The 209,704-nt window shown below is 33.9% G+C and carries 170 protein-coding genes; 102 read left to right on the forward strand and 68 right to left on the reverse strand.

Annotated elements, in window-relative coordinates:
* Positions 1–294: 294 nt before the first annotated feature.
* Positions 295–963 (forward strand): DNA alkylation repair protein, encoded by a 669-nt coding sequence (locus Q0845_RS18295; protein ID WP_298516318.1) that lies wholly within the window; start codon positions 295–297, stop codon positions 961–963.
* A gap of 134 nt (positions 964–1,097) precedes the next feature.
* Here the strand turns inward: Q0845_RS18295 and Q0845_RS18300 are convergent, their stop codons facing one another.
* From Q0845_RS18300 to Q0845_RS18315, 4 genes are all read right to left on the reverse strand, one after another.
* Positions 1,098–5,252, reverse strand: coding sequence for a hypothetical protein (locus Q0845_RS18300; protein ID WP_298516320.1), 4,155 nt, complete (start codon positions 5,250–5,252; stop codon positions 1,098–1,100).
* 254 nt (positions 5,253–5,506) lie between these two features.
* The gene (locus Q0845_RS18305) at positions 5,507–8,875 is read right to left on the reverse strand and encodes a Calx-beta domain-containing protein (RefSeq protein WP_298516322.1); all 3,369 of its coding nucleotides are present in this window, start codon (positions 8,873–8,875) and stop codon (positions 5,507–5,509) included.
* Positions 8,876–8,997: 122 nt separating this feature from the next.
* Complete coding sequence (locus Q0845_RS18310) at positions 8,998–9,798, reverse strand: anti-sigma factor (protein ID WP_298516324.1); 801 nt, start codon at positions 9,796–9,798, stop codon at positions 8,998–9,000.
* Positions 9,795–10,349: a sigma-70 family RNA polymerase sigma factor gene (locus tag Q0845_RS18315; protein WP_298516326.1), complete on the reverse strand. Its 555-nt coding sequence runs from the start codon at positions 10,347–10,349 to the stop codon at positions 9,795–9,797. The genes Q0845_RS18310 and Q0845_RS18315 overlap by 4 nt, the downstream gene beginning before the upstream one ends.
* A gap of 138 nt (positions 10,350–10,487) precedes the next feature.
* Between Q0845_RS18315 and Q0845_RS18320 the strand changes: the two genes are divergently transcribed.
* Complete coding sequence (locus Q0845_RS18320) at positions 10,488–11,000, forward strand: fasciclin domain-containing protein (RefSeq protein WP_298516328.1); 513 nt, start codon at positions 10,488–10,490, stop codon at positions 10,998–11,000.
* 129 nt (positions 11,001–11,129) lie between these two features.
* On the opposite strand, the gene Q0845_RS18325 is transcribed toward Q0845_RS18320, so the two are convergent.
* Entirely contained in the window at positions 11,130–11,654 is a 525-nt protein-coding gene (locus tag Q0845_RS18325; protein ID WP_298516330.1) for a hypothetical protein, read from the reverse strand.
* Between the two features lie 86 nt (positions 11,655–11,740).
* Between Q0845_RS18325 and Q0845_RS18330 the strand changes: the two genes are divergently transcribed.
* The 4 genes from Q0845_RS18330 to Q0845_RS18345 all read left to right on the forward strand — a co-directional run bounded on the left by Q0845_RS18330 (position 11,741) and on the right by Q0845_RS18345 (position 16,710).
* Positions 11,741–12,601, forward strand: a complete 861-nt coding sequence (locus tag Q0845_RS18330; RefSeq protein WP_298516332.1) for a DUF4846 domain-containing protein — start codon at positions 11,741–11,743, stop codon at positions 12,599–12,601.
* Between the two features lie 31 nt (positions 12,602–12,632).
* On the forward strand, positions 12,633–13,343 hold the full coding sequence (locus tag Q0845_RS18335; protein ID WP_298516333.1) for a hypothetical protein: 711 nt from the start codon (positions 12,633–12,635) through the stop codon (positions 13,341–13,343).
* A 133-nt stretch (positions 13,344–13,476) separates the two neighbouring features.
* Positions 13,477–16,197 carry a zinc-dependent metalloprotease family protein gene (locus tag Q0845_RS18340; protein WP_298516335.1) on the forward strand — a complete coding sequence of 907 codons (2,721 nt, stop codon included), beginning with the start codon at positions 13,477–13,479 and terminating at the stop codon, positions 16,195–16,197.
* Positions 16,198–16,341: 144 nt separating this feature from the next.
* Entirely contained in the window at positions 16,342–16,710 is a 369-nt protein-coding gene (locus tag Q0845_RS18345) for a hypothetical protein (protein WP_298516337.1), read from the forward strand.
* A 120-nt stretch (positions 16,711–16,830) separates the two neighbouring features.
* Here Q0845_RS18345 and Q0845_RS18350 read toward each other — a convergent pair whose 3' ends face one another.
* Positions 16,831–19,347, reverse strand: coding sequence for a chondroitinase-B domain-containing protein (locus tag Q0845_RS18350; protein WP_298516338.1), 2,517 nt, complete (start codon positions 19,345–19,347; stop codon positions 16,831–16,833).
* A 343-nt stretch (positions 19,348–19,690) separates the two neighbouring features.
* The gene (locus Q0845_RS18355) at positions 19,691–19,951 is read right to left on the reverse strand and encodes a hypothetical protein (protein WP_298516340.1); all 261 of its coding nucleotides are present in this window, start codon (positions 19,949–19,951) and stop codon (positions 19,691–19,693) included.
* A gap of 240 nt (positions 19,952–20,191) precedes the next feature.
* Here Q0845_RS18355 and uvrA point away from each other — a divergent pair, with 240 nt between their 5' ends.
* Entirely contained in the window at positions 20,192–23,029 is a 2,838-nt protein-coding gene (gene uvrA / locus Q0845_RS18360) for an excinuclease ABC subunit UvrA (protein WP_298516654.1), read from the forward strand.
* Between the two features lie 78 nt (positions 23,030–23,107).
* Here uvrA and Q0845_RS18365 read toward each other — a convergent pair whose 3' ends face one another.
* Both Q0845_RS18365 and Q0845_RS18370 read right to left on the reverse strand, forming a co-directional pair.
* Complete coding sequence (locus Q0845_RS18365) at positions 23,108–24,112, reverse strand: hypothetical protein (RefSeq protein ID WP_298516342.1); 1,005 nt, start codon at positions 24,110–24,112, stop codon at positions 23,108–23,110.
* A gap of 391 nt (positions 24,113–24,503) precedes the next feature.
* The gene (locus Q0845_RS18370; protein ID WP_298516345.1) at positions 24,504–25,931 is read right to left on the reverse strand and encodes a hypothetical protein; all 1,428 of its coding nucleotides are present in this window, start codon (positions 25,929–25,931) and stop codon (positions 24,504–24,506) included.
* A gap of 351 nt (positions 25,932–26,282) precedes the next feature.
* Here Q0845_RS18370 and Q0845_RS18375 point away from each other — a divergent pair, with 351 nt between their 5' ends.
* On the forward strand, positions 26,283–26,897 hold the full coding sequence (locus Q0845_RS18375; RefSeq protein ID WP_298516347.1) for a hypothetical protein: 615 nt from the start codon (positions 26,283–26,285) through the stop codon (positions 26,895–26,897).
* 96 nt (positions 26,898–26,993) lie between these two features.
* Here Q0845_RS18375 and Q0845_RS18380 read toward each other — a convergent pair whose 3' ends face one another.
* A complete protein-coding gene (locus tag Q0845_RS18380) occupies positions 26,994–29,855 on the reverse strand; it encodes a T9SS type A sorting domain-containing protein (protein WP_298516349.1) in 2,862 nt (953 codons plus the stop codon).
* A gap of 709 nt (positions 29,856–30,564) precedes the next feature.
* Here Q0845_RS18380 and Q0845_RS18385 point away from each other — a divergent pair.
* The 11 genes from Q0845_RS18385 to Q0845_RS18435 all read left to right on the forward strand — a co-directional run bounded on the left by Q0845_RS18385 (position 30,565) and on the right by Q0845_RS18435 (position 47,039).
* Positions 30,565–31,590, forward strand: coding sequence for a BT4734/BF3469 family protein (locus Q0845_RS18385; protein ID WP_298516351.1), 1,026 nt, complete (start codon positions 30,565–30,567; stop codon positions 31,588–31,590).
* A gap of 146 nt (positions 31,591–31,736) precedes the next feature.
* Entirely contained in the window at positions 31,737–33,536 is a 1,800-nt protein-coding gene (locus Q0845_RS18390; RefSeq protein ID WP_298516353.1) for a reverse transcriptase domain-containing protein, read from the forward strand.
* A gap of 2 nt (positions 33,537–33,538) precedes the next feature.
* On the forward strand, positions 33,539–34,393 hold the full coding sequence (locus tag Q0845_RS18395; protein WP_298516355.1) for a restriction endonuclease: 855 nt from the start codon (positions 33,539–33,541) through the stop codon (positions 34,391–34,393).
* 103 nt (positions 34,394–34,496) lie between these two features.
* The gene (locus Q0845_RS18400; RefSeq protein ID WP_298516357.1) at positions 34,497–34,940 is read left to right on the forward strand and encodes a DinB family protein; all 444 of its coding nucleotides are present in this window, start codon (positions 34,497–34,499) and stop codon (positions 34,938–34,940) included.
* 86 nt (positions 34,941–35,026) lie between these two features.
* Complete coding sequence (locus Q0845_RS18405; RefSeq protein WP_298516359.1) at positions 35,027–36,787, forward strand: alpha/beta hydrolase-fold protein; 1,761 nt, start codon at positions 35,027–35,029, stop codon at positions 36,785–36,787.
* 319 nt (positions 36,788–37,106) lie between these two features.
* Entirely contained in the window at positions 37,107–40,262 is a 3,156-nt protein-coding gene (locus tag Q0845_RS18410) for a glycosyl hydrolase (protein WP_298516361.1), read from the forward strand.
* 62 nt (positions 40,263–40,324) lie between these two features.
* A complete protein-coding gene (locus Q0845_RS18415) occupies positions 40,325–41,611 on the forward strand; it encodes an APC family permease (protein ID WP_298516363.1) in 1,287 nt (428 codons plus the stop codon).
* An 87-nt stretch (positions 41,612–41,698) separates the two neighbouring features.
* Positions 41,699–42,133 (forward strand): DUF1801 domain-containing protein, encoded by a 435-nt coding sequence (locus Q0845_RS18420; protein WP_298516365.1) that lies wholly within the window; start codon positions 41,699–41,701, stop codon positions 42,131–42,133.
* Between the two features lie 171 nt (positions 42,134–42,304).
* On the forward strand, positions 42,305–42,964 hold the full coding sequence (locus Q0845_RS18425; RefSeq protein ID WP_298516367.1) for a hypothetical protein: 660 nt from the start codon (positions 42,305–42,307) through the stop codon (positions 42,962–42,964).
* Between the two features lie 272 nt (positions 42,965–43,236).
* A complete protein-coding gene (locus Q0845_RS18430) occupies positions 43,237–45,471 on the forward strand; it encodes a SulP family inorganic anion transporter (protein WP_298516369.1) in 2,235 nt (744 codons plus the stop codon).
* Between the two features lie 209 nt (positions 45,472–45,680).
* The gene (locus Q0845_RS18435; RefSeq protein WP_298516371.1) at positions 45,681–47,039 is read left to right on the forward strand and encodes an HNH endonuclease; all 1,359 of its coding nucleotides are present in this window, start codon (positions 45,681–45,683) and stop codon (positions 47,037–47,039) included.
* Between the two features lie 99 nt (positions 47,040–47,138).
* Here the strand turns inward: Q0845_RS18435 and Q0845_RS18440 are convergent, their stop codons facing one another.
* From Q0845_RS18440 to Q0845_RS18450, 3 genes are read right to left on the reverse strand one after another with little or no spacing between them, the layout of a single operon-like run.
* Positions 47,139–48,011: a DUF5777 family beta-barrel protein gene (locus Q0845_RS18440; RefSeq protein ID WP_298516373.1), complete on the reverse strand. Its 873-nt coding sequence runs from the start codon at positions 48,009–48,011 to the stop codon at positions 47,139–47,141.
* Entirely contained in the window at positions 48,001–48,552 is a 552-nt protein-coding gene (locus Q0845_RS18445) for a YceI family protein (protein WP_298516375.1), read from the reverse strand. The genes Q0845_RS18440 and Q0845_RS18445 overlap by 11 nt, the downstream gene beginning before the upstream one ends.
* A 10-nt stretch (positions 48,553–48,562) precedes the next feature.
* Positions 48,563–48,979, reverse strand: coding sequence for a hypothetical protein (locus Q0845_RS18450; protein ID WP_298516377.1), 417 nt, complete (start codon positions 48,977–48,979; stop codon positions 48,563–48,565).
* 449 nt (positions 48,980–49,428) lie between these two features.
* On the opposite strand from Q0845_RS18450, the gene Q0845_RS18455 reads away from it, so the two are divergent.
* The 17 genes from Q0845_RS18455 to Q0845_RS18535 all read left to right on the forward strand — a co-directional run bounded on the left by Q0845_RS18455 (position 49,429) and on the right by Q0845_RS18535 (position 68,387).
* Positions 49,429–50,559 carry a LytTR family DNA-binding domain-containing protein gene (locus tag Q0845_RS18455; RefSeq protein ID WP_298516379.1) on the forward strand — a complete coding sequence of 377 codons (1,131 nt, stop codon included), beginning with the start codon at positions 49,429–49,431 and terminating at the stop codon, positions 50,557–50,559.
* A gap of 184 nt (positions 50,560–50,743) precedes the next feature.
* Positions 50,744–51,433 (forward strand): TIGR00730 family Rossman fold protein, encoded by a 690-nt coding sequence (locus Q0845_RS18460; protein WP_298516381.1) that lies wholly within the window; start codon positions 50,744–50,746, stop codon positions 51,431–51,433.
* 40 nt (positions 51,434–51,473) lie between these two features.
* Complete coding sequence (locus Q0845_RS18465) at positions 51,474–52,739, forward strand: T9SS type A sorting domain-containing protein (RefSeq protein ID WP_298516383.1); 1,266 nt, start codon at positions 51,474–51,476, stop codon at positions 52,737–52,739.
* A gap of 1 nt (position 52,740) precedes the next feature.
* A complete protein-coding gene (locus Q0845_RS18470; protein WP_298516385.1) occupies positions 52,741–55,566 on the forward strand; it encodes a metalloprotease in 2,826 nt (941 codons plus the stop codon).
* A 205-nt stretch (positions 55,567–55,771) separates the two neighbouring features.
* Positions 55,772–58,183: a thiamine pyrophosphate-dependent enzyme gene (locus Q0845_RS18475; protein WP_298516387.1), complete on the forward strand. Its 2,412-nt coding sequence runs from the start codon at positions 55,772–55,774 to the stop codon at positions 58,181–58,183.
* Positions 58,184–58,281: 98 nt separating this feature from the next.
* Positions 58,282–58,611 carry a hypothetical protein gene (locus tag Q0845_RS18480; RefSeq protein ID WP_298516389.1) on the forward strand — a complete coding sequence of 110 codons (330 nt, stop codon included), beginning with the start codon at positions 58,282–58,284 and terminating at the stop codon, positions 58,609–58,611.
* A 9-nt stretch (positions 58,612–58,620) separates the two neighbouring features.
* Positions 58,621–59,418, forward strand: a complete 798-nt coding sequence (locus tag Q0845_RS18485) for a DUF1853 family protein (protein ID WP_298516391.1) — start codon at positions 58,621–58,623, stop codon at positions 59,416–59,418.
* Between the two features lie 28 nt (positions 59,419–59,446).
* Complete coding sequence (locus Q0845_RS18490) at positions 59,447–60,262, forward strand: hypothetical protein (RefSeq protein ID WP_298516393.1); 816 nt, start codon at positions 59,447–59,449, stop codon at positions 60,260–60,262.
* Between the two features lie 70 nt (positions 60,263–60,332).
* On the forward strand, positions 60,333–60,812 hold the full coding sequence (locus tag Q0845_RS18495; protein ID WP_298516395.1) for a hypothetical protein: 480 nt from the start codon (positions 60,333–60,335) through the stop codon (positions 60,810–60,812).
* 94 nt (positions 60,813–60,906) lie between these two features.
* Positions 60,907–62,088: an AraC family transcriptional regulator gene (locus tag Q0845_RS18500; RefSeq protein WP_298516397.1), complete on the forward strand. Its 1,182-nt coding sequence runs from the start codon at positions 60,907–60,909 to the stop codon at positions 62,086–62,088.
* 174 nt (positions 62,089–62,262) lie between these two features.
* Positions 62,263–62,856 (forward strand): hypothetical protein, encoded by a 594-nt coding sequence (locus Q0845_RS18505; protein ID WP_298516399.1) that lies wholly within the window; start codon positions 62,263–62,265, stop codon positions 62,854–62,856.
* A 679-nt stretch (positions 62,857–63,535) separates the two neighbouring features.
* Entirely contained in the window at positions 63,536–64,033 is a 498-nt protein-coding gene (locus tag Q0845_RS18510; protein WP_298516401.1) for a DoxX family protein, read from the forward strand.
* A 31-nt stretch (positions 64,034–64,064) separates the two neighbouring features.
* The gene (locus Q0845_RS18515; protein WP_298516403.1) at positions 64,065–64,553 is read left to right on the forward strand and encodes a hypothetical protein; all 489 of its coding nucleotides are present in this window, start codon (positions 64,065–64,067) and stop codon (positions 64,551–64,553) included.
* Positions 64,554–64,563: 10 nt separating this feature from the next.
* Positions 64,564–64,947: a hypothetical protein gene (locus Q0845_RS18520; RefSeq protein ID WP_298516405.1), complete on the forward strand. Its 384-nt coding sequence runs from the start codon at positions 64,564–64,566 to the stop codon at positions 64,945–64,947.
* 11 nt (positions 64,948–64,958) lie between these two features.
* Positions 64,959–65,852, forward strand: coding sequence for a DUF2807 domain-containing protein (locus Q0845_RS18525; RefSeq protein ID WP_298516407.1), 894 nt, complete (start codon positions 64,959–64,961; stop codon positions 65,850–65,852).
* A 376-nt stretch (positions 65,853–66,228) separates the two neighbouring features.
* On the forward strand, positions 66,229–67,410 hold the full coding sequence (locus Q0845_RS18530; protein ID WP_298516409.1) for a cytochrome c peroxidase: 1,182 nt from the start codon (positions 66,229–66,231) through the stop codon (positions 67,408–67,410).
* Positions 67,411–67,490: 80 nt separating this feature from the next.
* Positions 67,491–68,387 (forward strand): hypothetical protein, encoded by an 897-nt coding sequence (locus tag Q0845_RS18535; protein ID WP_298516411.1) that lies wholly within the window; start codon positions 67,491–67,493, stop codon positions 68,385–68,387.
* Between the two features lies 1 nt (position 68,388).
* Here the strand turns inward: Q0845_RS18535 and Q0845_RS18540 are convergent, their stop codons facing one another.
* The 3 genes from Q0845_RS18540 to Q0845_RS18550 form a co-directional block, all read right to left on the reverse strand.
* On the reverse strand, positions 68,389–69,054 hold the full coding sequence (locus Q0845_RS18540; RefSeq protein ID WP_298516413.1) for a YkgJ family cysteine cluster protein: 666 nt from the start codon (positions 69,052–69,054) through the stop codon (positions 68,389–68,391).
* A 9-nt stretch (positions 69,055–69,063) separates the two neighbouring features.
* Positions 69,064–69,666: a hypothetical protein gene (locus Q0845_RS18545; protein ID WP_298516415.1), complete on the reverse strand. Its 603-nt coding sequence runs from the start codon at positions 69,664–69,666 to the stop codon at positions 69,064–69,066.
* Positions 69,667–69,736: 70 nt separating this feature from the next.
* Entirely contained in the window at positions 69,737–71,314 is a 1,578-nt protein-coding gene (locus Q0845_RS18550) for a DUF4157 domain-containing protein (RefSeq protein ID WP_298516417.1), read from the reverse strand.
* Positions 71,315–71,487: 173 nt separating this feature from the next.
* Here Q0845_RS18550 and Q0845_RS18555 point away from each other — a divergent pair, with 173 nt between their 5' ends.
* Entirely contained in the window at positions 71,488–73,863 is a 2,376-nt protein-coding gene (locus Q0845_RS18555; protein ID WP_298516419.1) for an AAA family ATPase, read from the forward strand.
* Complete coding sequence (locus tag Q0845_RS18560) at positions 73,860–74,759, forward strand: hypothetical protein (RefSeq protein ID WP_298516421.1); 900 nt, start codon at positions 73,860–73,862, stop codon at positions 74,757–74,759. Before Q0845_RS18555 ends, Q0845_RS18560 begins: the two co-directional genes overlap by 4 nt.
* 326 nt (positions 74,760–75,085) lie before the next feature.
* Here Q0845_RS18560 and holA read toward each other — a convergent pair whose 3' ends face one another.
* Positions 75,086–76,090 (reverse strand): DNA polymerase III subunit delta, encoded by a 1,005-nt coding sequence (gene holA / locus Q0845_RS18565; RefSeq protein WP_298516423.1) that lies wholly within the window; start codon positions 76,088–76,090, stop codon positions 75,086–75,088.
* Positions 76,091–76,149: 59 nt separating this feature from the next.
* Here holA and Q0845_RS18570 point away from each other — a divergent pair, with 59 nt between their 5' ends.
* Genes Q0845_RS18570 through Q0845_RS18580 form a run of 3 tightly spaced genes read left to right on the forward strand, consistent with a single transcriptional unit; the run spans position 76,150 to position 78,443 of the window.
* On the forward strand, positions 76,150–76,596 hold the full coding sequence (locus Q0845_RS18570; RefSeq protein WP_298516425.1) for a type I restriction enzyme HsdR N-terminal domain-containing protein: 447 nt from the start codon (positions 76,150–76,152) through the stop codon (positions 76,594–76,596).
* Positions 76,597–76,616: 20 nt separating this feature from the next.
* Positions 76,617–77,609 (forward strand): glycosyltransferase family 2 protein, encoded by a 993-nt coding sequence (locus tag Q0845_RS18575; RefSeq protein ID WP_298516427.1) that lies wholly within the window; start codon positions 76,617–76,619, stop codon positions 77,607–77,609.
* Positions 77,610–77,651: 42 nt separating this feature from the next.
* Positions 77,652–78,443 carry a hypothetical protein gene (locus tag Q0845_RS18580; RefSeq protein ID WP_298516429.1) on the forward strand — a complete coding sequence of 264 codons (792 nt, stop codon included), beginning with the start codon at positions 77,652–77,654 and terminating at the stop codon, positions 78,441–78,443.
* Between the two features lie 58 nt (positions 78,444–78,501).
* Here Q0845_RS18580 and Q0845_RS18585 read toward each other — a convergent pair whose 3' ends face one another.
* Positions 78,502–78,696, reverse strand: a complete 195-nt coding sequence (locus Q0845_RS18585) for a hypothetical protein (protein WP_298516431.1) — start codon at positions 78,694–78,696, stop codon at positions 78,502–78,504.
* Positions 78,697–78,991: 295 nt separating this feature from the next.
* Between Q0845_RS18585 and Q0845_RS18590 the strand changes: the two genes are divergently transcribed.
* Entirely contained in the window at positions 78,992–79,852 is an 861-nt protein-coding gene (locus tag Q0845_RS18590) for an OmpA family protein (RefSeq protein ID WP_298516433.1), read from the forward strand.
* Between the two features lie 74 nt (positions 79,853–79,926).
* On the opposite strand, the gene Q0845_RS18595 is transcribed toward Q0845_RS18590, so the two are convergent.
* Together Q0845_RS18595 and Q0845_RS18600 are read right to left on the reverse strand one after the other, a co-directional pair.
* A complete protein-coding gene (locus Q0845_RS18595) occupies positions 79,927–80,922 on the reverse strand; it encodes a putative phage abortive infection protein (protein ID WP_298516435.1) in 996 nt (331 codons plus the stop codon).
* 163 nt (positions 80,923–81,085) lie between these two features.
* Positions 81,086–83,140 (reverse strand): hypothetical protein, encoded by a 2,055-nt coding sequence (locus Q0845_RS18600; RefSeq protein ID WP_298516437.1) that lies wholly within the window; start codon positions 83,138–83,140, stop codon positions 81,086–81,088.
* 483 nt (positions 83,141–83,623) lie between these two features.
* Between Q0845_RS18600 and Q0845_RS18605 the strand changes: the two genes are divergently transcribed.
* From Q0845_RS18605 to Q0845_RS18620, 4 genes are all read left to right on the forward strand, one after another.
* Positions 83,624–83,941: a hypothetical protein gene (locus Q0845_RS18605; protein ID WP_298516440.1), complete on the forward strand. Its 318-nt coding sequence runs from the start codon at positions 83,624–83,626 to the stop codon at positions 83,939–83,941.
* An 83-nt stretch (positions 83,942–84,024) separates the two neighbouring features.
* A complete protein-coding gene (locus tag Q0845_RS18610) occupies positions 84,025–84,771 on the forward strand; it encodes a hypothetical protein (protein WP_298516442.1) in 747 nt (248 codons plus the stop codon).
* 338 nt (positions 84,772–85,109) lie between these two features.
* Entirely contained in the window at positions 85,110–85,451 is a 342-nt protein-coding gene (locus Q0845_RS18615; protein WP_298516444.1) for a hypothetical protein, read from the forward strand.
* A gap of 105 nt (positions 85,452–85,556) precedes the next feature.
* A complete protein-coding gene (locus tag Q0845_RS18620) occupies positions 85,557–86,396 on the forward strand; it encodes a hypothetical protein (RefSeq protein WP_298516446.1) in 840 nt (279 codons plus the stop codon).
* A gap of 240 nt (positions 86,397–86,636) precedes the next feature.
* On the opposite strand, the gene Q0845_RS18625 is transcribed toward Q0845_RS18620, so the two are convergent.
* From Q0845_RS18625 to Q0845_RS18635, 3 genes are read right to left on the reverse strand one after another with little or no spacing between them, the layout of a single operon-like run.
* On the reverse strand, positions 86,637–88,100 hold the full coding sequence (locus Q0845_RS18625) for an FAD-binding oxidoreductase (RefSeq protein WP_298516448.1): 1,464 nt from the start codon (positions 88,098–88,100) through the stop codon (positions 86,637–86,639).
* Entirely contained in the window at positions 88,100–89,143 is a 1,044-nt protein-coding gene (mltG, locus tag Q0845_RS18630) for an endolytic transglycosylase MltG (RefSeq protein ID WP_298516449.1), read from the reverse strand. Before mltG ends, Q0845_RS18625 begins: the two co-directional genes overlap by 1 nt.
* A 19-nt stretch (positions 89,144–89,162) precedes the next feature.
* Positions 89,163–89,786 carry an L-threonylcarbamoyladenylate synthase gene (locus Q0845_RS18635; protein WP_298516451.1) on the reverse strand — a complete coding sequence of 208 codons (624 nt, stop codon included), beginning with the start codon at positions 89,784–89,786 and terminating at the stop codon, positions 89,163–89,165.
* Positions 89,787–89,960: 174 nt separating this feature from the next.
* Between Q0845_RS18635 and Q0845_RS18640 the strand changes: the two genes are divergently transcribed.
* From Q0845_RS18640 to Q0845_RS18650, 3 genes are all read left to right on the forward strand, one after another.
* Positions 89,961–90,152, forward strand: a complete 192-nt coding sequence (locus Q0845_RS18640) for a hypothetical protein (protein ID WP_298516453.1) — start codon at positions 89,961–89,963, stop codon at positions 90,150–90,152.
* A gap of 189 nt (positions 90,153–90,341) precedes the next feature.
* Complete coding sequence (locus Q0845_RS18645) at positions 90,342–91,214, forward strand: alpha/beta hydrolase (protein WP_298516455.1); 873 nt, start codon at positions 90,342–90,344, stop codon at positions 91,212–91,214.
* A gap of 232 nt (positions 91,215–91,446) precedes the next feature.
* On the forward strand, positions 91,447–94,713 hold the full coding sequence (locus Q0845_RS18650) for a VIT domain-containing protein (RefSeq protein WP_298516457.1): 3,267 nt from the start codon (positions 91,447–91,449) through the stop codon (positions 94,711–94,713).
* Between the two features lie 153 nt (positions 94,714–94,866).
* Here the strand turns inward: Q0845_RS18650 and Q0845_RS18655 are convergent, their stop codons facing one another.
* From Q0845_RS18655 to Q0845_RS18670, 4 genes are read right to left on the reverse strand one after another with little or no spacing between them, the layout of a single operon-like run.
* Positions 94,867–96,060, reverse strand: coding sequence for a redoxin domain-containing protein (locus Q0845_RS18655; protein ID WP_298516459.1), 1,194 nt, complete (start codon positions 96,058–96,060; stop codon positions 94,867–94,869).
* A gap of 16 nt (positions 96,061–96,076) precedes the next feature.
* The gene (locus Q0845_RS18660; RefSeq protein ID WP_298516461.1) at positions 96,077–97,240 is read right to left on the reverse strand and encodes a hypothetical protein; all 1,164 of its coding nucleotides are present in this window, start codon (positions 97,238–97,240) and stop codon (positions 96,077–96,079) included.
* Complete coding sequence (locus Q0845_RS18665) at positions 97,221–97,745, reverse strand: hypothetical protein (RefSeq protein ID WP_298516463.1); 525 nt, start codon at positions 97,743–97,745, stop codon at positions 97,221–97,223. Before Q0845_RS18665 ends, Q0845_RS18660 begins: the two co-directional genes overlap by 20 nt.
* Positions 97,742–98,293, reverse strand: a complete 552-nt coding sequence (locus Q0845_RS18670) for an RNA polymerase sigma factor (protein WP_298516465.1) — start codon at positions 98,291–98,293, stop codon at positions 97,742–97,744. Before Q0845_RS18670 ends, Q0845_RS18665 begins: the two co-directional genes overlap by 4 nt.
* Before the next feature lie 404 nt (positions 98,294–98,697).
* Between Q0845_RS18670 and meaB the strand changes: the two genes are divergently transcribed.
* Entirely contained in the window at positions 98,698–99,783 is a 1,086-nt protein-coding gene (gene meaB / locus Q0845_RS18675) for a methylmalonyl Co-A mutase-associated GTPase MeaB (RefSeq protein ID WP_298516467.1), read from the forward strand.
* A gap of 1 nt (position 99,784) precedes the next feature.
* On the opposite strand, the gene Q0845_RS18680 is transcribed toward meaB, so the two are convergent.
* The 4 genes from Q0845_RS18680 to Q0845_RS18695 all read right to left on the reverse strand — a co-directional run bounded on the left by Q0845_RS18680 (position 99,785) and on the right by Q0845_RS18695 (position 102,759).
* A complete protein-coding gene (locus Q0845_RS18680) occupies positions 99,785–100,207 on the reverse strand; it encodes a hypothetical protein (protein ID WP_298516469.1) in 423 nt (140 codons plus the stop codon).
* A 275-nt stretch (positions 100,208–100,482) separates the two neighbouring features.
* Positions 100,483–101,052, reverse strand: a complete 570-nt coding sequence (locus Q0845_RS18685; protein ID WP_298516471.1) for a phosphatase PAP2 family protein — start codon at positions 101,050–101,052, stop codon at positions 100,483–100,485.
* A gap of 101 nt (positions 101,053–101,153) precedes the next feature.
* The gene (locus Q0845_RS18690) at positions 101,154–101,381 is read right to left on the reverse strand and encodes a hypothetical protein (protein ID WP_298516473.1); all 228 of its coding nucleotides are present in this window, start codon (positions 101,379–101,381) and stop codon (positions 101,154–101,156) included.
* Positions 101,368–102,759, reverse strand: coding sequence for an MATE family efflux transporter (locus Q0845_RS18695; protein WP_298516475.1), 1,392 nt, complete (start codon positions 102,757–102,759; stop codon positions 101,368–101,370). The genes Q0845_RS18690 and Q0845_RS18695 overlap by 14 nt, the downstream gene beginning before the upstream one ends.
* A 233-nt stretch (positions 102,760–102,992) precedes the next feature.
* Between Q0845_RS18695 and Q0845_RS18700 the strand changes: the two genes are divergently transcribed.
* Complete coding sequence (locus Q0845_RS18700) at positions 102,993–103,196, forward strand: hypothetical protein (protein ID WP_298516477.1); 204 nt, start codon at positions 102,993–102,995, stop codon at positions 103,194–103,196.
* A 242-nt stretch (positions 103,197–103,438) separates the two neighbouring features.
* On the forward strand, positions 103,439–103,645 hold the full coding sequence (locus tag Q0845_RS18705) for a hypothetical protein (RefSeq protein ID WP_298516479.1): 207 nt from the start codon (positions 103,439–103,441) through the stop codon (positions 103,643–103,645).
* 88 nt (positions 103,646–103,733) lie between these two features.
* On the opposite strand, the gene Q0845_RS18710 is transcribed toward Q0845_RS18705, so the two are convergent.
* The gene (locus Q0845_RS18710) at positions 103,734–103,910 is read right to left on the reverse strand and encodes a hypothetical protein (protein WP_298516481.1); all 177 of its coding nucleotides are present in this window, start codon (positions 103,908–103,910) and stop codon (positions 103,734–103,736) included.
* A 94-nt stretch (positions 103,911–104,004) separates the two neighbouring features.
* Positions 104,005–105,687, reverse strand: a complete 1,683-nt coding sequence (locus Q0845_RS18715) for a helix-turn-helix domain-containing protein (RefSeq protein ID WP_298516483.1) — start codon at positions 105,685–105,687, stop codon at positions 104,005–104,007.
* A 222-nt stretch (positions 105,688–105,909) separates the two neighbouring features.
* Here Q0845_RS18715 and Q0845_RS18720 point away from each other — a divergent pair, with 222 nt between their 5' ends.
* Positions 105,910–108,528, forward strand: coding sequence for a zinc-dependent metalloprotease (locus tag Q0845_RS18720; protein ID WP_298516485.1), 2,619 nt, complete (start codon positions 105,910–105,912; stop codon positions 108,526–108,528).
* Positions 108,529–108,680: 152 nt separating this feature from the next.
* On the opposite strand, the gene Q0845_RS18725 is transcribed toward Q0845_RS18720, so the two are convergent.
* The gene (locus Q0845_RS18725; protein WP_298516487.1) at positions 108,681–109,088 is read right to left on the reverse strand and encodes a hypothetical protein; all 408 of its coding nucleotides are present in this window, start codon (positions 109,086–109,088) and stop codon (positions 108,681–108,683) included.
* A gap of 427 nt (positions 109,089–109,515) precedes the next feature.
* On the opposite strand from Q0845_RS18725, the gene Q0845_RS18730 reads away from it, so the two are divergent.
* The gene (locus Q0845_RS18730; RefSeq protein WP_298516489.1) at positions 109,516–109,731 is read left to right on the forward strand and encodes a hypothetical protein; all 216 of its coding nucleotides are present in this window, start codon (positions 109,516–109,518) and stop codon (positions 109,729–109,731) included.
* Between the two features lie 72 nt (positions 109,732–109,803).
* The gene (locus Q0845_RS18735) at positions 109,804–109,989 is read left to right on the forward strand and encodes a hypothetical protein (protein ID WP_298516492.1); all 186 of its coding nucleotides are present in this window, start codon (positions 109,804–109,806) and stop codon (positions 109,987–109,989) included.
* Positions 109,990–110,110: 121 nt separating this feature from the next.
* On the opposite strand, the gene Q0845_RS18740 is transcribed toward Q0845_RS18735, so the two are convergent.
* The 4 genes from Q0845_RS18740 to Q0845_RS18755 all read right to left on the reverse strand — a co-directional run bounded on the left by Q0845_RS18740 (position 110,111) and on the right by Q0845_RS18755 (position 114,232).
* Positions 110,111–110,338: a hypothetical protein gene (locus Q0845_RS18740; protein ID WP_298516494.1), complete on the reverse strand. Its 228-nt coding sequence runs from the start codon at positions 110,336–110,338 to the stop codon at positions 110,111–110,113.
* Positions 110,339–110,429: 91 nt separating this feature from the next.
* Complete coding sequence (locus Q0845_RS18745; protein ID WP_298516496.1) at positions 110,430–112,070, reverse strand: helix-turn-helix domain-containing protein; 1,641 nt, start codon at positions 112,068–112,070, stop codon at positions 110,430–110,432.
* Between the two features lie 97 nt (positions 112,071–112,167).
* The gene (locus tag Q0845_RS18750) at positions 112,168–113,118 is read right to left on the reverse strand and encodes a phosphoribosylaminoimidazolesuccinocarboxamide synthase (protein WP_298516498.1); all 951 of its coding nucleotides are present in this window, start codon (positions 113,116–113,118) and stop codon (positions 112,168–112,170) included.
* A 160-nt stretch (positions 113,119–113,278) separates the two neighbouring features.
* Entirely contained in the window at positions 113,279–114,232 is a 954-nt protein-coding gene (locus tag Q0845_RS18755; protein WP_298516500.1) for a PhoH family protein, read from the reverse strand.
* A gap of 108 nt (positions 114,233–114,340) precedes the next feature.
* Between Q0845_RS18755 and Q0845_RS18760 the strand changes: the two genes are divergently transcribed.
* From Q0845_RS18760 to Q0845_RS18790, 7 genes are all read left to right on the forward strand, one after another.
* Complete coding sequence (locus tag Q0845_RS18760) at positions 114,341–115,171, forward strand: SAM-dependent chlorinase/fluorinase (RefSeq protein ID WP_298516502.1); 831 nt, start codon at positions 114,341–114,343, stop codon at positions 115,169–115,171.
* Positions 115,172–115,174: 3 nt separating this feature from the next.
* A complete protein-coding gene (locus tag Q0845_RS18765) occupies positions 115,175–115,471 on the forward strand; it encodes a putative quinol monooxygenase (RefSeq protein WP_298516503.1) in 297 nt (98 codons plus the stop codon).
* A gap of 103 nt (positions 115,472–115,574) precedes the next feature.
* A complete protein-coding gene (locus Q0845_RS18770; protein WP_298516505.1) occupies positions 115,575–116,390 on the forward strand; it encodes a class I SAM-dependent methyltransferase in 816 nt (271 codons plus the stop codon).
* Positions 116,391–117,116 (forward strand): gliding motility-associated ABC transporter permease subunit GldF, encoded by a 726-nt coding sequence (gene gldF / locus Q0845_RS18775; protein ID WP_298516507.1) that lies wholly within the window; start codon positions 116,391–116,393, stop codon positions 117,114–117,116.
* A gap of 2 nt (positions 117,117–117,118) precedes the next feature.
* On the forward strand, positions 117,119–118,798 hold the full coding sequence (gldG, locus tag Q0845_RS18780; protein WP_298516509.1) for a gliding motility-associated ABC transporter substrate-binding protein GldG: 1,680 nt from the start codon (positions 117,119–117,121) through the stop codon (positions 118,796–118,798).
* A 151-nt stretch (positions 118,799–118,949) separates the two neighbouring features.
* Entirely contained in the window at positions 118,950–120,068 is a 1,119-nt protein-coding gene (gene dnaN, locus Q0845_RS18785; RefSeq protein WP_298516511.1) for a DNA polymerase III subunit beta, read from the forward strand.
* Between the two features lie 222 nt (positions 120,069–120,290).
* Positions 120,291–121,529, forward strand: coding sequence for a hypothetical protein (locus tag Q0845_RS18790; protein WP_298516513.1), 1,239 nt, complete (start codon positions 120,291–120,293; stop codon positions 121,527–121,529).
* A gap of 39 nt (positions 121,530–121,568) precedes the next feature.
* Here the strand turns inward: Q0845_RS18790 and argE are convergent, their stop codons facing one another.
* Positions 121,569–122,714, reverse strand: a complete 1,146-nt coding sequence (gene argE / locus Q0845_RS18795) for an acetylornithine deacetylase (protein WP_298516515.1) — start codon at positions 122,712–122,714, stop codon at positions 121,569–121,571.
* 2 nt (positions 122,715–122,716) lie between these two features.
* Positions 122,717–124,120 (reverse strand): TIGR00366 family protein, encoded by a 1,404-nt coding sequence (locus Q0845_RS18800; RefSeq protein ID WP_298516517.1) that lies wholly within the window; start codon positions 124,118–124,120, stop codon positions 122,717–122,719.
* Between the two features lie 182 nt (positions 124,121–124,302).
* Here Q0845_RS18800 and mnmE point away from each other — a divergent pair, with 182 nt between their 5' ends.
* The 5 genes from mnmE (at position 124,303) to Q0845_RS18825 (ending at position 136,874) form a co-directional block, all read left to right on the forward strand.
* Entirely contained in the window at positions 124,303–125,694 is a 1,392-nt protein-coding gene (mnmE, locus tag Q0845_RS18805) for a tRNA uridine-5-carboxymethylaminomethyl(34) synthesis GTPase MnmE (protein ID WP_298516519.1), read from the forward strand.
* 41 nt (positions 125,695–125,735) lie between these two features.
* Positions 125,736–127,373, forward strand: a complete 1,638-nt coding sequence (locus tag Q0845_RS18810; protein WP_298516521.1) for a tetratricopeptide repeat protein — start codon at positions 125,736–125,738, stop codon at positions 127,371–127,373.
* A gap of 105 nt (positions 127,374–127,478) precedes the next feature.
* Entirely contained in the window at positions 127,479–127,952 is a 474-nt protein-coding gene (locus tag Q0845_RS18815; RefSeq protein WP_298516523.1) for a hypothetical protein, read from the forward strand.
* Complete coding sequence (locus Q0845_RS18820) at positions 127,943–133,459, forward strand: LamG-like jellyroll fold domain-containing protein (RefSeq protein WP_298516525.1); 5,517 nt, start codon at positions 127,943–127,945, stop codon at positions 133,457–133,459. Before Q0845_RS18815 ends, Q0845_RS18820 begins: the two co-directional genes overlap by 10 nt.
* 178 nt (positions 133,460–133,637) lie before the next feature.
* A complete protein-coding gene (locus Q0845_RS18825) occupies positions 133,638–136,874 on the forward strand; it encodes a hypothetical protein (RefSeq protein WP_298516527.1) in 3,237 nt (1,078 codons plus the stop codon).
* Positions 136,875–136,880: 6 nt separating this feature from the next.
* Here Q0845_RS18825 and Q0845_RS18830 read toward each other — a convergent pair whose 3' ends face one another.
* Positions 136,881–138,026 (reverse strand): sensor histidine kinase, encoded by a 1,146-nt coding sequence (locus Q0845_RS18830; protein WP_298516529.1) that lies wholly within the window; start codon positions 138,024–138,026, stop codon positions 136,881–136,883.
* Position 138,027: 1 nt separating this feature from the next.
* Positions 138,028–138,804, reverse strand: a complete 777-nt coding sequence (locus Q0845_RS18835; protein WP_298516531.1) for a LytTR family DNA-binding domain-containing protein — start codon at positions 138,802–138,804, stop codon at positions 138,028–138,030.
* 381 nt (positions 138,805–139,185) lie between these two features.
* Between Q0845_RS18835 and Q0845_RS18840 the strand changes: the two genes are divergently transcribed.
* Together Q0845_RS18840 and Q0845_RS18845 are read left to right on the forward strand one after the other, a co-directional pair.
* Positions 139,186–139,365 (forward strand): hypothetical protein, encoded by a 180-nt coding sequence (locus Q0845_RS18840; RefSeq protein WP_298516533.1) that lies wholly within the window; start codon positions 139,186–139,188, stop codon positions 139,363–139,365.
* Between the two features lie 139 nt (positions 139,366–139,504).
* Positions 139,505–139,678 carry a class I lanthipeptide gene (locus tag Q0845_RS18845; protein WP_298516535.1) on the forward strand — a complete coding sequence of 58 codons (174 nt, stop codon included), beginning with the start codon at positions 139,505–139,507 and terminating at the stop codon, positions 139,676–139,678.
* 410 nt (positions 139,679–140,088) lie between these two features.
* Here the strand turns inward: Q0845_RS18845 and Q0845_RS18850 are convergent, their stop codons facing one another.
* Positions 140,089–140,697 (reverse strand): hypothetical protein, encoded by a 609-nt coding sequence (locus tag Q0845_RS18850; RefSeq protein WP_298516537.1) that lies wholly within the window; start codon positions 140,695–140,697, stop codon positions 140,089–140,091.
* A 106-nt stretch (positions 140,698–140,803) separates the two neighbouring features.
* On the opposite strand from Q0845_RS18850, the gene Q0845_RS18855 reads away from it, so the two are divergent.
* On the forward strand, positions 140,804–143,029 hold the full coding sequence (locus tag Q0845_RS18855; protein WP_298516539.1) for a TonB-dependent receptor: 2,226 nt from the start codon (positions 140,804–140,806) through the stop codon (positions 143,027–143,029).
* 19 nt (positions 143,030–143,048) lie between these two features.
* Here Q0845_RS18855 and Q0845_RS18860 read toward each other — a convergent pair whose 3' ends face one another.
* Entirely contained in the window at positions 143,049–146,771 is a 3,723-nt protein-coding gene (locus Q0845_RS18860) for a T9SS type B sorting domain-containing protein (RefSeq protein WP_298516541.1), read from the reverse strand.
* Positions 146,772–147,040: 269 nt separating this feature from the next.
* Between Q0845_RS18860 and Q0845_RS18865 the strand changes: the two genes are divergently transcribed.
* A complete protein-coding gene (locus Q0845_RS18865; RefSeq protein WP_298516543.1) occupies positions 147,041–148,099 on the forward strand; it encodes a hypothetical protein in 1,059 nt (352 codons plus the stop codon).
* A 129-nt stretch (positions 148,100–148,228) separates the two neighbouring features.
* Here Q0845_RS18865 and Q0845_RS18870 read toward each other — a convergent pair whose 3' ends face one another.
* From Q0845_RS18870 to Q0845_RS18890, 5 genes are all read right to left on the reverse strand, one after another.
* Positions 148,229–149,560, reverse strand: a complete 1,332-nt coding sequence (locus Q0845_RS18870) for an NAD(P)/FAD-dependent oxidoreductase (RefSeq protein ID WP_367180685.1) — start codon at positions 149,558–149,560, stop codon at positions 148,229–148,231.
* Between the two features lie 85 nt (positions 149,561–149,645).
* Complete coding sequence (locus tag Q0845_RS18875) at positions 149,646–150,656, reverse strand: 4-hydroxyproline epimerase (RefSeq protein WP_298516545.1); 1,011 nt, start codon at positions 150,654–150,656, stop codon at positions 149,646–149,648.
* Positions 150,649–152,382: a DUF885 family protein gene (locus tag Q0845_RS18880; protein ID WP_298516547.1), complete on the reverse strand. Its 1,734-nt coding sequence runs from the start codon at positions 152,380–152,382 to the stop codon at positions 150,649–150,651. The genes Q0845_RS18875 and Q0845_RS18880 overlap by 8 nt, the downstream gene beginning before the upstream one ends.
* Before the next feature lie 3 nt (positions 152,383–152,385).
* Entirely contained in the window at positions 152,386–153,969 is a 1,584-nt protein-coding gene (locus Q0845_RS18885) for an aldehyde dehydrogenase (NADP(+)) (RefSeq protein ID WP_298516549.1), read from the reverse strand.
* A gap of 217 nt (positions 153,970–154,186) precedes the next feature.
* A complete protein-coding gene (locus Q0845_RS18890; RefSeq protein ID WP_298516551.1) occupies positions 154,187–155,107 on the reverse strand; it encodes a dihydrodipicolinate synthase family protein in 921 nt (306 codons plus the stop codon).
* Between the two features lie 164 nt (positions 155,108–155,271).
* On the opposite strand from Q0845_RS18890, the gene Q0845_RS18895 reads away from it, so the two are divergent.
* The 8 genes from Q0845_RS18895 (at position 155,272) to Q0845_RS18930 (ending at position 161,329) form a co-directional block, all read left to right on the forward strand.
* Complete coding sequence (locus Q0845_RS18895) at positions 155,272–156,117, forward strand: AraC family transcriptional regulator (protein WP_298516553.1); 846 nt, start codon at positions 155,272–155,274, stop codon at positions 156,115–156,117.
* A 567-nt stretch (positions 156,118–156,684) separates the two neighbouring features.
* Entirely contained in the window at positions 156,685–157,653 is a 969-nt protein-coding gene (locus Q0845_RS18900; RefSeq protein WP_298516555.1) for a pepsin/retropepsin-like aspartic protease family protein, read from the forward strand.
* Positions 157,650–158,621 carry a hypothetical protein gene (locus Q0845_RS18905; protein ID WP_298516557.1) on the forward strand — a complete coding sequence of 324 codons (972 nt, stop codon included), beginning with the start codon at positions 157,650–157,652 and terminating at the stop codon, positions 158,619–158,621. Before Q0845_RS18900 ends, Q0845_RS18905 begins: the two co-directional genes overlap by 4 nt.
* Before the next feature lie 366 nt (positions 158,622–158,987).
* Positions 158,988–159,323, forward strand: coding sequence for a helix-turn-helix transcriptional regulator (locus Q0845_RS18910; RefSeq protein ID WP_298516559.1), 336 nt, complete (start codon positions 158,988–158,990; stop codon positions 159,321–159,323).
* Positions 159,310–159,759 (forward strand): SRPBCC domain-containing protein, encoded by a 450-nt coding sequence (locus Q0845_RS18915; protein ID WP_298516563.1) that lies wholly within the window; start codon positions 159,310–159,312, stop codon positions 159,757–159,759. The genes Q0845_RS18910 and Q0845_RS18915 overlap by 14 nt, the downstream gene beginning before the upstream one ends.
* Positions 159,760–159,768: 9 nt before the next feature.
* Positions 159,769–160,263, forward strand: a complete 495-nt coding sequence (locus tag Q0845_RS18920; RefSeq protein ID WP_298516565.1) for a hypothetical protein — start codon at positions 159,769–159,771, stop codon at positions 160,261–160,263.
* A gap of 66 nt (positions 160,264–160,329) precedes the next feature.
* On the forward strand, positions 160,330–160,836 hold the full coding sequence (locus Q0845_RS18925; protein WP_298516567.1) for a TlpA disulfide reductase family protein: 507 nt from the start codon (positions 160,330–160,332) through the stop codon (positions 160,834–160,836).
* Between the two features lie 10 nt (positions 160,837–160,846).
* Positions 160,847–161,329 carry a hypothetical protein gene (locus Q0845_RS18930; RefSeq protein ID WP_298516570.1) on the forward strand — a complete coding sequence of 161 codons (483 nt, stop codon included), beginning with the start codon at positions 160,847–160,849 and terminating at the stop codon, positions 161,327–161,329.
* 85 nt (positions 161,330–161,414) lie between these two features.
* Here Q0845_RS18930 and Q0845_RS18935 read toward each other — a convergent pair whose 3' ends face one another.
* Together Q0845_RS18935 and Q0845_RS18940 are read right to left on the reverse strand one after the other, a co-directional pair.
* Positions 161,415–163,754, reverse strand: a complete 2,340-nt coding sequence (locus tag Q0845_RS18935) for an ATP-dependent helicase (RefSeq protein ID WP_298516572.1) — start codon at positions 163,752–163,754, stop codon at positions 161,415–161,417.
* A 254-nt stretch (positions 163,755–164,008) separates the two neighbouring features.
* Entirely contained in the window at positions 164,009–165,043 is a 1,035-nt protein-coding gene (locus Q0845_RS18940; protein ID WP_298516573.1) for a hypothetical protein, read from the reverse strand.
* 180 nt (positions 165,044–165,223) lie between these two features.
* Between Q0845_RS18940 and Q0845_RS18945 the strand changes: the two genes are divergently transcribed.
* From Q0845_RS18945 to Q0845_RS18965, 5 genes are all read left to right on the forward strand, one after another.
* Positions 165,224–166,471, forward strand: a complete 1,248-nt coding sequence (locus Q0845_RS18945) for a hypothetical protein (RefSeq protein ID WP_298516575.1) — start codon at positions 165,224–165,226, stop codon at positions 166,469–166,471.
* Positions 166,472–166,575: 104 nt separating this feature from the next.
* Positions 166,576–166,713 (forward strand): hypothetical protein, encoded by a 138-nt coding sequence (locus Q0845_RS18950; RefSeq protein WP_298516577.1) that lies wholly within the window; start codon positions 166,576–166,578, stop codon positions 166,711–166,713.
* A 144-nt stretch (positions 166,714–166,857) separates the two neighbouring features.
* A complete protein-coding gene (locus Q0845_RS18955; RefSeq protein ID WP_298516579.1) occupies positions 166,858–168,126 on the forward strand; it encodes a M20 family metallopeptidase in 1,269 nt (422 codons plus the stop codon).
* Between the two features lie 75 nt (positions 168,127–168,201).
* On the forward strand, positions 168,202–172,821 hold the full coding sequence (locus Q0845_RS18960) for a hypothetical protein (RefSeq protein WP_298516581.1): 4,620 nt from the start codon (positions 168,202–168,204) through the stop codon (positions 172,819–172,821).
* 128 nt (positions 172,822–172,949) lie between these two features.
* Complete coding sequence (locus Q0845_RS18965) at positions 172,950–174,500, forward strand: FMN-binding glutamate synthase family protein (RefSeq protein WP_298516583.1); 1,551 nt, start codon at positions 172,950–172,952, stop codon at positions 174,498–174,500.
* 45 nt (positions 174,501–174,545) lie between these two features.
* Here Q0845_RS18965 and Q0845_RS18970 read toward each other — a convergent pair whose 3' ends face one another.
* Positions 174,546–175,058, reverse strand: coding sequence for a hypothetical protein (locus tag Q0845_RS18970; protein ID WP_298516585.1), 513 nt, complete (start codon positions 175,056–175,058; stop codon positions 174,546–174,548).
* Positions 175,059–175,079: 21 nt separating this feature from the next.
* The gene (locus Q0845_RS18975) at positions 175,080–175,562 is read right to left on the reverse strand and encodes a hypothetical protein (protein WP_298516587.1); all 483 of its coding nucleotides are present in this window, start codon (positions 175,560–175,562) and stop codon (positions 175,080–175,082) included.
* A 90-nt stretch (positions 175,563–175,652) separates the two neighbouring features.
* Here Q0845_RS18975 and Q0845_RS18980 point away from each other — a divergent pair, with 90 nt between their 5' ends.
* Positions 175,653–176,177, forward strand: coding sequence for a hypothetical protein (locus Q0845_RS18980; protein WP_298516589.1), 525 nt, complete (start codon positions 175,653–175,655; stop codon positions 176,175–176,177).
* Positions 176,178–176,197: 20 nt separating this feature from the next.
* Here the strand turns inward: Q0845_RS18980 and Q0845_RS18985 are convergent, their stop codons facing one another.
* The 5 genes from Q0845_RS18985 to Q0845_RS19010 all read right to left on the reverse strand — a co-directional run bounded on the left by Q0845_RS18985 (position 176,198) and on the right by Q0845_RS19010 (position 185,469).
* On the reverse strand, positions 176,198–177,103 hold the full coding sequence (locus tag Q0845_RS18985; protein ID WP_298516591.1) for a T9SS type A sorting domain-containing protein: 906 nt from the start codon (positions 177,101–177,103) through the stop codon (positions 176,198–176,200).
* 103 nt (positions 177,104–177,206) lie between these two features.
* The gene (locus tag Q0845_RS18990) at positions 177,207–179,381 is read right to left on the reverse strand and encodes a M1 family metallopeptidase (protein ID WP_298516593.1); all 2,175 of its coding nucleotides are present in this window, start codon (positions 179,379–179,381) and stop codon (positions 177,207–177,209) included.
* A gap of 286 nt (positions 179,382–179,667) precedes the next feature.
* Positions 179,668–181,383, reverse strand: a complete 1,716-nt coding sequence (locus tag Q0845_RS18995; protein WP_298516595.1) for a peptide-N-glycosidase F-related protein — start codon at positions 181,381–181,383, stop codon at positions 179,668–179,670.
* Between the two features lie 141 nt (positions 181,384–181,524).
* Positions 181,525–183,147, reverse strand: a complete 1,623-nt coding sequence (locus Q0845_RS19005; RefSeq protein WP_367180684.1) for a PQQ-dependent sugar dehydrogenase — start codon at positions 183,145–183,147, stop codon at positions 181,525–181,527.
* A gap of 21 nt (positions 183,148–183,168) precedes the next feature.
* Positions 183,169–185,469, reverse strand: coding sequence for a TonB-dependent receptor (locus tag Q0845_RS19010; protein ID WP_298516597.1), 2,301 nt, complete (start codon positions 185,467–185,469; stop codon positions 183,169–183,171).
* A gap of 205 nt (positions 185,470–185,674) precedes the next feature.
* On the opposite strand from Q0845_RS19010, the gene Q0845_RS19015 reads away from it, so the two are divergent.
* Positions 185,675–186,178 carry an SMI1/KNR4 family protein gene (locus tag Q0845_RS19015; RefSeq protein WP_298516599.1) on the forward strand — a complete coding sequence of 168 codons (504 nt, stop codon included), beginning with the start codon at positions 185,675–185,677 and terminating at the stop codon, positions 186,176–186,178.
* 55 nt (positions 186,179–186,233) lie between these two features.
* Here the strand turns inward: Q0845_RS19015 and Q0845_RS19020 are convergent, their stop codons facing one another.
* Positions 186,234–186,536, reverse strand: a complete 303-nt coding sequence (locus tag Q0845_RS19020) for a hypothetical protein (RefSeq protein WP_298516601.1) — start codon at positions 186,534–186,536, stop codon at positions 186,234–186,236.
* Between the two features lie 97 nt (positions 186,537–186,633).
* Here Q0845_RS19020 and Q0845_RS19025 point away from each other — a divergent pair, with 97 nt between their 5' ends.
* From Q0845_RS19025 to Q0845_RS19065, 9 genes are all read left to right on the forward strand, one after another.
* A complete protein-coding gene (locus Q0845_RS19025) occupies positions 186,634–187,254 on the forward strand; it encodes a GldM family protein (RefSeq protein WP_298516603.1) in 621 nt (206 codons plus the stop codon).
* Positions 187,255–187,307: 53 nt separating this feature from the next.
* Entirely contained in the window at positions 187,308–188,087 is a 780-nt protein-coding gene (locus Q0845_RS19030) for a HipA family kinase (RefSeq protein ID WP_298516605.1), read from the forward strand.
* On the forward strand, positions 188,077–188,460 hold the full coding sequence (locus Q0845_RS19035) for a DUF3037 domain-containing protein (protein ID WP_298516607.1): 384 nt from the start codon (positions 188,077–188,079) through the stop codon (positions 188,458–188,460). The genes Q0845_RS19030 and Q0845_RS19035 overlap by 11 nt, the downstream gene beginning before the upstream one ends.
* Before the next feature lie 184 nt (positions 188,461–188,644).
* Entirely contained in the window at positions 188,645–189,319 is a 675-nt protein-coding gene (locus tag Q0845_RS19040) for a hypothetical protein (RefSeq protein ID WP_298516609.1), read from the forward strand.
* Between the two features lie 52 nt (positions 189,320–189,371).
* Positions 189,372–190,088 carry a hypothetical protein gene (locus Q0845_RS19045; RefSeq protein WP_298516611.1) on the forward strand — a complete coding sequence of 239 codons (717 nt, stop codon included), beginning with the start codon at positions 189,372–189,374 and terminating at the stop codon, positions 190,086–190,088.
* A gap of 32 nt (positions 190,089–190,120) precedes the next feature.
* The gene (locus tag Q0845_RS19050; protein WP_298516613.1) at positions 190,121–191,635 is read left to right on the forward strand and encodes a M20/M25/M40 family metallo-hydrolase; all 1,515 of its coding nucleotides are present in this window, start codon (positions 190,121–190,123) and stop codon (positions 191,633–191,635) included.
* 132 nt (positions 191,636–191,767) lie between these two features.
* Complete coding sequence (locus Q0845_RS19055) at positions 191,768–192,118, forward strand: ribose-5-phosphate isomerase (RefSeq protein WP_298516615.1); 351 nt, start codon at positions 191,768–191,770, stop codon at positions 192,116–192,118.
* Positions 192,119–192,177: 59 nt separating this feature from the next.
* The gene (locus tag Q0845_RS19060) at positions 192,178–192,735 is read left to right on the forward strand and encodes a hypothetical protein (protein ID WP_298516617.1); all 558 of its coding nucleotides are present in this window, start codon (positions 192,178–192,180) and stop codon (positions 192,733–192,735) included.
* 143 nt (positions 192,736–192,878) lie between these two features.
* A complete protein-coding gene (locus Q0845_RS19065) occupies positions 192,879–193,190 on the forward strand; it encodes a hypothetical protein (RefSeq protein WP_298516619.1) in 312 nt (103 codons plus the stop codon).
* Positions 193,191–193,276: 86 nt separating this feature from the next.
* On the opposite strand, the gene Q0845_RS19070 is transcribed toward Q0845_RS19065, so the two are convergent.
* Positions 193,277–194,068, reverse strand: a complete 792-nt coding sequence (locus Q0845_RS19070) for a hypothetical protein (protein ID WP_298516621.1) — start codon at positions 194,066–194,068, stop codon at positions 193,277–193,279.
* Positions 194,069–194,548: 480 nt separating this feature from the next.
* On the opposite strand from Q0845_RS19070, the gene Q0845_RS19075 reads away from it, so the two are divergent.
* The 3 genes from Q0845_RS19075 (at position 194,549) to Q0845_RS19085 (ending at position 196,262) form a co-directional block, all read left to right on the forward strand.
* The gene (locus Q0845_RS19075; RefSeq protein ID WP_298516624.1) at positions 194,549–195,277 is read left to right on the forward strand and encodes a helix-turn-helix domain-containing protein; all 729 of its coding nucleotides are present in this window, start codon (positions 194,549–194,551) and stop codon (positions 195,275–195,277) included.
* 126 nt (positions 195,278–195,403) lie between these two features.
* Positions 195,404–195,655, forward strand: coding sequence for a GlsB/YeaQ/YmgE family stress response membrane protein (locus Q0845_RS19080; RefSeq protein ID WP_298516626.1), 252 nt, complete (start codon positions 195,404–195,406; stop codon positions 195,653–195,655).
* A gap of 67 nt (positions 195,656–195,722) precedes the next feature.
* Positions 195,723–196,262, forward strand: a complete 540-nt coding sequence (locus Q0845_RS19085) for a CAP domain-containing protein (protein WP_298516628.1) — start codon at positions 195,723–195,725, stop codon at positions 196,260–196,262.
* A 76-nt stretch (positions 196,263–196,338) separates the two neighbouring features.
* Here the strand turns inward: Q0845_RS19085 and Q0845_RS19090 are convergent, their stop codons facing one another.
* A complete protein-coding gene (locus Q0845_RS19090) occupies positions 196,339–196,713 on the reverse strand; it encodes a DUF1842 domain-containing protein (protein ID WP_298516630.1) in 375 nt (124 codons plus the stop codon).
* Positions 196,714–197,000: 287 nt separating this feature from the next.
* On the opposite strand from Q0845_RS19090, the gene recG reads away from it, so the two are divergent.
* Both recG and Q0845_RS19100 read left to right on the forward strand, forming a co-directional pair.
* Positions 197,001–199,106, forward strand: a complete 2,106-nt coding sequence (gene recG / locus Q0845_RS19095) for an ATP-dependent DNA helicase RecG (RefSeq protein ID WP_298516632.1) — start codon at positions 197,001–197,003, stop codon at positions 199,104–199,106.
* Positions 199,107–199,286: 180 nt separating this feature from the next.
* Complete coding sequence (locus Q0845_RS19100) at positions 199,287–199,658, forward strand: VOC family protein (RefSeq protein ID WP_298516634.1); 372 nt, start codon at positions 199,287–199,289, stop codon at positions 199,656–199,658.
* Between the two features lie 239 nt (positions 199,659–199,897).
* Here Q0845_RS19100 and Q0845_RS19105 read toward each other — a convergent pair whose 3' ends face one another.
* A complete protein-coding gene (locus Q0845_RS19105) occupies positions 199,898–201,007 on the reverse strand; it encodes a DUF2911 domain-containing protein (RefSeq protein WP_298516636.1) in 1,110 nt (369 codons plus the stop codon).
* 179 nt (positions 201,008–201,186) lie between these two features.
* Between Q0845_RS19105 and Q0845_RS19110 the strand changes: the two genes are divergently transcribed.
* Positions 201,187–201,945: a DUF481 domain-containing protein gene (locus Q0845_RS19110; RefSeq protein WP_298516638.1), complete on the forward strand. Its 759-nt coding sequence runs from the start codon at positions 201,187–201,189 to the stop codon at positions 201,943–201,945.
* Between the two features lie 202 nt (positions 201,946–202,147).
* Here the strand turns inward: Q0845_RS19110 and Q0845_RS19115 are convergent, their stop codons facing one another.
* The 6 genes from Q0845_RS19115 to Q0845_RS19140 form a co-directional block, all read right to left on the reverse strand.
* Positions 202,148–202,609, reverse strand: a complete 462-nt coding sequence (locus Q0845_RS19115; protein ID WP_298516640.1) for a DUF4174 domain-containing protein — start codon at positions 202,607–202,609, stop codon at positions 202,148–202,150.
* A gap of 12 nt (positions 202,610–202,621) precedes the next feature.
* Positions 202,622–203,200, reverse strand: a complete 579-nt coding sequence (locus Q0845_RS19120) for a hypothetical protein (protein WP_298516642.1) — start codon at positions 203,198–203,200, stop codon at positions 202,622–202,624.
* A 10-nt stretch (positions 203,201–203,210) separates the two neighbouring features.
* Entirely contained in the window at positions 203,211–203,684 is a 474-nt protein-coding gene (locus Q0845_RS19125; protein WP_298516644.1) for a hypothetical protein, read from the reverse strand.
* A 67-nt stretch (positions 203,685–203,751) separates the two neighbouring features.
* Positions 203,752–204,648: a hypothetical protein gene (locus Q0845_RS19130; protein ID WP_298516646.1), complete on the reverse strand. Its 897-nt coding sequence runs from the start codon at positions 204,646–204,648 to the stop codon at positions 203,752–203,754.
* Between the two features lie 152 nt (positions 204,649–204,800).
* The gene (locus tag Q0845_RS19135; RefSeq protein WP_298516648.1) at positions 204,801–206,915 is read right to left on the reverse strand and encodes an endonuclease; all 2,115 of its coding nucleotides are present in this window, start codon (positions 206,913–206,915) and stop codon (positions 204,801–204,803) included.
* A 334-nt stretch (positions 206,916–207,249) separates the two neighbouring features.
* A complete protein-coding gene (locus Q0845_RS19140) occupies positions 207,250–208,479 on the reverse strand; it encodes a TlpA disulfide reductase family protein (RefSeq protein ID WP_298516650.1) in 1,230 nt (409 codons plus the stop codon).
* Between the two features lie 183 nt (positions 208,480–208,662).
* Between Q0845_RS19140 and Q0845_RS19145 the strand changes: the two genes are divergently transcribed.
* The gene (locus Q0845_RS19145) at positions 208,663–209,373 is read left to right on the forward strand and encodes a hypothetical protein (protein WP_298516652.1); all 711 of its coding nucleotides are present in this window, start codon (positions 208,663–208,665) and stop codon (positions 209,371–209,373) included.
* The last annotated feature ends 331 nt before the right edge of the window (positions 209,374–209,704 follow it).

The raw sequence follows: 209,704 nt of genomic DNA on the forward strand, positions 1-209,704 counted from the left end.
TTTAATGTTTAATGTTTAATGTTTAATGTTTAATGTTTAATGTTTAATGTTTAATGTTTAATGTTTAATGTTTAATGTTTAATGAAAGTTACTTTTTTTGATCTTATACAACGTCACTTCGAGTGATTTTTCAAAGAAAAATAGTATCGAGAAGTACTTTGAAACTCTAAATATTAAATTGCAAAACTAATAAACTTCATAGCTGATCTCGATACAACGAATCATAGATTCGCCACTCGATCTAACGGTTACAACATATCAAAATCTAAAAAATCGTTAATTTGAAATCAAATAATGGAATTCATACAGAAACTACAAAAAGCTTTTGAAGCTAATGCCAATGCGGAGAATCAGTTGCAAATGCAAGAGTATATGCGTAATTTATTTCATTTTCATGGGATTAAAGCACCTTTACGGAAGCAATTGACCAAAGAGTTAGTCGCTGAATACAAGCCTTTTCTTCAAAAAAACATTCGTGATGTCGTGACCAAATTGTATAATTTGCCACAACGTGAATATCATTATACTGCGATGGAATTGTACCAAAAGTTTCTGAATAAAAAGTATGAGCAAACGGATGGGCGTTTTTTTACACGCATGATTACGACACATTCTTGGTGGGACAGCGTTGATTTTTTAGCAAAACATGTATTTGGAAAGTATCTGCTTCAATTTCCTGAACAGAAACGCAAAATGCTTGATTATTATTCCGAAAGTGATAATATGTGGCTGAATCGTTCTGCGATTTTATACCAATTGAGTTATAAGAATGATACAGATGAAGCGGAATTATTCAAACAATGTACTTTACATAAAGAATCTGAGGAATTCTTCATTCAAAAAGCGATTGGTTGGGCATTGCGTGAATATGGAAAAGTTCAGCCTGAAGCTGTATTGAACTTTGTGAAATCTGTTACACTGAAAGAATTGAGTGAACGGGAAGCGATTCGAAGGATTGTTTGAGTTTTAAATTTTAAATGCTGAATGTTGAATTGTTTTAGCTTGTTTCTTGTTTTCAATCCTAAATACTCAATTTACAAATAAAAAAGCATCCGTAAGTTTATAGCTTACTGATGCTTTTTCTAAATCGGTTATATTTAATTTTTTGGACCGTTTAACCAATCGTGTTCACTAATAGTTACTTCGGGTGCACTATGCTTTGAATGAGAACTTTTGAGTCCTAAATCAAAGTATTTGGTTTCCGTCTCTTTATTTTCTGTCACTTTAGTTACAGCCCCAACTAATTTTCCATCGTCCATCATGTATAACATTTCTATTCTAGAAAAAACTTTTCTAATGTCATCATTTGCTCTTGCATGTTTTATGCTACTGTATAAATTGTGTTCTTTATGTCTCAAATAAAAACCTCTTTGATTATTATCTATTATAGAACCACCATAATTTCTACTATAAAATTGAAATGTTTTCCCTGTATATTCTCCACTTGTCCCTACTTCATAATAAGCTGAATAATTTTTAAATTCTAAATCTTTTTCTTCAAGGTTTCCGCCGGAAGTCCATATATTAGAATCGTTTTCCCCATATTTACATTCCATTTCTCCTTTTGGCAAAATTTTAAAGTAGTGTTCTTTATTGGGTGACAATATATATTCACCTTCATATAAAACATCTTTTTCATGAAGAGTATATAAAAATAATCTTCTGTTGTAATCTTTAGTTGTTTCTGAGTTTATATATGGAAAGTTATAAACAGAGTCCAAATATAAGTCTTCTACATAACGCTGTGTAAATACAAAATTATCGTCTTTTTTATTTTCATTTTTACGGACTAGCCTATTTTGTTGAATACACAATTTGAAAATTCCGTCATGCTCACTTTTAAGATTTGCATCCCAAGCCTTCGTAATACCTGTACTACCTGGCACTTTATCATTTATGATTAAATTACCATCGTTTTGTAATAATAAATGTCTTGGATACGATACTTTTAAATTATAACCGTATAAATATTCTTCTTCTGATAAATAATCGCCTTCTTTTAATATTCTATGAATTAAACGCCTTTTTTCATATTTTATCTTTCCTTCTGTTTTAGTTGTTTGTTTTTTACTTTTTGGTTTTTGAAGTATTTGTATTGAGCCATTATCATCAAGCCATAGTTTAACCATCCTTTTTTGAGGGAATTCGCATGAAAAATTATCTGCATATTCAGGATTTTTAGTATCCGAACAATACTCAAACTTTAATACTTTTTCTTCTAAGTAAAGCCTAGCTTTTACATTTTTATGTTTTTTCTTGTCTACACTAGCGAATAACCCTAAACGCCATGTTATTTCTTTAGTTTTGACGTTTTCAACAACCAAATCATCATTTGCGTAATGTAATTTATACTCTCCATTCGGAGAATAGACTTCATCACCAATTTCGAAAGAATTATCTTTTATTTTATGATTAATTTTTAGAAAATTATCCAAATCATACGCTGGCTTATCTATTTTCCCTATATAATCTGGCCATTTATATACATAAGCGGTTGCAAAAAATTTATTGCCTTCTCTGCGTTGAATTTTATAATCAAAATCATTTTCGTTTCTGTGAAGTCTCCATATAGTTTGGTTAAATTTTAATGTTGTATCATTAATTTTTAACATAAATGTATATTTTCCAAAATTGTCATGTACTTCTGTATGAATTTTAAATTTGTCATTATTATAGTTGTATGTTTTCTCCTTCCCATCATTAAAGCCTTCAACATCGGTGAATAAAAATTCTAATTCATCCTTAAAAATATAATTTTTCTCTTTAGAATTTTCGTCTATATAATAATAATCATACGGAACTGAACGCGCTACTTTATTTTCACCATCTTTGTCAATTAAACTTATGGTATCATTAAAATTTAATTTAAATACTACTTGATCTAACACAGGTAATAAAACGTTTCCACGCGATTGTTTATCATAATTAATAAGTTTGTCTTTCCCGAGATTTACTGCAAAGTATTGACTGAATAACTCCTCTTTTTTGTTGTCTCTAAATCGTTCTTCTTCATCAAAATAAATCCATGCTGGAATATGTTTTGCTTTATCTTGAAATTTTAATTTTAACTTGCCTTTTGCATCTGGTTCTACTTCTGCCAACGTAAAAGTATCTAGGAAAGTAAGATTCTCGCTTCGAGATGTGTTTACATACTTAGCATATATTTCTAAGTTATTTTTACCAATTACAGACTTTTGTAATAGTTTTACATGCATTTGCAAAGCTACTATTAAACCATCATTATTAGCTTGTTGCATTCCAAAAAGGTCCATTAAAACAGTCTCAAACGTATAGCCCTTTTTTTCTTTTGTTGTAGGAGAACTTGTTTTTATGAAGCCAATAATAGCATTGTTTGCAAAATGTAATTTCCTGTACTGAGCATATAGATTTAGTGTGCTATCTGCTACATTGAACAATTTAATAACAGAAGCCGTAGTTTTTCCAAAGTTATCAGTACTATCATTTATTAGCCTGTAAAAAGGTGATTTTGCTGAAATTGATTCTAACCAACTATAGTCTGGTTTTGTAAAGTCATAAGTACTAACATCGGAATTTCCACAAATGAAATAATTCATCATTTTACGTAAATTATTTACGACTTCATTTCCGCCAACATATACTTCTTGAGTAGTTCCTTCATCAGTAATCATTTTATTATAACTGTTGTTTAGTGCAGTTATAGAATTAATGATGTCTGTACATGCTATCTTTACTTTATCTTCTTCGTCATGTTTTATTATAAACTCCTGTAGGTTCTTAAATTCATCTTCTATTTTTTCTTGTAGTCCAGTAATTAATTCTTCAATTTCATTTTCCTTACGAATAATTAAACTTGTATCCTCCAATACTTTCGTAAAGCCTTTCACTACAATATTTTGTAAAATTTCTATGTGATGATCTATATGTTCAATATCATCTCTTAAGACATCAAAAGGGCTTGGCGGTTTCCCGAACATCGCGCCTAAAATAGATCCAGTAAGTCCTTGCAAAAATGAGCCTAATAACGGACCTCCAAATACAATTCCTAGAGCTTCCACAGCTACTGGAAAAATATCTGTTACAAGTTTTTCTGCGAGTTTTTCAGCAGCTTTCACTCTGTCTTTTGAGGTAAATACATCTACAAGTCCACTTCCAATATCGTTGGCTACAATGTTTCCTAATGCTATGACTTTATCATAGACAAATTCTCTTTTTTCTTCGGGTTTTAAAGTGCTAAATTTTCCTTTTTGAAAGTAATCTTTATAAAATGTTTTTGCTTCTTCTTTTTTTACTTCTATAACTTTCTCATGGATTTTATCAAGTTTTTTAAGAATATTTGCTTCTGATTTAGATTTGAAATCTTTGTTAAGATTTTCTATTGTTTCTAATAAATCATCAATTAATTTTTCATCTTCTGACTGCGCGTTAAGTTCATTTTGTAATGATTTTTTTTGGGGTTCTTGAGGTTTATTGAAAAAGATAAAATCATACGAATTATTTAAGGCGTCTACATATTGTTCTAAATCTTTTCTGAAATCATATTCTGTGTATTTGGATATAGACTTCATTTTTCCATCTTTACCTTTTTCAAAACTTTCAATTATTTTTAAAAAACTTTCAATTTTAATAAAGTTTGTTTCTAATATTGATAGAAAAAATGCTTTCCGTTCAAGAAACATACGTTTGATGTGATTAAAAAAAATAGTATGTTTTTTGTCTATTTTTTCAAAGGATGCTTTTGTAAAGTCAAAATCTACTTCGACATTAATATTAAAAAGTTTTGAAAATGAGTTGCGTCTGTTTTGAAGAATGTGTTCAAATTCAGCAACAAGCGTTTTTGATGATAATTCTTTTATGTCATCAAAATAAAATTGACGCTGTAATAAGGTTTTTATTTGCTTTGTAGTTTCTACTTTTATATCTGACGAATAATTAAAGAGAAAGTAATAATTCTCTACTTGTATTTTTTTCCATTTTTCTAGGTATTTAGTATCCTTTAATTCCTCTAGTTTTTGATATAATAAAAAATCTTGTTTATAGATGTCTACTAAAGCTTCTTTGTATTTTTTAAGAGCTATTTCTGTTTCTTCTTTTGTTTTATGGTATTTGAATCTTAATCTGTTGTAATTTCTAGCATGTAGATAATTACAACATTGCACAGCTATTTCATGATTTGTATTTGCATATGCTTTAATTTTCTTAAAGGCATTATCATCTTCAATAAGTGAATTAGGGATGTACGATTGAAAATCGTAAGACTGAGTTTCATTCATAAGGGAAAATTTGTGTTAGTTACTTTATCTATTTAAAATATATAAAAAACTTATATAGAAAGAATAGTATACAACTAGATTAGTTAATAAAATCGATGAATTGCACTTAACCAAATAATCGAAGGTAACACCTCATACATTTACTTCGTTTTGTAAGCATAAATTTGCACTTTATTCGTAGATTCAAAAAACTTCATAAAAAAAGATCAACCAATGGTTGATCTTTTTTTAGATGATCTATATGTAAAATGATCTTACATTTTGACCACTTTTTCAGTTTTTACACCTTTATCAGTCTTAATTTTGATAAAATAAATCCCTGCAGCTTGATTTGACATGTTCAGGTTTATATTTTTTGAATTGTAGCTTTCTTGCATCAACATGCTGCCTTGTATATCATAGATTTCAATACTTTTAATCGCACTATTTCCTTCAATGAATATGTTATCTCTTGTAGGATTTGGATAGATGGTAATGCTACGATCTTCTTCAAATTGTTCTGTGCTTAGTATAGCATAGGTTGTTTCTGCATCGTTTGTTTGTATAGGAAAGTTGTAATCAAAGAAAATACGCGCATCGTTACTTACCATATCATTTTCAACCAATGTATTTTGCGATTTTATTTTTAACAGAAGATTTCCATGTCCGTCCACTGGCAAAAAGATGTTTTGAAAGATGAAACGAATTGTCGCTCCATTAATAACTATACTTGCATCGTGAGAACTACTCAATAATCGGAGTGTGTTGATATCAAACTGAACTGGATCAATGTCCATTTCAACAACAATATTTTCTGCAAAGAATGTACCTGTATTTTCAAAATTGATAACGTAGTGTAAATATTCCCCTATTTCGGTAGGATTTACAATGCTTCCTTCTAAACATGTAATATCATTTGGATCATACGAACCAACTACCGTTTGCTCATAGATAAATTGATTATCATCTGGCAATACATCTCCTGCAACTGGAGTGATTGTTGCTGTATATTCTAATTGGTCTCCGTTAAATACAGCTGGAGATTCCGTAGGACCATTTACATTTAAAATGATGTTGATACTTCTACTTTCAAAAGGCGCCAAATCTGTGTAATTCCAGTTTAATATTCCTGTGGTTTGCGAGCTTGTCATTTCCGTACTACTTACAAAATCTAAAACAGTATCATCATACATGAAATTTATTGTTCCTGACATTAGTTGATTTCCTTTGTTTCTGTATGTTAATACATATTCTGCATCAAATCCTGGGCGTGCAAATTCAATTGGAGCTATTACTACTTCTACGTCTGGGTTGACACCATTGCTAGTAATGCAAAAATCTTGATTAAATACACTATTGTTTGTGCTTGCAAAGTTTGTACTTGCACTTACGGGACTTACATTAAAGAATGTTGGGTTTTCTAAATTGGGCGTTATGGTATAGTTTCCTGTAGTTGCATAATATACATACTCACCGGCATTATTTGTAAAAACAGCTTCCGTAGTTGTTCCGTTATTTATATTGATGCGTGTATTAGGAAGTACAATATCATCAGTTCCATTAGTACAACCATCATTATTTACATCATGTGTAGTGATTCCTTGTATGCTATTATAGTTTGTATCATACGGATCTGATCCTAATATAACTTCCAACGCATTGTTTAGATCATCATTATCACAATTGCCGGCTTGCCATACTGAATTATCAGCATCATATGAGGTATAACCGACAGCTTGCACAGGATCACACGGATTATTATAATCTGTACCATCTATTACTTCTTGTTGATTAGAAATACCATCTCCGTCAACATCGCTTGTTGCTAATCCTATACAGTTACAGTTTTCATCGATAAAATCTGATGTTGTCGAAGAGTCTCCATCATCACAAGCATCACCCATTCCATCTGTAATTGAATCATCGAAAGGATCACAATCTAATGCATTTATAGTTCCATCATTATCACAATCATCCATTAAATATTCTTCGCTTACTTCTACTGTAATATCGTCTGAATTAAAATCACATAGATCGTTTGGATTTGTTGACATTCCTCCATTTGGCGGATTTAGCTCATCTCCATTGATTACACCATCGCCATCACAATCTACCGTGAAGTAATCTCCTGATGGTTGAACACTAATATCATCTACATTAAAATCACATGGATTTAATACATCTGTTGGTGTTCCTCCATTTGGTGGGTTTAATTCATCATAATTTACAACTCCATCACCATCACAATCTGCGATGAAGTACTCTCCTGATTGCTGAACAGTAACATCACTTGGATTGAAATCACAAGGTTCAAATGGATCTGTTGGTGGAAGTCCATTTGGTGGATTTAGCTCATCTTCGCTCGTCACACCATCACCATCACAATCTGAAAATAGGTAATCTCCTGTTTGTGGTAAAGTTATATCACTCACATTTAAATCGCATGGATTTTCTGGATCTGTTGGCGGAAGTCCATTTGGTGGATTTGATTCATCTTGATTTGTTACACCATCGCCATCACAGTCAGCCAATGGGTTTGTAGTACAATCGTCGTTATCGTTAATTGTTATTGTCCCTGAATCACTAGAATTGGATGTATTGCCTGTAATTACAACTCCTGTTAAAGAAAAAGTCTCAGTATCTTCATCAATAGCATCATCTATAATTACAATACCTACATCTGCACTAATATCTCCGGCTGCTATTGTAGCTGTGCTAATTATACTTGTGTAATCGTTTGGAGAATTTGCTGTATCACTTACGGTATTTATATTTATTATTGTATCTACAGAACTTGGATTCGTTAAGTTTATAGTTATTGTTGCAGTACCTGCATCTTCATTTACAGACGCATCTGTCATTGTCATTGCTGGTGTATCATCGTCAATTATTGTTACGGTTGCGCTATCATTAGAGTTCGCTATATTTCCGCTCGTTACAGTTGCATTAACCGTAAAATCTTCTGTTGGTTCTCCTGTGAAGTCATCCAAAATTGGAATCCCTACATCTACACTAAGTTGTCCTGCTGGTATGGTTGCTGTAGCTGTAGTCGCTGTATAATCATTTGGATCTATTGCTGAGTTATCAACCGTTGTAATTGATATTACTATATTTGAACTACTTGGGCTATCAATACTGATTGATACAAATGCTGTTCCATCACTTTCATTGACTGTTTCATTACTTATACTCATATATGAATCATCTTGGTCAATAATCGTTATTTCTGAACTGATATTGGTATTGCTTGTATTTCCGCTAGTTACAGTTCCTTGTATATTAAAGTATTCCGTTGTTTCAACCAAAATATCATCTATAATTGATGCTGATATGTCTATGCTTGTTTGTCCAGCTGGAATAGTTACTGTGCTAGCTATAGCTGTATAATCGTTTGGACTTACTGCGGTATTATCCATTGTGCTAATATTTATGACTGTATCAACAGTATCTGGAACATCCAAAGTTATTTGAACAACAGCAGAAGCATCAGACTCAAATACAGTTACGTTTTCAATACTAACGGTAGACATTACTAAATTTTCTTTGTCAGCTGTAGTTTTGTATTCTTTTAAACTGTCAATTGTATTCGCAAGGCTTATTGAAAAAAATAGCAGAAAAAAATATAATGGTAATTTTAATTTCATGGTTTTAATGTTATTTCTTTATTGGTTTGTGATAAAGATAAGATAGAATTTCTTTTCTGTATTTAGAATCTGAAAAGTTTTACTAGAATGTAATCGAAATTTATAAAAAACGTAGTGAATCACTACAGATAGACATTAGTCACTAACTGCGATACGGTTGCATGATCACTTCCTCCAGCTGGTTCAATCGTAATATTAAGTGAAGTAGCTTCATCGATATATTGCAATATCACAACATCTTTACTTTTATCAATCACGCCCATATTGATCATTTCGCCATCAACATCTCCCCACATTTGATAGGTTTTGTCTTCGGGCAATGCTGGAAGTTTCTGAACGTTTACAATAGCTGATTTTTCTTCATGATTGATATATGCCGTTGCAAATCCGCCAGGAATTTTGTCATTTCCTTTGAGTGCATATTGAAGCGTATTAGGATCTTTTACAACATCGGCAAGCAATTGAGAATCTTTTAATGCTCCTTGCAAGTTTTCTATTTGCGATTTGATAGTGTTTAATTCTTGCTGTGTGACTTGTAAATCTGTTTTGGTAGTATCCCATTGTAAAAACATCCAAAGTGAGCTTACTAAGAATAATGCTGCTAAACTTGCAGCAATCCACATGAAGGTTTGCGATTTTTTTACAGGTTTTTCGTTTGATGCATCTTCTCTTGGAAGCGTTCTTACTTCTGAATAATCTTCTCGAATACCAGCAAATAAGTCTTCTTTGATAAAATCTGGTGGTTGTATGGCGTTTTCTAGCGATACATTTTCAAAATCTTGCTCTATTTCAGCATATTTTTGCGCTAGAACTTCATCTTCTGCTAACATTTTTTCAAGCGAAGTTACTTGCTCATCAGGCAATAAGCCTAGCAAGTACATTTCTAACATTCCGCTTTCTATGATAGTCTTTCTATCTTTCATATCAACAGTTCTAGGATACAGATTAAAATTAGCAATTCTTTTGTATATACATCACGTAGCTTTAGTATCGCTTGTCTCACATACGATTTAAATGTTCCTAAAGGAACGCCCATTTCTTCATGTGCTTCTCTGTGTGTGAGACCATTAAAGTATAGTAACTTTAGTGCTTTTTGATGATGCGCATCTAATTTTGCCAATGCTCCTTTCAATTCTACATAAGAAGTTTCACCTTCTTCTTCTCCTTCATCTTTATATACACTTAAATCTTCTGTTTGGATGAGTTTTTCATCTTTTCTTAGAAAATTTAACGTTGTATTTCTAGCAATTCTATACAGCCAAGTATAAAATTTTCCTTTAGATGCATCATACAAATGTGACTTATCCCAGGCTTTCATAAAAGTTTCTTGCAAAATTTCCTGCGCAGCTTCTTCATTTCTACACATTCGCAAAATAACACCATAAATAGCTCCAGAATACTTGTCGTATAGCTTGGAGAGCGCGTTTTCGTCACGATTTTGAAACCGTTCTATATATATGGTATCGTTGCTCACTTTTGAGATAAATCTTATCAAATTTAAAAAAAAAATCGACCTAGCTCATCCAAACGCTAAAAACTTGTGTATATAAAATTGAAAGCGCTTAGAAAATCAGAAAAAGAATTAAAAATTTAAAAACTAAAAAAAATTATTATGAAAAAATTAATCCTAACTATCACAACCGCAGCTTTATTCTTATTTACAATAAACTCAAATGCACAAAGTAAAGACATTGTAGATATTGCTGCCTCGAGCAAAAGTTTTTCAACTCTAGTAACTGCTGTAAAAGCTGCTGGATTAGTAGAAGCATTGAAAAGTGATGGGCCATTTACGGTGTTTGCTCCAACAAATGATGCTTTTGCAAAAATTGACGCAAATACATTAGGCGCATTATTAAAGCCTGAAAATAAGGGCAAATTAACTAGTATTTTAACATACCACGTGATCAAGGGAAAATTAACTGCAAAGGATGTAGTTGCTGCTTTGAAAAAGGGAAAAGGAAAAGTAACGTTGACAACACTTAGCGGAAGCAAAATAACTGTTGTACAAAACGACAAAGGTATTTGGTTGAAAGACGCGAACGGAAATTATAGCAAAATCTCAAAAACAGATGTGATGGGAAGCAATGGTGTAATCCACGTTATTGAAAGCGTTGTGATGCCATAATTGGTGTTAGTTAGTTACTATAAAGGGAACGATTTTACTAAAAGTCGTTCCCTTTTTTATATCTATAAAAGTCCAAAGATCTAATAATCTAAACAAGTCTAAAGATCTAACAATCTAAGTAAGTCTAAATTATTTCGTTCTAGAACCTACAAATTGCTGTGATTTGTTCTTAAACAATACATTAAACGTTGTTAAACTTCCGTACATACGTGTAATATATTGTTGTAAATCTATTTTTTCTTGTTCTTCCAAATTGCTCGAATTGATTTTTTGCTCCATCACACGAATTCGGTCGCGCACCATGACAATTTTATGAAAGAAACCATCAATAGGAAGTTCTTTGCTCTTCAAATTGGTATCGCCTGGTTCTAAAATCAGCTTTCCTCCTTTCCACTTATCCGCAATTGGGACAACTTCAGAAACATCTGACCATTTTTTAAGCATGTTACGTAAAATGGTTTCTACTTCATAAAAACTCACGGTATCTACTTCATCTTCAACGGCATCAATCACTTCAAAATCGCTATCAATATCAATGGTTTCCAATCCGTTTTCGATAAAAGTAACCCAATAATGTTTAGAAGTTACATTGGTTACAACGCCCAATCCATATGTTGGATGTTTGATTCGGGAACTTATTCCTAAAATGTTCATATATTTTTTTGGTATTGTTATTGTTTACTGTTAATCCTATTCCTATAATTTGTAAATTTAATACTTGAAAGTAAAAATAACATCCTATGCGAAATCTAACAACACATACTTCAAAAAATATTGCATTTTTTCTATTTATTGGTTTGATCTGTTTCGCATGCGCGAATGAACAAAAACAAACTTCAGTACAAACGAAAGAAATTGCATTACAGCAAGAAACTGAAAAAGAAATTGAAGAAAGTTTGATCAATCCGAAAGGGAAAACTATTCAAGAACGCTTTCATACGCCAAAAAACTACACGAGAGTTGCGCTAGCTAAAACGGACTTCGGATCGTACTTGCGAAAATTACCACTAAAACCTTTCAATAGTAAAGTAAAATACTTTGACGGCCGCGAAAAATACAATGATAATGTATATATTTCTGTAGTAGATATGGAAATTGGTACACGCGACTTGCAACAATGCGCTGATGCCGTAATGCGATTGCGTGGTGAGTTTTTATTTGAACAAAAACGTTTGCAAGACATCCATTTTAACTTCTTATCTGATGGGAAACCAAGATATTTCAAAAAATACGCAAAAGGTGATCATTCTTATAAAAAGTTTAGACGTTATATGAATTATATCTTCGCATATGCAAACACTGCTTCTTTACGCAAAGAACTTTCGAAAGTCAATAATATACAAGACATTCAAGTTGGCGATGTATTTATTCAGCAAGGAAATCCTTACGGACATGCAGTTATTGTGGTAGATGTTGCCAAGAACGAACAAGGCGAAAAAATATTTATGATTGCGCAAAGTTATATGCCTGCGCAAGAAACTCAAATTTTAGTCAATACTCAAAATACTAAACTAAGTCCATGGTATAAAGCCAAAGAAGGTACATTACGTACACCTGAATGGACTTTTGAAAGTAGTGATTTGAGAAGATTTAAAGACTAATCTCACTAAAAAACCGACCTAAACCCTTTTCATGAAGAAACTACTAAAAATCCTAGGAAAAATTGTCTTAGGAATTGTTGGAATCGTTTTAATACTATTCGCCATTGTTTATTTTACATACAACGAACCTTTACCTAAAGGTACAGAAGGCGCAGAAGCTAACGCGATGGCGACTAAAATGTTAGCTGCTTTAAATCATGATGCGTATCAAAACACTCGATATTTAAGCTGGACATTCCGTGGAAATCATCATTATGTTTGGGATAAAGATCAATATAAAGTAGACGTTTCTTGGAGCCATATAAAAGTGAATCTCAATTTAAAAACGCCAAATACAAGTACTGTAACTGTTGATGATAAAAAAATAACTGGAGAAGAGCAATCCGATTATATCAAAAAAGCGCTTGCTTTCTTTAATAATGATTCATTTTGGTTAGTGGCGCCTTACAAAGTATTTGATGAAGGCGTAACACGAAGTATTGCTACCAATAAATCTGGCGAAAAAGGATTATTAGTGACTTACAATTCTGGCGGAACAACACCGGGCGATTCATATTTATGGTTTCTGGATGAAAATGGGCGTCCTAAAGGATATCAAATGTGGGTAGCTATTCTTCCAATTGGTGGATTGTATGCTTCTTGGGATCATTGGAAAACTACAGATACTGGCATTCAACTTTCAGAATTACATACATTATTAATTCTTGATGTAAAACTTGACAACATCAAAGCTTGGAATTAAAATAAATAGCGAACTTGTTAAATTTCAACATACTTTTCTCTTTATTGTTAAATCTTTCTTAACATATTAAAAAAAAGAGTTAACTTTAGCGCACTTTTATTAAACTAAAAACTTCTATAATCTAATTATCATTATGAGAAAGAATTACTTTTTAATATTGATGCTGTTACCAATATTAGGATTTTCGCAAGGAAAATTATTTTGGCAACAATCAAACAAAACTGACTTCCAACCGGAAGAATTACTAGAAAGAGCTTCTACACCTGTTGTATATGACTTATATACATTAGATGTAAACTCTTTAAAACAACTCCTAGCTTCTGCTCCAGATAGAGACTTAAATATCAAGTCTGAAATCGTAGTGCAATTCCCAGGCGCAGAAGGAAAAATGGAAAACTTCGAAGTATACAATGCTTCTGTAATGGAACCATCATTAGCTGCAAATCACCCAGACATTCAATCGTATGTAGCTATTAGTAGAGAAAACACAGGAACTGTGATTCGTTTCTCAACTACTATTTTTGGATTCCATGCAGTTGTACACGCTATCGGTAAAACTATGTACATTGATCCATTAACTACTGACTTAAACACATATGTAATGTATGCGAAAGCTGATCTTTACAGTGATGTTCAAGACAGAATTGGATGTATGGTAGACGATAACGGTGATGAAAACAGATTTGCTTCTGACGAAGGTGCTTTCCAAACTGAAAATGCAAACGACGGACAATTAAGAACGTTCCGTTTAGCATTAGCTTGTACACAAGAATATGCAAACTATCATATCAATGCTGCTGGACAAGGTACAGCTACAGATGCTGTAAAAAGAGCGACTGTATTAGCTGCTATGAACGTAACAATGACTAGAGTAAATGGTATTTTTGAAAGAGACATGTCATTAACAATGACGTTAGTAGACAATACTAGTATCATTTTCTTAGCTGAAAATGATGGATATACTGATAGTGACGCTGGACAGTTAATCAACCAAAACGTTGCTATTGTAAATGCTAACATTGGTGCTGCAAACTATGACATTGGTCACGTATTTACTACTGGTGGTGGCGGATTAGCTTCTTTAGGAGGTATTTGCTTTACAAATAACAAAGCTGCTGGAGTTACAGGTTCTCCAAACCCTGTAGGTGATCCTTTTGATATTGACTTCGTAGCACACGAAATGGGACATCAATTTGGAGCGCCACATACATTCAACGGTAGCCAAGGAAACTGCTCTGGTGGAAACAGAAGTGCAGCTACTGCTGTTGAGCCAGGAAGTGGAACAACAATTATGGCATACGCTGGAATTTGTGGATCAGACAACGTACAAAACAATAGTGACGATCACTTCCATGCCATTAGTATTGACAATATGTGGGCAAGATTAAATCAAGCTCCTACATGTTCAGTAAATACAGCAAATAGCAATACAGCTCCAACTGTAAATGCAGGTGCTGATTATACAATTCCTTACGGAACTGCATTCACATTAACAGGATCAGCTACTGATCCAGACGGAACTACATTATCATACTGCTGGGAACAAGTAGATGTAGGACTTGTAGCTGGTGTACCAAATACAACAAGTACAACAGATCCTCAATTTAGATCATACTCTCCAGTAGCAACAGGAGATCGTACTTTCCCACGTTTAGAAGACATATTAGATGGAAACTTAACTCCAGCTTGGGAAGTAATGCCTAACGTTGCTAGAACCATGGATTTCGGATTAACCGTAAGAGATAACGGAACTCCAAATGGTGGACAAACTAATAGAGACGACATGACAGTTACTTTGGCTAATACAGGTCCATTTAGAATAACTGCTCCAGATACAACAAACGAAAGTTTTACTTCAAACTCAACAACAACAGTTACTTGGGATGTAGCAGGAACTACTGCAAACGGAATTAACACTTCAAATGTAAATATCTTATTATCTACAGATGGAGGATTAACATTCCCAACTACATTAGCAGCAAATACTGCTAACGATGGTTCTGAGTCAATTACATTCCCTGTAATTTTTGAACCTTACTGTAGAATTAAAATTGAAGCTGTAGGAAACATTTTCTTTACAATTTCTAAATCATTCTCAGTAGGTGCTATGGTAACTACAACTACAGATTGTAATACATATACAACGGGTGCAATTTCAACTGCAATTCCTGATGGTGCTGGACCAAATGCACAAGGAACTCCAGTATTTGTTCCTGTAACAGTAACTGAAAACACTGCTATTAGTGATATTAGAGTAAGTGCAGATGTAACACACTCTTATATTGGAGATTTAATCATGCAATTACAAGCTCCTAATGGAGGTGGATTTTCAAATATCTGGGCAAGAACTTGTAACGATGCACAATATGGAAATATTGATGTTACCTTAAGAGATGGTGAACCTGCAATTACTTGTGCTTCTCCAACTACTGGAACATATGCACCTGCAAGTTCAATGGCTGGTTTCACAGGAAATGATCCTTCTGGAGTTTGGAACTTAGTATTTGTTGATTTCTACAACGGAGATACAGGAACTGTAAACGAGTGGTCTATTGAACTTTGTACAACAACAACGACAGTTATCTTAAGTAACGAAGAGTTTGAATTAGATAGCTTCGCATTATATCCAAATCCAAACAAAGGAGAGTTCTCATTATCATTTAACTCTACTTCTGGTGAAGATATTAACATAAATGTTCATGACATTTCTGGAAGATTGATCTATACTAAAGATTATAACGCTACATCTACATTCAATGAAAACATTTCATTAAAGAATGTAAGTACTGGTATGTACTTAATCACTGTTACAGATCAAGAAAGAACCGTAACTAAGAAGTTAATTGTTGAGTAATCAACTTTTAAAAATATAGTAAAAACTCCGAAGCATTTGTTTCGGAGTTTTTTTTTGAAACTAAATTCAATTATAGATTTTCTAAAATTGTAATCAGAATTAAGCTCACTGAAAAGTGAAAGCTTTCCATTCGTAAAAAACCTTATGAATACTATTTTTGACTATACATATAAGATTTTAATAGCAATTTCTGAAGCTACAGGATTTACTTATAAAGAAATCAATATCATTGTATGGTTTATCATTATTCCACTTTCGTGGATGCTCCTACTCGACAAAATATATCAGCGACGCTTATTTACGCTACTCTTTAGTTTGCTTGTTGCGGTAACGCTTTTCTGCATTCCAAACTTTACGGACTTCTGTGATGGACTTTTTCAAAAATCGGTTGATTTCTTAAACTTATTCAATGGTGTTAGAAGTAACTATGTCGCTTCTTCCGTGATTATTTGTGTATTGATTCCAATTGTGATTTATGTGATTCTAATTCGGAAAGCGTTCTTTAAAAAGTGAATGTTGTCTGACAACATATAAAAAAAACTAAAAACTCCAACACATAGGTGTCGGAGTCTTTATATAAATTTGGTATAAAAGCAAACAATCTATAAATACATAGAAAGATACTTGTAATAATTATTTTTTTATCACTTTTCGCGTATCTAAAACACGGTTATTCACATCTAAAATTTGTATAAAATAGAGTCCTCCTGAAAGAGAATCACGAAACTTTAATGACATTATCTGAGCACTATTTTCATTTTCAACAATTACTTTTCCCATAGCATCTACAAGTCTGATTTTAGCAATAGTTTCAACTTTATTGCTTGGAATATTAATAGTGATTTCATTTTCAAAAGGATTTGGATACATTTTAATTCCTAAATCAAGATCATTCTCACCAACAGAAAGGTTTGCTCCTGCACAAATAATTTCTAAATCAGAAATAGAAACCCATGGTCCAGTATACGTAGCTGCTCCAGTTATTGTTAGGCGAATATATCTCACTATCTCAAAATTAAAAGTATCATTAATCACTGATCCGCTGGTAGTATTGGCTTCTCTATCTACTAAAGTTACAAAACCAGAAGTTGCAGACGTCTCAGATCCTTCTATTCTATATTGATAGTCACGATTTTGATATGGATATAGATTTACTTCGTTAACATAAAAACCTGCTCCCAAATCAATAACCATAGATTGAGGAAAGTTTTCGGCAGACCAACGATTGCCAGCATCTCCATCAATAACATTCGTTGCAGGATTGGCTGCTTGTTGTGCAGTATAACTAACCACAGAACTTGATAAAGAAAGATTTGTTCCCATAACACAATCTGGTGCTGTCAATGGTGGCAACACTTCAATATTTGCTGTGTCTGTAAACAAACCATCCACAGTTGTCACAGTAATTATTGCATTTCCATCACTCTCTGCTGTCACCAAACCATTTCCATCAACAGTAGCAATCGATTCATTATCTGATGCCCATGTAACTTGAATATTCGTTGCATCACTCGGTAAAATGATAGCGGTCAATTGCACGGTATTACCAATAGCTAATACTCCATTTTCTGGACTTACAACAACACTTGTTACTGGAATAGGAGCGCAAACCGTTCCATAATCAATTATTGAACAAGCACTCGATGAGCTTGTTCCTAAAGCATTTACATAACATGCACCAATACCTTCGCCTACTTCCGCATCGGTTATAGGAGCTGAATTGGTAGCGGTTCCTGTATTGCCATCAACTTCATGAGCGCCGACATCTTTTCCTGTTGTGGGTCTTGTATAACCTTCAATATCTATTCCTACTTCATTATAAGTACCTATTGCAGCGTTGGCAACTGGACCAGAAATAGTAGGCTTAAAGATTTCGCCAAAAGCGGCAAAATTTGCGTTGGCTTCCGTAATTCCAGGATCTGTAACACCTACCGGAGAACCATCAAAAATATTACCCACATAATTCATTGCACCTCCTATACTTGCAATTGCACCAGAAATCAATGTGCCATTTGTGCTGTAAATACAATTATTAGCGAGTGTTACTTGTGGATTATTACTTCCTTGTAGATTATTAAAAAATATAGGATCATCCGCATTATATATCGTATTAAAAGCGATCAAAACATTACTCACATTTTGATATCCGTTACTTGTGCCTCCAGAAGCTGTATTTCCGCCCATTAACGTAATTCCATTATTATAAGAATCAGATGCGTTATCTAAACCTTGCATATAATTATTAATTATAATATGATCTTGGTCAGATACGCGTATTCCTCCTGATTTCGCTTTGTTTTCTCCAATAAAATAATTGCCTTCCACTAATGCTTGTGCGCCATGTCTTAGCACGAGAGAGCCTCTACATTTTCTAAACGTATTATTTCGATATATGTTTCCAAGACTTTTATTTGAAATAATTTCATTTTCGCCATCAACTTCTTTAAAATAGTTATTTTCTACAAGCACCGCAGCATTGGTAGTTTGGTAGGAACTGGTTCCTATTCTAATTCCTTCAGAATCACCAGAATTTACCCTTCCATCTTTAGCTGTTACATTATAAAAATAATTATCCTTTATGGTATGAGCTGCTGTTCCAGTCTGATATTGTAATTCTACCAAAATACACACACCTGTAGTATCCTTATTCAAAAAAGAACAGTTTTCTACGGTATTATTAGATCCGTAAAGCACTACCCATCTACTCTTAGCATCTGGTTCATTAACAGGATCTTCTGGTTGCAAATCGTTGAAAGCACAATTACGCATGATACAATTATTTGCAAAATCTGTGTTTGAACCACTTCTTCTAAATTCCGCATGATTATTAAAACCTATACCGCCATTCCAATAAAAACCATCAATAATAAGGTAATCTCCCCAAACATTTAATTTAGATTCACCCGTAAAAATTACACCGCCTGGAGTTTCTGCTCTCAACACAATAGGACTACCAGATTGTCCCATACCTGTAAAGGTTATTTCTTGGTCTGTATACGTACCGTTAGTCCATGTAACCACATCACAAGGTTGTAAACTTAGCGCATTAAATTGGCTGGCAGAGCTCACAGTATACTCTGTAGCGGATACGTTGGTAGCAAAAAAAATAAAACTTAATAAAAATCCGTAAACGTGTAATTTTGAAAACATAAAGTGAATGTATATATTTTTTGATTAATTGGTAAACCAAACTGGTTAACCAATTATAAAAATATATTATTTATGACAGAATAACTACATCTATCTTAAATTTTATTTGCGAAAAATGTTTTTGTTGAGGTAAATAGGTAAAGTGTATGCAGTATTGTAGGCTATTCACAAAAATTGACTCTTTTGTGATTATTTACGTACGGATTCTTATTCTAATCTATATAATTTTAATTCGGGAAGTATTTCTAGGAAGGTAACTAATTAATTCTCTGCAATTATACATTATAGTTACAAAAAAAACGAACCGAAGTCCGTTTTTCTAAATAATGTATGTTTATTTATTTTATTTACAAATGCCTACAGGCTCACATGATATTGTAGGACAACCATTGCTTGGATTACAACCCACAGCTGTTGGATTACAACCTACGGTACAACCATCAGTAGGACAATTATTATCAGTATTACATCCTTGTGTTTCTGCACAAATTCCTATAGGTTGACACGAAATTGTGTTAAATGTTCCACCTTTAATTGCTGGTGTGCTAAAATTAGAAATTGATTTTTTGTTAAGCGATAATGAATTTAAATTCTTTTTTTTCATGGTATATATATTTTAAATTATACAATTAAATTAAGTCCCTTAGTCAACAATCCTTTACGGTAACACCTTATTTAACAGATTCATAACAATCCTATTTATTCGTTTCTGCAATCATAATTTTCTGAATCAAATAATCAGGATATCACAATTTTTATAAATTCTATTATTGTGAAAAATTGGAATTATTCTAGCTTACTTTCTGCTACTAAAATTCGTATCTTTGCGTTTTTGCAAAAATCTATGACGAATTACGAAGAAAATATTGAAGTACAAGGCGCTAGAGTTCACAACTTAAAAAACATTGATGTCACTATTCCCAGAGAGAAATTGGTAGTCATTACTGGACTTTCAGGAAGTGGAAAATCATCACTGGCCTTTGATACCATTTATGCCGAAGGACAACGCCGTTACATTGAAACGTTTTCTGCATATGCACGACAATTCCTTGGTGGATTGGAACGTCCAGATGTCGATAAAATTGATGGTTTATCACCCGTAATCGCCATAGAACAAAAAACAACTAGTAAAAGTCCACGTTCTACGGTTGGAACCATTACTGAAATCTACGATTTTCTTCGTTTATTATTTGCCAGAGCTTCGGATGCTTATAGTTATAATTCTGGTGAAAAAATGATCAGTTATAGCGACGAGCAAATCAAAAGTTTAATTCTAAACGATTTTAAAGGGAAGCGTGTCAATGTCCTCGCTCCTATTATTCGTTCGCGCAAAGGTCATTATCGTGAATTATTTGAAAATATTGGCAAACAAGGTTTTGTCAAAGTTCGTGTCGATGGCGAAATTCTCGATATTGAAAAAGGAATGCGTGTCGATCGTTACAAAACACACGAAATCGAGATTGTTATAGATCGTTTAAAGATAGATGACGATGTTGATAATGATAAACGCTTAACAGAGACGATTAAAACGGCCATGTATCACGGAGATGATGTATTGATGGTCATTGATCAAGATGCACCAACAGAAGCACGTTATTTTAGTCGTAACCTTATGTGTCCGTCTTCAGGAATTTCATATCCAAATCCAGAGCCAAATACGTTTTCATTCAATTCTCCAAAAGGAATGTGTCCAAACTGTAATGGTTTAGGAACCTTGCATGAAGTCAACGAAAACAAAGTGATTCCAGATACGAAAGCTACAATTAAAGGTGGCGGAATTGCTCCGTTAGGTGAATATAAAAAATCGTGGATCTTTAAACAATTGGAAATTATTGCTGAACGCTATGAGTTTAAAATCAGCGATCCAATCAAAGATATTCCAGCAGAAGCGATGGACGTAATTTTGAATGGTGGCAACGAAAAATTCTCTGTCGTAAGCAAAACATTAGGTGTAACTCGTGATTATAAGATTGATTTTGAAGGAATTGTAAGTTTCATCAAAAACCAATACGAAGACAGCGATTCATCATCAATCAAACGTTGGGCAAAAAATTATATGGACAAAGTAAATTGTTCTGAATGTGGCGGTTCGCGCTTACGCAAAGAATCTTTATACTTTAAAGTCAATAAGAAAAATATTTCGGAATTGGCAAGCATGGACGTTGTAGAATTGGCAGCTTGGTTTGATGATTTACAAAATAATCTATCTGAAAAACAACAAAAAATTGCCACAGAAGTCGTTAAAGAAATTTCTACACGTTTGCGATTTTTATTAGATGTTGGATTAAATTATCTCTCCCTAAATAGAAGTTCCAAATCACTTTCTGGTGGAGAAGCACAACGAATTCGTCTCGCAACACAAATTGGATCACAATTGGTTGGTGTTTTATATATTTTAGATGAACCAAGTATCGGTTTACACCAAAGAGACAACGAGAAACTGATTAATTCGCTTGAATCTTTACGTGACATCGGAAACTCTGTAATTGTTGTAGAACACGATAAAGATATGATTGAACGCGCCGATCATGTGATTGATATTGGTCCGAATGCAGGACGACATGGTGGCGAAATTATTTCTGAAGGAACACCAGAAGAATTACTAAAGCACGATACTTTAACAGCTGCGTATTTGAATGGTAGCAAGGAAATTGCTGTTCCAGCAGAACGTAGAAAAGGAAACGGAAAAAAGCTAGTCTTAAAAGGTGCTACAGGAAATAACTTGAAAAATGTGTCTGTAGAATTTCCTTTAGGAAAAATGATTGGTGTGACGGGAGTTTCTGGTAGTGGAAAATCTACCTTGGTAAATGAAACGCTCTACCCTATTCTAAATGCACACTTTTTCAACGCTGTCAAAGAACCAATGCCGTACAAAAGCATTAAAGGTTTGGAACATATTGACAAAGTTATTGATATCAATCAATCGCCAATTGGTCGTACACCACGTTCAAATCCGGCGACATATACAGGTGTTTTTAGTGAAATAAGAAGTCTGTACGCCAAAACTCCCGAAGCAATGATTCGCGGTTACAAACCAGGAAGATTTAGCTTTAATGTAAAAGGCGGACGCTGCGAAACCTGTCAAGGTGGCGGATTGCGCGTGATTGAAATGAACTTTTTACCAGATGTGTATGTTGAATGTGAAACCTGTCAAGGAAAACGCTTCAATCGTGAAACGTTAGAGATTCGTTACAAAGGAAAATCGATTGCAGATGTATTGGCAATGACCATGAATGAAGCCGTGACTTTCTTCGAACACATTCCAAAAATCTTTAGAAAATTAAAAACGATCAAAGATGTTGGTTTGGGTTATATTACACTCGGACAGCAAAGTACTACGCTTTCTGGTGGAGAAGCACAGCGTATCAAACTGGCAACAGAATTATCTAAAAGAGATACTGGAAATACATTCTATATTTTGGATGAACCTACAACAGGACTACATTTCGAAGACATTCGTGTTTTAATGGAAGTGTTGAATAAATTGGTGAATAAAGGAAATACCATTGTTGTGATTGAACATAATATGGACGTGATTAAAATGGCCGATCATATTATTGATATTGGTTACGAAGGCGGAAAAGGCGGCGGAAAAGTGGTTACCACAGGAACTCCAGAGGAAGTTTCGAATCATAAAAAAAGTCATACCGCACGTTTCTTGAAGAAGGAATTGAAAATATAATCGTACATTCAAACTACGATTGACATTGACTTGATTATAGCATAATTGATCAAGATATTTTTAATGCTGTTTCTTGCTTTATTTCTTAGTGAGATACTGCTTTTCTAGTTCTTCAAAAATAGTTTTCAATGTATGCTTAATTTGCTTTTCTTTAGTATGATTACTGATTGTTTCATCTTTAAATAGATCTTCTATAGTAATATCAAAATCAGGTGCATTATACTTTAATTGTCCACAAATACCTGTTTCTATGTTTATTACATACAATTCAGATGATTCAATTAGAGGGAAATTTTGTTGCACTAGTAGGTATTTACCAAAGAGTTTTGTTTGTTTTATGGATTCCCATCTAAGTTTTGAAGGCGCACCAGTGATTGCAATATCACTTATAAAAACCCATTTATAAGCATTTCCTTTTTGTACATAGACTCCATGTGATGTATTAAATACTTTATACAAAGCATTGCTATCTGAAAGCTTTATGCTATCTCTCGTTTTACTTCTATAATGATTGTGTGCATAATACACTAGAAATCCTTTGGTATCTTTTTCATGTAACCATTCAGGAACATTATAAGGAGTCGCATATAATTGCCTTAACGTATCTCCTTTTATTTCAATATAATAATTATCTGGTGCTTCAAATTCTCCTTCTATCCAGTCATTTTGAGGATCTGCAATAAAATCAAAAATGGCATTATTATCTAGGAAAACATTGGAATGTGCACTTTTAATGATCCAATTCAATGATCCTTCTGGATGCTTCCTTTTTTTGGGAAGTATATGGGCTTTCATGATTTCGAGAAAAGGCGCATTCTCCTTTTTGGCAAGTTTTGGAGATACGAGCATGGTATTTTTAATCTCACAAAAACATCCATTATTGGTCAGTTGAAACATTTCATTGGTTTTCCCATTCACAATTTGAACATATTGTCCGCCAAATCCGCTTCCTCCTTCGTAAAAGGTTTTTAGCGTATCAATAATTTTATCGTTATTAAAATCGTCTATACGCACTTCTAAATCACGTTGTCCAAAAACATGAGATGAGATTAAAAAAAATAATACCAAAAAGGTTCTTTGCATAGTATATGATGAATTTCAATATCTATAATAGGAATTTCTATTATACACTCGGTTAGCATTAAAACTACAAAAAAAAGAAAAAAGTGCCTCTATGAAGAAAGAAACACTTTTTTAACACTAGAATTAATAATTAATTGTATAAACTAAACTGTAAACCTTTTGTAAATGATTGCCTTATCATTTTACACTACAAATAAAGCAGTAAAAACCTTCAAATAACTCCTAAATATGCATGAAGCGGAAATTTAGCCCTTGAAAGTTCCTTTATAAAGCTTGATGAAATTTTTGTATAATCATTGATCGTATTTTTAGCTGTTTTAGAAGCATTACAAATACAAAAACCTGTTTGAAATAGATCCAAACAGGTTTTATATTTATACTATATATAATATTACATTTTATCTAATTTACTTTGTGCTACTGCTGCGGCAAATTGCCCTACAACATCGCCTCTGAAGTATAATTTTATACCACCATCTTTCATTACTTTAAAACTCAAGAATCCTGTATTTTTAGGAACATCTCCTAATTTTAAAGGTTTTTTAAAGCCTTCTAAAATTCCTTTTTTCAAACCGTTAAACAATTTTCCATGACCTGCACCAGACGTATGAATATGCCAATGATCTAGGCGTGCTGTAAGTTTACATCCTTTCTTTCCATCTGGATTTTTATTAGATTCAAAAGCAATTCGCAACGTAATGGTATACGACGGATTTGGAATAAAGAAGATTCCACTTTCATAATCGCCTTTGATTTTAAAACTTACTTTTCTGTTTTTACTACGGTCAAAATTATTCCCGGTATCGCTTACGCTGGAAATTCGAACGGAATCTACATTCAAATCCTTTTGAGATTTTGTTTTTTCCTTGAAGATTTTCGCAAAAAGCGCACACACTTTACGTCCGCTCAACTTTGCCGTATGTGGATTTTCTTCTTTGTTTTTATTCCAAATAATAACACCGTTTTGAAAATCACTAAACCATTCATTCTTTTTTGGGTCAATTCTGATTTCATCCGAAGTAGGATATCCGTAAATTCCGCGTTCCCAACCTGTTTTTGCCCATGTATGACGAATGGCACCACGTACTAATTTTGGTCCAGTTGCTGGATGCCAATAAATACTTCCATTTCCTGAAAAATGATTGAATCTTCCTCTTCCATCTGGTGTAGCAGTTTCGTCGGTTACGGGAAGTGCTAGTGCATTGTTAGGTCCGCCAACAGCATTATATTTTCTTCGGATTTGCCCATGAATTTCTTGCGGTCCAGAAGCTGGAGAACAGTAAATATCACATTTTTGAAAAGTAACTCGTTTTCCTCCTTTTACAGTTGTAGGACTGTTTATATTTGAAGTGGCAGCACCTGTAAATCCGCTTCCTAATTCTTGTGCTTTTGCTTTGATAGCATTTTTACAATCGCCGCTTGCAATGGCTCTGTTGGTTACTTGCAATGAAATATCAGCATAATCATCTCCTTCATCGGTATTCCGTACTCTAAAAGTAATTGTTTTGGTTTGATTGGCTGCTACCACACTACTTTTAGAAGCTTTTCCGTCTAAATCTTTTGTATTTGTAGATGCGCCTTCATATAATTTAGCAGACTCTTTTATGGAAACTGAACCGTTTGAATTTCGAGTAAAGCTAATTTTTAATTCCACACGGACTTCTCCTCCACATTTACCTACAAAAAATAAGTTGTTCTTCTTTTTTCCTGCGTCTAACAGAAATATTCCTGAATTTCGAACTGTTCTACGTTCATTTGCCCCAAAAGTTTCGTGATCTACAATTTTCATTGTAGACACATATTGAATTTTACTTTGCATGATTAATTTTTTTTAATGGTTGAATAAATTTCCCGGGAAGACTTCTCTAGTTTTTGTAAAGTCAAGACAAAGAACCTATTTATTAACAGAATACGACATAGTGGATTAACGCAATAAGCAGCAGGATTTTCCGAAATTAATCATAGGGAAAACACGTATAAAAATACCGTTATAAAACATAATTAACAGTATAAGTCCTAAAGGGAAAAACATAAAAACTACAGGAAAAAAAGAGAATTCATTTAAAGAAAGAATAAAATTAGTTTTCGTTTTTAATTAGCTAAAAACTTATAAAGCACTTTGATTTTAGATAAAATTCTTACTAATTTCAAAGCTTCTAAAGAAAAAACTATGGCTACCAAAGAAGAATTAGAAATCTTAAAACTCGAAGAAGAACTAAAACAACTCAAAGCTCCATTTTGGAAGAAACCTTCATATCTCACCATCATTGGATCAGGATTAACCATTATCATATCTGCCGCTATTGGATTTTCTTCTTACTATACAAAAGTCGATTTAGACAATAAAGCAAAGCTTGAACAACTCCAGAATAAAATTAAAGAAAGTGAAAAAGCTGCAGCTGTTGCAAAGGACGAAACCAACAAACTAAAATCTGAAACCTATAAATTACGCTACGAAGATTATAAAAACAGAGTGGAAGATAAAAAGAATGAACTTTCTGAAATGGAAGACAAATTAAAAGTTGCTGAACGAAGGTTGAACAACTATAAAGCGAGATTCAAATCGGTTTCAAGCGAAGTGGAAAACTATATTTCCAAACAATATACTCCTGGTTTTACTGAAGGCATTTTAGACACGAATGAAGAAGAAATGAAGAAATTTGCAACAAACGCAGAAACACTAACAAACTTGAGAAAATTTATAGCGTTTGTAGTAAAACGGACGTACACCAAAAGTAATGAAAAACGGAAAGCTGAATTAGATAAGAAATTGAAAAAATTATGAAGTCATTTTCAATAAAATAGAAAGAGCGTTTCCCCTATAGAAACGCCCTTTCAGCCTTGAATTAATAATAAACTACGTAAACTAAACTCTAATTTTTTATTGTTTGATAACTCTTCTTGTAATTTTCGAGTTACTTTCTTTATCTGTAATATTTAATAAATACATTCCTGATTGTAAAGAAGATAGATTGATTTGTACGGTACTACGCAACGTATTCTCTTCTTGATATACTCTTCTTCCCGAAACATCATACAATTCAATAGTAATGTCAAAAGATTGATTTGCAGAACTCTGAAGGTTTAAGACTCCATTTGTCGGATTTGGATAAGCGCTAAAATTGATTCTACTTGCAAAATCTTCCACACTCAATGGATCTTCTCTTGTGACTGTTATCCAGTTATCAGAGATATCTTCACAATCATCATCTGCTAAGGTTGAAATATGATCGCCTACCGTTGGATTTGGCAATCCTCTGTAATTCCATCCCCAAACGTGGCACTCTCCTACTGGAGCTGCACTTAAGTCTAACGTGTTTCCATTAGCAGCATTCTGCCATGCTAAGATGTTGTCATTATCATCTGTAATAATGTACCAGTATGATAAGTTTGGAGCCGTTGTAGTATGTGCTACATCAAAAACGATATTTCCTGCTTGTCCTGTATATGAAGTGGTTGTACCATCAGCAAGTGTTACTGTTCCTCCATCTGGAACTTCTCTATAAACCGTTACCCAGTTATCTGAGATATCTTCACAATCATCATCTGCTAAAGTTGAAATATGATCACCTACGGTTGGATTTGGAAGTCCTCTGTAATTCCATCCCCAAACGTGACATTCGCCTGCTGGAGCTGCACTTAAGTCTAAAGTGTTGCCGTTAGCTGAGTTTTGCCAAGCTAAGATGTTATCATTGTTATCTGTGATGATGTACCAATATGATATATTTGTTGCAGTCGTTGTATGCGCGACATCAAATACGATGTCTCCTGCGCAGTTTGCATACGAAGTAGAGGTTCCGTCAGCTAAGGTTACTGTTCCACCATCTGGAACTTCTCTATAAACCGTTACCCAATTGTCTGAAATGTCTTCACAATCATCATCTGCTAAGGTAGAAATATGATCACCTACGGTTGGATTTGGAAGTCCTCTGTAATTCCATCCCCAAACATGACATTCGCCTGCTGGAGCAGCACTTAAGTCTAATGTATTTCCGTTGGCTGCATTCTGCCAAGCTAAGATGTTGTCATTATTATCTGTGATGATATACCAATACGATAGATTTGGGGCTGTCGTAGTGTGTGCAACATCAAACACAATATCACCTGCACAATTCGCATAAGAAGTAGACGTTCCGTCTGCTAAAGTAACTGTTCCACCATCTGGAGTTTCTCTATATACGGTTACCCAGTTGTCTGAGATGTCTTCACAATCATCATCTGCTAAAGTAGAAATATGATCTCCTACCGTTGGATTTGGTAATCCTCTGTAATTCCATCCCCAAACATGACATTCGCCTGCTGGAGCAGCACTTAAATCTAATGTGTTTCCATTTGCAGCATTCTGCCAAGCTAGGATGTTGTCATTATTATCTGTGATGATGTACCAATACGATAGATTTGGGGCTGTCGTAGTATGTGCCATATCAAACACAATATCACCTGCACAGTTAGCATAAGAAGTAGATGTACCGTCTGCTAAAGTAACTGTTCCACCATCTGGAGTTTCTCTATATACGGTTACCCAGTTGTCTGAGATGTCTTCACAATCATCATCTGATAAAGTAGAAATATGATCTCCTACTATTGGATTTGGAAGTCCTCTGTAATTCCATCCCCAAACGTGACATTCTCCTGCTGGTGCAGCACTTAAGTCTAATGTGTTACCGTTTGCAGCATTCTGCCATGCTAAGATGTTGTCATTATTATCTGTGATGATATACCAATACGATAGATTTGGGGCTGTCGTAGTATGTGCCATATCAAACACAATATCAACTACACAGTTAGCATAAGAAGTAGAGGTTCCGTCTGCAAGCGTTACTGTTCCACCATCTGGAACTTCTCTATAAACCGTTACCCAGTTGTCTGAGATGTCTTCACAATCATCATCTGAAAGTGTTGAAATATTTTGACCTACTACTGGATTAGGTAAACCACTATAACTCCATCCCCATACATGGCATTCGCCAGCAGGAGCCGCACTTAAGTCTAACGTGTTGCCGTTAGCTGAGTTTTGCCATGCTAAGATATTATCATTGTTATCTGTGATGATGTACCAATATGATATATTTGTTGCAGTCGTTGTATGCGCGACATCAAATACGATGTCTCCTGCGCAGTTTGCATACGAAGTAGAGGTTCCGTCTGCTAGTGTCACCATTCCTCCGTCTGGAGCTTCTGGACAAGTACCATTTTCAGCGCCCAATGTAGAAACATACGCTCCATAATCGCCAGCTGTATTTCCATCACCATCAAATTGAATAGATAATGAACTATCGAATGCAGGAATATAATTTCCAGTTGTCCAAGTGCCCGCAGCAACTGCTACACTTGATCGTTGGTGACCTGTAGATCCCCATTCAATATAATCGACAATAGCCGCACTACTTGAGAAAGCAGCAGAAGAATACAATCCGAGTTCTCCATCGGTACTATCAATAAAATTAAAACCGCTGATTTCTACGATAGCCCCAGCCGCTAACATCAGACTTCCAGATTCAACAGTAATAGAAGCATCATCTAAGCGTTCGTAGGCTGGAAAATCGCATAGCCAATACGTTGAAACATCAACTGTAGATGCGCCTAGGTTTTTAAGTTCAATAGAACCTGTTTCCTTCACTTCATTGATTACTATTTGTGCATTGGAAATTCCGTAGCTAAATAAAACCAATGTCAGAAAAACAAATTCTTTGGGATGGGCAATTAGATATTTGCACCAATAATCGAGTAACTTTTTCATCATTTCATTTTTTTTGTTTGATTAATTTCTGATGCAAATAAACGCTCGGAAGCCCTGTATATACAATATAAATATGGTGAAGCGGAAAAATAGCCTGTGAACGTGACGATATATTGAGTGAAAAAATTAACTATTTTAAGAAAGTTGGAAAACTAGTCTTTAGGATAGTTTGTTTCTGATTAACGAGAAGCTTTTAAAGTGAACTAAAAGTTTGTTTCAGGTTTGCAAGATGTTTTCAAAGTAACACAAAAGTATGTTACAGCAGTGCGAGAACATTTCGGTATTTCCCGAAAGCTCGTTGCAGCGTTGCGAGACGCTTTTGTAAGTTCCCGAAAGCTTCCTGCAGCACTGCGAGACGTTTTTGTAAGTTCCCGAAAGCTTGTTGCATTGCTGCGAGAAGGTTTCGGGGGCAGTTTTATTGAGAATTTTTCAATAAAATGATTAAAAATGATGGTTTTATTGCGGAATTCACAAAATGAGGATTTTCGTTGTTTTGAACTTGATTTAGTATGTTATTGTAAGATTTGGTAATGGGTTACGGGAAACCACATTGCATAGTTGTAATCTTTGTTTTACTTTTACAGGAAATAATAGAGCCTTTAGTATGGTTAGTTCCTGTTATTTCTTAATAATTATTGTAAAAGCAGGAATTCCCGTTATACATACTTGAATAGCCATTATCCTAAACCCGAACTCAGAAAAAAAATTATTATTGAAATCAACTAATGAATTATTAAAGCTTAAAGTATCATTTCAAGAAAATGCTTGGGCGAAATTATCTAATGAAATTTCAATACAAGAATCTCTGGAACGAATAAGGTCTGAAGCTTTTAAAATTAAGATAACTGAATTAAGACATTATCTAGAAAATGAGAATAAAGCGGAATACGATAAAAATAAAGTAAAGTTACCAGCAGTAACGTTTTGTGCTACATTCAATAACAAAAGGCAAAAAGACAAATTAAAAAGCTATAATTCAATTGTAGTAATTGATATTGACAAACTTGAAAAAAAAGAGCTAAGTAAAGTTTGGGATTTTTTATTAAATGATGAATTAATTTTTACTTTTTGGAAATCTCCTTCAAATAAGGGAATAAAAGGATTAATATCCATTCAATATGATTTTGAACTAAATGATACAAATCTAGATTTAGCACATAAGAGTGCGTTTAGCAAATTATCAGATTATTTTAACAATAAATATCAAATTGAATTAGATAAAAGCGGTAGTGACACAACACGTTTATGCTTTTTTTCTTATGATTCTGAGTTAATTTTAAAAGATAAGTACAAACCGTTTGAAGTTTTAGAATCTGACCTATTAATATTAAGAACAAAGAAGACTAATAAAGCAAAAAGGGTTAAAAATGTTAGTAATCAAGATTCTTTATACAATCCTGAAAATAGGAACAATCAAAGTGATAGAAAAACTATAGGTTCAATAATTAAATTTATGGAACGTAAGCAAATATCAATTACACATTCGTATGTAAACTGGTATAAGGTTGCAATGTCTATTGCAAATTCATTTACTTATGATATTGGTTTAAAATATTTTAAAAGACTAAGTGCTATTGATAAAGAGAAATATGATGAAATTAATTGTATTAACTTTTTACTGAACTGTTATGATTCAAGAAACGGCTCTATCAAATTTAATTCATTAATACATTTAGCAAACGAAAAAGGATATTTAACTAAACAACAAAAGAAAAAGGGTTCTGAGGTGGAAGGGTAACCTCTCGCAAGTATCATCCTCAATAACGGTATTTTTCAGTCATTTACTATGAGGACCTAAAAAAAATGGCTTGGCATTTATATGTCAGTATCTTTGTCAATATGTGCGTAAGCACTTTACAGGAACCCTTTTTCTTATTTTAAGCCATGAAAGAATTTTCAACTTATTTCACAGAAAGAGCAATTGTTACTCACATTTGTAAAATACGTGTGAAAATCGCTAAAACTCGAAACAAAAAACATCTAATTCACCTTCTAACTGATTCTAAAAAATATAACTATCATATAAAGGAACGTGATCCTTTTAATGAAAATGATTTCACTAAGTATCAATTTGAGTTAAATAAACAATTAAGTAAAATTCTTCCTCCGAGAAAAAAATGGATAAAACTTGGTTATAAATCAAGAATGAATAGGAATGGAACAGAAAAATTGACTTCAAATGATAAGAATTTTTATTCCTTACTAAAAACAATAAAGCTTTACAGGAAAAAAGAACCTACAGCAAGTTGGCTCATTGAATTAGATAGTTTTATAAAAGAAATCCAACAAGCAATTAAAAATGATAATTTTCAAATAAAACCGCCATTGATTTTTCCTAAATTAAAGGAAGACACAATTTCTAAAACAGATATTAACAAGTGTCGACCTATTTCAATGTTTTCATTGAAAGAAAGAATTATATTGAGTATAACGAACAAATATTTAACACATCTATTTGATGGTTATTTTCAAGATTCATCTTATGCTTTCCGTGCTAAAAGAAACGAACAAGGTAATATAATTTCTCATCATGATTGTATTAAAGATGTAATTAAATTAAAAGAAGAGAACACTAATGAACCATTATATGTCGTTGAGTGTGATATGGAAAAATTTTATGATTCTGTTAATCACAAAATAGTTAGAGGTTTATTTAATAAACTAATACAAAAATCTAAAAAAGATAGCCCAAAAATTAACTTTAAAGTGATAAAAAATATTTTCAATGAGTATTTAAACTGTTACGCTTTTAATAAAAATGTTCCTTTATCAAATGATATTGAATATTGGACTAGTTATAACATTCCAAATGGAGAGTTTGGCTGGGTTAAGAAAAGATTAAAAGAGTTAAATTATTATTCTAATATCGACCAAGAAAGAATTGGTGTCCCTCAAGGAGGTGCTTTGTCTGGCTTAATTGCTAATATAGTTCTTAACGAAGCTGACAAAAAAGTTTTAAAAACAGAAGTTTTTTATATTCGTTTTTGTGATGATATGCTAATACTTCACAAGGATAAAAACAAATGTGACGATGCAAAAAACATCTATATAAAATCATTGGAAGAATTAAAATTAGTTCCACATAAATTTGAAAATAATCTTGTAAAAAGATTAAAAAAATCATCTCGAAACACAACTGAACCATTTTGGTATTCTAAATCAAAAGGTTCTTATAAATGGGATTCAATAAAAAATGGAGGATTTCCTTGGATTGGTTTTGTTGGATATGAACTGCATCATAAAGGGAATATTCGTGTTAGAAAAAAATCTTTAGAAAAAGAACTTAAAAAACAACAAAAAATAGTAAATGAAATTGAGAATGCAATAAAACTCGGTCAAAGAAAGGTGAAAAGTTATGTTGTAGAATCTGCAATAAATAGATTAATTGGAATGTCTGTTGGGAGAATTGGTTTAAATAATTTCGAGGAAGCTTCTAGCGATATGTGTTGGAAAAATGGTTTTAAAGAATTAAAATTAAATGATGATTCTAAGAGACAAATTAAACAATTGGACAGAAATCGCAGTAAACTATATTATGACTTGTTAAAATCAGTAAAAAGTCCAGAAAAAGACGATAAGGATAGTGAAGACAAAAAGCGAAAAAGACAAATTATTTTTTATGACAAACCTTTTAGTTATTATTACCAAGTATTAGAACGGAGTGAACAAAATACGAATGACTAACAATGTATAAAAATAACCTTGACTGGAAAGAATACGAAGCTATAACAAAATACATCTATGAAACATTAGGTAAGGAATCTGGTGTTACAATTTTAGGGTATGGAAATAGTTGTAAAGTAAAAGGAAAATCTGGGGTTTATCATCAAATAGATGTTTTAACAAGTCACTCTGACGGAATTCATGGTTACAGGACAGCAATAGAATGTAAATATTTAAAAAAGAAAGTAACAAAAGATACCATTATGAAAGTGTTGAATATTATTCAAGATGCTCAAATAGAAAAAGGTATTATAGTTTCAAAAAGTGGTTTTACTAAAGATGCTTTTGATTTTGCACAAATGTATAATATTGGACTTGTTGAACTAAGGGAAGTAGAAGATAAAGACTTTCGCGATAATCCAAAAGAAATCCATTTTGGAGATTTAATATTAAACAGTAAAATAATTATAACACGACCTCAAATATTGAATATAGACATTGGGAATAATAAAAGTATAGAAATCAAAGAAGAGTGGGATTATTATAAATATTTCATAAGATTAGAAAACCATACTAAAATTCCTTTAATAGAATATGTTAACAAATTTCGAAAGGAAATAAAACGCATAAATAAGAAAACTGAAAAAGTCATTAAGCAATATAAAATTCCAAATGCAACTATTTTTAATAAAGAAACTACGACTTCTATAAAAATTGATCAAATTACTTTTACGGGTCGATTAATAGATATCGACGCTAGTCAAAGCATGAACTTTAGATTAGTTGATAAAGTGTGGTTAATAATGAAATCAATATTTGAAGAACGGACATTTACTTTTTCTGAGAATGGATTGATTGTAGAGCGAAAAAGAAAATAATATTGTAAGCTAAAATAATTGTGAACAAATTAATCTAATTAAAACTATCAAATAAAACTCTCCCCCATTTTTCACTACCTTAGCTTCTCCAAAATACCACAAAATGACCAAAACCACCACAAAACTCCAACAATTACTAAATAAAGGTACAACATACTTCAAGCAAACTCCCGAATCAGAATTAAGCCGAAAAGTATCGGTTGATAAATGGTCAAAAAAAGAAATTCTAGGGCATTTAATTGATTCCGGAATCAATAACCTTCAACGATTTACGGAAATTCAATTTGTTGAGAAACCGTATCGCATCAGAACGTATCATCAAAATGAATTGGTACAAGCGAATGATTATCAAAACGCTGAAACCAAAGAGATTGTTGATTTTTGGAACGCACTCAATCATCGAATTCTAAATGTCATGAAGCAACAAACAGAAGAAACGCTCAATTATGTGATTGAATTGGATACAGATAATAGCTGTGATTTGCGATTTTTAATGACAGACTATGTAGAACATATGGAACATCACTTGAAACAAATATTGAAATAAACCCACATTGCACATGTTTCATCTTTGTGGTACATTTATAGGAAATAACCAAAGTTCTTTAACCAACCTATAAATAACCAACCAAAATGAAAGCATCTAATAACGCATTTTCAAATGTATATTATTACTTAATCATTGTCTTCTCCTTCTGTATATTCTCCTGTACAGATTCAGATAAAAAAGAAGATACTTCCGTAAACATAGAGTTTTCGTTCCCAACGGCACATTATAAAGAAGCATTAGACGGAAGATTGATCTTATTAATCTCAAAAGATATAGAAACCGAACCGCGCTTTCAACTTCGAGATGATTCCAAAACTTGTCAAGGCTTCGGAATGGATATTACCGACTGGAAACCGAATGAAACACAACAATTTGATGCAACTGCGTTTGGATATCCTATACAAAGCTTTGCAGATTTACCATCGGGGGAATTTTATGTGCAAGCCCTATTTCATAAATACGAAACTTTTAATCGTGCAGACGGACATGTAGTAAAATTACCAATGGACAGAGGCGAAGGACAACAATGGAATCGCGCGCCAGGCAACCTCTACTCTACGCCGCAAAAAGTTACGATTAAAGATGGACAACTTCCATCACTAAACATACAATTCGATCAAAAAATACCACCGATTACAGCACCTGAGGACACAAAATATGTAAAGCATATAAAAATCAAAAGTAAAATATTAAGTGATTTTTGGGGAAGAGATATGTATATAGGCGCGCATGTATTATTGCCTGAAGGTTGGGATACACATCCGAATGTAAAATATCCGCTTGCCATTATGCACGGACATTTTCCAAAGGATTTTGGAGGATTTCGAACCACACCTCCCGATCCGAATCTGAAACCAGAATACAGTGAACGATTTGATGTAGAAGGCTATAATGTAATGGTACAACAAGAAGCGTATGATTTTTATAAAACTTGGACAAGTCCTGATTTTCCTAGAGTCATTGCCATTAAAATTCAACATCCAACACAATACTATGACGATTCGTACGCCGTAAACAGTGAAGCACAAGGACCGTATGGCGATGCGCTTACCTATGAACTCATTCCTTACATTGAGCAACAATTTAGAGGCATCGGAGAAGGCTGGTCGCGCTTTGTATATGGCGGAAGCACTGGTGGATGGGAAGCATTAGCAGTACAAGTAAAATATCCTAAGGAATACGGAATGTGTTTTGCGGCGTGTCCCGATCCAATCGATTTTAGAGCGTATTGTTTGGTAAACATTTACGAAGACGAGAACGCATATTATGAGGAAGGAACTTTTAGAAAAACCTTGGTTGCTGGGCATCGAGATTACTTAGGAAATGTAGATGCTACCTTGAAAGATATGAATTACCGTGAATTGGTCTTAGGTACCAAAGGACGCTCAGGACAGCAATGGGATATTTGGGAAGCTACGTATTCTCCCATCGACAAAGAAGGATATCCGAAGCGAATTTGGAATCGCCTTACAGGAGAAATTGATAAAGAAGTGGCTGCCTACTGGAAAGAAAATTACGATCTCGCTTATATTATGAAAAGAGACTGGGCAACACACGGAAACGATTGGAAACATAAAATTCACTTGTATTGTGGCGATATGGACAATTATTATTTGAACAACGCTGTATACCTTGCGGAAGAAATCTTATCAGAAACCACTGAACCTTATTACGACGGTGAAGTAGACTATGGCGATCGTGCAGAACATTGTTGGAACGGAGATCACGACAATGGAAATCACATTAGCCGATTGCGCTATCACCGCATGTTTATCAAAAAATATGTAGAAAAGGTTCATAAAGTAGCTCCAAAAAATGCTGACTTAACAAGTTGGAGGTATTGAATTTCCAAATACATCTCGATACAATTTTCTATCGAAAATCACTCGATGTGACGTCTTGAGTTTGATACGTCATTGCGAACAAAGTGAAGCAATCTGTAACTTTAAATAACAGATATGTTTTATGATAAACAGATCACCACGTCACTAAGTTCCTCGTGATGACGAATCATAAGTGTAAAGTCATAATTTTATTAGAATCGCTTACTTTTGTCATAGAAATCGATGTGACGACTAGTGTAACCTATTCATAATAAACCATTATCAAAATAATAACCAAACTCTTTTTACCTTTACATACATCACCAACCAAAACCACCATATGAAAACATTTAAATTGCTCCTCATTTGCATATTGTTACTTCCTGTATACAATCATGCACAAAAAAGAAAAAAGAAACAAAAAACACCTGCAATACAACTCACAGACTCTTTATTTCACGGCTTAAAATGGCGAAATATTGGTCCATTTAGAGGCGGAAGAAGTGTCGCTTCTACAGGAGTTATTGGACAACCACGCACCTATTATATGGGTTCTACTGGTGGCGGTGTGTATAAAACTACCGATGCTGGTATTACTTGGAAAAACGTTTCTGATACATTTTTCAAAATGGGATCTGTCGGCGCCATTGCAGTATCTGAAAGTGATACCAATATTGTAATCGTTGGTATGGGAGAACATGCTGCACGTGGTGTCATGACTTCTATGGGAGACGGCGTATACAAATCGATGGACGCAGGAAAAACTTGGAAACATATAGGATTAGAAAACACACATCATATTTCAGATGTCATTATACATCCTACGAATCCAGATATTATATATGTTACAGCACAAGGCGCACAATATGCACCTACTAAGGAACGCGGAATTTATAGAACGACCAATGGTGGAACTACTTGGGAAAAGGTTTTATATATAAATGATACTACAGGAGCTTCTTCCCTATCGATGGATATGAAAAACCCTCGAATTTTATATGCATCAATGTGGCAACATCGTCGTTATCCTTGGTATATGGAATCGGGAGGCGAACATTCTGGTCTGTACAAATCTACGGATGGTGGCGATACATGGACAAAACTAAAAGAAGGCTTACCAAAAGCATCTGGAAAATCAGGAATTTCGGTATCGAGAGCGAATCCAGAACGTGTATTTGCTGTGATTGAAGCAGAAGGCAAAAAAGGTGGTGTCTATCGTTCTGATGATGCAGGGAAAAAGTGGATTCAAGTCAACGGCAATCGTGTCAATATTGCACGATCGTGGTATTATATGGAAATTTTTGCCGATCCGCAAAATGAAAACGTAGTATATGTGTTAAATGCTCCTGTAATGAAATCTATTGATGGAGGAAAAAGTTTTACGAATATTCCTGTGCCGCATGGCGATAATCATCATTTATGGATCAATCCGCATGACAATGCCAATTTGATCAACTCGAATGATGGTGGCGCTAATATTTCTTTTAATGGTGGGAAAAGTTGGAGTACGCAACAAAATCAGCCAACATCACAATTCTATCGTGTCATTACAGATAATTTAGTGCCGTATAATGTGTATGGTGGACAACAAGACAACTCAGCCATTGCTATTGCCAGTCGTACCAATGATGGTGGAATTGATTGGAAAGATTGGTATTCGGTAGCTGGTGGCGAAAGTGCTTTCATTGCCTTTGATCCTGACAATCCAGAAACGGTATATGGCGGAACGTATCAAGGTAATATTGGTGTTTGGACAAAATCTTCTAGAGCTCAAAAAGCAATCAAACAATATCCAGAATTAGGATTAAGCATTGCACCAAAAGATGCTAAATACCGTTACAATTGGAATGCTCCTATTATATCTTCTCCACACAATAGAAAAACGATTTATCATGCAGGAAATGTGGTTTTTAAGACTACGGACGAAGGTAGCAGTTGGACGATCGTAAGTCCAGATTTGACAAAGAACGAAACAGAAAAACACGGTCCTGGAGGCGGTCCATATACCAACGAAGCTGCTGGAGGCGAGAATTACAATACATTGACGGCATTGGTGGAATCGCAACATGAAGAAGGTGTATTATATGCAGGAAGCGACGACGGATTATTACATATTACTAGAAATGGCGGTGCGAATTGGGAAAATATTACCCCAAAAGGTATTGAAGATGGAATTATCAATAGTATAGATATTTCTGAACACGATCCTGCTACTGCGTATATAGTGATTATGCGATACAAATCCTTAGACTTGAGTTCGTATATTTTTAAAACCAACGATTATGGAAAATCGTGGACAAAGATTGTAAATGGTTTGAATGATCCGAATGGTTTTGCAAGAGTCGTAAGAGCCGATAAAAAACGAAAAGGATTGTTATATGCAGGTACCGAAACTGGATTGTATGTTTCAAATGATGATGGTGCTTTTTGGCAACGTTTGAATTTAGGATTACCAGTAGTTGCCATTAACGATCTCACCATACAAGACAATGATTTAGTTGCGGCAACATCTGGACGTGGATTTTGGATTTTGGATGATTTGGGTGCGCTTCAAAATATAACTTCTCAGACTAAGTCTGTTCAGATATTTCAACCAAAAGCAAGTTACCGAATCTTTGGAGGTGTTTCTAAAGCCACAGGACAAGGTACGAATCCTAGAAGCGGCGTAACCTTCGATTACTATTTAAATACAGACGCTGATACTTTAGATTTAAAATTGGAAGTCTTACAAGGTTCAAAAGTGATAAGAACTTATACGAACAAAGTGCCAAAGAAATTCAGATCTTGGCCAGGCGGACCTGCAAAACCAGAAGTTTTACCTTCTAAAAAAGGCTATCATAGATTTACGTGGGACTTCGCTAGAGAGGCTTTACCTTCTATCAATAAAGTGTTTGTTTTTGGCGGACATGCGGGATCTAATGTAGCGCCAGGAAATTATACTTTACGATTAGCCTTAGAAGATGAAAGTGTGGAAACTAGAGTTACCATTCTTCCTAATCCAGCTATAAAGTCATCGTCACAAGATTTTACCGAACAACAAGAAATGTTAGTTACGATTGAAAATACTGTTAAAAACATGCATGAGTCTGTAAATCAGATGCGTTCTGCAAAAACACAACTGAATACGTATGCCAAACTTCTAAAAAATAATGAAGAAGCAAAACCATTGATAGAAAAAGGAGAAGCCTTATTAAAGCGCATCAACAGTTGGGAAGAGAATTTAATCCAAGTGGAACAGAAAACCTTTCAAGATGTCATCAATTTTAATAATAAACTCAATGCGCAATTGATTGTATTATTACGCTATATAGACCAACCTAGTCCAAAAGTAACACAAGGCGCCAAACAACGTTTGAATGATTTACTAAACGATTGGCAAGTCTACACCAACGAACGCGATGCTATTATAAACACTGAGATGAATGCATATAATGAATTGTACAAATCATTGAATATTCCTGCGTTGATTATTGAGAAGAAATCAAAAACTGATTAAGTGTAGGTTTTTGATTTTTTATTAAAGTTAGTTTTCATTATAACAAAATAAATGTTGGAATTATGAATAAAAAAATAGGACTTAAAGAAGCCATGTCTATCGGAATTGGAGGCATGGTTGGAGGTGGAATTTTTGCGGTATTAGGTTTGGCTGTTTCCCTTGCGCAAGGTGGCACACCCATAGCTTTTTTATTTGCTGGGCTTTTAGCTTTGATTACATCGTATAGCTATGTAAAATTGTCTATGAAATATCCAGACCGAGGCGGAACCGTTAAATTTATGAATCAAGGTTTTGGAAAATCTATATTTAGTGGCGGAATAAACAATTTACTTTGGATTAGCTATATTATTATGCTATCGCTTTATGCTTCAGCATTTGGTTCTTATGCTCCTAACCTCTTCTCTATTTTTGACAAATCAATTGACGCTCATATCTATACTAGTTTTATTATCATATTAGCCACCGCTATAAATTATTATAGTATTAAAGTTGTTGGTAAAATTGAATCGTATGCAGTAATTATAAAGCTTGTTATATTGCTTTCATTTATTTTGATTGGCGTATATGGACTTATTGGCAACCCAAATTTGTCTCAACTTTCAATAACAAAATGGGAAACTCCTATAAAACTTTTAACAGGCGGTATGGTCATATTTGTCGCTTATGAAGGCTTTGAACTTATTGCAAATGCAGCGCCCGATATTAAAAATCCTAAAAAGAATATTCCCAGAGCTTATTATTATTCTGTAATCTTTGTGATTTTGCTATATATTGTAATTGCGGCAGTTACTGTAGGTTCGCTTCCATTTGAACAAATTGCTACTGCAGAAGATTATGTACTAGCCGAAGCTGCAAAGCCAATGTTAGGAAAAATTGGATTTAGTATTATTACAGTTGCTGCATTGATATCAACTTTTTCTGCTATCAATGCTTCATTGTATGGCGGAAGTCGTGTAAGTTATGAAATAGCCGAAGACGATGAACTACCGCATCAATTAACGTATAAATTGTGGAATCAACCGATTGGATTATTAATTACTGCTGTGTTAACGCTCGTTATTGCCAACCTTTTACAATTAGAAAGTATTTCAACTGCAGGAAGTGTCGGTTTTTTATTGATTTTTGCAATGGTAAATTATGTTGGCTTTAAATTGAGAAAAGAAATTAACGGGAATTTCATAATTCCGCTCTTTGGGTTTATTGCATGTTTATTAGCACTTGTTGTACTTATCAGTCAACAAATAAAAACAAATAGAACTGGAGTCATCATTGCAGTGTCTATTATAGTGATGTGCTTTGCTTTAGAGTGGATTTACAAGAAAGTTGTGCCTAAAAAAGGCAGGCAATAGTTTCGTTTTTAATTCCTAGATCAATCAGTAAACATTTCTGTGTATCTGATTGAGAAATCATCGAAAAATAATTTATAATTTTAAAATATGGCAAAGAACAAAACAACACAGACAGAAGTTAATGTTTTTGATTTTATCGATTCGTATGTTGATAAAGAACAAAAGAAATTGGATAGTCATAAATTAATTGAACTCATGAGCGAATGGTCTGGTTCTAAACCAAGAATGTGGGGACCAACTATTATTGGTTTTGGTCGTTATCATTATAAATATGCCAGCGGACACGAAGGCAATGCTCCGATTTTAGGATTCTCGCCAAGAAAAGCACAATTCTCACTCTATATCTATTCTAAAACAGAAAAGAGTGATGCTTTGCTGAAAGATTTTGGCAAATTTAAAATGGGAAAAGCTTGTATTTACATTAAAAAACTTGACGATATTGATATATCGATCTTAGAACAAATCTGTAAGGAATCCATTGCCTATATCAATGAACATCATGAGTGTGGTGCGTGTAAATAGCACTTCTTGTGATGTATATTGAGTTTGTAAAAAGCCAGTCAAAAAATTTACACTGAGCCTGTCGAAGTGTACGGGAAACCACATTGTGTATGTGTGAGTTTTGTTTTAAATTTAGAGAACTTACAAAAGTTCCTTTAGTATATCTGTGAAAGGAATTATAAAATATCAAAAATGAAGTCATTCTATTTATTCGTAGTCATTTCAATAACCTTGTTTAGTTGTTCTAATTCATCGCAATGTAAAGATCTAGAAAGCGCATATCCTCCTGAAATATTTACACTTTATCAACACAAAGGAAAAGACTATAATGCTATTAAAGTCTTTAAGATTTCGGAAAATCAAATTCAAGTCAATCATATATCCATAACTCCAGCAGAAGATTTGGCGCCTCTTCAACAAACATTGGTCAAAAAAGAACTCTTTTCTATTGAGGAAAAAGATCGTATTAAAGAAAAATATAAAAAGGCGTATTCACTACAGCTAAAACATACAAACGATGTATTCTGGATTCAAATCCAACCAACGAAAGAAATGCTTGGAGACAAAAAGGATTTCGAATACAGAGATATGATAGAAGATTTAATCAACAAAGAACTGATGAACAATAATGCAGGAATCTTTTTTGCTGGTCATGTCGGTCATACAGGATTAAATATGCTTTGTCATTACTATAAAGAACGAGTAGCTATAGAATCTATTTTTAAAATTCTTTGCGAAAATGGTTTGGAAGATCATACCTTAATAGCAAAAAGAGTGCATGTAGCAGATGCAGATTGGATTCATGAAGTTGTATATCCACTAGGTTTTACGGGCGAATTTCAGTCACTCTAATAAGTTCTTGACTTACCTAAATTCCTATTAGAGATCATTTTATAAGAAGTGTTTTTGCAACAAACATTCATACATACAACCTTAAGTAACATTAAAAAAATAAAGCATCAATGAATACTTCGTTTTATCCAAAAAATCATTTACAAAAAGAAGACAATTTTATTTTTCTGATTTCCTCAACAGCGTTCCATAATCATCCCTAATTATTCCAAATATTTACTATATTCGTCGATCAAGTTAAAAAACTACAAACCATCAAATAATTACATACATTGGAAGGAACACCTAAAAAAGGCATTCAAGGATTAGTTGAAAATTGGCAAAGTGATTTAATTGCAGCAGTGAGTGTCGCACTCATAGCTTTACCACTTTCTTTAGGTATTGCGTTGGCAGCGGGAGCACCTGCAATGTCCGGTATCTTTTCGGCAATTATTGGAGGTGTTGTTACAACGCTGTATCGCGGTGGTCACATATCAGTGAATGGACCAGCTAAAGGTGTTATCGGAGTTATACTTTGGGGAATTGTCACTATGGATGACGGTTCTGGTCAAGCCTTTAATTATGTATTGGCAGCAATCGTTATTTCTGGAGCGCTTCAAATGTTATTGGGAATATTAAAATTAGGACGATTGGCAGATATTTTCCATTCTTCCGTAATTCATGGTATTTTAGCAGCCATTGGGATTATCATATTTGCAAAACAGATTCATGTGGCTATGGGTACACATTCTGATGATCCAAGCATCGTACAAAACCTTATTGATGCAGTTGTGTACTTACCGCAAGCCAATCCTTTTGTGCTTATTATTGCATTGACAGGATTACTTTTATTACTCTTTCATTCCAAAATTAGTAACCGAATTTTCCATTTATTGCCTACACCAATGTGGGTCATAGCGCTTTCTATTCCGTTTGTATATGCTTTCAATTTCTTTGATCAACAAACACTGTCATTCTTTGGAAAAGCGTATGAAGTAGGACCTACCCTTTTATTAGACATACCTGATACGATTACAGATTCTATCATGCTTCCAAACTTTGGTAAAATCACTACTATTGAATTCTGGATCACCGTATTTTCCATTTTGATTATTTCAAGTATTGAATCTTTAGCTATTGCAAAAGCTGTAGATAAAATTGATCCTTACAAACGTAAAACAGATTTAAATAAGGATTTAACAGGGATTGGCTTAAGTACGATGGTTGCTGGTATGATAGGAGGTTTACCAATCATTGCTGTAATTATTCGTAGTACCGTTAATATCCACAATGGAGCAAAAACAAAATGGTCTAACATGTACCAAGGACTTTTATTACTCGTTTTTATAGTGATATTGAGTCCAATCATGCGACAAGTGCCACTATGCGCTTTTGCTATTCTACTGGTTTACACAGGATTTAAACTCGCATCACCATCTGTCTTTAAACAAATGTATAGTCAAGGAACAGAGCAACTTGTATTCTTTGTTGCCACAATGGTTTTAACACTCTACACAAATTTATTAATCGGTTTATTGGGTGGATTGATACTGGCACTAGCCACTCACATGCTATTGGCAAGGCTTTCCATTCCTCAGTTTTTCAGGATGGTGTATAAATCGCGTACAAAATTGATCAAACGTACGGATGGCGGTTTCGATTTAAAAATTAGAGGGATTGCTAATTTCTTAGGCATTCTAAAAGTAGATAAATTGGTGTCTCAAATTCCTGCTGGAGCGGACGTCAATATTGATTTATCCGAAACAAGACTTGTAGGTATTACGTATATGGATTATCTCGTGGAATATTTAAAATCACAAAGAGCCACAGGCGGTGAGGTTTTTATTACTGGATTGGATTCCCATGTTTCTTCCTCTACCTATAATAGAGCCTTAAAAATTTGTTTGACTAGTAATACCACTAAATTATCGCAACGACAAAAACGATTACGAAATTTAGCAACTGAAAAAGATTATCAATACTCCAACAATACTGATTGGAATACGAGTTATTTAAAGAAGTTTCACTTTTTTGAAATTAGACCTATTGAGCGCAAGTACAATTGTTTGAAAGGAACATTTAAAGATATCGATGTGTCTTGGGAAATTGCGGATGTCACTTTCAATGAAGGTCAGGCTTTTACCGCTGAGACGTTTAATACAACGCTCATGGTCTTAAAATTGAATAAAAAGATTCCTATTTTCACGATGGAAAAAGAAGCTGTCTTAGAAAAGTTATTTGACCGAATGATGGCATTTACGGGCTACAAAGACATTGACTTCAAAATGTATCCGGATTTTTCTAAAAAATTCCTGTTGATGGGGAATAATGAAGCTGAGATTCGCTCTTTCTTTACAGAAGAAATCATTCGCTTTTTCGAAAATCACCAGATTTATCATTTAGAAAGCAATGGAGAATCACTAATTATTTTTGATAAAATTAAATTGGCCAGAACCGATGAAACCCTTGCGTTTATAAAATACGGTAAAGAATTGGCTGCGCTCTTGGATGCTAGAACAACTTCATAATAACGAAACCTAGTTATCTTCTCTCCTACTACTTTTTTATTTGAGAAGAATGGTTTTTTGGATTGTTATTCCTGCTTGTCACATTGAATGTTCAAGTTAGTTTTTGTTTTTGCACTTATTTTCTCAAAATATTTACACTTAGTCTTTGCTTTACATTATAAAGTACAATTAAAGCAAACGACAGAAATTGAATAAAAGAAATTAAGAATATGAGCAATTGTTATTTATGTAATGTAACTTTAGAAGCACATGTTGATTCCAGCACTAAAAATCACTATGAACACGTAATTCCTCAAGCTTTAGGAGGACAATTGAAAACACCTGGAATACTTTGTAAAACTTGTGGAGGCGAAGAATTTCTTGGCGGAAAAGTAGATAAACCTTTCTGTGATATTTTTACTTTAATTACAGAACGACTTGATATAAAAAAGGATAGAAAAACTAATTCAGTTGGACTTGATGGAAAACTTCATTTAATAGATTCAAGTGAATCTATTGATATTATTTTAAAGGATAAGATATTGTCTAATAAGCGACCGGAATACAAGATTGACCATAATAAAAAAGTTGCTTATGTATTCGCAAATAAGAAAGTAGCTAAGAGCTTTAAATTCAAAGTTCAAAATGAGTTAAAAGAACAAGTTTCGAATCATTCAGATTATAGCATCGAAATTGTTTCATCGTTAAATGATTATTTAGGTGTTATAGAGTTTCCTTTCAATCTTGTTAATAATGTTTTTGAAAAAGGATTTATAAAAATGGCCATTGAATTTGCTTTAAGCAAAGGTGTGGATTATGATACAATAAAGCATCTAATTGATCGAGAAAACAAAACTATTAAATGCAACAATAATGTAATACCATACTATCCTATTGCTAAAATTGAAGAAATGATGGAATATGTAAGAACAGGTATAGATGCAAATTTCATGTCACATTCTTTAGTTCTTTTTTCTCAACGACGAATCAGCAAAAAAGGAAAAGAAATTAAAGAATTGTATTGTTTTATTGAGTTGTTTGGTACGTTCCAATATTTTGTTGAATTAAGCGATAATTATATCGGAGAAAATATTGAACCTGAAACTTATGCACAAAGAATAATAAGACATCAAGATTCTGACTATAAAATTCATGGACTTGATTATAAAGACTTATCAATTGTTCTAAAAGAACTAGGTTTAGATAATAAAGATGTTGATGGATTAAGTTACGAAGACATATGTGTAAAGCTTCAAAACATCTATGACAAGAAAAATAAATACATTTATGATTATAAGAAAAATGCTAAACGTATAGTAGATTCAATAATTAGAAATAAAATATTAAACCGAAATAACGATTTTTTAAGTATGTTTAAAAGTTTACAACCCCATTTTTATTGGAATATGGAGGAAGATACATTCCACATAACATTTTACCGTTCAAGATTTATGAAAGAAGAAAACCCATATTCAATTATTCCTGAGATAAAGGAATTATATATTAATAACAAAGAAAAAATCACTAGATATACTTACTTCAAATTTAAAGAATTAGGAGGCTTTATTGAAGAAAATAAAAGTGTATGATAATAAAGTAGGTGTAATAAATTCAAAGATTATAGTATACTTCAAAATTGTAACGGTTTGATAATATACTAACCGTTATTTAAAAACACCACATCTCTTCTACAACTGAATATGATACGTAGCATGAAACCCAAAGAAGAAATTACCATCATTAAAGTTGAAATTCTTAAAGGTTTGCACGATAAAGGTATCTTCTGAGAAAATCGGATTGTTGGTCATTTTGAATTGTAATAATAATTTGCTGACTTCCCAATTTACACCTAACACAAACGCACCAAAGGTTTCTCTGGATTCCAATTCATTGGCAACATAGTAATATTCAGAGACTAAGGAAACGTGATTCCCCAATTTATAACGTCCACCAAAACCAAGAGCAAAGTGATTGTGATCGTCTAAAGCTGATCTGGAAGAAGTTCTATGTATGAATGTCGGAGAGATTTGTAATGAAAAATCTCTGGAAAATTTTCTGGCAATCAATGCTTGCGATGTAAATGCAAGTTTATCTCCAAAGCTTCCGCGCGATTCAATATTATTTAAAAAACGAGTTCTGTACGAAGCAGTTTGTAACAATGAAATACTAAACGGATTTCTATTGTCATCGGTTTGCTGTATGAGTCTATATTTCAAATAGGTATCTACAATTCCGTTTGGATTTCCAGAACCAAAACCAATAGTCAAACGATCCGAAATTCCATAATCCAGTCCAATACGCGAACACATTCTGTCCGCAATAAACGAACGTCCATCAGAATTTGGTACATTCCAATAACGCGTCATCAACGAAATTTCGAGCGTATTCTTTTTACGCGTTTCTACAGAATGACTTATAGACAAGCGTGTTCCCTTAAACGTAGACATCGTATAATTATCTACCTCTTGCTCTACCTCATTGAGTTTGTCTAATAAATTCTGAGCGGCTAAATAAGGCGAAATACCTATAAAAAGAGCGAGTACCATAAATTTACTTTTCATACGGCGCACAATTAAAATTAAACATTACTTCTATTTTCTTGGAAATATTGGGCGATAACAACGGCGGGACTTTAATATTATAATCATCAATCATAACATCCAAGCTTCCTTTGATGGTATATCCATCATTTGTTTTTGTGATATTCGCTTTAATATCAATCGCTTTTGTCACATTTTTCAAGGTAAATTCTCCTTGAATGATTCGAGTTTGTGGCTCAGAATCTGAAGGATCAAATCCTATAATTTTTCCATTAAAAATTGCATTCGGATATAAATCAGATTCTATATAACTTTCATTAAAATGCTCGCGCATCAATGTTTTTTTAAATACAAAAGCACGCATCAAAATTTTGACGGCTATTTCTTGCGATTCAGGATTAAAAAGACTCAATACCTGATTGTTGGTTGCTTGTATATTTTCTACGGAAGTGTACGAGAAAAAGGTAACTTGTCCTTGCCTTTCTATAAATTCGCTGGTTTGAGAAGTAACAGTAAGGCTGGCGGATAAACTTAAAAATACTACTAGTAAAAATTTATTCATACAATTCTGCTTATATAATTACACAATGCAACAGGATGACATCCAAGAGAAATCCTTTTAAAATTCCTTTCAACTTTATGTCTTGTCCAGCCTGAAGTTTCACAACTTCGCTGTCTTGATTTGATTGCATTTCGCACAAGATATAACTCATTTCTGAGTCTCCTTTTAAAATTAAACTATATTTTCCATCTTGGTATGTAATTTCCTTGATTTCTCCTTCAATCTCAATCGCTTTTTCAATGAAATTTTCAAGCTTTTGTTGCTTGTTTTGAAATTTAAACAAAAGTTCGTTTGTAGTAAACGTTTCTTCTGCCTGTATTTTTGTAGTATCAGCTATACCTCTATTCACATATTTGTACGCCGAAAACAGTCCAATAAAAATTAGACTGCATACAATAATTATTTTATGTCGCTTTTTTATTTTCATAATTACAGTAAAAAGCTCTTTGATGTATGGTTTTATTTTGAAATCATTCTCTTCACAAAAAAAATCTCTAAAAAATTCAAATCTCGATTATCGAGTAAAATTCTTTGGTAAAAATACTGTTTTCTACCGTGCTTAGAGAGCTGAATGTATCTGAAACGGAAAATAAACCGCTAAAAAGGAATATTAAATGTTGAGAATTCCTCAAAAAATCCCTCGATATAGTATTTTAGTGTTGTAAATAAAATGTATTGAATTAAGAATAATATTATTTGAGCTAAATAATAATCAACTCTTTAAATATTGATCTTGATTGTTTACAAAAAATGTCAGTTCGAGCGCAGTCGAGAACACTTATGAAACGAACGCATCGATTGAATCTCGACTGCGCTCGATTTGACAATTACTTGTTTTATTAAAATAACTATTGAATTAAAGAATTGTTTTTATCAATGAGAAATTATAGAATTTATCTCTATACAACGATTAGTTTTGTATTGGTGTATGTGCTTGTCATTAGTTTGGTGGTTATTCCGTTGACGGTGAAGTACAAAAATGTTGTAAAACTACAAAACACCATCAATTTAGCCACACAACAAATACATCAAGTAAGTAGCTTAAGCGCTGGTTCTTTGGCAAATGATGTTACCAAAGAAAATATTGTCAATACGATACAAAAAACCATTTCTGGGAGCGATAACGAAAGTGTGTATTTATCAGTATTTGATTGGTCTGGGAAAATTGTTTGTTATCCCGATAGAACCAAATTAGGAGGCAAAAATGAGCAAAAAAGCAATATGGTTTCCAATATGGAAAGTGTGGTTACGGGAGAAGAACTATATAATCATTTAAAAAATTTAGATCCAAATGAACAACAAGTGTCCGAAATTATTGCACTGCGTCCTATTGAGAATTCAGATTTAATCATTGCTGCACATTTAAATGTTGACAATATCAATCTTCAAACAAACGCGTTTACCGAACAAGTAAAAACGATTTATTTAATTCTCGGATTGATTCTATTATTGTTCTTATTGATCATTATCAGAGTGTTGTCTACGTATTATGAACAAATCATTGATCGTAAAACAGCTAAATTTGAAGATGGCGTGCTCAACTTATCCAAATTAAATGATTCTTTAGAAAATTATCAAAAAAGTATCGCAGAATTACAAGCGCAACCGGAACCGCAAGTGGAAACTTCTGTAGAAGAAAAAACGAAAGAAGAAGATACAAAAGAAGCACCTAAACAACGTTTACTGACGTACATTCGCAACGAATTGATGCCAATTGCTATCGAAGATATTTCGTATATCTACGTAGAAAATTCTATCTCATATGTGGTTCGAAAAGATGGCAAACGTTATACCGCAAATGACAGCTTAGACCAGATCTATGCTTCCCTAGATCCAAAACTATTTTTTAGAGCCAACCGACAAACCATTGTCGCGATTTACGCCATTGATAAAATTATTAAATACGGAAATAGTGCTCTTAAAATAGAAATGAAACCGATTTCAGAAATTGACATTGTCATTGGAAAAAACAAAGTATCTGTCTTTAAAAAATGGTTAGATCTTTAAGAGTCAACAAATTAATATTCCCATAACGACTTTACATAATACTTTGTTAAAAAGTATGATACTTCAAAGCCTGATTTTTATCTTTACAGATAAGCACATATTTTACATCAATAACAAAAAAAGTTGCACAACATATCTACATAAAATAGTATCTTAGCACGTTTTGATTAAAATTTAAATGAACATGAGAAAAGAAAAGAATATCAAAGGGTGGAATGAAATTAAAACCAACGATTCTTGGGCACTTTTTAAAATAATGGGAGAATTCGTAAACGGATTCGAAAAAATGAGTCAAATTGGACCTTGTGTGTCCATCTTCGGATCGGCTCGTACAAAACCTGATAACAAATACTATCTATTAGCAGAAAAAATAGCGCATAAAATTGTAGATCATGGATACGGAGTAATTACAGGTGGAGGACCTGGAATTATGGAAGCTGGAAACAAAGGAGCGCACTTAGGAGGCGGAACTTCTGTTGGTTTGAATATTGTATTGCCTTTTGAGCAACACGATAATCCATACATTGATCCTGATAAAAGTATCAACTTCGATTACTTTTTTGTACGTAAAGTAATGTTTGTAAAATACTCGCAAGGGTTTGTAGTAATGCCAGGAGGATTTGGAACTTTAGATGAATTATTTGAAGCGATTACCTTGATTCAAACGAAGAAAATTGACAAATTCCCTATTATTTTGGTAGGAACCGAATTTTGGTCTGGTTTAATGGATTGGGTAAAAGCAACATTATTAGACAAATTTGGAAACATAAGCGCGGGCGATTTGGATTTAATCCACATTGTAGACAACGAAGACGAAGTATTAGACATTTTAGATAAATTCTATAAAAAATACAATCTAAGTCCTAACTTCTAAAAGAAGTTTTGTAGAATAAATTGCACCCGAAAAAGAAAAAATGAAAAGAAAAATACTCATCCTATGCTTGCTATGCATAGGACTACAACAAAGTATAGCACAGGAAAATATCAAGACGATGTTTTACAATCTCTTGAATTTTCCTGAACTATCCTTAGATCGACTTGACGAATTGGAGGTTATTATTTCCGATTATCAGCCCGATTTGTTTATGGTTTGTGAACTAAATGATGCATTTGGCGCAGGATTGATTTTAAATCGATTGCAAATGATCAATCCTAACTATGCACAAGCAACGTATTTTAACAATACGTCAGATGATAATGGAAATGATTCCAATCTGCTACAAAATTTAATCTATTACGATAGTTCAAAATTTATCTTAGAAGCACAAGACATTGTACCCACTACTTTGCGCGATTTCAATCGATATACCTTAAAACTAAATACGGTAAACCAAGCAACGAATCCAATACTTTTGGAAGTGTTTGTAACGCATTTAAAAGCTGGAAATTCTCCAGAAGATGAATTGCGCCGTTTTTTAATGGTAGAAGAATTTGTAGACTATCTTTCTACGATGGATCCGAATAGTAAAGTACTCTTTGCAGGCGATTTAAACTTGTACACGAGTAATGACATTACGTTTCAAAAATTAACAGATGTAACAAATGCCATCACACTTGTAGATCCAATCAATCGTTTGGGCGATTGGCACAACAACAGCAGTTTTGTAGATGTATTTACACAATCTACACGTACACAAGGTGGTTTAGGTGGTGCTTCAGGAGGATTTGACGACCGTTTTGACTTTATACTGACTTCAGAAAATGTATTGACGAATTCAGACTTATATTATGTTGCAGACTCATACAAATCCTATGGAAACAATTTAAATACAAACTGTTACAACCGTGCTATCAACTCATCAGATTGTGCAGAAGTGCCTGGATCTGGTGTAAGTTACTCACAAACATTACGAAACGCTTTGCATGATATGAGCGATCATTTACCAGTTGTGATGGAATTAGAAACCAACGAGCAACTATTAAGCACCACGCAATTTGCTGCTAAAAGTGATTTTCAATTCATCCGCGGAAATATTGCAGAAGATCAATTGGCGTTTATGTTAAATTCTTCTACATCAAGCAATGAATATGTGATTTACGACGTTTTAGCACGAAAATTGATGGCTGGAAAAGTAAAAAATAACGATATTACCAACATAAATGTTGCAAACCTACCAAAAGGCATTTACTATTTAAAAATTGATGATTATACAGAAACTAAGAAATTCATAAAAAAATAAATTGAATACAAAACGTACCCATTTCGAATTATACCTACTACTGTTCCTGAGTTTTACAGCTTTTGGTCAGCATAAAAACGAAGTCACGGCAACGCTTAGTGCGGAAAGTAACCTCATAAATGTTGAACAAAAGATTACGTATACAAACGAAACAGGAACCACACTTTCAGAAATTTATTTCAACGATTGGAGTCACGCCTTTTCAGGAAAAGACACACCTTTAGCGAAACGTTTTGCCGAAGAATTCCGCAGAAACTTTCACTTAGCGCGAGAAAAAAAACGTGGTCGTACAACCGTAGATCGTATTTCTACAAATGGTACTAAAGTAGATTGGAAACGTTTAGAAAAACAAGTAGATATCATCAAAATTACGCTCAACAAACCGTTGCAGCCTAATGAAAGTATTACATTCGATCTTAAATACGAAGTAAAACTCCCATATGACGAGTTTACACGCTATGGTTTTACGCGTGAAGGAGACTTTAATCTTCGCTATTGGTATATGACGCCAGCTGCTTACAACAATGGTTGGATATTATACAGCAATAAAAACCTAGACGATTTATACACAGAACAAGCCACGCACAATATTACGCTGAACGTTCCTAAAAAGTTTACTGTGATTTCTAGTGCTGACACTACTGTAGATGATAACAATGGAACGATTCAACTGAATGCAAAAGATGTCAAAGATATTACCGTTTTACTGCGTCAAAACTCTGATTTTAAAACGTTTCAAACGGATAAAGTAAATATTACGACAAACTTAGATCCGTATCAATTAAACGAGCAACAACAAGCCATTGCTGTAGATAAAGTAGTGCAATTCATCCATGATAAACTTGGAGAGTTTCCACGACAAAACATGCTCATCTCTAAAATTGATAACAAAAAAAATCCAGTGTATGGATTGGGACAATTGCCTTCTTTTGTAAGACCGTTTACAGATGACTTTCAATACGAAATAAAAATATTAAAAGCGATCCTCACAAAGAATCTAGAAGAATCGATGTGGATGGACACGCGTACCGAAAAGTGGATTTCTGATGCTTTAGAAACCTATATGCTCATGGTATATGCCGAAACGTTTTATCCGAATATGAAGCTTGCAGGCGGATTGTCAAAGGTTTGGGGAATTCGCTCGTATGAATTTGCCAAGTTAAAATTCAACGATCAATATCCGTTTTTATACATGCTAATGGCGCGTAAAAACATTGATCAACCTTTGAATACTTCTAAGGATTCTTTGACAAAATTCAACAACAATATCGCCAACAAATACAAAGCTGGTGTTGGACTTAAATACTTGAAATCATACTTTGATGACACGATTATCGATGACTTTGTAAAAGAATTCTATGCGAACAATCGTTTAAAGAAATCGTCTCGTAAAGACTTTGAAGATTTACTAAAATCAAAAGCGCCTAAAGACATCGAATGGTATTTTGACAACTATGTAGATTCCAGAAAACGAATTGATTACAAAATAAAAAACGTAGAAAAAACAGATGATTCTTTACAAGTTACCATCAAAAACAAATACAATGGCAACTTCCCTATTTCGCTCTTCGGTATCAAAAATGATACAGTCGTTTCCAAACATTGGGTTACGGATATTGGCGATAAAAAAACGGTAACCATTCCGCGTGAAGGCATTGATCGTTTGGTGTTGAATTATGATAAAATCATTCCAGAATTCAATCAACGTGACAACTGGAAATCTTTAAACGGTTTCTTTGCGAATAATAAAAAATTGCGATTCACTTTCTTTAAGGATGCTGAAAATCCACACTACAATCAAATATTCTTTGTGCCTGTAGCACGATTCAACTTATATGATGGATTTACGCCAGGAATGCGTTTATACAATAAAGTATTCCTTACCAAACGTCTTTTATATGACTTTAAACCTTCGTACGGACTACGCTCTAAGCAATTGGTTGGTTCTGGAAGTATTTCATATCGTCATGACATTGAAAATACCAAAAGTGACTTGTATTTTGTGCGTTTTACTGCTGGTGGAAACTACTTTAATTATGCAGAAGACTTAACATACACGCGTTTAGTTCCGAAAATTACCTTTGGTTTTAGAGATCCTGATTTCAGATCTAATCAAAAAGAATTTATCGATTTAAGATACGTTATTGTACAACGTGAACAACCAGAAATTCCTGATCCTACGACAGATAACGAACCAAACTACAGTGTATTCAATGCGCGTTATGTATACTCTAATCCTGATCCAATTCGCCATATGGTTTGGTTTACGGATTTTCAAATCACAAAACGATTCTCCAAAGTTTCGTTCAATTTAGACTATAGAAAACTCTTCCGAGACAACAGACAATTAAATGTACGTTTCTTCTTCGGAAAGTTCTTATTCAACGATACCAACTCAGACTTTTTCAGTTTTGCACTCGACAGACCAACTGATTATTTGTTTGACTACAATTATTACGGTCGATCAGAAGATACAGGATTATTCAGTCAGCAATTAATCGTTGCCGAAGGTGGATTTAAATCCAAACTAGAAGATCCATTTTCTAACGATTGGATAGGAACGACCAATGTAAGTTACAGTATTTGGAAATGGATTGAAGCCTACGGAGATGCAGGATTTATCAAAAACAATGGTGCAAACACACGTTTTGTGTACGATTCTGGAATTCGCTTAAATTTAGTTCCTGACTTCTTTGAATTGTATTTCCCTGTCTACTCCAACAATGGTTGGGAAATTGCACAACCTGGTTTTGACCAACGTATCCGATTCATTGTTACTTTAAGTCCAAAAACCTTATTGAAACTCTTCACACGAAAGTGGTTTTAAGATTTTTTTAAGCAAAAATAACTTACAAATCGGACTCTAAAAAAATTGAACAATCATCAGTCAAAAAGTAATTTTCTATCTAAAATTGAGGATATCGCATTAAAAACAGCTTTTTACTGAAATATTAGCATCTTTTTAAGAGAGAGCTCTATTGCAAATCTCCTTGCTTTTTTGTACTTTTGCACGACTTCAATCCAAGAAAACTATGCAAGCAAAAGTTGAAAACACACAAGATATTTCATTCGATCAGTTCAAAGATGAAATCATTCAAGATTACAAAACTGCCGTAATCAGTCGTGAATGTAGCCTTCTAGGTCGTAGAGAAGTATTGACAGGAAAAGCAAAGTTTGGTATTTTCGGAGACGGAAAAGAAGTACCACAATTAGCATTGGCCAAAGCGTTTCAAAATGGTGATTTTAGATCTGGATACTACCGCGATCAAACTTTTATGATGGCCATTGGCGAATTGAACATTCAACAATTTTTTGCAGGCTTATATGCACATACCGATATTGAAGTAGAACCAATGTCTGCCGGAAGACAAATGGGCGGACACTTTGCCACACATAGTTTAGACAAAAATGGCGAATGGAAAAACTTAACTCAACAAAAGAACTCTAGTGCCGACATCTCTCCTACTGCGGGACAAATGCCACGTTTGTTAGGATTGGCACAAGCTTCTAAAATATATAGACACGTAGAAGGAATTGATACTGAAAAATTCTCAGTAAACGGAAATGAAATTGCTTGGGGAACTATTGGGAATGCAAGTACTAGTGAAGGATTGTTCTTTGAAACTATCAATGCTGCTGGTGTTTTACAAGTTCCTATGGTAATGAGTGTTTGGGATGATGAATACGGAATTTCAGTACATGCAAAGCATCAAACTACCAAAGAAAATATTTCTGAAATCTTAAAAGGTTTCCAACGTACCGAAAACGAAAACGGATACGAAATTTTTAGAGTCAATGGTTGGGATTATCCTTCATTGATTGCTACGTACCAAAAAGCATCTGATATTGCTCGTGAAGAACATGTTCCTGTGTTGATTCACGTTCAGCAAGTAACGCAACCACAAGGACATTCAACTTCTGGTTCGCACGAACGTTACAAAAGTAAAGAGCGTTTGGCTTGGGAAGTGGAATACGATTGTAATGCACAAATGCGTAAGTGGATCATTGAAAATGGTATTGATACAGATGAAAACTTAATTGCGTTAGAAAAAGATATCAAAAAACAAGTGCGCGATGGTAAAAAAGCCGCTTGGAAAGATTTTGTTGCGCCAATGAAGCAAGAACAAGCGGAAGTAATCAGTTTGCTTGAAAACTTAGCACAATCAAGTCCTAACAAAGTTTTTATCAATAAAATCAAAGAAGATTTAGCTGGTATTGCAGAACCAATTCGCAAAGAAATTGCAGGATATTCGCGTAAAGCTTTGCGTTTAGTGATTGGAGAAACTTCTGTTGAAAAACAAGCTTTAAGCAATTGGATCAAAGCCTATTTTGAGAAAATTCAACCAAAATATAGTTCACATTTATACAGCGAATCTGCTAAAAGTGTTTTAAATATTGAAGCAAATGCGCCAGTATATGGTGACGAACCACAAGAAGTGGATGCACGTATTGTATTGAGAGATAACTTTGATGCGATCTTTTCAAAATATCCGCAAGCCTTAGTTTTTGGGGAAGATGCAGGGGAAATTGGAGATGTAAATCAAGGATTGGAAGGTATGCAAGAGAAATACGGAAAATTACGTGTTTCTGATACTGGAATTCGTGAAGCAACCATTTTAGGACAAGGAATTGGAATGGCAATGCGCGGATTGCGTCCAATTGCAGAAATTCAATACTTAGATTATCTATTATACGCATTACAAATTATGAGTGATGATTTGGCTACTGTTTTATACAGAACCAAAGGAACGCAAAAAGCACCTGTCATCATTCGTACGCGTGGACATCGTTTGGAAGGAATCTGGCATTCTGGTTCGCCAATGGGCGCAATTATCAATGCAATCAAAGGAATTCATGTATTAGTGCCGAGAAACATGACCAAAGCGGCTGGTTTTTATAATACCTTATTAGAAAGTGACGAACCTGCTTTAGTTGTAGAATGTTTGAACGGATATCGTTTAAAAGAGCAATTACCTACGAATTTAGGTGAATTCAAGACAAAAATTGGTGTGGTTGAAACCATCAAAGAAGGAAGCGACATGACGGTAGTTTCTTATGGTTCTACCCTACGCATCATAGAACAAGCAGCCAAAGAATTACAAGCTGTTGGTATTAATATTGAAATTATTGACTGTCAATCGTTAATTCCGTTTGATATCAATCACGATTGTGTAAAAAGTGTACAAAAAACAAATCGTTTGTTGGTAATTGATGAAGATGTACCTGGTGGTGCTTCTGCATTTATCTTACAGCATATTGTAGACGAACAAAACGGATATCAATATTTAGATAGCAAACCGCAAACCTTGACGGCAAAAGCACACAGACCTGCATACGGAACCGATGGAGATTATTTCTCTAAACCTTCAGCAGAAGATATTTTTGAGAAAATCTATGCGATGATGCACGAAACAAATCCAACAGATTTTCCAGAGTTATACTAAGAACATTTGTAGTTAAAATATACAAACGCCAAACTAAATTATAGTTTGGCGTTTTTTATTAGCCATAAATTATTAATATTTTTATCTAAATTTTATACATGCAAGTTGATTATAAAATACCCATAACACTTCTCAAAAAAAGAACTACTGAAATAATTGCCGAATTAAGAATACAATCGTCGCAAGAGTTAATAGCAGAAAAGAAAGCTCTTGACATGGCGATTTCTTGGCTTGAAAAAGCGGATTCACTAAACATTGACGTGAATAAAAAAATTGTACAAATACCACAAAATAAAACTAATACACCTTCATCAGAGTTTCGAATCATAGAAGATCATGAATCTGATGATAAAAATAATTGGGAAGAGATTGAAATTAACGGAGAAGTAATTAGACCTTTAGCAGATAGCTGGTTAATTTTAAATTAGAAAGTGTGTATGAACATAAAATCTAGAATTCAATCCATCACAAACGCCACACAGTTACCGACTGCGATTACGAATATTCCAACATTTGATCTTTCCGAATTAGAAATTGCAACACTTCCTGAAATTCAGCTGCCAACCAATCGCAGATTAGGGCATTTGGTAGAAAAAATCGTTTCAGAACTCCTAAAAGCATCAAACAATTACAAAATACTGCATGAAAATCTTCAAGTCATAGAAGACAAAAACACCATTGGAGAACTCGACTTTATTATAGAAAGTATGGCTTCAAAGCAGGTCATTCACCTAGAATTGGCGTATAAATTCTATGTATTTGATCCGACACTTTCTACGGACACAAAATATTGTTGGATAGGTCCGAACCGAAAAGATGCCTTGCATGAAAAATTGGAAAAACTACAACAAAAGCAGTTTCCACTACTCTATCACGAAGCGACCAAAGCAAAATTACCAGAATTGAATCTTGAAGAAGTTTCTCAAAAGCTCTGCGTATTGGCGTATTTATTCGTTCCGTATGCATCAAACATACAATTCAACACGGAATATCAAAAGGCAGTAAAAGGTTGTTATATGGACTTTGAAACCTTTAAAAGTTTAGACAATTCAGCTAAAAGCTATTATATTCCAACCAAAAAAGAATGGGGAATTGATCCTTCAGAAAACAAGCATTGGTCAGATTTTAAAACTATAGAAGCCTCTATTTCTGAAAATCTGCTTGCAAAACGTTCGTTGTTATGTTGGCAGCAACAGAATGGTTCATTTGAAAGTTTTTTTATAGTTTGGTGGTAGTTTTAAAATAGCAAGTTAAATTAGCTAAATGCGAAATCCCACACGTAGAAATAGAAATATAGGAACCGCGAAACAAGGTTTTGGACAAAATAATAAATTAGTTGTTCCCTATCATGCGGAAGAAATGAAATTCTTCTATGAAAAATTGGGAGAATACACTGTAGTTGAAAGAATTATAAATAATCACAGGTTTAAATTTATCATCGAAAAAACGAGAGAGAATTCATTTCACGCTTGTACAATTGATGATTTAGAAATTATACTGTCCCTAATTCCAAAAAAAGATTACGGAGATTTAGAGTTAATTATTTTAAGACAACCTACAAGGAAAGAAGAAAACTTAAAGCCCGTTTGGGGCAGATTGATATATTCTTATGAATTTGAAAACGAATATTTTCCTGCCATTATCATTGAAGCTATTGATTTAGAACGCAGTTTTAAATGGCCTAAAAAATTAAGTGTTGATGGGCAAAAAGAGTTAGAAAGATTGAAAGAAGATGGACACAACATAGTAATGGGAAAACGTTATTTTGAAGCTGAATATAAAATTGAGCATATAAGAGCCACACAACTTTACAGAACACTTCCTCACGAATTTGGACATTATGTGCATTATCTAAACGTTGTTGAAAGATCCGAAAAACCAAATGAGGAATACGATGCTTGGGAAAAACGTTGGAATGCTTATCATAGTTTACCAACTTCAGAAAAAGAAAGTTTTGCGCATTCATACGCTGATACATTTAAAAGTCAGCTAGAAGCTAAATACCTAATTCCATTTGATAGAATATTAGATTTGGATAGTATGAAAAAAGATGGATTGAAAATATCTGATTTTGAATGAGATTTATATCAGGTTCATTAAAACATAATTACTCTTTTATTCGTTATATCAATAGTATCAAAATTTGAATATGAAAAAAGCATTACAACTAATAGTAGTATTCGTTGCAGTTATTATCTGTGTCTCTTTTATAGAATTTGAAGACTCGAATTATAATTTTAAAGAAGAACTAAAGAAATTTGCAACTGAAATTGTAACCAAAAAAAGAGAGCCTATCAAAGATAGAATAGATTTTCCATTAGATGTATATGCAGCCGATGCATTCGGAATTCAGATTCCTAATACTGTTAAACAATTTGATTTTACTGTTGAAATGTTTGATAAAGGTTTTGACCACTTTTTTCGTCAAGAGTTTATTGACAGCATTAAAAGTGAGATAAAAATTGTGAAACAAGAAAACCGACAATTCTACTTAGATTATAAAAGTCATAATGATGATTATAAAGAGCATAACATGAAAGGTACATGTAATCATAAAATTTATTGTATTTATGAAAATGGGAAGATTAAGATTACTGGTTTTTCTATGAATTGTTATGGCGAAGGATAAAAATTGGTAATAAAACATAGTCTCAAATCGTATCCTGAGCCAATTTATCCTCTTAAAAACTAAAAAAGTTTAGTAGTTTTGAATGCAATCAAAAATGAACGCATTCATGTTCCCACAATTTAATATTCATAGCACACCATTATTAATTCTTGTTTTACAAGCGTTGATTTTGGTTGGACTTTTGTTAAAACGATATGTTGAAAAAAAGAACGCTTCCGATGCCATTTTAGCCATTTTATTATTGGTTGTTTCCTATACTCAAATCTGTTATACAGTGGGTTATATGAGTTGGTATGATACGTTTCGTAATACTAAAATCAACTACTTTTTAATTCCTGCTGGAACTGCCATTGCGCCTTTGGTCTTTTTGTATGTAACCTCAATTACGAAATCTAATTATACATTTCTAAAGAAACATTGGTGGCATTTTGCAATTCCAATTAGTTTGATTGTGTATAGATTGTCCATTTTTACCTATGACGCTATGCAATCAGGATTCAATGAAACTCAAAATGGATTCTTAAAAATGGAGCTCGATCAACCTTTTGTATTGCCCGTTTTATCTGTAGTTGGCTTTTCCGTAATGCTGCTCTATTTGGCGTTTACCATTCAATTATATATAAATTATCGACAAAAAATAAAGCAATATTTCTCTAATATCTTTAAGCTAGAGCTGAATTGGATTCGAAACTTTCTCATTGTATTTTCATTACTATTTATCTATGATTCTGTGCAAGAATTTGTGGGAAGTGTCATTATTGATTTAGGATATGATGAACGTTGGTGGTTGAATTTATGCATGGCAATTTGTGCTATTTATATAGGATTGAAAGGCTATTTTACCGATACAACCAAACTCAATAAACTAGATTTTAGCTTTTCGCCCAAACAAATTTCTATTCCTGAATCTACTAAAGAAACGAAAAAAGAAGTTCCGAACACAGCTATTGAAGCTATTGCTGACTTGATGGAACGTGAAAAACCATATCTAAATCCAGATTTGAATCTTTCTGAACTTGCCAAACAAGCCAATGTAACACGCGGACAGCTCTCAGAAATCATCAATAGTGGATTTCAAATGAACTTCAATGATTTTGTCAATTCCTATCGTGTCAACGCCTTCAAAGGAATGTTGAAAGAAGGAAAACACAAACAACTCTCTTTGCTCGGAATTGCCTACGAATGTGGTTTTAACAGCAAAGCAACCTTTAACAGAGTCTTTAAAAAACTGACGAACTTCTCACCTACGCAGTATTTGCAGTCGTTGGCTGGTTAGTTTATTTTTGTTGATTTGTTTCTCTGTTAATTTGTTGATTTGACTTTTTGTTGATTTGATATTTACTTTTCTAAACATGTTTTGCCTTTATATTGAACGTCTCAAATCGTAAAAGTGTCTTTTTTGAGTGTTTTTTGATACTTTTTACTGATATTTAATTTCTAATACGAAAAATTGAAAAAATCTGTCACCATCTTATTGCTAAGTTTTTTTCTCATCTATTGTGAAAATACTCATAAAGACAACAAAATAGTGCAAGAAAAGCCTGTACAATCTTTTTTAACCTATCGCATGGAACAGCAAAAATTTGTTGAGATAGATATTGATTTGCTTCAAAACTTTGGAGATATGCTCAATGTCATTGATACAACCGATTGTAGAAAAAATGCTTCTCTTTTCAAAATAGAAACGGATTCAACTATCTATAAAATTCAGCATTTACAGTTCTGCGAAAGTATCTTTGACTATAAATTAAAACAGATTATTTATATAAATACGGATAGTATTAAGGTGAATGATGAACTTAGTTATCCAATTGACAATTTGGATGGGATTTTAAAAAATCATTTAGTTAACGAACAAAATGATGAAAACTATCCATCTACAGAGAAACGACTTATTAGCATACACATAGATGAATCAAAAAATATTAAAGAAGTCAAAAAATTACTCCTCAATATAATTTCTACTTTCAATAGTCTACAGATGAAAACAAACTTCGCTTTTATGTTTGATCGATATGGAATGATTAAAGAAGTTCCTTTTTAAATTCGTGACCTTTAAAGGCAATAGGTTTTGGGAATTAGGAATTAGTAGTGTTTCAAACCAAAAGCAATTTAAAAAGAAACAGATTGCTTCGTCATGAACTTCTTGCAAAGACGTATCTAAATATCCAATGGCGTAAGCCAATTCTAAAAGCGTTAGCGTTTCTAAGAAATCGAATAAACTTGTGCATTCGTGACCTTGAAAGGCATTAGGTTTTGGGAATTAGGAATTAGTAGTGTTTCAAACCAAAAGCAATTTAAAAAAGAAACAGATTGCTTCGTCATGAACTTCTTACAAAAACGTATCTAAGAAGTCTAACAAATTCGTGCATTCGTGATCTATAAAGGCATTAGGTTTTGGGAATTAGGAATTCGTAGTGTTTCAAACCAAAGATAATTTAAATAAAGAAACAGATTGCCACGTTGTAAACTCCTCGCAAAGACGTATCTATGAAGTCGAACAGATTCATACTTGCATAGAAACAATTCTAAAAGCGAAGCACATCTAAAATTCTAAAAGCGTTAGCGCGTCTAAAGCAAAGCGTGTCTACATTTCGACAAGCTCAATGTAAAAATAAGACGTCTCAAATCGTACAATAAGCCGTCTCCGCACGTTTTAAGTCGCACAACAACGTTTCATATCGCAAATTTGTATTCAACAAAACGAAACAAATTTATGTATCATGAAAACGATCAAAAGATACTTTTTACAACTTACTCAACCAATCACACAAAAACATTGGTTTGCAGATTTATTATTTGCCTTTATTAGAATTATTTGCGGATTATTACTCGCTATTGATTTTGGCGCAGGAAAATTTGGAATGCCTTGGACAGCCGAAAGTCAAAACTTAGGTTTGTTTGAAGTAGCCGCTTGGTTTCCTGAAGATGTTGCCAATTACGGTGGAATATTCGCCTTATTTCCTGTATTCTTCGCTTGGATGGGCGCATGTAGTGAAGCCGTTGGTGGAATTTTTCTCGCACTCGGATTGCAAACACGCATAGCTTCCTTCTTACTTATGTGTACCATGTTAGTAGCCATCTTTCTTCAAAAATGGGGACAATCTACTTGGGGAATGCTTCCTGCAATGGGATTCCTTTGGATTGCGATATACAACCTATACTTCGGATCAGGTCGTTTTGGACTCGATTATCTCATCAGTAAAAAAATAAAAGCCTAAACATTTTATCAATCACTAAAAATTTAAAATTATGAAAACTCTTATCTCCGTATTATTCACAATGACAATAACATTTTTTGCAAACGCACAAGAAAAAGTAAACATGTCAGACTTTACAAGTTTAGACAATACAAACTGGACTGGCGAACTCATGTATGTCAATTACAGCGATAGCAAAGAAGTAACCTTGCCAACAATGCTTCAAATCGAAATTAAAAAGAACAAAATCATTTTTAACACAAAATATACAACCGAAGAAAGCGCCAACAATAAAAGCACTTTAAAAATTAAAAAAGACGGAACTTATATCGACAATCAAAAAATTATAAAAGTCAATCGATTGGCCGATGGAAGCCTAGAAATTGAAACCATGTACGAAGGACAAGATGATAATAGAGCAGCAACTATCTACATTACTTATTTCTTCAGTGACACAAAACTTTCCATGAAAAAAGAAGTGGAATTTAAAGATGCGCCGGGGAAATTTATTCGCAATCAATACACCTATACAAAATCATAAAAACGAACAGATGAAACCATTATTTAGCATACTCGTACTCCTATTTCTAGTCAGCATTACAAGTTGTGTTCAAGAAACATACTTAAAAACCGTAACTGTAAAACTTGATATGAATGGTGTTTCTACAACCGAAAATGTTGGTGTAAAAGGAAACTTTACCAATCCATCATGGAAGCAAGTCATTCCGCTAACAGACGATGATCATGATGGAATTTTTGAAGCAACGCTTAGTCAAAAAACAGCAGTCAATGCCATTCAATTTAAGTTTGTAAATCAAGGGCAATACGAATTAAAAGATCAACCGAATCGTACATTAGAATTTAAATACAAGCCTGAAACGATAACGTACGAAGCCATTTTTGATGTTCCAAAAGCAACCATCACAGTTCAATAAAAACTATACAAATGAAAAATCTATCTATATTATTATTCCTTATCGGATGTACCGCAACTGCGCAAGTGAACGGAAACAAAAACCTCATCACACGTACATTTCCGCTTGAAAATATTCAGAAAATTAAGATTAATTTTTATGCGAAGGTTACCATTGATCAATCTGCAACCACCGAAAGCATGACAATTACTACTGATGAAAATGTTATGGATTTAATCGCCAAAGAAGTAAACGGAACTACCTTGCAATTGGGACAAATTGAATGGATTGAACCTTCAAAAGCAACGATTACTATTGGTGCGCCCAATCTTCGTCATGTTGTCACTGGAACGCACGATGTTACACGAATTGTCAATATAAACAACAAATATTTACAACTTACTGCGCCTATTGGTACCATTATTTTAGAAGGAAATACCAAAGAATTCCGTTTAGGTGTCGAATTGGCAACTGTTGATGCTTCAAAATTGGTGGCAGAAAATGCGATTGTAAACATTTGGAGCTGGGGAAAAGCAACGGTAAATGTTACTGATACATTAGATGCTGAAGTGAAAAATAGTGGAACGTTACGCTATGTCAATTCGCCAAAAAAGATCCATAAGAAAACACGAAAAGAAGGTCGTATTGTAAGTTCAGAAACGACTAATAGCATTAAAAACCCTGATGCGGAGTGGATTCATTTCAAAATAAAAAACAATAATTCGCGCAGAAATAACTTTTTTGTAGTTGGTCCAAAAAAAGATGGTTCAAAGTTTAGTTATGGTTTTCCAATGATGCCCAATTCAACACGAAAAGAAAATTGGACCGTTGGCACTAAAATATATAAAGTCAATGGTTTAGGGTTGCGAAAATTATTAGTCACCATCAAAAAAGAAGATGCAGATTCAACCGTAAAATTATTTTAAAAAGAGGTTGCCTAAAAAACATTTTTTCAAGCAACCTCAATCACAAACTTAGAGAAGTACATTATCTTCAATAATGACTCCTCCAACTATTGATTGTGAATTTTCAATCTGATATTTAACTAAGTTTTCTAACATAATAACTGATTTTATGTTTATATACACACTAGTTCTTAAATAGTAAAAACGTTACCCAAAAAAAGAAGAACATCGATATTTACTACCATAAAGAGACTTTTATAGTCTCTTTTTTTATTTTTTTAAAAAAATTTTAAACCATAGCGCAAGTTTTTAGTCCAAATAACATCTTATACTAAAACCACAATCAATTTGCCTATTGTAGAAATACTACTTGCTAATATTAAAACACCTATACCTTATGAAAAAGTATGTATTTCTATTTTCGATCCTATTATGTGCCTGCGCTTCTGATGAAGAAGTTTATACAGATATTCCTGAAGAAAATACTGAAACACCAACAATTCCTGACGATAATGATGTGAATGGAATTGATATGTCTGAGTATTTCTCCATTAATTTTAGCGATTTACCTAATTACAGCAATCCTGAATATCCAATTCATTATGTAAACTCACTTGCTGATAATAATGAACCCGCTGACAATCAGGCTACAGATACTGGCGCAATTTTAGGAAGAATTCTATTTTTTGATAAACAGTTAAGTGTGAACGATGCTGTTTCGTGTGCAAGTTGTCACCAACAAGGTATTGCGTTTACGGACAATAACCGATTTAGTACCGGAATAGATGGCGTAAGTGTGACTGGAGCACATTCCATGCGATTGTTAAATGCGCGCTTCTATGAAGACGGATCATTCTTTTGGGACAAACGTGCTCAGACTTTAGAAACGCAAGTAACTATGCCCATAATGGACAGTGTAGAAATGGGCTTTGATGCGAGTAATGGTGGAATTGAAGCATTGATTACAAAGTTGAATACTATTGAATATTATCCTGCCTTGTTTGAATTGGCTTTTGGCGATGAAGCTATCACTCATGATAGAATTCAACGTGCTTTGGCACAATACATTCGTTGCATGGTTTCAACCGATAGTAGATTTGATCAGGCATTTGCACAAGTGTACAATCCGAATGTGCCAGGCGATGGTGTTGGACAAAATTTCCCAGGATTTACCGCAGAAGAAAACTTAGGAAAGCAAATCTTTACCACAAATCAAGGTGGAATCAACTGTGCCACTTGTCATCAATTGCCAACATTCGCATTAAATAATAACTCCAGAAGTATTGGTTTAGATGCTGGCGAAACGACTGTTTTTAAATCTCCTTCACTTAAAAATGTTGGGACTTCTGCACAATTCATGCATGACGGACGTTTTGGTAGTTTAGAAGAAGTGGTAGAGTTTTACAACTCCGGAATTCAATTAGGACCATCTTTAGACAATCGTTTGATGCAAAACGGACAACCAAGACGTATGAATTTGACACAAGCAGAAAAAGATGCGTTGGTAGCCTTTTTAAGAACACTTACGGATGAAACTGTAGTGAGTGATCCAAAATTCTCGGATCCGTTTATTAACTAAAGTAACATTCGAATATATATGCTAAAAAGTCTGTTTATCTAAACAGGCTTTTTATATTTGTGACTATTAATTTTGTAGTTATGAAATCCATTGATGTAGTTATTTTGACAGACAATCGTTATACAAATCCTGTAGAGCGTGATGCATATATAGATAATGTAATGCTGGAAGATCAATTGGTGCAAAATGCGCTAGAAAAAGAAGGTTTAGTGGTAAAAAGACTTTCTTGGGACGATGCCAATTTTGATTGGAACACGACTAAATATGCGCTTTTCAGAACTACTTGGGATTATTTTGATCGTTTCGAAGAATTCTCTGTGTGGCTCGCAAAAGTTACAGAGCAAACTACATTATTGAATTCTGCTAAAATGATCTATTGGAATATTGACAAACACTATTTACAAGACTTAGTCAAGAAAAAAGTCGCCATTGTTCCTACCTATTTTATTGAAAAAGGAGATACGCGTACACTTGCTGAAATTCATGAAGAAGTATCTTGGCAAGAAACCATTGTAAAACCTTGTGTTTCTGGAGCAGCAAGACATACATACAAATTGAATTCCTCAAATGTTCATGAGCATGAAACGATCTACAAAGAGTTGATTGCAAATGAAGCGATGATGTTGCAACCTTTTATGCATCAAATTGTGAGTAAAGGCGAAATTTCTTTGATTGTAATTAATGGAAAATATACGCACGGAATTTTGAAAAAAGCAAAACAAGGAGATTTCAGAGTACAAGATGATTTCGGCGGAAGCGTTCATCAATACACTCCATCACAAACTGAGATTGAATTTGCTGAAAATGCTGTAAAAGCGTGTATTGAACCACCAATGTATGCACGTGTTGATATGATTTGGGATAATGAAGATGAGTTAGCCATCTCTGAATTGGAATTGATTGAGCCTGAGTTATGGTTTCGTTTCAATAATGATGCGGCTACACAATTGGCCAAAGGAATTCGGAGTTTATTTTAAGTTAGCTCTTTGTTTTGTAGGCTATTTTTTGTTCAGGAATCATATATACACTTTTTAGTTGAATTTTTCGTCCCTGTAAATTCTGTTCAATCCATTCGGTATTGAGTTCCATTTTTTCAAAATTTGTCCAAATTCGGGTATCATCTGCACAACTATACTTTCGACATACTTTTGGACGATCGTTATAAATAGAACAACATTGTTTGTTTTCATCTAAATGTGTACAATATCCTGTTGATTTTTGTCTGATGTAATACGGTTGTCCCAAATCCCATTTAGACTTTCCGCCTTCTATTTCATCTACAGAGAGTGCAAAATTGAGTTTACAGCATACACCTTTACAGATGTGCATACGTTCATCACAATTCACAGGAACAAAATCGTCTTTTGGTGCTTCTGCTCCATCTACTCTAATGGCAATTCCTGCATGAAAATGTTCATTCCGTTCCAACGTTTCCATACGAACTTTTTGTACAACTGCTTCTAGTTTTTCTTTCTGAACTTTTCCATCGTCGATTAAGGTATCTATCAAACCATATAAGAACGATTCTATTTCATTGATACGTTCTGCTTGATTACTTAAAGAACTATGCGCAAAATAGCCTGAGCGCTCTAATTGACGTTCTAGTTCTTGTACAATTTTAAGATCTTGATTGAATGCGTCCATTTCCTTTTGTTATTTGTTTTCTAAAACTTCTTTTAAACGTTCAATTTCAGCATCTCTTTTATCAAAATCTTGATAAAATGTCATGGGAATGCCTTTAATTTTTGAGATGTAGAAAGCTGCAAAATCTTTTACTCTATATTGATATGAGTTTCCTAAAGTTGCTTCTTCACTACCTTCATAAAAAATTTCACTATTGTCATAACTTAACAATTTTACTAAAGAAGGTATTGCTTTTTCTCCTAAGGAAACATAAAAATCGCCTAACTTACCTAAATCATTTTCTTCATATAACAATCCCCATAGATTCCCTACAATTCCATAAAATTTTGAATCACCCATAGTTGTTCTATGTAGAGCGTATCCGTAAGATTCTGCTATAATCTCATAAAATTCAACATCAATTTCAACATTATACTTCTTTAATATTTCCACAGTTAAAAATCTAGCTAAATGAGACGTATTTTCGCTATATGCAATACTTTTTAGCTTGTCTTTATTATTACCTTGATTCCATATTACTTTTTCTACAATATCATCATTACTTAAGAACAAATTCCTATATCCTGATTCTTCTATTTTTTTAATCAATATTGTATCTATATTCCTATCCATATTTTTTTCCTTTTTTCCACAAGTGATCAATATCAATGATAAAATAAATGCGGAGAACAATCTTACAAACTTATCTGTAGCTAGCATCTTTATTAACCAGTTCTTGTGACACATAGCCTCTAATTAAATCTCCTGTCATTACTGCAGCTCTTCCATGTCTATTCAAAACAATATCAGGCTGATTCTTATTTAATTGTACATATAACCAATTTGAAGAATCATTTAAGACAGTTAATTTTGTACCTGTTGGTAAATCTGCTAAAATTTGTGAGTTAACTGATTGCCCAGTTCTTAAAGCTGCTAAAGGTGTATTATGAATTGTCCCTGGCCATTGAACAGGTAAATCCAGTGTATCAGCTCCTGTAGAATTTTTTGAAGTATTCCAAATGGATGCAGCTTTCATAAACGTTGGACTAGGCAAATCTTTATCGAGAACTTTGAAAGGAATTAAAGAATGTACTCCTTTTGCATTAGTTTCCCAACCCCATCTAACTGAACCATAATACATACCTTCTTGATTTCCTTTTATAGCTAAAGCAGTAGTTTCAAAAATTTGAGAAGAATTTTTACTCATATTGACACTTCCTACACTTGGAGCATCAGATATAATTGCATCTTGATTTCTTTTTTTCCCTGTTCCGTCAGTATAGTGAAAACCTAATTGATAAGTTGCATTTGCTGTTGGATCCAACCTAGTTAAACCAACATTTGTTGGATTAGCTGTAGAATTATTATCCATAGGAGTATCTTGTAAAGTCTCTCCAGCATTCATTATTCTAGATCCGTATATAGGATTGTTTCTTGCTTTTAAGCGATCAATATGAGTTCCCTCATTTGACACTCCTTGATCTGCCAAATTTGTTGCATCACCACTTTGGATAGCATGACCTTTATAAAAATTATCAGAATTTAAATAAAAAGGCGAACCATTATTAATTGCATGATGAGTTTGTGTAAGTCCAATCATTTCTGCATCTACTATGTTTTTTGGTTCAAACCTTAATACTATATCTAATCCTCTACGACCACCAGTTCCAGAAGTAAGCGCATAAGTATCATCATAAAATTTTCCAAAAGTTGTTTCTTGCATTGCCATCTGAACAACATTACTCTTTGCCTGTGCAGTTCTGACTGAGCTTCGAATTCCCAATCCCGCCGAACGATATTTAGACACAGCTTCTCCTCTAGCCGCTTTTTTGCCAAAAGTATCTGCTTCACTTTCCAAGCTTTTGTCATCATTCACCATTACTCCTTTTTTCAAGGCTTTGGTCGGTTTTACAACACCTGCGCGTTGCTGTGCAATGTGTGTAAACTCGTGTCCAATTAAATTTTGACCAGAAGTTGAACCTGGATTGAATTCTCCTGGTGCAAAATGTACTTGTTCGTTTTGTGTAAATGCACGCGCATTCATTTGAACCGCTTTCTGAGAATTTGTCTGTATGCCTACACTTGAAAAATCGTGTCCAAGCGAAGTTTCCATGTTAGACTGCAATTTGCTTGGCAAGCTTTTATGTTGCTTTCCAGAAGTAGATGGTGGTGAAAATTTTGTAGTATCGCCCACAGGCTTTACAAAAGAACTACCTTTCTTCTTCTGAATAATATTTTTTGTGCCTTTATCTTGATGTTGCTGCTTTTTCTCTGACTTCATAAACTTTAGCTTTTATTCTGATTTTCACAGAATTAATACGTTTACAAGTTACTAATTGCACAAAAAATAGCACAGGGGAAAAACACGGTATTTCCTGTCTTTACTTTACTTTTCATGAAATATTCACGTACTTTAGGTAGTGAAAAAATTCACATCTAAAAAAATGATGCATTTTGATTAAAGTAGACAGACATAAAATTGCAATACCAGCTTTCTTTTCTTCTAAAGAATATGAACAGTTGCAGCAAGAAATTAATGATTTTTACAGCTTGCATAAAAACTCACGTGCACAACGTACGTTTACGGAAGGATATTTGCCAAATGAAGTTTCCGATATGCTAGCAGAACTCTTTGATCATAAATGTGCTTTTTGTGAATCGCATTTGCGGAGAGGAAAACCTGGTTATGAAAGTTACCTAAATCGTTTCCGCCCTACTAAAAATTCGCAAGGATTTGATACTAAAGAAATTGATCAAGATCATTATTGGTGGCTTACGTATGAATGGGAGAATTTATATATGATTTGTCATGCTTGCCAACGTTTTAAATCGAATGTATTTCCTGTAGAAGGCAAACGTGCTACGATGAAAACATCGTACGATCAAATCTCAAAAAAGGAAAATGCTTTTTTAATTGATCCTTGTAACGAAGATCCTAGTCAGTTTTTTGATTTTAATCTTTCAACATTAGAAATCATACCTAAACAAACATATTCATACCCTGACTTTTTATTAAAAAGTACAGACTTTTCAGAACAGCTGGAAGCCAATATACAAAGAGCTGAAGCCACTATACAAATTTTAGGGCTCAATCGTACGGATCTGATTGATGAACGAGAAAATATTGCCAGAGAAATACAAAAAGAACTCAATAGCTTACAAACAATAGATGCACACTCAAAAACTATTGCCGAAGATTGGAATGAAATTATTATGGGAAAATCCCATAAAAATCATCTGGCATTCCGAAAAAAATATATAGATAATGAGTTAAAAGATCCAGATCTTTTAGAAATTGTTTCAAATCTAATTAATCCCGCACGATCAGATTCTAAACAAAATCAACAACAGCAAAACATACAACAACAAATGCCGCCAAGTCCTTCGGCACAACAAAATGTCAAAGGTGGAGATATTTTTGAATCTTTGTCTTTTCCGCTAGAAGAAACAGCAGAAGGAATGTCAAGAGATAAAACAAAACCACCAAAAACTAGGAAAGCAATATTTAATAAAAAGGACGATACGTATTACGCTAGCATTTTAAAGAATGTATATCTCGATCGCATTGAATTGAAGAATTTTAAATGTTTTTCTAATCTCACGATACAATTGCCTAGTTACGCTGATGATACTAGTGTAGAACCTTGGTTGGTTTTCTTAGGAGAAAATGGTGTGGGAAAAAGTTCGGTGCTTAAAGCCATTGCCATTGCATTGATGGGACAAGAATATTTGGACGTTCTCGGAATTACGGTCAAAGATATTTTGAAATATAATACCTATAGCGGACACATTAAAGTATTTGGAAAAGGCAATGAAGAAGTATATAGTGTAACATTCAATAAAAGAAAGAATGAAATTAAAGCGAGTATTGAAAAACCGCCAGCCTTTATTATTGGGTATGGTTCTACACGTTTGTTGCCGATTGGGAATTTACAACCCGAAAAAGATCATCCGAGTTATTTAAAGATTAAAAACTTATTTGATCCGTCAGTTTCGTTATCAAGTGCCAAAGAATGGTTTTTAAATACCAATCGAAAAACCTTTAATCAAGTGTCTAAAACACTGAAAAACTTGTTATTGTTAGACGATTTAGATTCCATCAAAAGAAGTCCAAAAAAGGGAGAAATTTTCATCAAATATCATAAATCGGGCGATAATATCAATATTGATCATTTGAGCGATGGTTATAAGTCCATTTTTGCAGTAGCTATTGATATGATTTATACGCTTTCGCAAGAAAATGTCGTGTACGAATTGGCAGAAGGTATTGTCTTGATTGATGAAATTGGCACACATTTACATCCGCGTTGGAAAATGGAAATTATTGAACGTTTACGCAATACATTCCCTAAAATTCAATTCATCATTACCACACATGAACCTTTGTGTTTGCGTGGTTTAAAAGAACATGAAGTCGTCGTTTTAAAACGCGATGAAGAAAATGCGATTGTTGCTATAAGTGATTTGCCTGATCCAAGTACGTTGCGAATTGATCAACTATTAACTTCCGAATATTTTGGATTGAATAGTACGATGGATTCTAAAACAGAAAAAGAATTTGAACGCTATTATGAATTGCTTGCCATTGAAGAGACAGACAGAACAGCCGCAGAAATCGCAGAAATAGAAGCCTTACAAAAAGTGCTTCCACAAAAGAAACGTTTGGGACAAGATGCTCGTGAAGATTTGATGTATCATGCCATTGACGAGTTGTTGGCTAAGAAAATGAAAAGTAAAAAACTTAAAATAGTTGACGACGATATTAAACAAGAAACCATTTTAAAAGTACAAGATATTTGGAAAAATATCTCCGCAAAGAATAAATTATGATTTTCATTGATAGAGCTTCGGTTGAAACTCCAGAGATTCTTAAAGATGGAAGTGAAAAACTGAAGAAAGAATTAGAAGAAGCTATAAAGCATTACACAAATCCAGATCCAGAAAAACGAAAGAAAGCGTTTAAATTCAAAGTGTACGGTAACGCCAAAGTGAAAGAAGCTTTGATTAAAATGGGTAAAGGAAAATGTGCGTATTGCGAAAGCGATATTTTGGCAACATACGTTGGTGATATTGAACATTTTCGACCAAAAGGAGAAATTGAAGAACTGAAAGCCACTGGCAATTCAAAACCAGGCTATTATTGGTTGGCTGCCGATTGGGAGAATTTGTTGTTTTCCTGTAGAAACTGCAATCAGAAATCCAAACAAGCAACCGCATTTGTAGAAGAAGCAAAAAGCATGGGGAAAATGAATCAGTTTCCGTTATTTGATGAAACCAAGCGTGTGCGTTCTCCTGAAGGCGATTTTAAAGGCGAAGAAAAAGTACGTTTGTTATTGAATCCATGTATTGAAAACCCTGAAGATTATTTTAAATACGATATTGAATCAGGTGTTATGAAACCCAAAAAGCGCAAAAAGTTTTTAAAACAACGTGCCTTATCTTCTATTAAAGTATTTGCCTTGCAACGTGTTCCTTTAGTGATGGAACGAGAAAAAAGAGCCATTTTGATTAGTGCGCAAATGCAACGTGTAGAAGAAGCTTTTGTCAATTATAATGACTTCATCAACGATCCGCAACGCTCTGAACGATTTGCCAAAGTACTCCAACGCGAAATGGAAACGTTACAAGGTTTTTTAGATCCTACACAAGAATATTTAGGCATTGCCAGACAAATGATTGGGCATTTTATGATGAAGAATTTTCAAGTGGATATCAATGCGGCTTGACTTCGACTTCGCTCAGTCCGCGCCATGGTTTTATGTATTAATTTAAAAGTACTCCAATTTGATGATTTTGGTGTTCGCTTTTGCTCTATATGCCTTTTTGTTGTTTTGAATTTCAATTGTCATTCCTGCGTAGGCAGGAATCCATACAAATTTTTATAGTAGATTTCACATCAAGCGCGAAATGACACTCGTCCTATTTAATAAGTATTTTTTTACTGATGAGATACTGAATCAAGTTCTGCATGACGTTTCAGAAAATTCTAAAGCAAAGCGTGTCTAACATTCTAAAAGCGAAGCAAGTCTAAAAAGCAAAGCGCGTCTAAACACTAATTCATAATCTTCACCATCAATTCTTTCAGCAAATCGCCATTGGATAAGTTTGTCGCACCAACTCCTTTACTTTTAACATCCATTTCACGTAAAGTTGCCACAATACCGCTCACTTTTTTCATAGGATAATTGCGCGCAGCAGCTTGATATTCTTTAACAAAATATGGATTGATACGCAATGCAGAAGCTACATTTCGAGGATTTTGATCGCGCAAACCATGATATTGCAATAATTGTGAAAAGAAATTAAACAGCAACGAAACCGTAACTACTGTCGGATTGTCTTTTGGATTTTCTGAGAAATACGTAATAATTCGGAATGCCTTTTTTACATCTCTATCGCCAATGGCTTTTCGCAACTCAAAATTGTTGTAATCTTTGCTGATTCCGATGTTTTCTTCAATGATTTCTGGAGTAATTTCGCTTCCTTTTGGTAAAATCAGTTGTAATTTTTCAAGTTCATTATTGATTTTACTCAGATTCGTTCCTAAAAACTCCACCAACATTTGCGCGGCTTTCGGTGTAATTTGATATTTCTTACCTCCTAAAACTCTTCGAATCCAATCGGCTACTTGATTCTCATACAACTTCTTACTTTCGTAAATGATTCCGCTTTTAGCAGCAGCTTTGTACAATTTTTTATTCTTAGCAATCTTTTTGTATTTATAACAAATCACTAAAACCGTGGTTGGTTGCGGATTTTCAAAATAGCTAACTAGTTTATCAATCGTACGCGATAAATCTTGTGCTTCTTTTACAATCACAACTTGGCGTTCTGCCATCATCGGATAGCGTTTTGCATTGGCAACAATATCATCTACAGAAACATCGCGTCCGTACAATACCATTTGATTGAATCCTTTTTCTTCTTCTGCCAACACATTCTTTTCAATATATTCAGCAATTTTATCGACATAATAGGCTTCTTCACCCATTAAAAAGTAAATAGGTTTGATGTTTCCTTTCTGTATATCGATGACGATTTGTTTAGCTTCTTCCATTGTTTTGACAAATGCGAAATTGTATTGGTTTTCGACGCACGAATCGTTAGTTTTGTGCCATGGAACTCTTGAATTTTCCAAAATATTCGTTCCGCTTCAAAAATAGGGAAAATAAAATCTATATTTTTGATGCTATTCGGAAAAAGTTTGTGGTGTTAACTCCTGAAGAATGGGTTCGACAGCATACCGTGCAGTTTCTAATCCAAGAAAAAAACTATCCAATCAGCCTGATTAATGTAGAGAAAGAACTCATATTCAACGATTTAAAAAAGCGATATGATATTGTGATTTTTAATTCGGATGGAAGTATTTTTTTGGTGGTCGAATGTAAACGCAGTAAAATTACGATCAATCAACAAACATTTGATCAAATTGCACGTTATAATATGATTTTAAATGCAGAATATTTAATGGTGACCAACGGATTGAACCATTATTATTGTACGATGGATTATGAAGCGCAACAGTATCATTTTTTAAGGGAAATTCCAGATTATAAAAAATAGTAAAAAGAATCATTTTCAGCATGAACATCGCCGTCGTCATACTCAATTGGAATGGAAAACAGTTATTGGAACAGTTTTTACCAAAGGTATTGGCATTTTCCAATGATGCTACTATTTATGTGGCTGATAACGCTTCCGCAGATGATTCCATAGCCTATGTAAAGGATAATTTTCCAACGGTGAAAATCATACAAAATGCTGAAAATGGCGGCTATGCCAAAGGTTATAATGATGCGTTGCCATTTGTGGAGGAAGAAATTTTCTGTCTATTAAATTCTGATATTGAAGTTACTGAAAACTGGCTCGCTCCTATTCAATCGGAATTTGAAGCAACTCTTGAAACGGCGATCATTCAACCGAAAATTCTAGATTTTAAACAAAAAACACATTTTGAATATGCTGGTGCTGCTGGCGGATTCATTGATAAGTATGGATACCCATTCTGCCGCGGACGTATTTTCCACACCTTAGAAGAAGATACTGCACAATACAATGATGCTATAGAAATCTTTTGGGCTTCTGGCGCTTGTTTATTCATCCGAAAACATGTTTTTTCTGTATTGAATGGTTTTGACGAAGACTTTTTTGCGCATCAAGAGGAAATTGATTTATGCTGGCGCGCGTTTAATAAAGGGTATAAAGCTAAATATATTGCAGAAAGTGTAGTGTATCATGTTGGTGGTGCTACATTGGATAGCGCAAATCCTAGAAAAACGTATTTGAATTTTAGAAACTCCTTGTGTATGTTGGCGAAGAATCTTCCGAAAGGAAAATTAGTTCCCATTATCTTTTCGCGTTTGGTGTTGGACGGAATTGCGGGAATTCAGTTTTTAATCAAATTCAAATTCAAGCATTTCTTTGCCATTATCAAAGCTCATTTTCACTTTTATGGTCGCTTGTTAAAGATGGTTAAAAAGCGTGAAAAGGTGCAACAAAAAAAGTATTTTGGTCAGAAATCTATTGTCTATTCCTATTTTATAAAAGGGAAAAAACGATATTCTGACTTACTTTAAATGCATTCATTACAAAAGACAATCTTTCTCGCATTCCTGTTTTTGAGCTTTCTTATTAAAGCGCAAGAACAATCTTCCCAAGCTGTTTTAGATCAATATAATGAGCTTACCAATTATATACCTAAAAGTCTTGAAAATGATACTATTTACAATCCTGAAATTCGCATTTCAGAAGTAACTTTCAATTCAATCATAAATACTAGACTTCATTATCGCTTAAAACATTTTGCGAAATTTACTCCAAAAGAAATTGCATGGATGGAAGAAAAAATCACAAAACTTGCCACTGCCTTACATGCAGAAGGAATGTATATTTTATTAGGTCAAAGAGGCGGTTATAAAGGTTGTATGGGAGAAAATAAGATAGAAAAAATTCATTTAAACACTATAAAAATTATCCGTTTGAATTTCTGTTATGGATGTCATGATAGTCATTATGATAAAGATTTTATCAAAATTTTCAATGCAAAAATGTATCAATTACTACAAATCAAACCGCCTGATTACAAGACACGCCATTTTTACGGAACATTCAGAGGAAAAGGCGAACAACGTTCCAAAGTTGAATTGATATTAACTTATGAAAGAACATTTACATTAAAGATTCAAAAAAAGAATACTATAGATTTTTCGGAAGGTTTGTGGGAGAATGAAAATGATACACTCATCTTAACATCAAAAAAAATTACATCTTCAAATGATGGAAATAGTCTGGTTTCTAATGGAAATTGGCTTGAATTGAACGCTGTAAAGTTTCGATTAAAATCTCGACTTAAAAGAAGTAAATTAATCTCACTTGAACCTAAAAAGTGGAAATTGAAAAAAGTTTTATAGAGCTATCCATAAAAAACTGCCTAAAAAATAATATCTAATTAGGCAGCTTTCTAGTTTTTTACTCTGGTACCGTAGGACAAGCTGCTGCACATCTTACAAACACGCTTGTTGCTCCGCATAAAAGAGGTCCAACAGATACGGGGCAGTCACAAAGAGTTACCCAAGATCCACCTTTAATAGCATTGGTGTTGCTTTGTAATTTCGAAATAGATTTTTTGTTAAGATCTAATGTTTTTAGGTTTCTTTTTTTCATAAAGCTTATAATTGATTTGATTTGTTATTGAATGTAATCGTATTTTATGGATAAAAATAGAAGCAGCAACTCAAATTTATCAATTTGAGGAATCAATAATTCAAGAAAAATCATTTGAAGAAATCGAAAATAGATACAATATTTTCAATAAAAAGGAGTTCTTTTTGAAATGTTAAAAAAACGAGGATTCATATCTTTAAAAGTTTGTTAATCCTTGTAAATTCCATATCATTTTTAATACTTTTGGTTAAAATTTTGAAAAAACCGTTTTAATTATATATAAAATACAAGATTTATGAAGAAGATCCTCTTATTGGCAGCGACAGCTACCATTGTATTATCCTCATGTGTTTCTAAAAAAGATTTTGCTGATTTAGAAGCAAGACACAAAGAGACCAAAGATTTATTAAATTCTGCAACTGTAAAGTTAAATGCATGTTTGGAGGAGAAAGCTTCTGCTACGGCAAAAGCGAACGCTCTAGAAGATCGTGTCGCAGATTTAAAGAAAACGAATAATGATTTGATTGAAAACACGAAAGAAATGACTGTTTTGACAGCAAAAGGTGCTGACAATCTTGAGAAATCATTAGAGAGCATGAAGGAGAAAGATTTAAAGATTACACGTCTGCAAGATGCTCTAAACAAGAAAGATAGTGTGACTTTAGCGATTGTTTCTAGCTTGAAGAAAGCTGTTGGAATTGACGATCCAGACATTGAAATTAATGTAGAAAAAGGTGTTGTATTTATCTCTATTGCTGATAAGTTATTGTTTAAAAGCGGAAGCTATAATGTAACTTCTAAAGCAAAAGAAGTACTTGGAAAAGTAGCGAAAGTAGTAAACAGCAAGCCTGATTTTGAATGTATGGTGGAAGGTCACACAGACAATGTACCATACAAAAAAGGAGTTTTGATTGACAATTGGGATTTGAGTGTGAAACGTTCTACGTCTATCATTCGCGTATTACAAGAATTAGGCGTGAATCCTGGGCAGTTAATCGCAGCCGGAAGAAGTCATTATGTACCATTGGTAGAAAACGATACTGCTGAGAATAGAGCTATTAACAGACGAACGCGTATTGTGGTATTGCCAAAAATTGATCAGTTCTACGATATGATTGAAAAAGAAATGAAAAACCTTTCTGCGGAAGGAAAATAATATAGTTTTAGGCAACTAATTTAAAAAAGCGTTCAAGGAAATCTTGAACGCTTTTTTTTGTTTATTGAGTTTTCTTAGCTCTTCTTATTCTTTTCCTCCAGTTTTTTAATTTCTTCCTCTGTTAAAGGTTGATCAATTCTATCATAATAATCTTTCGGTTTTAGATTGAAATTAGCTAATCCTAAAGGAATGTTTTTAACCAATCTATAATCTTGAAATGCTTCTTTCCATTCATTAGGAAACCAAGCTATTCCATTGTAATAAATATGTAGTTGTTCAAATTCTGATATTTGAGCTCTTAAAAGTGAGATATATTCATATTTTTCTTTGACACTTAAAAAATCTTTATCTAAAATAAATTTTACAGTTCTATGCAAATGTCTATAGTAATTACTTAAATCGTCTACATTTCCTTTAAAGTAATTATATATTATATTACTATTTTCCAGTTCTAAGCTTTTATTTCCTTTCTTTAGATATTCTCTAGCATTTTCTATAATTTTTTTCTCTTTTTCATCTAATTTTTTAAAATAAAATTGCTCTGACTGTTCTCCAATTCCATGAAAAAAAACTTGATAAGCTAATTTTAATATTCTTTCATCAGGATCTTCAAAAGGAGAAAAGTCATTATTTTTGTTTTCTATAAATCCATCATATATTTTCTCAATCCTAGAATAACATTCTTTTAATTCTGAATACATTACTTTAAAAGCTTTTCTTCCTTTGATGGATGCATGAACCGAAGTTTCATTAGCGTGTTCTTTATAAAGTCTTAGCATTTCATAAAACCGATTTTCAAATCTTTCAATTTGAATATCTTTTCTAAGCTGCTCATTTGCTTTGTATTGAATCCAGAATGCCAAGAAAGTTAGAGCCGCTGCTATTATTGCAATAAATGGTCCTGCTATTCCTCCAATGGTATCACCAATATTTCCTGTTTTTGTAAAATCTATTATTGAAAAATAATTCTGAGTTAAAAGAAATGGTATTAATAGAATTATTAAAATTATTATTACGAACCATTTTGTAATTTTTCTAAATTGTTCATCAAAGGGATTATCTTTTTTCATTAGATTGTTAGTTTGATTGTAAAATTACTAAATTTCACAAGTAAATAAGAGAAAATTCTTTTTTGAAAAAGCAGAAAATATATACTATCATCATAAAAAAACTATAAAAGATAAAAAGCGCTCCAAATAGAGCGCTTTGTCAGTATGTATTACGTTTTGAATTTTAAGAATCTAAAGAACTTCCGTCTTCAAATCGTATAAATTGTGTGATGTCAAAACTATCACCCAAATCAAAAGGTCTGTCAATGATATCTGTAGTTAATATTGGTTTTAACAAATCTTCGTCTTCAAAAATAATTCCTGAATCTGTATCTTCAACTATAGGTTCATCTTCAAAATCTAAAATATCTGTGATGATTGCTGTACATTCTTCCAATTTGCTGTTTTCAAACAATTCAATGAAGTAAGAAGGATCGAAGTTCATTTCTTCTACAGGCACTAAATTCGTGCGACTTTCCGCAATGAATCCTAAAAATTGTTCAACATCAGCCGAGATATCTTGTCCATTGACAATACTGTTTTTGATACCATTCAGTAAATGATCAGCAGTATTCACAAACTGATGTACGCCATGCTGCTGTGCTAACAATCCTGGCGCCATATCAAATCGTCCAATATCTGATTTCAAATTCTCCAACGTATGTTCCAAATAATTGATCGCTTCGTTTTCTCTGCCCAATTCGCTTAATGGAATCAATACATCTTCTACAGATTCTACCACAAAACTCAATTGTACCGTAATGACAGCAGTAGCACCTGCATCTCCTCCACTCGCATTCACGGTAAATTCTACTTGTTGTTGTGCTTCTTGTGGTTTATTTTCTAACTGAATTACTTGTGTAAAAGTTCCGAAATCATCAAAAGTTGGATCGTTTTCAACAGCAACAATTTTAAGTTCAGTCGTAATTGCTGCAGCAGCATTTGAAACGGTTTCATCGGCTATAAAAACATTTACTTTTGTCGCTCTGTTTCCTTTTCTATCGACTACAATTCCTTGCGATTGATCGCCAATGGTAAAATCGAAATTCCAATCGTTTCCAATGCCTTTTCCTTTGATTGTGATAGCATCTACACGCGTTCGTATATTGTTTTGCGTACTGATGTATGGAATGGCTTGGTTCGGATCTTGCAACCAGCGTAATCCATTCTCTAATTCTCGCAATCGGAAAGGAATTCTGAATCCGAAAAACCACTTTAATAAAGCAATTAAACGCAACAATCCGCTTAAGTTTGTTAGAATTCCCAATAAGTCTTTTATGTCTTTCAGCAATTGTTTTATATCATCAATGATGGCTTTAAAATCTTTGATTAATCCTGCAATAGCGCCAATAATTTGATTCAATCCATTTACCAAAGCGTCTAGAATTCCTGTTTTGTCCAACACAAATTTCAACAAGTCTTTAATTCTCGATTTTTCTATAATGAAATCAATAATGCCTCCAATGAATTTTAAAATATCAATAATGAATCTAGCACCTGGAATCTTTTTGATGGCATTTTCAATTTCTTTGATGATCCAGTTTACGGTATCCGTCACCTTTTCTATTTCTTTGAGCCAATCGTTTAAGAAATCGAATTGACTCTTTAAATCGTCTACAATTCGTTGTAAACCCAATAATTTCTTAGTGAATGCAAGCAATGCATCCAAGATTTTCTTTGTGAGTTTTGTAATACTGTCAAGTGGTTTTGTAATTGCTTTGACCAAATCCCACAATCTTTTAATAAATGCTGGAGGCAAAATTTTCTCCAACCATTTTTGTTGCTTTTCTAAGAGTTTTGCTAACTCTTCTACTTCTTCTGCTTTTTTACGAAGTTTCTTTAGTAGTTTCCCTAAAAGTTTTTGTAAAAATCGTGCGCCTCCATTATACTTCAAAACTAATTTTAAGTCTTTTACAGCCTTATTAAATGCTGTAATTAGTTTTTGAAATTGTGATAAAGCTTTGCTTAAAACATTCAGAATTACCCGAAGTGGTTTTATAATTGCCTTTAAAGGTCCTGCAAATCTTCCGACTCTTTTTAACACGCTGTTAATCGCTCCAATTATTTTCCGAATAAAAATTAATGCACGTCTAGACAATGTTAACAGTGTCTGGATTGATTTTAGAAATACACTTAACGCTGTCAATGCAACGCCAAGATTTTTGACAATGAGTTCCGCGTTACGTATTGCTTTACGTACTGCACTCGCCTTTTTTTCGATAGCTTTGAATACTGCCATGATTAAAATATTTAAAATAGTTAGTAATACATCTAAACTACTTTTAATCAAACAGTTGCAAAAGAGTTAAAAAGCCCTTTTGAATAGGTGTAAAGTATTGCTATACAGGAAAACTCCTGTGTTTTATTTAGAAAAGTGTGAGCAGGAATTTGATATGTCATTGCGAACAAAATGAAGCAATCTGTTTCAAAGAAAATTCAAATTTTACTTCGTTGCAGACTACCGTGTCGTAAACTCTTCTTAGTGAAACCTCTAAGATCTTTATTAAAAGTACTTTTGATCGAAGATGTAAAAGTGATTAGTGTATTCATAAAAGATATACTGACTTGCTAATTGCATCTTAAAATTGAAAATGATTTTGACTTTGAGTAAGAAAATTGTAGTTTTAAAAATAATCAAATTCTTAAAGGAAAATGGGTTTGGTTATAGTAGAAATAACTGGAATTCCTGTTATATTTATGTTGTGTGTCATTAAAAAAATAAATGATAGAATTAAGTAAAAAAGTAACATTTTTAGTTTTAGTCTTAGTTGGACTAAGTTCCTGTAATGAATACGTGGAATATAAACCACACTATTTGAGTAACAATAATGAGCATAAATATTACGGAAAGCCTGAACTCGATTCTGCTGAATTTCATAATACTATTCAAGTATTGGTGTATTATGAAGAAACGTTTAAAACTAAAAATAGTAACGTGATTTTAATCACTAAGCAACTATCAAATGATTGGGAACTCCTATGGAATTATACTACTAAGGCTCAAGACGAAGATTGGTTGAAAACGCATAAAAAAGAATAAAACGAACACACAACAAAACCTAAACTGCATTAAAACGCAGCTTAGCCAAAACGTTACCAAAAAGCTGAATAAAAATCCTGCTAATGAAACAACTTTCTACTGAACACTTAAATCTTCTACCAAATCCAAGAGAATTAAAAAGGATTTGTAAATCTATTTCAGCTTTAGAAGCAATCATTTGTCCTGAATGGGAATTTAGATATTATTCCTACCAAAAAGATTGGAGCGAAACCGAAGAATGTTGTGAAATGAGAGATGGAACAGGAAATCAAATGCTTATTCTTTTTACAAAAAAAGGAACGTGTATAAACGGGTTTGCAAATGAAAGTAAAATGAATGGTTGGAAAAGCATTCAGATAAAAGAAGAAAAAACCTTTGTAGAAAAACTATTTGATTCTAAAAAAGAAATCAAAACGGAATTAATTCAAGAAATTGCAAATGGAGTTCTTAATGAATTACCACAAGAATTTAATGAATTCATATTTGGAGAACCTATCAAAAGTATTGGAACAACGTTTTGTATTTGGCAGACTAAAACAGATGAAAATTGGAAAATAGGGAAAGTCGAATTGCCTAAAGACGAATACAAAGATGGTTCAAGCGATTTACTTCAATTATTAGACGGAAAACCTCTAACTTACAAAAACTGGGCAGAAGAATATTACGAAGAAAATTTTGAGGAAAACGAACTTAAATTGGAACTTGTAGAAAAAATATTTGGCGGAGTAGTAATTACGAAAGAGTTAGTTATTGAAATAAACCCTGAATTAAGCGATTTCGAACAACTTAAATCAAATTTGGACGAAATAGGATATGAACATAAAATATAAAAGCCAGTTGGGAACACCCTATATAAAAAATTGCTATTTTAGGCTAAATCAAAGATCACGAATTGATTAAAAAAAGAACTCTTATTTGCATAGTAATCATTTGGATTTTAATAACTCTAGTAAATTACTATTATACAAACTTTTTCATCCTTGTATTTATTCGGTTAGGATTAAATATTACATTATTAATTGGAACAATTATTCAAATTATAAAACTGGTTAAAGAGCAAAATAATTTGACGCGATTTAGGGTTATAAAACTTATTACGTTTGGACTTTTATTAATTCTCACGTTTTTTAAAAATATCCCAAATAATCTGATTGAAAAAGTTGATTGGGTGATTTTAAAAGGAAAACGAGTTGAAATTATTGAGCAAATTAAGAGTGGAAAATTAGTTGCAAACGGAAAAAACAATAACGGAATTTGTGAATTACCTTTTGAATTTCCGATTGTGTCTAATGGAGGAAATGATGTTTGGATAATCCGAAATAATGAAAGTGATAAACTGACTGTTCGCTTCTTTGTATTTAGAAATTTCTTTGACTCACCTTCAACGAAATTTGTATTTACTGAAGATAAAAAAACAATCGAAGCGTTTGAAAAACGAATTAAGGAGCAACCTGAAAACAATTGGAAACTTGATGATAATTGGTATCGTATTTATGGAGAAGTATATTGAAAAATAACATGCTACAACAGAAAGCATAAAAAGGAAATGGAAAAGCATACCTTTACTTGATTGGTAAAAAACCTAGCGCACAACAATGCCTATAAGTAATTCATTATGAAAAAAAATATTTATCATTTACTAATTCTATGTTTGACGACAAGTTTTAGCTTCTCTCAAATTCCTGTTGAAAAATACCGTGCAGAAATATCACAACTAAATACAGATAACGAATTAAGGGAATATTGGAATCGTATAGACAAAATTGACCAAGAAATTTTAGTGAATACAACTGATATAAAAACAGCAGATAGTATTTCTGTAGCAAACATGATAAAGACTGCATTAATTTTTGAAATTCACGGAATTGATGCTTACAAACCAAATAATCACATTCCAATTACGAACCTATCTCATAATTACATAGGGAAAAGTCAAATTGCATTTTGGCCAATAATTGAACTTTGTGCAAAAGTTGGAGGAGTTATAAGCAGTTTTGGAGGCAACTATCCTGCTTATGAACTTGAATGCGTATCGCAAACTTTCTATAATTATTCTTTAATCAATCAAGAACCAAAATACTCACAGCTATTAGGTAAATTAAGCAAAATTAAAACGGACAATATTGTTGATGAACTTTTAAAGGCATACGAATATCAAAATAATTTACGTGAATTAAGTGAAGTTAAAGTTTTGCATAATTGGTCTTTACAGTCATTCAAAAACAGAAGTGATGAAGGTGTGTTTTCATTTGTGAAGATGTCCGATGATAATATATATTTAAAAAGATTCAGACGAATTCAAAAACTTGAACTTGTTAAAAAAAATGATGCATCCATAGTGTATAGATTGGAAAACGAACCTTTTGGTTGGAGTTATATTTACAGAAATGACGGAAGCTTAACTTTAATTGACAGCGAGAAAAACGAGTTAATTAAATACACTTTGGTGAAATAACAAATACTAACTACTTACATAAAAGCATGTCGATTTTTGTAAGATCGCTAAATTCTAAAAGAAAAACACATAGAACAACTTAAAAACTCGGCTTATGTTTCATTCGAATTATAGCCGCTTTTATTCAACGTAACTTTTCATATACAAGACTGTTATCCAAAAGCAAAGCGCGTCTAAAAATCTAACAATCTAACAATCTAATAATCTAATAATCTAATAATCTAAGCAGTCTAAAAAAGTCTACACAGAAATACTCTGCGGATGCTGAATGCGATTGTCTGGATCGAGTTGCTTTTTGATCGCTTTCAACTCTGGAAGATACTTTCCGTAATACGCCGTTTCAAAATCTTTAAAATTAATATCAGGATAATTGCGATAATGCGCTCGAATTCCATGATTGTAGAAACGATCTTGTACTTCTTTAAATGCTGCTAATCGACTTGCCTCTTGCGATGGTTTGTCCCAATACGATTGCAATTCAGACAAATACGGATAGCTTCTGTGTGGATATACCGAACGTTTTTCAGAAGCTGCTGAGTTGATGTTTCCACCAAGCGTGTTTATTTGATAAATCAATCCTCGTGAAGAAATCACTTTGGAAATAACATCATCAATACAACCTTCTATTTCAGAGAAGTCTTTGTACAATCCTGCGCAAGCGTTTTTAAAATAAATTGGATTCTGCACGCCATAAAATGTCTTCAAAGCTTTTGGTAATGGTCGTTTACTGCCAATCGTTGCTTTATCTGAGATTTCTTTCAGCGCATTGTACATGTCCATGACGCCTTTATTGTCGTTTGAATAATTTGTGATGAGAATCGTTAAGGTTTTTCCATTCAATACAAAGGCCGCAAAAGCAGTATTGGGAAGATTTTTGGTGTAACGAAACCATGTTTCTAATAATTTCTTAGCGCGTTTCGTGTCTAGTTTATAAGCTTTGCAACGATACGCTTGGAAAAAACTAGGCGCTTGATAGGTTCTAAACTTCATTTTAGTAACAATACCAAAGTTCCCATTTCCGCCACCTTTACAAGCTTTTAAAATTGCTGAATTGCCACTTTCGTGACGAATGTTTCCTTGGCCATCTACAATTGTAATTGCTTGTAAACTATCGCAAGTCAAACCATATTTTCGACTGAAAAAACCGTATCCACCGCCAAGTGTTAAACCTGCAATTCCTACCGTAGCACAGGAACCTGATGGTAAAATGCGTTGTTTTGGTAGCATTTCATTGTACAATTCTTTTAATACACAACCTGTTCCAACTGTGAGACTGTGATCTGGTGTCCATTCCATAGATTTCATGGCAGAAACATCAACCACCAAACCATCGTTGGTACTGGAAAATCCTTCAAAGCTATGTCCGCCACTTTTCACCACTACTTTTAAATCTTTGTAATTGGCAAATTGTACTGCATCTGCAACACCTTGCGTCGTGAAGCATTGTGCAATGTATGTTGGCGATTGTTGGAAACGCTTGTTAAATCGAATTGCCAATTCTTGGTATTCGGCATCTGCTTTTTGATACAGTTTTATATTTTCTGCTAGCAATTCCGGCATTTTCGGAGCTACTTTCTTTTCCGTTTCTGTTTTTGTTCCTGTCGATGTATTTTTCTTAGCATCATCTGCACAAGAAAAAATCGTGTAACCAATTCCGCCTAAAACGACGAGTTTTGCAAAGTCTCTTCTATTATAATTAGCCATTAGCGAAAGATTTTACGTTCGTTTAACGCTTTGTGATATTTGCGCGCATTGATTTCATGTTGACGATTTGTTTTTGCAAAATTGGAATAACCTGAAAAATCTTCTTTCGCACAGAAAAAGATATAATCGTGCTTTTCATAATTCAACACAGCGTCAATATATTGTACAGAAGGAATGTAAATAGGTCCTGGCGGCAAACCTCTGTTTTTGTATGTGTTATATGGTGACTCTAATTCTTTGTGCTTATTCAACACTCTTTTAATGGTAAAATCGCCCAAAACCCAAACCAATGTAGGATCAGCATCCAATGGAATTCCTCGTCTCAATCTATTCACATAAACTCCTGCAATCTTTGGCGCTTCGTCCATTTTAATTGTTTCACACACCACAATAGAAGCTAAAGTTGAGACTTCTGTTTGTGACATCTTTAACGCTTTGGCTTTCGCTTTCCGTTCTGGCGACCAAAAACGCTTGTATTCTTTCGCAAGTTTCGCAATTAAATCTTCCGCAGAAATATCCCAATATACATTGTATGTATTTGGAATAAACATTGTATTGATGGTTGTTGGTGTAAAACCATATTTGCTGGTAAACTTTTCGTCGGTAATTAGTTTTAGAATATCATCAGCCGATAATTCTACCGTAGCGGCAATTTTTTCAGCCAATTCTATCTTTGTACGCGCATTGTTAAACGTAACTTTTGCTTCTTTTTCTCCATTTCCTTGGCGTAAATCTTCCACAATTTTGCTGTACGCTACATTTTTAGGAAATACATATTTTCCGGGTTCTATAGTGCTTTCTTTTAAATTTCGAACAGAAGCATATTCTTTAAAATTTTCGACATTTTCTATGATTCCTTTAAATTCTAAACTCCTCAAAACTTCTTCAAACGTAGTACCTGTTGGTACATAGAACGCAGTTTCTTTTTCAATACTAGCTGTTTTATTTCCGTAGAAATACATAGAAGCTTTTGGATATATATATATTCCTACTGCAATAACAGCAATAAGCAGTATAAGTCCTATGAGTTTAAATTTCTTCATAAATATGTAAAATCTGTTTTTAAAGAATGCTTTCTATATCTCCTTTTCCTTCGCGAATAACTTCAGGTTCATCTCCTGATAAATCAATAATAGTAGAAGCAATATTGTCTCCATAACCGCCATCAATTACGGCATCCACTAGGTTATCCCATTTTTCTAAAATCAATTCCGGATCGGTTGTATATTCAATAATATCATCTTCATCACGAATAGAAGTAGATACTATAGGATTTCCCAATTCTCGTACCAAAGTTCGAATGATGTTATTATCTGGCACACGAATTCCGACTGTTTTTTTCTTTTTAAATACTTTTGGCAGACTGTTATTTCCTGCTAAAATAAACGTAAACGGACCTGGCAATGCCTTTTTTAGAATTTTGTAGGTACTCGTATCAATCTGGCGAATATAATCGCTAATATGACTCAAATCGTTACAGATAAACGAGAAGTTTGCCTTTTCGAGTTTAACGCCTTTTATTTTCGCTATACGTTCTAAAGCGCGTGTGTTTGTAATATCACAACCCAAACCATATACGGTATCCGTGGGATAAATGACCAAGCCGCCATTACGTAGAATATCCACGACTTTTTTGATTTCCCTTGGATTTGGATTTTCGTTATATAGTTTGATAAATTCTGCCATGCAATACTTAGAATTAAGTCTTACAAAAGTAATTGATTTTTAGTAATAATACGCATTGCTTCTTGAATCTGTATTTTATTGATATAAATCACTGTACATCTGTTAATTAAGGCAGAACCGTAAGTGATTGCTATTTTATTTTTATACCTTCTTTACTAACCAAAACTTTATATCATGTTAAAATCAATTTTAGACCTAAAAGGTGTTTCTGTACTTAACAAGAAACAACAAAAAAGTACCCAAGGAGGTAGACTTTTAATTTCAACTGTTTGTACTGCAAGTACACAAGGACAACCGTGCGGACCGCCACATTGCCCAGGATTATGTGGACGTCTTAATGGCAATCCATATTGTTGGCCATATTAAAAAGCTTGTAGCTGCTGGTAGTTGAATTACATAAAACGCCAGCAGTTTTTTGTAATTTATCATCGTTTTATTGCTGTTTAAAACTCTGATTACAAGACTTTAAACCAACTATAAATTTTAAGTCAAAATTAAGATTTGTGCATACTTTTTTTTCAGATATTGCGTTATAACTAGCATTAACCCTTTCTTATGAAAAAGTCATTCTTTCTTGGTGTTTTGAGTCTGTTTATTTTGGTGAATTATTCGTGTAGTTCTGATGATTCAGATTTAAATATCACGCCAACGCCAAACAATCCATCCACAGTAGCCGCAGTAACTACACTCGATATTTCGTATGGTTCGGATGCTGATCAGAAATATGACTTGTATTTGCCACAAAACAGAACCCTGGATACGAAAGTCATTATTTTAATCCATGGCGGCGGTTGGACTGCTGGCGATAAAGCAGATATGTCAAATTTTGTAGAATTGATTCAAACGGATTTGTCTGAATACGCCATTGTGAATATGAATTACCGTTTGGCAAATGATACTACTTCTCCTTTTCCAATGCAATTAGACGATATTACAACGCTTATTGATGAATTGAAAGCACGTAATGAAGAATATATTATTTCGGAAGATTATGCCTTTTTAGGAACGAGTGCTGGCGGACATTTATCTCTTTTATGGAGTTATGCTTACGATACACAAGGTGATGTAAATATGGTTGCAAGTATTGTTGGACCTACCAATCTCACCGATGAAGCTTATTTGAATAATGCAGATCCTACAATTCAAGCCTATTTTGATTTGTTTGGTGAAGAATTAGTAATTCCTTTTTTAGAAACGTATAGTCCATTTCACAGAGTTACCAATGCAGCACCACCAACTTCACTTTTTTATGGTGGACAAGATCCTCTGATTCCAAATTCGCAAGGAAGCGGTTTAAGCGATCGTTTGACGGAACTTGGTATTACACATGAGTTTACTTTTTATCCTGAAGAAGGTCACGGTTGGGGCGGACAGAATGCTATTGATACTTGGAATAAGTTTACGGCTTTTGTGAATGAGTATCATTAGGTTTTAGGTATTAGGTATTGGGTATTGGGTATTAGGAAGTTGTTTTTTCTACTTTTCGTTTCAAAACATAAACTACGAAACTTATAAACCTTTAAACTTTATCGTTGTTTGAAACAATCAAAAATCAGCAATCGTTATCTTCGTTCTGAAATCAACAATTCTTAAAGTTTTCTTAAAATGGTATGAAACTTGATTGTATAGACTCCAAACTTTAGTCTCAAAAACCGATTTTATGAAACATTTTATCTCATTCGTGTGGATACTGTTGTTTACCGCAATTAGTACTGCACAAAATGCGCCAATTTTAAAAGTTGGCAACACACAAGTAGGTCTAAATTCCTTAGACATTTCTGTAGAAATTATTGGCAATAAAGCCACCACAACTTTTGATATGTTGTATTACAATCCGACAAATCAAGTATTGGAAGGCGAATTGTCATTTCCGTTAGGAGAAAATTTTAATGTCTCTCGCTTTGCACTCGATGTAAACGGCAAACTCCGAGAAGCTGTTGTCGTTGATAAGGAACTTGGAAGAATCGCTTTTGAAGAAGTGGTTCGCCGAAGAGTTGATCCTGCGTTGCTTGAAAAAGGCACTGGAAACAATTACAAAGCCCGCATCTACCCTATTCCAGCGAAAGGAAATAAACGCGTTGTGCTTGCTTACGAACAAGAATTACTGTACAAAGCAGATGGTTATTATTTTGATTTGCCATTGCATTTTAAGAATCAACTGAAAAAGTTCAATCTGGACATTACTGTTTTTGAACAAGATGATGCACCTGTGATTGAAAAAGGAAAAGTTTCTGGATTGAATTTCAAGAACTGGAAACGCAATTACCGAACGCAACTGGAAAAGGTGAATTATATTCCGAATAAGAGTCTGCTGATCAAAATTCCCACGAAAGTGAATACACAAAAATTAATGGTTTCAGACGATTATTTTTATTCACATTTGATCTTAAATCCAGAAAAGAAATTACGCAAAAAAGCTAGCAAAATCACATTGCTTTGGGATACTTCTCTTTCCATGAAAGATCGTGATATTGATAAAGAAATTGCATTGTTAGACACTTATTTTTCGTATCTGAATGATGTCAAAGTATACTTGAAAACCTTTAGTAATGAATTGATTTTAGAGAAAACTTTTACTATCAAGAATGGAAATTGGAATACACTTAAAAGTGTACTTAAAAACTCAGTATGTGATGGTGGAACCAATTATTCATTCTTAAATTCTAAAATAAAAAATTCAGACTTAATTTTATTATTTTCAGACGGAATTCAATCGCTTAGTGATGCCAAATATTATGGTAAAACACCTGTAATTGTTGCCAATAGCGTAAAAAAATCGAATCATGCTGCATTGAAAATGATGGCAGAATCTTCTAGTGGAAGTTATGTTAATTTGACGGTGAAATCTGCCCAAGAAGCTTTTAATGATTTAAAGTATCAACAGTATCAATTTTTGGGCTATAAATCATATGTAAAAAATATAGACGTTTATCCTAGAGCTTCTGTAAATATTGATAATACGTTTTCGATCACAGGAAAAAATTTAAATAATTATGAAGATATCGTTTTGTATTTCGGATACGATTCTGAAATTACAGAAAGCATCACGCTCAACTTGAAAGAAGCACAAAAAGGAACTACAAATATTCCGCGTTTATGGGCACAAAAACGATTGGCTTTTCTGCAACAAAATTCCAAAGCAAATAAAAAAGATATTATACAATTAGCCACTAAATACGGTTTGGTGACAGATTATACTTCTTTAATTGTTTTAGAACTTGTTAGTGATTATGTACGCTATAAGATTGAGCCACCAGCAGAATTGTTGGAAGAATACAATCGATTATTGGCAGAAACGGAACGTGATAAAAGTAAGAAAGAGACGTTTATTGATGTTAGACAAGAGCAAATGGATGACGAAGAAATGATAATTACCGATCAAGTCATGGAAGTCAGTAACAATCGACTTTCTAGAACACCAATGCAAATTAGAGATAATTTAGGCATGAGCAACGAATCTGAAATCATCCCCGTAGAAGATGTAGAAGTCATGGAAGATGTTGAAATTATAAAAGAAATTGCAGAAGTTGAGGAATCTATTGAAGAAATTCCGTTTATGATTATCGAAGAAGCTCCCATATTTCCAGGTTGTGAAGGATCTAGAAATTCCAATGAACGAAAAAAATGCTTTTCAAACAAGGCTCAAGAAATTATATCACAGAATTTTAATGTCTCTATTTTCAATGATTTAGGCTTCCCTGAAGGAATACAACGTGTATATACGATGTTTACAATAGATGAAAAAGGTCGTATAAAAGATATTAGAATTAGAGCTCCTCACAAAAATATTGAAGCAGAAGTACGACGTGTACTACGTTTGTTCCCAACAATGCTTCCTGGAAGGCAACGAGGCAGAAATGTAAATGTACGTTATACACTCCCTATTATTCTTAGAGCTAATGCTGATGGAAAAGTGTTTCAAAGTACAAGTAACACTACAAGAACGCCTCAAACTATTACAGAAACTCGACCTACTCCTCCTGTTAGTAAACATCAACATAAAGGGACATTGCAAGTCGCTGACCTTAGACTTAATACACCTTATATTCAGGAATTACGACAATTTAAAACTGTATATGAAGCGTATGATTTTTACTTGTTGCAGCGCACAAAATATGAAGAAACGCCAGCGTATTATGTAGATGTTTCAAGCTTTTTTAGAAATGAATTTGAAGCTATAGAAACGTCAAATCGTATTTTGTCTAATATAGCTGAGACCGATTTTGATAATTACGAATTGTTAAAAGTCTACGGTTATCAATTACAAGCGACCAATGCACATAAATTAGCTTTGTTCATTTTTAAACGTATTTTGGAATTGCGTACCGAAGATGTACAATCATATCGTGATTTGGCGTTGGCCTATGAAAATGTAGGCGATTGTCAGGAAGCTTTTAATATTCTGAATGATATTCTTTCTGGAAAGATTTATGAGCAAACCCACAGACGTAATTTTGCAGGTTTGAATCCTATTGTTATGAATGAAATGAATCATTTGCTGGAAAAATACAAAGGCGATATTGATACGAGTAAGCAAAGTTCTCTTGTCTTTGAACCAGAAACCTATGATGTCCGTATTGTGGTCGATTGGAATCATAACGATACCGATATAGATTTGCATATTATTGATCCAAATCGGGAAGAATGTTCGTATAAAAATACACATACCAAAATTGGCGGAAGCATCTCAAAAGATATGACACAAGGTTTTGGACCTGAAGAGTTTACTTTGAAAAATGCTATAAAAGGTGATTATTTTATAAAAGTGAATTATTATGGAGATCGCTATCAAAAGATTGAGAATCCGACCTTTATGAAAGTCACGATGTATTCTCATTACGGAACACTGAAACAAACCAAAGAAGTTAAAATCATTCGTTTAACAAAGTCCAGAGACAATTTGGTTGTGGCGAAGATGAGTTTTTAGTTGTTGGTTAAGAAAAAACACTTTTCAATTTAGCATTTAGCATTTAGCATTTAGCATTTAGCATTTAGCATTTAGCATTTAGCATTAAAATTAAAAAAAACGCCAGATTGTAAATAATATACAATCTGGCGTTTTTATTTTTTCGCATCAAAATTAGTCTTCATAAATGATCAATAATTCCACTTCTCGTTCTGCTTTTGTGAGTTTTAAACCTATTTTGGCTAACGCTACTTTGAAAGAGTTTTTCTGTTGCGGATCAAAGACAAAATCGATATCCATAAGTTCCATATAACCAGTTTCATCGACCACAGGAACTGGCGTTTCATTTTCTATATAATCTGAAAAATCTGCCATACGAATCTTTTTAGCATGAAACTCATAACCTCTGAATTCTAAACTACGCTCAGCCGTTTTCGATTTTAGGCTTTTTAATTTTGATCTATCAATTACATTTAATACATACACTGGTATTTTACGTGTTGACAGTTTTGCTTTTACGGGAAACGTTGCTTTCAGTTTTGCAATTCCAAGTGCATACATGCTGCCATCAGCATTTTTAGTAATGATATCCAAACAGTATTTATTTTTAGGATTTTTATAACTGTACTTTTCTTCATCAATTTCAAAAACTGTTCTCGTATAGGTCTTTTGATACAAATTTCTATACATACTAGGAATGGTTTGATTGATGATAGTGACTCGCCTTCCATTAAACGTTTTGTCTTTTAAATAGCCTTTTGAATAGGAAGCTACGCCTTCAAATCCGCTTTTCAGCAATACGCGCTCTGCAGTTACATCTTTTGCAGGAAATGGATCGGCTTCATAATCAAATTCGGTGTTTTCTTGTTTGAATGGCAATGAAATTTCGGTTCCTGCTTTTACAGCTTCTATAACTTCTTTGGTGATATTATCTGTTGCGGTAATGGCGACAATTTTTCCTTTTGGATCAATGATGATGGCATGTGATAAAATTCGATAGGGAAATAATTTTTCAAATGCTTCTGTTTGCAAACCAAACCACACTTTGGAAGGCGAATTGTCAATAAATCGTTGCAAACGTTCTGGTTTGTCTTCCGCAATTCCTATGACTTGAATATCGTTTGGAAATTCATCCTGTAGTTTGATTAAGTTTTTCATCGCAGGAATGCACGGTCCGCACCAAGTAGCCCAAAAATCAAGAATCACAATTTTGCCTTTCAATGCTGATAATGAAGTTTTTGAATCTGATGCATTCAGTAAATTAGAAAATTCGACATTCGGAACTGTATCTCCTATTTCTAGTTTGGTTTGCGCGTAGGTTATGCTGGTTAATGCCATAAGCATCAACAATATTGTTAGTTTTTTCATTTTGTAATTGGTTAATTTATTTGTTGTAGAATAATGTTATGAAACCGTGGATTAAATCGAGTTTGAACATGTTTTTTCTGTTTTCTTCAGTATCTTTTCCACGTGTAAACATCTTTTGCTTCCTTCCTTCCTTATTAGGTTGCATGATGATTTTTGCTTTACCATCTTTCAAAATTGCATTGTGTCCTACAGCTTCCATATAATATTTTTGATCTTGATCGATATACATTTTAATGTCTGAATACTCGCACATCATGGTAATCAACTTAAAATCATTAGCCAAATTATAGAAGAAGAAATCACTTTTAAAATCCTTGAATTGTAAATTCTTTCCAGCCTTTCCAATACTAATTTTTGAAAACTCAGTATTCATCAACAGACTTTCAATTTCTCCAAATAAACCGAAGGTGACATTTCTAAAATAATACGTTCCTCCTATTAACTTCTTTACTCTTACCGATCCGTTCATAAATTGAATGCTGTTTCCTTCATTATTTAGCTCATCAGCAGTCAATTCACTTTCTTGAAAAACGCCACGTATTACATTGGTAAAAGTTCCATCAAAATCAACTTGTGCCTGACTAACATTGATATCTATCTCCAAATAACTTGGTAGGTAAATTTCATATTTAGATCGAATTCGCAACACACCTTTGTGATTACTTTTATCAACATCTTTTAATGCTATGCTTTCATTTTCAAAGATAATATGACCTTCCATGGCATTAAAACCATCATAACTTTTCGAGATTTCTTTATTGATATCTTGTACGGTACGATATCGATTGGGTTCGTTTTTGTCCGTTAAAAAATTTTCGATACTAATTTTTCCTCCTGAAACTTGATACGATAATCTTCCGATAGAAGTCGCAGATGCATTTCTAATTTGTAAATAATTCATATCGCCCATGGAAGTTTCCATTTGGGCAGACATGATAATTCCATCTGAAATTTTCTTTATTTCTTCTTCAGAATAATTCTTAAAATCTACGGTAAAATCTACTTTTACTTCATCTCTATCCCAAGTTTTAAAAGTCACATCAATATTCTGTGTTTCAAACAATAACTTAGTATTCTTGTCTACCCTAAACGTTTTTTGATACTTTTTTTCTGTTTGTGCTATCAGTCCAAACGAACCAATTAAAAACAGGATAAAGGTTTTATATATTTTGTTGCTCATCTTTTAATCGTTTTAAATGTTGTTGAATTTCCTGCAAAAGAGTTAAGCGCATTTGCAAGTTTTTAATCATTTTCTCCAGCGTAGTTAAGCTATTCTTTTCTACCAAAAACACTTCTTTCAATTCTTGATACGATTCATCTAAGTTTTGCAAGCGTTCTTCATACTTTTGTACTAAACCAGCATCTGTTGCTGTGAGTTGAAATGATTCCCATTCGGAAGCAATGTCTTGTAAATACTTGTCTTCAATTGACTTCATCTCTGTAAACAAAGAAGTTTGCTTCGTTTCTTTTCCGCCATCATTGGTGTATACAAAAGCTCCAATTCCTAAAAGCAATACGCATGCTGCAGCAATAGCACGCCAATAGTTAAATGGTGGATTTGATGTGGAAATCGTTTCGGTTGCTGATAATTTTTCTAAAAATTCAGCGCGATGTCCTTTCGGCAGTTTTGGTGTCTCTCCAGAAACATCGTTTTCATTTAAAATGTCTTTTATATTTTTCTTCATGATATTTTATGTTTAAAATGATCATTTAATAGATTCTTCAATTTTGTTTTTCCGCGCATCAATTGTGTCCGTGATGTTCGAACAGGAATCTCTAATATTTCTGAGATTTCTTGATGATCGTAACCTTCAATCAAATACAATTGTACTACATATTTGTATTTAACAGGCAAACTTTCAATAGCTTGAATAATTTCTTGTTTGGTAACGTTTATATCAACTTCCCATGAAACTTCGTCAGCTACAATTGTCATGGTTTGATCGTTCATTTCTTCGTATACCAACGATCGTTTCTTTAAGGTATCAATACATTGATTGATCATAATTCGCTTTAACCAAGCGCCAAAAGCAACTTCGCCTTGGTATTGCGACAGTCGTGTAAATGCTTTTAAAAATGCTTCTTGCATCACATCTTTGGCATCTTCCCTATTGGAAATATAACGACACGTAATGATGTACATGGCATCTGCATATAAATCGTAGAGCTTCATTTGTGCCTTCCGATTTCCTTGCTTACATTTTTTTAGTATTCCTAAATGCTGTTGGCTCATTAGTTTTGTTTGTGTTCTATTGTAAAGACGACATTAAAATTGGAGCGTTTCATTTTTTTTAGATTTATTAGATTTTTAGACTCGCTATCGCTTTTAGACCGCTAACGCTATTAGATGTTAGATTGTTAGATTGTTAGATTGTTAGAAGGTAATTAATAAAATAATGTTTTCAAATTAACGAATCTAATATATTCCAAACGTCAGTTCGAATGTTTTTTGATAAAAAATGTATCGAGAACAGCTTTGAATCTAGATTTTGCAATACTTCTCAATATAAATTTGCTTCATAAATTCATTCGAAGTGACGCTTCAGTTTATTTAATTCATAATTCTGAATTGTGAATTCAGAATTAATTAAAAATATGTCGTAATTTCGTTATGATGCTACAAAATAGTACAATCATTTGAATTCAAAACCAAAACATACATCAGCACTACACGAAAAAGATGGCGTTACACAACCCGATTTTATTAGCAAATCGTCGGTAGCTTCTATCAAAAAAAATAGAAGAAAACAGCCTTCTGTAGATGAGTTAGTTGCTGGAATTTTGAATCAAGATAAAGTAGCGCTGAGTCGTGCTATTACTTTGATTGAAAGTAAAAGCACCAAACACCTGGCGAAAGCAACGGAAATTATTGAAAAGTGCTTGCCACATGCCAATAATTCTATTCGTATGGGAATTACAGGTGTCCCTGGTGTGGGAAAAAGCACGTTTATTGAAGCATTTGGAACCTATTTGACTGGTTTGGGCAAAAAAGTAGCAGTCTTAGCAGTAGATCCAAGTAGCTCTATTTCGAGCGGAAGTATTTTGGGAGATAAAACACGTATGGAAGATTTGGTGAAAGATGAAAACGCTTTCATTCGTCCGTCTGCTTCTGGAGATTCACTTGGTGGTGTCGCTCGAAAAACCCGTGAAACCATTATTTTATGCGAAGCCTGTGGCTTTGATACCATTATTATTGAAACCGTTGGTGTTGGGCAAAGCGAAACGGCAGTGCATAGTATGGTAGATTTCTTTTTGTTGTTAAAACTGGCTGGCGCTGGAGACGAATTGCAAGGAATTAAACGCGGAATTATTGAAATGGCAGATGCTATTGTAATTAATAAAGCCGATGGCGATAATGTAAAACGTGCACAAATGGCGCGAACGGAATTTAAGCGTGCATTACACTTATATCCGCAGAAAGCTTCAGAATGGCTTCCTAAAGTGATTACAGCTTCTGCTTTGAAGCAACAAGGAATTGACGACGTTTGGCAAATGATTGAAGCATTCCGCGAAAGCACAAAAGCCAACGATTATTTTGAAACGCATAGAAAGCAACAAAACCGTTTTTGGTTACTACAAACCATTGAAGAACGCTTGAAACATAATTTCTACACGAATCCGAATGTAAAAAAAGAATTGGATACTTACTTAGAAGCTACTGAAAACAGTACTATTTCTCCATTTAATGCAGCGCAACAGTTGTTGAAGTTGTTACAGAAGTAACTTATAATTCTTCTTGCTTTATATACTTTTCACTACAACCTTCAATACAAGGATAGTAAATAATTAAATTTCCTTCGTTAGATGTCTCAAAACGAATTGCTAAAGGTGAAGCATTAGGACAATTTGGCACATCAATTATTCCTGTAGTTGTTGAATACGTTCCGCTACTCGGTTCAGGATCAACTATTACAAGCATATTACACAGTGAATAGTTTGAAGTAATTTCTCCATTTGAATTAAAAGTTAGCGTTTTATCACTTGTAATTGCAATATATTCACCGCTTCCATCTCCGGGATCAGCAAGATATTCTACCAATCTCCAATTTCCTAAAAGTGAAACTTCTTGCGATATTGGTGCATCATCATTCGTATTACAAGAAATGAAAAGTGTTGCTATAACTAAAAGTAAGAGTAATTTTTTCATGGTTTTAATGTTATGTGAATATCATCTACTCCGTAGATGCAGATTTTACAATTTGGTTGCGTCTATAAAAAAAGCGAACCGAAGTTCGTTTAATTGTTGCAAATTGATTTTTTGTTCAGTTATAATAGGTTTACATTTTGTTTTTTCATGATATAAAATTTTTAAATTGATAATATCATAAAGTTATTGAAGTATTTTCTACACAAGAAATATTGCAAATACTTTAGCTAAATATAAACACCTATTTACTTTTTTAAAATGTAAAACATGATAAATTAGGCAAACTTCCGAATCAAAAATTGTCGCAATTTAAAAATCATTGTTCCATAAATGGTGCCTACAATCATTCCTGTGAGTACATCGCCTGGAAAGTGCACACCGATATAAATTCGGCTGTAGCCAACAAATACAGCCCAAATTAATAGTAAAGGAAAGATATATTTGAAATGTTTTCGCAAGATTAAACCAATAAATACTGCCAACGCCATTGCATTGGAAGCATGTCCTGAGAAATACCCAAATGCGCCGCCACAAGAATCTTTTACCAGACGCATATGTTCCATTAAATCTTCTGTATAACACGGTCTTGAACGCAAAAAGAGTGTTTTTTTAAACAAATTTGCTGTTTGATCGGTAATTGTAATGAGCAAAGCAACCAATACCAAGGTGAAAATTATCTCTTTCTTTTTGTTCGTTTTAAGAATCAGAATTAGTAAAAACGCATAAAGCGGAATGGCATAATATTTATTGGTAATAAACATCCAAAAACCGTCCCAAGTTGGCGTTCCAAGTCCATTTAAGAATAGAAATACTTCTTTATCAAATTGTATTAGTTGATCAATCATAATAGATAAAATTAATTTACGGTCGCTCAGAAAGTATTTAAAAGAAATTCAGTGTTATGTGTAGACATGCGTTCGCTAATTTTAAATCTCGATTATCGAGTTTAGTCTTCGTAACGTGCTAATTCACGATCGTAAAAATCATTTGCCGCTTGAAATAAGTTTTCAGCTTCAGAAGACAATTCTTTTTCGTCTTCTTTATCAAATTCTTCCAACCATTCTACTTCATCATTTTCTAGATTGATAATAAATCTTGGAAATTCGGTATGTACGATAAAAATCGCGTTTGGATAATCGGTATTATCGCCCAATAAAAATTTAGGAAGCTCCATGAGTTGTTTGCTTATTAATAAGTTTTTTTGATAAATAATTAAATCTAATATACAATAATATTGCAGAAGTCGTCAATCCTGCCAAGAGTCCAATCCAGATGCCCGTACTTTTGTATTCAGTATATAATCCGAGATAGTAAGAGATTGGAAAACCAATGACCCAATAGGCAACAAAGGTAATTAATGTTGGAATTTTTACATCTTGTAAACCACGTAAAATACCTAAACCAACGACTTGTATTCCGTCAGAAAGCTGAAAGAAAGCAGATACTAATAAAAGTTTTGCTGCAATCATGATTACTTCTTGATTGTCTACCAAATTGGTAATATCATTTTCATCTACGTATAAGGTTGGAAACCAATTGTTCAATAGCATAAACATAACCGCAAAAATGATGTCAATAATCAACACCAATAAAAATAGTGAAAGTGCAATTCTACGCAATTCCGAAAAACGTTTCAAACCTTTCTGATTTCCCACACGAACTGTGGCAGCAACACTTAATCCCATAGCAACCATAAAGGTCATTGACGATAGATTTAATGCTATTTGATTCGCTGCTTGCGAGTTTTTCCCTAAAATACCAGATAACCATATAGCAGCAGTGAAAATGGCTACTTCAAACAGCATTTGTAATGACGAAGGAAATCCTAAGGAAATGATTTTTTTGAGTACTGACTTTTTAATTTCTTTAAAATTAAAATTGGTCACATAGGCTTTAAATTTTTGCTTGTAACGCAATAACAACCAAATAAATAGTAACATCACCACACGAGATGCCAACGTTCCTACAGCGGCACCAATGATGCCCCATTTAGGAAAAATCCAGATTCCGAAAATCAAAAAATAGTTGATAACAATATTGACCACATTTGCCAATAATGTTGCCCACATAGCATATTTTGTTTGCGACAAACCATCTGCAAATTGCTTAAATGCTTGAAACATGATTAAAGGAATCAACGAAGCAGCCACCAAATTTAAATACGGCATTGCCAATACCACTACTTCCTCAGGTTGTTTCATTTCATACATTAGCGGTTTTGCTAGCATAACTCCTAAAAAAACTGCAATTCCTATACCTGTACAAAGTATCAAACCGTGTTTTAAAGCACTTTTGACTTTCAATTTATCTCCAGTAGCATCTGCTTCGGCAACCAGCGTAGTAATTGCTGTTGAAAATCCAATTCCTAAGGACATTGCAATGAATAAAAAACTGTTTCCAAGTGATACAGCGGCTAACTCTGCAGGTCCTAATTGTCCCACCATAGCATTGTCTACAAAAGCCACAAAAGTATGTCCCAACATTCCTAAAATAATAGGCGATGCTATGGTAAGGTTATATCGGAATTCCTTTGTGTAATTCTGTAAGGTCACTGGTTTGTTTTTTAACGTGGCAAATATAGAGCTCTTTTACGGTAAACACTTATACTTTAGAGTGAATTTATCCTTTCTGTTTTATAAATTGAACAGTCTGTTTTTTAAATCAGAAATACTACTCTTTTTTTCTAGCTACCTGTCCTCTTAAATTTGTGAATATAAATTGTAGAGTGGCTTAATACAAAAGCAATTTATAGATTAAGATTATTAACTTATTAAAACTTAAAATTATGAAGAAAAACATTTTAAACATCAAAGGTGTTTCTGCAATTTCTAAACAAGAACAAAGCCAAATTAATGGTGGTGCAGGATTCCCTGGAGCTGGAAGCTATCAAGGTTGCGGATGCGACTGTGCAGGACGCGTAACTGGACCAAAATATTGCGAATGGCTTATTGCTTGTCCTCAAGTATACACTTGTGGAGACGATATATAAACATACAATTTAAAAGCGAACAAATAAATGAAAATGTAGTTAATTCATAAGCTAACTATATTTAGGGGAAAGAAAGGGCTTCTGATGTATATCATGGAGCCTTTTCGAGCTTTGAATATACCTACCATACTACTTTTTTGTGATGAATCGTTTTCAAAAAAAAACAACTATAATTTTTTAACCTAAAAGGTGTTCCCTGAAAAACCTGTAATAGAGTAAGGACTAACTAAACATTTTTAATCATGAAAAGTATATTAAATATTAAAGGAGTTTCAAAAATTTCTAAAACAGAACAAAGTCAAATTAACGGTGGTGCTGGATGGCCAGCTCCAGGTAATCTTAATTGTGGATGCGATTGTGCAGGACGTGTAACAGGTGGTATTGCTTGTTATTTTGCTAATTTTGCTTGTCCACAAGTATATACTTGCGACGATTCGCAAACATCTTAATTTTAGTAGTTATTAGGTTACAAACACTCATCAAAAAAGGCTTCTTGTTTGGTTGCAAGAAGCCTTTGAATACATTTTATTTTTTAGATTAATTAGCAGTATCACAATGTGTATTGTGGGAAGTAGATTGAGTTCTTCCTCCTTTAGGCGTACGTGATTCTTCTGCGGCACAATCTATATTTGTTCCTTTTCCAAGTATATTAAACGCGTCTACTCTTGCTATTTTTATTTTTGTAAATGTTAGTATTTTTCGCTCTGCTTTCATTGTAAGTATATTTATTAGTTTTTATTCAAGATACGTAACACCAGTTATGATTGCTATATAAAGTGTTGCCATTTTATAAATTGAACAGACTTATTTAGCGAATCTTTTTTAGATAAGTAGATGGGTTTTCGCCTGTTTTAGCTTTAAATGCTCTTGAAAAAGACCCATGGCTTTTGTACCCGACTTCTTTGGCAATTGCTTTGATCGTGTACATACGAAATTTCTTATCTTCTTCTAATCGATTCAGCGTATATTGAATACGAAGATTGTTCAAGTACTCCGTAAATGTCATCTTTTTGTGCGTATTCAAAATGGTAGACAAGTATGTTGTATTGGTATCTATTTTCTTGGCGGTTGCATATAAATTATACTTAGGATTGAGGTAAAATTCCTGCGCTTCTAAGTTTTTTAACTTTTGCAGAATATCATCAACCGTTTTATCGCTCTTAATTGCTGTTTGTGATGAAGTCTTTTCTTTTTTAACCGTCACAACTTCTTGCGCGGTTTCTTCAAGAATTACTGGATTTTTTTTCTTTTTGAATTGTTTGTACAATAAAAATCCAAATACTGCAATCACAACAATCGCGACGCTTAAGAAAATATAAAAACGTTTTTCGTCTTTTTGATGTTGTGCTTCAAACTGATTTTTGATTTTTTCAATCTCATATTGTGTAGCTGTTTGAAAAACTGTTGCTTTATTTTCCTTGGCTAAAATGTTTGTGTTAACTTCTGCAGATTTTTGTCGATACACAGACTCTTGCTCAAAATCCTTTCTGTTTTTGTGTACGTTTGCTTTTAGCACTAAAACGTCATAATAATCGGTTTCTAAAAGTTGATTTTTTGTATATCGAATTTCCAGCTCACTTAATAAATTCAATGCTGCTTCGGTTTCCCCTTTTTGAAAGTGATAATCGGCTAATAAATACATGATTTTAGAAATCTGCTTATCATTTTTCAGCTGTGTGAAAATTTCTTTAGATTCGGTCAAGTTTGCATATGCTTCTGGGAAAATTCCCTGTGCCGTTTTCGTTTTTCCTTTCAATTCAAACAAATAGGCTTTTCCTTCAATATCCTTGTAATAATCGGCAATGATGATTCCTTTATCAATGTATAGCATGGCAGAATCGAGCAATTTTTCCGCTTGATACGCTTTGGCTAAAAACATATGGTAGTTGATATAATCTTCTACATAATTGATGGAATCTTTTGCGATCAAATCTTTTTCTTCAATGGTAGTAATCGCTTCCGTAAAACTCTCTTTTGCTTCTTGAAAATTGTTTAAATCCAAGCTTAAAATCCCCATATTTCCATTAATATGAATCAATTGCATGGTGCGTTTGTTACGTTGTGCTACTTCATACGCGTCTAATAGTATTTCTCCAGCTTTGTATTTGTTTCCTAATTCAATTTCTGTGGTGGCAATCGCTAATTTCGTTTGCACGTACCGAGCACTATCGGCATCATCTGAAATATTTTGCAAAGCATTGTCATATTCAGTCATTGCTTCTTTATAAATTCCGCGGCTTTGGTAAAATGCTCCTAAATAAAAGTGTGCTCGATAGGTATGTACAGAATCATTGAACGTCGTTGCTTTATGGAAATACTCCATTCGAAGTTGCATCATTGTATCTGTTTCAATGCCTTGATAATTGAGCAAAGCTTCTTCGGCTTCTTCCAGTATTATTTTCACATTATTGTTTGTGCTTGATGACGAAGAAGTATCTGCACAAGCATAGATTAAAATAAATAAAAGACAACAGTGAAAAAAACGGTTCATAATGAGCATTTATATCCTATGGGAAAATATAGTTTTTTTAAAAATATGACAAAGCATTCTGTTTACTTTTTTTAGAAACATTAAAAATTACACTTAGCGCACATGTAATTAGGCTCTTAACATCCTTATAGCTTGCTTTTTAACTTGATTTTAAGACAGAAAAATTTCGTAAAAAGTTACATTTGGGAATTATTTAACAATCCGAAAAATTAAAAATTTAGTATGACATTAAAATCACAATCAAAAAGCAACATATTTTTTGTCTTGATTTTATTGTTTGCATTCCTAGCTTCTCCAGACGCAAATGCACAACGTAAAAAAAGAAAAAAAGACAAAAAAGGAAGTACTGAAACAGTAATTCCAAAGAAAAAATCTAGTGAAAAATCTATTGCAGATTTAACGAAGAAAAGTAAAAAGATAGAAGGTCTTTTTACCATTTATCAAGATACCATCACCGGAACACTTCAAATGGTGGTTTCTAAAGATCAATTAGAAAAAGAATTCATTTATTTTAGTCAAGTTAAAGACGGAGTCTTGGATGCTGGCGCTTTTAGAGGTGCATATCGAGGTTCTAAAATCTTTACGGTTAAGAAATATTTCAATAAAATCGAATTTGTAGCCAAAAACAATGCTTATTATTTCGATCCTGAAAGCGCTTTAGCCAAATCTGCAGATGCAAATATTAGCGAAGGCGTTATGGCGAGTGTCAAAATTGAGGCAACCGATGATGAAAAAGGTTTGTATTTAATTAAAGCTGATGGCATCTTTTTAAAAGAAACATTTTCACAAATTAAACCGCCTCGTTTCCCAGGACAAGGGCCTCTTGCGTTTACTTTAGGTAGTTTAAATAAAGCTAAGAGCAAAGTAAATGCGATTAAAAATTATCCTGAAAATACAGATTTAGTGATTGAGTATGTATACTCAAAACCTTCTGTATTGAATAATGGATCAAAAGCTGTAACTGATGGAAGAAATGTAACCATCAAAGTAAATCACAGTTTGATTGAGATTCCAGAAAATACATATATGCCACGATTTGATGATCCAAGAGTTGGATATTTTACAACGGAAGTTACTGATATGACTACGCCAAGTAATACACCTTTTAGAGATTATGTACACAGATGGCACTTAGAGAAAAAAGATCCGAATGCAGCAATTTCAGAGCCTGTAGAGCCAATTACTTGGTGGATTGAGAATACAACACCTCTTAAATACAGAGAAACCATCAAAGAAGCTGTATTGCGTTGGAATATAGCCTTTGAAAAAGCTGGTTTTAAAAATGCAATGGTTGTAAAAGTACAACCAGATGATGCCGAATGGGACGCGGGAGATATTCGTTATAATGTTTTGCGATGGACTTCTTCTCCAAAACCGCCTTTTGGTGGATACGGACCAAGTTTTGTAAACCCAAGAACAGGTCAAATTTTAGGTGCTGATGTAATGTTAGAATATGCACATCAAACAAATAGAGTTCGTTACAACAGAATTTTCGAAGCATTGAGCGCCTATTCTTTAGATGATTTAGAAGACGCTGAAAATGAGTGGCAAAACTTTAAAGATGACCATCAACATTGTTCTTTGGGACATTTAATGCAAGAAAATAGTGTGTTTGGAACTACTGCTTTGACTATTATGAATGCTTCAGAAGAAGAAAAAGAAGTATTGCGTAATGAAGGATTGACACATTTAATCATGCACGAAGTTGGACATACTTTAGGATTGAATCACAATATGAAATCGAGTCAGTTGCACTCACCAGCGCAATTAGCCGATAAAGAATATATTAAAGGAAAAGCCTTAACAGGTTCTGTAATGGATTATGAAGCAATTAATGTTACGAATGACAGAACGCAACAAGGACACTATTTTACAACTACTTTAGGCCCTTATGATCTTTGGGCAATTGAGTTTGGATACAAGCCTGTAAAGACCTTAAAAGAATTGGACGACATTTTAAAAAGATCTACCGAGCCAGCATTGATTTTTGGTAATGATGCTGATGATATGAGAAGTCCTGGAAAAGCAATTGATCCAAGAGTGATGGTTGGTGATTTATCTAACGATCAAATTACGTATTCTGTCAATAGAATTAAGTTGGTGAATGATATGACAAAAAATCTTCGTTCAAAATACAACGATTACGGAAAGTCGTACCAAAACTTAGTTGTTGCCTACAGCATTCTGCAAAGTCAAAAATCTAGTGCCGTAAATGTAATTTCTCGTTTTATTGGTGGCGTGTATGTTGATAGAGCTATGCAAGGACAAGCCGGAGGAACACAACCGTATACTCCTGTGAGTTACGAAGATCAAAAAAGAGCCATGAAAGCTTTAAAGGATTATTTGTTTGCGCCAAATGCAAATGATATTCCTGCAGACTTGTATACGCACTTAGCGAGACAACGTAGAGGATTTAATTTAGGACGCGGTACAGAAGATCCAAAAATTCACAATCTTACGTTAGGAAGACAGATGGGCGTTTTACGTCACTTATTACATCCAAATACCTTGCAACGTATTGTTGATTCTGAGTTATACGGAAATAAGTATAAGATTCAGGAGTATATGAGAGACTTGAACAAAGCCATCTTTAATGCAGATATCAATACTGCTGTGAATTCTTTTAGACAAAATTTACAGATTGAGTATACAAATATGTTGATTCAAATGTTGACAGGAAGATCGAAAGGACGTTTTAACAATGTTGCACAATCTATGGCGATTTACAACTTAAAATCTATCCGCAGATTTGCTGTGAATGGAGCAGGTGATTTAGCGACAAAGGCGCACAAATCGCACTTAAAAACATTGATTGACAATGCGATGAAAGAAATTAAGTAGTTGTTAGCTGGTTGTTAGCACTTTCGATTGACAATTCAGTTAGTATTTAATACTTTTTAGAAAGAACTTTAATTGAAAAGCGGAATTTTAATTTTATTAAAATTCCGCTTTATTCGTTCATAAGCTATATATATTTATTTTCTAAAAACTTTTTAGTTTTCAAAAAATAATAAATTGCCATCATAGCATTCTTGTGAAAGACTAATTTTTCCTGAACTTAACTCATCAAGAATAAGTGCTCCATATTGTCGTGTGTCAATTTGAACAGTTAAATTATCACCATAATCACATTGACCATCTACTAAAGTATAACTATAACTTCCTGCGGGTAATACAGGACTATCTATTCCTTGCTGCGTTTCAATAGTTATAGTCATATTGGTAAAATCGAATGTCCATAAAATTTGATTCGGTGTATAGAAATTTGATGCCCCTTGTTCTGGCGCATAATAATCTCTCAAAAGAGAAAATGTCATTACGTCTGCACTTGTTGCATCGTCATCGTTATTACAAGAAACTAGCATGAATAGCGCTAGTAGTGGTAAGAATATTTTTTTCATAATTATGTTTTTAAATATTAATGTTACTCCAAAAGTACTTCATTAATCTATTGAGAAAAAGAAAATTTAGTGCGCTTTTATAAAACATCACAACTTAACTTCACAAAAAAAGACAAAACTTCGCTTCTCTTGAGTACTGTAAAATAGCGAATTAACTCTTTACATACTTCAAAAACTACTGTTTCAAAAAAGAAACTACGTTCTCCTCTATGCTATTTAAAATATTAAAACCTTTAAGCTATAAATACGGTTTAAAAGTATCGTTAACTGCTCTCAATTTATAAATCTGCAATGCCAATTTTTAAATCGAGTGTAACTCCGTTTTTTTTCAACTATTTCCTCCAATACTTTTATCTCATAATTGCTAGCAGTGAGGCGGATTCTGAAAAGCCTTAATAGAGTAAGAATAATATTTAATCATACGATTATGAAAAAAAAGAGTTTAAATTCCTTAAAACTGAACAAGGAAAAAGTCAGTTTCGTTGGCATAACAAAAGAAATTGTTCGCGGAGGTTTGGCTAGTTGGAGAGGAGTTTCTTGCGTATCTCGTTGTATATGTCCTTGTGAGTATAGTGATAGTTGTCCGATACGTTTAAAAACTAATGAAGGTCCATGTCCAGATGGAACTGAAGGATGCGTTTAGTCTACTATCATAAATAGATACTTTTTAAAATCATCATCATTTATTTAATACTAATTTTTTAATTTTTATATCATGAAAAAAAACATTTTAAACTTAGAAGGAGTTCAGGAAATCAACAAACAGCAACAAGCTAAAATCAATGGAGGTTTTGGCAATATGGCCTGCTATAATAGTAATGATTGTAGTATTCTTAATTCTATACCAGGGATGGAATATGAGCGTTTCTTTTGCTATTGGGGATATTGTCAGATAGCTTAATGCAACAGTGAGTATTGATGGTAAATCTCCATTTTTTCCATCGTATTAATTAAAAACTTTTCAAAATAGAAATAGGCAGAAGCACTGCCTATTTTTTGTTTACATATAAAATTCTAAGTAATTAGGCATATTCACACGTTACACATGTATAACAGTATGTTTTTTCTTGAGATTGTAAATAATACGTCGTGCCACTTGTTGTTTCTCCTGTCCCAAGAGATTGTGAACATGTATGAGATTCTTGACAATCCAAGGCATTACTTCCAACTATTCCGCCTTTGATCGCTGCATATTTTAATGCAGCTATTTGTACTTTCTTTAGCTTCAAATTCTTGTATGCTTTTTTCATAATATAGCGTTTAAATGTTTGGAGCAAAGTACTCGAAAAAAGAGCGCCAACACCTGTGATTTGCGCTCAATTTATAAATTGAGAACAGTTTTTAAGGAAGTTTTTTAATGTATTCAGAAGGATTCATTCCTGTTTTAGCTTTAAAAGCTCTGGAAAAAGGACTGTGACTTTTATAACCGACTTCTTCAGCAATAGCTTTTACCGTGTATTGTCTGAATTGTTCATCAGTTTGTAATCGATGTATAGTATACGTAATCCGTAATTCATTTAAATACTCCGTAAAGGTCTTTTTTTGATGTACATTTAAAATCGTAGATAAATAGGTTGTATTGGTGCCTATTTTTTTAGCCGTAGCGTATAAATTATATTTCGGATTCAAAAAGAATTCATCTTCTTCAAGTTTCTGAAGTTTCTTTAAAATATCGTTTACAGTTTTATCATCTTTTAAGGGTTGAGGAGACGATTTTTTAGAGATGGTTTTCTCTTTGGTTACTTTTCGATACTTATAAGTAATAAAAACAAATACACTGATAATGGCAAACAGTATTCCTAGCATCCAATACAACTGCTTTTTCTTAGCTTGTTTTTGTTTTTCAACATCGCTTTCAGCTTTTTCATAATTATATTTTGTCGTTAAATATAATTTTTGATCTCTTCCTTTTTTTAGTTCTATTGAATCTTTTAAGTCTTCTGATAAAGCCGTATACCGAGTCGCTTTTTTATAATCTCCAAGTTCTCTGTAGGTATTTCTGGTAAGTTTTAAAACATCATAAAATAAATCATCTGGCATATAATTGGACAGCTTTCTTAATTCTATATCTTCCAATACAGATAATGTTTTTGTATAGCGTTTATTTTCATAATGACATTCCGCTATATGTAGTAATACCGTTGAAACTTGCGTCTCATTTTGATCTAAAACAAATATTTTTTTTGCTGCTTCATAGTTTTCAAGTGCTTTAGAAAAATCTTTCTGCTTTTGATAGGCTTTCCCTTTTTGAATTAATAAATTAGCTTTACAATCTTTAAATCTTCCATTATTTTTATTTGCTTCTAGTCCTTTTTCCACATATATAAATGCCGAATCTACTATCGCTGCTTTGTTATAAGCTTTTGCAATAAGTGTATGTAAAACAACGAAGTGCTTTTGATATGTATACGGCTTTTTTACGATCAAATCATTTTCCAAAATATACCGAATCCCGTCTTTGAAAATTTTAACGGATCTAGCCAATTTATTTTCTTCAAGATTTAGATATCCCATATTGACTTTAATCGTAAAAATGAATCGCTGTAGATTATTTCGTTCTGCTATTTTATTCGCTTCATAAAATATTTCTGCAGCTTTTCCATAATTTTTTAAATGTACATAGGTTAATGCTATATTCATTTTAGTTTGTACATATCGTGCGCTATCTTTATCGACTGTAATAACAGCCAATGTCTTTTCATACTGCTCAATAGCTTCTTCATACAAGTTTTTTTTGGCCAAAAACGCTCCTATTTTAAACTCAGACCTGTATACATGTACGGGATCATTGTATTGCTTTGCTTTAGAGGAATAATCTAACGTTAGTGGCAACAAAGAATCTAGTGAAGTTTGAGCATTTACTAAATCTTCGGCTTTTTTTAAAATGGCTTGTATTTCTTTTGCTTCAGTTGATGATTCTTTCGAATGCTTGTTGCAACCAACAATTAAAAATAGAATTAGTAAAAATAAAAAACGACTCATACAGCTTTGGAATGCTTTTTCTTGATGATAGTTCAAAGTAACAAAAAAGAGACATTCATACAGGATGAATGTCTCTTTTTATAATTTTTATAACAGTTTATTTGCTCAAAAAAGAAACGACGTTCTCCTCTATTCTATTCAAAATATTGGAAACATCAGCTTTTTCAAAGGTATCACCCGTAATGTTTTCGTATAATTCAATATAACGATCAGAAACAGACGTTATATATTCGTCACTCATAAAAGGTACTTCTTGTCCTTCTTTCCCTTGAAAACCATTGCTGATTAACCATTGACGCACAAATTCTTTTGACAATTGCTTTTGCGGTTCTTGTTTTGCTTGCAATTCTTCATAAGTATCTGCATAGAAATAACGAGAAGAATCTGGTGTGTGAATTTCGTCGATTAAAACAATCTTACCATCTTTTGTTTTACCAAACTCATATTTGGTATCCACTAAGATTAATCCACGTTCTTTCGCAATTTTTGTACCTTCTGCAAACAGTAAACGTGTATAGTCTTCTAATTTAATATAATCTTCTTCTGATACAATTCCTTTTGCTAAAATGTCTTCACGAGAAATATCTTCATCATGTTCGCCCATTTCTGCTTTGGTAGCAGGCGTAATAATTGGCGAAGGAAATTTGTCATTTTCAATCATTCCTTCTGGCATTTCCACTCCACAAAGCATGCGTTTTCCAGCTTTATATTCGCGTGCAGCATGACCTGATAAATATCCACGAATCACCATTTCTACCTTAAAAGGCGTACAATTGTGGCCAATCGCTACATTTGGATCTGGCGTTGCAATCAACCAATTTGGCACCAAATGTTCGGTAGCTTTCATCATTTTGGTCGCAATCTGATTCAAAATTTGTCCTTTGAATGGAATTCCTTTTGGCATTACTACATCAAAAGCAGACAAGCGATCGGTAGCAATCATGACCAATAGATCGTCATTAATTGTATACACTTCGCGTACTTTTCCTGTGTATTTTGCGGTTTGATTCGGAAAATTAAAATTCGTTCCCGTAATTGTATTACTCATTGTTGTTGTGTTGTTGTTGGGTCTTTGGTCTTTGGTCTTTGGTGTTTGGTGTTGGTGTTATTATTTTTTGCTTCTACTTCATAGTACTTCTCGATACTATTTTCTGTGAAAATCACTCGAAGTGACGTTTAAAAATTTAACATTCAACATTTATAATTTCCTAGTTCTGATGTTCAATGCTCTTATACGCTTCAATCACTTTCTTTACCAATCTGTGACGTACCACATCTTTATCATCCAAATAAATGATTCCAATTCCTTTGATATCTTTTAAGACTAATAATGCTTCTTTTAATCCTGAAATGACTCTTCTTGGCAAGTCAATTTGTCCCGGATCGCCCGTTAACATGAACTTTGCATTTTTTCCCATACGCGTTAAAAACATTTTCATTTGCGCATGTGTGGTGTTTTGTGCTTCATCCAAAATCACAAAAGCATTATCTAAAGTACGACCACGCATAAATGCCATTGGCGCAATTTGAATGGTTCCGTCTTCTATATATTTGGCTAATTTTTCTGGTGGAATCATATCGCGCAATGCATCGTACAACGGTTGCATATACGGATCGAGCTTTTCTTTTAAATCTCCTGGTAAAAATCCTAAACTTTCTCCAGCTTCTACCGCAGGACGCGTTAAAATGATTCGTTTTACTTCTTTATTTTTTAAAGCTCTCACTGCCAAAGCAACTCCTGTATAGGTTTTTCCTGTTCCAGCAGGTCCAATAGCAAATACCATATCATTCTTATTCATCAACTCCACCAACTTACGCTGATTGGCTGTAATAGCTTTGATTAGTTTCCCGTTAGAACCATGTACTAAAGTTTCTCCACTTGCTTCAGAAGTATCATAATCTTTAGTGCTTTCACTCGTAAGTACACGTTCAATGACATTTTCATCAATTTTATTGTACTTACTAAAATGCTCCATAAGCATCGTTAATCGCTTATCAAATTCTTCCAATAAAGCTTCATCGCCGTAGGCTTTAATCTTGTTTCCTCTGGCAACGATTTTAAGTTTTGGGAAGTATTTTTTAAGCAATTCTATGTTGGTATTTTGTTGACCAAAAAACTCTCTTGGACTGATCTCAGAAAGTTCAAAAATAATTTCGTTCAAAAGCGACTCGTATTAAAGATTAGATTTCCGTTTTGTTTTTTTAGATTTGCAAAGCAAACTTACCATTTTTTAATAGATTAAATTTAAAAAAATATCAACAATTCGCCAATGGCAATTATTACATTGACAACTGATTTTGGGGAGAAAGACCATTTTGTAGGCGCAGTTAAAGGAGCTATTTACAGTGAGCTGCCTGACGTTCGTATTGTTGATATCTCACACAGCATAAATCCTTTTAGCATTACGGAAGCAGCTTATATTATTCAAAATGCGTTTAATAGCTTTCCGAAAGGCAGTATTCACATCATTGGAATTGACTCTGAGTTGAATCCTGAAAATAAACATATCGCACTTAAATTGGACGGTCATTTTTTCGTTTGTGCAGACAACGGAATCATGAGTTTGATTGCTTCTGAGATTGTTCCTGAAAAGATTGTAGAAATTAATATTCACGATCGTATCGAGACAAATTTTCCTGTATTGGACGTTTTTGTTCAAGTTGCCTGTCATATTGCACGCGGCGGAACTTTGGAAGTGATCGGAAAAACCATTCAGGATATTAAACATTTAACAGGTCTTAAACCTGTTGTAAATACCGATGAATCTCAGATTATTGGAAATGTAATTTATATTGACAATTACGGAAACGTAGTGTCAAATATTACCCGAAAACTGTTTAAAGATGTTGGAAAAGGTCGCAATTTTGAGATTTCGGCACGTAATTATAAGTTTAAAACCATTCACGAGTGTTATAGCGATGCTATCAATTTTAATTTGGAAAAACACAAACGTGAAGAAGATGGGAAAAAGTTAGCGCTGTTTAATTCAGCAAACTTTTTAGAGTTGGCCATTTACAAAAGCAATCCGCAAACGGTTGGAAGCGCTTCTACCCTTTTCGGTTTGCGATTTAGAGATACCATAACGATTAATTTTATATAATGTATGTTTGTACGCATAGTTAAAATGAGTTTTCACTCGAAATATATTCCTGATTTTTTAGCGATGTTTGAAGAAAAAAAACAGTCTATCAAAGATCGTGAAGGTTGTGAGTTTTTAGAGTTATATCAAGATAAAAACAATCCTGAAATTTTCTTTACGTACAGCCATTGGAAACATGTAGACGATTTGGAAGCGTATCGAAACTCCGAATTATTTAAAAACGTGTGGAAGCAAACCAAAGCTATGTTTAACGACAAACCGTATGCCTGGAGTGTTGATAAATTAGTGAGTTTATCCTAAGAAAAATACTAGAATTAAGAACCAAACGTTACACATTCATAGTTTATGTCAATTACCTTGGAGCAAGCTCACGAGTCATTGAGAAAAAACAGTTAAAACATATATGTTAAGATCATTATATTATCGCTTATCGCCCAAACAACGATTACTACTGAGAAAAGTAGTATACGCGCCTATTGATCTTTTTAGAAAACGCCACGAACTCGAACCGCCAAAAGGATACGTGTATACAGGTCCTGGAAATTATATCGAAATTGGAAAACTTTTCTTTGATTATTTTAAAAAATACGGAAACATTCAACCTACGAGCCGAGTGTTAGATATTGGTTCGGGAATTGGTCGTATGGCAATTCCTTTTACAGATTTTTTAAACGAACAAGGAAGTTATAAAGGTTTTGACGTCGTTGCACAAGGTGTCGATTGGTGTACAGAACATATTACGTCCAAATATCCAAATTTTGTATTTACGCATACACCCTTAAAGAATGATTTGTACAACTTAAATACACATGAAGAAGCTAAGGATTTTACTTTTCCGTATGAAAATGCAAGTTTCGACTTTGCGTTTTTAACTTCTGTATTTACGCACATGATGCCTGCGGATGTTTTACATTACTTGGGAGAAATTAATCGCGTGTTGGATCGTGAAAAAATATGCTTGGCAACGTTCTTTATTTTGGATGAAACGTCTCGCAAACATATGTCGTCTAGTAAAATGAACTTTAAAGTCGATCGTGAAACTTATGCATTGATGGACGAAAAAGTAAAGGAAGCCAATGTCGCTTTTGATAAAGACTATATTTTTGAGCAGTTTACAGCAAAAGGCTTTGAAATTGTCAACTATTTTCCGGGCGAATGGTCTGGAAGAACCGAAAACACCTTATCGTATCAAGATATAATTGTATTAAAAAAGAACTAAATGTTAGCCATACTTAGAAAAGAAATCAATTCCTTTTTTTCCTCGTCGATAGGATACTTGGTAATTGCCTTATTTTTAATTCTCAACGGATTATTCTTATGGTTTTTTAAAAGTGAATTCAATATTTTCAATTACGGATTTGCAGATTTAACACCATTTTTCACCTTAGCACCGTGGATTTTAATCTTTTTAATTCCTGCCATTACCATGCGTAGCTTTTCGGAAGAAAAACGCTTAGGAACGCTTGAATTGTTATTGACCAAACCTATTTCTGGTTGGCAAATTGTTTTAGGAAAGTATTTTGGTGCTTTCGTCTTAATTCTATTAGCATTGATTCCAACACTTTTGTATGTATACACCGTTTGGAGTTTAGGAAATCCTAGTGGAAACCTAGATGTAGGAAGTACGCTTGGCTCCTATTTTGGATTGCTCTTCTTAATTGCAGCCTATACAAGTATTGGTATTTTTACTTCTACGCTTTCGCAGAATCAAATTGTGGCATTTATTGCTGCCGTATTTATCTGTTTTCTAATGTATTTTGGATTTGAAGGTATGGCTTCTGCAGATATTTTTGGAGACTTAAATCCTACCATTGAAAAAATAGGAATGAAAGATCATTTTGATAGCATCTCACGCGGAGTTATTGATACAAGAGATATCATTTACTTTGTAAGTGTCACTGTCTTCTTTTTATTCTTAACTGTAGTACAACTAAAAAAACGATAAGCTTGAAAAAAGAAATTCATACTAGCACTAAAAAAGAAATCCATATCAGCATCAAAATTGTGTTGGTTCTTGCTGGATTGATCATTTTAAATGCCATTGCAAGCAGTATATTTGCTCGTTTTGATTTGACACAAGACAAACGTTATACACTTTCAGAAGCTTCTAAAAATACACTTGTTCCTGTAAAATCTCCGATCAATATTACTATTTTTCTAAAAGGTGATTTGCCTGCGGAATATAAGCGTTTGGCTGACGAAACCGAGCAATTGTTGGCAGAATTTGCAGCGTACAATGACAATGTTGAATACACTTTTGTAGATCCAATTGAAGAAAATGCAGTCGATTTTCTAAATGAAAACGACATGAAACCTAGATATATTACAGAAGAAGCGGCAAATAAAGTTTCTCGAGAAGTTGTATATCCTTGGGCAATTGCTATTTATGATAAAAAGCTAGTGAAGATTCAATTGTATAAAAACAATATTGCAAATTCAGATGAAGAAAAAATTGCAAGTTCTGTACAACATTTGGAATATGCCTTTGCAGATGCATTCAGTAAGTTAACCATCAAGCAGAGACAGCGTGTTGCTATTTTGAGAGGACATAATGAACTTGATGATATCTTTATTTACAGTTTTCAAAAAGCACTAGTTGAATATTACAATCTTGGATCTTTTGACATCACAGCTTTCCCTGATGATCCAGAAAAAACATTGAAAAACTTAGAACGTTTTGACTTATTAGTCGTTCCAAAACCAACTAAAAAGTTTTCTGATAAAGAAAAGTATATTCTCGATCAATACACTATGCGCGGAGGAAAGTCCTTATGGTTGATAGAAACAGCTCAGGCAGAAATGGACAGTATTCGCGAAAAGGGAAAAACACTCGCATTTCCAAGAGATTTAGGCTTGCAAGACTTCTTTTTTAGTTACGGAATTCGTATCAATCCAAAATTAGTCAATGACATGCAATGTGCTGCCATAGGAATGGAATTTGGAGAAGGCAACAACGCTCAATATTTGCCTGTACAATGGCGCTACAATCCGCTAACACAAACCGATCTTAAGCATCCAATAACAAATAATACCAACTTGGTACGTTTTGAATTTGCCAATCAGATTGATGTTTTAAAAAGTGGTCCAAAGAAAACAGTATTATTAAAAAGTTCGCCACAGTCTAAATTAATCGGAATTCCTAAAGAAATTTCATTAAACATCATAGAAAACGAACCAGCTCCAGAAACGTATCAAGGAAAAGGTGGACAAAATTTGGCAGTTTTATTAGAAGGAACGTTTGAATCTGTGTATGCAAATCGTGTGAAACCATTTGAATTATCAGGTGCAAAAAATCAAGGAGAATCCAAAATGTTAGTCATTGCTGATGGTGATGTGATTAAAAATCAAGTCTCGCGTGGACAGCCACAAGAATTGGGTTATGATATCATCACAAAACGTCAATATGGAAACAAAGAATTCCTAGTAAATTCTGTAAATTACCTTTTGGACAACAACGGACTTATAAACATTCGATCGAAAGAATTGAAATTAGCCTTCTTGGACAGTCAAAAAGTAACGGACGAAAAATCGTACTGGCAATGGATAAACATTGGCTTTCCGTTGGCTATTCTTGTAATTTTTGGTGTCGTATTCACGTATATGCGCAAACGTAAATTTGCCAAATAGTTGTTAATAAGTTTCCTTTCTTTACTACAACATTTAAGATATATTTGTAAGAATATAACAATGTGATTCTTTTCGCATGAATTTAGCGCTTAAAAGCTATGCAAATTGATTGAGAAGAATTATTTTTGAACATTAAATAGAACACAAACACATGAAATTTATTGTATCAAGTACATATCTATTAAAACAACTTCAAGTTTTAGGAGGCGTAATTAATAACAGTAACACTTTACCTATTTTAGATAACTTCCTTTTTCAACTCAACGAAAATGAATTGAAAGTATCTGCTTCTGATTTAGAAACCACGATGTCATCGGTTTTAACTGTTGAATCAGACAGTTCAGGAAATATTGCCGTTCCTGCAAAGTTATTATTAGATACTTTAAAAACATTTCCAGAGCAACCATTAACGTTTGTTGTGGAAGATAATAATACGGTTGAAATTAGCTCTAATCATGGTAAATATGCGTTAGCGTATGCAGATGGAGATGAGTTTCCTGCTTCGGTAGAATTGAAAGAACCTAGTTCAACAACGATTGAAGGACATGTGTTGGCTACGGCTATTAGCAAAACAATTTTTGCTTCTGGAAACGATGATTTACGTCCGGTAATGAGTGGTGTATTTTTCCAGTTTTCACCAGAAAACTTAACGTTTGTTGCTACAGATGCACACAAATTGGTAAAATACCAACGTACGGACTTGAGCGCTTCTCAAGTAGCAGAATTCATTATGCCAAAGAAACCTTTAAATCTTTTAAAAGGAATTTTAGGCGGAAGCGAAGAAGAAGTATTGATTGAGTATAATGATAGCAATGCGAAGTTTACATTTGACAATACAGTATTGGTTTGTCGCTTGATTGATGGAAAGTATCCAAACTACGAAGCGGTAATTCCGAAAGAGAATCCAAATAAATTAGAAATCAACAGAAATCAGTTCTTAAACTCTGTACGTCGTGTGAGTATCTTCTCAAACAAGACAACGCATCAAATTCGTTTGAAGATCGCTGGAGCTGAATTGAATATTTCTGCAGAAGATATCGATTATTCAAACAAAGCAGAAGAGCGTTTGACGTGTGATTACCAAGGTGATGACATGCAAATTGGCTTCAACTCACGTTTCTTAACAGAAATGATCAACAACTTAGGTTCGGATGATGTTTCTTTAGAAATGTCCTTACCAAATCGTGCAGGAATTTTAACTCCAATTGACGGATTAGAAGAAGGCGAGCATATTACCATGTTGGTGATGCCGGTGATGTTGAATAACTAGAATTTAGGTATTTGGTTTTGGGTATTTGGTGTTAACCAATGATCCCAGAACATTTTGAGAATACATATTTTATATAGAAAAATCCGTTATGCAATTGCGTAACGGATTTTTTTATTACATGAAATTTCATCAATTATATAACTATAAAAATCATATGAATATTCTTTTTTAACTTGTAGTCTTTAACATTATTTAAAAACAATCACTAATAATGCCCACACTATGAAAAATATTCTGGTCCTATTCTTTATTTTATTTTTTCAGTTATTTTTTGCGCAAACTCCAGAAAAAATAAACTATCAAGCTGTTATGCGTGATACAAATGGAGCTATTATAGCGAATCAAAATATAAGTTTGGAAATTTCTATTATTGAAAATTCTATCTCAGGGACATCTGTCTATACTGAAACACATAACTTAACAACTACTGCAACAGGATTGATTACACTCCAAATTGGTACAGGAACCACAACAAGTAGTTTTTCCACTATTCAATGGAGCGAAACCAATCATTTTTTACAAGTCTCCATCGATCCTAGCGGCGGTTCAAACTATACCATGATAAGCACACAGGAACTTGTGACAGTTCCTTACGCTTTTCACGCAAATACAAGTGTGAGCTCTAAGAGTCTCCAAGATACGGATGCCAATACCAAAATTCAAGTAGAGGAAACTACCAACGATAATATCATTCGTTTTGACATTGCTGGACATGAATCTGTTCGATTAAAGCACAGTACTTCAAACTATCCAATTCTTGAATTTATTCAAAATCCTAGCAGCATCTTTTTAGGTCGAAACGCAGGAGAAAACACCAGCGTAACAAATGGAAATAATATATTTATTGGTGATCAAACAGGAACAAACAATACCACAGGAATTAATAATGTCTTACTAGGAAGTGCCGCGTTAAGTATGAGTCAGAGCAGTTCAAATGTAACAGCAGTTGGACAAGGGTCTGGAGTAAATGCTACTGGAGACGGACATGTATTTTTAGGATATCAAGCAGGAAGTGATGCTTCTGGTAATAATAAATTATATATAGAAAATTCCGCTTCACAAACACCATTGATCTATGGCGAATTTGACAATGATTTGGTGAGAATCAATGGAACTCTAGAAACAACTTCAAACACTACAATTGAAGGCGATTTAACAGTTAATGGTTCCATTACCAACAGCGCGGGCTATTCCACAGCAACCATTATTAAAGCTTCTATATTTAGAAATGTGATTCCTATACCGGCTAACTTTCCTTTCCGCTTACAGGATTTCACGATTCTTGGAGCAGAACTTGGAGATGTCGTTTATGTAACACCAAGTGGGCAATTAGATAGAGATATCGTTATTGGGCAAGCTTGGGTTATTTCGAATGATACTGTTCGAGTACGATTTGTAGGGGCGCAAAATACGGACCCTGACGGTTTAGGACTTACCTATCATTTTGTAATTATTAAATAATACTAATACCCAAAAGCGAAGTGCCCCAATACCTAGCTCCTACTCCATTTCCTTTACCAATTTTTCCAGTATTACAACACAACTGTCTAATTGTTCTTGTGTTACAAACTCATTGGCTCTATGTGCTTGGTCTATACTTCCTGGCCCACAGATAATACTTTCATATCCACCTTCATGAAACTGTCCGGCTTCGGCAGCATACGCAACTGTTTTCCAAGTATAATTTCCAGTCAATTTTTGTACGAGTCCCACAATACTATCCGTTTCTTTGGTGTCTAACGCAGGAACTGGCGGATGTATTAAGGTATTTGTAATCTTAAAATTTGGAAACTTTTTTTGTACTTCTACTTCTCTTTCTGCACAAAAAGCATAGTAATCTTCAAATATTTGGTAAATATCATCTTTTGGAATCACGCGAATATCCCATTCAAAACTACAATAATCTGCTACAATATTTGTGGCAACACCACCATGAATCTGTCCAACATGAATGGTAGAATGTGGTGGCGTGAAACGATCGTCTACGGAAGTTGCAGCTATCGTTTTCATTTTATTTTCCAGCCACAGTATTAATCGTGTACTTTCATGAATGGCACTTATTTCTTTATGAATTCCGCTACTATGTCCCGCAGAACCATTGACTTCTGTTTTTACATAACAAACTCCTTTTTTTCCAATTACAGGTTCCAACATTGAAGGTTCGCCAATAATTGCATATTTGGGAGTTTCTGTATACGTTTTTTGCATATGTTTAATCAAATCAGGCGCTGCCAAACAACCAATTTCTTCATCATAACTAAATGCAAAATAGATCGGCTTTTTTAAATCGGTCTCAATCATTGTTGGTAAAGTTGCCAAACAACAAGCTACAAAACCTTTCATATCACAGCTTCCGCGTGCATACAATATTCCTTCTTTTTCGGTTAAGACAAACGGATCAGTATCCCATTTTTGTCCTTTTACAGGAACGACATCGGTATGTCCCGAAAGAATCACACCGCCATCTACCGCAGGTCCAATTCTACAATGCAAAGAAGCTTTAGTATTTTCTTCATTAGGAACCAATGTTGTTGGTATTCCATGTGATTCAATATATTCTTTAATCCAATGAATAATACTCAAATTACTTTCGCCTCCCAATACAGGAAAACTTACTAAATGACTTAATATTGTTGTTGCGTTCATAGTTAATTATAACCTATTAATACTGCTATTACGAGTGTAATTGCTGAAAAAATAAATACTGTAATGGCGACTGGAAGTATGAATCGAAACCAACGATCTATAGAGACACGACACATACTGAGCATCGCGATTAATCCGCCAAGTGTTGGATTGATTAAATTAGAAACTCCATCGCCTATTTGAAATGCTAAAATAGTAGTTTGGCGTGTTAAACCAATGACTTCTCCCGAAGGAATCATTACGGGTAACGTTGCTAATGCTTGTCCACTTCCGGAAGGTATAAAAAAGTTAATCACACTTTGTGATATGGACATTCCTACCGCAGAAACATGCAAAGGCAAATCTTTTAATAACTCAGATAAATGAAATGAAATTGTATCACTAATATGTCCCATTTCTAACAAGACTTTGATCGTTGTTGCAAAACCTACCATAAAAGCGCCTGGTGCTACATAAGCTACCGATTTTAGTAAGGTATCACTAAAAGTATTGGCGTCCATTCTTCCTATAATTCCTGCAGCGATGGCAACCATTAAAAATATAGCAGAGATTTCATTGAGATACCAATTCAGATTAAAAACGCCATATAAAATGGACGCTAAACCAATGATGAATGCAGAAATTACTAGCCAATTATTGATCGACATTGTATAATCCTTAATAGGTTTGGAAAGTGAAATTCCATCTATATTCAAACCTTTTCCAAGACTTTTGTCTGGATTTTTAGTAATCTTTTTTAAATATCTAACATTGTAAAAAGCTAAAAACCCAAGTGCACTTATACATAAAATACTTCGCAATAAAGCGCCTGAAAATAACGGAAGTTCTGCAATTTTATGTCCAACACCAACCGTGTAAGGGTTTATGGGTGAAAGTCCAAATCCAATAGTAATGGCTCCTACTGAAATTCCCGCGGCTAATAGCAAATCGCCTCCAAGTGCTAAGGCAACTACTGCTGCAATAGGAACCATGGCGATATTGTGTTCATATCCCACAAAAACTCCCAAAGCACCGTAAATAAAGGTCATAATGACTACAGCTAGGTATTTATTTTCTTGCCCAAGTGTCTTTACAAACGTTCCCACAGCATTTTCAATAGCTTTTGTACGTTCCATAATTCCAAACATAATTCCTCCGGCAAGGACGACAAATATAACTTCTATCGCGGCTTTAAATCCTAAAGGAATCGCTTTAAACATGTCTAAAAAACCTATCGGTGTATTGGGAATGGTTTCGTAAGAATTTGGAATTACGCGATTGCGACCGTCTATTAACATACGTTTAAATTCTCCCGCAGGAATCAAATACGTTAGTAAGGTTACAAAAACGATAATGAAGAATACGATCACTACGGCATGAGGAATATGTTCATACCATCGCTTTGATTTTTTTGATGTTGTATTCAATGTTTTATCTTATTTATATATAGAAGACGGTAATTTACTTAAATTATTTAGAGAACACTGTATTCTGTGGATTGCATTTTAAAATTTATTTACCATTTAAAATAGGTTTTCTTTTCTAAAAGATTCCTGCCTTCACAGGAACAAGCCAAACATATTCCCTATTTTTGCACAAATTTTACACTATGATTCCAAATGATACGATTGTGGCGTTGGCAACACCTTCTGGTGCTGGTGCTATTTCTGTGATTCGAGTTTCGGGAAAAGATGCTATTACGATTTGTGAACCACTTTTTAAATCGATTCGTAATAAGAAGCTGACCAAACAGAAGTCGCACACCATTCATTTAGGTCATATTATAGATGAAAACCGTTATTTGGATGAAGTGTTAGTGTCTTTGTTTAAAGGACCTCACTCCTACACGGGCGAAAATACCATCGAAATTTCGTGTCATGGTTCTGTATACATTCAGCAGCAAATTATTCAATTATTATTGCGTAATGGTTGCCGAAATGCCAATGCTGGAGAATTTACCTTGCGTGCTTTTTTGAATGGAAAACTCGATTTATCGCAGGCGGAAGCTGTGGCAGATTTGATTGCGAGTGACTCGGAAGCTTCACATCAATTGGCAATGCAACAAATGCGTGGCGGATTTAGCAATGAAATTAAGAACTTGCGTGAAGAGCTGTTAAACTTTGCTTCACTTATAGAATTGGAACTTGATTTTGCAGAAGAAGATGTAGAATTTGCCGATCGTACGCAGTTTAAAACCTTAGTACAGCGCATTCAATTTGTCTTAAAACGCTTGATTGATTCGTTTGCTGTTGGAAACGTAATTAAAAACGGAATTCCTGTTGCGATTGTTGGTGAGCCGAATGTTGGAAAATCCACCTTATTGAATGCTTTATTAAACGAAGAACGCGCTATTGTTTCGGACATTGCCGGAACCACTCGTGATACCATTGAAGATGAATTGGTAATTGATGGAATTTCGTTCCGATTTATTGATACTGCTGGAATTCGGGAAACCAAAGATGTCGTAGAAAGTATCGGAATTCAGAAAACATTCGAGAAAATTGAACAAGCACAGGTTGTTATTTATTTGATAGACAGTTCTCAATTGACAGAGGAACGTTTAGCACTGCTGAAAACTGAAATTGGGAAGATTAAAAATAAGTATCCGCAAAAGCCATTGGTAATTGTGGCGAATAAGATTGATATGCTTGAAGAAGCACAAATTGCCCAACTGAAAGCTGAAATTGAACAAATACATATCCTTTCTGCCAAAGAAAATATTGGTGTCGATTCATTAAAAGATAAACTCGTTTCCTTTGTAAATACTGGCGCTTTGCGTAACAATGAAACCATCATCACAAATACACGTCATTACGATGCTTTATTAAAAGCTTTGGAAGAAATTGATAAGGTTCATTACGGATTGGAATCTGGATTGTCTGGTGATTTGATGGCGATTGATATTCGTCAAGCTTTATATCATTTTGGAGAAATTACTGGAGAAATTACAAGTGATGATTTGTTAGGAAATATCTTTGCTAATTTCTGTATTGGGAAATAATTTATAAAAGAATTGCTACTGAAATCTTAAATTGTACAGCAATGAAAAATCTTCTTCTTTTCTCATTATTATTCACTGCAATTTGTTTTTCACAAGAAGAAAACCAAGAACTGATACAACTTGAAAAAAACCTCAACAATGCTGCAACAAATACTGAAAAGATTCAAGCCTTACTAGACTTGGGTGAATACGAGCTGGATCATAATTTTGGCAAAGCTGAATTTATACTTCAAGAAGCATTTCAACTCACACAAAACGATCAAAATATTGCTCCAAAATATAGTGCGTTAGTAGCGGTACAATTAGGTGTTTTAAATCGTAGAAAAGGACAACATGCAGCAGCAATCAAACAGTATTTACAAGCACTCTCCTATTTTGAACAGGTAAAAGATACTGCCAATATTGCAGATGTGTATCATAATATTGGCGTATTGCACAAGTTTCAAAGAGATTATAAAGCCTCATTTGAATATTTAGAGAAAGCCCGAAAACTACATGTCAAACTTACTAACAAACAAGGAATTGCCAATGCACTATTAATGATAGGAAGTAATTATAAGGCGCTTAAAAAAAGTGATTCTTCTGAATTGTTTTATGCGAAAGCTAAAGAAATGTATCTCGCTATAAATGATCATAAAAGCATTGAAAAAGTCAATAATTACTTAGCATCTTTATATATAAAAACGGGAAAGGATTCACTCGCACTTCAATTGAATCATGAAAATATAGCGCGTTCCAAAAAGAATAATGAAAACTTATCGCTAGTTACCAATTACTTAAGTATTTCAAACATTTATTATAAACAAAAGGATTATAGAATTGCAGGAAAGTATGTAGATTCAGCAATTAAGCTTTCAAAGAAAGAAGGTTTTAAGCAAAAATTAGCTTCTGCTTACAGCAAAAAGAGTCGATTATGGTATCGATTGGAAAATTATAAATCGGCATATTTATCGCATCGCAAGTACAAAAAATACGCAGATTCACTTTTCAATATTGAGAATACTAAAAAACTTCAGGAATTGGAATTGCAGTATCAATTTGAAAAAGAACGTCAAAAAATTACCCAAAAGACAGCTGCAGAAGCAACGCAGAAATGGCTGTATTTTATATTGTTTCTATTAACACTTGTAAGTGCAATTTTGGCTAGTTTATTATTGAAGCGAAGTTTTAAAAACCGTGCAAAAATTGCAAGCGAAAAATTAGCGCAAGAACAAGCACAAAAAAGAGCTTTAAACGAAAAAGTAAAAGTGAACGAAGAGGAAACAAAGCATTTAATTGCTGACAATTCCATGCGTTTAGAGTTTAAACAAGAACTCTTGGATCAACTCAAAACAGAAATTAACAGTATAAAATCTTTGGAAGAAATGAAAAAAACCATGAGTTCGTTGATTTCAAAATTACAATTACAAATTGCGACAGAAAATAAACTTTCATCCATTCAAGATAAAATTGAAGAAGTGAATAAAGGTTTTGATAAGAAACTTCGAGAACACTATCCTAAGTTAACCAAAACCGATCGGGAAATATGTGCATTGATGCGTTTAAATTTATCCATAAAAGAAATTGCTACCATTAGAAATTCATCCATCGATGCTGTAAAAGCAGCACGTTATCGTATTCGAAAAAAGATGCAATTGGCAGCTGGAGAAGAATTGGAATATATCATTCAAAGCCTTTAAATACTGGGCTGTCACTTTTTGTTACCTAAAAATCACATCACATTATAAGTACAAATCTAGCGGCATTGTTACTTTTGTTTCACACTGATATTTATACAAAAGACAATGAAAAAACACCTACTTTTATTTTTCTTCATTTTTAGTAGTTTTTTAGCAGCACAAACCACCTTTGTTCCTGATGATAATTTTGAAGCGTATTTAGAAGCCAATGGCGCAGGAAATGGAATACCTAATGACAATCTTGCAAGTACACCAGGCATGCAAGGACTTCCATTTTTGAACATTCAAAATCAAAATATTGCTGATTTAACTGGAATCGAAGCGATGACAAACTTGTTTACGATCATCGCCAACGGAAATACATTTATAATTTTAGATGTAAGTAATAATACCAACCTAAATACAATTATTGCCAACAATAATCCTAACTTAACAACTTTTGTTACTGCTGCAGGAAATAATATACGAACCTTGAATCTAAGTAATAGTGCAATTACGCAATTGGACACGAGTTTGTTATTAAATCTAGAAACACTCGATGTAAGCAATAATATGATTGCTTACATCGAGTGTTTCTAGATTTAATCAGTAATGGAATGCTCGACAATGTGTATGTTCAAAACAATGCGCTTACGTTTTTAAATGTTGCCAATGGAGCCAACGGAGATATCCAAGATTTCAACGCTGCTGGAAATGCAGGTCTTACGTGCATTAATGTAGACAATGCGAGTGCAGGTTATTTAACCATATGGAATAAAGATGCTACCACAAGTTTTGGCGAACATTGTTATGATACAATGGTTCCTGACGATAATTTTGAAAATTATTTAGAAACACATGATGATAATGGAAACATTGTTCCTTTAGGATCTAATAGAAGTATGGGAAATGGAATTGCCAATGACGATCATGTACGAACTTCCAGAATTAGTGGCGTTACTTCCTTGAATATTTCTTCAAGTATGATTGCTGATATTACAGGAATAGAAGATTTTGCAGTTTTAGAAATTTTAGATTTTTCTATGAATGGAGTTGGTAATTTTGATCTTTCAAACAATATTGCTTTAAAAGAATTGTATTGCGCTTCTAATGGTATGAGTAGTATTAATATTGCTGCTAATGCTAATCTTGAAATACTAGACTGTTCAGACAATAGTATGCTAACAATTGATGTAAGTGCCAATATAAACTTAAAAGAATTGAATACCGCTGATAATGGAATAACTTCGTTAGTTTTAGGAAGTATTAACGCATTAAAAAAGTTGAATTTAGCAAATAATAATATACCAACAATCAATTTTAGCAATCTATCGAACGTAACAGATTTAGATGTAGATAACAATTTTGATTTCAATTCTTTAGACTTTAGTCCGTTAACAAGTCTTGTGAATTTAAACGTAGACCAAACAAGTCTTTCCAATATCAATCTTACTAATAATACATTGCTAGAAACCTTATCTATTAACTTTTTAGGTAGTTTAACTTTAGACTTATCCAATAACGCTGCTTTGACTTCATTATCTGCAGAGACAAGTGATATAACGAGCTTAAACATACAAAACGGAAATAATGCCAATATGACTTTTTTTGATGCGCGATTTAATGAATTGAGTTGCATACAAGTTGATGACCCTACTGCAAGTTATTTAAGTACATGGCTAAAAGATAATTTTGTCTCTTTTGGTTCTAATTGTAGTATGACAAGCATTCCAGATGTTAATTTTGAGTATCATCTTGAAAACCATGATGCCAATGGAAATATCGTTGCTATAGGAAGTCCAAACAGTATGGGAAATGGAGTTTTGGATGATGGTTTTGTGCTAACTTCTATAATTACTGGAGTTACCTATTTAGATATTTCAGGAAATAGTATCAATCAATTGGACGGACTGGAAGCTTTTACAGCGCTAGAAATATTAATTTGTTCAGATAATAACTTTAATGAATTTGACTTTTCGCAACTGCCACTTTTGAAAGAGTTAACCATGAGCGATTTATTTTTTGCGGTACTCGATTTGTCTAGTAATTTAAATCTGGAAAAATTAATCTATAACAATGCCAATAGTACTTCCTTAAACCTAGGAAATAATACTATGATCACAGAATTAAATATTGGGAATAACAACATAGGTTCATTTGATTTTTTGCCATATACAACCCTTGAAATTTTAAACTTATCAGGTAACATTGGGCTATTTGAATCGACTTTCACTACTCTTTCCAATTTAAAAGAACTAAACGTAAATGGAGTAGGCATACTTAGCCTAAATCTTTCAAATAATTTATTACTAGAATCTCTTGCTTTAGATGAAGCCTTAGGTTTTTATTTAGACCTTTCTTCCAATACAGCTTTGACAAGCTTATCCGCTCGTAATGCAGAGTTGTCAGGAATCAACATTCAAAATGGTAATAATGCTAACATTACATATTTTGATGCAGAACAAAATAGTACAACTATGAACTGTATTCAGGTTGATGATCCAAATGCTTCATACTTGAACACTTGGGATGTAGATAGTAATGTGGTTTTTACCTTAGATTGTAGTCTGACAAATATTCCTAACGCTAATTTTGAAAACTATTTGGAAACCCATGATGCTGATGGAGATTCTGTTCCTGTAGGCGATCCAATGAGTTTAGGAAATGGAATTGCGAATGATAATAAGGTGTTTACCTATAGAATTGCTTCTGTCACAAGTTTAGATATTAGCAATCTAGCTATTGGGCAATTTATTGGAATTGAATACTTTATTGCGTTAGAACATTTGGATTGTAATGGCAATTCAGGAGGTAATTTAGACTTAAGTAATGCCGTAAACTTACTAACATTAGATTGCTCAGGAAACGATTTGGAGGCAGCAGATTTTTCGAATAACACACAACTTACCATTTTAGATTGTAGTTCTAGTACTATAGGCCCTTTAGATTTGGGTTCCAATACGAATTTGGTCAATCTAGATATCAGTGATAATCCTTTCATAGCATCTCGCTTTGATGTAAGTGGATTACCTAATTTAGAAATATTAAATGCTAGCAACATTGGTCTTACTTCAATAGATTTTAGTGTAAATACGAATCTGAAAACATTGAATATTTCTAATAATAGTAGTTTAGTCAATTTAAATGTGTCTAATAACCTCTTACTTGAATCTTTACAAGTTGATAGTGCTTCTGGTTTTGCTCTAGATTTATCAAACAATATTGCACTAACATCTTTTTCAGCAAACAATAGTGATCTGTCTAGTCTAAATATGAAAAATGGAAATAATGCTAATGTCACGTATTTTGATGCGCGTATTAATGTATTTAACTGTATTCAGGTTGATGATCCAACTGCTGCTTATTTGAGTACTTGGCAGAAAGATGCTAGTACCTTTTTCAGTTCAGATTGTCGACAAACCTTCGTTCCTGATAATAATTTTGAAAACTATTTAGAAACGCATGATGCTTCTGGAAATACTGTGGCTGTTGGTGATGCTACTAGTATGGGAAATGGTATAGCGAATGATGATTATGTAAGTACAGTCGCCATAGAAACCGTAACAAGTTTGAGTTTGTTTAGTGAAAATGTAGCTGATATAACAGGAATTCAAGATTTTACAGCCTTGACAAGTTTTGTTTCGTATGAAAACGATTTTACAACGCTAGATGTAAGTGCAAATACAAATTTAGAATCTTTAAATTGTTCATTAACACCTATTAATTCAATTACCATAGGAAACAACACAAACTTGACGAATTTAGGTGTATTCAATACTGCTTTAGCAACACTTGATATAAGTCAATGCCCGAATTTGGAAGTACTATCATGTTCGTTTACTCCTATTGTAAATTTAGATCTGACAGTAAATACAAAACTAAAACAAATATTTGCTGATGAAACACCTAGTTTAACGAGTATTGATCTTTCTGGACTTATAGATTTGACAGAACTACGACTAGACAATTCTGGAATAACAAGCTTAGAGGTAACTACCAATACAGCCTTGGTAGAATTACGCATTCAAAATGTGAACATTGACACAATTGATCTTTCAAACAATACAGCTTTAAAAGAATTATACGCTTCAAATGCTAGTTTGACAGCATTAAATGTATCAAACAATATACTATTAGAGTTTTTAGGAACAAGTGACAATGCTATTAATATTCTTGATCTTTCTCAAAATACAGCATTGACAAATGTTTTTATTCAAAATAATAGCTTGACCTATTTAAACCTTAAAAATGGTACAAACATGAGTATTACTAGCATAAATATTAGTGGCAATCCGAGTTTGACGTGTGTATTGGTAGATAATGATACCTATGCGAATACCAATTTTACCAACAAAGATGGACAGACTTTTTACAATGAAGATTCTTGTGGACAAACATTAGAGTGTCCAGTAGATGTCACTGTAGAAGAAAATGGATCTTGTGAAGCTACCATCAATGCTCCTACTCCAATAGTATATGGAGATGGACTTACTGCTGGTACCGCTTTAAATTTTGATGGAGTTGATGATCGATTGACTGTTTCTAGTGGTTTTACAAATGATTTAAGCGAAATTACCATAGAAACTAAAGTATATTTTGATAACATCGATAATTGGGATGCCATATTAAACTATACAAATTGGGCACCTGGATATTTACATTACCAATTAAATACAGGTGGAAATTTAGGTTGGTCTGTGAATGGAAATTCGCCAACAGATCAGTATGTAGATTTAGGATTACAAACGCATACATGGTATAATATAGCGGTTTCCTATTCTGCTACTGATAAAGTAATTCGCTTCTACTTAAATGGAGTATTGCAAGCACAACGCACCTATACTACTGCGCTTCCATTAGTTGCTAACAGACAATTTATTATTGGCGCATGGAATTCTAATCGATTTTTAGATGGTAGTATTGATGATTTCCGCATTTGGAATACGACACGAACAGAGACAGAAATACAAGAAACCTTAAATATTCCGCTTTCGGGTAATGAAGCTGGATTAATTGCTTATTACAACTTTAATGAAGGGCAAGCATGTGCTGATAATTCAAGTATTACAACAGCCAATGATCTAACAGGTAATTACAATGCTACACTCAATAATTTTGACCTTTCTGGATTCACCATAGATTGTAGTTCAAACTTTACGCTAGGAACAATTCAAGAGTATCTACTCGTAAATGATTACAACAATGCAAGCATTCTTAACGAAACATTTCCTGTTGGAACAACGAATGTTACTTGGACCTTTACAGATGCGCAAAATCAAACAAGTCAATGCATGCAAACGATTATTGTGGAAGATTCAGACGGAAGTTGCAATGAAGTGGCTTTGAGTCCTAAAGTATTTTTACAAGGAGCATTGTTAAACGCTAATACAGGAGAAGAAAACTGGATGCGTGACGATCTTCGTAATGCAGGATTAATACCAACAACTTCTCCATATGATATGTCGGAAGTAAATGGAGTCATATTTATGTTAGCGGGACAAGATGCAATTGTAGATTGGGTACAACTAGAATTAAGAGATGCTACAAACAACAATACAATCATCGTAGAAACGAGTGCTCTGCTCCAACGTGACGGTGATGTAGTTGCTCTTGATGGAGTTTCTCCTGTGACAATAACTATTGGACATGATGACTATTATGTAGTTATTAAACACAAAAATCACTTAGGAATCATGACGGCAATGCCAGTAGCATTAACAAATACACCAACTACTGTCGATTTTACAGATGCAACTAACCAGATTACGTATGGAAGTAACGCACAAACAACCTTCGGAATGCCTTCTGGAATAGTAGCCATGTGGTCTGGAAATGCCAATGGAGATACCATTGTTCAATACTCGGGAACGTCTCCGGATACACCAAATATTCTATCACTAGTCTTAAATGATGTTGGAAACTTTCTAAACTTCCCAACGTACATTGTAGCTGGTTATACGAACAATGATGTTAATATGGATGGAAGTACGCAATATTCTGGAACAAACCCTGATACACCATTGATTTTACAGAATGTATTGGCGCATCCTGGAAATTTCTTGAATTTTAGTACGTATCAAATCACAGAACAATTACCCGAAAATTAATAAAGACAAAACATATAAATTTAATAAAAACGGCATCTAATTTCAGGTGGCGTTTTTTAGTTTTACAAATAGGGATCAACTTCAAAAAATTGTCTATTAGTTAAAGTGCTAATGGAATTTTATAGCTATCTTGCACATACACCAAAACAATCTAACCAACTGTAAATCAATCCACTTCATGAAAAAAATTACACCACCACTCAGTTTTTTCTTCATATTTTTCATCTATAGTTTTTCCTTTTCTGGATATGCACAATGTGGAGCCAATCAAACCTATAACACGTATTGCGCATCACAAACTGCTAGCAACACCGTAGGATTTGAATTTTGCCCTAATTCTGGAGAAATAGCGCAATCAACAATTACAGCAGGAACTGTTGGTAGTGCATTTGCGGGAATTCCAGCACCTATTATAAATTTAACGGTATATGAAGGTGCATCTGGTTCAGGAACTTCAGGAACAATTATTTTTGGCCCAATCAATGGAGATATTAGTGGAAACGTAATTACGGCTTCTGCGCCGGATTTATGCTTAACTTTTGTATACTCTGGCACGCCAGGAATTTTCACCTGTCAAGAAGGGTTTGATGTAGCTACAGAAGTGTGTAGTGAAAGTTTAGCAGGAACCACAGTTTCTTTTGTAGCGCCAAATGATGTATGTGTTGATGCAGGAATACAAACAGGATTAAGTGGTGGTTCGCCTTCTGGTGGTGTATATTCAGGTACTGGTGTTACCGATAATGGAAATGGAAGTACGTATAGCTTTGATCCTTCTGTAGCTGGAGCTGGAACAACCACAATTACGTATACCAATGGTGGCTCTGCCTCAGATACTGTAAATGTTATAGCAATTCCAACAATTAACTTTACTGCGCCTGCCGATCTTTGTATTGATGCTGGTACAGTTGCGTTGAATAGTGCTACTCCTTCTGGTGGAACATATTCTGGTCCTGGAGTTACCAATACGGGTCCAAATTATTTCTTCAATCCTGCTTTTGCGGGAATAGGAACACATACCATAACCTATACAGAACCGGGAGTTTGCGGAGCTACGGCAACAGATACAGTCGAAGTATTGGCTGCTTGTGGCTGTACTACAGGTGAATCTTCATATTTCTTTTGTGGAGGAGGAAATGTTGAAACTAATTTAGTGGTCTTTGAAGTATGTCCTTCCACTAGCATGGCAGCACAAGCAACCATAAACTCAGGAACGTTTAATAGTAATTTTGGAAATAGTCTTACCGTATACGAAGGCGATTCAGGTTCTGGAACTACTGGAACCATTGTATTTGGTCCGGCTTCTGGAGATTTAACCAATACGGTTATCTCTGGATTAGCAGCTGATAAATGCCTTATTTTTGTGAGTAATTCTCTCAGTGGATTAGGTTGTCAAACTGGTGCTGAAGTTGCCTTATCTGTCTGCGGAATAGACATTGCTCCTTCTATCAGTTTTACAGCCTTAGATGATATTTGTATTGATGATGGCGAACAAACTGGATTGACTGGCGGATTTCCTGTTGGCGGCGTATATTCTGGAAATGGTGTTACCGATAATGGAAACGGAAATACATATTCCTTCGATCCAAATACCGCTGGTGTAGGAATTGCCACAATTACATACACCCAAAACGGAAACTCAATCACAGACAATGTAGAAGTATTTGCAACAGGAACTGCAGGATGTTTAAAATTTACAGCGCCAGATGATCTATGTATAGACGCAGGTGTTCAAACTAATTTAGGAGGCGGATTGCCAGTCGGCGGTGTGTATTCTGGTGTGGGAATTACAGATAATAACGATGGAACTACGTACAGTTTTGATCCAAGTACTGCTGGTATTGGAACTACAACAATCACATATACACTGAATGGAAATTTTATAACAGATACTATAGAAGTATTTGCTTTGCCAACCGTAACTTTCTCTGTAAATATTGCTGACTTATGCGAAAATGGTGGTATACAACTATCCACAGCGGCAGGTAGTCCTTTTGGCGGTGTATACAGCGGTCCTGGAGTTACAAATATTGGCGATGGTGTCAATTATCTTTTCAATCCTGAAATTGCTGGAGCTGGAATTCATACAATAACATACACATATACAGACGGTAATGGTTGTGCCAATACTGCCGATGATACCATAGAAGTTTTTGGACTTCCTACAGTAACGCTTACTTTACCTGCTGATTTATGTGCTGGCGGAGATGGAGGTTTGCCTGTTGGCGGAACGTATAGCGGTCCAGGAGTTACTGATGATGGAAATGGAACTACCTTTAGTTTTGATCCGAATGTAGCTGGAAGTGGCATGCATACTATAAGTTATTCTTTTACAGATTCGAATGGTTGTACAGCAACGGCTACTGCTGATTATGAAGATCTGGAAAAGCCTGTGATTACTTGTGCTGCGCCGTTTACGGTTCAATTAGATGCTATGAGTAATGCTAGTATTACCGTAAATGATATTCTAGTCAGTGCTACAGATAATTGTGGCGTTGCAAGCAGTAGTATTGATATTGATAGCTTTGATTGTACAAATGTAGGTGACAACATCATTACACTGACTGTTACAGATATTTCTGGAAATGAAGAAACTTGTACGACCATTGTCACGGTTGAAGATCCGCTGGCAAATTGTCCATTACGACTCAGTCCAAAAGTATATTTACAAGGCGCATTGATCAATCCAAATATGGGGGAAGAAAGTTTAATGCGTGATGATTTACGCGTTGCAGGATTTATTCCAACAATATCTCCTTATACTGATATGCTTACTATTGATAGTGCTGTTTTAAATACCACTGGAGCAGATGCCATTGTCGATTGGATTTTTGTTGAATTAAGAGCTGCTAACTCCAATACGACTGTCATTGCTAGTCAATCAGCCTTGTTACAACGAGATGGAGATGTTGTTTCCACAGATGGTACTTCTCCGCTATCATTTACACAAACACCCGGAAATTATTACATCGTCATAAAACATCTAAATCATTTAGGTATTATGACAAATACTACGGTTTCATTAACAGCTGCAGTTAGTACTGTCGATTTTACAGATGCTACCAATCAAATTACCTTTGGAGGCAATGCGCAAACCACTTTTGGAATGCCTTCTGGAACAGTAGCGATGTGGACAGGAAATGTGAATGGAGATACTATTGTACAATATTCAGGAACAACGCCCGATACACCAAATATTTTATCGGTAGTCTTAAATGATTCAGGGAACTTTTTAAATTTCCCAACGTATATTATCAATGGTTACAATACAAATGATGTAAATATGGATGGAAATGCACAATACTCAGGAACCAATCCTGATACACCATTTTTGTTACAAAATGTATTGGCGCACCCAGGAAACTTTCTAAACTTTAGTACGTATCAAATCATAGAACAATTGCCCGTAAATGAATAATTAATATTATAATTGTCCTTTTACAGTTGATTTGTGATATCGTGGAATTTTAATGCTGACAATTACCCAATGCTCTATATTTTCAACCTCAAAAGTATAGTTATCATGATATAAAGCATCCAAACGGTTCATGATATTACTAATTCCTGTTCCTTTGCTTGTCAATTCATACAAGGTAGCAGATATTGGTGTGCCATTATTTTTAATTTCAATACATAAATGATCGTCTTTTTCTATAATAGAAATCGCGATTTCTAAAGCTTCGGTATTTCCGGTAAAACCATGTTTGATAGCGTTTTCTACAATAGGTTGAATCATCATCAACGGAACTCGTGTATCTTCAATATTTGGAGCAATATGCGTAGTAATTGTTAAATGATCTGAATAGCGAATTGAAACAATATCAATATACTTTTGTAAAATATAAAGCTCTTGCGCCAAAGTATTAAAATGGTCTTCTTTTAACACAATCACTTCTCGTAAGAGGTCGCTCAAATCGTTCAACATATTTTGAGCTTGTTTGGTATTGGTTTCAATCAAAGACGAAATATTATGCAATGTATTGAATAGAAAGTGTGGTTGTAATTGCGATTTTAATACGCGCATTCTGGTATCAGTCAATTGTTCAGCAAGCAGCGCTCTTTGTAATTTTGCCGTTTTCAATCGATTGCTATAATAATACGTGTAAATAACGCTTGTAATGCCAAAATACGTTAAAAATGTAGTGTTTATATATGAAATAGTCACATCAAAAGATGTATAAAATTTGAATTGTTCATAAGTTATTTCTCCTAGCATTAATAAAAGACCTGAATGCGCTACAGAAAATACCCAGCCAATACAAAGCGATACAACGACATGAAATAAAATTATATAGACCGAACGGATATTTTTTTCAAAAAAAATTCGAGTCATAATAGCTACCATACACATAAAAAAGCTAATCACAATCCAATCCACAATAAAATGCTTCAAAAAAACATCTAACAAACTATATTCCTTTTCATCAGTAATTTGAAAATATAGTATTCGAAAAAAAGTAACTGCAACTGTGATAAGGCTAAAAATAGCGACAATTTGCAGCAATCGTATATCTAGGTTTCTTTTCGCCCAATTTAAATTTGTCTTAGTATTTGAAAAATGTGTGTCCATTTTACATTCCGATTTTATTTAGAAACTCTTTTTTATAGGTTTTACTAACTCTAAACAACTGTTGATCTTTCATTTTTACGTCTAATTCTCCAAAACTGGAATGAATCAATTCACTCATATACATGATATTAATAATGGTAGATCGATGTATTCGAACAAATGTATTCGGATCAAGTTTCTGAATCAATTTTGTAAGCGATGCTCTTAGTACGTATTTCTTATGTTCTGTATGAATTTCTGCGTAATAACTGGAAGCTGTAATATAGTAGATGTCTGATGTAGCCACAAAATGTACTTTGTTTCCTGTTCGTATAGGCAGTTTATTGCTAAACTCTCGTTCTGTGTATTCTTGAGGCGTTTTAATCATGGTTAAAAGTCGATCCAAACGTTCATTGAATGCTTTATGACTTCCTTGTGTATGATGATCAATTATATGATCGACAGTTTTGTAAAAACGTTCATCCTTAAAGGGCTTCAACAAATAATCGAAAGCTAAATAATCGAAAGCTTTTAGTGCAAACTCATCATATGCAGTAACAAAAACGATTAAGGTTTTTTTAGACACTTTCAACTTTTCTAGCACATCAAATCCTGTCATATCCTTCATTTGAATGTCCAAAAAAATTAGATCCGGCGTATATTCTTTAATCTTGGAAATAGCTTCGCTACCTGTTCTACATTCATCTAGGATTTGAATTTGACTACGGTCAGTCAGCAGGTTTCTTATTCGTTGGCGAGCTAAAGGTTCGTCATCTATAATAAGTGTAGTGATTTGCATAAAAAAATAGTTCTGTCAGAAAAAATACATAATTATTTTCTCCTCTCATGGCTATTTAACAACATTAACATCAATAAAAGCAGGCTTCGTTTAGCAATTTTGGTGCCTCTACATCAAAAAAGCGTCACTTTGCTTCATCGAGTATCTCATTAAATCTTGTACAATCGCTTATATAATGTTAAGATTTTTAACATCTTTCAGTAAGAATAATATTATATCAAAAAATAGATATTCTAAATCCTAATTCGTCCACTTCACTTCCTCTTAACATATTGATAACTAAGGAGATTCTACATTTGAGTATATCAAGATTGCAATCAAAGTTGGAAATCCTGACCGACTATTAACATTCAGGATATAACAATTTTAAATTTTTAAACCATGAAAAAAAACATTTCAAGAAAACTATTAGCGGTAAAAAAATCCAGTATCGCTCAATTAAACGAACGCAAAGCATCCGCACTAAATGGAGGGTCGAGCTATACCTCTGGAACTTTCACATACACAAACAATTCGTTATTGGACAACTGTGATAGTTATTTCTGTGTTCCGCCAATGTAGACAACTATTTCTTCGGTGCTAGTTTAAAAGCATTCAAAGCTAGTACCGAAGCTTTTACGTCTCAAATATAGTTTAAGGAATGTCGGAAACCTTGACCGACTCAAAATGTTCAAGAAACAGCAACGATAAATTTTATTTAATGAAAAAACAACGTATCAAAAAATCATTAAGCATAAAAAAGTCAAACATTGCTAAGTTAAACAATAAAGAAATGCATTCTGTATTGGGTGGATCTACTTCTATTGTACCGAGAATGTGCCGATCTATCAATCCTCTTGAATGTGCAACCAGTGCAGGATGTCCAAGAAGATAATCGTGATTTTTATATAGCAAACTAACCCATAGTTTCTAGCTACAAACTTCCTCTTATAATTGTAAGAGGAAGTCCTGTTTTTATATGTATTTAGTAAAGTTAAAAATCTTGCTTTTTCATTATTGCAAAAAAACTATTATGGTAGCATTTACAATGCATAAAGCATGCTAGTTTATTTTAAAGGAAGTAAATCGAAATGCCTTCTCACATTGCTTTGAAACCAATTCTGACATGTGATTTATTTTGTAAAATAGTTTGGAACATCCATGTTTTTTTTTGACCTTTATCAAAGAATCAAATCACAGAACAATTACACGAAAAATAAATACAATTTCAGCGTAATACTAAGACCTATGGTTACTATGAGTTAACTATTGAAGGCGTCATCTTGCTGGTGGCGCTTTTTTTATTTAAAAGTAAACTTCTCCAAAATCTTTAGGCGTTTGAATCTTCACATGATTTTTAATCTCACCATTAGCTAAGGTGTCATCCATGCGATACCATTTGGTTTTCAAACGTGTTTTTTTCCATTTTTTAACGGGAGAATCATAGGTAAACATTTCCTCTACAATAGTTTTAGTACTTCCACCATACATAGATGTAAAACGAACTTTTCCATTCATAATCTGAATATCTACGCCAGGATCACCAACGCCAGCACCACCACAATTGGAACAACCAATGACTTCTGAATTTGTTGCCATAACAACATATCCTTTATTGGTTTGTGGTTTCAAAAAGGCAGTCAACCTACATTTAGACTCTTCGGATGCGCTTTCTTGTGTTTCGTTACAAAATCCTTCTACAACCAAAACTACTTCTTCAACAGCGTCTGTATCAATATTTCCTGTAAAATGTGTTAGATAGGTATAGTCTGAAAATTCAGTTTTCAAAATTTCCAAAAGTCCCGCTGGCAAACTAACATTATTGGGAATTAAAGGTGCTTTCTCTGCTTTTTTAGCACAAGAAATAACCATAAAGAACAGTAAACTAACAATAAAAAGGTTTTTCAAACTCATACAACAAACTATAAATCAATTAGATAAAAATAATGTTCAAAAAATTAAAACCGCTACAAACATTCCTCCGTATATACACTCGAAAACCAATCAATTTTAAAATATCATGACGAGTAATCAATTTTACGGAATCATTTTTTGCTTATGTTTTAGTTTCAGCATTTCTGCACAATCACTTTCGGGCGCATTAACCGATCCGTATGACGTGCCAATTCCAGAAGCGCAAATCTACAATCAAAACAATAAAAAACATACACACAGTAACGAATATGGGAAGTTTTTATTGGAAAACGTTTCTATTGGCGACAGTTTACGAATTTCACATATTGGCTTCCAAACAAAATATATCATCGTAAACTCACTAAACGAAAAGCTAAACATTTTTCTAGAAAAGAAAGCCATCTCACTCAACGAAATTATCATTTCTCCAAAATTGGATGCGTTGCATTTGATGAGTGATGTCAATATTCAGATCAATCCTGTAAATTCTTCACAAGAAATTCTACAACAAGTTCCCGGATTACTTATTGGGCAACATGCTGGCGGTGGAAAAGCTGAGCAGATTTTTTTGCGCGGATTTGATATCGATCACGGAACCGATATTGCCATTTCTGCAGATGGAATTCCAGTAAACATGGTATCGCACGCACATGGTCAAGGCTATGCCGATTTGCACTTTCTAATTCCTGAAACACTAGATAAAATCGATTTTGGAAAAGGTACATATTATGCCAACCAAGGAAACTTTAATACAGCTGGTTATGTTGATTTTAAAACGAAAAAACGTGTAAAAGAAAGCATAATAAAGCTAGAAGCTGGACAGTTTGATACTTATCGAATACTAGGAATGCTCAATATTTTAAATTCGAGTAATCACGCTGCGTATATTGCCAGTGAATATATAGCTACTGATGGTCCGTTTGAAAGTCCACAAAACTTTGATCGCTTCAATATCTTTGGGAAATACACGGGAAATATCACAGAAAATGATCGTATTGGTGTTACATTTTCACACTTTGAAAGTACTTGGAATGCTTCTGGACAAATTCCGCAACGTGCTGTAAACAGTGGATTGATTAATCGTTTTGGAGCCATTGATGATACCGAAGGCGGCACAACAAGCAGAACCAACTTCTTAGTGAATTATGACAAAAGGCTTTCGCCGAATGCTGCGATTGAAAATAGTATCTTTTACAGCAAATACGATTTTAAGCTGTATTCTAATTTTACTTTTTTTCTGGAAGATCCCATCAATGGTGATCAAATCAAACAGCAAGAAAACAGAACTTTATTCGGCTTAAAAAGTGAATATACACGTACTTTTGAGAGCAATACGCTTGAAGGAGAATGGAATGCAGGGATTAGTTTGCGAAAAGATCAAAGTAATAACAATGAACTTTCTAGTACCTTGAATCGTCGTGAAACACTTTCAAATATCCAATTTGGTGATGTAAATGAAACAAATCTCGGTGCTTTCATCAATGCAAATTTAGAATTCGGAAAATGGACGATTAACCCTGCACTACGTGTAGATTATTTCGATTTTCAATACAACGATTTTCTTCAAACAAATTACGTGACACAATCGCAAAACAAAGCTATTCTCAGTCCAAAGCTGAACTTTTTATACAATCATTCCGAAAATTTTCAAGCCTATCTTAAAACAGGAAAAGGATTTCACTCCAACGATACACGTGTTGTAATTGCACAAAATGGCAATGAAATTTTACCAGCTGCTTACGGTTTTGATGTTGGTTTTATTTGGAAACCAATGCCCGAATTGATCGTAAATACAGCCTATTGGCAATTACACTCTGAACAGGAATTTGTATATGTAGGTGATGCAGGAATTGTAGAACCAAGCGGAAAAACACGCAGACAAGGAATTGATCTCAGCGTACGTTATCAGCCTTTCCAATGGCTATTTTGGAATGTTGATACTAACTATACGTACGCTAGATCAATTGATGCTCCAAATGGTGAAGATTATATTCCGTTAGCACCTGATTTTACACTTTCTAGCGGATTCACGATGCAATTTGACAACGGTTTTTCTGGTGGAATCAAACTCAGGCATCTCAAAGACAGACCTGCCAATGAAGACAATTCTATCATTGCCGAAGGATATTCTGTAGTAGATTTGAATCTAGGATACGACTGGAAAAATATAGGTTTCGGATTGCAAATTCAGAATTTGTTTGATACTGAGTGGAACGAAACACAATTTGCAACGGAATCACGTTTACAAAACGAATCGCAATCGGTAGAAGAAATTCATTTTACGCCTGGAACACCTTTCTTTGTAAAAGCTAGTGTTACGTATCGTTTTTAGTAAAAATACAAGCGTAGAACTATCGTTTCAAGGTAATGTGTGTAGTATACGTAAGCTGCTGACCGTTATACGTATATTCAATAGAAATCCAATAATCACTTGAAGGCAGTTTATTTCCGTTGTATGTTCCATCCCAAGTTGGAAAATTCGGTGTTAAAATCGTGATGATTTTTCCATATCGATCATAAATATAAACTCGATAATTACAGTCTTGCACATCTTCCAACTGCCAAACATCATTAAAATTATCAGCATTTGGTGTAAAAAATCTTCGAACTCTAAAACACGCTTCAATACGTTCTTCACAGTTCAATTGGATCATAGAAAATGAAGTCGAACAATCGGTTCCAGCTTCCGTAATAATTACATCATTATACACTCCAAAACCAAGGTTTTCTACTCGGATTTCACCTTGATTATTTGACGTTATATTCAACATTGTCAACTCATTATTAAATATAAATGAAAGTGTATAATCTGTATTGGGTTGTGCGCCTTGAAATAAAATTGAACCATCATTACTTTCACAATCTGTTGGATGTATGATGGTTGGCGTAATCGTAAAAGTGGCAATTCCGGAGAAAAGATTTGGAATCATAGCCACACAATTTGTCGTAAGATCTTCTATACTAATTGATTCATACAATCCAACTCCCAAACCTTCTATAGCAAAAGTTCCTGATGCATCAGAATTTGCCATAACAGTGGTTGAAATATTATTTAAAGTATAGGTAACAGCGTACGGTGCATTTGGATTGACATCTACAAAAGTAATAGAACCTCCTGTAACATCACAGTCTGTAGGGTTTTCAAAACTAAATGCAATGTCAAATGTGGAATTTTCTAACGTAATATTTGCGACATTGGCAATACAATTGGTGGCAACTTCCTCTACAACAATCGATTCATACAATCCTGCTCCCAAATTTCCTAAAGTAATAGTTCCAGAAGCATCTGAATTTACATTGATTGTAGTTGTTGTTCCGTTTAAAATATAGGAAACAATATACGCAGTACTAGCATTGACATTTTCAAAAGTAATAGAACCATCTGTAAGACCGCAAGCACTTGGATTTGTAAAACTAGCGGTTACGGTAAATGAAGCGTTCTCTAACGTAATATTTGCGACATTGGCAATACAATTGGTGGCAACTTCCTCTACAACAATTGATTCATACAATCCTGCTCCCAAATTTCCTAAAGTAATAGTTCCAGAAGCATCTGAATTTACATTGATTGTAGTTGTTGTTCCGTTTAAAATATAAGAAACACTATACGCAGTACTAGCATTGACATTTTCAAAAGTAATAGAACCATCTGAAAGACCGCAAGCACTTGGGTTTGTAAAACTAGCAGTTACGGTAAATGAAGCATTCTCTAAAGTAATATTTGCAACATTGGCAATACAATTGGTAGTAACTTCCTCTACAACAATCGACTCATACAATCCTGCTCCCAAATTTCCTAAAATAATAGTTCCAGAAGCATCTGAATTTACGTTGACTGTAGTTGTTGCTCCGTTTAAAATATAAGAAACAATATACGCAGTACTAACATTGGCGTTTTCAAAAGTAATAGAACCATCTGAAAGACCGCAAGCACTTGGATTCATAAAACTCGAATTTACAGTAAATTCAGAATTTTCTAATAGTATTTCTCCAATTCCATCTGTACAAGGTCCAACTGTATCGACAACCATTATAAATTCATACAATCCAGCATTTAAACCTGTTAGCAGTATTTCTCCATCAGTATTCGCCGTATAAGTGTCTTGAACTTGATTAGATTGATAGAAATAATCAACTATATATACTTGATTTGGTGTCAAATCTGAAATCAAAATACTACCATCTGATGCATTACACGATGATGGCATACTCGCTGTAAAATTGAGTTGAAAAACAGCTTCATTTAAGAAAATATCTCCCAGAATATCTTCACAGTTTGAATTTAAATCTACTACCGTAAAAGAATTATACGTTCCTCCTAAAAGGTTTGCTAATATAATTTCGCCTGCATTATTAGCATTTATATTTAGCGTTACAGGATTTGAATTGAATGTATAGCTTATTTGATATGCTGAATTAGGAATTAAATCACTTAAAGTAATACTACCATCAGAAGCTCCGCATAAGCTTGGACTTTGCTGCGTGAAATTGATCGTAAGACTTCCCGTATTCAAAATAACATCTGGAGTAGTTCCTGAACAGCTTGTAACGGTATTAGTGATAAATATATTGGTATAATTACCTCCAGCTAGTCCAGATAATACAAATTCTCCATTGACATCAGATGTTACAGTTGTTGAAGCTGCATTTCCATTGACTTCATACATAATATCATACATTGTATTTGACTCCAAATTACCAATAGTAATTTCTCCATTATTTGTCGCACAATCGGTTGGATCTTGACTATTGACAATCGTAAAAGACTGTTCTCCTAATTCTAAAATCCAAACAGCTCCTTTATTATTTCCGTTTTCACTATCTCTATAGGCGCCAATAGCTAAACGGTATATTCCTGAATCATTTAAGATACCTACAGAACCTCCAAAATAATCTCCATCATCTAATTCTCCTGTAAAACAGTTTTCTCCTTGTGTATAAAAATGTTGTTCAGATACAGTTCCATCAGCATTCAATTCAATAATATAAAAAGCACCTGTTTGTTGTAGAGATGTAGGATTTTGTTGCTGTAGTGCTCCAACCACAACTTCTATTTTTCCATCGTTATCAATATCAATTACTCCATCTATGGATCTTCCAAAAAGTGCATCTGTTGTAATAGAACCATCAAAACCACCTTCTAAATTAGATACTTTTTGATAGTTTTTCACAGTTCCATCTGCATTTAAAAATAACACATAGAAGCTTCCTGAATTTGTAATTTGATCATCATCACGATACGAACCAACTACCAAATCGGTAACACCATCTTGATCTAAATCGCCAATATTGACAACGGATCCTCCAAAAAAATCTTCAAATTCTAAAGTGGCTGTAAAATTTCCTTGTGTATCACTAATTTTTTGATGACTGTTTACAGTAAAATCTGGGTTCATGAATAAAATCCAAACGGCGCCTCTTCTTGATCCTCCATCGGCATCTCTTCTTGAACCGACTGCTAAATCGTCTATTCCGTCATTATTTAAATCGCCTATATTTTCTAAATCAGCCCCAAAAACTGCATCTCCGTTGATAAAGCCTGTAAAACCGCCTTGCGTATCACTTATTTTAGCATGTGAATTTACAGTACCATCAGAATTTAAACTTAAAATCCAGATTGCTCCATGCCAAAATCCCCCATCACCATCATACGTAGCACCTACTCCTAGTTCAATCAAACCGTCATTATTCATATCGCCCAAATATGCTACTGACACTCCAAATCGATCGCTTGTATCTAAATCTCCATTAAAATTTCCACTGGTATCACTAATCTTAGTATGAGAAATTACTTCATTGTTTACATCCATGAATAAAATCCAAACAGCTCCAATATTACTACCGCCATCATCATCGTTAAATGCGCCTACAGCCATATCTGTAACTCCATTTCCGTCTAAATCTCCAATAGCAGTTACCGAAACTCCAAAATTGTCGTTCACATCTAAATCTCCTGTAAAATTCCCCATAACTTCATTGATTTTTTGGAAATTGGCAACAGGATAGCTTTGTGAAAAAGAAAACCAAGTACTGAAAAATACGAGGATTAATAAAACGCTAATTTTATGACTCATGAATTAAATGCAATATGTTCTTTGATGTGAAGGGAGGATGTTTTTTTCAAAACACATCACACTCAAATGTAACTAAATTATTTTGATATAGGACCGTAAAATATAAGTTTTGGATTTCAAATCCAGAATTTATTTGATGCCGAATGGAACGAATCACAATCGGTAGAAGAAATTCATTTTACACTAGGAACGCATTTCTTTGTAAAAGCTAGTGTTACGTATCGTTTTAAGTTTTATTACTACTTTTATGCGATCTAAATCAAGCTATAATGTTTCGTAACTATATCTTATTATTATTCTGTTGTATTTTTCATGTAGGAATAGCTCAAAAAACAACTAGTGAATTACGTTTTCTAGAGCCAGATCCTTTCCATTTATTGAATAAGTATAAAAAAATAACCAATCTACATTCCGAAAAATTTATTTACATAGCTAAAAAGAAAATTTATAATTTTAAAGAAGATACAATTCATGTTGCATTTTATGACAGACATGGAAATGAAGTTGAAAAAAGAGCATATTTTCATAATAAAATAGAATATACCTCAAAGAAAAAATATAATCGAAAAGGGAAAAAGATACACACAACTCTTTTTTATAGTAAGCGCCCTAAAAGCGTGAGGCATTCAATTTTAAATTACAATACTGCTGGTAAACTCAGGGAAATTAAAGGATATAGAATTAAAAATAACGATACGTCAAATCATTCATTTACAGAATTTAAATACACGAAAAATAAATGTACTTCAAAAGGTATATACAATGGGAATCAATTGATTTCTGGACAGCATTTTAAATATGACAAAAAAGGAAATTTAATCTATATGCACACTGGTGAAAAACCTGAGTATGGAACATATATTGAATACATATACAACGATAAATCGCAAATTATCAAAAAATTAGAATACGTAAAGTATGCAAATAGTAATGAAAAGCATTATTTATATAAATCAAATTTTATGTATAATAAAGAAGGGAAAATGATCAAAGATTCTGTATTTAGTGAATCTAAAAAGCATTGGACAGTTAGTGACTATGATTACAATAAAAAAGGATTGTTGGCTAAAATAAATGTCAAACAAAACAACTATTACAGAAATGCTACATTCACTTATGTAGATAATAAACTCCAAAAAATGGAAGTGCTTACCAACAGTAATCTTTCACTCAAAATATTTCTGAATTCTACGATATACTCAGCCAAAATGCCTGCGACTTATGAAGAATTCTATACCTACGATTCACAAGACAGAATAAAGAGCACAAAAATTTATGTGAATAGTGAATTGGAAGTCGAATACCTTAGACATATCATTAAGCTTTAACTTATTAAAGCATAGAAATTCTCAATAACTCTAGAGCGTAACAAAGTCATATAATACTAGTCATCTAAAAGCGTAAGTGAGTCTAAAGATTCTCGTCAGCGCGAGAAATTGTCTAAGAGCAAAGCAAATCTACGAGTTAAATCTTTCCACTTCAAAACCCTCCAAAGACATAGAAGTTGCCTTCTCTCCTATTAATTCACTGACCAATTTTCCCGTGGCTGGACCTAAACTCCAACCCATCATGGCGTGACCTGTAGCAATAGTGAGATTCTTGTAATTTTTAGTTTTTCCGATATATGGTAAACCATCTGGCGAACACGGACGCAATCCGCAAGCAGCATTTTTAATAGCGTTTGATGGAATTTCCAATCCGTTATAAAAGGTTTCTGCCGCTTTCGCAATAGCTTTGACGCGTGTAGTATTTATTTTATGGTTAATTCCTCCTATTTCCATTGTTCCAGCAAATCGTGTAAAACCTTGCATCGGCGTTACGGCAACTTTGGCTTCTGCTAAAATTGCGGGCATGGTAATTCCTGTGTGCTCTTTAACGTCTATTCGGTAGCCTTTTCCCGCTTGAAGCGGAAGTCGTATGCGTAACTTTTTTGCCAAAGTTGAACTCCATGAACCTGCCGAAAGTATGAATTCGTCTGCTTTTAGTGTACGCTTTGAAGTCTGTACAGAGATTATTTTACCATCTACAAAGTGTAGATCGGTAATTGCTGCATTCGTATAAAACTGTACACCTTTTTGTCGCAACAGCGTGATCATTTGTGGCATAAAATCGGTTGGTGTCATATGTGCATCTGAATCAAAATATACGGCACCTTTGATATTAAAATCAACATTCGGTTCTAACTTCTTTACCCCTTCTTTTGTTAAATTTTGAACATTCAAACCTTCATCAATAGCACGTTGTCCCATTTTCCACTCTGCTTCGCCTTCCTTATCGGTTTGATAACACATCAGCAATCCTTTTCGTTCGTAATGAAAATCAAAATCATTCGATTTTTTCATTTCCGTATATAATTCACGACTTAACAAATTGATATCTTTGATAATAGGAATTGAGCGTTCTACATGTTTCGCTGTAGCAGATTTTTTAAACAACCACGACCATTTCAAAAAATCAGCATCCAATCGTGGTTTTACATAAAATGGACTCGAAGAGTTGAGCATCCATTTTAACCCTTTGGTAATCATTCCTGGAGCAGCTAATGGAATAATATGACTTGGCGTAATATATCCAGCATTCACAAAAGAAGCGCCGCTAGAAATATCGCTTTTATCTACAATAGTCACTTGATGGCCATCTTGTTGCAAATAATATGCACAACAAAGTCCAATAATTCCACCACCAATAATTACTACTTCTTTTTTCAATTTATTTAGTTTTTTTAGACTTCTTAGATTTCTGGTTGGCGCGAGTTTCGAACTCGTGCCAATCTGTCTCTTAACAAACAGATTACTTCGTCATACTTCCTCGTAATGACGTTTCTAAATATAATCTTGATTAGCGCGAGTTTCTAACTCGTGCCTAATACTATTCTCAAATCACCTGAAAACCATGTGCATACGGATCATCTTCCTCATCAATAATGATGGTATTATATCCATACACTTTTGCCCAACCTTGAATGCTTGGAACAATGGCAGATTTTCCATCCAAAACAGTTTCTTCAACGATGCGACCAATAAATTTTGAACCTATATAACTTTCATGAATAAATGCTGACCCAACTTTCAACTTTCCTTTAGCATGCAATTGTGCCATTCGCGCCGAAGTTCCTGTTCCACAAGGACTTCTATCAATGGCTTTGTCTCCATAAAAAACTGCATTTCTTCCCGAAGAAGTTTCATCTAGCGGATTTCCGGTCCACAGCATATGCGAAACATCGCGAATAGTATCATTTTCTGGATGTACAAATTGATTCGGATATGTTGAATTAATACGATCGCGAACTACTTGTGAATATTGAATGATCTTACTCGCTGTAAAATCATGAATTCCGGAAAAATTTTCTTGCGGATCTACAATGGCATAGTAATTTCCGCCGTAAGCGACATCAAAGGTAATTTCGCCTAATTCGGGACAATCTACTGTTAAGTTTTCTGCTGCTAAATAGCTTTTTACATTCGTCAATCGAACCCAATCTACTTTCTTACCAGTTTGTTGGTATTCAATTTCAACCAAACCTGCAGGTGCTTCCATTTTGATTTTCCCTGCTGTTTTTGGAGTAATCAAACCTTCTTCTATGGCAATCGTAATTGTTCCAATAGTTCCGTGTCCACACATAGGCAAACAGCCCGAAGTTTCTATAAACAGAATTCCAACATCATTTTTAGGATTGCTTGGTGGAAATAGAATGCTTCCGCTCATCATATCATGTCCGCGTGGTTCAAACATTAGTCCTTTTCGAATCCAATCGAATTCTTTCAAAAAATGCTGACGCTTTTCACTCATATTGGCACCAATCAAATTTGGTCCGCCACCAGCTACAACACGTACAGGATTTCCACACGTATGTGCATCAATACAAAAAAAAGTCTTTCTACTCATGCTGCTTTTTTGCTATATAGTTTTCTATTCTAGATTCTAAAATTGATAAGGTAACCGTTCCTTCTTCTAAAATTACTTCATGAAACTCTCTAATATCAAATTTATCTCCCAATTCAGAAGCTGCTTTTTTACGCATTTCTCTTATCTTGAGTTCGCCCATTTTATACGATAATGCTTGTCCAGGCCAAGAAATATATCGATCTGTTTCAGTGGTTACTTCATGTATTGACAATGCAGTATTTGCAGCCATATAATCAATGACTTGTTGACGTGTCCAACCTTTTGCATGAATTCCTGTATCTACTACCAATCTGCAAGCGCGCCACATTTCATAGGTTAACTGACCAAATTTTTCATACTTGGTTGTATAAATATTCATTTCGTCAACTAAATACTCTGCGTACAATCCCCAACCTTCACCATAAGCAGACAAATATAAATTGCGCCTAAATTGTGGAATTGTTTCTGGCAATTCATTATTCAAAGATATTTGTAAATGATGTCCAGGAACTGCTTCATGCGCCGTTAAAGCTGGAATTGTATATAAGGTTCTACTTGGCAGATTATAAGTATTTACCCAATAAAATCCTGCTGTCGTTTCACTTTGTGAAGGAGAATAACGTCCACCTGTATAATTTGGTGCAATTGCAGCTGGTACAGGAACTACACCATACGGTTTTCTAGGTAATGTTTTAAAGAATTTTGGCAATTCAGCATCTATTCTTTTGGCAATATCTCTAGCAAACATTAATAATTCTTTTGGCGTTTTTGCATAGAATTGTTCATCGGTTCTTAGAAATTGTAAGAAATCTGCAAAAGAACCTTTAAAACCCAATTCATCAATAATTTTTTGCATTTCTGCTTTTATTCTAGCGACTTCTTTTAATCCAATATTATGGATATCTTCTGCCGTATACTCTGTACTTGTAGTATAATAATTGATTCTATTTTGATAAAATTCGGTTCCATTTGGTGTGGTATCGACACCTAAACCTTTTCTTGTATTTAAAAAATAGTCTTCCTCAAAAAAGGTTTTAATTTTTTTATATTGATTGATTGCATTTTTTTGAACACTGGCTTTTGCTATACTAATAATACTATCTTTTTCTTCTGTGGAAAGTGATGTTGGTAATTGACGAAAAGGTTTATAAAATTCGCTTTTAGTTACATCTGCAACAATATGTTTGTCATACGTATTTTCATATTCATAGAAAACAGCTTTGGGCTGCGATATACCTTCTTCAATTCCTGCTTTCAGTAGGTTTATATTGTAATCTATCGAAAGTGGCAAACTATCTAAATCTGACAAATACGCATGTATATCATCCTTATTTTCTAAAACTCTATTCCCCATTTCGCCTAAGTTTAAGTGAAAAGCTATTTCATTTGTAATAGGGTTTAGGTACGATTTATAAGTGTTGTAATCTATTTTATCTTGTAAAACAAACAACAGCAATTCTTTAGAAATTTTATCAGTTTCAGAGAGTCCATTTTCAGAAATTGCTGCTAGTTTTTCTTTTAAATCTGATGCAAAGTCAGCTTCATTTTGGTAATATTGAATGGTTCTTTCTACAGATTCGTTTATTTTAAAATCATATACTCTGGGATGTTCATATTCTTGAATTAATGACTGTAATTGAGTACTGTTATTAGTATTTAATGAAGTCTTTTTACAAGCTACGAAATGCAACAATACTAATAATCCAAAAAGTTTGATGATTTTCATAGATTAGAGTTTATCCGTTGTTTCTTGATCGTTTACCAAACGAAGAATTCCCAAAGGGTTTTCGTTTTTCAATTCGTCTGGCAAGAGTTCATTTGGCCAATCTTGATAGCTAAATGGTCGTACCCAACGTTTGATGGCATCTCTACCAACTGCCGTAAAACGACTGTCTGTCGATGCAGGATATGGTCCGCCGTGTAACATGGCAGGCACTACTTCCACACCTGTAGGAACACCATTAAAAATAATACGTCCAACTCTGCTTGCCAATGCTTGCACAACACTTTCATAACTAGAAACTTCATTTTCCTCAGAAATGATCGTTCCAGTTAACTGTCCTTCCAAATTGGCAATAATTTCTTCCAGCTCAGCCGCATTTTCACATTGAACTACTAGCGAAAATGGTCCGAACACTTCTTCATGCAAGGTTTTATTTTCTAAAAATGTTTTTCCGTCAACAGTTGCAACAGCTTGCTGCGCATAGTTTTCTGTGACTGTTTCTGTGATTGCTGCAACAGTTATTACATTATTTTGATCTAGTGCTTGCAGTTTATTATTCGTGTACGCTGCATGAATGTTAGGATGCAACATACATTTGGGTGCAATCTGTATAATTTCGTTTGATAAAGTATCAATAAAACTTGTAAGACCTTCGCTTTTTATTCCTAAAATCAATCCTGGATTGGTACAGAATTGTCCCGTTCCTAAAGTGATAGAACCTGCGTAAGTTTTTGCCCAAGTTTCCGCTTTTGTTTCCAATGATTTTGGTAAGAATACAACAGGATTAATGCTTCCCATTTCTGCAAATACAGGAATTGGCTCTGGACGTTTGGCTGCTAAATCTAACAATGCGCGTCCACCGCGAATACTTCCTGTAAATCCAACTCCTTTTACTTTTGGATGTGCTACTAATTGTTGTCCGACTTCAATTCCGCTACTATTCAAGTTTGAAAATACGCCGTTTGGCATGTCTGTTTTCTCTGCTGCTTTTTGAATCGCAGAAGCGACCAATTCACCTGTTCCTGCGTGCATAGGATGCGATTTTACAATAACTGGACAACCAGAAGCTAGTGCCGAAGCCGTATCGCCACCAGCTGTAGAATATGCTAATGGAAAATTACTCGCACCAAAAACTACAATTGGTCCAATAGGCACTAACATTTTTCGTACATCTACTCTTGGTCTTGGTTCTCGATTGGGTTGTGCAGGATCAATGCGTGCTTCTACCCACGAACCTTCTTCAACCAATGCTGCAAAAGTTCGCAACTGTCCAATAGTTCTTCCACGTTCACCTTTGGCGCGTCCTTCTGGTAATCCGCTTTCAGACATATACGTTTGTACTAATTCATCATCTAATGCCAAAATTTCGTCTGCAATTGCATTCAAAAATGCTGCTTTCTTGGGTCCAGAAATGGTTTGAAATTCTTTAAAAGCTTCCGAAGCTAAATTGACAGCTTCTTCAATTTCTTCCGCAGTTGCTTCTGTAAAAGTCGTTTCGTTTTCCGAATTACTTTTCGGATTATAGGTTTTGTAGGTAATCGTTCCTTTGCCAGAAAGCGAGTTTCCGATATAGTTTTTTCCTGTGATCATGCGTTGTGTTTTGTGTTTCTCTTTAGTAAAGAAAATGTACTTTTTTGAAAATACTAAAAGTGTGACTCAAATCCTAAATTTCTACCAAGGCTTTAGAAATTTGTAACGGATTTGACTCAACACTTCGCTAAAAAATGAACCTTGGAGTAACAGTTAACTATTCAACTTTTTATGATATTTGTACTGCTGTTACAGTTTAGCACTCATTTTAATTTTTCTACAAATACTGTTTATACTCTGGTAATTTTGGACGTTCTTCTAGTCCTTTTCGTATCACTTCAAGAACATGCGCTCTTTCTTCTCCAAATAAAGGCAATCTTGGTTCGCGTACTTGTTCCGTTCCTATTCCCGTAGCTACTTCAGCCAGTTTTATATTTTGTACCAACTTGGTGTTGATATCTAATTCCAATAATGGTAAAAACCAACGATACAATTCGACAGCTTCGTCAATTTTTCCAGCTTTTGCTAAAGCATAAATAGCGACAGTTTCTGCTGGAAATGCACATACTAAACCTGCAACCCAACCATCTGCGCCCATTAATAAACTTTCTAAAGCCAGTGTATCTACGCCTGATAAAATAGCCAATCGATCGCCAAAACGTTTTTTGATACGTGTAATGTTTGAGATATCACGTGTCGATTCTTTCACCGCTTGAATATTTGGACATTCTTCTAGTAATTCGTCAAACATATCTAAGGTCACTTCAATGCCATAATCTACAGGATTATTGTAAATCATAATTGGTAAATCAGTACTATGAGCAATCGCTTTAAAGTATGCAACTGTTTCTCTTCCATCTGCTTTGTAGCGCATTGGAGGAAGTACCATTAAACCACTAGCGCCATCTTCTTTTGCTTGTTTTGCAACTTCTTTTGCAGTAGTCGTAGCTTGCTCAGCTATGTTTATAATTACAGGAACTTTTCCTGCTACAATTTTTACAGTTTCTCTGACTAAAATTCGTTTTTCATCATTCGTCAATGTGCTAGCTTCTCCTAAAGTTCCTCCAAGAATAATTCCATGCACTCCAGCATCTAATTGTGCTGCAATGTTTACAGCAAACATGTTTAAATCGAGTTGATCATTTTCTGTAAACTTTGTGGTAACGGCTGGCATTACGCCTTTCCAATTAATTGTCATAAGTTTTGTTTTGGTTATTATAACTCTAATTTTGGTTGGTGTAAAAGTACTTTTCTTCTTGAGCTTAAGAATGGTAGATATTATCCATTTTTAATACTATTTTATCCTATTTTTTATTTAAAAACACTTTATTAGAATAATTTTTGCAAATTTGTAATCGAAAGATGAAGATTCTACCTTTTAAAATACCAAAAGCAGAAAGCGATATTTTAATCGTTCAGCAAGATCGTGGACGTACGTTTTACGAGCAACTGCATCAACATGAAGAAATTCAGCTTTCGTATATTATTTCGGGAAGAGGCACTTTCATTGTGGGAGACACTATTCGTGATTTTCAATCCAATGATATTATTTTGTTTGGAAGTAATGTGCCGCATGTATTTAGAACTGATTCGGAAACTGATGAGGATTCCTATATGATTTCTTTATTCTTTACAAATGATAGTTTTGGGGAAGGATTTTTTGAGGTTCCAAAACTTCAAAAAGCACAACAACTATTGAGTGATGCTAACTTTGGAGTGAAATTTACTGAGCATCAAAGCTATCTAGAGTTATTATTTACAAATATTGTACAACAGCATACGATGCAACAGTTTTCAACTTTTTTTGAGATACTTTCTATTTTGACACAATCGGATTATGAGACTGTTTCCTCTTTTATCAATACCAAAAACTATACGGACGATGAAGGAAAACGCATGAGTGCTGTTTTTGAATTTGTGATGAATAATTTTGATCAGAAAATTATCTTGGAAGATGTGGCTACGATTGCCAATATGACGCCAAATGCCTTTTGCAAATACTTTAAACAACGTACCAATAAAACCTTTTTTAAGTTTTTAACCGAAGTAAGAATTGAAAACGCTTGTAAGTTTTTGACCAATGCTACACCATTGTCTATTGCAGACATTGCGTACCATTGCGGATTCTTTAATGTGTCAAACTTTAATCGGAAGTTTAAAGAAATAAAAGGTGTCACGCCTACTGCGTTTCGGAAGAAGGTTTTTTAAGTTTTGAATGTTAAATGTTGAATTGCTTTTTTACGTCATCACGAGGAAGTATGACAAAGTGATCTGTTTCTAGAATAACAGATAGCTTCATTGCATTCGCTATGACGTATCGGATTTTTCTTTGTCACGAATTCAAGAATGTATTTGTTGTTGTTCCTTTTGTGGCATATTGAGTGTAATTGAAATGTTGAATTATTAATTTTAAATTATTATTTACGGCATTATGAGGAAGTATGACGAAATAATTTGCTTCTAAATTCACAATTGGTTTTCTTTCTTTTTGTCACGAATTCACGAATGTTTTTGTTGTTATTCTGTGTGTTATATTTTCCACAGTCGAAATGTTAAGTTACTCTCAGCATCTCTTCGAGTGATTTTTCAAAATAAAATGAAGAAAAATTGTATCGAGAAGTACTCTGAAATTCCTAGCAGCTCTCGATACAAGATTTCTTTGAAATCTCACTCGATCTGACTTTTTAGGTATCAAAAACACTATTAAATCTTCCTTAAACTGCAACAAATCTTCAAAGAGATCGTCTATATTTATAAGTCATCAATCAAAATACCATGCGAAAACGAATCTTTATCACGTTGGTTTTCTTTTTTAGTTTAAATTTTATTTGGGCAAATGAAGAAGAAAATCCTATTGAAATTCTGTTTCCAAAAGCAGAGTTTCTCAATCAGTATACCGCGCGTATTCCTTTTAAAGTTATTGATCAATTGATTGTCGTAGAAGCCGAATTCCTAAACCAAAAAGGTGATTTTATCATCGATACTGGTTCGGAGCGACTGGTTTTAAACAAAAATCATTTCCCGAAAGGACAACGACTCACCAAGAAAAAAGGAAAAACGACCGGCGTCACACGCATCATAGATCAACCCTATGAACGAAAACTCAGCGAGTTTATCCTACACAACTTTAGTTTGAAAAATAGAAAGTCTGATGTTATTGATCTTTCACACATTGAAAGAAGCAAAAAAATGCACTTGCTCGGTATTATAGGTTACGATATTTTAAAGGATTACGAAGTGTTTATCGATCTGTATCTAAACCAAATTACACTGTCATTGGTAGATAAAAACGGAGATAAACTCGATAAAAAAGTATATGCCGAAGAAATTATAGATACATTAGATTTTGACTTAAAAAAGCATACGATTGTTGTTTCAGGCTTTGTCAATAACCAAAAAGTACGGTTTGCGTTGGATACTGGTGCAGAATTCAATCAACTGAATAAAAATAGCAACCAAAAGATTCTCAAAAAATTCCGTCCCATCAAACGCTTGACAATGGTTGGCGCAGGAAATAAAAAGATTCGTGTCTTGGCAGGAAAATTGTATGATTTCCGATTGAACGAACGTATCGGTGTTGGACCAATGTATACCATTGTTACCAATCTTCGGAAAATGAGAGAAGCGTACGGAACTTCAGTAGATGGCGTGCTCGGATATGAGTTTTTAAAATACAAGCGTACCATTATTAATTATAAAAAAGAAAAGTTATATTTCATCAAATCGCCTATATTTAGACCGTGAATCAAACGATTAAACATATCATCATTCTCCTAAGCTTGTGTATTTCGGCAAGTATGTTTGCGCAAAAAAAGACGCAAGGATATCGTGTGGAAGGTGATGAAGTTGTATTTACGTTTGACAAACGTGATTATAAAGAAGTGACGCACGGACTTTCGCAACATCGAAAATCTATTGACGATAAAGACCTAGCTATTGAAATGATTGCCGTTGCAGGCGAATTCAACAATTGGTCACAAGATAAATGGATCATGACTAAGATTGATGAAAATCGATATGAATTCCGTAAAAAAATGGCTGATTTTACAGATGAATTTTCATGGGAATTCAAATTTGTCATCAACGAACATTATTGGGCTGAGCCAGAAGGAGATATTGAAAACATTACAGATGCCAAAAATGAATACGGTTCTGATTTGCATGTATACAACCTAAAAATGTATACGGCACATATTTCGGAAGATGGCAATACGACTTTCTTCTTAAAAGGCTATCACAAAGCAAAGAATGTGGTGGTAAGTGGTTCGTTCAATAAGTGGAATGAACAGCTGTTTAAAATGAAAAAAGTCCAAGATGGTTGGTATTTGACTGTACAGCTGAAGCCTGGCGTATACGAATATAAGTTCATTGTAGATTCTATTTGGATTGAAGATGAAGCAAATCCTGATAAGAAACCGAATGAATTTGGAGAATTCAACTCGTTAATTGAAGTCAAAGCATATTATACGTTTAAACTCCGCGGTCATAAAAACGCAAAAAAAGTATTGCTTTCCGGAACTTTTAATGATTGGTCAAAAGATGGTTTAAAAATGACCAAAACAGATTATGGCTGGAAACTTTCTGTATTACTTTCTGGCGGAAAACATCAATATAAATTTATTGTAGACAACCAATGGATACTGGATCCTGACAATCCTGTGAAAGAATACGATTTTCATGGAAATATCAATTCTGTGTGTATGGTTCGGTAGTTTTTTAGACTTTTTAGATTTTTAGAACTGTTAGACTTCTTAGACTTACTTAGACTTAAACTACTACTATTATTATTCTATAGAAGCTGTCATTCCTGTGTAGGCAGGAATTCAGATTAAATCGAAATAGATGAAACATCACTTCGAGTGATTTTTTGGAATACAATGAAGAAAAATAGTATCGAGAAGTACCTTGAAAATTGAATTAAATCTAGATACAACAAATCGTTGATTCCTCACTCAATCTGACAATTTTAATTCCTTCAACTTCTTCCCTATCAAATTATAATTCTCAAAAAAATTGATAAAAAAATTGCGTAACCAAATAGTTACATATATATTTGTAACCGAAAAGTTACATAAATTATGAGAAGAGATGTTTTTCAAGCCATTGCCGATCCAGTTCGAAGAGATATTATTGAACTGTTAGCCCAAGAAACTTTGACCGTTAATTCTATTGCGGAAAAGTTTGAGGTAAGTCGTCCTGCAATTTCAAAGCATTTAAAGATTTTGAAAGAATGTGAAATCATTCGCATAGAACAGCAAGGAAGACAGCGTTTTTGTATGATTCAACCCAAAAAATTAATTCCAGCTTTTTTATGGATTGATCAATACAAGCAATTATGGGAAGACCGACTTGATAATTTTGAAAACTACTTACACGAATTACAATCTAAAAACAACAAAGATGAACTATCCTGAAAACCGTACTATTACTATTGAAAGAACGTTTAATGCACCTTTAGCACTCGTTTGGGAAGCTTGGACACAACCTGAACATATTGCCTCTTGGTGGGCACCAAATGGAATGAAATTAGATATTGTAGAACATAACTTTGTCGCTGGTGGAAAGTGGAAATTTTGCATGCCAATGCCCGATGGAAACCAATTTATTTCAGAAGGAATTTACCAAGAGATCATTCCACAAGAAAAGATCGTTTTTACTGCAGATTTTAAACCAATGACGGAAAATGTTGAAATTCATGCGTTGTTTAAAGCAGATGGTGACAAAACTCACTTTACGTTCCATGTGATTCATGAAACTGAAGCATATTGCCGTCAACAAGAAAAAATGGGGATTTACAATGGTTGGGGAAGTGCTTTCGATCGTTTAGAAGGATTTTTGGATGTAAATTAGAACTTGATTATGAATGAAAAACTAATAGAAGAATTGAGAAAGAAATCAGTTCTCGGTAGAAAATTTGAAGAAAGCACCTATTTTCATGCCTTTTTTGAAGATGTTTTCAGAAATATGTATTCTGAAATATGTGATCAGAATTATTATAAACTTAAAATTCCAGATGCTTATATCGAATTTTTAAAGGCTTTTCCTAATGGAATTGTTCACCTAGGAGATGACTATGGCTTTTTTGGAATAATTGATTGTGTTAGTCAAACCATTAATGACATCACTTTGTGGTCTCCGTATGACGAAGAAAGAGGAAAATTAGCCTCTTGGATTTACATTGGAGTAAGAGGAGACAAAGGGAATATTTATTTATGCTGTGATTCGTCCTCTGACTATTTTGGGAAAATTGAAGAGTTTTATGATGGTTCTGCTTTTATGAATGATACATTATCTGATCCTATAAAAATGCAAAATTTTGAAGAGTTCTGCCAGTCTATTATGGATGAAAGTTAAATGAACAACCTTACTTTTAGAATATATTTCTATATCTTGTAAAGGAACATTAAAACAAACTTTACAATGCGATTAAAATGTATTACTGCCATTGCGTTTAGTCTTTTTTTCCTTGTCGGATTTGCGCAAGATGGCGATGTTGCCAAAAAAGGACAAGACGTTTCTAACTTAGTCTTTACGGTAGAAAATGGCAAGCAAATTAAAATGTCCGATTATAAAGATAAGGTTGTATTTATTAACTTTTTTGCCAATTGGTGTCCGCCATGCAAACTAGAAATGCCACATTTAGAAAAAGATGTGTGGCAGCAATACAAAGGCAATGAAAACTTTGTCATGTTCGGATTTGCACGCGGTGATGATTTGGCGAAAGTTCAAAAGTTTCAAAAAGACTTTAAAACGACATTTGCAATGCATCCAGATGCTTCCAAAGCGATTTATAACAACTTTGCAACTAAATATATTCCGCGAAATTATATTATAAAAAATGGCAAAATAGTCTACGCTTCCACAGGTTTCAAGAAAGATGAATTTGATGAAATGGTGAAGTTGTTAGGTACACTTTTAAAAGAATAATTCACACTATATGAGTCTTACATCTATAAAAAAGAGGTTATTATCAAAGAATATATTGCTTGCTGAAGATACCATTCTCAGGCAACAAACAGTGATTGGATATGACAAACAATTTCGCTGGAGTTGGATGGTAACACAACTCAATACGTTTTATGTGGCAAGTGATTTAAAAGACGCAACAATCACCGTTGAAACAATTGAATCTCATTTAAAAGAAGCATTTAATTACGGTAAGAAAAACTATAAAGGTTGGCCCAGAGGTTTGCAATCTGCTATTGGTGTCGTCAATATTCTAATTGCAGAAAATATTACAGAACAAGCCAAAACTTATTGTAAAAAGCTGAAATCTGGTAAAAAATGGGCAGGATTTGCCATTCCTGTAGTGATTGATGCAAAGACGAAAGAAGTATTCTTTTTTGATAAAAAACCCATGTGGGGACGCATTTACTTTCCGTATTTTAAACGAATGATTGAAGAACTCACGATATCATAAGTACGCAATTTTTTTACTTTTTAGAGTATTTAAGAAATATAAAAAGCCGTTTCAATATCTGTTGAAACGGCTTTTTTATGAAATATTATTTTACAACTTTAAGTTTGGCAAAACGTAGCAATAGCTTTTTAATTCCGCCTACTTTAAATTTGATTTCTGCTTTTTTATCGGCTCCTACTCCATCTAAACGCAGAATTTCTCCGCGACCAAAACGTGAATGTTCTACTAAAGTTCCTGGAACCAATCGTTCATCTAATAAGCTTCCGCTTGGTGGAGAACTTTGCGAAGATTCAGGTTTGAGTTTACGCAGCTTTCGAACTTGTTCTGGTGTTGGACTTCCCACAACTGGCGGACGACCCGATTTTGGTTTTTGCAGACGCAATTTACTCTTATCAACCTCTCCAAAAATATCTTTGTCTACCAACGGTTTAAAACGATAACTATCTATTGGCGTAATATAATCTAGGAATTTATCGTCTATTTCTTCAATAAAACGACTTGGTTCTGCATCGACCAATTTTCCCCAACGGTAACGACTTTGTGTATATGTCAAATAAGCTTGCTGTTCGGCTCTGGTTAAAGCCACATAGAACAAACGGCGTTCTTCTTCGAGTTCGCTTCGTGTGTTCATACTCATGCCCGATGGAAATAAATCTTCTTCCATTCCCACAATATATACGTGTGGAAATTCCAATCCTTTTGCCAAGTGAATCGTCATCAAAGCAACACGATCGTCATCTCCTTTGTCATTATCCATATCGGTTGCGAGCGCTACATCTTCCAAGAATTCGGCCAAAGCACCTGTAGCATCTGCAACTTCTATTTGTCCTTCCACAAAATCTTTGATACCATTCAGTAATTCTTCAATATTTTCAATACGAGCAATTCCTTCTGGCGTTCCATCCTTTTTCAATTCTTGAACTAAACCTGTTTTTTTAGTGATGTGCGATGTCAATTCAAATGCATTTGTACTTTCATTCATCACTTGAAAACTTCGGATCATTACCACAAAATTCTCTAGTTTGGTTTTCGTTCCAGAATTTATTCTTAGATCAATTTTTGAAATATTTTCCATTACTTCAAACATCGAACGTCCGTAATGTTTGGCAGCTACCACCAGTTTATCGATGGTTGTTTGCCCAATTCCACGTGCTGGATAATTGATGACACGTTTTAAACTTTCTTCATCTTTCGGATTTACGATTAAACGCAAATATGCCAATACATCTTTGATTTCTTTACGTTGATAGAACGATAAACCTCCGTAAATTCGATACGGAATATCACGCTTACGCAACGCATCTTCCATTGCTCTAGATTGTGCATTGGTACGATATAAAATCGCAAAATCACCATTTGGCAATTGTTCGCGCATCTTTGTTTCAAAAATAGAACCTGCTACAAAACGGCCTTCTTCTCCATCGGTAACACTACGATTGACTTTTATTTTTGGTCCAGGATCGTTGGCAGTCCAAACAACTTTATCTAAACGTGTTTTATTGTGTTCAATTACTGAATTGGCTGCTTCTACAATGTTTTTGGTGGAACGGTAATTTTGCTCCAAACGATACATTTCTACATTGTCATAATCTTGCTGAAAATTCAGAATGTTGTTGATATTGGCGCCACGGAACGCATAAATACTTTGCGAATCATCACCTACGACACATATATTCTGAAAACGATCTGCCAACGCTTTTACGATCAAATATTGTGAATGGTTTGTATCTTGGTACTCATCCACTAGAATATAGCGGAAACGATTTTGGTATTTGGCTAAAACATCTGGAAAGCGGTTTAATAATTCGTTCGTTCGTAATAATAAATCATCAAAATCCATTGCACCAGCTTTAAAACAGCGATCTACATATTCTTTATAGATTTCGCCCATTCTTGGCCGTTTTGCCATCGCATCAGCTTCTACTAAATCGGCATTATTAAAATACGCACGCACGGTAATTAAGCTATTCTTAAAAGAAGAAATTCGCGAACGTACTTGTTTGTATTTGTAGATATCTTTATCAAGTTGCATTTCCTTGATAATGGAACGAATCAAACGTTCGGAATCTTGCGTATCATAGATCGTAAAGTTACTTGGATAGCCCAATTTATCAGCTTCAAAGCGTAAAATTTTTGCGAAAATCGAATGGAATGTTCCCATCCATAGGTTTTTAGCTTCACTTCCACCAACAATTTTTGCAATACGCTCTTTCATTTCACGTGCTGCTTTGTTGGTAAATGTTAAGGCTAAAATATTGAATGAATCTACGCCCTGACTCATTAAATACGCAATACGATACGTAAGTACTCTTGTTTTTCCAGAACCTGCTCCAGCGATCACCATCAATGCGCCATCTTTGTGAACTGTAGGCGCTCTTTGTGCATCATTTAGCTGTGCAATATAATGTTGAATGTCTTGCTCCATAATTAAGTCCAAAAATAAAACACTCAACTCGCTATTACAATAACAATTTGTGAAAGTTATGCACTTTTTGTTGTTAGTTTGTTGGGTTTTGGGTTTTGGGTTTTGGTAAGGTTGCTTATTTTAATTTTGTTTCAAAGACTGAACTATTCAACTTATAAACATGTAAACTTCTTATTTGTTGATTTGTTGATTTGTTTTTTTGTCAATTTGTTTCTTTGTTGATTTGTTGATTTGTCAATTTGTTCGCTCATAACTCACAACTCTTCACTTTTCACACGGCTAATTTGAAAAGGTTGAAACCAGTCCCAGCTTACACCAATAGCAATTTGATTTCCAGAATCTACAAAGCGGTAATTATAATTATCGTGTCCGTAAATATAGCTTACAAAAAATCCGATATCTCGATTAAAAGGATATAGAGTAAATGAAGTTTCGCTTCGTAAAGGCTCTACGGAAGCATGTGCGCCTTGAATGACTTCGAATTTTTGCTCAATGGCATAGCGTAATTTCGGTTTCCATTGATGTTCGTATTCATAACAAAACCCAAAGCGATTTCTACCATAAATACTGATATCAAAATCTGAATAACCACCAAAATCAAACAATCCCACAAAACGATTGTGATACAATTCCCAAGAAGCCGTAAAGGAATGGATTTTATGAGGTTCATCGCGCTTGTTCAATTCATTGAATCGAAAGTTTAAAGAGAGTTTTGTAGTATTTGTTGAAAAATTTCCGTTCGTTCTATTGAGTAATGCTGACAGATTGCTATCATCCGTAATTGTCGCATGAAAATCATTACATGCCATCGATTCATCTTCCTCTCCAGCCAAAAATGCGCAACCAGATTGTCCGTTAGAATAATGTCCGCTTTCAATTGCCCAAGCAAAAAAGTTATTGCTACTTGTTTTTATCATTTGCTGCCAACCAAATAAGATACGATACGAAGGTGTTTTTACAGGTTTTGAAGTTTCTCCATACATACGAATATGCGGTTGAAACGTAACATAAAAAGCATTTCCTGCTTTATTATCATATTCTTGCATGTTTTTACGAATGTTGTTGATAATACTATAATATACTACGGGTTTTGCATCAAAAAGGATGCTTTCGCTAGCATTCATATTCGACATATAACTAAACGCAGGTTTTACCGCAATTGGATAATCGTCGTTAAAAGCATTTGTATCTGACGTTGCCATCGTATTTTGAGTGTCTTTAGCATCGGTAGTTTGTCCAAAACTTATGTAAAATATCAGCAGTAATAATGGTAGTATTGCTTTTTTCATCAGCGAAAATTTAGTTCGTATGGTATTAAATGTAGAAAAAAAGGAAGTATGTTGCCAAATTCCATCCTATGAATTAACACTTTGGCTTTCGGAATTGCCTTTTTGACTGCATCAAAATTACGTAAAACTACGGTGCAATGCTTTTCGGATATTTTGCTATTTTTAGAAAAAAATATTTACATGGGATATCCAAAAGAAATCTTGATCTTTCGACATGCAGAAAAACCTGCAGATTCAAAGAACGAAAACTTATCTACCAAAGGTTACGAACGTGCAGCAGCACTAGCCTATTATTTACCTGATGCTTTTGGTACCATTGATCATCTTTTTGCCGCTGGTGTTGGAATTAAAAGTCCTAGCAAACGTCCAATAGAAACGATAACACCTTTAGCGACACGTTTGGATAAGAAAATCCATGAAAAATTTTTAAAATATGAATATAAAGATATGGTAACACATATTTTTAAGGATGAAAAATATACTGATTCTGTCATTGCTATTGCTTGGCAACATACAGACATTGAAGATATAGCAAACACTTTTGGAACTCAAGATGTGCCTACTACTCCTTGGCCTGGCGATTGTTTCGATTTGGTTTGGAAACTTACCTATAATGGAGATAAAACCTATACGTTAGATCAAATTCCGCAGTTATTAATGTATGGAGATACGGATGATATTATTGTAGATCCTGTTACAAAAACTTTTTGTCAAGAATTACAAACCATTGATCCGCGTGTGCTGTTTAGCTCACATATGCCAACACCTGCTGGAAATTTTCCTAATCAAGCAATGACTTGTGTTTTTCAAGTACCAAAAGTCAATGTGCCAGAAGGATTGGAAGAACAATTTATTTTTGTAGGCGCAAGTTTTTTATTGTCTGAAACTGCCATTATCAACAATCAAATTGCTGCTGTTTTAAATGTGGCTACTGAAGTAAATGATGCGAAAGACTTGCAAATTCCATTCTCTGATCCGCAAGTAGACAAACGTGCAGCCTTGCCTTTTGAGTTGGCTGCTAATGAAACATATTATTTAAATCAATTAAATAAAGTTGGTCTAACTGATGACAATGAAAATGATATGATGTCCTTGGTTGCTGCCGTATTAGAAGCAGAACAATTATTGAATGCGCCATCACCAACACAGCAAAAAGCAGCTGGAGCGGTAGATTTTTATGCGCAAGGAAATTTAGTCATCCACAGTCATGAAGGAGGAAGTCGTGCGGTAACGGTTACAGCTTTATATTTATATTACAAATATTATATACAGACAGACGTTTCTTTTGTAGATGTATATAAAAGTATTATTTGCTTACGCTGGAATAAAACTATAAATAATCATCCAACGCAAGGAATTTGCGAAAACGCCTATAAAGTATTGAATACGTTTGAAGCGTTATTTCCGAAGCCAGTTCGTAAAGCTTAAGTAAATCAATGTAAAACGTTAAATATTATGAAACTACGGTCTTCCCGTAACTTATGACAAATGATCTTTATTAATTTTAAGAATAACTTCTAAAATTAATGACCATGAAAAAACAAAGTCTGAAAAAATTACAAAAATTAAAATTGAACAAAGTTCCTGTTTCTAAGTTACAGGTAAAAGGAGGAGTAGAAGCGGCAGGAGAATCTGCTTTCAATACAACTTGTCCATTCTGTGATCAATAGTAAAAGAAAAATTTATATTTAATAGAAGCTTCTAGGAAACTGGAAGCTTTTTTTAGTTTCCAGACAACTTTTACAAATAGCATCCTACAAATCAAAAAATTGAATATCTTTGAATTTATAACTATTCCCAATCACATAAATACTATGAAGAAATTATTTCTTGCCAGCCTTTTTCTTTCTTTTTGTTTTGTTAATGCACAACATGGACTTGAAAAAGATATCGACGCTATTGAATCTAAAGTAATTGAGTGGCGACGCGATTTTCACGAAAATCCTGAGTTATCTAATAGAGAGTTTAAAACTGCTGAAAAAATTGCAAAACATTTAAAATCGCTTGGTTTAGAAGTACAGACTGGTGTTGCACATACGGGAGTTGTGGGAATTTTGAAAGGTGATTTACCTGGAAAAGTAGTCGCACTACGTGCCGATATTGATGCACTTCCTGTAACGGAACGTACCGATGTTCCTTTTAAATCTATGGTAAGAACTACATTCAACGGAGTAGACACTGGTGTAATGCACGCTTGTGGACATGATACACATACCGCAATTTTAATGGGCGTTGCAGAAATCTTTTCAAAACATAAAAATAAAATTAAGGGAACTGTTGTATTTATTTTTCAACCTGCAGAAGAAGGCGCGCCTAAAGGCGAAGAAGGTGGCGCGGAAATGATGGTGAAAGAAGGTGTGTTGAAAAACCCTGATGTAGATGCTATTTTCGGATTGCACATTAGTGCTGGATTTGATGTAGGAACTATCAGTTATAAACCTGGAGGAATTATGGCAGCTTCACAGAGTTTTGAAATCAATGTGAAAGGAAAACAAAGTCACGGTTCTAGACCTTGGACAAGTATTGATCCTATTGTGACAAGTGCAAAGATTATTGATGGATTGCAAACCATTATCAGTAGAGAATCTGAATTAACAAAAGAAGGCGCAGTAATTACCGTTGGAAAAATTACCAGTGGTGTACGTAGCAATATAATTCCAGAAAAAGCACAATTAATTGGTACTATTCGTACGTTAGATTATGATATGCAAGCGTTTATCAACAAACGTATGCAAGAAATGGTTCCTGCAATCGCGAAAGCATACAGAGCTGAAGCGACTATTGAAATTGCCAAAGGATATCCAATTACATATAACGATCCGAAGTTAACCGCACAAATGTTACCTTCTTTACAAAAATCGGCTGGCGCAGAAAATGTAATCGAAATTAAAGCCATTACTGGTGCAGAAGATTTTTCATTCTTTCAAAAAGAAGTGCCAGGATTGTATTTCTTTTTAGGTGGAAAACCTGTCGATCAAGAAGCAACTTCGCATCATACACCTGATTTTTATATTGATGAAAGCGGTATGAAACTCGGTATAAAAACCTTCGTACAACTTACTTTAGATTACCTCAATAACTAGTGAGAAAATGATGACTTGGGTTTTTTAGATACCTTTGCTATACAATTGTAAGTATACAAATTTCTAAAATTCCCTATGAAAAAACTATTACTACTCGTAACTCTTTCTTTTACAATACCCAACTTAAATGCACAAACCACCTACACCTACACAGGTACTGGTGATTGGGCAAATACAGGCAATTGGTCGCCCTCTTATCCTGGTACAACTATAGTAGCTGGAGATACTGTAATTATTAACGGAAATATTGTCGAGGCAGATATAATAAATGCTGGGCACTTAACTATTTCAAGTTCTGGAAGTATTACAACTGGTATTAATTCTGGAATTTCTAATACCGGAACATTAATTAATGAAGGCGCTCTTATTGCGACAGAATTTAGTGGGTTTTCTGCCTTTATAAGTACTTCGGGAACACTCTCTAATACAGGAACCATTACTATAGGTTTTGGTTCAAGTGTAGATGTCACGGGATCACTTATAAACACTGGAGTAATTGAAATACAACCAGTTGCTAATTTATTTTTTAGTCAAAACGCTACAATAGAAAACTCGGGAACAGGAATTATTAATAATAACGGTTCTTTTAACACAGCTGCAACCTTTACTAATATGGCAACAATAAACAATGTTGCCGCGTTAACAAATACTGGAATTTTTACTAATGGTCAACTACTAGACATATCGGGTACGTTTACAAATAATGGAACTTTTGTAAATACACAAACAGTAGAAAACACAGGTACTTTTGTAAATAATGACCAGAAAACGGCAACAAATAATGGCACTTTTAATAACACGAATAGTGTTACAAATAATGGAATTTTCGTTAATCCTCAAACATTAAACAATACAGGAACCTTTGTAAATAATGCCACTTTAGAGAATACTTCTCTTTTTAACAACACAGGAACGCTTACTATTGCCGCAACTGGTACTATGCTAAATTTAGGTACCTACACAAATGAAGGTACTATAGAAAACAATGGTACTATTACAAATAATGGTACCCTTAATAACCCTCTATTATTTACAAATAATGGTAATTACACAAACAATAATATATTTAATAATACTGGAACCTTAAACTGTAACGGCGCATTTACAAATACGATAGCATTCTCGAACGTAGGAATTATAAATATTGAAACACAAGGAACACTTACTATTTCTCAAACTATAGACAATCAAGCTACGGGTAGTATAACCAATTCGGGTACCGTAACTATTCCTGCGCTAGGAACACTTAATAATTTTGGTACATTTTCTAACACCAATGCAACATTTACAAACGCAGGAACTGTAGTGAATAACACCAATGCAAATTTCGAGGTTACCGATAACACCTCCATGCATTTGTTTAGAAATCAGGCTACATTTACAAATCATGGTACGCTTACATTAACACTTGCATCTAGTTCTTCTAATACCAACACAGGAACGATAAATAACACAGGAGTTTTTGATATACCTAATAATTTTTATTTTCCTAATCAGGGAACTATTGCAAATCATGGTGTGTTTACTATTAATAGTGTTCTATTTAATGATGGTGTATTCCTTAATACAAATGAATTTAATGGATCATATGAAGGTTCTGGGAGTTTTGCAAATGAAGGAATCACAACGGTGGATATAATCATTCGAGATTTTGGTTTACTTACCAATACAGGTACCATAATTACTAGAAGTATAGGTATGTATTTTGATAGCCAAACGTTTACCAATGAAGGCATCGTGAAAATTTACGGAGGAGAGACTGGATTTAGGTTAAGTAGAAAAATAGTAAATAATAATATCATTGAAATATTACCAGATGGCATAGCCGGTCTGTCAAATGATACGTTTATAAATAACGGAACACTATTAAATAGAGGAACACTTAGCACAATTGCATTTGGTTTTCCTGTTCTTTCTACACTCCATAATTCAGAAACTGGTGTTATAGATAACAGAGCTACTTTAGTCATAGATGTATCAGATGATGGCATGTCGACTACCTTAATGCCGTCTACCTTAATCAATGACGGTGCTATTATAAACACAGGTACCTATACTAATAATGGTGCATTAGTTAATAATGGAACAATTACAAATAGTAACGCACTTAACAATGGAGGCTCCATAACTATTGAGGCTATGGGAACGTTAAGTACTTCTGGCACTACAAGCAACCAAGCAACAGGTAGTATAACTAATGCTGGTACAATAACTACGCTCGAATTAGGAACTTTCACGAATGCTGGAACCATCACTATGGATACTATGGGAACGTTAAGCACTTCTGGTACTACAAATAACCAAGCAACAGCTAGTATAACTAATGCTGGCACAATAACTACGCTCGAATTAGGAACTTTCACGAATACTGGAACCATCACTATGGATACTACAGGAACGTTAAGCACTTCTGGTACTACAAATAACCAGGCAACAGCTAGTATAACTAATGCTGGCACAATAACTACGCTCGAATTAGGAACTTTTACGAATGCTGGAACCATCACTATGGATACTACAGGAACGTTAAGTACTTCTGGTACTGCAAGTAACCAAGCTACGGGTAGCATAACCAATTCTGGAACCGTAACTACGCTCGCATTAGGTACACTTAATAATTTTGGTACATTTTCTAACACCAATGCAACATTTACAAACGCAGGAACTGTAGTGAATAACACCAATGCAAATTTCGAGGTTACCGATAACACCTCCATGCATTTGTTTAGAAATCAGGCTACATTTACAAATCATGGTACGCTTACATTAACACTTGCATCTAGTCCTTCTAATACCAACACAGGAACGATAAATAACACAGGAGTTTTTGATATACCTAATAATTTTCATTTTCCTAATCAGGGAACTATTGCAAATCATGGTGTGTTTACTATTAATGGTGTTCTATTTAATGATGGTGTATTCCTTAATACAAATGAATTTAATGGATCATATGAAGGTTCTGGGAGTTTTGCAAATGAAGGAATCACAACGGGGTCTATAATCATTCTAGATTTTGGTTTACTTACCAATACAGGTACCATAATTACTAGAAGTATAGGTATGTATTTTGATAGCCAAACGTTTACCAATGAAGGCATCGTGAAAATTTACGGAGGAGAGACTGGATTTAGGTTAAGTAGAAAAATAGTAAATAATAATATCATTGAAATATTACCAGATGGCATAGCCGGTATGGGAAATGATACGTTTATAAATAACGGAACACTATTAAATAGAGGAACACTTAGCACAATTGCATTTGGTTTTCCTGTTCTTTCTACACTCCATAATTCAGAAACTGGCGTTATAGATAACAGAGCTACTTTAGTCATAGATGTATCAGATGATGGCATGTCGACTACCTTAATGCCGTCTACCTTAATCAATGACGGTGCTATTATAAACACAGGTACCTATACTAATAATGGTGCATTAGTTAATAATGGAACGTTTACCAATAATAGTATATTTGATAATTTAGGAACATTTAGTAATCCAGGGACACTTTCTGGAATCAACACAAGTCATACCCAAGATTTTACAAATGCAGGTACGTTAAGTCCTGGTAATTCTCCTGGTACCTATACTTTCAATAACAATTATTCAGCACAAACAACTGCTAACTTACAAATAGAATTAGAAAATGCTACCACATTCGATATCGTAACAGTAACTGGCACAGCAGCTATAAACGGTACACTAGAGGTTACTTTATTAGATAATTATTCACCAATAGTAGGCGATACTTTTACAATTTTAACAGCAGGTAACATTTCAGGAACTTTTGATACAATAAACTTGCCAGCAGGTTACAATTGGGATGTTAGGTATACAGCAACAGAAGTTATTTTAGAAATAATTCCAATTACTGTAAGTCCAGTAGTCTTTTTACAAGGCGCTTTACTATCTAATGGAAATACAAGCGTAATGCGAGACGATTTAAGGTCTTTAGGTTATTTACCAACGACATCACCATATACAGATGGCTTAACTTGTGATGCATCGGTATTTAATACTGGAGGAACTAACGGAACAGGTAATACAAATAATGATATTGTAGATTGGGTTTGGGTAGAATTGCGTGATGCTACAGATAACACCTTAGTAATTGATGGGCAGTCTGCTTTATTACAGCGTGATGGTGATGTTGTAAGTATAGATGGTATATCTGTAGTAAGCTTTAATCAAGCAAGTGGTAATTATTATTTAGCAATTAAACATCGGAATCACTTAGCCGTTATGACAACAAATACAATAACTTTAAACAGAACAGCCACAACTATAAACTTTACAGAATCCACTACTCCAATTACCTTTGGTACAAATGCGCAAGCAACTGTGATGTTACCATTACTTACTAGATCCGTATCTACAAATTCGCCAGAATCAAATAATGTTTTAGCACTTTGGGCAGGAAATGCAAATGGAGATCAATTAGTGCAATATTCAGGAACGAGTCCTGATTCGCCAAATATTTTATCAAACGTACTAAACGATGCTGGAAACTTTTTAAACTTCCCAACGTATTCGGTTTCAGGTTATAATACAAATGATATTGATATGAATGGAAGTACGCAGTATAGTGGAACAGCACCAGACACACCATTTATATTACAAAACGTACTAGCGCATCCTGGAAATTTCTTGAATTTTAGTACGTATCCAATAGAAGAACAATTACCAGAGAATTAAACTAAATTCTTATTATTAATCAATAAAACGTCTAGACTTAAAGTTTGGACTTTTTTTATTGAAAAAAAATAAAAGAATTGGCTGTCAAAACAGATTATTGTTATTTTTGAGCAAACCTTTTAAAAACTATGGATACGATTCTTACTTTTCTTGACTCAATTTCTTGGTGGATGTGGATTATTGTTGTGTTACTTATTATTGCTATTCGCGATATTTTACAAAGAAAACATACCATTAGTCATAACTTCCCTATCGTAGGACATATTCGTTATATGTTTGAAAGTATTGGTCCAGAAATTCGCCAGTATTTTGTAGCAAATAATCGCGAAGAATTACCTTTTAACCGTATTGAACGCGGTTGGATTTATGCGTCTGCAAAAAAACAAAACAATTACGAAGGTTTTGGAACCGATAGAGATATTTATGCACATCATCATATGTTTATTAATAATGCCATGATGCCGTATAAAGTTCCAGAAAATCATCCAAATGCTGTAGATAAATCTTTTCTGCCATGTGCAAAAGTGATGGGCGAATTCAACAAAAGAAAACGTCCATATCGTCCAGCATCTGTCATTAATATTTCTGCAATGAGTTTTGGTTCTCTTTCTGCCAAAGCGGTAGAATCTATGAATAAAGGTGTAAAAATGGCAAATGCTTATCACAATACTGGTGAAGGTGGTTTGTCTCCATATCATAGTCACGGTGGCGATGTTGTTTTTCACTTCGGAACAGGATATTTTGGCGTACGTGCCGATGATGGTGGTTTTTCTATGGAAAAAATGGTGAAGTTGGTACAAGATAATCCTTTTGTCAGAGCGATTGAAGTCAAATTATCACAAGGAGCAAAACCTGGAAAAGGTGGTGTTTTACCAGGAAAAAAGATCACACCTGAAATTGCTAAAATTAGAGGTGTTGAAGTTGGAAAAGATGTATTGTCTCCTCCAAATCATAAAGCATTTTCGACAGTGCCAGAATTGGTTGATTTTGTTGAAGCCATTGCGGAAGCTACAGGTTTACCAGTAGGAATTAAAGCAGCAATCGGAAAATTAGAACAATGGGAAGAATTGGCAGATATTATGAAAACGACTGGAAAAGGTCCCGATTTTATTACCGTTGACGGTGGTGAAGGTGGAACTGGAGCAGCGCCGCCAAGTTTTGCCGATCACGTATCTTTACCTTGGGTTTATGGTTTTGCAGATTTGTATAAATTATTCCAACAGAAAGGTTTAGCAGAACGTATTGTTTGGGTTGGAAGTGGAAAGTTAGGATTTCCAGCCAAAGCAGCAATGGCTTTTTCTATGGGTGTTGATTGTATCAATGTGGCACGTGAAGCTATGATGAGTATTGGTTGTATTCAGGCACAAATATGTCATACAAACAAATGTCCTGCAGGAGTTGCCACACAAAGTAAATGGTTACAAAACGGAATTGATCCGACGTTGAAATCTGTACGATTGGCGCAATATTTTAAAACTTTTCGAAAGGAGTTTGTGGAAATCACACATGCGGCTGGTTATGAGCATCCATGTCAATTTAAAATGACAGATATTAAGATGAATGTAGACGATCAGAATCTATCCAAAAACTTAGATAATACCTATAAATATCAAAAAACTCCTGTTCCTTTTGACGGAATGGAATCGTTAAAAACATGTGAGCATTTAGGCGGAAAATAAGCTATTGATATACAAAGTTTCTGACTATTTTATGATGAATGAAGGTTATATGCGGCGAATTTCTGTGCGCTTTTCGTGATTTCTACCTTTGTATTTGACTAAGTGTACTTCAATTTCTTTTTCGTTTAGAAATGTTGCGTTTTCGACACGTTCCAGGTTTTTATAGTTGAAAAGTCTGGTTTGTAATGTCGCTAAGTCTGTAATTTTAATCACATCGCTGTAGACTTCCATGAGCTTGTTACACTGAAAGCTATTCCCTATGAATGAAACTGTTGAAATTCGTTCGTAGATAAGGTCATGTATCTCAAGTATATCTAAATGTATTAGTTTTGCGGTTCCTTCTACAGGTATGTATACATATCCAAAGCCTTCCTGTTGCCAATGATCTATTCTTTCATTGATATAATTCCAATTGTTGGAGAATAATTTTTCATTGATGTTTGTATTGTTGTACAGTACATTTACTTTCCATAATGATCTTCCATTATTTGGTTCTGCATGCCCTACGATGTCTACTACTAGTGTTCCGTTGGTTGTTTTTTTAGATACTGTATCCACAATTTATATTGTTTTTATATGCTATAACTCTTCGCCCAATTCTTCCAAATCAAGTGTAAAATCATATTGTAAATCTTCATGCAGGGTTTTAATTGCTTTTTTTGCCATAGCTAATTGCCGTTCGTATATATTCATCATTTGAATGCTTTTTTGATGTCGCGGCTTTAATTCTTTCAACTTTGCACAAAAATGTAGTAAAATGGCAGCTTCGGTTTCTTTCTTTTTAGAATATCTGATATATTTTTTGAGCGTTCGCAGAATTTTTCGCGTACTCTTTTTGACATAATATAAACTGTCGTGATTTAGTTTTGAAAAAGCTTCATCCGTTTCCTCTTGCACAGATTGAATATACGCATCTTCATCATGAGAATCGAAAAGTAAGTACGTAAGCAGTTCTTTATTTTCTTTTTTAAACTTTGCTAATTTCAAGCAGATTTCCATCAATTCTTGATGTGAATGATCTTTCAATTCTTTTTTTAGTACGGAAACTGTGACTGCTTTCATGTCTGTGAATGATTTTGCCGTAATTTAAACAATAAATCTTTATTTGTCTAGTTAGTTAAAACGTATTATGTTTGCTAAAAATGCTATTTTATGGAAGACAAAATTTTTGACTTGTTAATGTATTCAATTCCTGCCATTATTACGGGCGGACTCGCTTATTTTTTCTTTAGAGATCACATGTCAAATGAAGACAAAAGAAGACGTTATTTATTGCATAAAGATGCTCAGAAAGAAGCATTGCCAATACGTTTTCAAGCGTACGAACGTCTTTCATTATTTTTAGAACGCATCGCTCCAGCTAAATTATTGATTCGTGTTTCACCAAATTCTACCAATAAAGAAGATTACGAACGCTTGTTGATTATGAGCATCGAACAAGAGTTTGATCACAATTTGTCGCAACAAATATATATGAGCGATCAATGTTGGAATATTATCATTGCAGCAAAAAATACCACCATACAACTGATTCGTAAAGCAGGATTGTCTGACAAAGTAACTTCTGCCGATAAATTACGAGAAGTGATTCTCACAGAAATGATGGAGCAAGAATCACCAAGTAGCACAGCTTTATCTTTTATTAAAAAAGAAGTTGGCGATATTTTAAATCCTTAAAATTATTTAAGTTTAGAATCTTAGTTTTTGGCAATCTTAAAGGTTTTGCTCCTGTTTTGAGTATCCTTAAGTGTAACAAAATACAATCCGCTTTGAAGTTGTGACATGTCAACAGTTTCAAATTGACTTTTCTGTTGTAGCATAAGCTGTCCTTGTACAGAATAGATTTCAAGCGATTTTATAGCAGATGTATTGTTTATGTTTAAAGTATTGCTAGTAGGATTTGGATATAATTGTACATCGCTAAAAGCAAACTCCGTTGTACTCAATAATGTTTGCGATTCTATATAAAGAGGTTCTGCTACTTCAATCACAGCAGTATACACATCCAAATCAGCTTTCAAGAGTGTTGCATCACATTCACAAGCAATTCCATAAGATCTTAGCAGTGAATTAGTCATAGATGACGGAAACAGTTGTCGGTAAAAGTATACATTATGTGTTACAAATATTGCGTTCAATCCAGTATCATTTGTGGTAATAACGCCATTACTAGTTCCCGTTGGTATTCCTATGGATACATCGTTAATTTTTATATATAATTCATTATAGGAATAGCGATCATCCAAAGGATATGCATTTTTGATGACAGAAGAATATGCTAATAATTCTGTTGCTAATTGATTATTATCGCAATTGTTACACACAACCAACGTCCTATTTCCTAACAAATTAGGATCCATAAACGTACTTTCTATATCATCATACGCAGTAACATTATTGCCCATTAATATGGCATTCAGTCCCGCATCATTGGAATAATCTGTGGCACCAGCAGGCATATTGTAATAATAGGTTGGTGCGCCAATATAAGCGCCTATAGTTGGACTTTCATCCATCAATTCTATTTGAACGTACTTATATTGACCAAATGAAAGTTGAAAAATGCAAAATAATAACGTGGTAAGTGTAATTTTTTGGTTCATAGCTGGTAATTTTTATTTTAAAAATACTAAAATTTCCGATTCAACAAACGAAATGATCAATTGTATTGTTAGAAATTAAGCAAAATGCCGTACTACTACGTATTTAGTTTTTCATTCGCTTTTCTAAAAATGCCAATTCTTTCTCTGTTAGAAGCTTTTTTGTTCGCGTAATATTTTCTGTATAATCAGGATTTTTGATGATACTGTCTAATAAATCTCTACAAAACTTTGCAAATCGCCAATTTGGATGCATGGCTCCGTTGACTAAATCTACTAAGTTTTGATCGGTGAATGAACGCAATTCATTCATAAAAATAAATGCATTCTTTCGCACTTCAAAATGGTTGTACGCACGTGTATAGTTTGATAATTCTTGATAATATACTGGTGTATTGCGTCCACTATAATTTTTAGTTACAATTGCCAAGGTTAGCCAAAGTATTCGGAAACTTTTATCGTTAAATCCGATGATATCTTTTGTTTGATCTAAATATTTCTTTTGATCTGCTGGAAAGTTTACCCATAAATTGTAGAAAGCGGCTTCTTTGGTTTCGTATGAAGCATCATTTAATAAGGTTTCGTAATCCGATTTTAATTCAATAGGAATTTTGGTCAGTGTCAATGCAATTGCTTGACGAATTTTTAAATTGTTGGTTTGAAACGCAGCTTTATAGGCGCTTATTCTTTCTGTAGAACTTTCTTGTGGAATATTTTTGACAAGATTTACGAGTAATTCATCTGAAATTGGATCTTCCGTTAGTACTACTTCCGTTTGAGATATACTAATTGCACTTTTAATAGCATTGCTAATTTTTACACTGGTTCCATTTTTATTGGCTAATCTAAACAAAGCCACTTGTGTTGGTGTGCCTTGCATTCCTCCTAAATACGCATACATGCTGTTCTCCATGCCTGAATTACTTGTGAGCAATCGTTCAAAATCATAAAAATCATCAGGCAATTGCGGATTTACCAACCACATTTTCACAAACTCATCTAAATTTTGACCACTTTCTTCTGCTACAATTTTGATAAAGTCTTCAGTCTCTGCACTGCTGAATTTGTAAGTATTCAAATATCGTTTTACAGCATTTTTAAACGGCTTGTCTCCTACTTTGGTTCGCAATACATGCAAAGCCCAAGCTCCTTTTTGATAAAACGTTAAACTGCTTGCTTTCGGATTTAAAACGGCTTCACCTTTTCCATCATTTAAAGCTCTTAAGTCCATTGCTGACTTGAATAGTTGCCAATAAAAATAATCGTCACCAAAAATTTCTTTTTCCGCTAATAACGCATAGTAGGTTGCAAAACCTTCTTGTAACCAATGGTGTTTTCCGCTTTTGGCTGTCACCAAATCACCAAACCATTGATGCGCTAGTTCATGTGCGTTGACATTTACATAGTTTTTATCTACAAAACCAATACTATCTATCACAAAAGCATCGGAGAAAATGGTGGTACTTGTGTTTTCCATTCCTGCATATAAAAAGTCTTTTACAGGAACTTGCTTATAATTTTGCCAAGGATACGGAACGCCAATTTCTGCTTCTAAGAAGTCAAAAATACGTTTGGTATGACGATAAGTAGGTTCAAACTTGGCTTCGTCTTCTGGATAATAATACAATTCTATTGGTACGCCACTTTTAGAAGTGATGACTTTCTTTTGATACTTTCCAATCGCAATCGCAGCCAAATAACTACTCATTGGTTGTTTCATATCATAATACCATTTTGTCAGCGAATCATTGGGCGATTCTTTCTTAATCAATTTTCCATTAGCAATGACTTCATAACGCTTGTCGAACGTAATACTAAAATCAAATTCCACTTTTTCGTTGACATCGTCAAAACTCGGTAGCCAACTGCTTGTATATTTTCCTTGTCCTTGTGTCCAGACTTGTTTTCTGCCTTTTTTCTCATCCCAATCAATAAAATACATGGCTTTTTTAGGATGTGTAAATGCTGCTAAACCTACCGTATGCTTCTCTCCTTTTTTAAATTTACTTTTCAGTACAATCTTTCTATCCTTCGTATAAGTATCTGTTCCCTGAAATGTTTTTTGATAGACTTTATAAGTATCTATTGATCTCATATCAAAATAAATAGAATCTGTATCTTTCAAAATTTCAAATTCGTAGTGTACATCAATCCCAATTTCTTTTAATGCGGGACGAATGACAAGATCAACGGTTGCTTTTTTAAAATCAACAACCTCAGTTTGTTGCGCAAAAGCAAGACCGCTAAAACAACATAGGAAAAAGGAAAAAATATACTTCATGATACGCTATAAACAAATAATACACCAAAATAGTATATTTCAGTGTATTATTTAATTTGAGTTTCAGATAACTTTTCAATTAAAGTTACATTTTCATCAAGGAAAAAGTTGTTCCCAACTGAATTACATTTTTTTATTTTCGTTTTCTTTGTTCTCCCAAAGAAAAGAAACAAAAGAAACACCTCTGGAAAAGATAAAGCATACTCTAGACTATCATATAAAACTGATGTTAAATAAAAAGCCTTAGCATTTTCATACTAAGGCTTTTGTTATATATATATTTAAATTAATCCGTTACTGTAGGTTTTGCAATTGGTGTGCTACTTTTTACAACTACAAAGGTTGATGTTGCATAAAACGCACCACCTTGTCCAGAGGTTGTTCCGCCATCACTTGTCCAATCTTGATAGTCATATTCAAAAGCAAACATACTTCCATTCATTGGCGTACTAAATTGATCTACACGAACTGGAACTGCCATTCCTGGACACCAACCTGCTCTATCTGGCGTCCAATTTCCTGCTTGTGGTTGCACAGGATTAGATGCGCAGCCCATTGGTTCCATATTGTGTTGGAAGGTTGTTGCTCCGTTTATTTTTACATCATGCGTTCTAAAACACCATTCCGCGCACGGTCTGTTATCAGAATCTACTGGAGTTGCATGTCCCCAACCTGAAATAATGGTACGTAAATGTGTGGATTCTGCATTTGAAGGAATCATTACATTTTTAGTCAAATCCCAAGTCATTGGATCAATTGCGACTCCGTACGGAACTCCAGAAGTAGACCAATCATCATAGGTAATTACATCTGCAATTGCATAATATTCATAATCTGGTGTGCCTTCTACATAGTCGAATTCAACAGATAATTCCCATCCGTCTGCTCCCCAAGTTTCAATACGCGCATATAGTTCTGTATTTCCTTGTAATAAGGATTTAAAGTCGGTTACATCGATTTCAAAACCTCTTGACAATTGTGAATTATCTACTCCATACGGCGTGATATAACGTCCAATTTCATAGAATTCTCCAGAAGCATCGTCTTTTACTTTGATGTTTGCATATACATCCCAAGCATTACATCCGCCTGTTGGACAGCGCAATTCTACATACATCATAATTTGTTCGATGTTGGACATGTTCGTATGCAAATTGTATGTATTCGTCACTGTTTGATTAAATCCGCCACCAAAAGCAATTCGCTGACTGTCAAATGTTTGATAATTATGACGTACCGCAGTTCCAACTCCTGATAAGTTGATCGTTTGATCTGTAACTCCCGTTGCTGCCAATGTAATTGTTGCTGTTTGCGTTCCTAAATCGGTTGCAGTTGGACTGAAACGTACATATAAATCTTCTGGTGTTGTATTGATTGCTGTATGATCGTAGGTAACTGAATTTCCAAAAGTGATATTGTCTTTCGAAATTTCAAATGAACCTGAAACTGTTGCTGTGACATCATTCTCTAAGTTCATTCCACGTACTTGTACCGTTTGTGCTGTAGACATTGTTCCTGCCGTGACATCACCAAAAGGATTTACCGTTCCTAGTACTTGAATTTCGCGCACAATTTCTAAGGCAGTTCCTGTAAGTGCTACTTGTTTGGTGTCAAAATCATTTGAAGTGACTGTGATTGTTCCTGTCAAATCTCCAAGATCAGTTTCTGAAGGAGAAAATCGTATGGAAATTGTATTATTTTGATTCGCTTGATCTGCGGTTAAACTGATGTTTGAACTATAATTTGTGTTGTCTCTTGAAATTTCAAAAGCACCTGAAACACTAATAGAAACACTACTTGTCAATCGTGCTCCGGTCATAGAAACAGACTTCGGAGAAGACGTTGTTCCTGCTTGAATTGCGCTAAAACTAACGCTTGAATTGTTGATACTAATCGTAGGAGCAGCTGTACCTGATCCTTCATCAGAGCTACACGCGTAAAATATAAAGGTAAACGCCAAAAGCGTATACAAAATGGTGTGAATGGTTGGTTTTCTTTTCATCTGTAATTTGTTTTCAGGCTAAATGTAAGTAAAAAAGCTGAAATGTGCTCACAACAAAAAACCTCAAAATTGTTATTTTGAGGTTTTTACTCGATAATCGAGATGTAAATATCTTAAAGCTTGTATTTATAATAAATTACTTTATTCTTTTTTCACTTTCGCAACTTCTTCAGCAGTATAAAAGTTCTCTGTTTCATTGCCCCAAGCTGTGGATGTATAATTCATAACATCGGCAACTTGTTTGTCATTGAGTCCTAGTGGCGACATGATGCCTCTGTATTTTACTCCATTTACGGTAATTTCACCTTTCAATCCGTATTTTACCGATCGAATACTTTCTACAACTTTATCTGTCAACCAATCCGATCCTGCTAAGGGCGGAAATGCTTTTGGAACTCCTTCTCCATTGGCTAAGTGACATTGTACACATACATTCGTATACAAAGCTTTTCCTCTTTTGAGACTTTCCTCCACATCTTTTTTCGATGCATCTGCAAGTTTTGCAAAAGTTGGTGCTACCACTTCTATTTCTTCTGCTTTTGTTTCCGTTTTTGCGGTATTGGTAGCTTTTTCAGTCGTTTTCTTTGTAGAAGAATTTGAAATCATTTTAAAGACACCTTCTCCATCAATTCCCACATAAATAAATCCGTCAGGACCTTGACGTACCGAACGTACACGACCAATACCATCTAATAATTTTTCACGCTTGGCAACTTTTTCGTCTTTTGTAAGTGTTAAGAATTCTAAGTATTGAAATTTTAATGAACCTACTAATAAATGTCCTTTTAATTCTGGATAAACATCACTAGTCACAAATGCCATTCCGCTTGGCGCAATCGATGGAACCCAATAGTATAATGGTTGTTGCATGCCATCACGAGCAGTTTCATCTGTGATTGTAGTTCCGCTGTAGTTAATTCCATAGGTAATGACTGGCCAACCATAATTTACGGCTTTGGTCACAGGATTGATTTCATCTCCACCACGTGGTCCGTGTTCGTGTACCCAAACTTGTCCTGTTTCTGGATGCACTGCCATTCCTTGCGGATTGCGATGTCCATAGGAATAAATAGCTTCTTTGGCATCTTTCTGACCGACAAATGGATTGTCTGCTGGAATACGTCCATCATCATGCAAACGATATACTTTTCCACCATCTTTCGTTATATCTTGCGGATTTACATCGCGTTTTCCACGATCTCCAATGGTAAAATACACATATCCATCACTATCAAAAGCAATGCGAGAGCCAAAGTGATGTGCCGTTTTTACATTTGGACTTCCTTGGTATAGTTTTTCAATTGAAGTCAGTGCATTGTCCACTAATTTTGCTCTGATTAATGCTGTATGACTTCCTTTTTCTTTTTTGTCTACGATGGAATATGTAATATAAATCCAGCCATTATCAGCATAATTTGGATGAATCATCACATCTAGTAATCCGCCTTGATTGCGCGCAAATACTTCTGGTACATTTTTTATAGATGTTTTTTGTCCATCTTTCACATGATATAATTCCCCAGAACGATCTGTCACCAACATACTTCCATCTGGCAACCAAGTCATTCCCCACGGAATATCAATCCCATCAACAACCAATTCGGCTTTGTAGCTTTCTTGATCTTTTGTGATTTCTTCTGTGGTTTTAATGGCGGCTAATGGCTTTTCTGCTGGAATTTTCACCTTTGCTACTTCTTTTTGTTTCTGTCCACAAGAACTCAAAAGAAAGCTTAGTACAATTAGGAAACTGATAGAATGTTTCATGGTATGGATTGGTTTGTGTTTTTAGAGTTTATAGTTTAATTGAACTCCGCCGTACATATTAAACGGAAGTCCAGGATAAAAATAACGCGCATTGGTATCGTTTCCAAACGCATTGACTTGTAATTGTGACGTATATGCTGTGTCAAATATATTGTTTGCTCCTATGGAGATATCATAACTAAATCGGCTTCCAATGGTATTATAATAGCCAATTTTTCCATTCAAAAGCTCAAAAGCATCGCTGTACACAGTGTTTTCATCATTCGCAGGCATTTCTCCAACCGCTTGAAAATCGAGTCGTCCATAGAATCCTGTGTTGCTTGCTGCTTCAATTCCTAAATTTACAACAGATTTTGGAACTCCCGTGAGGTCATTCCCAGAAAAGTTTGCATTGGTTTCCGTAAATTCTTTAAAACTAAAATCATTGATGCTGGCATTTGCATACGAATTGATTGAAAATGTATTGTTTTTATATACCTCGTAACGCAATGCCGCTTCTATTCCGTTATGCGTTGTTTTTCCTGCGTTTAGTGTGATATTCTGATCTGTTTCTGTTCTTCTATTGACCAACAAATCACTCACAGCCATCGTATAGATTGAAACAGAACCTGATAATTTTCTATTTGTTGTGTGGAATCGGGAACCAATTTCAAAATTCCAGCCACGTTCTGCTTTTATCGCTGGATTAAATACACCATCTGGCAATAAAGTTTCTTCGGTTGTTGGTGTCGAAAAACCATGCGCAGCGCTTCCAAATAGATTGAAATTATTTGAAACTTCATAGTTGATTCCAAATTTTGGAGATACAATAGCATCAAAGGTAAAGTCTTCTTCATTACTGGAAACATTCAACTGATCTTGCACTGTATATTTTGTTTGATTGAGGTGCAATCCAGCACTTAGTGTAAGCTTTTTCCATTGATAGATCGCTTCTGCAAATACATTGAAGTAATTTCTGTTTTCATCAATGTTTGATAAAATATCACCTGCAACACTTCCTGTTCCATCAGGAAAATCTTGATACAGATTGTCAAATTGTTTTGCATTGTAATTATTAAAGAACAATTCGCCTCCAACAGACCATTTTAAAGAACTGTTTTCAAAGTTTTTGGTTGCCAACAAACGTGTGCGAACACCAAAAGTAGTGGCTTCTTCTTCTAATATATTGAAAGGTCGTGGTTCGTAATTGTTATTGAAACTGGTAAATACACTTGTTTTTTGTGTGTAAGTTTCATTAAAGTTGTGACTCCAATTTACGCCCAATAATGTTTTCTTAAAATCTTCAAATCCGCGTGCATTTTTCCAGAAAGTCGCAGCGTTTCTTGGCGAATTTTCATAATCTTCTCTATTCAATGAACTTGGAATAAACGCTTTGAGACTTGTATAATTTCCAATAAATGTCAATTCGTTCTTATCATCTACCAACCAATTGGAAGTAATTGTCGCCGTTGCTTTGTCTAAGGAATTGTTGTCGCGATAGCCATCAGAATGTGTATTGCTATAAATCACGTTGACATTGGCTTTTTTTCCTCCGTGCGATACTTTGGCAACTGTTCTGAACAATCCATAACTTCCTACAGTTGTAAACAAATTGGCATTGGTTTCATTAAACTTCGCATATTCAGGATATAGTAAAATCGTTCCGCCTAAACCAACACCGTAACTACTCGATGAAGGTCCTTTGTGGATTTCCATTCTTGAAATCGCAGCTAATTCCAAATCTTCAATGGCAGATTCTCCATTTCCATCGGTTAGTGGAATATCAGCATAATACGCTCTAATATTTGCGGTAGAAAACGGACTTCGCGCGCCAATTCCTCTAATGGTGATTCTGTTCGTATTCAACGATCCACTTTGCATAAATACACCTGGAACTCTGTTTAAAATAGGCGCTAATTGTACTGTATTTTCGCTGTTGATTTCGCTTTGTGGAACAATTGTGATTGCTTCTGTAGTTTGCTGTAGTTTTTGTTGAATCGTAATTCCATTCACAACAACTTCATCTAAAGCATTTGTGGTAGGAAATAAAGCAATGGTTGTATTGTTTCCTGAAGCTGTTTTAACAGTTTGAGTCTCGTAACCTTCCAAAGAAATCACTAAAGTTACATCTAAGGCTGACTTTATTTCAAGTGAAAATTTACCTTTCGCAGTTGTTTTAACTTCCGTTTTGGTTTCAAAATCTACCACAGTAACATTTGACAATGGAATATTAGTCGATGCATCAATCACAGTTCCTTCTACAAGGTATTGCGCCGATACAGTCGCGGTAAAACAAAAAAAGAAAAGGAAAAGAATATGGCTTGGTGAGTAATTTCTTGGCACGAATATGATTTTAGGCTATAAAAATAAACAGATTATTTATTTTTTGTCGTAGCTTTTCTTAAAGTTAACATTTCTTAAGTAGATTGTTAGACTTGTTAGACTTGTTAGACTTGTTAGATTGTTAGAAATATCAAATTTATTTAGACTTGTGATACTTGTTAGATTTATTTTTTAGTTTAGTATCTTGAAAATTATAACCAACTACATGAAATCAATTTTAGAAGCTATTTCTTTAGAAATGATCCGATTGGATGAATTTCACTATCCTAAAGAACAGTTACAATCCAAATGGTTTGGAAATCCTCCTGCTGATTCCAATAGTATTGAACAAGCAGAAGCACGATTACAAGTTACATTTCCTGACGATTATAAAGAGTTTTTATCTATTGCCAATGGTTTTCATGCCTTTAGCGATATTGAACCTACTTTTTATACTGTAGAATCTATTGATTATTTAAAAAACATGGATGCTGAACTTATAAAAATTTGGAGAGAAACTGGAAACGAAGATTTAGCAGATGTATTAGCACAAAGCATCTTAATTGCTGGTTTTGAGGAAGAACAACAGTTTTTACTGATTCCTCCAAGTGAAGCGTCTAAGAATTGGCGTTATTGGAAATTTTCTTCATGGTATCCTGGAGAAGAACCATTTGACAGTTTGAAAGATTATTTTACAAATGCTTTGGAATTCTTAAAAGAAGAATCGTAAAAGTCTAAAAGAGAATCGTATTTGAAAGCTTTTTAAAATATGCTTTTGGTGAAACTTATGAGTCTTTCTCAGACGAATTAATCATTTGTTTCGCTGCTGCTGCTTTTGCTGCTTTTTCAATAGCGGCTTTCTGTTTGACTCTTTTCAACATTTGAAATCCAAAATAAAGTGCTGCCATTGCAATAATTAAAAGTAATACGCCTGCAATAATAACACCTATAATATAACTATTAGGATCTTCAGCTTCTATCTTAGAAGTGTCTTTTAATTTTTCAATGGTTGACGGTATTTTTGAAAATAGTGCAATGGTTATAAACCCGCCAATTATCAATAATAAAAAACCAAGAATTTTCTTCATAATGGTCAAAGATAAATAATTACAATAAGTTGAAAACAATATTCTAGTCCCAAAATGGTTATACTTTTTATTGCTAACAACTAAACTTCCTTTTCAAATGAAATTTTTCTCTCCAGTATTTGTGCTTTTCATGATCGTAAATTCTTTGAATGCGCAGCAGATAACTGGAACTACAAATATGCATAATTTGTTATATCATGATGTTCCCAATACGATTTACTTTAAAGATATTGATTTAGAGAAATACCAAGTATCTATTTCTAATGGCGAAATTCTGGAGATAAAAAAATCTGTTCTTACCGTATTGATCGATTCCGAATATAAAACAACTGTTAAGCTTGAAAGAAAAAATGTGGTAAAAGAACTTAATTTTAGAGTAATTCCATTTCCAAGTCCTAAAATTACTGTACTAACTAATGGCGATGGAGATCTAAACAATATGACGTTGGAAGAATTCTCCTCCATGCGAACAGCATATCCAATTCTAGAAAATTTCTCCGTAGACTGTGCATTAACTGTTGAAAGTTGTGATGTGCTAAAAATTTCATCTGATGGAAAGAGACGCGACATAAAACTTCGCGGTTCTTCTTTTGACTCATTACTATTAAAAAAAGGGGCAAAAAAAGGAGATGTATATATTTTTACTAATATTAGAGTTAGAATTCTACAAACCGATAGAATTGTAAATGCAGCTGAATTTACAATATACCTACGATAAAACTGTTGCTATGTATTTGTTATGAATGCAGAACTTTCTATATCTTCGCTGCAATGAATACACTTGATATTAGAACCGTAAATGTGGTTCAGTACATTAAACCTTTACGCGAAGGCGGATCGCTTCCAGCAATTGTAAAAGCTGACGATGATTTTTTGTATGTGCTAAAGTTTAGAGGCGCCGGACAAGGAAAGAAAGCACTGATTTCCGAATTGATTGGTGGCGAATTGGCACGCGCTATCGGATTAAAGATTCCTGAATTGGTCTTTATGAATTTGGACGATTCGTTTAGTAAAACAGAACCCGATGAAGAAATTCAGGATTTGCTCAAATTTAGTGTCGGACTCAACTTAGGACTTCACTTTTTATCAAGTGCTATTACCTTTGATCCTTTGGTTACTACGGTAGATGCTATTACGGCGTCAAAAGTGGTATTGTTAGATAGTATCATTAGTAATATTGACAGAACCGTAAAAAACACCAATTTACTCCATTGGAATAATGAACTTTGGGTTATTGATAATGGTGCGAGTTTCTATTTTCATCACAATTGGGCAACTTGGGAAAATCATTTGACACGTACGTTTCCATTGATAAAAGATCATGTATTATTGCCACAAGCTACCAAATTGAAGGAAGTTGCTGAATTATTTCAATCTTCCCTTACGGATGAAAAAATTGCTAAAATCGTTCATACTATTCCAGAAGATTGGCTGCAACATGAATCGGATGATTTATCAGCTGACGAAATGCGACAAGCCTACACAAGGTATTTAAAAGCTAAATTAGCCATGATTGATTCACTCATAAAAGAAGCGGAAGATGCAAGATAAAGTGACCTTCGAATATGCTATCATACGATTCATGCCCAAAGTGGAGCGTGAAGAATTCTTCAATATTGGTGTTATTGTTTTTTCGAAACGAAAGAAGTTTCTAGCCTTAAAATATCATGTCGATGCTAAAAAACTAGCTGCATTTTCATGTGAAATCACGCGTGATGAATTAAATACATATCTCCATGCATGGGAAAATATCTGTAAAGGTGCGCCACACGGTGGAAAAATTGGAATGTTTGAACGTTCTGATCGCTTTAGATGGTTAGCCGCTTCCAAAAGTACCATGATTTTATGCTCGCCTACACATGCTGGTTTGTGTGATGATCCGCAACAGGAATTGGACGATATTTTTGAGAAGTATGTGTTGTAGGTTTTGGGTTTTGGGTCTTGGGTTTTGGGTCTTTGGTGTTGGGTTGATGTGCTTTTAGTGTGAGAATTTACAAATACTAAAGCATAAACGACAGTTACTTCTATAAACTACACGAATACTATTTTACTGGATTTTTAGAGTTGTAAACCGATTACTTTTAGTTTTTATTACTAAAACACGAATCATGAAAAAACAACTACACATCTTACTATTAGTATGCTTTACAACCTATAGTTATTCTCAAAATGAACCGATTCACTATCCTAATTTTGTTGGAAAAGACTTTGCTGCTATTCAAAAAAATAAAGATTGGAGTATCTTAGATCAAGTTCCGGGTTATCTCAATGATGATGCAAGAAAAGACATCGCAATCGTTCTAGAATCTAAAGATATTGTCAATGAAAAAAGATGTGATGATTGCGAAATCAGTAAAAGCAGAGCAAGAATTGTGTTGGTTTTTTTATATAAAAATGGAAAACAAATTGTACATGCTCAAAATAATGAATTTATGCCTAGAGCAGATGAAGGCAGCAAAGAATTAGATATAGCTCCAATCCTTGTGATTGAAAATAATGAATTCATCATCTGTCAACAATATTCTCATGCTTTTTATTCATACAAATTCAAACTCCAAAACAATAAACTGAATATTGTTCGCGCCTTAGTCATACAGTCTTCTAATGACATAGTAGCATCTGACAAATACGATTTTACAAAAGGTATTGTGACCAGAAAAACAAGTCCAGTTTCTTCTAATGAGGAAAAAATAAAGGTTGTTAAATTTAAAGTGAAACCTAAATCGCTCTCTGAATTTAAGCAAATGCACGATTGGAAAATTGCGAAGGATTTTTATTTATAATTAGTATCTTGGTGGAGAAAGTAGCACATACTAAAAACTACTTTACTTTATCATGAAAAAATACATCCTTTTATTCGCCGTATTCTTCCATACATTGATGATTTTTGCACAAGAGGAGAAACCTACAGAATATCCTGATTTTACAGGAAAAACACTCGCTATCATTGAAAAAAATGAAAACTGGCATGTACTAGAAAAAGCGACTGGCGATCTAAATAAAGATGGCAAAGATGATGTTGCCATTGTCATAGAATCCAAAGAAGACTTTATAGAAATTCGATGTGCTGATTGTCCAACTTCAGTCAGTAAAGCACGCATTTTATTGGTGTTTTTATCTGAAAATGACACTTTCAAAGTACATACGCAAAATAATGTATTTATTCCAAGATCAGATGAAGGTGGAATGTCTGCGATGATTGAACCTGATCTCTCCATTGCTGCCAATCAATTGACTATTTCACAACAATATACGCGTTCTGACATTTCTTATGTTTTTGAACTTCAGAAAGGTCTATTTATGATCATATTGTCGCAAAGCAACAGTGTTCATGCTGCTTCAGGAGATACTGAAAGTTGTGCATTTGACTTTACTAAAAATGAAATCATCATTACCAAAGGAAACATTTCGAATGAAGAAGAAGCCTATGAAAATGGGAAAGAAGGCACAAAAGAGAAAACAACCGTTATTAAGTTTGATAAAAAAGCAAAATCACTTTCTGAGTTCGGAATCATGTACGAATGGGAAATTGTAAAATACCGATATTTATAAACATATATTTATACCCAAAAAAGCGTTGTATAATGAAGAAACAACACCAAATTTTACACAGTCTCCTACTCTGCTTATTTGCAAACATTCTCGTTGCACAAACTAATTGGGATGCTAAAATTCAGCAAGAATTACCAAAAATTCTTAAAAAACACCGCGAATTGGTCAGCATTCCCAATGTAGCTTCCGATGAACCGAATATGATGAAAAATGTGGATTGGGTTACAAACGCATTTGAGAAGTTGGACTTTACTGTTTCTATCTTGGAAACCTCAACATTGCCTGTCTTTTTTGCTGAAAGACAAGTGAATCCAACAGCAAAAACGATTTTATTCTATTTGCATTTAGATGGTCAGGCAGTGAATCCCGAGAAATGGCAACAAAAAGATCCGTTTCAACCTGTGTTAAAAACACAAAATGCTGATGGCGATTGGGAAATTATAGATTGGTCACATATTGATGGAAAAATTGATCCTGATTGGCGTGTTTTTGGCCGTGCTGCGGCAGATGATAAAGCTCCAATTATTATGATGTTGTCTGCATTGGATTTTTTAAAAAAGCAACAACAAGCATTGCAATACAATGTAAAAATCATTCTCGATTTACAAGAAGAAACGCGTTCTAGAGGTTTTCTTAGCACACTAAAAAAATATAAAAATAAATACGCGGCCGATTATATGATTATTATGGATGGTCCTGCACATCCTACAAATAAACCAACACTTACTTTTGGTTGCCGTGGTATTGCAACCTGCAACATTAGTATTTACGGCGCAAAATTACCGCAACATAGTGGACATTTTGGAAACTATGCTCCAAATCCAGTATTTCACATGTCACACTTGTTGGCAAGTATGAAAGATGATACTGGAAAAGTTATTATTGATGGCTTTTATGACGGAATTAACTTAGATGCTGAAACACAGAAACTATTAGCACAAGTTCCCGATGACAATCGTACAATTCAAGCAAACTTAGGAATTCATCAAGCAGATAATGTTGGAAAAACGTATCAAGAAGCCTTGCAATATCCCTCGTTAAATGTGCGTCATATAGAAACTTCTTGGAAAGGTCCAGGGTTAAAAACCATCATTCCAGAAATTGTAACGGCATATTTAGACGTGCGTTTGGTGAAGGAAACTGATGGAAAAGTGCAATTGGCTAAAGTCAAAAAACACATTGCAGCGCAAGGATATTTGGTGTTAGATCGCGAACCTACAGATGCCGAACGTTTGAAATATGCTAAAATCGCAACAGTAACCACAAATGCTGGTGTTAATGCATTTAGAACGGATATCAATTCGTTTATTGGCACAAAATTACGTACCACGATTTCAAATCAATTTGGAAACGATCCTATCATGATTCGTACTATGGGCGGAACTGTTCCTATTACACCTGCGATACAAGTATTAGACATTCCGGCAATTATTGTTCCGATGGTGAATATGGATAACAATCAGCACAATCCGAACGAGAACATTCGCATAGGAAACATTACACAAGGAATTAAAATATGTTTGGCGATTTTATCTATGAAATTATAGGTAGCATTTCGACCTACTTAGATGCGCCTTTGGCTTTTAGACTGACTTAGACGCGCTTTACTTTTAGATGTAAACTTTTACTTTGATCGAAAACATTCAAGACCAAAGATCCAAAACCTAATACCAAAAAAAATGGCAAGAATAGAATACCGTGTATATGTAGTGGAACTTTCTAAAAAAGTATTTACAGAAAATACGAAGTTCCGTTTGGCGAATCCGCAATTTAATGGTGTGTTGGAATGTTTGTATGTAGGCATGACAAGTAAGACACCAAAAGAACGTTTTATGCAGCACAAAACGGGTTATAGAAACAAAAAAGGACATAAACTCTCTTCCAATATTGTTCAAAAATACGGTTCCTATTTACGTCCGAGTTTGTACAATCATATTGATCCATTACCAACACGACATCAAGCTGAACAAATGGAACGAATTCTTGCGTTAGAATTGCGTAGAAAAGGTTACGCCGTTTGGTTTAATTGAGTGTAGGTTTTTAGATTATTAGACATCCTTAGCTATTAGATGAAACTTAAAAAATATAAATGTCGGAAATCACTTTTTACTCAAAACCTTTTAAAATAGAAGGAATTCAAATTCCTGAAATTGTGCTTACAAAAGGGAAACTTGTACGTTTATATGTTCCTAATTTGATAAAAAAAGACGTTCCTATAGATTTAAAACTGAAAATTATCAATCATTTTCAAAACAAAGACCATTTACCTTGGGCAAAAAATTTTAGTCCCGATAGTTTCATAGAAAAGTTCTATCCATTAACTGTTGAGCGCTATTTATTAAAAGTGATGAAACTAAACAAATATAAAGCGATCCAAGCTATTGAAGAAATAGAAGTGAATTTTGAGGATCGATTCAATTATTTAGATCATATTAAAAAAAGAGCCTTAATTATAAAAGCCAACTTTCTTAAGCATGATGTTATTCTATTTGATTATTATGCCATTGGTTTATTAGGTGCAAAATTGATAGAAAATATTGTGAATACAGAAATCGAAAAAGGAAAATCTGCTATTGCTTTTGATAGTTTAGAATACATGGAAGCTTATGAACCTTTTGCTAACATACAACGTCTAATTGTTGATTAATAATAGGAATAGCAATTACTGAACAAGCTACATTGCTTCTGTTAAAAACTGCTTCCATATATTTTAATTACGGCTTTCCCATACATTTCTGCTGCTTTGATTTTTTATTTTCGTGATGATTATAAACATTAAAATCATAACTCATGAAAAAAAAGGTTTTTAAGCCATTACAGCTGAACAAAAGGTATATTACCAACTTAGAAAATCACATTAAAGGCGGAAATACCACGCCTACGCATATCAATGTATGTGGCACTGGAACTAGCGCAGCAAATTGCACTAACAGACCATCTGATATCGTTACAGATTGTTGTTTGGCTACCAATAATAATTGCGGTGGCGGAAGTGGCGCTGTAACGGCTCCAACTGTAGAATGGTGTCCAACGAATGAAGAATGTGTTGGACCAAACGATCCTGTAGGACCATTAGCAACAACGATATTTCCTATTTGCTAAATCATATTGAAACCTAAAAAGCGAACTTCGGTTCGCTTTTTTGTATAGAGATCATAAAACAGACTGATTATTACAAATCGTAAAAGTTAGGCTGTTTCTGCATGTTTTTTACATTGAGAAACATCGTGTTTTTCACAATCTTGACAGAGATTTGTTGGCCAAGGTGAATCAGATTTAATTTCAGTAAATTGACTACCTACAGGTTGATTCACATCAAAATTATACATTTTTAACGTCAACGATTTATCTTCATTACATTCAAAAACATACACTATTTGTCCTTTGAATGGCTGATGAGTTTTCATCTGTTCATAATTAGCAACTTTACCACCTTTGGATCCGCAATGTCCTAACAAACCTAAAATTGATTTTTTACAATATGGAGTTCCATGTCCTTGGCGCCACATTCCTTTAATTTCCCAACAAACTACTGTAGAATATGAACCAATTCCATCTCTCAATAAAGAATCTATCGAAAACATATTAGGATCAGGAATATCGCCTCCTTGGTAAATATCAAAACTGACAGCTTGTTGTGCATTTGTACTATTTGCGTAGTAACTAATTGTTTTTAATGGATTTGGTGTTCCATCATCATTATTACTTCCCGTATCTTCTGTAATAATTCTACTTACTGGACAATAATCTTTGCTTGTATCTTCAAGAAATGAATTCAATGCAGGGCCTAAAGCGGCTGCCTGTCTCAAACCAAGATCACCAAGCCAATTTACTGGAATTGTAATTTTTTGTCCATCGACAATCGTATGTTCACCATGATTTTTGATGTTAATATTACCATTAAGTGTTACTTTTTCATTTGCTGGTTTTGTGCCACCATCGCAAGCATGCCGTACTACTACAATAACAGATTTACTCATAAGTTTTCTTTTAAATTCAAATTAATTAGTTGATTATCAGCAGTAATATAAGCATATACTTACGCTTTATCTAAGTATTTTTGAGTTAAAAAAATACTCAAATAATAATTATACAAATATCCGTGCTAAAATATGTCAGAAACTCATTTATTCTATTATTAGTAGCGAATAACTACGTAGGAAAAATTAGTTGTAATACATTAATAAACTTTTGTTGAATTGTACATATCCAATCGTCGTGTTATTTTTATGAGGATAACTCACGGAAAAACTGTTTTAGAAACTACATTAAAAAAACCTTAAAATTCTACACTTAAAATTTAAGGATCTATAATTACATAAATTCATTGTAAAAGCCGTACATTCGAGTCATAACAAGACATGCCGTACAAAATACGGGTAAATGTCGGGTATAAATCCATGATAATTCGTGGAGAGTTTTAGAGTTTCGCAATAACATTGCATCAAAGTTTTCAAAAAATGATTCCACAACCAGCATTAGGAAAAAAAATTGCAGAATTTCGAAAGGTAAAAGGCTTTACACAAGAGCAACTTGTCGAAAAATGCAATCTTAATGTACGCACATTACAACGCATTGAAGCTGGTGAAGTAACACCAAGAACTTCTACAATAAAGCTAATTTTTGAAGCACTTGAAATAGATTTCGAAAGTGCCACAACTGCTAGTGTTGAAACGAATGCTACAACGGAGAATCATGCTGGAAAACTGTTGAACTTTAAAACAAATTCCATGAAAAAATTCACTCTTATTTTTCTGCCCATACTTTTATCTTTGATTGCAATGTTTATGGTAATGAGGAGTCCTAAAAGAACGTATGATGATTCTAATGTAAAACGCTCTGATATAACAGAAGCAAGTACCTTAAATATGCGCTATTTTAATTCTGGACAATTTGATTCTGTTGCCACATTATATTTAGAAAATGCACATTTTATGCCTACCAATCATAGAGAATTAGTCGGTAGAGCAGAAATTATTGAATATGTACAAGATGTGTATGAAAGTGGTTTTCGCATGGTGATGGACAAATCTACTTTTGTAGTAATTTCAGATTCTATTGCTGTGGAAAGAGGTATTTGGAAAGGAAATAACAGCGGCGTGGAATTCTCCGGCACGTATTTGACACAATGGAAACTCCACAACGGAAGTTGGTTTATGGAAAACCATATGACCAATACAAATCCTTAATTTATATATACCAACCTTCACATTGTATATCGTAAATTTCTATAAACAATTCCAAATACAGTAGCGTTTTCCATTGCGCATCACAAGTTAATTCTCTATCTTTAAAACAACTAAAATATATACACTATGAGCTTATTATATTCTTTATTGGTTGGAGGCATTGCAGGTTGGCTTGCTGGAAAATTGATGAAAGGTGGCGGATTCGGAATTATACTTAATATCTTTTTAGGTATTATTGGTGGCGCCGTTGCAGGTTGGCTATTTAAAGAATTGGATATCAATTTATTCAATAATATTAATAGCATTCTTGCAGATATCATAAAAGGTGCTATTGGAGCTTCTGTGGTATTGTTTGTGGCAAATCTTTTTAAGAAGTGAAATCATAAATAAACTCAATTCTGGTATACTGTTTGTTTTTCTTCTGTATACATAAATCACAGTACTTATGAGAAACATCTTTTCAATACTATGTATTTGCTGCTTTACATTTGGTGTATCTGCACAAAAATTAACCAAAGAAGAGCAAAAACTATACGATTTGATTATGGAATACCGAAAGGAAAAAAACTTACCTTCCATTCCATTATCAAAATCATTAACGTTTGTCGCACAAACACATGTAAAAGATCTACATAACAATACACCTAACAATTTTAGTACCTGCAATATGCATAGTTGGTCCGATAAAGGAGATTGGACACCGTGTTGCTATACGCGCGATCATAAAAAAGCAGCTTGTATGTGGTACAAACCGCGTGAATTGACTTCCTACCAAGGACATGGTTTTGAAATTGCACATGGTTCCACCGACAAAAAATACATGGTAAAAGCAGAAAGAGCGCTCCAAGGCTGGAAAAAAAGCAAATCACATAATAAAGTAGTGATTAATGAAGGAATATGGAAAGATCCTTGGAAAGCGATTGGCATAGGTATTTATAAGAATTATGCGGTAGTTTGGTTTGGAAAAATTCCAGACAAAAAATAAATTCAATTCAAAAACCAATATCAAGACTTCATTCATAAGCAGTGATATTGGTTTTTCGATACCTAAGATTGGTAACTTATAGTTCCATACTTTTGTAAGTAATAGGAAGTTCTTCATAGTGTCCACCTTTAAAATTAAAACCTCCAACTCCTTGTCCGTCTGATTCTAGAGCCATATTTGCATTGAAACCAAACTCAATTGGAGTAATTGGATTGTTTGATGGCAAGTATCCATGGATAGAAATTACTTTATCAAATTTTCCAAAACCTGTAGGATATAATGTTCCTGTTACGTTTCCGCTGTATGGTTTATCGCCTGGATTTCCTAAAGTAACTTGTACAGTTCCATTAACTTTATTCGTTTCTAAATCTGTCATTAATGAGAATTTAACAATTGGTGAATTTAAGTTTACAGTACTTCCCATAGTACCTCTGATGATTTCTGTTGACATAATATTTAATTTTAAACTCCTACTCTATTTAAAAATGGCTTTTCGGATTCCGCCTTTGTAATCAAGTTTATGGTAGCTACTCAATTGTTTTGTTATTTGATTACATTACAAATGTCATAAGAAACACGACTATTTTTAAGGTAGAAATTACTTGCATTTGTAAAACTGTTAGGATTGTCTGAGGTATACGTATAAGTACGTGTTGCTAGCAAGGAAAGAAGAAAAAGCACTAATTTCAATACTTCAATCATTTAATTTTTACAGCAAAATCCCTTACTTTTGAATCAATGAATCCGAATGTATTACAAACTCCTATCGATTACCTAAAAGGCGTTGGTCCAAACCGCGCCGATTTACTGCGTAAGGAACTAGGAATTCATACATATCAAGACTTCATCAACCTGTTTCCAAATCGATATATCGATAAAACACGTTATTTTAAAATCAACGAACTGCAACGGAATTCTTCGGAAGTGCAAGTTGTTGGGAAAATTGTACATATTAAAATGGTACAGCAAAAACGTGGGAAACGTTTGGTAGCTAAATTTGTAGACGACACAGGCGAAATGGAACTTATATGGTTTCGCGGTCACAAGTGGATTAAAGACAGCTTAAAGCTGAATACACCGTATGTCATTTTTGGCAAAACCAATTGGTTTAACGGAACGTTTTCCATGCCGCATCCAGAAATGGAACTGTTGAAAGAACACGAACAAAGCTTGCGAACTGCAATGCAACCTGTATATCCATCTACAGAGAAGTTAAACAATAAAGGCATTACCAACAGAGTTGTCAATAAGTTGATGCAACAACTCTTCATAGAATCGCGCACGCAGTTTTATGAAACCTTGCCTCCTACTATTTTAAATGAACTCAAACTGATTTCTAAAAGTGAAGCTTTATTCAATATTCACTTTCCTAAAAATCAAGAATTACTGGCTAAAGCGCAATATCGCTTAAAGTTTGAAGAGCTTTTTTATATTCAAATACAACTCATCACTAAAAACCTCATTCATAAAAGTAAGATTAAAGGATTTCCGTTTGATCAAGTGGGAGAAAAATTTAATGAGTTTTATAAGAATCATCTACCGTTTGAACTGACCAACGCACAAAAACGTGTGATTAAGGAAATTCGGAACGATTTAGGTAGCAATGCACAAATGAATCGTTTGTTACAAGGTGATGTTGGTTCTGGAAAAACCATTGTGGCATTGATGTCTATGTTATTAGCGATTGATAACGATTTTCAGGCCTGCATTATGGCGCCTACGGAGATTTTAGCCATTCAGCATTACAACGGTATTGTGGAATTGATTGAACCTTTAGGGTTAAACGTAAAACTTTTAACAGGTTCTGTAAAGACAAAGGACAGACGTGTGATTCACGAAATGCTAGAAGATGGTTCTTTGCATATTCTGATTGGAACGCATGCTGTGTTGGAAGATAAAGTACAATTCAAAAACCTTGGTTTGGCAATTATTGATGAGCAACATCGCTTCGGAGTTGCCCAACGTGCCAAATTATGGAGAAAAAATACCGTTCCGCCACATATTTTGGTGATGACAGCTACACCAATTCCAAGAACGCTAGCTATGAGCTTGTATGGCGATTTGGATGTTTCTGTGATTGATGAATTGCCTCCTGGCAGAAAAGCTATTAAAACCGTGCATCGTTACGATAGCAATCGTTTAAAGGTATTTAAGTTTATTCGTGATGAAATTACCAAAGGAAGACAGATTTATATTGTATATCCGCTCATTCAAGAGTCAGAGCAGTTAGATTATAAAGATTTAATGGATGGCTACGAAAGTGTAGCGCGAGAATTTCCAATGCCCGATTATCAAATTTCGATTGTTCATGGTAAAATGAAACCTGCAGATAAAGATTTTGAAATGAATCGTTTTATCAAAGGCGAAACTCAAATTATGGTAGCAACTACGGTGATTGAAGTTGGTGTCAATGTGCCCAATGCTTCTGTGATGATTATTGAAAGTGCAGAACGTTTTGGACTTTCACAATTGCATCAGTTGCGTGGTCGTGTGGGTCGTGGTGCAGAACAGAGTTTTTGTATTCTCATGACAAGTCATAAGTTAAGTGCCGATGGAAAAACACGTTTGGAAACCATGGTACAAACCAGCGACGGATTTGAAATTGCTGAAGTCGATCTAAAATTACGCGGCCCTGGAAATATCATGGGAACGCAACAAAGTGGTGTGTTAAACCTCAAAATTGCAGACATTGTAAAAGATAATGATATTCTCAAAACGGCACGTTATTTTGCTTTACAAGTCTTAAAAGCCGATCCGAATTTGATGTTACCAGAACACAAAGCCGTTCGTTATACCTTTGCCCAATTGGTAAAACATAAGAATATTTGGAATTATATTAGTTAGCGCTAACGCGAGTTTCGAACTCGTGCCTGGCGTTAGATATTAGATCGCTTTGCTGTTAGATCTTTTTTAATACATTTTCTCGTGTTAGCGCGAGTTTCCAATTCGTGTATTCTAACTAAACAAAAAATTGTACTTTTAATACTGTCTTAAAAAATAATCAACTTAAAAAACCACAACAATATGAAATTAGGTGCATTTTCAGTAAGTCTTGCTGTAAAAGACATTCACGCTTCCAAAGCTTTTTATGAGAATTTAGGTTTTTCAACCTTTCATGGAGATATCAATCAGAATTGGTTGATTATGAAAAATGAACAAGTTGTCATTGGGCTTTTTCAAGGAATGTTTGAAGATAATATTTTAACCTTCAATCCGGGTTGGTCTCAAGATGCACAGCCTTTGGAATCATTTACAGATATTAGAGATATTCAAAAAGAATTGAAAAGTAAAAACTTCGAATTTTCATCAGAAGCCGATGAAAGTACTTCGGGACCTGCAAATTTTGTAATTAAAGATCCTGATGGGAATGTCATTTTAATGGATCAGCATGTGTAAATTGGACTTGTTTCACTTCACTTCGTTCAGTGTAAACACTCTTAGAATGTTAGACATGCTGGGCTTTTAGATTGTTAGACTTGTTTTAAATAGATGACTTCATCTTTGTTTTACAATGACGATTCTTAGTTTATTAATTACAAAAAAACAAAAAGCGCCTTTCGAATGAATTGGCGCTTTTTTTATGTGATGAATGACGGTGATTGGTTTTTCATTCACATAGCAATTTTTAATATATCTTAGTTGATGCTTTCTCCTTTGTTCGCTTTATCTAAATTTGCTTGCACTCTGCCTTTACTAGCTTCGTTTGGAGCATTTGCTAAAGCTTTCTTTAAGTGTTTTGCCGCAGATTTATGATCGCCTTTGGCAGAATATGCTCTTGCCATTCCGTAATGTACTGGCCAAGTTCCTTTGTTTTTCTTAGCGTTGTATTTAAAAACTTCCATCGCTTTGTCTTGCATTCCTTGTCCTAACAATTGACGTCCATATTGGTGAATTTCAAAAACGGTAGCCGTTGGTAAAACTTCGTCCATAGATGCTAAAGCTTCCGTTTTTTTGTCTAATTTCATTAAGATAGCTGCTTTGATTTGTGTATTGTTAAAGGTTTGCTTGCTGTAAAACTGTCCTGCAATGGCATTATTTATCCAAGTTAAAGCTTCGTTTAAATCGCCTCCATTGTTTAAGGCATATCCAGCTGCTTGTTCCCAAGTTTGACGTTGGAATCCTGGTTGATCTTGCATTTTGTTTCGAATGTCAGCCAATACGATATTTGTCACATCAAAGCCCACTTTAAAAGGAATTTCCTTCTTTCCCCATTGCAAAGCTAAGGTTGCAGAATTCGCATCTACACTCACAAAATTATACGTTAATAATTCTACATGTGGAATTTCTTTAGAAGTCACATCTACTTGCAACACATCTTCTGATGGCTTGTAAAAATAACTTCCCCATGAAGTGCTATTACTTGAAAAAATGACGGTTACATTTCCATTGTCTCTAACAATCATGTGTAATCCATACGTTCCTGCTTTGATCGCTTTGCCTTCTACAGTAGCATCTTCACTAAACGTAATGGTTGTATTTTCATTGGCTCCAGCACGCCAAGGTGCAGCTTTCGAAGTTCCAAATCCGAGGTTATTCAATCCGTAAGGAACAAGTTTTCCCCAAATTTCGCGTCCGCGGACACTTGGTCTTGAGTACGTTACGGAAACTTCAGAGATTCCAACCGTTTGAGAAATGGTTGCTTTTTGACTTCCGCGTGGTATATTGAGTTGGGCAAAAGTGGTTGTAGCAAAAAGTAAGCATACAAAAAGGGAGAGACTCCCTATAAAGGTAGTTTTTGTTTTCATAATTTTAGGTGTTAATTAGGTTTCTGTAAGGTAAAATTTCAAACTGTGCAGACTTGTTATAGGTTTGTTAATCTTGTAACGAAATATGTTAATTAACATTTGTAAGATAACATCCTATCCAAGAAAATGTTAGTATCTTTCGACCGTTTTTGAGATCTAAATTTTAGAGCGAGATTGATATGAAAAAGATCGTGTATTGTTTGTTACTTTTCCCCGTATTCCTAAAAGCACAAATTAATGAAAGTGATTCACTTAAACTGAAAGCCGATTTATCATTAACTGGTTTTTGGCAGGCTGGAAATGTAGATACGTTTATTTTTAGAGCAAAATCGGAAGTAGCGTTTACACCATTTAGAAAGTGGGCTTTTAAAACGAAAAACTCCTATGTATACCAAGAGTTTGGAAAGGAAAAGGCTGATGAAGATATTCTGAGTCTTAATTTTTTATATCTGAATCCTGAACGAAAATTTTATCCTTTAGCACTTGCCTTTGTGAGTACCAATTTCCGTAGAGAAATCGATTTGCGCTACCTTGTTGGTGGCGGTGTTACGTATCAAATTCTAACACATAAAAAACATTGGTTAAAAGTTTCGCTTACGAGCGAATACGAGTATACTAGCTTTTCTATGACCGATTTTAATTATGATGAATTTGATGGAAGCGGCACGATAAATACACTACGCGGAACACTTTGGATCAACGGAAAGTATCATCTATTTAAAGATAAAATCATTCTAAGTCATGAAAGTTATTTTCAACCTTCATTGCGATATGGCAATAATTTTCGCTGGCGCGCAGATATTGGTGTCGAATTGCCTATTTGGAAGTTTTTAAATTTTAAAGTGAATTATTTACATACGTTTGAAAGTGTTGTCATTGCCGATCAAAAGCAAGAAGATCAGTTTTTGACTTTTGGATTCACGTTGAAAAGTTATTAGTTTTGGTATTGGGTATTGGGTATTGGGTATTGGGTATTGGGTATTGGGTCTCTTCGTTTTTGGGTTGATGGAAAAATATCTAATTCTCAAATCGAGCATTATTGAAATAGAAATAGTTTTTATTGAAAACACTTAGTGTAGCTATCGAGATTCAATTGAAATATAGGTTTTATTTATGTTCTAGACTGCGTTCGAACTGACACTATTTTTTCTGTTTTTTCCGCATTTCACTTCTTCGCATTGGCATGGAATCTACTTTATTGAAGAGTTTAGTTGTAGTCAAAACGTTGGTTTGTTGTAGCTTCACGCCGCCATCCAAACCTATGAGGATAACTTCGAATTCCTTTTTATCATTTACGACTTTTGAAAGTTTTCCATGAAGTTTTCCAACATTATTCAACGTTACATCTTTATAATTTATAAATGTAAAATCTTCTTGAATGATTGTGTATACCACAAATTTACGTGCTATCATTTCACTCGCTGCATTCTTTATGTGAGTAAGTTGCGCTTGAAACTGTTTGGATTCGGGATAGGTCGTTTTTACAATGAGAATTCTATGTTCCCATTGGTGTTGTTTTAAATCTTGTGCGCTCAACTTAGCAAATGACAAACTCATGATAATGATAAAAATGATTCTATTATTTAGTATCCTGCTTTTCATTGTAATGAGTTGTTACTTTTTACCGTATTTAGTGAAATCATAAAACATTGTATCTGTATGTACTTGCCAACGATCATTCAAATATTTCACATAGCATGAACCTTCGTAGCTTTCCAATGGTTTTTGTGACTTGATATAATAATCTTCGTGAAATGGTGTTCGTTTCGGATTAATGATTTTATAGTTTATTTTATAATAATCATCAATCGGAATGACATCTTTAATTTCTATAGCGCCGTGAGCTACTGTTTTTAAAATCACCGATTCAATCTCGTCATTATTAGATCGAGTAGTTCCTTTTATAAAAATATCAGACTTTGCTAATAATTCTATTTTGTAGGTTTTATTGTTGCGAGATGTATCAATCAATTTCAGTTTTACATATCCGTTTTTTTCAAGATTTTTATAGTTCGTGTAATTAGGCTGATTTATTTCTTCAACAAATGAATATCTTTTATAAATTGAAACAATATCGTCCGTAAACATAATTTCGTTTACAAATTTTTCTGCGGAAGCGTTTACAAATTTATGCTGTGAAACGCATGAAACGACACACATCAAAATTAAAATATAGTAATATTTAATTCGCATACATTCAGTGTTAGTCAATTCGAACTAGTTCACGAAATTCTTGATTATTGAAGTCGCCTCCAATAAATAACCTGTCTGTTTCTTTGGTTTTTCCTTTGGCTATAAAAAGATTAAAAGACTCTGAATCTCCATACGGATCTTCACCTTTTCCCCTAAAAAATATAACATGAGGATTTCCGTGAATCGTAGTCAACAAAAAAGGAACCTTCATCTCTTTTTCTTTTTCAGGATAAGTCAGAAAACCTGCATGATATATTGGATATTTTGACAATTCTTCAAGAAACATTTCGGGTATTAAACTTAACGCAGACACATCTTTTTGAAAAGCAATCTGAAAGTTTTTCTCTTCATTTTTCCAAGTACCATCAATAGCACTTGCCACTACGTTTTCTTTGTTGTACGTATATGTAAGAGCTGGTTCAGTTTGACTGTATGTGTTTAGCACAAATGCTAACAGAAATAAAAGAGTCACTGATTTTCTCATGGCTTTGATGGTTTTAAAGTATTTCCTAAAGTTATTAAGAATATTCAGTAAAATCGAGCATCCGACTTTATTTTCTCAATTCCTCAATGATTTCAGTGCTTACCCAATAAATATCCTGATTGCTGGTGTAGAAGAAATACTTACCATCGGCAGAAACAAATGGACACAACTCATGACCTTTTGTGTTTATTTTGTCTCCCATGTTCTTCGATTTTGTCCAAGTTCCATCAGCATTTTTAAAACTAATGTACAAGTCGCCTCTTCCCAATCCTTCTGGACGATTTGCACAAAAAATGATATATTTTTCTTTTGGATCAATAAAGACATCGGCTTCATAATATTTTGTGTTGATGGCTTCACTCAATACGACAGCTTTTTGAAACTTTCCGTCTATGTATTTTGAAGAATAAATATCAAAACTTTGCCCTCTGTTCGCTGAATTTCTTTTGTTTGACGAAAAATACATCGTTCCATTTTCTGTAAATGAAATATAGTATTCATCATTTTTTGTGTTGATATTTGAACCTGCATTGATCGGTTCAGACCACTTTCCTCCTATTTTTTCTACATACCAAATATCGTGATCATTTTTAGCACTTTTCCCATCTAGTGAACGCTGCGAGATAAAATACAATCGCTTTTCATCTGGAGATAAAAACGGATCGTTGAAGCCAAATTTTTTATTTGATAAGATCGTTTTTGGTTTCGTCCATTTATTTTTTACAAGTTCCGTATATCGAATTTCTGTATTTCCTCCAACATCAACTCCATAGTAAAATGCTGTCGCAGCTTTGTTAAATACAGAACCAAATTCGTATTCTGTTTTTTTAGAAATTAAATCGGGCGCAAATACTTCTGGCGTTATTGATGGTGGTTTTTGTTTTAGATATTTTAAGTCGTTTTGTGCATATCCTACAAAAGAAATAAGCAGTATAAAAAGTAGACACTTGGTTCGTATATACATCGTATTTTGTTTTTGATTGATGATGAAAGCTATATGAATATGAACTAAAAACAAAACCTTTTATTGCTTTTAACATTCTTATAATCAACTATTTTTCATCAAAAAAGCCTTTCACAATGGAAAGGCTTTTAAGTATTTTATGAATGGTTATTTTATTTCTTTACAAATTTCTTTGTTAAGATTTCATCACCATCATTGATTTGTAAAATGTACATTCCGGCTTTTAAGTCGCTTACATTAAGTGTTTTATTGCTCAATGTTCCTACTTTTACAACTTGTCCTAACATCGAATGAATTTGGTACGAAGCGTTTTCATTTGCAAAAATACGTACTTGCAATTCATTGATTGTTGGGTTTGGATATACTGTAAAGTCTTCTTCAATCAACAAGTCATCTTCTTCAGGAGCTGCTGATAGTAAAGTGATATCTGATTTTCTTGCTTGTTCGGTAGCTCTTGAAGAACCGTTTACAATTCCTGTAATGGTTACTTGATCAATATAAATTTGATCGGCATTTGCAGAAGCATCGCATTGGAATCTAAAGCTAGCATCATTGACAAAGTTATAGTTTGCTTTGCTTAATGTTACTTTTGAAGAATAGAAGTTGTTGTTCTCAAAATCAGTTCCTCTAGCATACGCACGTACTGTTTGCCATCCTGAACCATCGTTGTAACGCAACCAAAAATCTTCTCCAGATTCCATACTATACGAATAGAAATAGAACTCTACTTCTACTTCATCATATGCAGAAACATTCACATCATTTAATGTCATTGAAGATGCTGTACCTGAATTGTCTCGAATACGAATTGAATAGCTTCCTTCATACGATCGACTTCCTGAGTAACGGTAGCAATCGCCGCCGCCATCAATCCAACCGTCCATTCCAGATTCAAAGAAACCTTCGTGTAAAACAGTAGATCCAGCTGGTGTTCCGCCAGTGTTTCCACCGCCATCTATAGTATGTGAACCTAAGTTGTTGCTTGTATCTGTTGAAAATTCTTCCCACTCCGCTTCTGTGTAGCTTGTGTTTGGACTTGTGATGCTTGATTTTCTTCGTAAGGTTACATTTTGTGCAAAGTTTGAACTTCCGCCATTGTAGTTTCCAATAACGTCAATTAAAACGTTGTTTTTGAATAATCCTACAGGATCGTTTCCGTTAAAGGTTACAATTCCGCTTCCAGTAGTTATATCAGCTTGATTTGTAATAGCAGAATTTGCAGAACTATTCGCTATTACAAATACATCACCATTACTTAATGTTCCTGATAATGCATATGCAGATGACCAACTTCCTGCGCCATTTGTTTGTTTTTTAAGAGAATAGCTTGATAAATTCACGTTACTTCCTGTGAAATTAGCAATTTCTAAAGCTTTATTATTAGAAGAACCTTCAATATATTCTGAGAAAAATAATTCGTCTGTACTTCCATTTCCTGGGTTTCCGCCACCATCACCTGGATCAGGATTTCCGCCACCATTTCCAAACTTATCTTCAGCTTGTGGTCCGCCCCAAATTTGAGTTGCAAATGCAGGATTATCAATAAAAGGGTTTCTATTTCCTTGAATTCCCGCTAAAACATCATTACGATTAGCTTCAAAAGTAGATACTGGATCTTCTGCATTCCACTGTAAAAATAAATCAATCATGTTATTATCAATGCTGATAGAAGTTCCTGATCCAACATTTACAGGCAAACATTGGTTTCCGTAACGAACATACATAAACATAATAATACGTGCTACATCACCTTTCCATTCATCTCCAGGATACCAATCTCCATTTGAGTTGATGAATCCAGCCGCACCAGTTCCTGTACCAAATTTACGGTTATTACGTGTAGAGTTTTGTTGAAAATCACAGGGACGTAAATTATGCGCATCTGCTCCTGGTCCCGAAGTTCCAAGATCTGGATTTGCTAATGATTTTGCAAAAACATGTTCTCTGTTCCAATCGCCAACGCTTCCTCCATTGTCAAATTTTCCACGAGTTCTGTCGGTTTTTACATTTCCATCATTGTCATTATGACCGTAAATTAAAATTACCTCATTGCTATTACTTGGATTTAAATCCGATTGTTGTAAAGCATTCCAAACACCAGGCGTATAGGATAAAAAGTTCGTATGCGTAGCAATAATTTTAGTGGCAAGTTCATCCTTTAAATTATTTCCTGTTTGAGACAAATTGACATCACTGTAATACGATGGAACTTGTGCATACGCAGTGATACTAACGGCTAAAAATAGCCAGAGTAAAAGTTTTTTCATGTACTGTATTTTAGGTTGAGTTTATTAATTGGAAACTATGTGCAGCACATTTTTACGTTACAACAAATAAATTATCATAATTATCAAAGAAAAAACGCCTTAGTTCCCTAAGGAAGTAAGACGTTTTGAGTTATCATTTTATTTGATAATATATAGTATTATTATTCGCTATTTTTTGCAAAAATATCTGCTTCATAATTTCACTTTCTACATGCTAAAAATAGGTAGTTTCAAAAATTATACTCACAATTTAATGTTAAGAAATTGTTGGTTTTTTTTATAAAACGCATTTTTACGTTTATACCTTACTAATCAACTACTTAAACCGTACTTTTTATTCGTTTTTTAATTCAGAAACGAAGTTTTCAAAGTCTTTTACAAAGTCTACATATTTGTCTCCTGTAGCAGGCCCATTAAAACCTGTATGAATGCGTCGGACTTTTCCTTTTTTATCTATAAAAATTGTCGTCGGATATGATAGAACATGATTCAACATTGGCAATTTTTCTTGTGCTTTTTGCTTGTTAGAAGTTCCAAATTGTGCCAACAAAATTGGATACGGAATTTGCAATCGTTTTTGTAGTTTTTTGATGTTATTAAATGCTTTTTCTTTTGTCTTTGCATATTCAAAAGCTAAGGCAATAAATTGTACATCTGGATGTTGTTTTGCATAGGTTGAATAATAGGTAGATTCATCCAAACAGTTTGGACACCAAGTTCCCATAATTTGTATAATGCGAACTTTTCCTTGCATATTTTCATCTGTGAGAGAAATCATGTTTCCGCTGCTGTCTGGAAATGAAAAGTTGAATTCATCATAGCCTTCTTTGATGTATGTTAAGCTTTTCGCGTCTGGCAATTCATAAGTTTCATTTCGTTTTGCCGTAAAAGGTTCTTTCCAATGATTTCCAGATTGAAACTCGCCAATCATAGTACTATCAGTGACTTTGGCTGTAAATAAAAATGCATGTGCGCCATCAAACGTAGATAATTGCAATTGATCACCATTCAGTGTTCCTTCCAAATAACGATAATCGCCTGTCGTAGTTCTAAACGTTCCTGTAACTGTATTTCCGTTTTGCTGGAAGATTCCTTTGGCAATATAACGATCGGCTGCTACTTCTGGACTGAACACTGTTTCCCAATTTCCTGAAATTGTAGCTTTTGCTTCGCCTTTTGCATTCGGAAAGCGCTTGGTTTCTCCAAAAGTTGCCGTAAACGGAACATATCTATCCAACGAGACTTTTTCAAATTGTCCATGAATTGTATTTGCATCTGTAAACTTTCCTTTTAAGACACCTTCGTAAACGTCCATTTTTATGGTGATAGAATCCTCTTTGATGGTAATATCTCTTATTGGAATTTGCTCTTCTGCATTGTGAATTTCAATTCCTTTTGCGGTTGTTGTGAAGATAAATGGTAGTTCTTTCGCATCTTGAACCGTCAAAGTTACGCGCCAAGAACCATCTTTTAATGTATAAGCTTCTTTTTTAGTTTCTTTCTGTCCGCAAGAAATCACAAGGATTCCAAGGAATACTATATAAAGTTTGTGTAGGTTTTTCATGTTGAATGTCTAATCGTTGAATGATTGGTTCGTATAACCATCATCCAAATTACAATTAATATTTAATACCTTTCAAAAGATATACTAATTGACATCCAATTTCCGTTTTACACAAATAAATGTTCAAGTTTTATAATAAACTTTCATCGAGTCGTTTTTACATATTTAAAAAATCATACACTAATGAATATTCTACAAAAAATTTCAAGACGCATTATAAAAATATCTTTTGACGTTTCCGTGACTACTATTGAGTATTTCAGCGCTATGGATACATATCATCAAAAAGTTGATACGTTAAGGAAATTTGAAGACGGAACTTTAGGCAAAGAAATTGCTACTTGCCTGGATGCACATGAGTTGACATTGGTTCCCAAATATGAAAGTCACGACTTAAAACATGTTCTGTTGGATTATAAAATGACTGCCGAAGATGAAATTCGAATGCAAGCCTTTATGATTGGAAATGGTAATTATTCCATTCCTTCTTTCGCTATTTTCATTTTTGGCGCCTTTTTACTTCCTGAATTATGGATGATTTTTTATTCTGATTTTAAAAAAGGAAGCGCTACTATAAAAATTTCAAAATGGACTATTGAAACTCATGCACATCGTAATTTAAGTCAATTGAGAACCGAATTAGCACATACAACTGCTCCACAAAAAACAATATACACTATGAAAAAACTCACTAAATACGGAGCTTATGCTTCCATAGCAGCTGGAATCTTTGGAATGTTATTCTGTCTTCCTTTTTTATTTTCGTCTCATATGGCCGATTTGGTTGGTGCAGGATTTCCGTTTATCGGAGGCGCCATTTTAGTTGTTGGAGGACTTTTAACTTTATCCAACTTAGCGCTTCATAAAAAACCGCAGCAAATAGTACATGCTTAGAAAAATAGCGAATTCATAGTAGATCTCGATACTAATTTGTTTTACAAATTCACTCGATCAGACGTTTTGAAAATATTTAGTGAATTAATTTAAAATTCAAGATTCAACATTCAGTATTCAGTATTCAGTATTCAGTATTCAAAATAAAAAATCTAAAAGCGAAGCAATCTAATATCTAACAGCGTAAGCGGTCTAAAAGCAAAGCGGTCTAACAAAATGTCATTGCCAGAATTTTATTGAAACAGATTGTTTCGTCATACTTCCTCGCAATGACATCTCAAAAAAAGCTAATTCATAGTAGATCTCGATACTAATTTGTTTTACAAATTCA

The organism is uncultured Kordia sp. (assembly GCF_947489565.1).
Taxonomy (GTDB): domain Bacteria; phylum Bacteroidota; class Bacteroidia; order Flavobacteriales; family Flavobacteriaceae; genus Kordia.

Bases quoted from the DNA above. Each gene is read 5' to 3' on its own strand.
- Q0845_RS18575 (WP_298516427.1), top strand. From the start codon at position 76,617: ATGAACATCGCCGTCGTCATACTCAATTGGAATGGAAAACAGTTATTG.
- Q0845_RS18985 (WP_298516591.1), bottom strand. From the start codon at position 177,103: ATGAACCAAAAAATTACACTTACCACGTTATTATTTTGCATTTTTCAA.
- Q0845_RS18890 (WP_298516551.1), bottom strand. From the start codon at position 155,107: ATGACAATTAATTGGAAAGGCGTAATGCCAGCCGTTACCACAAAGTTT.
- Q0845_RS18840 (WP_298516533.1), top strand. From the start codon at position 139,186: ATGAAAAAAAACATTTCAAGAAAACTATTAGCGGTAAAAAAATCCAGT.
- Q0845_RS18410 (WP_298516361.1), top strand. From the start codon at position 37,107: ATGAAAACATTTAAATTGCTCCTCATTTGCATATTGTTACTTCCTGTA.
- Q0845_RS18415 (WP_298516363.1), top strand. From the start codon at position 40,325: ATGAATAAAAAAATAGGACTTAAAGAAGCCATGTCTATCGGAATTGGA.
- Q0845_RS19040 (WP_298516609.1), top strand. From the start codon at position 188,645: ATGAAAAAACAACTACACATCTTACTATTAGTATGCTTTACAACCTAT.
- Q0845_RS18955 (WP_298516579.1), top strand. From the start codon at position 166,858: ATGAAGAAATTATTTCTTGCCAGCCTTTTTCTTTCTTTTTGTTTTGTT.
- Q0845_RS18620 (WP_298516446.1), top strand. From the start codon at position 85,557: ATGAAAAAAAATATTTATCATTTACTAATTCTATGTTTGACGACAAGT.
- Q0845_RS19140 (WP_298516650.1), bottom strand. From the start codon at position 208,479: ATGAAAAACCTACACAAACTTTATATAGTATTCCTTGGAATCCTTGTG.
- Q0845_RS19050 (WP_298516613.1), top strand. From the start codon at position 190,121: ATGAAGAAACAACACCAAATTTTACACAGTCTCCTACTCTGCTTATTT.
- Q0845_RS18595 (WP_298516435.1), bottom strand. From the start codon at position 80,922: ATGAAAAAAGATAATCCCTTTGATGAACAATTTAGAAAAATTACAAAA.
- Q0845_RS18300 (WP_298516320.1), bottom strand. From the start codon at position 5,252: ATGAATGAAACTCAGTCTTACGATTTTCAATCGTACATCCCTAATTCA.
- Q0845_RS18330 (WP_298516332.1), top strand. From the start codon at position 11,741: ATGCGAAATCTAACAACACATACTTCAAAAAATATTGCATTTTTTCTA.
- Q0845_RS18860 (WP_298516541.1), bottom strand. From the start codon at position 146,771: ATGAGTCATAAAATTAGCGTTTTATTAATCCTCGTATTTTTCAGTACT.
- Q0845_RS18625 (WP_298516448.1), bottom strand. From the start codon at position 88,100: ATGGCTAATTATAATAGAAGAGACTTTGCAAAACTCGTCGTTTTAGGC.
- recG (WP_298516632.1), top strand. From the start codon at position 197,001: ATGAATCCGAATGTATTACAAACTCCTATCGATTACCTAAAAGGCGTT.
- Q0845_RS18590 (WP_298516433.1), top strand. From the start codon at position 78,992: ATGAAGAAGATCCTCTTATTGGCAGCGACAGCTACCATTGTATTATCC.
- Q0845_RS18560 (WP_298516421.1), top strand. From the start codon at position 73,860: ATGATTTTCATTGATAGAGCTTCGGTTGAAACTCCAGAGATTCTTAAA.
- Q0845_RS19130 (WP_298516646.1), bottom strand. From the start codon at position 204,648: ATGTATATACGAACCAAGTGTCTACTTTTTATACTGCTTATTTCTTTT.
- holA (WP_298516423.1), bottom strand. From the start codon at position 76,090: ATGGAAGAAGCTAAACAAATCGTCATCGATATACAGAAAGGAAACATC.
- Q0845_RS18720 (WP_298516485.1), top strand. From the start codon at position 105,910: ATGACATTAAAATCACAATCAAAAAGCAACATATTTTTTGTCTTGATT.
- gldF (WP_298516507.1), top strand. From the start codon at position 116,391: ATGTTAGCCATACTTAGAAAAGAAATCAATTCCTTTTTTTCCTCGTCG.
- Q0845_RS18585 (WP_298516431.1), bottom strand. From the start codon at position 78,696: ATGAAAAAAAGAAACCTAAAAACATTAGATCTTAACAAAAAATCTATT.
- Q0845_RS18440 (WP_298516373.1), bottom strand. From the start codon at position 48,011: ATGAAAAGTAAATTTATGGTACTCGCTCTTTTTATAGGTATTTCGCCT.
- Q0845_RS18665 (WP_298516463.1), bottom strand. From the start codon at position 97,745: ATGAAGAAAAATATAAAAGACATTTTAAATGAAAACGATGTTTCTGGA.
- Q0845_RS19030 (WP_298516605.1), top strand. From the start codon at position 187,308: ATGAATACACTTGATATTAGAACCGTAAATGTGGTTCAGTACATTAAA.
- Q0845_RS19085 (WP_298516628.1), top strand. From the start codon at position 195,723: ATGAGAAACATCTTTTCAATACTATGTATTTGCTGCTTTACATTTGGT.
- Q0845_RS19090 (WP_298516630.1), bottom strand. From the start codon at position 196,713: ATGTCAACAGAAATCATCAGAGGTACTATGGGAAGTACTGTAAACTTA.
- Q0845_RS18965 (WP_298516583.1), top strand. From the start codon at position 172,950: ATGGATACGATTCTTACTTTTCTTGACTCAATTTCTTGGTGGATGTGG.
- Q0845_RS19060 (WP_298516617.1), top strand. From the start codon at position 192,178: ATGTCGGAAATCACTTTTTACTCAAAACCTTTTAAAATAGAAGGAATT.
- Q0845_RS18765 (WP_298516503.1), top strand. From the start codon at position 115,175: ATGTTTGTACGCATAGTTAAAATGAGTTTTCACTCGAAATATATTCCT.
- Q0845_RS18635 (WP_298516451.1), bottom strand. From the start codon at position 89,786: ATGGCAGAATTTATCAAACTATATAACGAAAATCCAAATCCAAGGGAA.
- Q0845_RS18835 (WP_298516531.1), bottom strand. From the start codon at position 138,804: ATGCAAATCACTACACTTATTATAGATGACGAACCTTTAGCTCGCCAA.
- Q0845_RS18445 (WP_298516375.1), bottom strand. From the start codon at position 48,552: ATGAATAAATTTTTACTAGTAGTATTTTTAAGTTTATCCGCCAGCCTT.
- Q0845_RS18645 (WP_298516455.1), top strand. From the start codon at position 90,342: ATGAAAAAGTCATTCTTTCTTGGTGTTTTGAGTCTGTTTATTTTGGTG.
- Q0845_RS19025 (WP_298516603.1), top strand. From the start codon at position 186,634: ATGAAATTTTTCTCTCCAGTATTTGTGCTTTTCATGATCGTAAATTCT.
- Q0845_RS18435 (WP_298516371.1), top strand. From the start codon at position 45,681: ATGAGCAATTGTTATTTATGTAATGTAACTTTAGAAGCACATGTTGAT.
- Q0845_RS18790 (WP_298516513.1), top strand. From the start codon at position 120,291: ATGAAAAATATTCTGGTCCTATTCTTTATTTTATTTTTTCAGTTATTT.
- Q0845_RS18710 (WP_298516481.1), bottom strand. From the start codon at position 103,910: ATGAAAGCAGAGCGAAAAATACTAACATTTACAAAAATAAAAATAGCA.
- Q0845_RS18700 (WP_298516477.1), top strand. From the start codon at position 102,993: ATGAAGAAAAACATTTTAAACATCAAAGGTGTTTCTGCAATTTCTAAA.
- Q0845_RS18525 (WP_298516407.1), top strand. From the start codon at position 64,959: ATGAAAAATCTATCTATATTATTATTCCTTATCGGATGTACCGCAACT.
- Q0845_RS18810 (WP_298516521.1), top strand. From the start codon at position 125,736: ATGAAAAATCTTCTTCTTTTCTCATTATTATTCACTGCAATTTGTTTT.
- Q0845_RS18915 (WP_298516563.1), top strand. From the start codon at position 159,310: ATGAACTATCCTGAAAACCGTACTATTACTATTGAAAGAACGTTTAAT.
- Q0845_RS18520 (WP_298516405.1), top strand. From the start codon at position 64,564: ATGAAACCATTATTTAGCATACTCGTACTCCTATTTCTAGTCAGCATT.
- uvrA (WP_298516654.1), top strand. From the start codon at position 20,192: ATGACGAATTACGAAGAAAATATTGAAGTACAAGGCGCTAGAGTTCAC.
- Q0845_RS18770 (WP_298516505.1), top strand. From the start codon at position 115,575: ATGTTAAGATCATTATATTATCGCTTATCGCCCAAACAACGATTACTA.
- Q0845_RS19045 (WP_298516611.1), top strand. From the start codon at position 189,372: ATGAAAAAATACATCCTTTTATTCGCCGTATTCTTCCATACATTGATG.
- Q0845_RS18995 (WP_298516595.1), bottom strand. From the start codon at position 181,383: ATGAAAAGAAAACCAACCATTCACACCATTTTGTATACGCTTTTGGCG.
- Q0845_RS19105 (WP_298516636.1), bottom strand. From the start codon at position 201,007: ATGAAAACAAAAACTACCTTTATAGGGAGTCTCTCCCTTTTTGTATGC.
- Q0845_RS18895 (WP_298516553.1), top strand. From the start codon at position 155,272: ATGAAGATTCTACCTTTTAAAATACCAAAAGCAGAAAGCGATATTTTA.
- Q0845_RS18540 (WP_298516413.1), bottom strand. From the start codon at position 69,054: ATGGACGCATTCAATCAAGATCTTAAAATTGTACAAGAACTAGAACGT.
- Q0845_RS18715 (WP_298516483.1), bottom strand. From the start codon at position 105,687: ATGAACCGTTTTTTTCACTGTTGTCTTTTATTTATTTTAATCTATGCT.
- Q0845_RS18400 (WP_298516357.1), top strand. From the start codon at position 34,497: ATGACCAAAACCACCACAAAACTCCAACAATTACTAAATAAAGGTACA.
- Q0845_RS18310 (WP_298516324.1), bottom strand. From the start codon at position 9,798: ATGAAAGATAGAAAGACTATCATAGAAAGCGGAATGTTAGAAATGTAC.
- Q0845_RS18855 (WP_298516539.1), top strand. From the start codon at position 140,804: ATGACGAGTAATCAATTTTACGGAATCATTTTTTGCTTATGTTTTAGT.
- Q0845_RS19005 (WP_367180684.1), bottom strand. From the start codon at position 183,147: ATGAAACATTCTATCAGTTTCCTAATTGTACTAAGCTTTCTTTTGAGT.
- Q0845_RS18465 (WP_298516383.1), top strand. From the start codon at position 51,474: ATGAAAAGAAAAATACTCATCCTATGCTTGCTATGCATAGGACTACAA.
- Q0845_RS18740 (WP_298516494.1), bottom strand. From the start codon at position 110,338: ATGAAAAAAGCATACAAGAATTTGAAGCTAAAGAAAGTACAAATAGCT.
- Q0845_RS18935 (WP_298516572.1), bottom strand. From the start codon at position 163,754: ATGGAGCAAGACATTCAACATTATATTGCACAGCTAAATGATGCACAA.
- Q0845_RS18535 (WP_298516411.1), top strand. From the start codon at position 67,491: ATGAAATCCATTGATGTAGTTATTTTGACAGACAATCGTTATACAAAT.
- Q0845_RS18305 (WP_298516322.1), bottom strand. From the start codon at position 8,875: ATGAAATTAAAATTACCATTATATTTTTTTCTGCTATTTTTTTCAATA.
- Q0845_RS18320 (WP_298516328.1), top strand. From the start codon at position 10,488: ATGAAAAAATTAATCCTAACTATCACAACCGCAGCTTTATTCTTATTT.
- Q0845_RS19070 (WP_298516621.1), bottom strand. From the start codon at position 194,068: ATGAGTAAATCTGTTATTGTAGTAGTACGGCATGCTTGCGATGGTGGC.
- Q0845_RS18370 (WP_298516345.1), bottom strand. From the start codon at position 25,931: ATGCAAAGTAAAATTCAATATGTGTCTACAATGAAAATTGTAGATCAC.
- mnmE (WP_298516519.1), top strand. From the start codon at position 124,303: ATGATTCCAAATGATACGATTGTGGCGTTGGCAACACCTTCTGGTGCT.
- Q0845_RS18875 (WP_298516545.1), bottom strand. From the start codon at position 150,656: ATGAGTAGAAAGACTTTTTTTTGTATTGATGCACATACGTGTGGAAAT.
- Q0845_RS18460 (WP_298516381.1), top strand. From the start codon at position 50,744: ATGAGAAAAGAAAAGAATATCAAAGGGTGGAATGAAATTAAAACCAAC.
- Q0845_RS18325 (WP_298516330.1), bottom strand. From the start codon at position 11,654: ATGAACATTTTAGGAATAAGTTCCCGAATCAAACATCCAACATATGGA.
- Q0845_RS18920 (WP_298516565.1), top strand. From the start codon at position 159,769: ATGAATGAAAAACTAATAGAAGAATTGAGAAAGAAATCAGTTCTCGGT.
- Q0845_RS18880 (WP_298516547.1), bottom strand. From the start codon at position 152,382: ATGAAAATCATCAAACTTTTTGGATTATTAGTATTGTTGCATTTCGTA.
- Q0845_RS18690 (WP_298516473.1), bottom strand. From the start codon at position 101,381: ATGGAGCTTCCTAAATTTTTATTGGGCGATAATACCGATTATCCAAAC.
- Q0845_RS18570 (WP_298516425.1), top strand. From the start codon at position 76,150: ATGGAACTCTTGAATTTTCCAAAATATTCGTTCCGCTTCAAAAATAGG.
- Q0845_RS18975 (WP_298516587.1), bottom strand. From the start codon at position 175,562: ATGAAAGCAGTCACAGTTTCCGTACTAAAAAAAGAATTGAAAGATCAT.
- Q0845_RS18735 (WP_298516492.1), top strand. From the start codon at position 109,804: ATGAAAAAAAACATTTTAAACTTAGAAGGAGTTCAGGAAATCAACAAA.
- Q0845_RS18545 (WP_298516415.1), bottom strand. From the start codon at position 69,666: ATGGATAGGAATATAGATACAATATTGATTAAAAAAATAGAAGAATCA.
- Q0845_RS18750 (WP_298516498.1), bottom strand. From the start codon at position 113,118: ATGAGTAATACAATTACGGGAACGAATTTTAATTTTCCGAATCAAACC.
- Q0845_RS18950 (WP_298516577.1), top strand. From the start codon at position 166,576: ATGAAAAAACAAAGTCTGAAAAAATTACAAAAATTAAAATTGAACAAA.
- Q0845_RS18830 (WP_298516529.1), bottom strand. From the start codon at position 138,026: ATGGACACACATTTTTCAAATACTAAGACAAATTTAAATTGGGCGAAA.
- Q0845_RS18945 (WP_298516575.1), top strand. From the start codon at position 165,224: ATGGGATATCCAAAAGAAATCTTGATCTTTCGACATGCAGAAAAACCT.
- Q0845_RS18340 (WP_298516335.1), top strand. From the start codon at position 13,477: ATGAGAAAGAATTACTTTTTAATATTGATGCTGTTACCAATATTAGGA.
- Q0845_RS18885 (WP_298516549.1), bottom strand. From the start codon at position 153,969: ATGATCACAGGAAAAAACTATATCGGAAACTCGCTTTCTGGCAAAGGA.
- Q0845_RS18610 (WP_298516442.1), top strand. From the start codon at position 84,025: ATGAAACAACTTTCTACTGAACACTTAAATCTTCTACCAAATCCAAGA.
- Q0845_RS18295 (WP_298516318.1), top strand. From the start codon at position 295: ATGGAATTCATACAGAAACTACAAAAAGCTTTTGAAGCTAATGCCAAT.
- Q0845_RS18650 (WP_298516457.1), top strand. From the start codon at position 91,447: ATGAAACATTTTATCTCATTCGTGTGGATACTGTTGTTTACCGCAATT.
- Q0845_RS19015 (WP_298516599.1), top strand. From the start codon at position 185,675: ATGAAATCAATTTTAGAAGCTATTTCTTTAGAAATGATCCGATTGGAT.
- Q0845_RS18910 (WP_298516559.1), top strand. From the start codon at position 158,988: ATGAGAAGAGATGTTTTTCAAGCCATTGCCGATCCAGTTCGAAGAGAT.
- Q0845_RS18760 (WP_298516502.1), top strand. From the start codon at position 114,341: ATGGCAATTATTACATTGACAACTGATTTTGGGGAGAAAGACCATTTT.
- Q0845_RS18815 (WP_298516523.1), top strand. From the start codon at position 127,479: ATGAAAAAACACCTACTTTTATTTTTCTTCATTTTTAGTAGTTTTTTA.
- Q0845_RS18485 (WP_298516391.1), top strand. From the start codon at position 58,621: ATGAACATAAAATCTAGAATTCAATCCATCACAAACGCCACACAGTTA.
- Q0845_RS18925 (WP_298516567.1), top strand. From the start codon at position 160,330: ATGCGATTAAAATGTATTACTGCCATTGCGTTTAGTCTTTTTTTCCTT.
- Q0845_RS19115 (WP_298516640.1), bottom strand. From the start codon at position 202,609: ATGAAAAGCAGGATACTAAATAATAGAATCATTTTTATCATTATCATG.
- Q0845_RS18900 (WP_298516555.1), top strand. From the start codon at position 156,685: ATGCGAAAACGAATCTTTATCACGTTGGTTTTCTTTTTTAGTTTAAAT.
- Q0845_RS18375 (WP_298516347.1), top strand. From the start codon at position 26,283: ATGGCTACCAAAGAAGAATTAGAAATCTTAAAACTCGAAGAAGAACTA.
- argE (WP_298516515.1), bottom strand. From the start codon at position 122,714: ATGAACGCAACAACAATATTAAGTCATTTAGTAAGTTTTCCTGTATTG.
- Q0845_RS18685 (WP_298516471.1), bottom strand. From the start codon at position 101,052: ATGATTGATCAACTAATACAATTTGATAAAGAAGTATTTCTATTCTTA.
- Q0845_RS18420 (WP_298516365.1), top strand. From the start codon at position 41,699: ATGGCAAAGAACAAAACAACACAGACAGAAGTTAATGTTTTTGATTTT.
- Q0845_RS18940 (WP_298516573.1), bottom strand. From the start codon at position 165,043: ATGAAAAAAGCAATACTACCATTATTACTGCTGATATTTTACATAAGT.
- Q0845_RS18530 (WP_298516409.1), top strand. From the start codon at position 66,229: ATGAAAAAGTATGTATTTCTATTTTCGATCCTATTATGTGCCTGCGCT.
- Q0845_RS18405 (WP_298516359.1), top strand. From the start codon at position 35,027: ATGAAAGCATCTAATAACGCATTTTCAAATGTATATTATTACTTAATC.
- Q0845_RS18475 (WP_298516387.1), top strand. From the start codon at position 55,772: ATGCAAGCAAAAGTTGAAAACACACAAGATATTTCATTCGATCAGTTC.
- Q0845_RS18345 (WP_298516337.1), top strand. From the start codon at position 16,342: ATGAATACTATTTTTGACTATACATATAAGATTTTAATAGCAATTTCT.
- Q0845_RS19110 (WP_298516638.1), top strand. From the start codon at position 201,187: ATGAAAAAGATCGTGTATTGTTTGTTACTTTTCCCCGTATTCCTAAAA.
- Q0845_RS18350 (WP_298516338.1), bottom strand. From the start codon at position 19,347: ATGTTTTCAAAATTACACGTTTACGGATTTTTATTAAGTTTTATTTTT.
- Q0845_RS18455 (WP_298516379.1), top strand. From the start codon at position 49,429: ATGAGAAATTATAGAATTTATCTCTATACAACGATTAGTTTTGTATTG.
- Q0845_RS18730 (WP_298516489.1), top strand. From the start codon at position 109,516: ATGAAAAAAAAGAGTTTAAATTCCTTAAAACTGAACAAGGAAAAAGTC.
- Q0845_RS18335 (WP_298516333.1), top strand. From the start codon at position 12,633: ATGAAGAAACTACTAAAAATCCTAGGAAAAATTGTCTTAGGAATTGTT.
- Q0845_RS18960 (WP_298516581.1), top strand. From the start codon at position 168,202: ATGAAAAAACTATTACTACTCGTAACTCTTTCTTTTACAATACCCAAC.
- Q0845_RS18500 (WP_298516397.1), top strand. From the start codon at position 60,907: ATGAACGCATTCATGTTCCCACAATTTAATATTCATAGCACACCATTA.
- Q0845_RS18355 (WP_298516340.1), bottom strand. From the start codon at position 19,951: ATGAAAAAAAAGAATTTAAATTCATTATCGCTTAACAAAAAATCAATT.
- Q0845_RS18670 (WP_298516465.1), bottom strand. From the start codon at position 98,293: ATGAGCCAACAGCATTTAGGAATACTAAAAAAATGTAAGCAAGGAAAT.
- Q0845_RS18640 (WP_298516453.1), top strand. From the start codon at position 89,961: ATGTTAAAATCAATTTTAGACCTAAAAGGTGTTTCTGTACTTAACAAG.
- Q0845_RS18825 (WP_298516527.1), top strand. From the start codon at position 133,638: ATGAAAAAAATTACACCACCACTCAGTTTTTTCTTCATATTTTTCATC.
- Q0845_RS18365 (WP_298516342.1), bottom strand. From the start codon at position 24,112: ATGCAAAGAACCTTTTTGGTATTATTTTTTTTAATCTCATCTCATGTT.
- Q0845_RS18605 (WP_298516440.1), top strand. From the start codon at position 83,624: ATGATAGAATTAAGTAAAAAAGTAACATTTTTAGTTTTAGTCTTAGTT.
- Q0845_RS19120 (WP_298516642.1), bottom strand. From the start codon at position 203,200: ATGCGAATTAAATATTACTATATTTTAATTTTGATGTGTGTCGTTTCA.
- Q0845_RS18380 (WP_298516349.1), bottom strand. From the start codon at position 29,855: ATGATGAAAAAGTTACTCGATTATTGGTGCAAATATCTAATTGCCCAT.
- Q0845_RS18865 (WP_298516543.1), top strand. From the start codon at position 147,041: ATGTTTCGTAACTATATCTTATTATTATTCTGTTGTATTTTTCATGTA.
- Q0845_RS18495 (WP_298516395.1), top strand. From the start codon at position 60,333: ATGAAAAAAGCATTACAACTAATAGTAGTATTCGTTGCAGTTATTATC.
- Q0845_RS18990 (WP_298516593.1), bottom strand. From the start codon at position 179,381: ATGAAGTATATTTTTTCCTTTTTCCTATGTTGTTTTAGCGGTCTTGCT.
- Q0845_RS18660 (WP_298516461.1), bottom strand. From the start codon at position 97,240: ATGAGCAACAAAATATATAAAACCTTTATCCTGTTTTTAATTGGTTCG.
- Q0845_RS18725 (WP_298516487.1), bottom strand. From the start codon at position 109,088: ATGAAAAAAATATTCTTACCACTACTAGCGCTATTCATGCTAGTTTCT.
- Q0845_RS19055 (WP_298516615.1), top strand. From the start codon at position 191,768: ATGGCAAGAATAGAATACCGTGTATATGTAGTGGAACTTTCTAAAAAA.
- Q0845_RS19080 (WP_298516626.1), top strand. From the start codon at position 195,404: ATGAGCTTATTATATTCTTTATTGGTTGGAGGCATTGCAGGTTGGCTT.
- Q0845_RS19035 (WP_298516607.1), top strand. From the start codon at position 188,077: ATGCAAGATAAAGTGACCTTCGAATATGCTATCATACGATTCATGCCC.
- Q0845_RS19065 (WP_298516619.1), top strand. From the start codon at position 192,879: ATGAAAAAAAAGGTTTTTAAGCCATTACAGCTGAACAAAAGGTATATT.
- Q0845_RS19145 (WP_298516652.1), top strand. From the start codon at position 208,663: ATGAATATTCTACAAAAAATTTCAAGACGCATTATAAAAATATCTTTT.
- Q0845_RS18980 (WP_298516589.1), top strand. From the start codon at position 175,653: ATGGAAGACAAAATTTTTGACTTGTTAATGTATTCAATTCCTGCCATT.
- Q0845_RS18425 (WP_298516367.1), top strand. From the start codon at position 42,305: ATGAAGTCATTCTATTTATTCGTAGTCATTTCAATAACCTTGTTTAGT.
- Q0845_RS18850 (WP_298516537.1), bottom strand. From the start codon at position 140,697: ATGAGTTTGAAAAACCTTTTTATTGTTAGTTTACTGTTCTTTATGGTT.
- Q0845_RS18745 (WP_298516496.1), bottom strand. From the start codon at position 112,070: ATGAGTCGTTTTTTATTTTTACTAATTCTATTTTTAATTGTTGGTTGC.
- Q0845_RS19125 (WP_298516644.1), bottom strand. From the start codon at position 203,684: ATGAGAAAATCAGTGACTCTTTTATTTCTGTTAGCATTTGTGCTAAAC.
- Q0845_RS18450 (WP_298516377.1), bottom strand. From the start codon at position 48,979: ATGAAAATAAAAAAGCGACATAAAATAATTATTGTATGCAGTCTAATT.
- Q0845_RS18510 (WP_298516401.1), top strand. From the start codon at position 63,536: ATGAAAACGATCAAAAGATACTTTTTACAACTTACTCAACCAATCACA.
- Q0845_RS18680 (WP_298516469.1), bottom strand. From the start codon at position 100,207: ATGAAAAAATTACTCTTACTTTTAGTTATAGCAACACTTTTCATTTCT.
- dnaN (WP_298516511.1), top strand. From the start codon at position 118,950: ATGAAATTTATTGTATCAAGTACATATCTATTAAAACAACTTCAAGTT.
- Q0845_RS19100 (WP_298516634.1), top strand. From the start codon at position 199,287: ATGAAATTAGGTGCATTTTCAGTAAGTCTTGCTGTAAAAGACATTCAC.
- Q0845_RS18515 (WP_298516403.1), top strand. From the start codon at position 64,065: ATGAAAACTCTTATCTCCGTATTATTCACAATGACAATAACATTTTTT.
- Q0845_RS18480 (WP_298516389.1), top strand. From the start codon at position 58,282: ATGCAAGTTGATTATAAAATACCCATAACACTTCTCAAAAAAAGAACT.
- Q0845_RS18600 (WP_298516437.1), bottom strand. From the start codon at position 83,140: ATGGCAGTATTCAAAGCTATCGAAAAAAAGGCGAGTGCAGTACGTAAA.
- Q0845_RS19020 (WP_298516601.1), bottom strand. From the start codon at position 186,536: ATGAAGAAAATTCTTGGTTTTTTATTATTGATAATTGGCGGGTTTATA.
- Q0845_RS18845 (WP_298516535.1), top strand. From the start codon at position 139,505: ATGAAAAAACAACGTATCAAAAAATCATTAAGCATAAAAAAGTCAAAC.
- Q0845_RS18930 (WP_298516570.1), top strand. From the start codon at position 160,847: ATGAGTCTTACATCTATAAAAAAGAGGTTATTATCAAAGAATATATTG.
- mltG (WP_298516449.1), bottom strand. From the start codon at position 89,143: ATGAAGAAATTTAAACTCATAGGACTTATACTGCTTATTGCTGTTATT.
- Q0845_RS18395 (WP_298516355.1), top strand. From the start codon at position 33,539: ATGTATAAAAATAACCTTGACTGGAAAGAATACGAAGCTATAACAAAA.
- Q0845_RS18390 (WP_298516353.1), top strand. From the start codon at position 31,737: ATGAAAGAATTTTCAACTTATTTCACAGAAAGAGCAATTGTTACTCAC.
- Q0845_RS19135 (WP_298516648.1), bottom strand. From the start codon at position 206,915: ATGAAAAAACTTTTACTCTGGCTATTTTTAGCCGTTAGTATCACTGCG.
- Q0845_RS18550 (WP_298516417.1), bottom strand. From the start codon at position 71,314: ATGAAGTCAGAGAAAAAGCAGCAACATCAAGATAAAGGCACAAAAAAT.
- Q0845_RS18655 (WP_298516459.1), bottom strand. From the start codon at position 96,060: ATGAAAAAACTAACAATATTGTTGATGCTTATGGCATTAACCAGCATA.
- Q0845_RS18490 (WP_298516393.1), top strand. From the start codon at position 59,447: ATGCGAAATCCCACACGTAGAAATAGAAATATAGGAACCGCGAAACAA.
- Q0845_RS19075 (WP_298516624.1), top strand. From the start codon at position 194,549: ATGATTCCACAACCAGCATTAGGAAAAAAAATTGCAGAATTTCGAAAG.
- Q0845_RS18705 (WP_298516479.1), top strand. From the start codon at position 103,439: ATGAAAAGTATATTAAATATTAAAGGAGTTTCAAAAATTTCTAAAACA.